The sequence below is a fragment of the Mesorhizobium sp. CO1-1-11 genome (genome assembly GCF_020164995.1).
Lineage (GTDB): Bacteria > Pseudomonadota > Alphaproteobacteria > Rhizobiales > Rhizobiaceae > Mesorhizobium > Mesorhizobium australicum.
This window is the reverse complement of record NZ_JAIUHE010000011.1, coordinates 1-229,071: the sequence shown is the minus strand read 5'-3', so window position 1 is coordinate 229,071 and position 229,071 is coordinate 1. Positions and strand designations below refer to the sequence as shown.

Sequence of the window (229,071 nt, the reverse complement as noted above, 5' to 3'; positions counted from 1 at the left end):
AGGGATCGGCGAGATGCGGCCGTGCCAGCGCCACCAGATCGGCGCGGCCGGCCATCAGGATCGAATTGACATGGTCCGGCTCGTAGATGTTGCCGACCGCCATCGTCGCCATGCCGACTTCGTTGCGGATGCGGTCGGAAAACGGCGTCTGGAACATGCGGCCATAGACCGGCTTTGCCAGCACCGAAGTTTGTCCTGCCGAGACGTCGCAAATGTCGACGCCGGCCTCATGCAACAGCCGCGCGATCTCGACCGCGTCGGCGGGTGTCACGCCTTCGATGCCGACCCAGTCATTGGCAGAAATACGCATCGAGATCGGCTTGTGCGCCGGCCAGGCGGCGCGCACCGCGTGGAAAACCTCGAGGGGATAGCGCATACGGTTTTCCAGCGAACCGCCATAGGCGTCCGTGCGGCGGTTGGTGACCGGCGTGATGAAGGACGACAGGAGATAGCCATGGGCGGCGTGGATCTCCAACATGTCGAAGCCGCAGCGATCGGCCATCTGCGCCGAAGCCACGAACTCGTCGCGCACTCTGTCCATGTCGGCGCGGTCCATCGCCTTCGGCACCTGATTCTGCGGCGACCACGCCACGGCGGATGCCGCCATGACTGGCCAGTTGCCTGATGCCAGCGGTACGTCTGTTCCTTCCCAGCCGAGCCGGGTCGAACCCTTGGCGCCGGAATGGCCGATCTGCGCGCAGATCTTCGCTTCGGTCTCGGTATGGACGAAGCCGACCAGCCGTTTCCAAGCCGCCTCATGTTCAGGCGCGTAGAAGCCCGGGCAGCCGGGCGTGATGCGCCCTTCCGGACTGACGCAAGTCATCTCGATATAGATGAGCCCGGCGCCGCCCTTGGCACGCTCGGCATAGTGGGTGAAATGCCAGTCCGTCGGGCACCCGTCGACAGCCTTGTACTGCGCCATCGGCGAGACAACGACGCGGTTTAGCAGCCGCATGTCGCGCAGCTTGAACGGCGCGAACATCGGCGCCCGGCGCAGCCTGTTGCCACCGGCACCCGCCTGGCGCTGGAACCATTCTTCGGCGCCGCCCAGCCATTCGGCATCGCGCAGCCGCAGATTCTCGTGGCTGATGCGTTGCGAGCGGGTCAAAAGCGAATAGTTGAACTGCACCGGATCGAGGCCGAGATAGCGCTCGACCTCCTCGAACCATTCCAGCGAATTGCGCGCCGCCGACTGCAGCTTCAGCACCTCGGTGCGGCGGGCGTCCTCATATTTACGGAAGGCGGCCTCGAGGTCCGGTTCGGTCTCGACATAATCGGCCAGCGCCACCGCGCTTTCCAGCGCCAGTTTGGTGCCGGAGCCGATCGAGAAATGCGCCGAGGCCGCCGCGTCGCCCATCAGCGCCAGATTCTTGTAGGACCAGCGCTCGCACAGCACGCGCGGGAAGTTGATCCAGGCCGAGCCACGGATGTGGTTGGCATTGGTCATCAGCGCGTGGCCGCCAAGATGCTTGGCAAAGATGCGCTCGCACACCGCGATGGACTCCTGCTGAGACATCGCGCCGAAGCCGAAGGCGGCCCAGGTCTGTTCGCTGCATTCGACGATGAAGGTCGCGGTCTCGCTGTCGAACTGGTAGGCGTGCGCCCACACCCAGCCATGCTCGGTCTTCTCGAAGATGAAGGTGAAGGCGTCGTCGAATTTCTGGTTGGTACCGAGCCAGACGAACTTGCATTTGCGTGTGTCGATGTCGGGCTTGAAGATATCGACGAACGTGTTGCGCGCCCTGGAATTCAGTCCGTCGGCGGCGACGACCAGGTCATGCGTCTCCATGTAGGGGCGGGGATCGGCGATGTCGGTTTCGAACATCAGCTTGACGCCGAGTTCGCGCGCGCGGCGCTGCAAGAGGACCAGCAGCCGCTTGCGGCCGATGCCGCAGAAGCCGTGGCCCGACGAGACCGTGCGCACGCCGTCATGGATGACGGCGATGTCGTCCCAATAGGCAAAATGCTTCTTGATCCAGACGGCGCTGACCGGATCATTCTCAGCAAGATTGTCGAGCGTCTCGGCCGACAGGACCACGCCCCAGCCGAACGTGTCGTCGGCGCGGTTGCGCTCGAAAACCGTCACGTCGTGCGCGGCGTCCCTCAGCTTCATCGAAATGGCAAAGTAGAGGCCGGCTGGTCCGCCGCCGAGAACCGCAACCTTCATTTGTGCGATCTCCTCTTCGCTTGCTATGCCTCAGTATCGCGCCGGAGGTAGGATATTTCAAGCTTAAAGTTTTATATCGAAATGATTATGCGAGCGTGGGTGGCGCGCTTGCCGGGACATCCTGCAAGCGCGCCGCGAGAGATTATTTCTCCGGATTCTTCGGGCTCCACAGCACGGTCTCGGCACCCTTCTCATAGGCCATGCCCGAGGGATAGCTGATCGCCTCCAGTTGCAATCCCCAGGGCGCCTGGAAATAGAGGATGGTCTGGCCGGCGGCGGGTCCTTCCTTGACCGGCAGCGGCCCCAATCTGGTCTTGACGCCGTTGGCGTCGAGATAGGCTTTCGCCGCCGCGACGTCGTCGACATAGAAGGCGATGTGAAAACCGCCAATGTCGCTGTTCTTCGGCGTCACGTCCTTCTGGTCGGGTGCTGTGTATTTGAACAGTTCGATGTTCGATCCCGTGCCGCAGCGGACCATGGTGATCTGCTCGATGACAGCCTTGGGATCGACGCCCAGCACATCCTGCATGAAGGTGCCCTTGTCGTCGGCGAACGGGCCGAACGACATCGCCTTCTTGCAGCCGACCACGTCGGTAAAGAAGTCGACCGCCTGCTTCATGTCGGGAACCGTGATGCCGGTGTGGTCGTGCCCGCGCATGCCGGGAATCGAGCTCGCTGCGGCCATGCCTGCGCTGCCGAGAATAGCGGCCGCGAGCGTTGCATTTCGGATTATCATCTTCATGTCAGTTTCTCCTCCATTGGCGGGGCTTTGTCATTAGCCAGCCGCACGTCCGAGCCCGCTTTCGGCGTGCGTATGCATTCATGTCTGAGCCTTGGCAGCGGAAGGAATGTCCAGCCAGCCCTCGTCGATTTCGGGCAGCGGGATCGCCGAAATCAGGTCGCGCGTGTAGCTCTGCCGCGGCATGTCGAACAGCGCGTCCGTGGCGCTCGCTTCCACGATGCTGCCTTCGCGCATGACGATCACCTGCCGGCACAGCCGCCGGATGACCGACAGATCGTGGCTGATGAAGGCGACCGTCAGGCCCATCTCCGCGGCAAGCTTCTCCAGCAGGGTCAGGATCTGCGCCTGCGTCGAGACGTCGAGGCCGGAGACGATCTCGTCGGCCAGCACGAATTTCGGCGACAGCGCCAGCGCGCGGGCAATGCCGACGCGCTGGCGTTGGCCGCCCGACAGTTCGTGCCGGTAACGGCTGGCAAAACTCTGCGGCAGGCCGACGCGCTGCAGTGCCTCGGCGACGCGGGATTTCAGATTGTCGCCAAGCCCGTTCTGCTTGAGCGGAGCGGCGATGATGCTGGCAATGGTACGGCGCGGGTTGAGCGACGACATCGGATCCTGGAAGATCATCTGCAGGTTGCGGCGCAACGGCCGCAACTCCGATTCCGGCAGATGGGTGATGTCACGACCTTCGAAACGGATCTCGCCGGCGCTCGGCTCCAGCAGCCGCACCAGCGCACGGCCAAGCGTCGACTTTCCCGAACCGGATTCGCCGACGATGCCCGTCACCGAGCCGCTGGGCAGGTCGAAATCCAGGCCTTTCAGAATCTCGGCCAGCGGTGCGCGGCCGATGAGCGGCTTGCGCGTCATGTCGGGCAAGGCGACCTTCAGCCCGCGCACGGAAAACAGCGGCTCAGCCATGCGGACGCCTCCAGGCCTGGTCGGCGGCAGCGATCTCTGCGGCGAGCCCGGCCAGTACCGCCTCGTCCACCGGCTTCAGCGAAGCATATGGATCGGTATAGCGCGGCGTCGCCGCCATCAGCGCTCGGGTGTACGGATGCCGAGGTGCCGCGAACAGCGCCGCGGTCTCTGCCTCTTCCACCACCTTGCCGGCATAGAGCACCGAGACTTTCTGGCTGATCTTGGCGACGACGCCGAGATCGTGGGTGACGAACAGGATCGCGGTGCCATGTTCGCGCTGCAACGCAGCGATGAGCCGCAGGATCTGCTTCTGCACGGTGACGTCGAGGGCCGTGGTCGGCTCGTCGGCGACGATCAGCCGTGGCTCGGCTGCGAAGGCGGCGGCAATCAGCACGCGCTGGCGCATGCCGCCGGACAATTCGTGCGGGTAGCTCTTCAGCACGCGGTCGGGGTCGCGGATCTGCACCTCATCAAGCAACTGCCGGATACGCCGATCGGCCTTGTCTCCGCTCCAGCCGAGAATGCGCACCAGACGGTCGGTCATCTGGGGGCCGATGCGGCGCGAGGGGTTGAGTGCGGTCAGCGGATCCTGCGGGATCAGCGCCGTGCGCGCGCCGATCAGCGTGCGCCGCGCTTTTGGCGGGAGTTTGCCGAGGTCTTCGCCCTCGAGTCTCATGTAGCCTTCGACGATGCGCACGCTCGACGGCAACACACCAAGCACCGCCTTGCCGATCATCGTCTTGCCGGCGCCGCTTTCGCCGACAAGCGCGCGCACTTCACCGGGTTGTACCGAGAGCGAAACAGAGCGCAGCACGCGCTGGCCGTTGGCCAGCACGGCGCTCAGATCGGTTATGTCGAGACAGGCGCTCATCGCAGCACCGGATCGAAACGCGTCTTCAGCGCTTCGCCGAACTGGCTGAAAGAGAGCACGGTGAGGATCAGCGTGATCAGCGGGAAGACCAGCACCCACCATGCCTGATGGATCGACAGCCGGCCCTCGGCGATGATGCCGCCCCAGGTCGGGTCGTCGGTCGAGATCGACAGGTTGACGAAGGACAGGATCGCCTCGACGATGACGGCGATGCCCATCTCCAGCGACAGCAGCGCCACGATCGACGGTACCACATTGGGCAGCACTTCGCGCAGCATGATGCCGAAGCGGCCATAGCCGGCGATACGGGCATTCTCGACATAGTCCATGCGTGACTGGCCCATCGCCTCGGCGCGAATGACCCGGCAAAAACGCGTCCAGTCGATGATGGCGATGGCGAGGATGACGGAGCTCAAGCCGGTGCCGAGCACGGCGACCAAGAGGATGGCGAACAGCACCGGCGGGAAGGCCATCCAGATGTCGACGATGCGCGAGATGATGCGGTCCGCCCAGCCGCCGAAATAGCCCGCGACCAGCCCTAATGTGGAGCCGACCACGCAGGCGGCGATGGCCGCCGCGAAAGCAACGATGAAGGCGATGCGGCCGCCGAAAATCAGCCGGGAGAGCAGGTCGCGGCCGAGACTGTCGGTGCCCAGCCAATAGCCGGGCTCGGCGCCATCGAGCCAGAAGGGCGGCAGACGCTCCAGCATCAAATCCTGCGCCAGCGGATCCTGCGGCGCCACCAGCGGCGCCAAGATCGCGGCCAGCAGCGCCAGCAGCAGCCAACCGCCGGCGAGCCACAGCCTCGGGCTCGATCCGTGCCTGATGATGCGTGCCTCATCCATGGCGCAGCCTCGGATTGAGCAGCGCGTACATCATGTCCACCGCGAGATTGATCAGCACGAACAGCAGCGCGAAGACCAGCACGATGCCCTGGATCAGCGGCAGGTCGCGGTTGATGACGGCGTCGATCGCCATGTTGCCGAGGCCCTCATAGGAGAACAGCCGCTCGACGATGACGGTGCCGCCGATGAGGAAGGTGAACTGCACGCCGATGAGCGTCAGCGTCGGCAGCGCGGCGTTCTTCAGCGCCTCGCGCAAGATGACCTGCGTTTCCGAAAACCCCTTGACCCGCGCCAGCACGACATAGTCGAGGTTGAGCACCTCCTTCAGCGACTGCTTCAGGAGCTGTGCGATGATGGCCGCGAGCGGCAGCGCCAGCGCCACGGCTGGCATCAGCATGTGCTTCAAGAGGTCCCAGGTGAGGTCGAAGCGCAGCCGAAGCAGGCTCTCGAAGAAGTAGAACTGGGTGACGAAGGGCAGGTCGAGCTGCGGCGACACGCGGCCGGAAATGTCGAAGATCGGCACCAGCACGCCGAACAACAGGATCAGCACCAGGCCCCAGAGAAAATCGGGGATGGAAAGCGCGGCACCGCTGGCGATGTCGATGCCGGCCTCGACCGCCGTGCCGCGCTCGCGCGCGCCCAGGATCGCCGTCGTGCCGCCGATCGCCACCGCCATGATGAGCGCGACAATGGCAAGCTCCAGCGTTGCCGGCAGCCGGTTGAAGACGAGGCCAAGCACGTCTTGCCGCAGCGAGATCGAGGTGCCGAAATCGCCTTTGACGACGCCGGACAGCCAGATGAAGAACTGCTGTACGATCGTCTTGTCGAGCCCATAGAGTGCACGCAGACGGGCGATGTCGTCATTGGTGGCGCCAGGCGGCAGCATCATGGCGATCGGATCGCCGGGCGCGACGCGGATGACCACGAATACGACGACGGCCACGCCGAACAGCGTGATCAGCATCGTCAGCAGACGGATCAGGAATCGTTGCAGGAGCATGTAAATCTTTGCAGGAGCCCGCAGGCTCATATGCCTGTAGAAATGCGCGCCGTCGCCATGGACGGCGCGCGGTAAGCCCAGGCTGATATCAGGCCGGGGTCATCAGGGCCGGCAGCAGCGCGCCGGAAATATGCTGCACCACCTTGACGCCCTTCGCATGCACGATCGGTTGCGCATACTGCATAAGCGGCAGCACGTAGGCCTGCTCGGCGATGTATTTATCGACCGCCTTCCACCCGGCGATGCGCTTGGTCTCGTCCTTCTCTCCCCACAGCGGGTTGATCATGTCGATCAGGTCCTGGCTGTCCCAGACCGAATGCGGGCTCGGCCCATACATGGCAAAGCCGGTCGACGTGGTCGGGTCGCCAATGGCGTTGCCCCAATTGTAGAAGGCCGCCGGCGCCAGCTTGTCGGCGGCGCGCAGCTCGTAGTGCTTGGCGATCTCGTAGACCTCGATCGTCGCCTCGATGCCGACCTTGCGCCACATGCCGACGATCGCCTGGATCATCTCATAGTCCTTGGGCTTGAAGCCCTTGGTCGTCTGGATGGTGAACTTGACCGGCTTTTCCGGCGAATAGCCTGAAGCAGCCAGCAGCTCCTTGGCCTTCTCCGGATTGTGCTCCACCTTGATCGAGGCATCGAAGGCCGTGTATTCCGGCGTTTCCAGCGTGGCGATCGGCTGGCCATAGCCGCGCAGCAGCCGCTTGACCAGAAGCTCCTTGTCGACCGCCATGACGGCTGCCTGGCGCACGTTCTTGTCCAGCATCGCTTCGATGTCGTTGAAGAAGATCATGCCGATATCGGAAACATTCTTGATCGACCCGGCAAGCCCGTCCTTGGCGATCAGCCGGTCGTACTCTTCATAGGGGATTTCGAGCGTCACCTGCGAGGAACCGGATTCGATCTCGGCCACGCGGCTCGCCGCGTCGGTGACGAATTTGATCGTCACGTTCTCGAATGCCGGCTTGCCGCCCCAGTATTTCGGATTCGCCTTGAGCCGCAGGAAGGCGTTGCGTTCGAACTTCTCGACCATGTAGGGGCCGGTTCCGATCGGAGCCTTCTCGAAACCTTCGGCACCGACCTTCTCGTAATAGGCCTTCGGCATGATGTAGCCGGTGAGGAACGACATCCATTTGAAATAGACCGGGTCGAACTGCACGACATCGCCCGTGATCTTGTTGCCGTCGATCTTGAAATTGTTGACGTTCTTCCACACGAACTGGATCGGGTTGCCGGTCTTTTCATCGCCCGCCCGCTGCAACGACCAGACCACGTCCTCGGGCGTGAACGGCGAGCCGTCATGCCAGGTTACACCCTCGCGCACCGTCATCATGATCTTGGTGCGGTCCTCGTTCCAGCCCCATTCGGTGAGCAGGCCCGGCGCGAAGGACAGGTCCGGCTTCTGCGGGATGAACTGGTCGAACACCGACTGGTAGAGGCCCTGGATGGTCGGGTTGACGGCCGACGGTCCGGTGGTCGGGTCCCAGGACGGCAGGTTGACATTATAGGCGATGGTCAACTCGCCGGCGGCGGCATTGGCCATCTTGGGCAGGCCGACAGCGGCCACGCCAAGTGCCGCGGCACTGTACCCCAGTAATTCGCGTCTGTTGATTGTCATGGTCGTTCCCCTTGTTGGTTTATTTGTCTTTTGCGCGGCTTCGTCCGGTCATTGGTTCGGGCTTCGTCGGCAGCAGCGCTTGCCTCTCGTCGCCTTCATGAAATCGTCTGGCCTACCTCCCGCCAAGCTGTTGCGCGAGCATGAAGCCCGAGGCGGCACCCGTGCCGGCACCGGGCCATGTCGCGGCGCCGGTGAGATGCAGATTGCTGATCGGCGTGTCCCAGCCGGCATAGCCGCGCGCCGGACGGAACAAGAAGTTCTGCGCCAGATGATGGCTGCCGCAGACCTGGTCGCCGCCGACGAGGTTCGGGTTCTCGCGCTCGAGGTCGATCGGCGAAAACACGGCGCGGCCGAGGATCTTCGCACGCAGCCTAGGTGCGTAGGTCTCGATGATGTCGAGCACGCGGTCGGCATAGGCCTCCTTGACCTGGTCCCAATGCGCTGGTGCGATCCTGGCCGAGGCGTCGCCCGCGATTTCGGCGGGCAGCATGCGCACCTGCACCCACAGAACATGTTTGCCTTCAGGTGCCCGGGAAGGATCGACCGCCGTCGGCTGGCCGACGACCAGCACCGGTTCGTCCGGCAACATGCCCGCCATCGCCTGCTGATAGGTGCGCGACATCTGCTCGAGCGATGGCGCCAGATGCACATAGGCGAACTGTCGAAGCTCTGCCCCGGCGCGCCAGTCCGGCAGGTCGTCCAGCGCCAGGTGGATCATCATCGTGCCCGGCGCATGGCGGAATTTTTGCATCGCCATGTCGAAGCCGGCGTCGCCCGAACCGACCGGCAGCAACTTGCCGGCCAGCGCCTTGGGCGTGACGCCGGCAATCACCGCCTTGGTGGCCGTATGCGTCTCGCCGGAAGCAAGCCGCACACCGGTCGCCTTGCCACCGGAGACGGTTATCTCGGCGACATCGGCGCCGGTGACGATCCTGCCGCCGGCCGATGTGACAATGCCGGCCAGCGCCCGGATGATCGTGTCGGCGCCACCCTTGCCCAGCACCATGCCAAAACTCTGGTTGGCCATCGATTCCAGATAGGGGAACACCGCGCCGCCGGCGATGTCGGGCGCGAAGTCGAGATGCATGCCCCAGGTGGCGAGCGTCGCCCTGATGTGTGGAGACTCGAAATTTTCCTCCAGCCAGGCACGCGGCGACGACAGCAACAGCCGGCCGGTGTCGAGCGCGCCGGAAACACCTTTTTTGCGCCACAGGTTCCAGGCGGTGCTTGCAAGCGCCCGGGCGCTCATCGGCGAGCCCAGCAGCTTGAACAAATGCTCGGCTTCGGCGGGGAAGCCAGCAACCAGCGCTCGCCACGTCGCGGCATCGGCGGCTGAGAAGGCCGCCATGCGGCTGGCGGTCTTTTCCAGGTCGTTGCTGACACCGAACCAGCGTCCATCCGGGAACGCGCTGGCGAAACAATCGGCGACCGGCGCGAATTCCAGCCCCTGCGCTTTCAATTCATTTGCATATTTCCGGTGGAAGGCGGAGCCGGCGAACAGGCTCAGATTCATCGCGCCGAAATCGTGGCGGAAGCCCGGAAGCGTGAATTCGCGGGTCTGGACGGCTCCACCGATTGTTGTATTGCGCTCGAAAACCCCGGTTTTCCAGCCCTTGAGCGCCAGATGCGCGGCGCATGCCAGAGTGTTGTGGCCCGCCCCGACAAAGATGGCGTCGAACTCGCTCACGCCCCGTTCCCATTTCCTTTATGCTTAAAGATAATTGCAGATGCATATGTTTTCGTCTAGTAGGATATTAAGGGCCGAGACGAGCCTTGATCATGTCAGACAAGAGGGAACAGAGACCATGGGTACCCAGAAACTCCTCGGCGAAGTTGCCGGCCAGCTTCTTTCCGGCGCCATTAAGGTGGTCGACCTGACGGCGCCGCTCGGGCCCGACACACCGCTGATCAAGCTGCCGCCGGAGCTTGCCGTCGACACGCCGAAGGTCGAGATCCACTCGATCTCCCGCTATGACAAGAACGGTCCATGGTGGGCGTGGAACTGGCTGAAGCTCGGCGAGCATTCCGGCACGCATTTCGACGCGCCGCAGCATTGGATCAGCGGCAAGGATTATCCGGACGGCGCCACCGATACCATTCCGGCGCAGAATTTCATCGGGCCGGTGAATGTCATCGACTGTTCGAAAGAGGCCGCCGCCGATCACGATTTCCTGCTCACCGTCGACCACATCAAGGCCTGGGAGGCCAAGCATGGAGCGATCAATGCCGGCGAGTGGGTGGTGATGCGCACCGACTGGTACAAGCGCAACGGCTCGGAAGCCGAGTTCCTCAACGCCAACGAGACCGGCCCGCATACGCCCGGCCCGACGGCGGAAGCAATCCAGTTCCTGATCAGCAAGGACATCAAGGGCTGGGGCTCGGAGACGATCGGCACCGATGCCGGCAAGGCCGGCGGCATGGAGCCGCCATTCCCGGCGCACACGCTGATGCACAAGGCTAACCGCTATGGCCTCGCCAGCCTCTGCAATCTCGACCAGCTGCCGCCGAAAGGCGCCATCCTGATCGCGGCGCCGCTCAAGATCGAGCACGGCACCGGCAGCCCGATCCGCGCGCTGGCGCTGGTGCCGGGGAAATAGAGCGAGGCGGTCTTCGGGAGAAGATCATGGCTGCAAACGGTACCGCGATGACGAAGTGGGCGCGGCGACCTCGTGAGGTTGCCGCTCTACGCCAAGGAACGCTACCGCGCGCAATTGAACATCATCCACCAAAGCGGGGGAGCACCCCTCGATGACCGCCCCCGATCACATCATCGTCGGCAGCGGCATCAACGCGCTGGTCTGCGCGGCGATGCTCGGCGGCAAGGGCGCCAAGGTGCTCGTTCTGGAGCGCAACGACCGTATCGGCGGTTGCATGCGCACCGAGGAGATCACCGCGCCGGGCTTCGTCCACGACGTGATGGCGACCACCTTCGTGCTGTTCATCATCTCGCCGGCCTTTGCAGCATTGGGCGGCGACCTCGCCCGGCACGGGCTGGAGTTCTGCCACACCGGCACGCCGACCGGCGTGCTCATGCCTGACGGCAGCCATGCCGTGCTCAGCACCGGCCGCGCCGCCAATGTCGCTGCGCTGAACGCGATCGCGGCCGGCGACGGTGACCGGCATGCGGAAGATGTCGGCGGCATCGAGCGCAATGCCGGCCTGCTGTTCGGTCTGCTCGGCGGCGCGCTTTGGTCGTACCCGACGGCGAAGCTGCTGGCCGGCGATACCTGGCGGCGTGGTCCGCGCGGCCTAGCCGCCTTTCTTGGCGAAGCGCTGGTGCCGGCGCGCGGCTGGCTGGAAAGCAGCTACCAGTCCGAAACCATTCGGGCGCTCTGGGCGCCCTGGGTGCTGCATGCCGGGCTTGGCCCGGAAGATGCGTTTTCCGGCCAGATCGCCAAGGTGATCGCCTTCGCGCTGGAGGCTGCCGGTGCGCCGATCGTCAAGGGCGGGGCGAAGAACCTGCTTGCCGCCTTCGAAGCGCTGATCAGGGAACGCGGCGGCGACATCCGCACCGGCGCCGACGTCGCTTCGGTCGTCCAGGCGGGTGGCCGCGCAGCCGGTGTGCGGCTGGCGTCGGGCGAAACGATCACAGCGAACAAGAGCGTCATCTGCTCGGTCACGCCGACGCAGCTTTACGGCCGTCTGCTCGGCAAGGACGCTTCGAAGGACGACGTCGAAGCGACGCGGAAATACCGCTATGGCAAGGGCAATTTTCAGATCCATTACGCGCTGACCAAGCCGCCGTCCTGGCGCGGCGAGGGCCTCGACAAGGTGGCGCTGCTGCATCTGACGCCCGGACTGGATGGCGTTTCGAAAGCCTGCAACGAGGCGGCGCGCGGCATGCTGCCGGAGGTGCCGACCATCTGCGTCGGCCAGCCGCACGCGCTCGACCCATCACGCTGTCCGGAAGGCCAGGCGATCCTGTGGCTGCAACTCCCCGAGGCGCCCCGTTACATCAAGGGCGACGCCGCCGGCAAGCTCGATGCGCCTGCCGACGGACTATGGACCGAGGCGCTGCGCGAGGCCTATGCCGATCGCGCTGAAGCGATACTCGCCGGCCATATCGACGGCTTCAAGGACAGCGTGATCGCGCGCCGCGCCTATTCGCCGGCCGATCTCGAAGCGATGAACATCAACCTGGTCGGCGGCGACCCTTACGGCGGCTCCTCTGTTGTCGACCAGTCGTTCCTGTGGCGGCCGTTCAAGACCAGCCGCAACCATCAGACCGGCGTCAAGGGCCTCTACCATATCGGCGCCTCGACCCATCCCGGTGCGGGCCTCGGCGGTGGCTCCGGCTTCCTGCTGGCAGGGAGGCTGTGATGGAACAGAAGGTCGTCGAAAAACGCCAGCGCATTTCCACCCTCGGCCAGATCGGCCTGCAGCAATTCGCGCCCTATCTGATGAACCGCATCATGGGCCGCTACAACGCCACCTTGCGCGACGATTTCCGCAAGCAGGGCCTGACCATTTCGCAGGTGCGCACGCTGGCGGTGCTGTCGGTCACCGATGGCGTCACCGTCAACGACCTCTCGGTCTATACGGTCATCGAGCAGTCTACCCTGAGCCGCACGCTCGACACGCTGGAGGGCCAGGGCTTCGTGCGGCGCGAGCAGGGCGTCACCGACAGCCGCATCCGCCACGTGTTCCTGACCGACGAGGGCCGCGCCGAGTTCACCCGCGCCTGGCCGGCCATGCATGACGCCTTCGAGGCGATGTTCGACGATATCGACGACGCCGAATATGCAGCACTCATCGCAACGCTTTTGAAGATGCTCAAAAACATTCGCAAGCACGACATCTAGATATAGGCGCCGCCAGCTGTCGGCGGCAACGGAAGGAGGCAGACATGGCCGAACGGTCTTTTGCCAAGGAAGTCGAAAAACTCAGGCTCGGCGCCGGCGAGGAATTCGCCGGCGAGGGCATCCTCGCCATCACCAAGGCGCTGCTGCAGTGCGGCGTCGGCTATGTCGGCGGCTATCAGGGCGCGCCGATCAGCCATCTGATGGACGTGCTGGCCGACGCGCAAGACATTCTGGGCGAACTCGGCGTGCATTTCGAGGCGAGCGCCTCGGAAGCCACCGCCACCGCCATGCTCGCCGCTTCGGTGCATTACCCGATCCGGGGCGCGGCGACGTTCAAGTCGACCGTCGGCACCAATGTGGCTTCAGACGCGCTGGCCAACCTCGCTTCCGGCGGCGTCACCGGCGGAGCGCTGATCATCGTCGGCGAGGATTATGGCGAGGGCTCCTCGATCATGCAGGAGCGCAGCCATGCCTTCGCCATGAAGAGCCAGGTCTGGCTGCTCGATCCCCGTCCCAACCTGCCGTCCATCGTCAAGGCGGTGGAGGATGGCTTCGAACTGTCGGAAATCTCCAACACGCCGGTCATGCTGCAGGTGCGGATCCGCTGCTGCCACGTGCATGGCCATTTCATCGCCAAGGACAACAAGCGTCCGCCGATGACGGTCGCCGATGCGCTCGAAGCACCGCGCCGCGACACCGGCCGTATCGTTCTGCCGCCCGCCTCCTTCCTGCACGAAAAGGAGAAAGTGCAAAAGCGCTGGCCGGCGGCGGTGGATTTCATCGCCAGGAACAAGATCAACGAGTTCTTCGGCTCGGACCATGGCTCCGTCGGCATCGTCATGCAGGGCGGCATGTACAATTCAGTCATCCGTGCGCTGCAGCGGCTCGGCCTTGCCGACACCTATGGCGAGACGGATGTGCCGCTCTATGTGCTCAACGCCGTCTATCCCTTGGTCGACGACGAATTCCTCGTCTTCTGCGAGGGCAAGCAGGCGGTGCTCGTCGTCGAGGAGGGCCAGCCCAACTACATCGAACAGGCCTTTGCCGCGATGCTGCACAAGGCCGGGCGCGGCACCAGGCTGGTCGGCAAGGAGCACCTGCCGATGGCTGGGGAATATACCGGCCAGATCATGCTCGACGGTATCGGCGCCTTCCTGCGCGCCGAGGCCCCGCATCTGCTGCCGGGCGAAGTGCGCGCACCCAACAAGGTCGGCGACGGCGTCGACACGGCGGACCTGATCAATGTCGTTCCAGGACGACCGCCCGGTTTCTGCATCGGCTGCCCGGAGCGGCCGATCTTCGCCGCGACCAAGCTGGTCGAGCAGGAGCTCGGCAAGCACCACATCGCTTCCGATATCGGCTGCCATCTGTTCTCGATCATGCCGCCCTTCGAACTCGGCGCCACCACCATGGGCTACGGGCTCGGACCAGCCTCGGCCTCGGCGTTCAACGCGCCCGATGCCAAGCGCCGCTCGATCTCCTTCGTCGGCGACGGCGGCTTCTGGCACAACGGCCTGACCTCATCGATAGGCAATGCGGTGTTCAACAAGAATGATGGCGTCATCGTCATCGTCGATAATTTTTACTCGGCCGCCACTGGCGGGCAGGACATCCTGTCGTCGCGCGCCGGCAACAAGACCAAGTCGACCAAGCATCCGATCACCGAGGCGGTGAAAGGCATGGGCGTAAAATGGCTGCGCCATGTCGACCGCACCTACGATGTCGGCAAGATGCAGGACACGCTGCGCGAGGCGCTGACGACTGACGAGAAGGGGCCAAAAGTCATCGTCGCTTCGTCGGAATGCATGCTCAATCGCCAGCGCCGCGAAAAGCCGCTGGTCGACAAGGCGATCAAAGGCGGCGAGCGTGTCGTCAAGCCGAAATTTGGCGTCGACGAGGACATCTGCACTGGCGATCATGCTTGCATGCGGCTCTCCGGCTGCCCATCGCTGTCGGTCAAGTCGCTCGACGATCCGCTGCGCGACGATCCGGTCGCATCGATCGACCAGAACTGTGTCGGCTGCGGCAATTGCGGCGAGGTCGCCGATGCGGCGGTGCTGTGCCCGTCCTTCTACCGTGCCGACGTCGTGCACAATCCAAGCCGCTGGGACCGTTTCCTGGAGGCGGCGCGCCGCGCGACGATCGGCTTCCTGCAGAGGCGGCGCGAAGGCCGGCGCCTGATATTCGCCGATGCTTGATCCCGTTCCTTCCTCGCGCCCCCGGTCCGGTGCTGCCGATGAGCCGGTGATCAAGCTCGCCGTTCTGGCCGTCGGCGGCCAGGGCGGCGGCGTGCTCGCCGACTGGATCACCGATGTCGCCGAGCGCAATGGCTTTGTCGCGCAATCGACCTCGGTCGCCGGCGTCGCGCAGCGCACCGGCGCCACCATCTACTATATCGAAATGGCCCGCGACACCGGCCGCCTGCCGGTCTTCGCGCTGTCGCCCTCGCAGGGCGATGTCGATATCCTGATCGCCGCCGAATTGATGGAAGCCGGCCGAGCCATCATCAGGGGCTTCGTCACCCCCAACCGCACGACGCTGATCGCTTCCTCGCACCGCATCGCCGCCGTGTCGGAAAAGATCGAACCGGGTGATGGCCGCGCTTCGTCGTCCAAAGTCCACGCCACGGCGGAGGCCGCGTCGAAGCGCTTCATCGCTTTCGACATGGAAAAGATCGCCGCCGACAACGGCTCGATGATCTCGGCCAGCCTGCTTGGCGCGCTGGCCGGCTCCGACGCGCTGCCGTTTACCCGTGAAAGCTACGAGCAGGCGATTGGCACCGGCGGCCGTGGCGTCAAGGCCAGCCTCGCCGCTTTCGCGGCCGCGTATGATCGTGCGCGCGGCACGGCGGCGCCGACGGCGAAACCGGCGATTGTCGGATCTGCCTTGGGTTCGGGACATGTGAGTGGCCCGCGAAACTTGTTGCAGGGATGGCAGGCGCTTGCCGCTCGCATCGACCTGCTGCCGGTTGCCGTGCGCGACATGGCGCTCAGGGGCCTGAGAAAGGTCGTCGACTACCAGGACATCGCCTATGGGCGCGAATATCTCGACCGGCTGGACAAGGCCGTCGCGATTGACAGCTTGGATCCAACCCATGCGCTGTCAATCGCGGCCGCCAAGCATCTGGCCAACGCCATGTGCTATGATGACATGATCCGCGTCGCCGATCTGAAGACGCGCTCGACCCGCGCCAGGCGGGTGCGCAAGGAGGTTGGCGTCAAGGATGGTTCGGTCCTGCAAGTGACCGAGTACTTCCATCCGCGCATCGAGGAGTTCTGCGGCTCGCTGCCGGCGAGGCTGGGCAGCTACATCGAGGACCGGCCGAAATTGGCAGCCTTCCTCGACCGCCGCATCAACCGGGGCCGCCGCATCCGCACCGACAGCTTTGCCGGCTTCGCCGCTTTGTGGTTCATCGGCGGCCTGCGCCGCTGGCGCCGCCGCCTGCTGCGCCACAAGGTCGAGACCGCGCATCTTGACCAATGGTACACGCTCGCGCTTGGCTACGTGCCGGCGGATTACGCGCTTGCCGTCGAAATCCTCAATTGCCGCCGGCTGATCAAGGGCTACAGCGACACGCATGTGCGCGCCCAGTCGAAATTCGACCGCGTGCTCTCGGCGCTTGATCTGCTCGAGGGCAGGGACGACGCCGCCGACTGGATCCGCCGCCTGCGCGAGGCGGCGCTGAAGGACGAGAAGGGCGACATGCTCGACGGCGCGCTGAAGACCGTGGCGACCTTGGGTCCGGCAACGGGCAACTGAGCCGGCACGTCCCGACAGACTTCACCGGGGCACCGGCCCCGTTGGTATGCTCGAAGTCTCGGAGGGTCACCCCGTGGCGCCCTCGGTCCTGCGAGGGCTGGTTTCGACATTCGGACCATCAACCGGTTTGGTGAACGCTGTTCATTTTTCCCCTTGAACGATGTTCAAGGCGTGATAGAGTGCGATTGTGAACGACGTTCATTTCGCAGCGGCCGAAAGCCGCGGATGGGCAAAAGCGCAGCAAGAAAGTTTAACCAGCTCAGGACTATCACTAAAACTGAACAGCGCCTGCAACCCGCAGGGCCTATCGGCACACTGTCGAAGGGTTCCGCCAGATGGAAATCGCCATGAACACGCATCTCATGCTTTCGCGGCGCTTCGCGCCACTTTTCTGGACGCAGTTCCTGTCCGCCTTCAACGACAATTTCCTCAAGAACACGCTGGTGTTCCTGATCCTCTTCACACTTGCCGCCGATCAGGCGGCCTCGCTGGTCACTTTGGCCGGCGCCGTGTTCATGGCTCCATTCCTGCTCCTGTCGGCGCTGGGCGGCGAGATCGCCGATCGCTTCGACAAGGCGCTCATCGCACGCCGGCTGAAATTTGCCGAGATCGGCGCCGCTGCCGTGGCGGTCGTCGGCATCGCGCTGTCCTCCATCCCCGTGCTGATGGCCGCGCTGTTGATGTTCGGCATCATCTCGGCGCTGTTCGGGCCGATCAAATACGGCATCCTGCCCGATCACCTCGAACGCAAGGAATTGCCGGGCGCCAACGCCTGGATCGAGTCGGCGACTTTCGCCGCCATCCTCGGCGGCACCATCGCCGGGGGCGTGGTCTCGGCCGATGGCATCGGCGTCTCGGTCTTCGGGCCGATCATGATGATCCTCGCCGTCGGCTGCTGGTTCGTCAGCTGCTACATCCCTTCAACCGGGTCCGCGGCGCCCGACCTCGTCATCGACAGGAATGTCTTTCGCTCGACCTGGCGCCAGGTCAGCGAATTGCGCACGGACTCACGGATCTGGCGCGCCGGCCTGATGACGTCCTGGTTCTGGCTGATCGGCGCCATTGTGCTTTCGATCCTGCCGACGCTGGTCAAGGATCAGCTCGGCGGTGGCGAGATCGCGGTCACCGCCTATCTCGCGGTGTTCGCTATCTCGATCGCCATTGGCTCGGCAATCGCCGCGTGGATGTCGCAGGGACGCATCGTGCTCTTGCCCGCACCGGTCGGCACGGCGCTGCTGGCGCTGTTCGGCCTCGAGCTCGCATGGACCATCTGGAGCATGCAGCCTTCGCCCAGATCCGAAACCCTTGGCCTCTTCTTCGCCGGGCCAAACACGATCCGTGTTGCGATCGACCTCGCCGGCATGGCCATTTCCAGCGCCTTCCTTGTAGTGCCGACCTTTGCCGCCGTGCAGGCCTGGTCGCCGGAGGCGCGCCGCGCCCGGGTCGTCGCCGCGGTCAGTATCGTCAACGCCGGCTTCATGACCGTCGGCGGCTTGCTCGTCGCCATCATCCAGGCAGCCGGCGTCTCGACGGGAGGCATCCTGTTCGGCCTCGCCCTGGCCAATGCCGTCGCCGCCTGGCTGATGCTGAAATACCTGCCGACCAATGCCTTCCGCGATTTTGTCTCCATTCTTTTCCGCGCCTTCCATCGGCTGGAAGTCGAAGGCCTGGACAATCTCAAGGCCGCGGGCCCGGCACCCATCCTAGCACTGAACCATGTCAGCTTCCTCGATGGACCGCTGGCTCTGACGCTGACCAATGAGGAGCCGGTCTTCGCCATCGACTACACCATTGCGCAGGCCTGGTGGATGAAGCCGTTTTTAAAGCTGACCCGCGCGCTGCCGCTCAATCCGTCCAAGCCGATGTCGACACGCACGCTGATCAAGATCGTGCAGAACGGCGACCCGCTGGTCATCTTCCCCGAGGGCCGCATCACCGTCACGGGCGGGCTGATGAAGGTCTATGACGGTGCCGCCATGGTGGCCGACAAGACCGGCTCGATGGTGGTGCCGATCCGCATCGAGGGGCTGGAGAAAAGCCCCTTCTCACGGCTGACGGCACAGCACGTGCGCCGCCGCCTGTTCCCGAAGGTCAAGGTGACCATACTGCCGCCGGTCAGGCTCAAGGTCGACGACGAGCTGAAGGGACGCAAGCGGCGCGCCGCCGCCGGCGCCGCGCTCTACCAGGTGATGTCCGACCTCGTCTTCCGCACCCAGCATATCGACAAGACCGTGCTCGAAAGGATCATCGAGACGGCGACCGAGCGCGGCATGAAGCAACTTGCCGTGCAGGATCCGGTCGCCGGTTCGCTGAGCTACGGCAAGCTGCTCACGGCTGTCGCCGTGCTCGGCGAGAAGTTTGAGACGCTCTATGCCGGACAGGACACGCTCGGCATCATGCTGCCCAACGCCAATGGCGCCTGTGCCGCGCTGCTCGGCGTCATATCCGCCGGCAAGGTCCCCGCGATGATCAACTTCACCGCCGGTGCCGCCAACATCCTGTCCGCTTGCAAGGCGGCGCAGGTAACCACCATTCTGACCTCGCGGGCCTTTGTCGAGCAGGCCAAGCTTGGCGCGATCGTCGAGGAGATCGGCCGCTCGATCAACATCGTCTGGCTCGATGATTTGCGCGCGACCATCGGCCTCAAGGACAAGCTGCTCGGCCTGCTGCGCAAGAGTACGCCCAGGGTTGCCCGCAAGGCCACCGACCCGGCCGTGATCCTGTTCACCTCGGGCTCCGAAGGGACGCCGAAGGGCGTCGTGCTCACCCACCGCAACATCCTGGCCAACGCCGCGCAAGCCGCCTCGCGCATCGATTTCCATTCGGGCGACAAGGTGTTCAACGTTCTGCCGATCTTCCATTCCTTCGGCCTGACGGCGGGCACGGTGTTGCCGCTGGTGTCCGGCGTCCCGGTCTATTTCTATCCGTCGCCGCTGCACTACCGCATCGTGCCGGAACTGGTCTATGCCTCGAACGCGACGATCATCTTCGGCACCGACACCTTCCTCAGCGGCTATGCGCGTACGGCGCATCCCTATGATTTCCGCTCGGTGCGCTATTGCTTTTCCGGTGCGGAGCCGGTCAAGGCCTCGACCCGCGAAACCTACATGGAGAAGTTCGGCCTGCGCATTCTCGAAGGTTACGGCGTTACCGAGACGGCGCCGGTGATCTCCATCAACACGCCGATGTACAACAAATCGGGCACGGTCGGAAAAATCATGCCCGGCATGGAATATCGTCTGGAACCGGTGATCGGCGTCGAGGGCGGTGGACGGCTGTTCGTGCGCGGCCCCAACGTCATGGCGGGCTATCTCAGGGCCGAAAAGCCGGGCGTGCTCGAACCGCTGCAAGATGGATGGCACGACACCGGCGACATCGTCAGCATCGACGATGCCGGTTTCGTCAGCATTCGCGGCCGCGCCAAGCGTTTCGCGAAGATCGGCGGCGAGATGATTTCGCTGGCTGCGGTGGAAGCGCTGGCGGGCGAGCTGTGGAAAGGTTCGCTCTCGGCGGTCGCGACCGTACCGGACCCGCGCAAGGGCGAAAAACTGGTGCTCGTCACCGAAGCCGAGAAAGCGACGCGCGCCGAGTTTCTGGCGTTTGCAAAGGCAAACGGCGCCATGGACCTGATGGTGCCGGCTGAAGTGCGTGTCGTGGCGCATGTGCCGGTGCTCGGCTCGGGCAAGATCGACTTCGTCGGCGTGACCAGGCTGGTACGCGGCGAAGCCTTGCAGGCAGCCAAGGTCGAGGCCGCCTGATCGCCGGCGACAGCGAGACGGCGCCGCGGGAGGCGGCCCGGCGCCGCCCCCCCGCGTCTCCTACCGCGGCGCCGCCAGACCTTCAGGCGATCAGGTTCATCATCGGCTTCACAGCACCTGAGTCCGGAAACACTTTCTCGCCGAGCACCGAGGCCGAAAGTCCGAACTGGTCGGCGAGCAGGCCTTTCAGCACCGCCCTGACGTCGCTGGTCGGCGCAAGGTCGCGCTGCTGGTAAAGTTGCGCGGGCTTCAGCCCCGGCCAGTCGGCGATGACGCGGCCGCCCTTGATGGCGCCGCCGGCGAGCAGCACCACGGTGCCGGTGCCGTGGTCGGTGCCGACCGTGCCGTTGATCCGCGCGGTGCGGCCGAATTCGGTGATGGCGACGATCGCCGTATCCTTCCAGCGCTCGCCGAGGCCTTTTTCGAATTCCTCGAAGGCGCCGTCGAGGCCGCCGAGCAGGCTGGCGAGACGGCCGGTCGCGCCGCCTTCGTTGACATGCGTGTCCCAGCCATCGAAGGCGAGTGCCGCGACACGCGGCCCGTCCTCGGCGGCGATCAGCCTGGCGGCACCTTGCGCGGCCTGCCGCATGCCGGCGGCGCTGTCGAGGCCTCCTTTCGGCTTCACCGTCTTGGCGCCCATCTGGTCGTCAAGCGCCATGCGATCGGCGTCGAGACCTTTTTGCAGCGCGACGGCCAGAACCGGATCGCGATGCTGGTAGAGGTCGAGAACGCGCGCCGCGAGGTCGCCGGCCGGTGCCGGCAGCGATTGCGGCGCCCAGCCGAGCACGGGAGCCGCGCCACGGATCACCAGCGGCGTCGACGGTCCGACGGCCAGGCCGCCGAGTGTCGCCACGCGGTCGCCCGCCGCCAGGTTCTCCAGCGCCCGATTGAGCCAGCCGGTGGCGACATGGCCGGGACCGGCAAAGCCGCTTTCCAGCACATCCTGGCCATCGAAATGCGAGCGCTCGCGATAGCCGGTCGCAGCGGCGTGCACGACAGCCGCCTGCTTGTTCTTGAACAGCCGCGCAAACACCGGCATCGCCGGATTGACCGCGAAGAAAGCATCGAGCGGCAGTGCCGCGTGCGGGCCGGTGAGCGACAGGGCGATGTCGCCATGCAGGCCGGCATAGTCGGGATCGCCGACCGGACCGACGGTCGACAGGCCGTCCAGCGCACCGCGCAGCACGATGACGATCAGGCGCGGGTCGCGGTTGTCGGCGACACGGGCGAAGCGCGGCAGATAGGCCCAGGCAAACAGCGCGCCGCCGGTCGTCAGCACGGCGCGGCGGGAAGGGTGAGGGGTTTCGTACAGCAGGCTCATGACTTCGTCTCCATGGGAGCTGTCGACGCCGGACCTATCGTTCGATCTATCGTCGCTGGAATTCGGGCGCCATCAGCAGCAGCGCCAGGCCTTGCTGCTTGGACTCCGCGCGGGCGACCGCCTGCCGTGTTTCGGGCGAGGCGGATGGACCGATGACCGCGTCGAGCATGCCGTTGGGGTTGCCGAAGTCCTTCACTTGCCAGGCGGCCTGCCATGCGATGTCGAGGCGGGTCTTTATGCCTTCCGCCGATGCCCAGCTGTCCGCCTGGTCGGGAAAGCCGTTCGGTCCCGGCGGCCCCCAGAGCGGCTCGCCCAGCGCGTTGAGCCAGTTGAGCGACTGGCCAGGGTCGTTCGTCGGGCCAGGACCGGCTGCCCGGCGGATGGCCGCGATATAGTCGAAGGGCGAGCGCATCTTGGCCAATGGCGTCGACCACGCTTCCGGCATGTCGACGAGCGCCGCCGCCAGTGCCCTGAGATTGCCGTCGCTCTTGGCGAACACCTTGGCGAGGCGGGCGACCGCCGCCGACGGCGGGTCGTCGGCTATGAAATGGCGGGCAAGTTGCGTGGCGATGTGTTGCGCGGTCGCCGGATGACGGGCGATGTCATTGAGCACGGCCTCGGCCTGGCCCATGCCGCCAGCCGGATAGGTCTTGCCGAGCAGCACCGCGTCACCCGGCTCATGCGCATTGGCGTTGAAAACGGAACTGCCGGGTTCGCCCAGCCGTCCTTCCCGTCCGGCCATCATCCAGCCGGTCAGGATGCGCGCGAAGCTGGTCACGTCGGCTTGGCTGTAGCCGCTGCCGACACCGAGCGTGTGCAGTTCCAGGATCTCGCGGGCAAGGTTCTCGTTGAGGCCGTGCTGGCGGTTCTTGCCGGCGCGGGAGTCCGGGCCGATCGACTGCTGGTTGTCGAGATAGAACAGCATCGCCGGATGCCGCTCGACCGCCATGAGCATGTCGGCGAAGCGCCCGAGCACGAAGGGCCGGATGGCCTCCCGTTCGAACGCCCCGGCGCTGGCGCGCACGATGTTGTCCTTGGCGACGGAGACGCAGAAATGGTTCGACCAGAAATAGACCAGGCGCTCGACGAAGCCGGCCTCTGCCTGCATTGCCTTGTCGAAGCGCGCCTGTGCCTCGGCCCGGAACAACATAACCTCGACAGGCGGCACAGCGGCGGGTTTGGCCGCGGCCGCGGCCGGGGCGACGGGCGGCGACATGACCGGTGCGGCGGGTGGAGGCATGACCGAAGCCGCGGCCGACGTGGCCGCTGGCGGCTGCTCCGTCGCCATCCGCTGCCGGTCCCGCTTGCGCTGGAGATTTGCCGCCATGCTGGCCTGGATGGCCGGCGTGCTCCCCTTGAGGTCGGCATAGGCGGGATCATCGAGCGATATCATGGCGACGTCGGGCCGCCGCAACTCCGCCTTGAGATAACCGCGAGGGTCGCCGGCCAGTCTTTCGCGATCACCCGGCCGGGCTCCAAGGCCGAAGCGATTGAAGACTATCAAGGCGGGATCTGGCAGGGCGGGATCTGGCGCCATGGGCACTTTGGTCACGACAGCCATGTCAACGCTCCATCGTTGGATCTCACGCGAGGCGCGCGACGCCCGATCGGCTGTTTCCCCAGCGCAAACCGGGGATAGGCGGCCGGGCAGGCGGATGCCGCCCGGCCCTCCCGCGCGCTTACCAGCGGTGCCAGCGGTGCCAGTGGCGGTGCGGATGCCAGCCGTAGTAGGCCGGGCCGTGCCAATAGCGGTAGCGCGGATACACCACGACACGGTTGGGAACGCAGCGCCCCCAGTGATTGGGATGCCATCCAGGCCCGCAACCCCAGGCCACGTGCTCGATCAGCGCCGGGGCGGCCGGCTGCGCCACCATCGGCATGGCGGCGGAGGTCGCGACGGTCGCGGCGGTTCCGGTGAAGGCGAGGACGGCTGCCGCCGCATACTGTGTCAGACGGTTCATGACGTTACTCCGAATATTCTCCGAGAATGAAAACCTGTGCGTACCGATTGGTCCGGCAGGCTGCCCTTCCTCTGGTTAAACGGCCTCGCGGTCGTTTTCCGTCGGCGGTCACGGCGATTTTTTCGGCTCTGCCGCCGGTGGCGGCCCGGCCCGCCTGGCCAGCCCGTCCGCGAGCACGGCGCGATCCCCGGCCGAACCCGCCGTCGCGAACTCGACGATGCGCTGCTCAAGCCGTGTGCGCACGGCGATATCGGCATTGCGCGCCCTTTCCAGCGCGGCCGACAGGGCCGTCGTGTCGAGGACGGGCTGGCGCAGCAGGTCGGCTGCCTCGCGCCTGGCCTGCTGGCCATCGAGGATGACCTGGCGGGATTCGCGCCGCACGTCGCGCAGCGCCTTTCGAAACAGCACGCGTTCCTGGTGGGGAAGCCGGCTCCCGGCGGCTTCCAGCGAATAACCCTGGCCGGGCTTGCCGCTTCTTATCCAGACGGCTCCGCCCGCAAGCGCGCCGGCCAGGAAGACATTCAGCGCCACGGATGCGATCACGAGGTTGCGGCGCGTGCTCATAGGTCCTCCTCGATCGTCTCGCCATCGGACCCGGCATCGCCGAACGCCGTCGCATTGGCATCGAGCACATAGCGGTCGGGCTGAAACTCTGGCGTGACGACGCTCACCAGGGCCAATCCGGCGATGGCGCCGGCCAGGCCGATGCCGGCGAGTCCAAGACCCAGCCACCAGGCCCGTCGGCGCCGGCGCTGGACGAGCAGCCGGTCGGCCATTCGCAGGATGCCGCCGTGCAGTGCCGCGCCAGGCGCCATGACGTCATAGCTGTCGAGCAAGGCGTCGAGTTTGCCTGCCTGCCCCAATATGACCGCGCCCATCTCGGTCCTTGCGAACGTCGCGCCGGTCGTGCGGTTGGCCTGCGGCCACCGCCGCAAGTCGCCGCCATAGGCCGCCGCCAGAGCCGCAAAGCGCTCGGCATCCATTGCCGGTTCGTTCCTGGACCCATCAGACATCGGTCTGTCCTTTGATCGCGGCTTTCTCATTCATCGACACTATCCTTGGCCAGGATCACCTGCAGCGCCCGCCGGCCGCGCGAAAGCAGGCTTTCCAGGGCATCGACGCTGATCTCCAGGATCGCGGCCGCCTCTATGTTGGACATCTCCTGATAGTAGACCAGGAGGATCGCCTCGCGCTGGCGCGGCGCGATTGCCTGCAAGGCCTGCTCGACCCGATGCGCCTCCTCGCCGGGATGGGCATCGGGAAGCGGGGCGGGATCGACAATGTCCGGCACCTGGTCGGTCACCTGTTCGCGGCGCCGGCGCAACCGGTCGTAACAAAGGTTGAGCGTCACCTGGTGGATCCAGCTGTCGAAGCGTGCATTGCCGCGCCGCCAGCCCGATGCGTGACGCCAGATGCGCATAAAGGTTTCCTGCGCGACATCCTCGGCCTCCGCCGCATCGCCGAGCATGCGCGCGGCCAGCGAAAGGATGCGCGGCAGCTTGCGCGCGACGAGCGTCCGCACCGCCGCGGGGTCGCCGGTGCCGACCCGGCGAACCAGCTCCTCGTCCGGGTCGGGGCTCATGGGTTGGCGCACACCCAATGTCCATCATGCGTCATAGCCTCTTGGTCATTGCTCCGGCTTGGGAGCGGATTTGTGGCCCGGCATCTCGTCGCCCGTCAGAATGCCGTCGCCATTCTTGTCCAGCCTGGCAAAGCGCTTGGCGAAGAACGCATCGAGCTCGGCCCGGTCGATGAAGCCGTCATGGTTGGAATCAATGCGCGCGAAGGATTTGGCGGGATCGCCCTTGACGTTGCGCTTGGCCTGAAAGGCCTCCCATTCCAGCAGGCTGATCTTGCCGTCGCCGTCCGTGTCGGCGGCCATGATCGCCTTCTCTCGCCGTTTCTGGAACTTGGCCGGCGTGATGTCGGACTTGGCGGCCGACGAAGTCGCGGCGGGCGGTGTGGCGGCCGGTGGCTGTGTCCCTGTCTGGGCCAGAGCCGCGGTGGTCAGCAGGCACAGGGCAGCGGCAAGGATCGAACGGCGTATCATGCTTCACGTCTCCGGTTGGCGCATTGCCATGGCCCGATGCCATGGTCACGCTTCAACCGTTAAACGTCGTGATCGCAGAAATCCGTCGGTCGCCATGCCTATCTCGCCGCTTGCCGGCGATGATGGACTTTGGCGGCCCAGGGTACGGCAGAACACCTCGTCCGGCGCATCTGAATTGCGCCGGGCCGGCCCGCCCGTTGGCGAAGGCGGGAATTACGTCGATTGGTCGGCGGCGATCAACTGATCCGATTTGAAGCCGGCATGCTGCGGGGTCCACACATCGCCGTCTTTGTTGAACCAGTGGCACAGATACATGCCGGAAGCGGCGCCGTCGCTGACCGTCATTTTCGGGCCTCCCGACCTCAGCTTGACGACGTCTCCGGTCTTGAAAGTGTTGGGCATTTGGACCTCCCATGCTGACACCCGACATTTCATACCAAAACGGGGGTCCCGACAATGGCATATGGGTCTTCTGGGCTACTGTCTTATGCGGCAACGCGGAGACATCGCTGACGCGCCATCGGGGCGAACCGGGCAACCCCCCAACAGGTCAGTCCACCTCGATCACACGCCTGGCCGGCTTCCCAGTCGGCTCCCGTCGGCGCGCAGGCGGGGCCTTGTCCGCCAATGCCTCCTGCTGCAGTCTCTGCTCCCTCAGGCGGGTTGTCTTGGCGTCCCTTGCGTGACGCTCGGCATCCAGCACCAGCCTCGCCTCGCGGTCCGCTCTTGCCAGCTTTTCCTTGTCGACACGCCTTGGCAATTCAAAACCTCCTGTCATGGAACTGTCGGCAGGAAATGTGCAACCCAAGTGTCTGTTCCAAAAAAATAGAAATGCGCGGTCCATCATTTGTTATTGAGATTTGAAAATCCCGAATTGCTCGCTTTCGCGAGTTTTCCAAGCCCGGAGCAAGTCGCGACTTGCCTCGCGGGTCTTCGGCCAGATCTGCACCGCTCCCGAGTTGTTGTCGATCGACGGGCAGGTCCTTGCATCCATGGCAAACGCAAACGGCCGGGGATTCGGGCCTCTTCCGCGCGTCCAGGCAGCTTCGACCATCGGTTTGAAAAACTGGTGCCGCTTAGGGGCATCGAATGTATACGGTAACTGTTTTAGATAACAACATAAATCTAATAACTATGCTGGGAATACCCCCAGAAATACCCCCAATCAATGCTGATGAATCCAAGGCCCAGTCTCGTGGAGGTAGGAATCCACATTGCAGGCGTTTCAACATACGCTGAGTCGCCGAGTTCAAGGTGGAGTTAGGGCATGGTGCAGTCTGGTCGGGTTGAACCTCATACAATCGACGACAAACTGAAAAAGGTAGAGATTTTCGACGGGCAGATTGATGCGGGCCAGTCGACGGAGGAAGCGTGTCGCGCGGCCGGCGCATCGTTATCATCCATCTACCGCTGGAAGCGCGACCCTGGCCTTTTTAGCCAATTGGCACCGGACTACGAGGGAGCGATGGTCAGGATTGACCAAGCGATTGCTATGTTATCGCGCGAGGAAACCGATCGCTCCGTCCGAAGGCAAGCAATCCTCGAAATTGCGATATGGCTGATGTGGCCTATGCAAGTGCTAGAGAGGCCCATGGCACTCATGGCCTTGAGCGCTGTGTACTTTAGACGGTCGCGACAGGCAGAAGCTCTAAATGATCTTGAAGGCGCGGATCTTGAGGAGCTATCGGGCATCATCGATCTCCGTCAATTCGAACGCATGTTTGAACCAGAAACAGGGTTCATCCCGCATTTTCGATGCTTCAACATTGACGGCAAGCCCTTCACCGCGAGATCCGTTGCAGGTAGCATTGCTTGGTATTTCCTATCTGCAGATGCGGACAAACTTGACACCCGACCCAGCATCCAGCGGGCCCATAAAGCCATAAATAACCATGGCTTTAAATACGATTGGGGGTTGTCCGACAAATCTTTTCGCTCGTTCTGGAAGTCGCACGCAGCGACTATGCCCATGCTTTATGTCGAGCAGTTCGACAGCAAAATCGAATGGGTTCTCGATCCAGAATCGGATTCGTTCGTCGATGACCTCCACGAAATTCTGGATTGCCCCGACCTGGTCCAGGATTTTCTAAGCAGGAGTAAATGGGCCACAAGACAGATCATGTCTAAAGTCGACAAACGGGCTTTGGCTGGCCTTAGGTTCCCGAAGTTTCCCGACGACCTTGACGAGACGCCGTGCGATCCGCCTCCCCTTACCAAGAAGGTCCTGGCCGCGCTGAGAGCATAGCGAGGGAACAAAATTGTCATGACGTTTGCGGGTATCCAGTTTGTTGATTGAAATTTCCTCTTAAAATCAGCTATTTAAAGAGTATCTTACGATCCTGAGTCTGGTAAGAACTTAGTCGTTTTCCGTTCGTATGGGTAGGTCGATAGGTTTCCTCTCGCTGCACAATTGTAGTGCAACGCCCCGAAAGAGGAGATCTCAAATGACGAATTTCGCTGTGGGCGATGGCCCGCCGAAGGCGAAACCTCTCGAAGCGCTTCTGCGTCTGAAGGCCGTTATCAGCCCTCACGGGCCTATTCCGGTCAGCAAGTCGACCTGGTGGGAGGGTGTTCGCTCGGGCCGCTTTCCCAAGCCGGTCAAACTTGGGCCTCGTACGACTGTCTGGCGTCAGTCGGACGTTCAGCTGTTAATCGATAACGCGCCTCCCTCTTGGGTTGATTCCAAGGGGACCATGTAATGATCAACAGAAGAACCGACGCTGTCCCTGTTCAGGTGATCGATTTTGTCGATGGCAAGGTGGAGGTGCGAGATCAAATCGAAAACGAATCCCCTTCGGTCTCCAAACTTGGGATAGCGCTTGGTGCAAATCTGGCCAATTTCGGCTCAGCCGAAATAGCATTGCCGCTTGGGGCCCAGGATTGCGTAGACGGCTTTCGCCAGGCGCGTCCCTCCACGGAGCTTCGCCGAGCACTGATGGAATGCCACCGGGAGACCACAACACAGCTTTTGGTGCGCGGTTGGAAGGAGAAAGTGTACTCGTTCGCATCGCCATACAAGCTCTACATCGAGATGCTGGTTGGTGGCGCAGCCGCTGTCGATCATGTGCTGAGCGAGGACTACTTTCGGCAGCACCGGAAGCGTACTCCCTCCCCCGAAAAGGTCGCGCTTATTGCGATGACGGTATTCGTGAAGCCTGAGAAGGAAGACCGGTCCGCATGCTCCGACTATGCGTGCGTACTCGAACACGCTCGCGATATGAATGTGTCGCCGGGCGACCTAGCCGAGTGGCTCTTGGCGACGACACTCAGCATCTGCAAACGCAAGATTCGTGCGAAGCGCAGAACCGAGCAAGTCGGCGTGACCGCGGGTCCGGAAATACTGCAGGCGCCGCCGGTCACGACTGACTCTCTGCCTGACACTTCCAACTTAGAGGTTACCAGCTGGCACACCGACAATGGCATGGAGCAGGTCGTAAAGTTCGAATGCCGCTTGGGTCGGGTCAACGTCAATGCTCTCGCGACCAGCGGTGCGCCACTTGTGGAGTTACTTCGCCGTCTGGTCGAGCAGCTTGAGAAAGCCGCTGTCACGGAAAAAGGACATGAAGAAAATGTTTAGCTTCACCGACGACTCCGCGAACTCGGTACGCTCGGACGTATCATTTCTGAAGGCCCGCAACGTGCAAAAGATCCTGTCGACTGAGGAGCTTTCCCGCCTGCACTCCAGCCGGCTGGCCAGGTTCTCCAATAACCAGATCGACGAGAACCGTTGGGGCCACCTCAAGCAATGTGATGGTTCGGGTTGCGTCAATATCACGTGCAGCGCCACTTGCACGTTTGGAGAGCGTCGTCAGATTAACCGCCTTGTACGACAGGCCGCGATCTTGATGCGTCGCGACGGCCGTCCGCAGCATTTCGTGACCATCGTCGCCCCCGACTACTTTCGGCCGGCCGGCCAGTTGGACACTTTCTCGGTCAACGGTCTTTTCCAGGGCATTCGCCGACGCCTTAGGGCTGCTCCGGCAAACTGGGCCGGCGCGCTGGCCGCAGGTGCTGTCGATATTTCCTATAACCGCGAAGCCGATGGCCGCGAATTTTGGACGCCGCATGTTCACCTGACGGTCGCTGTCGAGGCGGAAAGGGCTGAAGTTGACCGGGTCTTCAAGCCGCTTCGTGATCCCCCGCCTGAATACGTTGGAAGACTATTCAAACCCGTTGTCTCGAAGCCAGTCACAAACCTTCACAACGCGCTTGCGTATTCGATGAAGGCTGAGGTGACGGGACGTCGGTCAATCCTTGATGGACGCCAGAATGTCGACCGAACTGGATTTGCGATCAATGTCGCGGCGAAGTTGGAACACGACCTTTGGCTTCTCGGTATGAAGCCGCGTGATCGAACATTTCTCGCTGGCATGAAGGTGGGGAGAGGAGGGCTTGCGCTGATTAATCAGGCATGAATTTTGTCGTGTTCAAACACCAGATCTTGTCATGTTCACGTGCCAATTTGGTGTGTTCACGCTCCGGTTTGGTGTGTTCAAAGGCACGATTTTGCTGTGTTCATACCTAGGATTTGGTGTGTTCGCGCGCCGACAACGTGCCTTCCCAAGGACTATATATGAGGAGTTAATCACCACTAATGCAGTAACACTACCCCCCACCCCGCCAACTACCTCACCGCACACTTCAACGCTCCTAACCTACACCACAACCCGGGTAAGCACCCCATTTGATATGTTCACTGCATAGGCCACCTATCGAGCTATGATCACCATCAACTCCTGCCCTTGATAGGGTTCATGATCGATAAGCCCGCCCACATGTGACGGGCTCATCACACCAATAAACCTAACCTCAATACAGAGAGCACTGACCCACGCAGGAACGCATGTTCCCGGCCCGTAAAGGGCTGTGCCTATCGCTCACCCAACAAACACTGAAGGAGAAATTTTATGACCATCAAAACCACGAACACGGAACAGGTCAGCCGCAAATAAACTCCGTTCGACGCCGAGGGAACGGTTTCTACAGAGCCTGAACATTGCCCAACCGGGAATGAGGATTCCGGCGCGTAAAGGGTTTTGCCTTCGATCATCAACAACAATAGCGAGGAAAACATGACTGCCCCGACCAGCACTATTCGCCCGATCACCTACTCTTTCGAACTGCTCGACTGGATGTTGGAAAAGGCGATGCAGGCGGGACCTATGGTCCCTGTCGCAGCCACCATTATCGAATTGCTAAACGAAATGGTTACTGAAATTCACGCGTACGGCTTTCTACCTGCCCAAGCTGAACCGGGTGTCTACCTGGACGAAGTTCTCAACGTTTTGTCGCAACCCAGCAATGTTGGCAAAGCGAGTGAAAAGCTTATCGAGTTCGTTCATGACATCCTCATAGCCAGAACAATCCTGGACCAGGAGCAAGAGCTCTATCAGGTGATTGAGCAACTCGCGAAAGTCGCGCGCCTTGAGTCCGCTATTACCTTCAAGAACCTCGAAAACGGCATCAGGATAACGTCCTCCGACGCTTTTATCGCTGCCCACGGCGTACTGATCGACGTTACCGTCCTAAAGCAGCTTCGGGTGCGCAGCGCGCTGCGGCCATGGCACCCCCGCTACGGTTGGGAGGTGGTTGCGAAAGCTTCAATTCCCAAAAAGGCATCGAGCAAGAAGACTCGCCGCGGCGGGTCTCTACTAAAACCGTAGCCGATGACAGCGCGAAGGACACCTAGCTCCTACCGCTGATTAATCACGATGACCACGACGTCAGGCTGGAGACAGACTTTTCGGCGCGTAAAGGGCTGTGCAATCAACTTCCCGCTGCCGGATTAACGGAAGATGCTAGGCGAAATTATTACCTATTCAACCTCCAATCTTAAGGACACAGAAATGAGAAAGCATGTTTCGCCACCGCAAGGTAGTACTAACCACGGGCCGCTGGCCCGAAATCAAAACAGCCTAGATGCGCCATCAAACAAATACGGGATGCAGGGCGACTGATCGGGTGGCTTGCGGACGCGGCCAAAGCTCATGCGCCCATTCGCGACGTGCCCAAGGGTGCGATCAGGCTGTTTGACCCGGTCGTCGCAGAATTTGTTGAAGAAGGCTTCCTGGCTGAGCCATGGGATTGGGGAGAGTGGTTCAACAATGAGTTCTATTGCCTGTACGAACTCGAAACTCAAAAATGCTCCCCCATCGTCAGCTGGCTGGCGACCGATTGCTACGCGGAAATCATCAAGGGCTATGGACCGCTGAAAGCTGACTATTTTGTCGAGGCCCTCGCGAAGGCAGTGCTGCCGGTCGGTGCGCTCGAGATCACCCGTGAAGCACGCTCGACCAAAACTCGGAGCACGATCTCCTTCGAGGCTGAGTTCGGCCTCCGAGTTGCCGTCGACATCACTAATTAGATCCACCTTCCCCCTGCATAGCCCGCTCGCTGAACTTATGGAGGTGACATGGCTGGCTAAGATGACTGCCCAGTAGAGACATCTCGTCATCCTGGTATGTTGCTAACCGCGCGCTGGGTCGCCACGGACACAGGGTCAGCTGCCAGCAGAAGCTTCGACCAAGGCCCTACAGAAAACACCTCAATAGAGCCCGAACATTCCCAACCTGGAACAAAGATTCCGGGCCCGTAAAGGGTTTTGCCTGACGAACCGATAACCGACTTGGAGGAACCATCGTGTCCAAAACTAAAAAAGTCCGCAACATTACTGATCCTCACGAACTACTTGATTGGGTAGTAGACCAAGCTGTCATGGCCGGACAACAAATTACCATGACAGATCCATTCTTGGATAAGATCGATGAGTTCGTTGAACAGGTCCGATCCTATGGCTATCTGCCTGCGGCGGAATTTCCGCACGTTTACTTTTTCCTGTTCCTGAACCGCCTGTCTGATCCTGAGGAAACCCCGGCTAGGCCCAGGAAGGCCAACGCCGATCTCGTTGAGTTGGTCGCCTTCATCGTAGCAGACCTTACGGTATCAGAGCTCGACATTGAACTGTATTCAATGGTCAAGCGCTTCGCCAAACTAGCGGACTTCGATGAGCCGCTTTCGATTGCCGTCGGGAAACGGTCGGTCCGGATAACTTCCTCGGACGCCCTAACGCGCACTCATAGGGTGCGGATCGATGTCGAGGTCGCAAGGCGCTTACGGTACGATGCGAAGGCGTAGCGTCGCTGCCCCAGTCAGTCGCCCGAAAGTATCGCTGGCATGGCCCAAAATTGTCGGCTGGCAGGGGAGGCGTTAGTCGGTAACTAACTGGACATATTGACAAATCGATTGACAGAGGCATAAATTCCTATTATACTATGCGCTGTTCGGACGGTCGATTTTGGCCGCTGAAGGCCGAATTAGGTGGGGTTTGAGCACTTTTCGTTTTGGGGCCTTGAGGCCGGGTTTTGCGCCTGCGGCGTCGCGCCGACACCACCGATCACCGTCCGAAACTCGCACCAGGGCCCCAATCTCGGGGCCCTTTTCTTTTGGAGAACCAAATGACGAATCCAGCAGCCAATGGCGTGGCAACGCCATCCACTTTGCCAGTCCTGATAGTCTTAGGCCTCGATGACGGCGGCAAAGCCCATGCCTCGTGGTTCGGCGAGGCCGAAACCGACGTTGCCGAGAAGGCGGCTGGCATGATGGGCATGGCGGCGCTTCGGGCATCGACAGACGAGCTAAGAGATCTTGCGGGCAAGCTTCCACAGGGCCGTGTGTTCGCCTCCGGCAAGGCCTTCGTGCCGTTCGTGAAAGCGGCAACGTTCGACATGATCGCCGATCACTTGCCGAAGTCGTATGTGTGGCCAGTACGAGCCGCAAAGCCAGCGGTCGAGAAAACCAAGCCCGGCAAAAGGGCCTCAGCAGACGGCGCACCAGAGAGTGGCCCAAGGCGCCCCGACCCGCATCGGCCGACCGACTGGGATAAGATCGAAATCGGCAGCTTGGTGCTGGCGACCGAGGGCGCTTTTCAAGGCTGGTACGAAGCAACCGTCACGAAGATCAGTCCGGAAGGTTTGTTCACCCTTCGTTGGCGTGACTGGCTCGACGCGCCGGCCTTTACGCGCAAGCTGATCCACATTGCCTTGCTCCATCCCGATCATCGGGACTGATCGAGCAGTTCGGGCGGCATTGCTCAGCCTGCCGCCCACTCTCCCCAACACAAATCGTCCACAGGGTCGTGGATACGGCCAGGATGAAGGATTCGATTATGGCTTTGGACTGCACTTTCAGCGGAGCATGTGGGCTCGGTACTCGGCAGCAGCGCATCGCGAGCTTAAATGACAGCTTGCGCAGAACGGGACAAGGTGGGCGCGTCGTGTTGACGGTCGGCATCACCGGCCTTCAGGCAAACGTCCGTGGGGACATCATTTCGGCGGTCGCGAGCTTCGACCGATTCAATGGAGACAACGACCCGCACGGCGAGCACGATTGCGCTGTGATCGAAGTTGGCGGCAAGACCGTCATCTGGAAGGTCGACTACTACGACAAGTCGATGACGTACGGGTCGGATGACCCAGCCAACCCGGCGCTTACTACCCGCGTACTGACCATTATGCTCGGGGAGGAGTACTGATGCTCCGGCGCAACCTTACTCGCCGGGCTCTCCTGGGCGCACTCCCGGCCGTGCTGATTGCTCCATTGGCATCCCGTTGGTCAGGCAACCTGCCCGAAAGCGCTGGCGGCACGTTGGACGAAGATGTGTCGCCTGTGTTGATGAGAGCTATTTGCTCCCACTGCGTCGCATACGCGAAGTGCATGCGATTAGCCCGTGAACCTATTTCGGCGAGCCCTCAAGCAATCTGCGACGCCATACACGCGGAGCGAATGCTTTTGCTCGCCCTCATCTCTTTTCCCGCCCGTAACGCGGCCGAGCGCGATGACATGGCAACATACCTTTCAGCCTTTCTCAAGCCGGAATCTGAACCCGCGGAGCATCGATGCCAACAACTCAAACCATCGAGCGGTGTCACTGTGCTCGATCCCTCCGAGCCTTCCTGCCTGAACGAAGTGGTCCCGGCCGAGTTGACCCGGGCTCAGGCTCCTCGAACAGCGTGCCAACTGGGATCTCTAAAGCCTTTGCTACCAACTCGAGTGTGCTGACGGTGACATTTTCAGAGCCGCGCTCGATTCGACCGAGATATGCCCGGTCGATACCCGCCTCAAGCGCAAGCCTCTCCTGTGAGAGGCCGCGCGCTACTCGAAACTTTCGCAGATTCCATCCGATAGCGCTGCGGGCATTCATGCCCGCCATTGACAATGATTGCGGCTTGACAATCGACGGACTGTCAGTCCCTGATTTCATGCGGACTTCGTATCGTTGGGGGTAATAAATGAACGAATGGTACTACGAGCAAGACGGCACTCATGTTGGGCCGGTGAGCGAGGCCGACCTCAATGTGCTGCTTGCGAACAGGTTGATTGATGCGGGCACGAGAGTTTGGACGTCGAGCTTTGGCCAGCAGTGGAAGCATGCTCACGATACAGAGCTGCAGATGCCGCGGCTAACAACGCCGCCGCCGTTGCCGCCTCCCATCAACCCTATGGCGCAAGCTTCACCATCAGCCGGGCCTCCACCAGTCGCCACTGGTCAGGCGGTGCTTGCTCAACCTGGAGCAGTAACCGAAAAGTGGGCAATGTGGCTGGCCTTCGTTCCACTAATCTTGCTGGCCGTCGAGACCGCGTTTGTAGCCGCTGGCTTTGACCCTTATGGCCATAACGCCCAAGCCCGTGGAATTTCGATCTGGACTGGCATTGCTACGTTTTGGCTGGCATACAAGGATGCGAAAGCGATCAACAACGCAGGCCGCAATCCGCTACGCCGTTGGTTGCTAATCTTCATTGTGCTGACCCCGATAGGATATTTCATTCGCCGTCGGTACGTCGCCGCCGCTCCGCTGACGCCGTTATGGATTTGGCTGGTGGGTTTCGTCGTTTACGTGCTGGGCGCTGGAGCGCTCACCGCGCAATGAAGGCGAACCGATTACTCTTCGCCACTGGCGTCATATCGGCCGCGACCATGCTAATGCCGGGCCAAGCGCGGGCTGCCCTGGATGACAACCTCGACGCCGGGACCGTGGCTTTCGGCATCTTCCTGTTGGTGGTCGCAATCGTCTACGAGCTACCGGCGATCATCGCGTTCCTCAGAGGTCACCCAAACAGGTGGCTGATCCTAGTCCTGTGCACTGCATTGGGTGGCACCGGCATTGTCTGGCTGGGTTGCCTCATCTGGGCGTTTATGGCCATGCACATCAGCAAAGACCCCGGCGGGTCCAATGGCGGTGAGTCTGGACTCAACCTTCTCGCCAACGATGTTCAACGGGTTCGGATCGAGAACCCTTCAGGCATCCAACGATCAATCGTTCAGTCCGCGCACCTTGATACTGTCGACAGACTGGAGCGACTAAAAAAGCTGCTCGATGATGGCGTCATTGACGACGCCCAGTTTCGGCGCATGCGCGACCTGATCGCGGGGGGGCTGACGAACTAGGTTGTGGTGCACATTAAAGCACGTTAAGGTTGCAGGCGTTGAAACGCGAAAAATCACCCCAGCCTTGGTGCCTCAATAGGTGTTTTTCAGGCCATACAGGGGCCGCCAGCGCGCGAAATCGCCTGCGGGGCTGCTTGGTCGATCGAGCCGACGCAATGTTCGGGCCACCCCTCGCCATCGCCGATCAAAATCATCGAAATTGCAGCCTCAGGTAGGCCAGTTGATTTATTGGCTCTCGAGCCGATGGCTCACCGATGGAGTCCCGAAGAGTCCAACTTGTTAAGCCGAGGTGGATTGTCGAGCGCATATGCAGAGTCGAGCCGTGTCAAAGACCGCAGCATTAGCTAAGCTTCAGGGGCATCCAAGCTGCCTGTGGTCCACAACTGCCTGCTTTCTTCTGGGGTGAGTACGCCTTTTTTCTCAACAGCCTTTTGGATGGTCGCGAGCATTTGCTCCAAGCTAAGGGGCGACCGCGCAAGCTCCTCCCGAGAAAGTCCATTGATATGTGGGACACCAAAGTGGCTGGCGAGTTCGCTGATCTGGTGGTCATTTCTGCCAGCGCCGACATTGCTTAAGTGCAGAGCCGAGTCCTGCGACCCCTTCCACGGAAATTCCATCCATCGCCCCGGCGTTTTGACGTAAGTGCTCCCTACGCGACGCCCCATCCAGAACAGCCAGATATCGTCGCCTTGGGGACAGAGCTTCGTGAACATCTCCTCGTCCACTGCTTCTGGCGATAGCGATTTTGGCCCGTAGAGCACTCCCCCCACCCCGGTGGGGAAAAGCATTCCAGCCGTCTCTGCAACGTCATACGTCCACTTGTTGTAGGCTGCAATTTGCCCGTCGTCGTCGAAGGCCACTGCATGGCCTCGGTGGAACACTACAGATCTTTCGTCCGCGCGCTTGACGAGTTCCTCGAGCCACCTTGCGGAATAATAGACATCGTCATCTGCCGTGACGATGTAGGCCGTCGGGAAAGCGAGCAGGGCTGGAACGATCTTTTTGTAAGATCGGATGTCCCGGCAAAATCGAATTTCGAGCCCTTGAGATTTCAGGTACGTCACGGACGCGGGTAACTGGGCCGCATCCTCGGCAGTAACCCACAGAATGATGCGATCTGGTGCAACGGTTTGGGAGAGAAGACAGCGCAACGTCAAATGCAAAGTCGAAAAGCGCTTCGGGTACGACGTCAGGGAGACGATCAACTCCGCAGACAAACCGTGGGGCCGCCCTTTTCGCCTGAGCGGCCATCTTAGGGCGATCAAAGCTTTCGCGACTTCTGGCTTCAATGAACGGACCGCGTCGGCGCGATACTGTTCGAGCCGCCAGCCGAGCCCATTGCGGACCCAAGCAATCGCACGGCCCGGCGCACCGGTACCGGTCCCGAGGAACCATGGTGAGAGCCACGCAGACCGTCTCAACAGCAGGTATATAACGTAAGGGCCAGATACCGCCGCGAGCAAGATAACGGCCTCGTTGCCCACTCCCACCCTGCGAAGAGAGAATTGGAAGAACTGATGCAAGAACATGATGACCAACGACGCCTCTCCGAGCTTGGCCATAGGCACTGAGATTGGTGTTGTAGCTGCGGCTCTCCGCACCAACATGAGCACGGCAAGCGATAGGGCCAGCGCGATCAGGAGACCCAGGACAGGAGGGCCGAAGATCGAATACTTCATGTTGAACTGAATGTCGGCGCCATTGGCTGCTGCGGCGAGCGCGACAACGCCAACTGTTGCCACGAAAAGGGACACGGTGCGAGGTCGGAATTGATGCGTTCGAAGCAGATGACCAAACCAGTAGCAGCACAACGCTATGGGCACCGCCGCGACTGCCCAAGGTGAACGGTTCATCGGCCAGTGGATCTGAATTGCATAACCAAGCACGACGCAGACAACGATAAACCCGACCATCCGCAAAGTGCCTGGACCCTTTGCCCAAGTCGCAGCTTCATTGTAGATGATCTGGGTGAGAAACAAACAAGTCACGAACCAGAATACGCCGAAGTCCTGCCATAGGCGCATACCGCCCAGGATGTCGTTGACCACCATTTCTCGAAGTTCCCAAGGCGCGGGAGCGTCGTGCAGCAACATTCTACGAGCGATCACCGCAAGCGTCAAAAACGACAAAAACGCCACGTACGGGACGAGAAGGCTAGCGACTTTCTTCCAGAAGAGCTGACTGCGGTCTGCAGGCTTGTACACGTAGCCAGATATTACAAAGAACAGCGGCATATGAAAAAGCAATACCGCGTTCGCAAAAATGCCGTCCCACCGACTGCTGCCAGCCCCTGCAATGTGGGCGGACACGACAAGGAGTATGCCCACACCTTTCGCAGCATCGAGCCAAACCTCGCGATTGGTCATGTTGAGCTCCAGCCCTGCATATAAGCAATTCTAGATCAGACCCTTCGCATCCGCAACACGAAATTGTGCGTCGCACCATAGTCGAGAGCGGCCTCGAAAATATTTAAAAACTCGCCTTCATCGAGTCCTCGGTCACCGGCGCTGGTCGAAAAAAGGCTCCTGACGACGGCGACCGGCTTCATGAGATAAAATACGAGGCTACCGGACGGAGCCTTGAGCAAGCCGGGCGAGGCAAAGCCAACCCAGCGGCCTGCCGATGACCGGTACTGGCCGACCGGGCTTGGTTAGAAGGACAGGCGAGCGACAATCTTCGCTTGCCTGACTCCTGGTACGGTCGGCACCGCTGTTTCAGGAACCCGGAAGGTCCTCAGATTATGAGCTTTGGTAGTTGACCCCGGTATGGCAGCCTCTGCGGCGGCAACGTCCCTCGCGCTAACCTGAAGTGACTTACATGCCCCTTTCTCGTCCCAGAGATTCTTGGCAACGACACTTCCTACAGCCGTCGTTATCGCCCCGGGCGCGACATCATTGGGTGCCACCTGCCGGGTGCCTATCAAGGCCTTGATAGCCTCGCCAAGGATTGCCGCGGACTCGGCAAAGTCCACGCCCCGAACTTGATCGAACCGCTTCTCAGTGCTGCCGTCCACAATGCAGTGATGCGCGATGAAGACCCAGTCGTGAATCATGTAGGCTGGCGCATATCCCCAAGGCGAAAGTCCCTTGAACACCTGCGCGATCTTCGGGATCGAACCGCCGTCTGTGTACATGAGACCCGGCTGGATCGTTCCGCCGGGAGCGGCGGTATCCGCCCGATGAAAGACCAGAGGGGGGTCCGGCACAAACAGGAAATTGCCGTCACCGGAACTGTTGCCTTCACCGACCCACATCACGAACAAGCTCCCGGACAACTGGCCCGTCGCGAGCTTCCGATAGTCGACCGAAGTGCATCCAGCGATGAGAATGGCTATAGAAAAACCAATTGCGAATGCCCATCCCTTTGGTTCTTTCAACATCCGGAAATTCCCAGTTCGCGCGCGGCCGCACATCGCATGGCGATCCCATTGCCCTCCGCTGAGAAGATGCGAAACGTCTCGTCGTTGTTGCATGTGGCCGTGATCGACCCGTCGCCGAGGCGGCGCGCATCAACCACAAGGGGAGTGACGTCGGGCGAAAAGTTGTCTTGGATGATCTGCTGGGCGATTTCCGTAGGTTCGCCATCAGGCTCTCTACTAAATTGCGCCAAGGCCAGCGAGGGCAACACTACGCTCAGTCCCAAGGCGGCGGCATATGTCGTCATCTTGCGCGAATGTCTCAACATAGGCTTTCGCATGGGATGCCATCCTTGTCCCGGTCGAGCTTGCCGCCCCATGAACAGTTCTGCAGGTACCAGTTCGCTTCCTCACAAGAGCTTATTTGCGAACAGGTTCGCCGCGGCTCGCATGTATAGCCGCCGCCTTGCGCGACCAGCTTTCTGGTGACTAGGCCGAACGGTTGGTTCGTCGGCGCCGTCCCATCTGCATGCGACGCTCGCCAATCCCAAGGCGCTTGGAAGTTGCCGACCCACATCCCGATCTTTGCCGCTTCAGCGGCCGCCTGCTGCTGGGCGTACGCGCCGTGGCTGTAGCGCGGCCAATCCAGTGCTTGGCCGTGCTCGACCATCCAGGCGGCCACGCTGGCACCGTTGGCGCGCCGGCAGTCCCCAACGAAGCGGCTATAGCGATCCCAGCTGACGAACGTGCATTGCACCGGCCTCGAGGCCGCCAGGAATGCGTCCAGCGCGTCCGCCGAGCGGCGCCCGCAAGGGTATTCGAATCCCTTGGCGTCGTCGCAATATTGCCGGCTCTCGGGCGCGTCGATGCCGTTGAAGCGGATGCGCTGCCCGTGGATCTCGATCGTGTCGCCATCGATCACGGAGGCGACGCCCGCGATCGACGCCGGCTTCGGCCCCAAGTTCGACAGGTCAGATCCGGCAGGCCATCGGTGCGCTGCATGACGAACTGAGCGATAAACAACGCAGCCGCTGCGACCGTGCTCAAAACGAGCCGCTTCGGAACGCTGGCCAGTAAGAGTACGCGCCGCCGCTTGGCGCCGGTCCGCTGGCGCCACTGATCAGACCGATTGTCGTATCGAGACCTCTCCACTGTAAGTCAGCCCTCGCAGCCGATGCCATTATGGTTGCGATCAAGCCCGTTTGGATCGGATGGGCCAACGGCGACCGGGCCTTGCACGACAGGATTGTTCCCCTTGCCGCCCGCGCAGTCCAAATCGACCCGGCTGTTAGGATCTTGGCCCGAAGCAGCCGCAGGAGGTGGTACGCCTCGATAGCGTTGAATCACCCCGGCCGAGCGTTGCCCATCGCCCTCGATGTGGGTGTTCTGGCTGTTCGGATTGAACGGGTCCACGGTCTGCAGCAGCATGTTTGAACGATTGGCGTCACCAGCCGCTAGCGTCACAGTGTCGTAGTTGTTGAGATAGTCGGCGCCACAGCCGCTGACCGTGATGGCAATGCCGAGATACAGCGAAATTCTCTCTCGCATGGGCCCGCACCCCTTAGACCGGAGCCGGGTTGACGCCGGCTGCCCTCAGCTTCGCGGCAAGCGTTGCACGGGTGGCACAAGCGGCCTTCTCGCCTGCAATGCACTTGTTGTTCGCGTCCGACCAGTCCAGCAATGCCGTATTGATCCAGCTGCCAGGTGCGCGGGCTATCCCGTATGGTGTCGGTGGCGCGCCACTAGCCACGGCTGCGGCTGCTGCAACTCCCTGACCATGAGGCGCGCGCTTCCACCCATTGATGATCAGACAGTTCTTCATGAATTGATCTTCGGCGGCCAAGTTGCCGAGAGCGTTGCCAATTCCGGCACCCGCCACAAAGCCCGGCGATCCGATCGCAAATAGCCTTGATCGGCCGAACCCTTTTTAAGTTCGCATTGAGCATGGGCGACGTCGAAACTAGGCCCGTAGCCGATCTGCATATAGTCAGCTTGATTACCCGTCTGGCAGCCGCATAGCACTGCAATGGCACCAAGTGCCATTATTGGATTTATTTTCATCCCCTCGCCCTCCCAAGGCTAAGTGGCAGCATCTATCAAAGTTGATTCTCGTGCAAGCGGTGACAACTACTGTCGTTGAATTCAGGCAGAGTGGAGCTTTTAGCCTCTGCTTTAAGAAGCGCCCAGATATAGGGGTTATTCTCTGCGGGTGAGGGGCGGCCGGGCTGCCGGGGGTGTGCTTAGGTTTGGGGACCGGCAACCGGGCCATGCCGGTGATCCTCCCGGTAGAAAGGATAATGGCTTAATATTAGCATTGTCGCAAATACGTGCATATCCAGCCCGCTACAGCGTGGTCAATCGCGCTTCCCAAGCCGATTGCGAAGCCCAGGAGCAAGCTCGCTGCCATCTTCCGGGCAGCGAGCTGTAGCGGCTCCCCTGGCTGTTGTGAGGGGCGTTCAAGGTGCTGGCGATATCATCAAAGCGTATTTCATGCCGAGAATCTAGATCGAATCGGGCGAATGTGAATCCCCGGTTTGTTCAGGGCGGAACTGGAGCCGATGCCCCGTCATTTGAGGATGAAGTAGAGTGGAATCAGAATAGAAAACGCAGCGAGCGCTGTGAGAAATAAGTCTGTGATCATGCCGTCGCCGTGCGCGATGAACCCGACGCGTCGGTATCACGCAGCCCCGCCCCAATATTGCCCTAACTGACCATCGCGTAATCAAGACAGGAGTGCAAGCAAGCATTGTCTAATATCGGTCTACGTTGGGTCGATCCCCACAACCAATTTCGCCGCCACCCTTTCACCTGCGCTGGTTGATCCCAGCGCACTCCTGCACTTGCCCGCTGCCGAAAGGTGGCAGGCCTTTTTGTTGTGTGGTAAAGGGCCGCCTGAAGCGGGGCGGGCATGCGCATATTTATTTTCGCGGCAGTGATCTTGGTGTTTATGGCGGCCGGCTTTTGGCTCACGGCCGAGCTCGTCATTCAATCAGCTTGATGGCTACTCGGCGCGCTTTTTCAAGGGCTGCGGAACATGTGTCAGCGGCCAAGGTTCGGGAGCTGGCCGCACCACTCCCGGCGGCCTTCCCAAGTGGCTTGCCCGCTGGCTCCGGTCAGCGGGCTTTTTGCGTTTTGGGTCTCGCACCGGTGCCAAGACTACCGTATTGTGCTTGAGGGCATTCGAAATGGGGTTCTTTTAATGGGCTATCTCGTGTTGCTGCCACTCATGGCAATGGCCATTGCCATGAGCCAAGGCATTCCGCCTCATCACGCATTTCTTGTGGTTGCGGGGATGGTCGCGGCCGTCCTTGGCGCTGGAGCGTTGATATTTGGTTTCTTCTATTTGCTTGGCACATTCCACCATGCACCCCTTGCGTACGGACAGTAAACCGACCTTTTCGCCCTTCTGGCCAAGGGCAAACTTGGTCAGCCCGCGCTTTTCTGCCGAGGGGCGCGGGCTTCTAGGTTGGAGGCGCTTGTAGCTCAAACCGAGCGTGGCGACCGGCGATCCTCGGCATAGATCGAGCTTGCCAGCGCGTCTAAGCGCTTGAGGCCCTCACTCGGCTGATCTGAAACAACCATGTCCTGATCTCTTGCGGCTTTGACAAAGGCCGCGAACGCGATGGATTGCCGGCAAGTTCCTGCCTTGGCCTCATCCAGCAGACGCAGTGCCTGTCGATAGGAATGCAACTCCTTGTTCTTCCATTGCCCATTCATTGCCGCTCTGGCTTCGGCGACCGACGAGACGGCCGTTGTTTGGAAGTTCACAAATTTAATCTGTACAGGCAGGAAAGCAGTCAAGGTCAACCCCTCTTTGACGGTGATAAGGCCTTGCAAACTTTTCAGACTGACATTGGTTGCAGTCGCCGCCGGCCTTTTTGCATTGTTCGGCGCGGAACAATCGAGATTCACATTTGTTATCCAGCTATGGAAAAGGCCGAGTCTTGCGAACCGATACCGGATGGAATTCTGCTCGCCGCTGCAATATTGCAGGCGGCTCTCCAAAAGCGATCTACGCCGGCGACCCGCGCGGTCAATGACAAGCCTCGTCCACAGGTTGGACCTCAGTCGCCGCTGGACGAATGAGCGGAACCTAATATCCCTCAGCGGCTTATGCCCCCATGAGCACTCGCGGGATCAACTTCCTCGACAAGTGGCTGATCAGCAATGTGTCAGGTCTAGCCAGTTCGGACGTGATTTCAGTTGCCGAGGCTATTCAGAAGCTTTTCGCCGACGCGAAGGCGATCGGGATCAGTAGCACCGAAATCGAGGAAGAGACCGGCAGCGTCTATGAAACGGTGCTCGATGCCATCGTGCATCATGAAGCTGGTCTTCCAGAGTGACGCTCCAATGCTGGGTAGCGAGGCTGCGACGTGTTCGTCGTCTGCTGAACATAAAGGTCATTTCCGCCTAGGGAATTCGATCACCTTCGCCTCGGGCTTTGGCTCCAGCGGCTCGTGACCAGGGCGCTCGTGCCAGAACACCTGGTGGAAATCGCGCTGGTCAACCCGCTGACCGCATGCCGGGCAATTGTAGAAATGGTCTTGCTCGTCTGCGAGTTCGGCCCCGTGCACCTTGCCACGAATCGGCGGACCGAAGTCGGCGCTTTCGCTCCATGCCAGGAAATCCGGCCGTTGGTCAGGTCCAACCATGCTGTATCCATATACGGTGGACCTCTCCTCATCGACCACTCGGAACCAATGATCCTGCAAAATCCCTGGCGACACAGACTGACCGGCCAACGTCTCTGCTGCCCTCCTTGGATCGGTCTCCACAACGTCACCAGACACCACGACTAAGTCACCGTAGATCTCTTCCACCCGGTATTTCGTCATCGTCGCCTCGTTTTCCGGGTGGCAACGTGGCGCGTTTAGCTTTGTTGCATCGCGCCTGCAATCTGCGTTTGGGAACCATTTTAGCTAAAGCTTATTGAATGATAGGTTTCGTGAGTGAGTTGATGCGTCTGAAATTCATTAAGCCGATGGAGCCCGAACTGGTCGACACCCCGCCCCAAGGCGATGAGTGGATTCATGAGATAAAATTCGATGGGTACAGGACCCAGGTCATCAAGGATGACGACGGGATTCGGCTGATCACCAAGAATGGCTATGACTGGACCGGGCGCTACATCCAGCTTGCCGGCGAAGCAGCGGCGATCGAGGCGAAAGACTTCATCATCGACCGCGAGGCGATCACCATCAACGAAGCTGGCCTGTCTGACTTCCATGCACTGCAATCAGCCATCACGAGCCGCAAGCCATCTCGCGACCTCTATCTGGTGGCGTTCGACCTCCTAGACCTCAATGGCCATGACTTGCGCGAAATGCCGGTGGAAGACCGCCGCGAAATTCTCGAGGCATTGATCCCGACCGGCGGACGCATACAGTTCAGCGAAGCAATGCCCGGGACCGGCGATGCCGTTTATCACCTTGTCGATCAAGCCGGCCTGGAGGGGATGGTTTCAAAGCGCAAGGACAGCAAATATCGCAGCGGACCGACGATGAACTGGCGTAAGATCAAGTGCTATGCCGAAAAGGAAATGGACATCATTGGCGTTCAACGCGAGGCCGGGAAACCTGCGATGGTGCTGATGGCCGACAAAGGCCGTTATGCCGGCGGCGCCTTTGTCACGTTCAAGGCTCACAAGCGACAAGCGCTGTGGGATCGCGTGCAAGGCAAGGTCGGCGGACCTGTTCCGAAGGGTCTGAAGAGCGACAAGGCAGAATGGCTAAAGCCCGGTCTGGTCGGCCGCGTGCGGTTCCTGAAGGGCGAGGAGAAGCTACGTCACGCCAAGCTGCTCGATTTCCGGGATAGGCAATAGCCAACGCGTGCCTGCCGTCAGGAAGGCGGAGGCTGTCGGCGAGGGCGACGCGATCGAATAGCCGTCCCGACTAGGATGGCCAGCTTCGTCTCGGTGAGCTGTGGCTTGGCCCCCCGATGGGCTCGGGATGGTGGAGGCCCGCCTGCCACCTGTCAGCGCCCACGTAGCAGCCTTTTCTATGATACAGTTCCGACCAAGGCGGATCACATGGAGGACCATCCAGTGACTGAGCTCGCATCGGACGTTCGCACCCCGGCAGCCCAATATATCCGCATGTCCACAGAGCACCAACGCTATTCGCTGGACAATCAGTGTGCGGCCATAGCGGAGTATGCCGAGCGCCGTGGCTTTGCCGTGGTCAAGACTTATGCTGACCCCGGCAAGAGTGGGCTGAGTCTAAAAGGAAGAGATGGCCTGAAGCAACTGCTGACCGACGTTGTGTCCGGCCAGCCTAGCTACTCGGCCATATTGGTGCTGGATGTGAGCCGGTGGGGGAGATTCCAGGATACGGACCAAGCCGCCCACTATGAATTTATCTGCCGCGATGCTGGTGTCGACGTGCATTACTGCGGCGAGCCGTTCGAGAATGACGGCAGTATGGTCGCTAGCATAATGAAGAGCCTGAAGCGGGTAATGGCGGGCGAGTACAGCCGCGAACTCTCTGCCAAACTGTCCCGAGCACACCATCAGCAGGCTCGGCTTGGGTTCAAGCAGGGGGGGCCCGCGCCGTACGGGACTAGGCGCTTACTGGTCAGCGACGACGGAACGCCGCGATGCCTGCTCGAACCGGGCCAGCGGAAGGGATTGCATTCAGACCGGGTGATTTACGTCCATGGCCCTCAGGATGAGCTTAAGGTTGTTCGGCAGATTTTCCGGATGTTTCTGCAGAAGCGAAGCATTTCGCAGATTGTTGAGACGCTGAACCACGCCAATATTCCGTCCCCAAATGGCCCATGGGGCTGGGCTAGAGTTAAGGGCGTTCTTCGATGCGAGCTGATGATCGGGAACTACGTCTTCAATCGGACGAGCCGGAAGTTGAAAAAGCCACTCACCCACAACCCTCCGGAACTTTGGATACGCACCAAGGTGATGGAACCTATAGTGGCTCCAAGAACGTTTGCTCAAGCGCAGCGGGAGCTTCATTCGCAACGGATCTATCCCTTGCAGGAAGCGGACATGCTGAAGAAGCTGAAGCGGCTCTTCCGATCGAAAAAGAAGCTCTCACAAGATATTATCAACGAGTGCCCCTACACACCATCCTCGCATGCGTATTCCGCGCACTTCGGCAGCCTCCTGACCGCCTACAGGGCCGTTGGTTTTGAGTGTCCGCCAACTGGCCTACGGGGCAAATACTACTCTGATGATGAACTTCTAGATGGCGTCCGCCGACTGCATGCCGAATTTGGATTCGTCACGATGGCTTTGATCAACGCTGCTAGCGGCCTGCCGAAATACAAGGTTTTCACGAAGCGCTTCGGCTCGATTGTGAATGCCTACGGCCTAGCCGGGTTCCCCACGACGAAGAGCGAGAGGATCGCAGCGGCGCGGCAGCGAGCAAGCGCTAGACGTGAGAATAAGAAGGTTGCCGCAGTATCGGGAGAAGAAGCGCGGCACCCCTAAGAGTCTGCCGAAAGTTTCCATAAGACCGCTTGACGGGCAAGAAATTTGTTCCTTTTCTGTTCTCATGGCGCAAGATCCGATCGACACGCTGGGGAAGGCGACTCGGCACAATTACTTGTGAAGGTGGAATGCAGTTGCGGCAACGTCCGCTACTGCAGATCGGCCGATCTCATAATGGTCTATGGCGGCGGTGTTGATCCTTTGAGGCTGAAATTCGACTGCAACCGGTGCAAGCGCGGCACGAACTTGCTCGACCAGTGGATCCGGTCCAACGTTCCGACGACAGTCGGTGCGGACGTCATCTCAGTCGCCGAGCTGACACAAAAGCTTTTCGCCGATGCCAGAACGCTCGGCATCAGCAGCACTGAGATTGAGGAAGACACCGGCAGCGTCTATGAGACGGTCCTTGATGCGATCGTCCACCACAATGCCGGGTGGGCCGACTGATGGCCCGCTCACATCGGCAGGTCAGTTGGAATTCGGATTGGATCGGCGACATGAAGCCGACCGCTCGCGGTTCGCATCAGCAGCAGGCGACAGCCGCTTAGTGTCGGCTATCCCACCTTGGACGCATGTCAGCCCTTCGCTCACGGGCTGTCCCGGAAACAGTCTGAGGAACTCTGGACGTAAGCCGTCACCCCGTGTCGCCGCAATCTTATGGAACTCCCACAGTCCAAACATTGGCGAATTCTCCCTTAAAATCTGTGCGGGAGTCTGACGTCGGCGTTACTACCCGCCACCCGTTCCTTGCCTTGCTCATGTCATACAGGGGCCTTGAGTAACGTCGTCAGCGCTGTGACCACCTGAGCCATGAAAAAGGGTTTGTGGATCATGATGCTATTCGATACTCCCCCACGTGAAGCAGCGGGGTCGGCGGTGACGTAGACGACTGCAATCGTGGGATTTCCCAGCCGAGCGTATCGGGCAACTTCCCAGCCCCGCTGTTTTCCTGGCCCGAGATGAATATCGGTGACGAGAGCGCTGATTTGCGATGGTTGGCCGTCGAAAACCATCATTGCAATTTCGGCATTGCTGGCGAGGAACACTTCGAAGCCGGCTGAGGCGAGTGCGAATTCAAGGTCAAGCAATATGACCGGCTCGTCTTCGGCAACCAGGACTTTGCAGCCATGCATCGTGGACCGTCCGTTGAGCGTTGGCGCGCGAATCCTTTCCAACAATGAACGGACGGGTATGTTCCAGCCACGGATAGCAGAATCGCTAGGCGGTGTCTTTATTAGTCGGCAGCATCTTCGAAGTGATCGCGAAGGCGATGCAGCACCGCGATGGCAGCTTGGCCGATTGACGAAAAGGACTTGCCAACCGTGTCGGGACGAGGAATATAATCCTCTCTGTTGCGGCGACCCTTCAACGAAACGGAGATCGCCAATGGCCCGGTCCAAACCATCAAAACAGCTTTCGCAGGCTGAAATCGAGCGCTTTCTAGTGGCGGCGGAAGCGCTGCACAAAAGCATCGTGAAGCCGTTTATATCGCCACACTGCGAGCACTACCGTGCCACGCGGATCCTGCATGAGGCGCTGTTGAAGTCTGTGCGGGAAGTGACGGGGAAGGAAGTCGAGTTCATCCAGTGGAATACCACGGGGCCGGTGCGGCCTGCGCCTTCCTCAAGCAACTGATGTGGGCGGCCCAGTTGCCCGGGGTGCTTGGCTTGGGGCCGGCAACCTAGGAGATCACCCCTAAGCCGATGAAGCGCTAACGGGCTCGGCGCAGTCGGCGACATATCCTGTGATAGATTGGCGAGCTATGAAGGTCTCGGGCTGCGTGCGTGAACAGCAGGACGACAAACAGAACCACCACCGCGGATGCGAACCCGGTAACGAGAGCCATCCGCGCAAACGTTGCTGACGTCGGGATGTTCCTCACGAATCAGTAAGTCGTTGATCCGTGCAAAGGCGGCTAACCATCGGGGCCGGCTGCGAACGGCACATTTGCAGCCCGGTGGGCCTCCACCCACCGAAACTAGAGGCCCGCTGCCCGCTCACCAGTAGGCAGCGGGTTTTACTAGCCGCCACTGTCTCTCCCGCAGGCACCCGCTTTCAGCCTCACGCCAGCGCCGCCCTTGACCATCTCGCCGATGCCAAGGCGGTTGGCATCAAGCGGGCGAAATCGACGAGGAGGTTAACTAGCCTCTATCGCACCATCATCGACGCGATTGTGCACTTCGATCCCTTCCTGCCGGAGTGACTATGTCAGCTTGACTCGTTCACAATGCGTTCCCATTTTGGTCTTCCCTTAGGTAATTGCCGGCTCCAAAATGTGCGGACGCGTTTTCGTAAAGACCACAATCCCCGACATGGTTCGTCGGTTCGAATTCGCCCACCCTGGCGAGGTCGAACGGCTGGGCAACAGCTTCCCGCTGTGGAACGGTGCGCCAAGCCTGACCTATCCGATCATCATTCGTGAAGAGCTCTCGACCAGCATGGCCGGATTCGTCTCGGCGCGCTGGGGACTGGTCCCCGGTTGGGCTCGGGATGGTGGCGGGCGGCCGCCACCTGTCAACGCCCGCTGCGAGACCGTCGCCAGCAATGGCTTGTTCCGCAAGGCTTACAATGCGCGCCGCTGCCTGGTGCCGGTCGACGGCTATTTCGAATGGCAGAAGCTGGACGCGTCGGGGAAGAAAAAGCAGCCCTACGCCATCGCGATGAAGTCTGATGAGCCCTTCGCCATGGCGGGCATCTGGGAAGAGTATGCCGACAAGGTCACCGGCGAGCTGGTGCGGACCTTTGCCATCGCCACTTGCGAGCCGAACCATCTGATGGCGACGATCCACGACCGCATGCCGGTGATCCTGGCGCCGGCCGACTACATGCGCTGGCTTGGGCCGGAGCAAGACCCTCGCGACCTGATGAAGCCTTTTCCGTCCGATCTGATGAAGATGTGGCCGATCGACAGCAAGGTGGGTTCGCCGCGCAACAACACCCCCGATATCATCGACGAGATCGGTCGCGGGCCTACTGATCTGTTCGACGTATAGTTTCCGGGCTTTGTAGGCCGCTGCCACGACACATAGGGCCTCTGATCGTAGACCCTTTGCACCCGGCTCGGTGCACTCCGCGCGGGCAACAAGTGCCGTTTGAGCTCAGCCACTTTGCGCATTGAAAAACCTTGCCGGCGCCGAGACATTGCCGACACCCGAACTTCCTAAATCCTGCCAAGCACCACCTGCCCGCCTACCTGAGACGGCAAGAACGTCAGGGGCATAAATTAGTTTCACCGAAGCTAATCCACGTCCGAGATTTTGCCGTTCGTCAGGTGCGTCTCGATCTTGCTGAGCGCCTTCCGTATGACTTCGACCGCCTGTTGGTTGATGGCGAAATCGAAATTGCCTTCCGCCGTCTCGAAAATCAGGACGCCGATCTTCGTTTCGTCATCACCCAGCATGCCAATGCCAATTCCTGTGGGCATATACGGTGGTCTATCTACCATGGGTTTCCTCCTTCAGAGATAGCGTTCCCCATCATCCCGGTGCTCGAAGCAGAACCAATGCGGCTCTTGGCGATGCCGAGCAAAGCCGAACCCTTCGTGCTTCGCGCAACCTGTGCGCTCGCACATGTGCCCTAGCACTCTGGCGCGCTCGCGCGGCGCGGGCGCCACGCCGTCGGGAAGCCTGATTGGTTCGTCGCTCATCTGCGCAAAGATTCCATAAGGCCGCTTGACGGGCAAGGATTTTGTTCCTTTTCTGTTCTCATGGCGCACGATCCGATCGACACGCTGGGGAAGGCGACCCGGCACAATATGCTTGTGAAGGTGGAATGCAGTTGCGGCAACGTCCGCTACTGCAGATCGGCCGATCTCATGATGGTCTATGGCGGCGGCGCTGATCCGTTGAAGCTGAAATTCGACTGCAACCGGTGCAAGCCGCAAGTGAAGATCACGCTCCTAGAAGTCCATCCCGAGCACCTTCCCAAGAGGCTGATGATCCACAAGCCAATGAAGGTGGACGGCAAGATCACCTGGTACACCGAAAGGTTCAGGGGATGAGCGGCGCTTTCCCGGAACGTCGAAAGATGCCCGCTGGGTACCTCTGCAACCTACCTGGCGCGCTTAGGCAGTACCGATGGACAAGCCTTCACAACCCCTCGCGGCCCGCTAAGGTGGTTGCCTTAGACATGGTTGCCCCAGCGTAATTACACAGACGCCGCACAGCCCAGACTGTGGCGGCGCAATGCTTTCGGTTCGCCTGCCCTACAACACTACCTCTGGTCGTTGTACGGTTCCTTGGTTTGCCCTACCTGCCGCGCCAGCTCCGAGAAGGGCGGCACCCCGGTCTCGTCCTGCGAGAGATTGGCGAGCTGCAGCAGCCTCAACGGGAAGCAGATCGCATCCCTGTTGGCCGGCGACATGTCCTCGTAGACCCGCTCTTCGCCTGTAACTGAAGCTTCAGCCTTGCGCAACGCATCGTCGATGGCATCTATCGACAACACCCCATTGTGGACGAGCGCGTTGTTGACGGCCGCTACTGCCATCATCAGCCCCTCGAGTTGCAGGTTGGCGACGTTCATCAGTTGCTCCGTTTGGCTACGTCATTCAACTCGATGCATGCCAGGAGGTTCCTGCATGACTTAGGTCCGCTATAAGAGGTAGGCCCGGAGTTCGCGCACACCGCTTCAGGCGCCCCGGCAGAAGTGTCCGGAGCTGCCCCTTCACATAGCTCACCTGGGCGGGATCGCATCGACATCCCATGCCACTGCCGTGAAGAGGGTCTGCGCACATTCAACCCGCAGATCTTGGAAGGATGCGAGTGGCGGCTCTCCATCACGTCATGGCAGCGGCGCTGAAGCGAGCGCATGGACTCCGAGAGGGGAGTCGACACCAAGGCCGTCAAAAGAACCAGCCAGCCCGGCAAGCCCTCGCTACGCCTCTGACAAAATCCTATAGACCTGCATTCTGGAGCAGCCCAGTGCACCGGCGATCGCTGCCGGTCCGTTGCCTTCTTGTTTCAGCCGCAGAACAGTGTCGCGATCCAGTCGGCGTTTCCCTCCACGATAGACACCCGCTCGCTTGGCCTGCTCGATGCCATCACGCTGTCGCTCTTTAGTGAAGCGTCGTTCCATTTGCGCGACCATGCCAAGCACAGTCAGCACGACGTGCCCCATCTCGCCCCGGGTCGATACGTGTGGATCGAGCACAGTGACGAATGCGCCTTTCTGCTCGCATTCGTAAATCAGGTTGAGCACGTCGCGGGTATCGCGGCCGAGCCGGTCGAGGCGCGTCACAACCAGTTCGTCGCCCGGACGGAGGAAATCCAACACCGTTGCCAGCTCGGCTCGGCCGTCGCGGCTGCCGCCCGACACCTTCTCTGAGCGGATGACCTCACAGCCCTCGGCTTTCAGCTTCGCGAGTTGCGTTTCGAGATCTTGGTCAGCGGTGCTGACGCGAGCGTAACCGATGCGAGCCATAGCCTGTCACCTCAAGGTTTAGGCCTGACGCTACCCTGTCACAAATAGTCGCTGTCAACCCAGATGTTACGCCCGCACGCTGTGGGGGTGTTACGTCACGCGGGGGTATACCCTGATGGTGAGGCGAATGCCGCAATGCGCTCCGGGTACCCGGAGCAAGGTCACCCTGATGTTGGGAGACCTGGGGCTTTAGGGGCGCTCATATTCCACCGGCGCTGATTCTGCTGTATCGCGTTGGGGAAAATTCTTATCGGGCATTATGGTTGGGTGGCGCCATCGTGACTACCATTGCGCAGGCTTATCTCCATACGAACATTAGCGGAACGGATGCCGAGCTAGCCGAGTGGGGTCGTCGGGCGGAGGCGCTTGCATATGAAATCGCAAGTTCCGTGTTTCCGATGGAAGTCGAAGTCGAGATCGTGTTTCAGGTCGGCAGCCTCATATCAAGGGCGCTTGTCAAGAAGATCGGTGCCGGGCTTTTGGCGGCCTATGGGGGTATAGCGATTTACCCCGACTTCAAAAACGGCTTGCTCGAAGCCATTACTGATGCGCGGACATTCTCGGGTGCGTTCAACGAAAGATTTATGTCCGAAGCGAATATTAAATCGAAAGATATCGTAGCCCGCCAGCGCCGCATCGAAACTCCCGGCAGGATCAACCGGGCTCTCGACCGGCTGGAGAATCTTGAACAGAACACCGCAGCGAACCGCGGCTCGCGGTACCATCAGGAACTGCAAGACGCTGTAACTCAACTCCAATGGGGCCTGTCGGACTTAGAGTTTTCCGACCGCCAACAGGCTGTCCAGTTAATAGTAGAATATCATGAGCCCCGCCTTCCCGAACCGCTTCTGCCTGAGCTCATGCGGCCTGTGGTATGGAAGCGGGAGGACGAAGAGTTTGGGCTGGTGGAATCCCGGGCCCACCGTCCTAACGTCAAGTTCTTGGCCAAGCTACGGACTGACGAACCTCTGAGAAGCCAGCTTCTGTTGGAGGACAAGAAGACCAAACGGGACAAGCTCAAACATTAGCCGCGATGAGTGACTCGCCCACAATCACCTCGTTCGCGATTGTCAACGTGGTACTGTTCGGCTTCTCTCTCCTTTGGCTAATCAATTTCGTCGTCTGGAAGACCATCGGCAAGATGAAGAGGTGCCTACCACATTCCTTGATCTCATCTCGTTTGCCAACGCCAGCATCACCTTCGGGTCAGTGATTCTGGTAGGGTTAAACAACGGCGGGTTTCAAGAGCAGGCGGATCCTATCCGGATGGCGACGATGGGGTCGGAATCTGACTAGGGGAAGATTTGCGCGGCTACGCAGAACCAAAACGACAGCAAGCTACCTGGCCTCTATCAGAAGCATGCAGTCGGTTCACGGCCTCATAGAGCCGTGTGCGAATCCCAGCGCGTAGCTCGATTTTGATCATTGTTTTGATCATTGTGCTGAACATTGGGCTATACGTTGTCGCAGCGACTTCGCGGTCTAAGCTCCGGTTGGCACCTTATCGATTTCGTGCGTGTTCTGGCCCTTTCCAATGCTTCTAGCGGCAAGCCAATAAGCGAGACCGCCAGTATGAGGCATGGTCTCCATCAGATGTGACTTTTCATCAGCTAATTTCTCTAGTTTTTTCCGGAGGTTAGGGTCATCCAACGTGGCGTCTATTTGCCAAAACCGACGCAACTTTCCCCGCAACGCGCTGCACCGAACCCCTGCATTGTGAAACTCTCGGGCGGAGCGACCGGGATTCACAAACGTCGCCAGAGCACTCAGAACTGCGGATGCGATGGCAAAATACGCCAAGGTCTGCGGGTCACCTGTTTTCACCGCCTTAATTCCGGTGATGGCTGCTGTGAGGACGCTAGGTATACCAATCGCCCAGTGAAGCATTCTCCAATAGGTCGCTATCTGGAAGCATGCGGTCATCGACCAAAGGAGATCCTCCTCAAGGCGCCGTGCTTCGTTGATGAGTAGCTGCTTGCCCATCGGTCACCCGTATTTCGGAAAGTAGTCGTTGAAAATCAACCGCCAGTACTCGAAGGCAAGCGCCATATCCCCGCGGTCTTCAGCTTCACCGGCTTTCTCAGCTCGCGCGATCGCAGTGTCTATCCTCGACAAGGCTTCGATCTTCACAGTGTCACTGCATGGATAGACATAACCGGAAATTCCGATGGGGTCTTGCATCATGGCCAACCCCTTGGCCCTTAGGCGACGAAGCATTCTAAGGAAGTCAATTGAATAGACTATCGCTGGCTCCTCACTCGCGTATTCGCCAGTTCGCAACTCAAGATAAAAGGATCGAATGCCACCCGTTCGCATGAAGTTCCAGAGTTTCATGAAGCGAATGAGCGGTTTCAGTTTCTTGTCCAGCTTATCATTTATGCCGTCAACCCATTTACCATGCGCGTTGGGGCTGGTTTTCATCCAACCTCCTGCACGATTCGAGATCCCATAAACGTTCGACCCGCCCACGGTCTCGATGAAGTAGCCGAGTGTGATCTCGTGCCTCTCGCCGGCCTCCGTGCCAAAACCCACCACTACGGCAGGATTTCTTATGCTGACGTTCGTGTTGGGAAATCGCTGCGCCAAAGCGTATTTCACACTTTCCAAATCGGTTGTGGAATTCGAATGAAGAATGGCGGCCGGGAGAACTGCCATGTAGTCCACGTCGCTAATTCCTCGTATCGAAGTGCCGTGCCCAAATGAACCAGATCGGAAAAATCTCGTCATTCCGAAGTTGGCTTTCAGGCACGCCTCTATACTGGCGCGATGGGATGCTGCAGCTTGGCTTTCTGTCGCCGTAGGTACGAGCCAGGAATGGAGTTGATCGAACGCTGCTGACACTGTCGTCGGCATTGATTGTAAGTCCCCAAGCGATCGGCGTGTTTAGCACAGCGTGCTCGCAAACTGCGAAGGATCGGGGAGTCGCTTCACAGTTATCCTCAGTTAAGTTCTCTACTCAACGATTGTATTATATACCCACCATACTGAAAAGTTCGGTGCACGACGGAGGAGTTCAGACGTGGCCACACTGCCGAAGAAACCACCTACACAGAAGCTCGGTTTCGTAGTCGGCCCTATAGGTGGCAATGACAGTGACGACCGAATCCACCGTGAGCGGCCGGTCTGAGGCGCAAAGCGGCCATTGGGCAACGAGGTCGCTCATAGCCCCAATAGCTGATCGTCGATCCAACTCCCGTGTGCCCCGGCGAGAATCCACTTAGGAGACATCTTCTAGATCGTGCTGGCAGCGCTTCATTTTTTATCGAGGTCTCACGGCATCTCGCGTATCATCCATGCCATGGACATTGTCACACCCGCAGCGCGGTCAGCCATGATGGGCCGCATCAAAGGCAAGGACACGAAGCCCGAGATGGCCGTTCGCAAGCTTTCCCATGCGATGGGCTATCGCTTCCGCCTCCACCGCCGCGATCTGCCGGGAAAGCCCGACCTTGTCTTTCCGTCACGAAAAACAGTCGTTTTCGTCCACGGTTGCTTCTGGCATCGCCACGAAGGCTGCAAGTGCTGCTATAGCCCCAAGTCCAACATTGAATTCTGGCAGGGAAAGTTTAAGGGTAACGTCGTCCGGGACGAACGCGTGCGAAGGGAGCTTCAGGGCTTGGGGTGGAGGGTAGCAGTCGTTTGGGAATGCGAGGTTGATGATCTGCCTGGCTTGAAGTCAAAGCTCCAGGCATATTTGGAATCATGACCGCATCCGACCACCAGCAGATTCGCCGAAACAAGCTCGTTCGCCTGCAGACCGGCGCGAGCCCGCGCGCACTTGAAATCTGCTCGGGTTGCGGGGGGCTATCACTCGGACTGAAGACTGCTGGCTTCGAACTTTCCGCGCACATCGAACTCGATGCTGAAGCCGCGCGAAGCTATGCGCTTAATTTCGGCGGCGACCGCGAGCCTGATGACGCTTGGTCGAAGCCGCGCGATATGGAAGATGTAACGGCCGCGAAGCTGGTCAAGGATCTGGGGTTCGAAACATCAGCTTCAAAGTCCTTCGACGTTCTTGCCGCCGGCCTGCCGTGCCAAGCGTTCGCGCGAATTGGGCGCTCCAAGCTACGCTCGATTGCCGGCCACGAACACGCGTTTCAGAAAGACCCGCGCGCTTCGCTCTACCGTCGCTTCCTCAAATTCGTCGAAGACACGCAGCCGCTGATCATTCTCATCGAAAATGTGCCGGACATTCTGAATTTCGGTGGTCACAACGTGCCCGAGGAAATCTGCGAGACCCTCGAGTTGTCGGGATATCGCACCGGTTACACAATCCTCAATGCGGCGTACTACGGCGTACCCCAGGTCCGGGAGCGTCTCTTCATCGTCGCACTCGCCGATGTCCTCGGCAAAGCACCGAAATTTCCGGAACCGCTGCACTTCCTCGATCTGCCGCGCGGGTACGAAGGCTCTCGTCGTGTAGCCCTTAAACATGTTGACCCCGGAAGCCACCGCTTCCACGGAATCCATATCCCCTCGGCGGACCTAGCCGATGCCGTCGGCGCTAAAGCCGCGCTGGATGACCTGCCGAGGATCAAGGAACACGCCAGCAATCCTGCCGACATAAGACGCCGCAAGCTCTCGGAAGTTCTGCCCTATCGGGAGCTGGCTACCGGCCCGTCGGCGTATGCACTGAAAATGCGGAACTGGCCCGGCTTCGAAACCGCCGATGGCGCCAACGGCCACCTCATTCGCCTAACCCCGCGTGACTTCCCGATCTTCGCGGGCATGAAGCACGGTGCCGACTATCCGCAGGCACGCGCGCTTGCTGAACAGATGTTCCAGGACGCACTGATCGCCCAGGGGCTGACGCACATCAGCAAGGAGTCGAACGCCTACAGGGATCTGCGTGCGCAGGTGGTCCCGCCTTATGATCCGGAGAAGTTTCCGAACAAGTGGTGGAAGCTTGATCCGTCGAAGCCCTCTCGCACATTGACCGCGCACATGGGGAAGGATACCTACTCGCATATTCACTACGACAGCACGCAGAAGCGGACTGTCTCAGTGCGCGAAGCAGCACGGCTCCAGTCGTTTCCAGACGGTTTCGTCTTTGCCGGCGCGATGAATGCTGCCTTCCGTCAGATCGGCAATGCCGTCCCGCCGCTACTCGGCCTCGCAGTTGCCCGCGTCCTCAAAGAGCAGCTGACCAGTCGAACCGGCAAGAATAAAGAGGCTTCTGACCGGCAGGCGGCGTGACATGTCGCCTCAACGTATCATCGAGATTACCCCGGAAGCACCGGCCCTCATCACGTCGCTGAGAGGCCTGGGTTACTCGCCTGAAACGGCGCTCGCCGATCTGATCGACAACAGCATCACCGCGCAGGCTCGCTCCGTCGAGATTGACCTCCAATGGAATGACGGAACGCCAGTCGTCGCAATTCTCGACGACGGCAAAGGCATAGATGAAAAGCGCCTCGCCCAGGCACTGAAACTCGGCGGACAGGGACCCGACAGTCCCCGTGAGGCATCCGACCTCGGCCGGTTCGGCATGGGGCTCAAGACCGCCTCCCTCTCGCAGTGTCGTCGAATGACCGTCATCACCAAGGCCGACGCGACCCTTAGTGCCATCACACTTGATGTCGACACGATCACCACGCGTGGCTGGATCGCGATCGTACCCGATCCGCTTCCGACACGTCCGTTCGTGGCGGAACTCGCGCAGCGCCCGTCCGGCACCCTCATCGTCTGGGACCGGGTCGACGAACTGAGCGGTCTCGCGGGCCTCCAGAAAGAAGCTTTCTATCTGCGCATCGAAGAAATCCGCGCGCATCTCGGCATGGTGTTTCACCGCTTCATCAGCGGTGACGCGTCGCGCCTTTCAATCACGCTCAACGGACGCGCGATCAAGGCGTGGGACCCCTTCCAGACAACACACCCCTCAACGCAGGAGATGCCCTCCGAACGCATTCGTCACGCGGGGGCGTCGTTCACTGTCAAACCCTATGTGCTTCCGCACCGTGACCGTTTCGAAAACGATCGGGACTATGAACTCGCAGGCGGCCCTGGGGGCTGGGGCGCACGGCAGGGCTTTTACGTTTATCGCGGCAAGCGCCTGCTGGTCGCAGGCAGCTGGCTCGGCCTAGGCGGCGTTCGAACCTGGACGCGCGACGAAGCGAGCCGCCTCGCTCGCATCGAAGTCGACCTGCCCACCGGACTTGATCGCGACTGGCGAATTGATGTGCGCAAGTCCCAGGCGCGTCCGCCCGGCGCACTACATGCCCGTTTGACTGCCATCGCAGGACGCTCCCGCGAAGAAGCTCGAGAAGTGTTCGCTTTCCGCGGCCGGGGTCCCCACCATCACGGCGCGCGCCACGATGTACCCGCAGTCTGGCTGGCTGTGCCGAGCGCCAAAGGCATTCAGTACCGCATCAATCGGGATCATCCCGTTGTTGTCGCATGTCGTGCGGCCGTGACCGGCGGATTGCGCCCGCTTAACGCCGTACTGTCGATCATCGAGCGCAGCGTTCCCGTGGAACGCATCTGGCTCGACGTGTCGGAATCTGAAGGCGCCGAAGTCCCTACCCTTGACGCCGACGATATTGCACAGCTGACGGAACAACTCGTCGAACTCGGCAAGGCTCTGCCTGCCAGCATGACGACAGACCAGCGCATTGATGCACTTCTACTAAATCTTCCCGGAGACCTGACACAGCTGCGAACGGAACTAACAAGAAGACTGGGGGGTACGCATGGCTGATGCTGTCGAGGCTCTCGCTCTGAGAGCGCGGAAAATTCTGCAGATCCAAAAGGACCTTGGCGACGAGATCACGCGCGAAAGCATCGCGAAGATCATCCGCCTGGATGCGCCCATCTTCAGCCTGACCACGAAGCAGATCATCTCCCCCGAACAGCTTGAGGCGGCAACGCGCTTGCTCTGGACTATCTTTGTCACCGAACAAGGGCCAGCGCTCTCGCTGATCGACACATTACGACCGGCCGCCTGGTATGTCGGTGAGCGACGCCAGCCGGGAGATTTCATGCGGCGCTACCTCAACAAGCTTGAGGAAGACGGATGGCCAGAAGAATCCGTTCTGCAGCTCCAGGACAGCACTGCGAGAATCCTTGAAGTAATGGACGATCCCAAGCGGCCCGGCAGCTGGGACTGGCGCGGTCTTGTTGTGGGCGACGTGCAATCAGGAAAGACCGCCAGCTATGCCGGCGTCGTCAACCGCGCTGCAGACGCCGGCTACCGGATCATCATCGTCCTCGCCGGCATGCATAAAATTCTGCGCCTGCAGACGCAGAAGCGCTTCGACAACGACTTCCTGGGTTATGATACCAATCCGAAGACCCGACAGCCCAACCAGCCGATGCGCATCATCGGCGTCGGTAATTCAACGCGCAGCTGACAGTCGACAGCCTGACGATGGCTGACCCGAACGGAGACTTCAATCAACGCATCGCCGACCAGCTCAGCTTCTCTCCCGTCAACCAGCCTTGTGTGTTCGTCGTCAAGAAGAACGCGAAGGTGCTGGAAAACCTCAACGGCTGGATTTCGCGTCTGCCGGGGCCTGCGAAGGCCGCCCCAGTCCTCGTCATCGACGATGAATCCGACCAGGCGTCAGTCGATACGGGCGACCAGCCGCTCCTGGAAGACGGGACGTTCAGGGAAGAATACGAGCCCAAACGGGTCAACGGTGAAATCCGTCGTCTGCTGATGTCCTTCGAGCGCCGCGTCTACGTGGGTTACACGGCAACGCCGTTTGCAAACATCTTCATCCATGACGAACGATCGGCGAAGAATTTCGGCCCTGACCTCTTCCCCTCGACCTTCATCGTTTCGCTCACGCCGCCCGATGACTATTTCGGCCCAGCCGCGGTCTTCGGTACGAACGATGACGCGGACAACCCTGGCCTGCCTCTGGTCCGGCCGCTTGAGCAGACCGAAGAAAACTGGATACCGGAAAAGCACGACAAGACGCTCAAGCCCCTGTTCAACGGCCAGGATGTCATTCCGAGAAGCCTGGAACGGGCAATCGACGCCTTCCTACTCACCTGCGCGGCACGCGCCGCCAGAGGGCAGGAAACCGAACACAACTCGATGCTTGTGCATGTGTCGCGATACGTCGACGTTCATTCCGGGGTTCACCGACAGGTAGAAAAGTACCTGGTCGAAACGCGCGCCATGATTTCCAACGCCGACCGCGAAACACTCCAGCGCCTCAAGTCGGTGTGGGAACTCGACTACCTGCCGACGACTGAAAAAGTCAGAACAACGGTATATGGGCGTAATACATTGCCCGTGACCTGGAAACAGGTTCTGACCAAGCTTCCGGAAAGCTCAGACAAGATCCAGGTCATCACGGCCAATGGCAAGACGAAGGCCGACATTGACTACGACGCCTACAAGAAGACTGGTTACTCCGTCATCGCCGTGGGCGGTGACAAGCTTTCTCGGGGACTTACGCTCGAAGGGCTCTCAGTCAGCTATTTCCTGCGCATTTCGCGCCAGTATGACAGCCTTCTGCAGATGGGGCGCTGGTTCGGCTATCGCCGCGGGTTCGCCGATCTGTGCCGGCTCTTCACGACTTCAGACATGGAAGACTGGTTCCGGTACGTAGCGACCGCGCAGAAGGAACTGCGGGGCCAGTTCTATGAGATGTCCATCACGAACGCGACGCCGAAGCAGTTCGGCCTCAAGGTCGCGGTGCATGACATTCTCGAAGTCACCGCAAAGAACAAGCAGCGTCACGCCGAAATTCACCAGAGTAGCTACGCGGGTGAGGGCAAGGTCCAGACGGTCATGTTCCAGGACGCAACGACTATTGAGCGCAACGCCTCGGTGACCGATGACTTCCTCGTCGCACTCGGTGCCGGAACGGACAATCCACGCCGTCCGGGACCGGGTAACAAGAGGGCCTCGGGCACACTGTGGACGGGCATTTCGGGCCAGGACATTGCAGCCTACCTGAAAAACCTGACCTTCCCCCCGGAAAGCCAGCAGGTCGATGGCAAGAAGCTTGCGACCTACATCAGCGATCAGCTGGCGATGAACCCCCCCGAGCTTACAGACTGGACTGTCTACCTTGCCACTGGCGATGAAGAGCCCGTTGATCTCGGTGACCGCCGCATCAAGTGCATCCTGCGTTCACCCCGGGAATCCAGAAACGGCAAACCCATGCCGGGCGACCGTTTCATCATCGGCACCGCCCTCAGCCCGCTTGATCAGGCCATCGATCTTACCGATGAGGAATTCGATTCTGCGCTGACCATGACCAACAACGAACGGCTGACACGCACCAAGCTGCCGACGGATGTCCCCTCTGGTGAATTCATCCGCAAAGCCCGAGGCACGCGGCCGCAGAACGGCCTGCTGATCATCTATCCCATCGATCCCGTAAAGGCAGAGGTCGAGAAGACTGAACGCCCCGTAATCAGCGTCGTTGTCAGCTTCCCGGATAGTGATGCGGCCGACAAACGCGTGTATCTGATCAACAGCGTCCGTCAGCGCGAGGTGTCATGACCGGCTGGCTTGTCGCACTGAACAAAGCTTGGGATACGCTCGCAAAAAGCGCGCCAGTTTCGCGTCAGTATCGGTCCAAATTGATTTCGACTGAGGTTCCTCTTGATGTCCTGGCCGCAATGCGAGCCACCGACAATGCACCTTGCCTGATGTTGCAGACGGAACTGCGTCCGGATGCTCTCTTCGAACTCGGCGGCATGCGCCTCAGCCTCATGCCCGACACGACGGGTATATTCCTGGTGCTTTCGCTCGAAGACAGTTCCAGACGCGATCTCTTCGCAACGATCTGTGCCGACGTGGTCAGTGCTGCAGCACTGGCAAATCGTAATGATGCACTAGATCAGTTTCTCGCACGCCTGGACGCTTGGCGACAGTTCCTCCGCGATCGACGCGACGGTCTCTCAAGACCCGAAACCGTGGGCCTGATTGGAGAACTCATCATTCTGGACCAGATACTCACATCCCACGCTAACGGCCTCTCGACCTGGCAAGCACCCAATGACGGATTGCATGACTTCGTAGATGGAGGCCATGCTCTGGAAATTAAGACGGGGCTTGGACCTTCATCGACGATTACAATTTCCGCTCTGGACCAGCTTGATGCTTCCGGCCTCAGCCGCCTCGATCTCATGCATGTCAGGCTGATTGAGACACCGGAAGGAAAGCCCCTGCGGGATTTCATCTCTGATATCTCCACCCGTCTGCCGAATGATACAGGGCGCCGTGCCTTCGAGAATGCGCTTCTCAGTCGTGGCCTGATGCCCGATGACGATGTTGCGCGCGCCGTGCCCAGGGTTCAGCTCCGCGCCATCGAAAGTTACCAGGTCCAGGAGAACTTCCCGCGCCTGATCCGTGCAAATCTTCCCGTCGCCATTACCGACGCCACCTACTCGCTCGATGTGCGAGCCATCGCAGGCTTTGCCACCGATACGACCTTCGTCCTTGAAGCGTTCATTCAAGGAGACCCGTCATGACAGATGATGTAGTAGCGGCATTCTCACAAGAAATTGTCGCCGAGGTCGACGAAGGCCTCACGACCGACGCACCCTTCTCCCAGGAGGTGTTCACTCGTCTCGTCCTTGAACGACTAGAAGATGCCGGGCACCTTGAATCGACGTTTCCGCTCTACCAGGAAGGCCGCGTTAGAAACGCGCTCTATCGGATCGATGGCTACGCTTTTGACGAGGAGCGCTCGCGCCTTGACCTGTTCACGACCATCTACAGCGGCGAGCTTCCGGCGGCAAAGCTGCCAACTGCCGATGTGACAAAAGCCATCGAGCGCGCGCTTCGTTTCGTCAGTGCGTGCGTTAACGGCTTGGCAAAGGACCTGGAGCCGTCAAACACAGACGCAAGCGATCTGGCCCGCCTGATCGAAACGCAGGCCAAGGACCTGGCTGTCGTTCGCGTGGTTCTGCTTACCGATGGCATCGTCGGCAGTCTGGCCAGCTCAGCGCGGTGGCGGGATCGCGAAGTCCTGTTCGAGGCATATGACATCGTCAGGCTTCAGCGCGTCCTCGGTCAAGGCGAAACGCGGGCCGATATCGCGGTGGACCTTGTGGCACTTACCGGCGACGGCGTTTCCTGCCTCCATGTGCCCAGCCATGACGGCGGCTATGACGCGTACCTTGCAGTTCTACCCGGTGAGGCCCTTTCAAAAATCTATGAGCGCTACGGCGTTCGCCTGCTCGAACTCAACGTCCGGGCATTTCTCGGCCTTCAGGGCAGGAAGAGCGTCAACGCCGAGCTGCGCCGCACGATCGTCGAACAACCGTCCATGTTCCTCGCCTTCAATAACGGGATCGTGGCAACAGTCGATGATCTCGAACTCGCCGACAACGGCGCTGGCGGAACAGAAATCATATCCTTGAAAGGACTTCAGGTCGTGAATGGCGGCCAGACGACGGCCTCCCTTCACCGCGCGCGCCGCAAGGAAAGTGTCAGCCTCGACAACGTCTCGGTTCCCATCAAGATCATCAAGGTGGGCGGTGCCGACCTCGGCGAAATGGTCTCCTCCATTTCCCGGGCTGCCAACCGCCAGAACACCGTGCAACTCGCCGATTTCTCGGCAAACGATCCTTTCCACCAGAACATCGAGACGATCGCTAACAATACGTGGCTCGACGACGGCAAAGGCCGCTGGTTCTATGAGCGGGCTCGCGGCTCCTACATCGCAGCCGAGCAGAAGGCGGCGTATCGCAAGACGGAACAGCATGCATTCCGCACGCAGACGCCCAAGAACAGGCGTCTCAGCAAGCTGGACGTTGCCCGCTATCTCGCCGCCTGGGGTGGACTTCCATACCGGGTCTGCCTTGGCGGCCAGAAGAACTTCCAGCATTTCATGCAGCGACTCAAGGATGAGCCTCAGGGGGCCATCGGCGACGCATGGTTCAAAAAGCTGGTTGCACTGGCGGTTCTCTACCGCGCGACCGAGAAGAAGGTCCGAAGCATGAAGTTTCCGGCCTACGGAGCGCAGATCACAGCGTATGTCGTGGCCGGTCTCTCCCACAGAACTGGAGGCAGGATCGACTTCAACCGCCTCTGGTCTCGCCAAGCTATCAGCCCGGAGCTGGAACAGCTCATTGAAACCTGGGCCCCGCAGATGGATATAGCAATGCGCACGTCCGCCGGTCAGAAGAACCCCAGCGAGTGGTACAAGAAGGACGAATGCTGGCAGGAAATTCAGAAGCAGCTTCCGCCTATCAGCGACCCGCTTCCTCCAGAGCTATCCTATGTCTCGGCGAACGCCGAAGATGGTCCTATGGTCGCGCCGATGGGCACCACGCATTCCGTCGCGGACTACGACCGCATAGCTCTGTGCATGAAGCTCAACGGTGCTATCTGGCTCGATGTGGCGGAGAAAGGTCTGAAGGCCGGTGTGGTACACTACCGCGTGGCCGCGATCTGCCGAACACTCGCTAGCTATGCGGCTGGCGGCTGGGTGCAGAAGCCTTCACCGAAGCAGGCAAAGCCGGCACTTGAAGCTGCGTTAGCTGTCGACCGCGCGGGGATTGTCGCAAGCGGCCTTAACGAGCCGGCGGCTGAAGCCAGTTAGGCTTCTTTCGGAAATTCCTCTTCGAGCCATGTCTTGACGGCGGTCACACTGCCTCGGCCATTTCTTCGCAGCAGCTCAACAATGTCCTTGGCAGAGAGGATCAGGATCGGGTGCTGATCTTCCTTGATCTCCTTATACGCCAGGAGGTCAACGCATGACGTGGTGACCAGAACACCAAACTGCCGATGTCTGAGATGGGGATCAGCCGGGACATGTCCTTTACTCCGACAGCGGTCGGCGGCGAGTAGCACGTCGCCTCAAGGGCGAAGGGTTCCGCTCGGAGCGGTACCGACACGCAGCTGGCCTACAGCATCTCGACCTCCGTCACGCGATGGTCGCGTTACGTCTAGGCCCGCGATGTCTGGAATCACGAGCCGCGCAAGTGCAGCGGCACAATGCTCAAAGGCGTGGGGACGGCCCTTGAAATACTCGCGGACAAGGGGCGTCGACCACATGGGTTCCGCGCGGAAGCTTTTTACAACAACGCTGCGAGGGTTTGGCTGTTCAGGCAGGTTACGGCGTGAGCTTGCCTAGCAACACCAGGCTGAGCCTAACGGAAAACTCATGCATGCAGATCGGCTCTGTATGACCGCATTGAGGCCTCGTTCTTGGTGTTGGAACGTCTTGGAGGAGGCACATTTCAGGGGCCAAAGCGACAGGCAAAATTTCGGGTAGTGCCGATAGGTTGCGAGGGTGGGATCGGCCAGTACCCAACTGGCAGTCCACCACTGCTACCTCGTCGTCGCGGGAACTGTCACCTGTACATCAACCTTTTTAAGCTGAAGCCTGTCACGGCACTCGCCATGATCGCTCCGATTCGCTAGGTCTGACGTGATCGATTTCACGTGGCCTAGTCTAATCATCGAGTTCGCTGATGGTATCGATCTCGGGCGCGTAGGAGTGCCTGCATTACGTGCGCAATGTTCGGGGAGAATGTCACATGGAGTTCACGTCACACCTTATTGATACAAAGATCATGGGCGTGAATATCGGTGCTGAGTTGACCGTGGGGGAATACCTGCGCTTCGCACCGGGCATTCTCGACAAGAACGAGTATCAGCGTCGCCGAGTCAAGAGCTCGGGCAAAACCTATGACTTGCTCCGTAAAGATCTGATTCAGGGCTGCGTTATGCCTCCGATCATTCTAGCCGTTACCAATGCGTATGGCGGCGAGCTAGACGCATTAGTCCGTGGTGCGATAGCCGAAGGCCCGCGGTTCGACGCGTGGAATCAGATCGAGGATTTCATTCGAAGGGCAACCGCGGATGGCGAGCTTTTAATCCTGGACGGCCTTCAACGATCTCTCACGATAGAGGGAATTGGCTCAGGTCGGGACGTCGATCTTAACTCTGAAGAGAAGCTGGCCTTCTTCAATCACAAAATCCGAGTCGAGGTTTATGTTGGCCTATCAAAGACTGGCATCCTGTATCGTATGCTGACGTTGAACACAGGACAGACGCCGATGTCGTTCCGGCATCAGCTGGAAATCCTGTACTATGACTATGTTGACAACGACGACCTCCCAGAGGGTATTTCGATCTTGAAGGAGATTGACGAAAAAAGAGCACGTGGCGGCGGCCGTTACAAATATGCAGATGTGGTCGATATGTTCTACGCCTTCTCCACGGGTTCGCCCATGCCCTACGACAAGCAAGCACTCGTCGGTGAATTGCGAGAAATGAACTTTCTTGAAAGCTATACCTTCCGGCCTGAGGCCGACGACATGAAAACGTTGCTTGTCCTCTATCATGATTTTGTCGCCAGGATCATGGATCGCGCCGGCGATTGGAGCGCGACAATCGAGGAAGAGGGGGGCTTGCTTCGCCCCTTTGGTACTAATGTCCCTTCCATCTTTGCGCGACCACAGCCGATGGCTGGCTTTGGCGCAGAATGTAAACGCTTAGTTACGAATGGTATAGTCGACAATGTTGAGACCCTCAATGAGATTATAACCAAGCTCTTTTTCTCTGAAGATCCGTCTGTTGCTCTTGAGCAGTTGCTGCAAGTGCTTGATGAAATTGCCAAGAAAGCGAAACGAATCGGTGACGCGCAACGTCTATATTTTCAACTCGCGATTCGCGCGCTTTTGCTTCCCGAGAGCGAAAGCTATCTTGATCTGTCGAGATGCTGGCTAAGGGGGCAGGAAAATTATGAGATGATGTACGCCTGACATGGCTGCTGCCGACGACTTTTTTGACCTGTCCAAGGATGAGGTCGCCGAGCTCGCCATCGAGATCAGCGAGACCGACGTAGGCTGCCGTGTTGATTCCGGTGCCGGCCAATTGTTTGAGGTCGTGAATTGCACGGTACCCGACGAGCGCCGCGACCCGTTGCTTTATAGCTCTTTCGTTTGCCAGACAGCCCATGTCGGTGAACGCGAGACTCGTGTGTTGGTCGTTCCGATCACTGGCGCCACGCTAGGTTATGTCTTCCCAATCACCGCGTTTAGAGACAGCGAGAATTTCCAAGGGACATGGCCCCGCCGCTTTGCGGACGTTGGGTTTCGATACGCAACCACTTTTACCGCTCTTGCGAACTTCGGCGCTGCAGTTTCGATCGAATCTCTGCGCGATCACACGCTTTATCTCGACCAAGTTTTCGACGATAGGCTCTCCATAGCAGTGCTGGGAAACGAGGCGCGAGAGGGCCTTTTCGCCGACCCCGACACGTTAGAACTCATGCTGTTCAAACATGGGGTCGGCATAGTCAACTCTCGTCTAGAGATCTTGCAGACTCCGGTTCCGTCGCCTTGGAGCAACCGAATCAAGCTCACAAAGCCTGGGCCTCTCGTGGCGCGAGAGGCTGCGGTATTTCTCAGCTTACTGAAGAGCGCTGACCGAGACCGAGTAGGCGTTGGTGCATTTATGCATCTCTACCAAGCGCTCGAGTTTTGCATTGACCACATATTTGGCTGGGGCGTCGAAAGGATCGCGCGGCAGCGGCTCGACACATGGGAGATGAAGAACCAGCTTTCTCAGATCACGGGAGAGCCGTACCGACTTTCGCTTCTTGATGCCGAATACCTTCGGACGTTATCGAGCCGCGCCACCTTGAATGATCTGGCAGATGGCTGCCGTGATTTCTTGAGCAGGCTGAACGTCGAGTTTGATGGCAATACGCCCTGGCACAAACTGCTCTATAAGTGCCGCAACATCATCGTGCACAATCAGATCATGATGATGAAGGTGCCGAACGTACCACTCCAAACCGTAGTCAATACCCTTCGGACTGCCGCGATCGAAATTCTGTTCTGCTTCGACACGCTGCCCGCCGAAGAAGCCGCCTGACATTCGGAGTTACCGGCCCATTCGAAACAACATATGTGAAGGCTTAGTGCGGTTATCGGCTCGGGTCCTCCAAAATTGGGGGTTCAGTTACGACCGGCAAGAATGGGGCGGAGCAGGACCTAGATGCGCAGCCTGCAATGTCAGCTCTCAGGAAGCTGCGATGGCCGCCGCAATGACCGACATGCTGCGCATTTCGGTCCGGCAACGGAGCGTCGTGCAGGCCTGGGTCTGTCGATCTCCGCGACGCGCCTATTGCGTTATTTCAGGTGCCGAATGATCTTGGGTCCCGAGGGGCTGCCGGCACGAAATGGCGGGCGATTTTTTTGAGACTTTCAGCATGAGCGATCCTACTCGACCGAACTTCGTGACGAAGACCGACGTGGTTCCTGAGCTGTGGCAGTTCATCAATGGGCTTCGTCCAGACGATCTAGTTGCCGAACTGATTCAGAATGAGATTGACGCGGGTTCTACCCATACGATCATCAGCTTCGAGCCGGATCGCTTTACGTGCACCGGCAATGGTGCCCCCGTCGACGATGGCGGTTGGAAGCGGTTGAGTTTTCTTCGGGGTGCGGGCGATCTTGCCCCTCGGAAGGGAAGCATGATCGGCGTGAAGAATCACGGCCTGAAGGCCTGCTTCTCTATTGGGGACGACATTTTCATTCGATCAGCCGGGCGCTATGCCCAACAGACGCTCTACAAGTATGGCTACGACTCTGCGCCCGTGCCCGGCGCAAGCGAGGAACCTCTCGACGATCCGACTGCACCAACCGATCGCGGCACCATAATCGAGGTGAGATACCGCAAGCAGGCAATTAGGGTGTCGGCCGGCGAAGAAATCACGCTGAAGGAGTGCGATCCCGAAATTATTGGTTCGTTGTTCGGAGCTGCAGTCGTCGACATCCCGCCTCGCTTCATCGGTGTCCTGGCGCCTGGTGCGAACCAAAAGTACACGGTAGAGCTCCGTCACCACGAGAAGGGCTACGCAACGTTCAACTTCGAGAGCACCCGACCAACTAAGGCTGGCTCGCTAATTTCTTGCGTAAGGAAGTGTTCGGTCGAGGCGGAAACCGAAGCGCAGGTAGCTGCTCCGATATCCGAACGTGTTTTCACGACAACCGTCGCCCCGCCAGCTGCGAAGATCGACTTCCCTTCGTTCTATCAGGAGGAGCGTCGGGCTCGAATTGAGGTGTCCTGGCCCGAGAGCAAGACCGGAAGGCCGCTCCCAGAACACGGTCGGCTTAGGTATCCAATCGCGTATGCTGGGGAAGGTGAGTATGCCACCACCGGACTTGGGGTTCATTACTCAGCGCCTTTCAAGAGCGATACCGAACGACATGGACTAGCGGCCGGGTCTAGCGACTGGAACACTGCGCTTGTCAAAGCGTGCGACGAGCTCCTGGTCGATGCGGTCAAGCGCTTCCTGATCCCCAAGGTAGGCGGGAAGGCGTTGGACCTCTTAGTCGACGCCATCAGCCCTAATCTGGCAAGGACCACGCAACTGGTTGAAGCTTCAATCAAGCGATCGGCAATCCCGTTCGCCGACCGGCGGAAGAAGCGGAAGGGGGCAGGTGGTCCCAGCTACCGGTTCGTAGTCCCGCTCGCATCGGCCAACCTATCGGTCGTCGACTCGGACCTGGCGGCGGTGGCACCCACGGAATACGAGCACTTATCATCAAGCGTGCATCCCGAGATCGTTCGGCTAATCGCGAGCCGCGATCTCGATGGGTATGGAGACACACACGTCATATTCGATGAGACGGACGCGCTCCTCCGGCTGTCTCATGTAAACCAGAACCCACGGTTCCCTTGGGTGAGTGTTTCAGCTTGCCAGGAGTGTCTGCGGAGTCCGAAGGCAGTTCGACTGCACCTGGACGCAATCTGGAAGACGGTCGCGTACCGGCGTACTCAGACAAAATCGAAGGTGGATGCCCCCTTTCACGACAAGGTGATCCTTCCGAGCAATGAAAGGAAGACGTACTACACCGCGAACCTGCGGCTCGGTGCTCACCTGCCATCCGGACTACCGATTGACTTGTCGCCGCCGCTTGTTCATCCGGATATCGCGGACCATCCACTGCTTGGACAGCGGGGATGGGATCTCAAGACCTACACCATAGACGAGTTCCTCGATCGGTTCTTGAGTGCCGAGCGACCACCCGACGTCCGGTTGGAGATGTTCCGTTGGGTGGAGCGGAGCGGGAACGAGATACCGGTCCGTGCCTGGACCTCGATCCGAGAGCTTCCAATTTGGCCAGACCAGAGCAGCGGTGCCCCCGGTAGTCTGGATGAGCTTTGCAAACCGGCTTCAGCGATCGTGGAAGAGATCCTCGATCAGGCCATTCGGGTGCCGGCTCAACGCGTCTTGGCTTTGGTCGCGCCGTTGAAACGCCGTTCACTAGCACTACCGATCCGGACTGTCCCCACATCGGGCGAGATAACGAATTGGCTCAACGCCAGCATCGATGGACTTCCATTCGATCGCCCGCTTCTCGACAACGAGGTCGATCGACTCCGCCTATTCGAACGGAATGCGCAGACCTTGGCGCAGGATGCTCGTCTCTTCGCGACGCTAGAAGCCCTTGCGCCGCAGATACCCGCTATGAACCAAGCGGGCCGGCTTGGGTTGGCCTCGGACTTCGTTTCCGCAGGAGATTTTGGTGCCCTCAGTCTGCGGCCTGAGTTCCTGATCGACAGGATAGGCACAGACCTCGATCGGGTTGTTCCGCCGATGCCGGCCCCCACTTCGCAGATGGTTATAGAGTCGCTTCGAGAAGACCCGGAGAACCAGAAGGCTCTCATACCGCGTCTGCGATGCCTCGGGGAACTCAACCCAGACAGCAAGGCAGGCCTCGGCGTAGCTGACATCACTTGTATTCCAGCACATGGGCGTTTCCGAAGGCCAGACGCTCTTGCCTTCAAGAGCAACCGAGGCAACTTCTGGGGGAAATGGCGCGACGAGATTCCGGGCCTCGCTGACTCGGAACAGCGGCTATTTAAGAGAGCCGGTGTGATCGCAGCCGAGCCGAACGCCGCCAGTTCGCAGGCATTCTTCTCTTGGTTGGCAGAAGATGGCGCTCGGCTTGGGCAGCACCTTCAGCAGGTTGTCCGACAATTCGCTCACGACGGCGGTCCCAGCAGCTGGTGGGACGTGCAGGACCAGTTGCCCTGCCTCGCCGTCCAGATTGCGACTGGCTTCGCGCTAGTCTCGCACAAGGACGCAATGCGAAGTCCGCCTAGCTATTTCCTCAACGACTTTCCCGAGCTCGGAGAATCCATAGAGTCTGCCGGCTTTCCAGTCGGGCTTGTGGTGTCCCAGATAGAGGGCGTGAGATCTCCTATTTTCGAGATCGTCAGGAGCGCTGGTGGCCATTCGCTGAGAGCCAAGGCCGGTGCGCCGCGTCAGGTGCGTGGATCGGGGGCTTCGACCGTCCCGCCGTGGGCGATGCCGCTGCTCGGCGCATACCGAACCAGACGAGCCGAGGAAGATCTGCAGAAGGCACTAGTCCAGCTTGGCATTCCAACGGCCCTGGTTCGCTCTCGGTGGACCGCCAGTCTCGCCGCTATACAACGGGTCATAGGTGCCGACGAGGTGATCGCTACCTTCAAAATAGGCCGCCATGGATTTGATGCGAAGGTTCGCCATGCGTTTGACGAGTCCTCGGGGACTCTATGGCTGGCGCAACGTGCTAACCGGGAGATGGAAGATGCCTTCTTCGACGCTCTCGCGGAGCGAGTGTTTGTAGCGAATGCACCGGCCTACTGTGCCGCGGCCCTCGAGCGCGCCCTGCACCATCAAGTGCATGAGGTCCGGAAGCCCGTGCAGAGTGAAACTGCTCCTGAGGACGAGGAACCCTTTGATGACGATGAAGGCGATCTGGGCGAAACGCCTGTCGGCCATCATGATTGGAGACCAGATCCGTCGAAAAACATTCCGGCGCCCACCCCCATAAAGGATTTACCGAAGAAGAACGCTTCAACAAGGAACACGGGAAAGCGCAAGCATCAACGGGCAGCGGTTCCCAACGAGGCTGAGCACATTCATAATTTGAAAGAGAGGCAGTACGCTTGGCATTGCCAAGTCGCCCTGGCTGGCGACAAGCCATCGATCCTCGCGCCTAAACGCAGCTACGCTGAGTTCCAGGAGAACCGAAAAAGGCTCATTGATGCGCATCACCCTGACCTCGTTGAAGCGGGTGGCGCACGCCACGCTGGTAACGTCCTAATTCTGTCGCACCTGTCTCATCATCGCTACGGGCGACACATTTCGCGTCAGAGCATCACCGAAGCTTTGAGGGCAGGCGGCGTGCTCCGAAGCGTCCAGTACGGCAGCGGGAAGGAAAGGGTCGTGGTTGAGGGCGTCGTGATCACCCTCGACCTACCTGCGATTGGCGAAAGGGTGTCGTTGTTCTTCACGGACGAGCACCGTGAATATTGGTTGTCAAAAGCGGTACAGCAGCGGCAACCTCATCTCGGAGAATAGGCCCACAAACTGCGCCCACACCGTTGCAACGGATGGGAGCTTTCCGTATGGCCGGAACGAGGAGCAAAGCTGCCGCCCCGTTGAAACGAAATTTGGCAATTAGCGTCCACGGAAAGCCTATAACAGCCATCTCAATTCACAAAATTATGTGGGGTGAAAAGTGGGTTTATCTTTAATCATTTTAAAATTTGGAAGCATTCCAATAGCTTGATCAGGCAAATGGCGGAGAGAGCGGATTCGAACCGCTTCCTGGTCGGTTCGTTTCGGTGTGAATACCCATTTCGCACTTTTCGCCGTTTCCGAGGATCATCCAGTGCCGACGAAGGTTCGCGTTGAGACGCGAAGTACGTGTCCCGCACTTCAGGGTATACCCTCGCGTGGCGTAACCTGGCCGGGACCGCATGACGTAACATCGGGGTCCGCAACGCCAATTTGTGACACGGTAGCGTCAGGCCTAAACCTCGAAGTGACATTGGCTTCGTCGCCGTCGCGTTGGTTGAAAAGATGGTCGGCTGCCGCAATCGAGCGGCGGCCGGGGAGAGCTTAGCACGCAGCTCGTTCTCTACGTAGAGGCAGCGCCCCTGCGTGCACCAGATTAACCCAATGGCAGCTTTGCGCCTCATGTTGGTCGTAGCTTAAGACTTGCCTCTCCCTAGAAGCAGACATTTTGCGGTGAGGTTTAGATTTGGCTTGTGACCGCTCCAGCTCGGCAGTCAAAGATCGGCGTACATCCGCGCCGGCTTGATATATTATACATGCCCTCGGCGGGCCGATAAGATCGATGCCATGTGTCGTTCAGACTATAGCTTCCTTCGAACCAACGTAAATTCGTCGCGGTGTATGCGAACCTCCACTAGCAGGTCGACGGGACGGGGCCTTTGCAAATTTTCGAACGCGCTTAATACAGTTGCGGCTAGGGCGCTAACATCGATTTTGGGTCCTCAAAGCTTTACTTCCGCGATAATTTACTCGAAGACATGCTGGCAGACGGATAGTTCATCAATCTCCAGGCGTCGACCGCTGCTTCTGGGAAGCAACGCTTAAAGCACAATTTAACATTTAGCCAAAAGTTCTTCAGACAGAAACGAGCAAAACGCGAGTCTGGCACCTAGGCACGCAGTTGATATGGCGGCGGGATCTCCATCAATTTGCGTCAAAGCAGTCTTGAGCCCATGCCACAGATGACCGCCTTCGCCATGACGCAGGAAGCCGGGTGCCTGTCGCGAGCGGCTTGCCAGCTGTTTTTAAAGGGCTGAAGGATTGCGCTCGCGCCCAGACGACTACCTTCCAACACGTAGCTCCAACCAAGCAGCGTACCTTGATCAGCATCAATATTCAGGATGCCAATTGGTGGCGGAACAACTCCGAATTGCCCTAGGCTGCAAACTCATAAACAGACTACCGTTTTGTGATGTGTTCTGATTCAAGGCTTCTTTTGGAGGCTTGAATGAGTCGTTGCGAACTGAGCGATTTTGAATGGAGCGTGATCCAGCCAAACTTGCCTTCCAAGGTTCGCGGCGTGGCGCGTGTCGATGACCGTCGGGTTCTCAACGGCATCCTGTGGCGGTTCCGAACCGCCTCGCCCTTGGCCGATGTGCCGGAGCGCTACGGCCCCCTACACCACCTGCTACAACCGGTTTGTTCGATGGCGCAAAGCCGGGGGTCTGGGATCGGCTTTTGGCGGCGGTTTCCAAGGCTTTCGACGATGACATTGTTATGATCGACAGTTCCTGTGTTTGCGTTCACCAGCACGAGGCCACGGCAAAAAAGGGGGCTCCGACCATGGTTGCATGGGACGTTCCCGTGGCGGGCTCACCACGAAAATCCATGCGCTTGTCGATGCCGAAGGCAGGTCGATCGATCTCGTCCTGACGGCAGGACAGGCGCATGAGGGCAAGCCTGCCGCTGCCATGCTGGAAACGCTCAAGCCCAATGCGATCCTGCTTGCTGACCGTGCCTACCACAGCGACGCGATCCGAAACCTTGCAGCGCAAGGCGCTTGGGCCAATATCCCGCCCAAGAAGAACAGAACCGGCAGCTTCCCGTTCTGCACATGGGTCTACAGGCAGCGAAATCTGGTTGAGCGATACTTCAACAAGCTCAAGCAGTTCAGAGGCATAGCCACCCGATACGACCGAGACCGGCTCAACTTCCTCGCTGCAATCAAATTCGCATCAGTCCGTATCTGGTTGCGCCATTATGAGTCTGCGGCCTAGATCATCGGCGAGCGCGTGCCTGCGCCGGCGCTTGTCCCAATCCGACAGAACATTTTTTTCGAGGTTCAATCAGCTTGTGCTGAAATGGTTCCGTATTTCTCGGATTTCCCGTTTGCCAGCAGGTCAGATGTCTCTGCTAGTGCTGTTCTTGCAAAGTCCCAGTCGAAAAAATTCTCTTCGGGCTTCAATACTTCCAACGCCGACTTGAACGTCAAGGCCGCATCTTGAACTAGACTATGTTTATCTTCCCATAAGCCTAGATTGAATAGAACGACACCAATGTTGCACTGGGTCATAGCCCAATCGAAGGGTAACTGTTCACGTGTCCGCACTTCTAAGGCAGCACGAAAAGCTGCCAGCGCCTCCGCCATATGTGGCGCCCAGTCGTCCTCCCAGAGGCCTACGCTCGAGTGTGCTACGCCAAGATGATGTTTCGCGTCACCCCAACCCTGCGGATCCCGTTCGCGCGACCTTTCTTGCAACGCGGATTTGTACGAAGTGACCGCCTCTTCGAAATAGGCAATCTCATCCTCGCGCTCGCCGAGAAGTTGGAAGACCCGTCCAATGCTCTCTTGAATTTCCACCCAATCGGCTGGAACGTTCTGACGCGTCCACACAGTAGACGCGGCCCGGAATGCAACAACCGCTTCCTCTAGCCTGTCAGTGCCCGTTTCTCGTTTGCTGAGAGCATGGAGAGTGACGCCGAGGTTAAACTGCGCCTGGGCCCAATCCATCGGCACGACGTCTGGCGTCCAGACCTCTAGTGCAGCCCTATAGGCGGCTAACGCTCTCTCCAAAAATATTGGGTCGTCGTCTCGCCTGCCCAGTCTTGAAAGCGAGGCGCCCAAATTAAGCTGTGTATTACCCCAGCTAAGTGGCGCTTTCTCGCGAGGACGCGCCTCCAAGGCCGCCAAGCAAGCCGCAACCGCCTGTTCAAGTCGCTCAGTTCCCTTTTCACGATCACCAAGATTGGCAAACGCACTGGCTAGGTTTGACTGAACCATCGCCCAATCTAGCGGCGCCGACTCGCGAGTGAATACACCCAATGCCGAATTGTGCGCGAGGATCCCCTCCTCAATAAGCATGGTATCGTTGTTGATTTCACCCAGTCTCGCAAGCGATGCGCCCAAGTTGTTCTGTGTTGAAGCCCAATCAACAGGGACCAGATCTCGCCTCCGCTCCTCTAAGGCTGCCCTAAGAGCCGTGATGGATTCCCGCAGTAACCGAGACTGATCAGACTCCCGTCGAGCAAGCATAGCAAGCGCGTTGCCTAGGCTGTTTTGTATCGCGGCCCATTCAAGAGGCACTCGCTCCCGCGCACATTCATCTGCTGCAGCACGAAGGATAGCAATTGAGGCCAAGAGCGCTGGATACTCGCCCTTTTTGTTGCCACGGTCGGAATACTCCTGGCCTTTTTTGTGTAAGAACTCGCCCACCTCATCTTGTGTTATTCGACCTTCCTCGTGTGCAATTTGGCGAAGCTTCGCCACAACTGCGAGTGGTCTGACACCTAGCTCATCGAACCGTATGGCCTCCTCCAAAAGCCTTATGCGCCGCCTAGTGTGCGCCATTCTGCGCTCGTCTTCGACTAGTGCACCGCGCTCTAACTCTGCTATCAAAGCTGCCGATGCATCACCGCTGCCATCACGAAACAGACGCTCTGCTTCGCGCCGAGCAGCCTCGAAGGCTTCGTCCTCGTTCGTCCTACGGCCAAGTTCGGTCCTGGCTGTTTCAATCCAGTTTTCGAGCCAGCCGACGATGTCTTTTTGGGCGACGCTTTCGCCCCCAAGCCGAGCAACTATGTTCTGCACTGCGCGTTGGGAGATGCCTTCTTGGAGTGCTAAGGAGAATATCCCTCCCTGGTTGACTATCGCTAGAAGGCTGTCGAGCTTGACGCTGTCGAGCTGCTGTTGCGAACGAATAGTCTCGGTTTCAGTTCGGATAGCCTTTGCCTCGACGAATACGCGTTCGAGGCCAATCTCCACCACCTCAGTGCGCTGCCTAATACGTGCGAGCTGTTCGGCCGTCCAAATAGACCTGAAATTCTGGTTCTGCTTGAGTCTCGCTGCACCGTCACGAACGAAAAGATCGAACCAACCCTCGCCCTGTCGTCGAAAGACTGATTGGAAAAGCGAGGGTAGCTCGGTTTCCAAAGTTCCTGTCTCCAAAAGCAATTCCTGCAGCGCTAAGCTTTCAATCTCTATACGTGCTTGTCGGGCTGTCTCAGTTATATCCTCGGGGATTGCTTTGCCGCGCGCCGACAGAGCTGCGTCGAAAGCCCCAGGCAAATTGATGAATACGTCGCGCTCGAGTTCGCATGCGGCACCGCTACCGCGCCGTCCGACACGGCCAGCTTCACTAATGAATCTCTGAACCTCGCGCGAAAATCGGTCTGCGTTGGACCGTCTCTCGCGATCAGGATCATTGCGGCGAGCGTCATTGAAAAAATGGAGCACACTATTGAGTGCATCCAGATGGGATTGGCGAAGCGCTAGCAAAATATGATGATTTTCATCGACGCCTGAATTCTTCCGGAAGAAGGCTGAAATTAACCGATCCCCTTGGCTCTCAACTATTTTGTGAAGTACATTGCCACCTGCACCGGTCATCAAAGCTCCGGCGATCGCTGCAACAGTCAACGGTGCAGATGCACTCGCGGCAGCAAGGGCGGCTCCCGCAACGCCTAAGGTGACACAAGTGAGATAGTCTCTGAGCATGCTAAATTCCGAGCCGCATAATCTCCTTGACACAATGATCAAAACGGATGCTTTCGTCTACTAGCATCGGCGATGGCCGCCGCCGGGCAGGGTGGTTACGCCGGAGAGACTGCCAAGTCGATACTGCGACTTCCACCATCTTGAGGCCGTAGTGAGCGCCGCAACGGACTGATCAATCAACAATCGTGCTGTTGGGGTTGGCTCCTGGGCCGCACGAAACTATCAAATGGGGAGGAAAGTGGGGAAGGCTGCCGCCAGTCAGAGATCATGAATCGATTCAACATCTTGCTCAGAAAGGACTGGCGGAGACGGAGGGATTCGAACCCACGGTACGATTGGCTCCGGCCAACCGGCGTGTAGGCCAACGCCGGTGACGACCCAGGCCAAAAAGCGGATCGCAATCTTGTGCTACTTTTCTGTAACGCATGGTTTCTTTTAGAGATTTTGGTAGGCGATGCAAGGATTGAACCTGCCCCACCGATGTGAAGGGCGTGCTGTCTCGCGTAGATCATATATTTCGCATGCGCCCTTCAGTGTAAAGTCGATTATCACACTATCGGACATGCCCGGGGGGTTTTAACGTCAACTCATGGGCCAGCAGCGGAATGGCCGCATCTGAAATCATCATACTGTAAGCTGCCAGTCCGCTCTCGGCCCCATTCCAGTCGTTCCGACGAGACCTGCTAATCGAGAGAGAGGCAGGCGCTTACGTGATAAGTTCGAATTTCAAGACTTACGATTTGTCACGCATTCCGTCGATTTGATCGGCCCACCATTGCATCATCTGAACACGTTCTTCCCAATGGTCGCCTCGATGGTAAGCACGCCGCACAGAATCAGCATCTTTGTGCGCGAGCTGCCGTTCGATTGAATCGACCGACCACTTGCCGCTTTCATTTAACAACGTGCTGGCTGTGGCGCGGAATCCATGAGCGGTCGCCTCTGCCTTTGTGAATCCCATGCGCCGCAATGCTGCGTTGAGTGCGTTGTCGGACAACGGCTTTTTCCCAGATCTGGTGGAAGGGAATACCAAGTTTCCCCATCCTGTTATCGTCTGTAGGTCTTTTAGAAGGGCGATCGCTTGGGCCGGTAGCGGCACTCTATGCTCGCTGCGCATCTTCATTCGAGCGGCGGGTACTGTCCATAGCCCAACCGTCAAATCGAATTCCTTCCATTCCGCCTGCCTTATCTCACCTGGCCGAGGAAACAGTAGCGCGGACAATTCAAGAGCCATGCGAACTTCAGGCGTGCCTTCATAAGTGCGGATTGCCCTGAGAAGGCCCCCGAAGGCTTTAGCATCTAGAAATGCGGCATGGTGCTTCGTCTGCGGGCCAGCAATCGCTCCTTTCAGCGCTTGGGTGGGATCAGATACGCAAAGGGCCGACGCAATGCCGTAACGGAACACACTGCCGATAACGCCACGCATTCGCCGGGCAGTCTCCAGCCGACCGCGTTTCTCTACCTGTCGCAGAGCCACGAGTATTTCGGGCGCCGTGATCAGATTGATCGGGCGGGAGCCGAAGGTTGGACGAGCGAGATCGAGAACCCATTCTGTTTTTACGATCGTAGCTGTAGCCCGCCCTTTGCGTTTCTGTAGAGCAACATATTCGTCTGCGACCGCGTCAAACGTATTTGCGCGCGCCAAAGTCCCTGTAATTTTGTCGAGGCGCTTTTGGGCACTTGGATCGACGCCCACTCCCAGAAGACGTTTCGCATCATCCCTTCGCTTCCGTGCCTCAGCTAACCCCACATCTGGATAAGCGCCGAAGGCGAGCGTCTTTTCTTTGCTATCAAACCGGTACTTGAGACGCCAAAGCCGGGCCCCTTTTGACGTCACCAGAAGAAATAAGCCGCCGGCATCGGCAATTTTTCTATCCTTGTCGCCCGGCTTGAGTGCGCGAACGGCAGCGTCCGTAAGGGTCATTGGGGGTATCGCTTCGATTTGCTAAGCTCGATACCCCCAACGATACCCCCAATTTTGCTGAATGCAACTGGACATTGCTGGACTTCAGCGGCCAACGTGGCCAGCTAACTACCAGATTTCCTGCCATTGTTGGTCGAAGGTGGGCGTCGTTGGACGAGGTAATGGTGCCGCTTAGGTGACTCGAACACCTGACCCCATCATTACGAATGATGTGCTCTACCAACTGAGCTAAAGCGGCCCGGGAGGCCAAGGCCTCCAAGATGGGCAGGGTGATAGACTCAACCGGCCGCGAATTCAAGATGCGACTTGGCAAATCATGCAAGAGCCGCGCCCCGATCGAAACCGGCGTTCTGGCGTCCCTGCATGCCCGGAATCGCCGACATGTTCCGATTTTGTTTGCCGGAACATCGTGAAAATAGACTTTGGACGGTCTGTCGAGGCAGAATGCGGCTGCCCGCCCGTTGATTGATTGGTCGCCTGCGGCTAACCATCATGAAAGCTTGGGACAATTTGCAGAGGGATCTCGCTTGGACGCGATCGAAAAAGCGATCCGGAACGCCCTGGAAAAGGGCAATGCCGAGGACCGTGCGTTCCGCGAGAGGGTCTATCGTTCGGCCTTCGCCGCGCTCGACCGCGCGCTTCAGGCCAATCCCGGCGTGACCGTGGAAGTCGCCATCAAGCGCCGCAAGGCAATCCAGGCAAAAATCACCGAAATCGAATCCGAGTACCTGCCGGCGGTGCCCGGTGTTGCCCCGCAGATCGACGCGCCGGCGGTCGAGGCCGCGGCCGGCGCGGCGCCCGCGGTCGAGGCGGGCCCAAGGGCGTCATCGCCCGCTGTGACCGTCCACGGTCCCGGGCAGCCCGCTTCCGACGCACCGCGTTCGCGCGTGCTGCCGGTGGTTCCCGACATCATGCCGGATGCGACCCTGCCCGGTGCGCCAGCCATCGACATGTCGGTTCCAGCCTCTTCCGGTGCCGCCACGGAAGTCGCGCCCGATCGCGATGAGCGGCGCATTCGAGGCCGGCGGCTGCCGCTGACCGCCATTTTCTTCACGGTGACGCTGCTCGCGGCGATTGGCATCGGACTGTACTTTGCCATGCAAACCGGTGTGTTCAAGACCGCCGCGCAGCTCAATACCGCGCCGCCGGAAGCGCCGCCGACCGTCGAGGACGACGATTTCACCCCGGCCGATGGCGCCAACGCGCCGGCAAAGCCCGGTGCCGCGGACCTGTCGCGCGACTGGATCAATGTGTTTTCACCGTCCGACCCGACGCATGTCGCCGCTCCGTCCGACGCCAAGGCCGAGGTGATGAAGGACGACAGCGGGCCGTTCCTGCGCATCCAGTCCGGCGCCTCCGGCTCGGCGATCGCCTTCGATGTCGGACAGGGCGTGCTGGAAAAACTCGCCGGCAAGCACGCCGTGTTCGACATCATCGCCCGGGCCGAGGACGGCAAGGACACGCAGATATCCGTCGACTGCAATTTTGGCGAACTCGGCGATTGCGGCCGCAAGCGTTACGCGGTCGGCCAGCAGAAGAACGAATATCTGTTCGACGTGAAGTTTCCCGACAAGCATCCGGGCTCGGCCGGAACCATCGCCATCAATTCCGATTTCGACAAGCAGGGCAAGGCGGTCGACGTCTACGAGATCCGTGTCTCGGTCGAACCCTGAACTGAATTCGTTGCGACTGACACATTGACGGTCCCTAGCGGTCGAGCAGCGCCTGCAGGGTTTCTATGCGATCGGCCTCGTTGGCCGGCTTGTCCCAGCGCAATCGTGAAATCCTGGGGAAACGCATGGCCACACCCGATTTGTGCCGGGTCGAACGATTGAGTCCCTCGAAGGCGACTTCCAGCACCAGGCCATTGTCGCGGTCGGCGCGCACCGAGCGCACCGGTCCAAAACGCTCGACGGTGTTGTCACGGACATATTTGTCGATCTGCTTCAGCTCTTCATCGGTGAATCCGAAATAGGCCTTGCCGACCGGCACAAGTTCCTCCTCGCCCTCGGCTCCGGACCAGACGCCGAACGTGTAGTCGGAATAGAAGCTCGAGCGCTTGCCGTGGCCCCGCTGGGCATACATCAGCACCGCGTCCACGGTGTGCGGATCGCGCTTCCATTTGAACCATGGACCCTTCGGCCGGCCGGCGACATAGGGCGAATCCCAGCGCTTCAGCATCACGCCTTCGATGATCGGATGCGGCGGCGCGCGGCGCAGGTCCTCGAGCGACTGCCAATCCGTGAACGTGACGAAGGGGGAGAGATCGAAGCGGCTCGGGTCGAGCGTCCCGATGAAGGCTTCGAGCCGGCCGCGTCGCTCGCGGAAGGACAGTCCGCGCAGATCCTCCGTGCCGATCTGCAGCACGTCGTAACAGCGCATGAAGGCTGGATATTGCTGCTGCATCTTCGGCGTCACCATCTTGCGATTCAGCCGCTGCTGCAGGTCCGAGAAGGTTCCCGTCGCTTCTCGCGGATCGCCGACAAGCAATTCGCCATCGAGCGCAGCGGAAAAACGCATGGCGTCGGCGAGGTCTGGAAAGGCCCCTGAGACGTCGTCGCCGGTGCGCGAATAGAGCCGGCGGATGCCACCTTCGGCTACCGCCTGGACCCGGATCCCGTCCCATTTCCATTCCGCCGCGTAGTCGGCGGGATCGAGCTTTTCGAGGTCACCGTCACCGACCGGGTTCGACAGCATGACTGGGCGAAACAGCGCCAGCGCCGTGTTGCGCGGTTTTTCGGCCTTGCCTTCCAGCCAGGCGAAAAGCGCCGTGTAGGGCGGCGATAGCCCATGCCAGAGTTCCTCGATCTCGGCGACGTCGACCTTGCCGAAATCGGCCAGCGCCTGTTTGGCCAGCCGCGCCGAGACGCCGATACGCAGGCCGCCGGTGACCAGCTTGATGATGGCAAAGCGTGCCGAGATGCCGGCGCTGTCAAGCAGCCCCGTCAGCACCTTCGGTCCATCGGAGCGGCTTGCGGCCTGCAGCTTGGCCACCACCTCGCCAAGCGTCGGCTCGCGGTTGGCGATCCTGCCAGGCGTTTGCGGCCAGACCAGCGACACCGTCTCGGCGAGGTCGCCGACATAATCGTAGGAATAGCCGAACAGCACCGGGTCCATGCGTTCGGTGACCAGGGTGCGCAGCATGGCCGGCTTGACCGCGGCAATCTTGAGATCACCGGTGATGGCCGCCAGCGCTAGGCCGCGATCGGGATCCTCGACGCTGCGGAAATAGTCGATCAAAAGGGTCAGCTTGCCGTTGCGCGACGGCGTCAGCACCAGGCGGTCGAGAAGCTCGGCGAAGCGGTTCATGCCGTCAATCGCCCTCATCCTCATAGCCTACCAGATGCAGCGGGCGGGCGGCGATGCCTTCCAGTTCGCACCAGCGCACCAGGGCTTCCTCGCGGCCGTGCGTGACCCAGATTTCGGCGGCGCCGGTCTCCTTGATGGTGGCGGTGAGTTCGTCCCAGTCGGCATGATCCGAGATGATCAGCGGCAGTTCGACGCCGCCTTGCTTGGCGCGCTGGCGGATGCGCATCCAGCCCGACGCGAAGCACGAGATCGGATCGGGAAAGCGCCGCGCCCAGCGGTCGGCGAAGGCCGATGGCGGGCCGACCACGATGGCGCCGGCGAAATCTTGCTTGGCCCCGCTCTCCACCGTCGCCGGCTCGAGATCGCCGAGATCGATGCCCTGGCTCTGGTAATACGCGCTGAGCTTGGCCAGCGCGCCATGGATGTAGAGCGGCTTGTCGTAACCGGCGTCGCGCAACAGCCGCATCACGCGTTGCGCCTTGCCCAGCGCGTAAGCCCCGACCAGATGCGAGCGCTCCGGGAATTGCGCCGCCGATTTCAGCAGCCGGGCGATCTCTTCCGTGTCTGGCGGATGGCGAAAAACCGGCAGGCCGAAAGTCGCCTCGGTGATGAAGATGTCGCAGCGGATCGGCTCGAAGGGCGCGCAGGTCGCATCCTTCTGCCGCTTGTAGTCGCCGGAGGCGACGATGCGCCTGCCCTGGTGCTCGACCGATATCTGCGCCGAACCCAGCACATGGCCGGCCGGATGAAAGCGGACATCGACGCCGTTGAGGGCAATCGTCTCGCCGAGCCTGGCTGTCTGCGTCGTCCCCGCGAAATCCTCGCCGTAGCGAAGTCCCATGATGTCGAGCGTCTGCTGTGTCGCAAGCACCGAGCCGTGGCCGGAACGCGCATGGTCGGAATGGCCGTGCGTGATCAGCGCCCGGTTCACCGGCCGCACCGGATCGATGAAGAAATCGCCCGGCGGGCAGTAGAGGCCTTCGGGCCGGGGATGAAGCAGGTCGCTGGCGCGCATGATGCCAAGATAGGATATAATTCCGCTGCGGAAAGCCTGTTGCCCGAGACTGCTGACTCCCGGACAAAGCCTGTCCAATTCGGTTCAGCTTCGGCATCCCTTGCTCTACAGAGATGGGCGGCCGGCTCCCTGCAGGTGGAAACCATCATCATGAAACCGCTTCAGACCTCGTCGGGCGACCCGAACGCCGATCGCCGTGCGGACTATGCCGAAATGCTCGTTGCCTCCGGCGATCATGCCGCTGCCGCCGAGTTGCTGCTCGGCGGCCTGGAACTGGCGCCGCAATGGGCAATGGGCTGGTTTCGCCTGGGCGAGATGCAGGAGGCATCAGGCAGGCTCGACCTGGCGGCGCAGGCCTGGAGGACGGCGTTGAAATTGGATCCGGCCGATCGCCAGGGCGCGGCTCTCAAATTGCAGCTGATCGGCAAAGGTCCGGTCTTTATGGCGCCGCCCAGCGCCTTTGTCGAAACGCTGTTCGACCACTATGCAGAGACCTTCGAGGCGATGCTGGTCGGCAAACTCGACTACCGGCTGCCCGAGGTGCTCGACGCGGCCATCCGCAAGGCAAGGCCGGGCCGCTTCCGCCTGGCGCTCGACCTGGGTTGCGGCACTGGGCTGATGGGCGAGAAGCTGAGGCCGATCGTCGACCGGCTGGAGGGGTTCGACATCTCGGCAAGGATGCTGAAGAAGGCGCGGGCAAAAGGCATCTACGACGCGCTGACGAAAGCGGATTTGCAGGATTTTTCCTATTCAGGCGACAAGGCCGATCTAGTGACGTCAGCCGACGTGCTGATCTACATCGGCGGCCTCGAAGGTCTCGTGGGAACGGTCGCCGGCCTGCTCGCCGAGGGTGGCCTGTTTGTCTTTTCAGTCGAGAGCCTGGCGGAAGGCGGTGGCGAGTTCGCGCTGCAGCCCTCCCGGCGCTACGCCCATTCGGATGGCTATGTCGTACGGACCCTCGAGGCCAACTGCCTCTCGGTCCTCGCGCTGGAGCCGACAACCATCCGCTGGGATCGCCGCGAGCCTGTCAAAGGCCTGGCCGTCGTGGCATGGAAAGCCGGTCCCCTGTGAGGGCAACTCTTTGCGCTGCTGCGAAAAAGTCCGATTTGCGTGCGCGACTGATATTTGCGATCTGGTCGCATCAGGGCGGTATATCAGGAGGAGCACTTCGATGCGCTGGAACGTGATGATTTTGGCGTCTTGCCTCGTAACCACCGGCTGCGTGGGCAATTCAGCGTCCGAGCGGCAGGACGCCAACGTCGAGTCCTCGCTGCAATATGACAGCGTGCCATGCGATCAGTTGCTGACGCAGCGCAACGCATTGGCGCAGCAATATAATCTCCCCACGACCGCCAAGCCGGCCTTTTCCAATCCCGCCATGGGTTTTGGCCCGTTCACGCCCGACATGCGTTCCAAGGCTCAGCGCGACAGCGACAAGGCGTCAGGCGAAATCGATGCCATGAACCGGTCGATCGATCGCCGCGACTGCGGCAAACCGGACAAGCAGAAGAAGTTCGCGCTGCCTGGCTGATGCGTGTTGCCCAAATGAAGCTCTCGGACCTCGGCGACCGCATATGTATCCTGGGCCCGTCGAACAGCGGCAAGTCGACGCTTGCCGACGCGATCGCGCGCAAGCGTGGCCTTACACCCATTCATCTTGATCTGCTCTTTCACCTGCCTAACACAGATTGGGTGCAGCGTCCGAGGGACGAATTCATTGCCCTGCATGACGCCGCGATCGCCGGCGAACGGTGGGTGATGGACGGAAATTACTCGGTTTGCATGCCGCAACGCTTCCAGCGCGCGACCGGATTGATCCTGCTGGACATTTCCATCCCGGCAAGTCTGCTGCGCTATTTCAGACGTACCTTGTTCGAGAAGGAAAGACGCGGAGCCTTGGAGGGTGGGCGCGACAGCATCAAATGGGACATGATCCACCACATTGCCGTGACCACGCCGAAAAACCGCTCAAGATACCGGGTGACGTTCGAGCAGGTCAACCTGCCGAAGCTGCAACTGTCGTCCGCCAATGCGATCAAGAAATGTTTTCAGGACTGGGATTTGGCCAGGTGACGAGGACGTCTGGCTAGTATCCTGCTTTGCGGTCCACCAGATTGTCGAGCCTTTCGCCGCGTTCGAAAGCGTCCATCTGGCGCAGCATGAGAGGCGCCAGATGGGCTGGATCGGAAGTCGCCGCGGCATGCGGCGTCACGAACACCTTCGGGTGGTTCCACAACGGGCTGGTCTTCGGCAGTGGTTCCACCTCGAACACGTCGAGGCTCGCCTCCTTCAGCGTGCCGTCATCCAGCGCGCGCACGATGTCGGCGTCCTTCTGCAGGCGGCCGCGTCCGGCATTGATCAGCACCGAGCCGCCGAGGCCGTTGCGTTTCCTCAATTCCTTCAGCACGCCGTAGTTGATGATGCCTTGCGTGTCCGGCGTCAGCGGCAGAAGCACGACCAGAATGTCGGTGGCGTTGAGGAATGGGATCAGCCCGGCTTCGCCGCCATACGTCGCCACCCCTTCCATTGGCCGGTCCGTGCGCGACCAGCCATTGACCGCAAAGCCCAGCGACAGCAGCGCCGAGGCTGCCGCGCGGCCGAGACTGCCAAGTCCCATGATGCCGACGGAAATGTCACCGGCCGGCCTCTGCTGTGGCTCGTGCCAGATCTTCTTTGGTTGCTGCGACCGGTAGAGCAGGCCCTGGCGATGGTGATCGAGCACCCGCCAGACGACGTACTCGGTCATGTACTGGGTGAGGTTGTCGGCGACGACCTTGACGATCGGCACGTCGGGCAGGCCGGGATCGGCGAAGATATGGTCGACGCCGGCGCCGATCGAGAAGATGGCGCGCAGATTGGGCAGCGACGACATCAAATTGGGCTTCTGCTTCCACACCACCGCATAGGTGATCGAGGGATCCTTGGGGCCGTCCGGTTCCAGCACCACCTCGCGCTCGGCCGACAGCAGGTCGCGCCAGCGCTGCGGATGAAAGCCTGTGACGGCAAGCAGGATGCGGCCTTTTTCCATCGCGGTTCGTTCAGTCCTTCCTTGTGCGGATCACTCGCTGACCACGCCAGTCGGCGCCGTCTCGATCTTGAAGGCGGCCGAGATCAGCGCCCGAGTATAGTCGGTTTGCGGATTTCCAAAAATTTGTTCGGAAGGGCCGGCTTCGACGATCTGGCCATTGCGCATGACGATGACGTCATTGGCCAGCGCCCGGATGACCTTGAGGTCGTGGCTGATGAAAAGATAGGCGAGGTCGTGCTTGGCCTGCAAATTGCGCAGCAGATCGACGACCTGGGCCTGCACGCTCATGTCGAGCGCCGATGTCGGCTCGTCCAGCATGACGAAGCGCGGGTTGAGCACCATGGCGCGGGCGATGGCAACACGTTGGCGCTGGCCGCCGGAAAACTCGTGCGGATAGCGGTTGCGGGTTGCCGGATCGAGCCCGACCTCCTTCAGCACGGCGGCCACCTTGTCGTCGCGCTCGTCGGGCGACAGCTTCGGCTCGTGGATCTTCAGGCCTTCCTCGATGATCTCGGCGATCGACATGCGCGGGCTGAGCGAGCCGAACGGATCCTGGAAGACGATCTGCAATTCGCGCCTGAGCGGTCGCATGGCGTTGAAGGTGAGCTGGTTGATGTCGCGGCCGTTGAACTGGATCGTCCCGGTCGACGAGATCATGCGCGCCAGCGCCAGGCCGAGCGTCGTCTTGCCCGAACCGGATTCGCCGACCACGCCCAGCGTCTGGCCGGCGCGCACGGTGACGTCGATGCCGTCGACCGCCTTCACATGATCGATCGTGCGCCGGAAGAACCCCTGCTTGATCGGAAACCACACCTTGATGTCCTTGCCGGTCATGACAGGCTTGGCGTCGGCATTGGCGGCCGGCGGCTTGCCTTTCGGCTCGGCGGCCAGAAGATGGCGCGTATAGGGATGCTGAGGGTTGGCGAAGATGTCCTTGGTCGGTCCGGTCTCGACGATCTTGCCCTTAGTCATCACGCAGACCCGGTCGGCGATCTTGCGCACGATGCCGAGGTCATGGGTGATGAACAGCATCGACATGCCCTTGCGGCTTTTTAGGCCCGCGAGGAGTTCGAGGATCTGTGCCTGCACCGTGACGTCGAGCGCGGTCGTCGGCTCGTCCGCGATCAACAGTTCCGGCTCGTTGGCGAGCGCCATGGCGATCATGACGCGCTGGCGCTGGCCGCCGGACAGCTGATGCGGATAGGCGTCCAGCCGCTTCTGCGGATCGCGGATGCCGACCTCGTTGAGCAGGGCCAGCGTGCGCGCCTTGGCCGGGCGGTCGCCCATGCCTTGATGCAGCTTCAGGATTTCGACGATCTGGTGCTCGATCGTGTGCAACGGATTGAGCGAGGTCATCGGCTCCTGGAAGATCATGGTGACCTTGTTGCCGCGCACCTGGCGCAATTGCTTCTCGCTCATGGCGAGCAGGTCGGCACCCTGGAACAGGATCTTGCCTGAGGGGTGGCTGGCGCTGGGATAGGGCAGCAGCTTCAGCACCGACAGCGCCGAGACCGATTTGCCGGAGCCGGATTCGCCGACCAGCGCCACCGTCTCGCCCTTGGCGATGTCGAACGAGATGTGGTCGACGGCGACAGACTGGCCGCCACCCTGGCTGAAGGAGACGCTGAGGTCCTGCACGCTGAGCAAGGGAGCATCGCTCATTTGAACGTCTTGCGCGGATCGAAGGCGTCGCGCGTCGCCTCGCCGACAAATACCAGCAGCGACAGCATCAGCGAGATGACGACGAAGCCGGAAATGCCGAGCCAGGGCGCGTTGAGATTGCGCTGCGCCTGCTTGAGCAGTTCACCGAGCGAGGCGGAGCCGGGCGGCAGGCCGAAGCCGAGATAGTCTAGCGAGGTCAGCGTCGAGATCGAGCCGCTCAGCAAAAAGGGCAGGAAGGTCAATGTCGCCACCATGGCGTTGGGCAGCAGATGCCGGAACATGATGGTGCGGTTGGGCACGCCGAGCGCGCGCGCCGCGTTGACATATTCGAAGTTGCGGGCGCGCAGGAACTCCGCCCGCACCACCCCGACCAGCGCCACCCAGGAAAACAGCAGCATCAGGCCGAGCAGGATGAAGAAGCCCGGCGGCAGGATGGCGGCGACGATGAGCAGCAGATAAAGCACGGGAATGGCCGACCAGATCTCGATGAAGCGCTGGAACAGCAGATCCGTCCAGCCGCCGAAATAGCCCTGCAAGGCACCGGCGCCGACGCCGATCAGCGCCGAACCCGCGGTCAGGATCAGGCCGAACAGCACCGAAATGCGGAAGCCGTAAATGACGCGCGCCAGCACGTCACGCGCCTGGTCGTCGGTGCCGAACCAGTTCCAGTTGCCGACATTGCAGGCCGGGTCATCGGCTCCTCGTGGATATTGGTTGCAGCGCGTCTTGGCGTCATATTCCCATGATGGCTTGGCCGGTGCTGCTTCCGGAATGGCGTTGTTGACGGTCTGGTAGGAATAGCGGATCGGCGGCCAGATCATCCAGCCATGGGCGTTGATCTCGTCCTGGATAACCGGGTCGCGGTAATCGGTGACGGCATAGAAGCCGCCGAATTTTTCCTCGGGGTAAGCGACCATCACCGGGAAAAGGATCTCGCCCTTGTAGGAAGCGATGATCGGCTTGTCGTTGGCGATGAATTCGGCAAACAGCGACAGCACGAACAGGACGAGGAAAATCCACAGCGACCAGTAGCCGCGCCGGTTGGCTTTGAAATTCTGCAGGCGGCGCTTGTTGAGCGGCGACAGGAACGGCCGTGGGAGCCGCTCCGGCAAAACACCGGCGGTTACGCTTGCCTCCGACATCAGATGTCTCTCCGCTCGAAATCGATGCGCGGATCGACCCAGGTGTACATCAGGTCGGACAGGAGCCCGACGAACAGGCCAAGCAGCGAGAAGATATAAAGGTTGGCGAACACCACCGGATAGTCGCGCTCGACCACGGACCGGAAGCCGAGCAGGCCGAGCCCGTCGAGCGAAAAGATGTTCTCGATCAGCAGCGATCCCGTGAAGAAGGCCGAGATGAAGGCACCCGGGAAGCCGGCGATGACGATCAGCATGGCGTTGCGGAAAACGTGGCCATAAAGCACCTGCCGTTCCGACAGGCCCTTGGCGCGCGCCGTCACCACATACTGCTTGCGGATTTCCTCCAGGAAGGAGTTCTTGGTCAAAAGCGTGGTCGTTGCGAAGGCCGACAACACCAGCGCCGTCAGCGGCAGCGTCATGTGCCAGAAATAATCGACGATCTTGGCCGGCCACGACAATTGGTCCCAATTGTCCGAGACGATGCCGCGCAACGGGAACCAGTCCCAGAACGAGCCGCCGGCGAACAGCACCATCAAAAGGATGCCGAACAGGAAGCCTGGAATGGCATAGCCGACGATGACGACGCCACTGGTCCAGACGTCGAAGGGCGTGCCGTCCTTCACCGCCTTGCGAATGCCGAGCGGGATCGAGATCAGATAGGACAACAAGGTGATCCAGAGCCCGATCGAAATCGATACGGGCATCTTTTCCAGGATCAGGTCGAGCACCGAGATATCGCGGAAATAGCTGTTGCCGAAATCGAACCTGGCATAATTCCACAGCATCATGCCGAAGCGCTCGAGCGGCGGCTTGTCGAAACCGAACTGCTTCTCCAGCTTCTTGATGAATTCCGGATCGAGGCCCTGGGCGCCGCGATATTTCGAGCTGACATCGCCGGCGACGTCGAAATTGGAGCCGCCTGCATCGCCGCCGCCACCGCCGAGGCGGTCGCTGCCGCCCTGGTTGGTCAGCTTGGCGATGACCTGCTCGACCGGCCCGCCAGGCGCGAACTGGATGACGGCGAACGATATCGCCATGATGCCGAACAGGGTCGGGATCATCAAAAGGATGCGGCGCAGTATATAGGCGCCCATCAGGTGTCATCCTCCTTGAGGAGAGTCACCGCGCCTTGCGGCACCCGCAAGGCAATCGCTCCGGGCCAAATGTCGACGCGGGCGCCGCCCCTCATTGTCCTGCCGGACATTTCTCCCCGTATAGTGACGGGGAGAAAGGGGCTGGCCGCAGTCTCGGCGTTCTTAATGCGACTCTCGTAGTTGGCGAAACCGTTGGTGAGAGCGCCCCTCTCCCCGTCGCTATACGGGGAGAGGATGCCGGCAGGCAGGTGAGGGGCAGCGCCAACACCCCCAAGGAATTCAGCCTTTGCCAATTTTTGCCGCCTTGCCTTTATCGAACCACCACAGCGTCTCGACCGGAAAGCCGAAATCGGGCTTTTGTTCGAGAAAGCCGAACATGTCCCAATAGGCAACGCGATGATTCGCCAGGAACCAACTAGGAATCCAATCGCATCGCGCACGCAAGACCCGGTCGAGCGCCCGCATCGCCACGGTCAGGTTTTCACGGTCCTTTGCCGCGCCCACGGCATTGATCAGCGTGTCGACAGCGGGATCGGTGATACCCGGCAAGTTGCGGGAGCCGGAGACGCCGGCGGTGCTCGAATGGAAGAAGACTTCGAGATCATCCCGAGTCGGCGTCGCGCTGAATGAAAAGGCAGCAGACAAGAGGTCGAAGTCGAAATTCGCCTGCCTGGACTGGTATTGCGCCGAATCCACCAACCGTATCGTGGCGTCGATGCCGATCGCCTTCATGTTGGCGACCCAAGGCGAATAGACCTGGACGAAGGTGTCGTCATCGACCATGAACTCGGCTGAAAGCCGGCCCCCCTTGTCGTTAACGACAAAGTCGCCTGATCGCTTCCACCCAGCGGCGGACAGAAGCTTTGCCGCTTGGCCAAGCAGCTTGCGGTCGCGACCGGAGCCATCGGATGCGGGCTGGGTCACTGCCTCGCCGAAGACCTCTGCCGGCAACTGGCTTCGCAGCGGCTCCAGCAGAGCCAGTTCTTGCGGCGACGGTGTCCCTTCGGCGCGAAAGTCCGATTTCTCGAAGCAGGATTGCGAACGCTCGTACGAGCCGTAGAAGAAGTTGCGGCGCGTCCACTCGAAATCGAAACATAGCGCGAGCGCCCGCCTCACCCTAGGGTCGCGAAACTGCTCTCGCCGCTGATTGACCGCGGTGGCCTGCATCGAGGGTCGCTTTTCGGCCGGGAATTCATGCTTGGCCACTTTGCCCGCGGTCATTGCAGGGAAGTCATAGGCGGTGGCCCAAACGCGTGACACGAATTCCTCGCGATAAGTGATCTCACCTTTCTTGAAGGCTTCGAATCCGGCGTTGCGGTTCTGGTAGAACTCGATGCGGATACGATCGAAATTGTTCTGTCCGCGATTGAACGCGAGGTCACGACCCCAATAGTCCGCCACCCGATCGTACTCGATCCATGCGCCGGCCGAGAAACGCCCGACCTTGTAGGCGCCGGACCCGAGCGGCGGGTTCAATTGCGAGGAATCGAAGGGATTTGCCGTGTAGAAGGCCTTGGACAGGATCGGGAATTCCACCACGTTGAGCACGGTCCGGGCGGATTGCTTGCCGGAAAAAGTAAGCCGCAGTGTGCGGTCATCGACGGCAACGGCATCGATCATGTGCGTCAGCGACAGCGATAGGTCGGGATGGCCCTTCTCCTTGTAGAGCTTGAAGGTGAAGGCAGCATCCTGCGCCGTCAGCCGCGTGCCGTCATGGAAACGCGCCTCGGGTCGAAGCGAGAAGGTGAAGCCATTGCGGTCGTCGGAGAGCGTCACGCCATCCGCGATCTGGCCATATACCGCGTCGGGTTCATCGAGCGCCCGCACCATCAGCGCGTCGAAACACATCTCCATGCGAGGCGGCGCATCGCCCTTGTTGGCGAAGGAGTTCAGCGTGTTGAAAGTCTGCGTATCCTGGTTGTAACCCCAATTCGGCGGCGAGAAATTGAAGATGCCGCCCTTGGGCGCGTCGACTTTGACATAGTCGAAATGTGGGAAATCAGGCTTGTATTTGAGGTCGCCGAAGGCGGAAAGGCCGTGCAGCTTGGTGCCGGTCGCAACGTTTGCAAAGGCTTTGCCCGGCATCAGCGCTGCTGCAGCGGCAGCGCCACCCAAAGCCAGGAAATCGCGGCGGGGCAGGGCCGCCATCAATTGCCGCCCCATCAATTGCCGCCCTTGTATTTGGCCGCCAGCGTTTTTTCCTTGTCCGGGTCGATCCACCATGAATCGATGTCGGCGCCGACATAGGCAGGCTGTTTGTCGGGGAACTTGAACTTGTTCCAATAGGCCAGCCATACCGCTGAACGGTAATATTGCGGCACGACGTAGAAGTTCCACAGCAGGATGCGGTCGAGTGCGTGGGTGGCGGCGACGAGATCATCGCGATCGGTGGCGAAGATGATGCGATCGACAAGCGCGTCGACGACTGGATCCTTGATACCCATCAGGTTGCGCGAACCTGGCGCATCGGCGGCCTTGGAACTCCAGAAATCGCGCTGCTCGTTGCCGGGCGACTCCGACTGGCCGAACAGACCCGTCACGACATCGAAATCGAAATTGTTGACGCGGTTGATATACTGCGTCTGGTCGATGATACGCAGGGTAGCGTCGACGCCGATCTTGCGCAGGTTGGCGATGTAGGGGCTGGCGATCACCTGGTCTGTGTCGTTCCAGCCGAGGATCTCGAACTTGAACGGTGCGCCTGTCTTGGCGTTGAGCATCTTGCCGCCCTTGATGATCCATCCGGCCTTGGCGAAGAGATCGACGGCCTGCTTCAGATACTTTCGTTCCGCTTGCGGCGAGTCGTAGACGGGCAGCTTGAACTCCTGAGAGAAGAGTTCTGGCGGCAGCTTGTCGCGATACTTTTCCAGGATTTCCAGTTCCTTGCCCTGCGGCAATCCGCTGGACGCCAGTTCGGTACCTTGGAAATAGCTCGATGTGCGTGTGTTGAAGCCGAAGAACAAGGTGCGATTCATGCTCTCGAAATCGAAGGGTATGGTCAATGCCTCGCGAACCAGTCGGTCCTGGAACAGCGGCCGCCTCTGATTTAGCACAAAGCCCTGCATCGGCTGCGGCGACCGGGTCTGGAAGTCCTTCTTGATGACGTCGCCGGCCTGGATGGCCGGGAAATTATAGGCTGTAGCCCATTTGCGGGAGCTGTATTCGCGGTTGATGTCTTCCAGCCCGCCCTTGGTGAAGGCAAGCCAAGCGGCATTGTCGTCGAGGATGTAGGTGTATCGGCGCGTGTCGAAATTCTCGCGGCCGATCTTCACCGGCAGCTTGGCCGCCCAGTAGTCGGGCACGCGCTGCCAGACGATCTCCGAGCCCGGCTTGAAGCTGGCGATCTTGTAGGCAGCCGAACCGAGCGGAATTTCCAGCGTCGGCCTGGTGACGTCGCGCTTCTTCCCGTTGGCGTCCGTGCCTTCCCACCAATGCTTCGGCAGCACGGCGAGATCCCCAAGGATCTTCGGCAGTTCGCGGTTGCCCTTCTGGTTGAAATGGAACTCGACCTCGCGGTCGGAGATCGCCAGCGCATCGGTGACGTTCTCGAAATAACGGCTGTATTGGGGGCTGTTCGCCTTCAGCACCTGGAACGACCAGATCACGTCGTCGACGGTGATCGGCTGACCGTCATGCCATTTGGCGCGGGGGTCGAGCCGGTAAGTCGCCGAGGAATAGTCGGCCGGGTATTTGTAGGCGTCGGCGATCAGAGGATGGCTGACGCTGCCTTCATCGGTCGCCTGCTCCATCAGCGTGTCGTAGAGCAGGCCGCCGCCGAAGCCGACAAGACCCGCCGCCGACGATCCCTGGACGACATAGGGATTGAAGCTGTCGTAGGTGCCAAGCAGTACCGAATTGAGAGTGCCGCCCTTGGGGGCATTCGGATTGACGTAGTCGTAGTGCTGGAAATTGTCGCCATATTTGGAGTCGCCGATCAGCGATGAGGTGGTCCGCCACTCGTCAGCCCGGGTCGCCTGCAACCCCGCCGCCAGCAGGGCCACGACCAGCATCGACCTCAGAAGCGTTCGGCCAACCGTCATGCATTATCCTCTCGCTATGCGTGCCAGCTCATCCAGAAGGGCGATCCTAGATGATTTGACGCTCATGAAAACCGCCATGCGCGGCTTTGTCGCCGCATCAGGCATTTTCCCAACAAAAAGCCGGGCTGAACCCGGCTTTTTCAAGATCGTCGCGATAATAATCAGGTTATTTAGCGGGCGCCGGTGCAGCAGGAGCTGGTGCTGCCGGAGCGGCAGGTGCCGCAGGCTTGGCCGGTGCGGCGCCGTCAGCCGGCTTCGCCGGGGCGGCTCCATCGGCCGGCTTGGCGGGCGCGGAGGCGTCTGCGGCGGCGCCCGGTGCCGGCAGCGGCTTGGGATTGTCCGACAGCGTGCGCAAATAGGCGATAACGTTGGCACGGTCCTCGTCCTTGGGCAGGCCGGCAAAGCCCATGGCCGTTCCCTTCACGAATTTCTTTGGCGAGGTGATGAAGTGGTTGATGTTGTCATAGGTCCACTTCTCCGTGCCGCCCTTGGAGAATTCCTTCATGCCGGCCGAATAGGCGAAGCCTTCATGTTCGGCGACCGGGCGGTCGACGAGGTCCCACAGATCGGGGCCGACCTTGTTTGGGCCGCCCTTTTCGCCGGAATGGCAGGCCTGGCACTTCTTGAACACGGCGGCACCCGCCTCGACATTGGCGGTGGCCAGCAGATCGGCGATCGGCTTGGCCGCGGCGGCCGGCGTTGCAGGGCCGCCCTCTGCCGGCTCGGCGGCCTCGATGGCGAAGCCTGGTTTTTCCGGAGCGGGCGAGGCAAACAGCGCGTCAGACACCAGGCCGACGGAGAAAACGACGAAAACGGTTCCGAGCAATCCGGCGAGCAGCTTGTTGACTTCGTTGGAATCCATACGCCCCTTGCTCCCTTTTCCGGCGGACTGATCCGTCCACTCCGTCCGTCGGTATCGAGACCAGCCCTCCAGAGCCGGTCAAATCGGGCGGAAACTAGGTCTTTTGCTCGGGCGTTGCAACACCTATAAGGGCGCTTCCAGTGAGACCTTTTGCCACTTTTCCCCTCCTCTTTTCGAACGCCTTGCCAGACCGATGTCCACCTTGATCCTGATCCCGGCCCGCATGGCCTCGACACGCCTGCCGGGCAAGCCGCTGGCCGACATATCGGGCGCGCCGATGATCGTTCATGTGGCGCGCCGCGCGGCCGAGGCCGGGCTTGGCCGGGTGGTGGTGGCGACCGACACGCAAAGCGTGGCCGAAGCGGTGCGGGCGCATGGTTTCGAGGCCGTGATGACGCGCATGGATCATGAGTCGGGTTCGGATCGCATCCACGAGGCGTTGATCGCTCTTGATCCCTTGGGCAAGGTCGAAACGATCGTCAATGTGCAGGGCGACCTGCCGACCATCGATCCCGGCATCATCGCAGCCTCGCTCAAGCCGTTCGACGACCCTTCGGTGGATATCGCCACGCTCGGCGTCGAGATCGTCCGCGAGGGGGAAAAGACCAATCCTAACGTCGTCAAGATCGTCGGGTCGCCGCTCACCGGCACGCGGTTGCGGGCGCTTTACTTCACCCGCGCCACGGCACCCTGGGGCGAGGGGCCGCTCTATCACCATGTCGGCCTCTACGCCTATCGACGCGCGGCACTCGAGCGTTTCGTCGCGCTGAAGCCGTCGCCGCTTGAGCGCCGCGAGCGGCTGGAGCAGCTGCGGGCCCTGGAAGCCGGCATGCGCATCGACGCCGAGATCGTGCAGTCGCTGCCGCTTGGCGTCGACACCCCTGAAGACCTGGACCGTGCCAGGCAAATCCTTTCCAACTGAGATATCAGCATGCCTGAAAAGACCAATAGAATATCCTTCCAGGGCGAGCCCGGCGCCAATTCCGACACCGCCAGCCGCAACGTCTATCCCTCTATGGAGCCGTTGCCGTGCCCGACCTTCGAGGACGCGTTCAATGCCGTGGAGACCGGCAAGGCCGATCTTGCCATGATCCCGATCGAGAACACCATCGCCGGGCGCGTCGCCGACATCCACCACCTTCTGCCGGAATCGAAGCTGCACATCGTCGGCGAATATTTCCTGCCGATCCATTTCCAGCTGATGGTGCTGCCGGGCGTCAGGCGCGACGAGATCAAGACCGTGCACACCCACATCCACGCCCTCGGCCAATGCCGCAAATACATCCGCAAGAACGGGTGGAAGGGAGTGGTCGCCGGCGACACGGCGGGCGCCGCCAAGATGGTCTCCGAGGTCAAGGACCGCACCATGGCCGCGTTGTCGCCGGCGCTGGCAGCGACGCTCTACGGGCTCGACATCATCGAGGAGAATGTCGAGGACACCGACAGCAACGTCACCCGCTTCGTCGTCCTGACCAAAAGCAAGCAATGGGCCGAGCGCCCGTCACCCGACGTCAAGATGATGACGACCTTCATCTTTCGCGTCCGTAACGTGCCGGCCGCGCTCTACAAGGCCATGGGCGGCTTCGCCACCAACGGCATCAACATGACCAAGCTCGAAAGCTACCAGCTCGGTGCCTTCACGGCGACGCTGTTCTACGCCGACATCGAGGGCCACCCCGACGATCCGCTGGTCAAGCTGGCGCTCGACGAGCTGCGGTTCTTCTCGCGCGAAGTGCGGATCCTCGGCGTCTATCCAGCCAGCGAGTCACGCGAGCAGTGGAAGGTCGCGGATTGAGCTACCAGCCCAACGGCACGTAATCGATCTCCATGAAGGCCTCGACCTCCGGCACCCAGCGGTCGCGCACGAAGGCGACATGGTCGGGATGGTCGTTGTACCTGGTGTAGGCGGCCTGGTCGGCGAACTCCATCGAGAAGCCGAACTGATAGTCGTTCTTCGGGCTGACCTGCCGCAATTGCTCGAAATGCGTGACGCCCCGGATCGCCGACAGGATTTTCCTGGCGTCGACGAGGAACCGCTTTTCCTCCAGCGAATGCGGTGGGTGCTTCAGCGTGAAGACGACGGTGTGACGGATCATTTGTCTCTCCTGCAATGACTTCGATATTCGTTATTCGCTGTCGACCCAGGCGCGGATGAGGTGGTGCGCAATGGCGCCTTTCGGCGGCGTGACCAGATTGTCGGGATGCGTTCGGTCCAGCATCAGGCGCACCTCGTCGCGCAAAAACCAGCGGCAGTCCTCCAGTTCGTTGAGATCGGCCTGGATGTCCTCGTTGAGCGGCTCGCCGAAGCATCCGATCATCAGCGAATAGGGGAACGGCCAGGGCTGGCTGGCGTGGTAGACGACGCGGCCGAGCCGGATGCCCGCCTCTTCTAGCGTTTCGCGGCGCACCGCCGCCTCGATCGTCTCGCCCGGCTCGATGAAGCCGGCAAGCGCCGAATACATGCCCGGCGCGAAATGCCGGCCGCGCCCGAGCAGGCATTTCTCCCGCGTCGTCGTCAGCATGATCGCTACCGGGTCGGTGCGCGGAAAATGCTCGGTGCCACAATTGGGGCAATGCCGTTTGTAGCCGCCGGCCCGCATCTGCGATTGCGTGCCGCATTTGCTGCAGAAGCGGTGACTGGCGTGCCAGGCAAGCAGGGCGGCGCCCTGCGCCATCGCGCCGGCGGCCGCTTCGTCGATCAGCCCTTGCATATAGACCGAGCGGTAATCGATCGCCTTAATGGTTTCAGGCAGCTGTTCGGCATCGACGCCCGCCAGCACCGCCAGCACCGGCCCCTGTTCGGAAAAGCCGAGCAGCACGCCCTGGTCGACAGAAGGGCTGAAGGGCTCGCTTTCGGCGATGCCGAACCATGGGTCGAGGCGGCCGCCCTCGCCGGGCTTCAGCAGGAGCCTGCCGCCATTCATCAACAGCAGCCGCGTCGTCGGATCGGCCAGCGCCTTGTCGACCGAATCGTCGGCGCGGTTCTCGGATTGCCGGTCGATCGTGTTGCCGGCAAAGCCGACGAACTGGCTCGGCTCGCGCACGGGCGCGTCAAACAGGCGGAAGGTCATATGGACTCTGGTGTTTTGGGATGGACATGCTTGGGATGGACACGGCAAGGCTTATAGCGCTGCCCTTATCGTTTCGGCAAACCGGCGCAGATCGGAACGCTGATAGGGCTCGCGCAGGCCGTGCCCCCAGACTGGGCCGGGCCAGCCGGGATCGCCCTCGGACCGTGCGATGATGTGGACATGCAGTTGGCGCACGATGTTGCCGAGCGCACCGGTGTTGATCTTGGTGCAGCCGCTCACTTTCTTCAGCGCTTGCGCCACCATATTGGTCTCGAAGGTCAGCATCGCCTGGTCGAGCGGCGTCATGTCATGGATCTCCTCCGCGCCCGGCCGCTGCGGCACCAGGAGCAGCCATGGCCAACGGCGGTCGTTCATCACCCGCAATTCGCACAGCCCCAGCCACATCAATTGCTCGCTGTCAGCCTCCAGCCGGGCATCCAGCGTGAATCCGGCCTTCAGGCCCGGCAGCATCGGCGTTTCCCTTGCTTTTCTTGGTTTCCTCAAACCATGAACGCTAGAGCGGCTGCACCGGTGCTGCAAGCGAATCTGGTGGTTCGCGGTGCCGATTTGCCTGCGCACTTGCATTTCGTCGCGCAATTGCCGATATGGACAGCGGGAGGTTGGTGGTGGACGATCCACTCGCCAACCGGGTCAGGTCCGGAAGGAAGCAGCCCTAACGAGCCCGGAACGGGTCATTGTTCCAGCCTCCCACCTCATCGGCCCTCCTCGCGACATTGACGCATTGCAGCGCGGGCGAGACTATGCGCAGGAATCGGCGCCTGTGGGCGCGGCATTTTGGAGCTTAACGGGCGAATGAGCGAAGCCGGAAATTCGGGGGCCGATAGTCTGGCGACGGGCAAGGCCGCCGCCTACCGCGTGCTGGCGCGCAAATACCGTCCGTCGAATTTTTCCGAACTCGTCGGCCAGGAGCCGATGGTGCGCACCCTCACCAATGCCTTTGCCACCGGCCGCATTGCCCAGGCCTGGATGCTGACCGGCGTGCGCGGCGTCGGCAAGACCACCACCGCGCGCATTTTGGCGCGTGCCCTGAACTATAAAACCGCGACCACGGATCAGCCCTCGGTCGACCTCGCTGTGCTTGGCGAGCACTGCCAGGCGATCATGGAAGGCCGCCATGTCGACGTCATCGAGATGGACGCCGCCTCGCACACCGGCATCGACGATATCAGGGACATCATCGAGCGCGTGCGCTACGCGCCGGTCTCGGCCCGCTACAAGGTCTACATCATCGACGAAGTGCACATGCTGTCGACGCAGGCCTTCAATGGCCTGCTGAAGACGCTGGAAGAGCCGCCGCCGCACGTCAAGTTCATCTTCGCCACCACCGAAATCCGCAAGGTTCCGATCACCGTCCTGTCGCGCTGCCAGCGATTCGACCTGAGGCGCATCGACGCCGGCGCGCTCGTCTCGCATCTCTCCTCGATCGCCGGCAAGGAAGGCATTTCGGTCGACGACGACGCACTGGCGATGATCGCGCGCGCGGCGGAAGGTTCCGCCCGCGATTCGCTCTCCATTCTCGACCAGGCGATCGCCCATGGCGCCGGCTCGGTCAGCGCCGAGGCCGTGCGCGCCATGCTGGGTCTGGCCGACCGTGCCCGTATCGTCGATCTGTTCGAACATGTGATGAAGGGCGATGTGGCGGCAGCCCTTGGGGAGTTTCGCGCGCAATACGATACCGGCGCCGATCCGGCCGCCGTGCTCACCGATCTTGCCGAGTTCAACCATCTCGTCACCAGGCTGCGCTTCGTGCCGACCGCGATGGACGATGCCTCCCTGTCGCAGGACGAGCGTCAGCGCGGTGCCGATTTCGCCCGGGCGTTGTCGGTCAGGGTGCTGTCGCGGACCTGGCAGATGCTGCTCAAGGGTATTCCCGAGGTGCAGTCCTCCAACCGGCCGGTCAGTGCCGCCGAAATGGTGTTGATCCGGCTGGCGCATGCCGCCGACCTGCCGACATTGGACGAGGCGCTGAGATCGCTGGAGAGCGGCGCCTCGGCAACTGGCGCCGCGCCGCGCCCGAACGGCGCGCCGATGAGCCCCGGCCCCGTGAATCCCGGCAATGGCGCCAGCGCCGTGGCGCAGGCGCGCATGCCTGGCGGCTCGGGCGGCGCGCAGACCATGCGGCTGGTCGAGGCCACGCCTACTCCGACTGCCTTCGTCGCGCCTCCGCAACCGGCGCCGGAGGTGCAAACCGTACCGCTGAAATCGCTGGCCGACATCGTTGCCCTTGCCGACGCGAAACGCGACATCGCCTTCAAGGTGCTGATCAAGAGCTGCATTCGTCTCGTGCGCATCGAACCGGGCCGCATCGACGTAAGCCTGACCGACGATGCGCCCAAGATGCTGCTCAACGACCTGACGACCAAGCTGCGCGCCTGGACCGGCCGCCACTGGCTGGTGTCGCTGTCGAAGGAGGAGGGCGGCCAGACGCTGGCCGAGATGGAATCAACGAAGCGTGAAAACGCTTTCCTCGATGCCAGGAACGACCCGACCGTGGCCTCCATCCTGGCCCGCTTTCCCGGTGCCAAGATCATTGATGTGCGCATTCCCGACACGCCCGACGCCGACGCGAGCGAGGCCGAAATGCCGGTCGAGCCGCCGGCCGATGACGACGAACCCTGATATCCAGCACTAATCCGCAAAGGATCGGACCATGAAAGATCTTCTCGGCCTGATGGGCAAGGCGAAGGAAATGCAGGCCAAGTTCCAGGCCATGCAGGATGAGATTGCGACGGTCGAAGCCCTCGGCCAGGCCGGCGGCGGCCTGGTCAGCGTCACGCTGAGCGGAAAATTCGATATCAAGTCGCTGAAGATCGACCCGTCCTTGTTCAAGGAGGACGACGTCGAAATCCTCGAGGATTTGATTCTTGCCGCGCACAATGACGCCAAGGCCAAGGTCGAGCAGATCATGCAGGAAAAGACCAAGGCGCTGACCGCCGGCCTGCCCATTCCCCCGGGAATGAAACTGCCTTTCTGATGCATGTCGCCCAAAAGCATGCCCACGGGCTCGGCCCTGAGGTGCGCAGGCAACGATATGCATGAAAGCTGAGACCGGCGCCCATGATCGACGAGCCGTCCGAAAGACTGATCGAGCAGCGTATCCGCAACAGGATCTACGAGATTCTGGAAATCCTCGCCGATTGCGACGCCGGTGTCGATCTCGTCGGCATCAAGGGCTACTTCAACCTGTTCGAGGATTTCGTGCATCGGCCGTCGATCGAGGCCGGCACGTCGGCGCTTTCAAGGGACGAACGCGCGATCGTGCTGGAAATCGCCGAATTCCTGGAGGCGGCCTCCGAAACAAATCCTGATTTCACCAAGGCCGAGTTCATCGACAGCGACTGGCCGGGCAAGATCGCGCCGACGGCCAGGGAGGCGCGTGCGCTGTTTCTCAGGCGCGGCCTGTTTTCAGAGAAGATCGAAGAGATCGAGCCCGGCCGGCCGGCAGCAATCGCCGCCGGGCAATAGGCCGTTTTGGAACGCATGGCGCGGTCTTGCCGGGAAAAGCACTTGGCGTTTCCCCAAGGGAATTGCGGCAAAACGAAGAGAGAACGGTCACCACCCGTGTGAAACGATGGCTCGATCTATCTGGAAAGCCTCGATTTTGTGTCAATTCGGCAACAGTATGCCGTTAATAACGTTTTGGCCATCATTTTGCCCGAAAGTGTCTCATTCTTGCCGCAGCCTGGGGGCGGGCGTTGAAGTGAGAGGGTTACCTGTTGATCGCGATGCGATGGAAGACGCCGCTGTTGCTCGGCGTCATTACGTCTCCCCTTTTCTTGGCCGCTTGCAGCCAGACAACCTCGCACGGCATGTCCGTCGCCAGCCTGACCGACGCCATCACGCCGAGCTTTCTGAGTTCGCGCGCCTACAGTCACACGCCGAAGGACAGGGAATGCCTGGAACGGGCGATGTTCTTCGAATCCAACCGGTCGAGCCGCGACGGCATGATCGCGGTCGGCACGGTGGTGATGAACCGGCTGCGCTCGGGCAACCATGGCAACACCATCTGCCAAGTGGTCGGTGAGCCCGGGCAGTTCGCGCCGGGCGTCATGACCAGATCGATGAATTCGCGCGCAATGCCCGATGTCGAAGAGGCCGCCGACGCCGTGCTCAAGGGCGAGCGCAAGACCAAGCTCAAGAACACGATGTATTTCCACACCGCCGGCCTGCGCTTCCCCTACAAGAACATGCACTACACCATGGTAGCCGGCGGCAACGCCTTCTACGAGAAGCGCGGCCGCAACTGGCAGCCGCTGCCGGATGAGCCGATGATTGCCTCGGCCGAGCAGCCGGCGGCGTTGCCGGGGGTACCCGCGACACGGGTCGCATCCATCGAGACAGTGCGCCCGGCCAAGGCATCAGTTCGCAACGCTCCAGCCCAGCAAGTCTACATGACCGCCGCGGCGGAACCGGCGGCCAAGCCGGAGCCCGTCCGTACCGCCCCCGCGCAGAAGACCTATCTGACCGCGGCCGCGGCGCCGACGGCAAAATCCGCGCGGGTCTCGGCGAAGCCGGTGGAAGTTGCCATGCAGGAGCCGATGGAAGAGCCGGATGCCGCCCGTTTTGGCGGAACCCTGAACAGCGGAACCTCGAACAAACGGGTCATCTCCTCGATCCAGGACGCTCCACAGGAAGCCTCGATGGGATTCCAGTCGACGCCTGAAAACACCGATGCCATAGGCGCGATGATTGTCAGCCAGGGCCGCCCGCTCGAAACAAACTGATTCTCGCATGGCAGCATGGCGAACCGTGCGTCGACGGGGGATGTTTCAAAGCGCTCTGAAAAATCCTAGATGAGAGCGATGTCCAAGCGAATCGCCGGTCCCGAGATCGAACGCCTGATCCAGCTCCTGGCCAAGGTGCCGGGGCTTGGCCCCCGTTCGGCCAGGCGCGCCGCGCTGCACCTGATTAAGAAGAAGGAACAGCTGCTTTCGCCGCTGGCCGCCGCCATGGGCGAGGCCGCCGACAAGGTGCGCATCTGCTCGACCTGCGGCAATGTCGACACCTCGGACCCCTGCATGATCTGCACGGACCCACGCCGCGATGCCGCCACCCTGATCATCGTCGAGGACGTCTCTGATCTCTGGGCGCTGGAGCGGGCGGCGGCGATGAACGTGCGCTACCATGTGCTCGGCGGCACGCTGTCGCCGCTCGACGGCATCGGCCCGGACCAGCTCAACATCCGTTCGCTGATCGATCGCGTCGCCGGCGGCGAAATCAAGGAAATCATCCTCGCCGTCAACGCGACGGTCGAGGGCCAGACCACCGCGCACTACCTCACCGATCAGCTCTCCGGTTTCGAGGTGAAGATAACACGGCTGGCTCATGGCGTGCCGGTCGGTGGCGAACTCGACTATCTCGACGAGGGAACGCTTGCCGCGGCGCTGCGGTCCAGGACGGCGTTTTAACGTTATTGGTGGGGAAGGTGCATTCTATGGCCGTCATTCACCTGTCTGTGCCAGGCACCCCCCTCTGTCCTGCCGGACATCTCCCCCGCAAGGGGGGAGATTGGCAGCTTCGGCGTCGGCGAACTCCTTTCAACGTTGGTGATTGGCGAAAGCCGAGCCGACAGCCGATCTCCCCCCTTGCGGGGGAGATGTCCGGCAGGACAGAGGGGGGTGCGACGGAACGCGACTTTCGCAAATTCAGCCTTGCATTTTTTCTGGCTGCTCTAGTGGGAATGGTCCTCACCGTCCCCACCCACGCCGCCCCCATTGACGACCAGTTCCGCGCCTGGCTGCAAAACGACCTCTGGCCGGAAGCCAAAACCAAAGGCATTTCCAAAAACACCTTCGACGCCGCCTTCGACGGCGTGAAGCCCAATCTCAAGCTCCCCGACCTTGTCATGCCGGGCGAGAAGCCGAAGACGCCGCAGAAGCAGCATCAGGCCGAGTTCGGATCGCCCGGCGCCTATTTCGCCGAGAAGACGGTTCGTGCGGTGACATCGGGTGGACGCGCCCGCGAAGCCGCCAACGCCCGCACGCTTGCCTCGATCGAGAAGCGCTATGGCGTGCCGGGCGAAATCCTTCTGGCGATCTGGGGCCGCGAAACCGGCTTCGGCGCGGCGAAGATGCCCTACGACGCCTTCGAGGTGCTGGGCACCAAGGCGTTCATGTCGACGAAAAAGGATTTCTTCCGCACAGAACTGCTGGCGGCGCTGGAAATCGTCGAGCGTGGGCTGGCGCCGGTCGGCGCGATGAAATCGTCCTGGGCCGGCGCGCTCGGCCAGCCGCAATTCATGCCGACCTCGTTGCTCAAGCATGCCGTCGATTTCGACGGCGACGGCCGCGTCGACATCTGGAATTCGACGCCCGATGTGCTGGCCTCGATCGCCAATTATCTTGTCCACTACGGCTGGGTGAGGGGACGCAGCTGGGGTTTCGAGGTGATGGTGCCCCAGAGCGTCTCCTGTTCGCTGGAGGGCCCGGACCAAGGCAAAAAGATTGCACAATGGGCTGCCATGGGCGTCGAGCGCGTCGGCGGCAAGGCGTTCCCGGCAAGCGAGCTGAAGGCGGAAGGTTTCCTGCTGATGCCGGCCGGGCGCAGCGGTCCGGCCTTCATCGCGACCCCCAATTTCTACGTGCTGAAGGAATACAACACCAGCGACCTCTATGCGCTGTTCATCGGCCATGGCGCCGACCGCATCGCCCATGGCGATCAGAATTTTACCGGTGGCTGGGGTCCGGTCGGCGATCTCCACCGCTCCGATATCGCCGCCCTGCAGCGTGCCTTGGAAGCCAAGGGCTACGATGTCGGCAGCGCCGACGGCCTGCCTGGCTTCAAGACCCGCCGCTCGATCGGTAGATGGCAGGAAAAGAATGGCCAGGCCGCCACCTGTTTTCCCGATGCCGGCCTCGTCGCGGCGCTGAAATAGCTCCGAATTTAGCGGATTTTTTCTCGATCGGTGCCTCGATTGGCTGATGTATGCGTCGACACGCCCGCCCGCCATTCTGGTCCAATGAACCGTCGCATAAATGCTCGTTGCCCACCGCTGGGCCGCCGGATATGCTGTTGACCAACTGGACAAAAACCACGACGTTAGTGGGGCAGAGGCTCTCGTCGAGCCTTGAAAGAACACCGTAACCCTGAGCCGGGAACTCAGGTCAACCAACAACAAAACAGGGAACAATCATCATGATGATGGAAAAGCTTGCTCTACGATCCCGCATCCTGCTTGCGGGCGCCGCCATGTCGGCGCTGCTTCTGGCCGGAGCGCCGGCTGGCGCGGTCACCCCCGCCGATACGCTTGTCGAAGGTTTTGCCATCGACGACATCATCTCGATGGATCCGGGCGAGGCGTTCGAGCTGTCGACCGCGGAAGTCACCGGCAACACCTATGATCTTCTTGTCCGCCTCGACCTCAGCGACACTTCCAAGGTCAAGCCCGATCTCGCCGAAAGCTGGACCGTCTCCGACGATGGCCTGACCTATACGTTCAAGCTCAAGCCGGGCCTGAAATTTGCCTCCGGCAACCCGATCACCGCCGCCGATGTCGCCTGGTCGTTCGAGCGCGCCGTCAAGCTGGACAAGAGCCCGGCCTTCATCATCGATCAGTTCGGCATCAGCGGCGACAACGTCACCGAGAAGGCCAAGGCGGTCGACGACACAACCTTCCAGTTCACCGTCGACAAGGCCTATGCGCCAAGTTTCGTGCTGAACTGCCTGTCGGCCACCGTCGCTTCCATCGTCGACGCCAAGCTGGTCAAGGAACATGTCGCGGCGGTGACGCCGAGCGCCGACTACAAATGGGACAACGACTTCGGCAACGCCTGGCTGAAGACGGGCTACGCCGGCTCGGGCGTCTACAAGCTGCGTGAATGGCGTGCCAACGAGGCGGTCGTCATGGAGCGCAACGACAATTATTACGGCGAAAAGGCCAAGCTCGCCCGCGTCATCTACCGCAACATGAAGGAAAGCTCGGCGCAGCGCCTGGCGCTCGAAGCCGGCGACATCGACGTTGCCCGCAACCTCGAGCCGAACGACCTCGACGCCATCGCCAAGAATGCCGACCTCACCACCACCAGCGCGCCGAAAGGCACCGTCTACTACATCAGCCTCAACCAGAAGAACCCGAACCTCGCCAAGCCCGAGGTCCGCCAGGCCTTCAAATACCTGGTCGACTATGATGCCTTGAGCACGACCATCCTCAAGGGCATCGGCGAGATCCACCAGACCTTCCTGCCCAAGGGCGTTCTGGGCGAACTGGACGAGAACCCGTTCAAGCTCGATGTCGCCAAGGCCAAGGAACTGCTGGCCAAGGCCGGCCTGCCCGACGGCTTCAGCGTCACCATGGACGTGCGCACCGGCCAGCCGACCACCGGCATGGCGGAATCCATCCAGCAGACGCTCGGCCAGGCCGGCATCAAGCTGGAGATCATCCCCGGCGACGGCAAGCAGACGCTGACCAAATACCGTGCCCGCAACCACGACATCTATATCGGCCAGTGGGGCCAGGACTATTTCGATCCGAACTCCAATGCCCAGACCTTTGCCTCGAACCCGGACAATTCGGATGCTGGCAAGTCGAAGACGCTGGCATGGCGCAATGCCTGGGACATTCCGGACCTGACCAAGCAGACGGAAGCAGCCCTGCTCGAGAAGGATTCTGGCAAGCGCGCCGATATGTACAAGGATCTCGAAAAGAAGATCCTCGACACCAGTCCCTTCGTCGTCATCCACCAACAGTTGGAAGTCGCCGGTCTGCGCAAGAACCTCAAGGGCTTCGCGCTTGGTCCGAGCTTCGACACCAACTTCGTCGGGCCGGTCTCCAAGGAATAGCGTTCGCGGACACGCCCGCATGAGCGCGATTGAAAACGAGGGCGGGCGCGGCAGCGCCCGCGCCGTAGCCCTTGCATCTTCGCTTGGCCGATTCCTGGTCATTGCGGTGACGACCTATCTTGGTCTTCTCGCGGTCACCTTCTTCATTGGCCGTATCATCCCGATCGACCCGGTGCTGGCCGTTCTCGGCGACCGGGCACCCGCCAATGTCGTGGAGCGCACGCGCCGCGAGATGGGTCTCGACCTGCCGTTGATCGAGCAGTTCTACATCTATGTGAAACATGCGCTGAGCGGCGATTTCGGCACCTCGGTGCTGACCACCAACCCTGTCATGACCGATATCCGCCGCGCCCTTCCGGCAACCACGGAACTGGCGACATTCGGGACACTGATCGGCGCGCTGTTCGGTGTGCCGCTCGGGGTGCTGGCCGCGGTCAAACGCGGCAGCTTCGTCGACCAGGTCGTGCGCATCATCGGCCTGATCGGCTATTCCGTACCTATCTTCTGGCTGGGTCTGCTGGCCCTGGTGCTGTTCTACGCGAAGCTGCAATGGGTGGCCTTCCCTGCACGGCTCGACGTCGTCTACGAATACACGTTCACGCCGATCACCGGTTTCTACCTGCTCGACTCCGCGATGCAGGGACAGTGGGACGTCTTTTACGACGCCTTCCGTCACATCATCCTGCCGGCCTCGCTGCTCGGCTATTTCTCGCTGGCCTACATCAGTCGCATGACGCGCTCGTTCATGCTCAACGAACTCGCCCAGGAATATGTCGTCGCCGCGCGCGCCAAGGGCCTGTCGGAAACCCGCATCATCTGGGGCCACGCGCTGCGCAATGCCGCCGTGCCGATGGTGACCGTGATCGCGTTGTCCTATGCCGGGCTGCTCGAGGGCTCGGTGCTGACCGAGACCGTCTTCTCCTGGCCGGGCATCGGCCTCTACATCACCAACTCGCTGCAGAACGCCGACATGAACGCCGTTCTCGGCGGTACCATCGTCATCGGCTCGGTGTTCATCGCCATCAATCTTCTGTCCGACCTGCTCTACCGTGTGCTCGACCCGAGGACGAAGACAGGATGAGTAGAGGTATTGCACTTTCGGGCTTGGCTGCCGCTAATCACCCCCACTCCGGCCCTTCGGGCCACCTCTCCCCCTGCCCGGGGGAGAGGAAAACCCGGTCGCAGGCTTGGCGCCTTTCCTCTCCTCCGTCGAACGGGGGAGAGGTGGTCTGCGAAGCAGACCGGAGTGGGGGTCGACAGCTTAAAGAGGCATCGTCATGACCGCCTCCGACGCCCGCACCTTCTCCCGTCGCGAATGGTTGCTGTCGGAGCGGCCGGCATCGCGCTTGCAGGCAAGGCTCGGCCGCGCCTATGTGGCGTGGCGGCGCTTTTCCGCCAACCGGCTGGCCTTTGTCGGCCTGCTGATCATCATCGCGCTGCTGCTCGTCGCCGTCCTTGCCGGTATGCTGGCGCCGTATTCGCCGACGTTCGGTGACCTGAAGAACGCGCGGCTGCTGGCGCCGAGTGCGCAGCACTGGTTCGGCACCGACGACCTTGGCCGCGACATCTATTCGCGCATCCTCTACGGCTCCCGCTGGACGCTTTATGTCGTCGTCCTGGTCGCCATCATCGCCGCCCCCATCGGTCTCCTGGTCGGCACCGTCGCCGGCTATGCCGGCGGCTGGACCGATGCCATACTGATGCGCATCATCGACATCTTCCTTGCCTTCCCCAAGCTGGTGCTGGCGCTGGCCTTCGTCGCCGCCCTTGGCCCCGGCATCGAGAACGCCGTGCTGGCGATCGCCATCACCTCCTGGCCGCCCTATGCGCGCATCGCCCGCGCCGAGACGCTCACCGTGCGCAACTCGGACTACATCAAGGCCGTGCAATTGATGGGCGCCTCGCCTTTCCGTATCGTGCTGCGCCACATCATGCCGCTGTGCATCTCCTCGCTGATCGTCCGCGTGACGCTCGACATGGCGGGCATCATCCTGACGGCCGCGGGCCTCGGCTTCCTCGGCCTTGGCGCGCAGCCGCCGCTGCCGGAATGGGGCACCATGATCGCTTCGGGTCGCCGCTTCATCCTCGACCAATGGTGGGTGGCTGGTGCGCCGGGCTTCGCCATCCTCATCGTCAGCCTTGGCTTCAACCTGCTTGGCGACGGCCTGCGCGACGCACTCGATCCCCGCAGCGGTGACCAATGAGTGGCCCCCCTGATCAGCAGCCATCCAAGAGCACGCTTCTCGACGTCGAGGATCTGCGCGTCACCTTTCCGACCCGCACCGGCATGATCGAGGCGGTGCGCGGCGTTTCCTTTTCGCTTGGCCGCGAACGCCTCGGCATCGTCGGCGAGTCCGGTTCCGGCAAGTCGCAGACGGGCCGCGCCATCATGGGCCTGACACCGCCGCAGGCCCGGATATCGGCCAATAAATTGACTTTCGACGGCATCGACCTGCTCGGCATCTCGCCGCGTCAACGCCGGGCGCTGCGGGGCAACCGCATCGCCATGATCCTGCAGGACCCGAAATATTCGCTCGATCCGGTGATGAGCATCGGCCGCCAGATCGTCGAGACGCTGCGCACCCACGAAAAGGTCGGCAAGGCCGAGGCGCGCGAGCGCGCGCTGGCCATGCTCGAGGCGGTGCAGATCCGCGATCCCAAACGCGTCTTCGACCTGCATCCGCACGAAGTGTCGGGCGGCATGGGCCAGCGCGCCATGATCGCCATGATGCTGATCGCCGGACCGGAAATGATGATCGCCGACGAGCCGACCTCGGCGCTCGACGTCACGGTGCAACTCGACGTGCTCGGCATCCTCGACAGGCTGGTCGCGGAGCGCGGCATGGGCCTGATCTTCATCTCGCACGATCTGCGCTTGGTCTCGTCCTTCTGCGACCGCGTCATCGTCATGTATGCCGGCAAGGTCGTCGAGCAGCTCAAGGCGTCGGAATTGAGTCAGGCCCAGCATCCCTACACGCGGGGGCTGCTCAACTGCATGCCAAAAATCGGCGCCGACCGTCACCCACTGCCGGTGCTCGACCGCAAGCCGGAGTGGGCGGCATGACTTCTGCGATTGCCGTCGACAGGCTGGAGGTGATCTTCGACCGCTTCCGCGCGCTGAAGGGCGTCAGCCTCGACGTGCAGCAGGGCGAATCCTTCGGCCTGGTCGGCGAATCCGGCTCGGGCAAATCGACATTGCTGCGGGCCATAGCCGGCCTCGCGCCGGTCGCCTCGGGCAGCATCACAGTCAATGGCAAGACGCTCGGCGCGCGCCGCGACAAGGCCTTTTACCGCGAAGTGCAGATGGTCTTTCAGGATCCTTACGGCTCGCTGCACCCGCGCCAGACCGTCGACCGCCTGCTGCAGGAGCCGCTCGCCATCCATGGTTTTGCCGATGGCGAAAAGCGGATCGAACGCGCGCTCGACGAGGTCGGCCTCGGCAACGGCTTTCGTTTCCGTTACGCGCACCAGCTTTCCGGCGGTCAGCGCCAGCGCGTGGCGATCGCGCGCGCGCTTATCCTCGAGCCCTCGATCCTGCTGCTCGACGAGCCGACCTCGGCCCTCGACGCCTCGGTGCAGGCGGAAGTCCTCAACCTGCTGGAGGAAGTCCGCCGGCGGCGCAAGCTGACCTTCCTGATGGTCAGCCACGACCTCGCAATCATCACCCATATGTGCGAGCGGCTGATGGTGATGCAGGGCGGCGAGGCGGTGGAGAATCTGGTGGCCAACGATCTCGTCGAGCGCCGTGTGACGAAGGATTATACGCGCAACCTGTTGCGGGCCAGTGACGGGTTTGTGAGGACGGCTCCGAAGCAGATCTGACGATAGTTCTCCGCGTCACGCCAGGGAGCTCGACCTCGCCTTAAGTTTCCGCAACAGCGGCGAGGTCTACTTCGCCGCCCTGTTCCCGCTTCGGCTCCTTGATCCTGAACCACGTCACATAAAGCGCCGGCAGGAACAAGAGCGTGATCGCGGTACCCGCTATGATGCCGCCCATCATCGCATACGCCATCGGCCCCCAGAACACTTCGCGCGCGATCGGGATCAGCGCCAGGCTGGCCGCGGCCGCCGTCAGCGCGATCGGCCGCATGCGGTGCTCCGTTGCCTCGATGACCGCGGCCCAGCGATCCCTGCCCTCGGCGACAAGGTCCTCGATCTGCACGATCAGGATGACCGAGTTGCGGATCAGGATGCCGATCAGCGCCAAGACGCCGAGAATGGCGACGAAGCCGAGCGGCGCTCCGCTCGGCACCAGGGCCGCGACCACGCCGATCAGCCCGAGTGGCGCCACCGCCACCACCAGGAACAGGCGCTGGAAGCTCTGCAACTGCACCATCAGGATGGTCGCCATGACGAACAGCATCAGCGGCACCACGGCCGCGATCGGCCCCTGGCTCTTGGCGCTTTCCTCGACGGAGCCGGCGGTCTCGACCGAATAGCCGGCCGGCAGCTTGGCGATAAAGGCGTCGACCGACGGTTTCAACTCGTTGACGACGGTCGCCGGCAGCACGTCGCCGACCAAGCCGGCGCGCACGGTGATGGTCGGGATGCGGTCGCGTCGCCACACGGTGGGCTGCTCCAGATCGTAGCGAAAATTGGCCACTGCGGCGAGTGGGATCGCCTCGCCATTTCCGGTCGGTAATTGGATGTTTTGCAGCGTCTCGATCGAGCCGCGTTCGGCCTCGCGCGAGCGAGCCACGACGTTGATCAGGTACGTCGCGTCACGCACCTGCGTGATCGTCGCGCCGCCCACCGTGCTGTTCAGTGTGCTGGCGATGTCGGACGAGGTGATGCCGAGTTGGCGCGCCTTGTCCTGCAGCACGTCGACCCTCAGCACACGCTGCGGTTCGTTCCAGTCGAAAGTCGGCGCCGCGAGTTTCGGATTGACCGAGATCACGCCGGCGAATTGCTGCGCCAGTTCTCGCACCGTCTGGATGTCGGGGCCGCCGACGCGGTACTGCACAGGCCGCCCGACCGGCGGTCCGAGTTCAAGCGGCTTGACGAAAGCGTCGGTGCCGACAAACTCCGCGCGCAGCAGCTTCTCCAGCGCCGGCTTCACCCGGTTGCGCGCCTCGATGCTCTTGGTGACGATCACCGTCTGGCCGAAATAGGGATTGGCCGGCTGCACGTCATAGGCCAGCACGAAGCGCACGGCGCCCTGCCCGATATAGGACGAAAAATGATCGATGTCGGGATTGCCAACCAGCGCCCGCTGTTCGAAGCGCTCCATCTGGTCGCGCGTCTCGGTAATCGAGGAGTTCTGTGGCAGGTTCCAATCGACGATCAGCTCCGGCCGGTCGGAAGGTGGGAAGAACTGCTGCTGCACCAGGCCGAAGCCGGCGATCGAGGCGGCGAACAGAAGCACGGTCACGATGATCGTCAGCCAGTGATGGCGCACCGAGCCGACAAGGACGCGCCGGAACAGCGACGTGAAGCGTCCTGGCTGGTCATGATGCTTGGTCTTCATCGTCGCCGGCAGGATGGTCACGCCGAGCAGCGGCGCGAACAGCACCGCCACGATCCATGACACCAGCAGCGACACCGCGATGACGACGAATAAGGTGAAGGTGTATTCGCCGGCAGCACTCGAGTTGAGCCCGATCGGGATGAAGCCCGCGACCGTCACCAGCGTGCCGGTCAGCATCGGGAAGGCGGTCGAGGTGTAGACATAGGTCGCCGCCTTGCGCAGGCTGTCGCCGACCTCCAGCCGCGCCACCATCATTTCGACCGCGATCATCGCGTCGTCGACCAGCAGCCCGAGCGCGATGATCAGAGCGCCGAGCGAAATGCGCTGCAGCGATATCCCCAGATACTCCATGACCGTGAAGGTGATGGCCAGCACCAGCGGGATCGACAGCGCCACCACGAAGCCGGCGCGCATGCCAAGGCTGATGAACGAGACGGCAAGCACGATCGCCACCGCCTCGAACAGCGCACGCGTGAACCCTGAGACCGCCTCCTCGACGATGACGGGCTGGTCGGCTACCAGATGCACGCCGACGCCGACCGGCAGGTCGGCCAGCACCTTGTTCATCTCCTCATGCAGCGCCTCGCCGAATTTGAGCAGATTGGCGTTGGGCTTCATGCCGATGGCAAGCCCGATCGCGTTCTGGCCGTTGAAGCGGAACAAGGCCGTCGGCGGGTCGGCATAACCGCGCGTGATAGTCGCCACGTCGCTAAGCCGGAAGAACCGATCGTTGACGCGCAGGTTGATCGCGCGCAGGCTCTCCTCGGAGGTGAACTGGCCGCCGACGCGCACGCTGATGCGCTCCGGCCCGGACTGAATGACGCCGGACGGGGTGATCGCATTCTGGGCCTGCAGGCTGGCGACGATTTGCTGCTGGTTGAGGCCAAGCGCCGCTATCTGGCGCGTCGAGAATTCGAGATAGATGGCCTCGTCCTGCGCGCCGACCAGATCGAGCTTGCCGGCATTGGGCACGGTCAGGATCTTGGTCCTGACATCCTCCACATAGTCGCGCAACTGGCGTGGCGTCAGCCCGTCTGACGTGAAGGCATAGATGTTGCCGTAGACATCGCCGAAGCGGTCGTTGAAGAACGGTCCCTGCACGCCTTGCGGAAACTGCGCCTTGATGTCGTTGACCATGTTGCGCACCTGAAGCCAGTTCGGCACGACGTCGCGCGCCTTGGTGGTGTCCTTCAGGTTGACGAAGATGACGGTCTGGCCGGCGGTGGTGACGGATCTGGTGAAGTCGAGGCTGTCGAGCTCCTCGAGCTTTTTCTCAATGCGATCGGTCACCTGCTGCACCGTCTCCTTGACCGAGGCACCCGGCCAGTTGGCCTGGATAATCATGGTCTTGATGGTGAAGTTGGGGTCTTCCTCGCGGCCGAGATTGAGATAGGAAAATACGCCGGCCACCACGAAGACCAGCATGAAATACCAGACCAGCGAGCGGTGGTTGAGCGCCCAGTCGGAGAGGTTGAAGCCCTTCATGAGGCTCCTCCCTCGGGCACTTTGACCTTCTGGCCGTCGACGAGGCTGTGAACGCCGGCGGTGACGACGCGCATGCCGGCCTCGAGCCCGTCCGCCACGGTGAAGGTGCCTCCAGACTTCCACGCGACCTTGATATCGCGCGCGCTCACGCTCGATGTCTTTGGATCGACGATCCACACTTTTTCAGAACCGTTTTTTTCGAGCAGCGCCGAGATGGGCAGTTCGATCGTTGGTACGACCTTGGTCATCCGGGTCGCGGTTACCGTCGAACCGAGCCTGAAGGCTTGCGGCGGATTGTTGAGCGTCAGCTTGACGCGCCGGGTGCGGGTCGAGCCCTCGGACTGGGGCGCGATCTCGCGCAGCTTGGCCTCTGTCTGGATTGTCGGCAGCGACTGCAAGATGACCTGGAAGGGCGTGCCGGCCGAGAGATCGCCGGTCAACTGGTCGGGAATATCGACGACCGCTTCACGCGGGTCCGAGCGTGCCACGGTGACGACCGTCTGGCCCGGCGAGACGGTTTGGCCGACCTCCGCTCCGACGGCGGTGACGACGCCGTCAAAATCCGAGAACAGCCTGGCGTAGCCGAGCTGCTCCTGGGACTTGGCCAGCGAAGCCTTGGCCCGCTCGACGCTGGCTTCCGCGGCCTTGCGTGCCTGCTGCGCGGCATCGAAGACGGACTGCGACGTATTGGCCGAGGTGAGCAACTGGCGCTGGCGCTCCTCGCTGGCGGCGGCATTGGCGAACTGCGCCTGCGCATTGGAGAGTTCGGCCCTGGCCGCCTGGACGGCCAGCTCCAGCGCGGTCGGGTCGAGTGCCGCGATCGTCGTGCCCTTGCTGACGATGTCGCCGACCTTGACGTCGCGCGAGACGACGCGACCGAGCAGTCGGAAGGCAAGATCGGCACTGACCTGCGGTTCGACCGAGCCGGCGAAACCGAAGATCTGGGTGGTGCGCGGCTCGACCACGACCGACAGCACCGGCCGGACGATCTCCGGCGGTTTTTCCTCCGATTTCGAACAGGCTGCGAGCGTGCCAAGCGCGGCAAGGCCAAGCAGGAGCCGCTTCATTGCGCCGCTCCCGATATTTCGACTGTCTGGCCGGGGTTGAGCAATTGCCCGCCTGACGTAACGACGCTCTGGCCCTCGCTCAGTCCCTTGGCAATGACGACGGTACCCGAATCGAACGCCAGCACCTCGACCGGCGTCGTCGCGACTGCCTTGGTCGCGGGATCGACGATCCAGACCGCCAGCTTGCCGGCGCTGGATGTCAGGGCCTGCCAGGGCAACAGGATCGCCTTCGCCGGCTTGGCGCCGACCGAGCCGATGACGGCCGCCCCCAGCGGCATGCCGGCGGGGGTCTCGGGAATGGCTACCTTGACCCTTATCGAGCCCGAAGCCGGGTCGACCGCCGGTGAGATCTCGCGCACCTTGCCCGTTGCTCTGACCTGCGGATCGGCTAACAGCGTGATCGTCACCGCCGGCGAGGCCGGCGTCCTGGCGACCAGCGTCTCCTGCACGTTGAACACGGCGTCGCGGTCGCCGTCCTCGGCAACGGTGAAGACGGTCTGCGCCGCCTGCACCACCTGGCCGGCTTCGACCTGGCGGGCGGTGATCACGCCGGCGGCACCGGCCTTGAGTTCGGTGAAAGACAGGTTCTGCCGGGCGTTCGCGAGCGCGCTCTGCGCGGCATCGACGCTGCCTTGCGCCACCTTCAGTGCCTGGTCGGCCGCGTCATAATCGCGCCTGGTGGTGAAACCCTGGGCAAGCAGCGTCTTTTGCCGCTCGAAAGTGGCCGCGGCCTGGGTCAGTTGCGCCTGCGCGGCATCGAGATCGGCCTGCGCCGATCGCAGATCGGATTCCTGCTCCTGCGGATCGATGCGGGCAAGCACTGTCCCCTGATCAACATGCTGGCCGACATCGACAAGCCGCTCGGCGACGCGTCCGCCAACCCGGAACGAAAGATTGTTCAGCGTGCGCGCCGCGATCACCCCGGTCAGGGAGGTTCTCGGCGCATAGTCGGCCATCGCCACCGTTTCGGTGCGTACCATGACCGGCAGCTTCTTTTCCGCCGCCGCCTGCTTTTGGCAACCGGCGAGCAGCGCCAGGGCCGTGCAGGCGAGAATTGAAGCGGCTGGAAAAGACAAAAGGCTAGGAGTTTTGGCGGATGGCGGCGAGACGGACGATGTCACGTTCCTGCTCATGGCTCCCCTCGGCCGCGCGCCGGTCGCTGATCGCGGTCCCTCGCGGATAGTCAGGAGGATAGTCGATCCCGGAAAAAAGGAAACCGGTCTCGTAGACGTATCGCCGGACTGGTTAAGTCAGGCCCAATCGACCCTGCGATGGTGCCGGCTTGAGGAAAACCTGAAATAAGGCCAGAAGGGAACTCAACGGCATCAAACAGAACGGGCGCCGGCCCGGTGAGGGATATGATGAAGAACTCCGCCATTTCCGAACGCAAGAACCAGTCGATCTCGCGCGGCGTCGGCATGACCACGCAAATCTACGCCGACCGGGCCGAGAATTCGGAGATCTGGGATGTCGAGGGCCGCCGCTATATCGACTTCTCCTCGGGCATCGCCGTCGTCAACACCGGCCATCGCCATCCCAAGGTGATCGAGGCGGTCAAGGCGCAACTCGACCGCTTCACCCACACCTGCCACCAGGTCGTGCCTTACGAGAGCTATGTGCGGCTGGCCGAACGGCTGAACGCCATGCTGCCCGGCAAGTTCGAGAAGAAGACGATCTTCGTCACCACCGGCGCCGAGGCGGTGGAGAATGCCATCAAGATCGCTCGCAACGCCACCGGCCGCCAGGCCGTCATCGCCTTCGGCGGCGGCTTCCACGGCCGCACCTTCATGGGCATGGCGCTGACCGGCAAGGTCGTGCCCTACAAGGTTGGCTTCGGCGCCATGCCGGGCGACGTCTACCACGTGCCGTTCCCCGTGCAACTGCATGGCGTCTCGGTCGCCGATTCGCTGGCGGCACTTGACAAGCTGTTCAAGGCGGATGTCGATCCGGCCCGCGTCGCCGCGATCATCATCGAGCCGGTTCAGGGCGAGGGTGGCTTCTACGACGCGCCGCGTGAACTCCTGACGGCGCTGCGCAAGCTCTGCGATCAGCACGGCATGCTGCTCATCGCCGACGAAGTGCAGACCGGCTTTGCCCGCACCGGCAGGATGTTCGCCATGGACCATCACGAGGTGGCGGCCGACATCACCACCATGGCCAAGAGCCTGGCCGGCGGCTTCCCGCTGTCGGCGGTCACCGGCCGCGCCGAGATCATGGATGCACCCAACCCCGGCGGGCTCGGCGGCACCTATGGCGGCAGCCCGATCGGCGTCGCCGCGGCACACGCCGTCCTGGATGTCATCGAGGACGAAAAGCTCTGCGACCGCGCCAACACGCTGGGTGCGCGGCTGAAGCAGCGTCTGCAGTCGATCCGTGACGACGTGCCCGAGATCGTCGACATCAGGGGTCTGGGCTTCATGAACGCGGTTGAGTTCAACGACGTCAAGAAGGGCCTGCCGTCGGCCGAGATCGCCAACGCGATCCGCCTGAAGGCGCTCGACAAGGGTCTGATCCTGTTGACCTGCGGCGTCTATGGCAACGTCATCCGCTTCCTGGCGCCGATCACCATCCAGGACGAAGTCATGAACGAAGCGCTCGACATTCTGGAAAGCTCGATCCGCGAAGTCTGCGCAGCCTGATCGACAAGGACGAGCGTTCCGATTCACATGTCTTTGGGCATCTTTTCTTCCTCGAAGATGCCCTCAATATCGCGCGCGCCGTGCAAAATGCGCTCGACGCGCACGTCGTTGCCCTGGGCGGTGTAGAAAATTATACATTTTTGGAACGCGACGGACCGCAGACCAGGCCAAAGCTCGGAACGAGGTGCGCCTCCGCGTGGCGCATTCTCTATGCGGCCACATCGTCCGCGAAGCGCCGCTATAAAACGGTGAGCGGCGGGCGGATTTTCAGCATGGATGTAATCGCCGATCTCCTCGATGTCCTGCACCGCGGCAGGCGCAAAACTGAGGGCCATTACTTGTGGGTTCCACCGCTGTATTTTTTCTCCAGCCGGTCAAAAACGCTGTTGGCCTGAATGCCCGGTCCGCTTTCTACACCCTTGCGGATGTCCTCACGCAGTGCCGCAAGTTTCGTTTGCCGCTGCTCCTCGCGTTCCTCCAAGAGGCGCAGGCTATCACGCACAACTTCGCTGGCGCTGGCATAGCGGCCGCTTTCAACCAGTTCGCGCACGAACGTTTCGTAGCGAGGTCCGATGCTGTAGCTCGCAGGCATGGGGACGGCCTTCCATTTTATCCGCGATTATCAATTTATGATAAGCTCATTGATTTTTTTGGCAAGATCCCGGCCTGCTTTAGCCCGTAACCCGGGCAGGCTCGTCCTGGTGAAATTGTGCCAATGCCGCCTTCAGCCCTTCGGGACCCGTGGCCACCGTCTGCGGTGTCGGCGAGAAGCCGGCACCGAGCATCTTGCGGCCAAGCATGTGGTCGCCGGGGCGGTTGACGGATTCGATGCCGAGCAGCCGGTCTCCCGCGTAGTGGTAGATCGAGAACTTGTTGTCGGGCAGGTCACCGAGCACGACATGGCTGTCGCCGCCTGATGTCAGCCCGACCATCTGCAATTTCATGTCGCCAATGTCGGACCAGAACCATGGCACCGCCGAATAAGCGTCGGCGTGGCCTGATATGGTGCGCGCGGCGAGCCGCGCCTGGTCGGTGGCGTTTTGCACCGATTCCAGCCGCACGTCGCCGCCGGTGAACCAGTGCCGGTACGAGGCGGCGTCGCCGATGGCGAGGATGTTCGGTACCGAGCTGCGCATCTGGTGATCGACGCGGATGCCGTTGGCGATGGTGAGGCCGGCTTCCTGCGCCAGTTCGACATTCGGCACGGCACCGATGCCCACCACGACCATGCGCGCCGGCAGCCTTTCGCCTGAGGTGGTGATCGCTGCGGTGACATGGCCGTCTTCGCCTTCGAGCCTTGCAATCGAGGTGCCGGTCAGGATGCGCACGCCTGTCGATTCCAGCCTTTGCCGGACATGGCTAGCCACCACCGGCGCCACGGCGCGGCCAAGCAGCCGGTCGACCGCCTCGACAACGGTGACGGTGCGGCCCGCCGCCCGAAGCGTCGCGGCGATTTCCAGTCCGATGAAGCCGCCGCCGAGAATAACGACATCTTCGCTGTGCGCGCTCAAGTCCCGGATCAGCCGGGCATCGGCCAGCGAGCGCAGCGACACCACGCCGAACAGCTCCGCGCCGGGTAATGGCAAGGCACGCGGGCGCGATCCGGTCGCCAGGATCAGATGGTCGAAGACAAGTGCGCCACCGCCGGCGATGTCGAGACTGCCGCGGCCGACATCGATGCGCTCGATCCGGATGCCCGGCCGGTAGTCGATGGCGCTGCCGGTGTAGAAGGCTTCGCCGCGCAAGGGCTGCGGTTTGGCCGTGGCATCCTTGATAAAAGTCTTCGACAGCGGCGGCTTGTGATAGGGCAGTTCATTCTCGTCGCCCACCAGGATCACCGGCCCATCATAGCCATCCTCGCGCAGACTGGCGGCTGCCTGCACGCCCGCATGACCCGCACCGACAATGACCACGCCGTTCTTCATCGCATTCCGATCCCAATTCGATCCTAGGACGTCTCGCCAAGCGGCAATTGCCTGGCACCGCCGCAAGAGAATGTCTGCGGGTCGCACCCGGGATGGCGACTGTCAATCGTACAGTTCGGCCGCAAAGTCGGTGCAAGGGAACGCGTAAAGTTGACAGTTGTAGTTTAGAATAATTCTAAACTGTTGTTTCGATTAGGTTTTTCAGCAATTTCCGTTGACTCCATCGAACTCGAAGTTTTAAGGAAGCTTGCGCATTGGCGCATCCCTTTGATGTCTGGGCCTTGAACCCGTTCGATTGGAGGCATTTTGGTGTCTTTCTTCCCTGAGCCGCGCGGCAGCGCGGCATATCTTGCGGCCGGTGGCATGCACACGGCCTGGTGCCGGTTGCCGCGCGCGCCGTTTGCGGAATTCCCGAGAAACTGGAGAGCGATAATGACGGCACGATATGGCAGCAGGCTTGTGGCGATCGGCGCCACGGCGCTGCTGACGGCGGCGGTGTTCGTGCTGCCTGCAAAGGCGCAAACCGATGCGAAGGCGGTGATCAAGACCTATTCCGACATCGCGCTTGCCAAGTACGAGGATTCGCTAACCACGGCGCGGACGCTGGACAAGGCGGTCGACGCGCTGCTGGCCAACCCGTCGGCGGAGACGCTCAATGCCGCCCGCGACGCCTGGAAGGCGGCCCGCGTCCCCTACCAGCAGACCGAGGTCTATCGCTTCGGCAACAAGGTCGTCGACGACTGGGAGGGCGAGGTGAATTCCTGGCCGCTGGACGAAGGCCTGATCGACTATGTCGCCAAGAGCTACGGCACGGAATCGGACGCGAATTCGCTCTACACCGCCAATGTGATCGCCAACAAGGAGATCGAGATCAACGGCAAGAAGATCGACGCCGCGACGCTTTCGCCGGAATTCCTCTCCGGCACCTTGCAGCAAGCCGGCGGTATCGAGGCCAACGTCGCTACCGGCTATCACGCCATCGAGTTCCTGCTCTGGGGCCAGGATCTGCATGGCACCGGTCCAGGCGCCGGCGAGCGTCCCTATACGGATTACGACCTCAAGAACTGCACCGGCGGCAATTGCGACCGCCGCGCACAGTACCTGAAATCGGCAACTGACCTTCTGGTCTCCGACCTGCAGAAGATGGTCAATGACTGGAAGGAAGACGGCGCCGCGCGCAAGAACCTCGTCGATGGCGAGCCGAACACCGCGATCTCGATCATCTTCACCGGCATGGGCTCGCTCTCCTACGGCGAACTGGCCGGCGAGCGCATGAAGCTCGGCCTGCTGCTGCACGATCCCGAAGAGGAGCATGACTGCTTCTCCGACAACACCTACAATTCTCATCTCTATGATGCAGTCGGCATTCGCGCCGCCTATCACGCCAGCTACACACGGCTGGATGGTACCGTCGTTTCGGGTCCCTCGGTGCACGACATGGTCAAGGCAGCGGATCCGGCAATCGACAAGGAACTGTCCGACAAGCTCGATGTTTCGGTCGCCAAGATGGAAGCCATCAAGGCACGGGCATTGGCCGGCGAGGCCTACGACCAGCAGATCGCCGAGGGCAATACGGCGGGCAATGCCACCGTGCAGGCGGCAATCGACGCATTGATCGACCAGACCAAGTCGATCGAACGCGCCGTCGGCGCCTTGAAGCTGAACAACATCGCCTTCGAAGGCTCCGACAGTCTCGACGCGCCCGACAAGGTGTTCAAGTAAGCCCCCAGCCAAACGGCGCATCGGAGCGCCGTCAGCCAGAGCGACGAAATGCTGATCTGCCATTGCAACATCATCACCGAGAAGGAGATCGAGCAGACGATCATCGGCCTGCTGGATCAGGATCCCTGGCAGCTCATCGTGCCGGCAAAGGTCTATCACGCCATGCACAAACGGGGTCGCTGTTGCGGCTGCTTCCCAAATGTGGTCGAAACGATCATTCGGGTCACCGAGAACTACCACGCCCGCTCGCAGGCAAGCGGCGTGGACATCGTTTCACATCTGGATCGCGTCAGAGGCCTGCGCGTCCAATACGGGAGCAGGACCCATGAAAGGCGAACCACAGATCATCGAGCGGCTTAACGAGGCTCTCTTTCTGGAGCTCGGCGCCGTCAACCAGTATTGGGTGCATTTCCGCCTGCTCGAGGATTGGGGATACGCCAAGCTGGCCAAGAAGGAGCGGGCGGAATCGATCGAGGAGATGCACCACGCCGACAAGCTCGTCGCCCGCATCATCTTCCTTGAAGGCCATCCCAACCTGCAGTCCGTGGCGCCGCTGCGCATCGGCCAGAACGTCAAGGAAGTGCTCGAATCCGACCTGGCCGGTGAATATGACGCGCGCACTGCGTATAAGCGCTCGCGCGAAATCTGCGAGGAAGCGGGCGACTACGTGACGATGAAACTGTTCGAGGAACTGCTCGCCGACGAGGAAAGCCATATCGACTTCCTCGAGACGCAGCTCGACCTGCTGGCCTCGATCGGTGAGGAAAAGTACGGCCAGCTCAACGCCGCACCGGCGGACGAGGCGGACTAAGGATATGCGGGAATGCGGCGCCTCTTAGACGTCCTGCGCCGCTTGCGGCGGGCCAAGGGCCCGCCGCGCCTCCGGAAAATGCCAGCCATATCGGCTGGTCGGCACGGCATTATTCTGATGCTGGCGCTGACCACTTCTGCCATCGCCGGCGACCTTCTACCCGCCGGTCTCGCCACCACGCGCACCGACCTTAATGCCAAGGATCAGGTGCGCGTCACAGCCATTACCAGGCCGACCACGGATTTTTCCAAGCCCGAGCCTTTCGAACTGATGCAAGGTGGCGCCGGCACCTCGCGGAAAGACATCAGCCGTGATTCCTTCTCGCAATCTTCGGCCAACATCAGCTTCGAGGAAGAAGGCACCTTCAAGCTCGGCAATGCGCTTTTCCGCAAGAACTGGGTCTCGTCGCCGTCCTCGACGCAGGCATCGGATGGGCTCGGACCCTTGTTCAACGAACGCGCCTGCCAGAACTGCCATCTGAAGGATGGACGCGGACGGCCGCCGCAAGCCGATGTTGGCACCACCTCGATGTTCCTGCGGCTGGCGCGCGATGCCAGCAGCGCGGAAGAAAAGGCGGCGCTCGCCGACTATAGGCTGCTCAACCTTCCAGACCCGGTCTATGGCACGCAATTGCAGCAACTGGCCGTGCCTGGTCTCAGGGGTGAGGGCAGGATGCGTGTCGACTATCGGGAACGGAAGGTGGAACTGCCGGACGGCACCGCGGTTTTACTGCGCAAACCCGCCTATACGATCGATGATCTCGGCTACGGGCCGCTCGATCCGCGCACCACGCTGTCGCCGCGCCTGACGCCGCCGATGATCGGCCTCGGCCTCATCGAACAGATCGCGCCGGCCGACATTCTGGCCCGTGCCGACCCTGACGACAGGGATGGCGATGGTATTTCCGGCAAGCCCAACATCGTGCGTGATGGCCTGAGCGGCGAGCTGACGCTTGGCCGTTTCGGCTGGAAGGCGCAGACCGCGTCGATCCGCCAGCAGGCCGCCGATGCCTTTGCCGGCGATATCGGCATCTCGACGCCGGAGGCGCCGAAACACTGGGGCGATTGCACCGCCGCGCAGGAAAAGTGCCTCGCCATGCCCAACGGCGTGCAGGCGCGCCTCGGCCCGGTCGAGGCGCCGGCGCCGGTGATGGATCTCGTCACCTTCTATTCGCGCAACCTGGCGGTGCCGGCGCGACGCGACCTCGCCTCGCCTGAGGTGCTCGCCGGCAAGAAGGTCTTTTATGAAATCGGCTGCGTTGCCTGTCACACGCCGAAATTCGTTACCCGTCGCGATGCACCTGACAAGCCGCAGGCGTTCCAGTTGATCTGGCCTTATTCCGATTTCCTGCTGCACGACATGGGGCCGGATCTTGCCGACGGCCAGGCTGTGGGCGATGCGACTGGCAATGAGTGGCGCACGCCGCCGCTATGGGGCATCGGCCTCACTGAAATGGTCAACGGCAATTCCTTCTATCTGCACGATGGCCGTGCGCGCACTTTGGTCGAGGCCATCTTGTGGCATGGCGGCGAGGCGCAGAAGGCGCGCGACCGCTTTGCCGCCACCAGCGCCACCGAGCGCGATGCATTGGTCAAATTTCTGGAGTCACTCTGATGGCGAAGCGTTTCGCGCTGGTTCTCGTTCTTCCGCTGGTTCTGCTGGGCGCCTTGCCCGCATCGGCCGCGGTGAAAGCCTCTGATGTGATCCAGCGCGCGATCGACGGCTTTGTCCGCCCGGCATATGAGGACCTGCACCAGCATGCGAAAGCCCTCGCCAAAGCCATGCACAAGCTTTGCGAGGCACCCTCGCAAGCGGACCTTGAAGCGGCGCGAGCCGCGTTCTCGGCTACCGTCTACGCCTGGTCATCGGCCGAGATCATCGGTTTCGGGCCGATCAAGGAGAACAACAGGCTGGAGCGCATGCTGTTCTGGCCGGATCGCAAGAGCATCGGCCTGAAACAGGTGCAGGCGGCGTTGTCTGACAAGGATCCCGCCGCCACCGATCCTGTCCAGCTTGCGGGCAAGAGCGTTGCCATGCAGGGGCTCGGGGCGCTGGAATTCGTGCTTTACGGCGACGGCGCCGACGCCTTGGCGGGCAAGGCTGAACCCTATCGCTGCGCTTACGGGGCGGCTGTCGCCGGCAACATCGAAACCATCGCCGCGGACGTCAGCGCGGCCTGGGACAAACCAGACGGATTCGCGGCACTGTGGGCCAATCCGGGGCCGCAAAACCCGCTCTATCGCGATGGCAACGAGGCGGTCACCGAACTGGTCGGCGTCTTCATCAACGAACTGGAAATGGTCCGTGACGTGCGCCTGAAGGGTTTTCTGGGCGCCAAGCCCGAGGCCGACAAGCCAAAACAGGCGATCTACTGGCGTTCGCAAAACACCGCCAACGCGCTGGCCGGAAATCTGGCCGGCATCGATGCGCTGTTCCAGGTGTCGAAGCTCGGCAACGCGCTGCCGCCGGATGCGCGCTGGATGGCAGAGTCGATCCACATCCAGCTGCTCAACGGCGTTGCGACCGCCAAGGCCGTCCAGGGTCCGATCGACAAGGCGCTCGCCGATCCGGCGCTGCGCGAAAAACTCGAGCATCTCGCCCTGATCACCTCCAGCCTGTCGACCCTGATCGGCACCAGGCTGACCGCCGAATTCGGCCTGACCGCCGGCTTCTCGTCGCTGGATGGAGACTGAGCGTGACCTTGAGATTGGCCGAAACGCCCATAGCTTCGTCATCCTGGGGCGAAGCAAGGAGCGAAGCGACGCGGCGTAGATCCCAGGATCCATGCCGTGACCGCAAGGCCTTGCAACGGTTCAGAATTCTACTCTGCTGCATTCCTCGGCGAAAGTCACGGCATGGATCCTTGGGTCTCCGCGACGGAGCTACGCTCCTGCTCCGCCCAAGGATGACGAAGTTCCGGAGGCTTCGGCCAACTTCCAACGTCTGCGATGAGTCATTCGAAGAATCGGCAGGTGCCAAGCGTCAGCTCCGATCCCTAAAAATTACCATGTCTTGGAGCCGGCCAGTGCAGGGGAGGGCCATGTCTTGAAAACGCCTCTCATCGACCGCCGCGATTTCTTGAGGGCCGCCGGCATTGGCTTTGCCGCCGCCGTGACGCCCTCGGCCTGGGCAAATACGCTCGCGGCGGATGCCGTGTTCGCCACCGCCTTCGTCAAGCGCGACGGCAGTTTTGGTGCCGCCGTTCTGTCCGAGGCCGGCAAGGTGCTGCATGCGATCGACCTGCCCGATCGCGGTCATGACGTCACCTTCGATCCGATCTCGAAGCGTTCGGTGGTTTTCGCCCGCCAGCCCGGCACCTTCGCCGTGGTTTTCGATCACGCCGGGCGCGACGCCCCGCAGACCATCGCCAGCATCGCGGGCCGGCACTTCTTCGGTCATGGTGTCTTTTCGCCCGACGGCGCTCTGCTCTACGCCACCGAGAACGACTTCGACAACGCCGCTGGCGTGGTCGGCGTCTATGACGCGCGGGCGAAATTCAATCGCGTCGGCGAATTCCCGACCTACGGCATGGGCCCGCACGAACTTCTTCTGCTGGGCGACGGCAAGACGATCGCGGTCGCCAATGGCGGCATCGAGACCCATCCAGACTATGGACGCGCCGAGCTCAACATTGCCACCATGAAACCTTCCTATGTGCTGATCGACCGCGCCACCGGCGACCTGATCGAAAAGCATGAACTGCCGGCCGCTCTGCACCAATTGTCGATCCGTCACATGGATACCGACCAGACAGGCACCGTCTGGTTCGGCTGCCAATACAGGGGCTCCGGCACCGATCGTCCGCTTCTGGTCGGTCGCGCCGCGCGGGGCAAGGAATTGGCATTGCTCGACATGCCGTCGGATGTGCTGTCCGGTTTCCGCAACTACATCGGCTCTGTCGCCGCCAATCCTGGTGCCGGCACCGTCGCCGTCTCCTCGCCGGAAGGCAATTCGCTGGTCGTGATCGATGCGGGCAGCGGCCGGACAGTCTCCTCCAGCGCGCTGGTCGAGGTCTGCGGCGTGGCGCCCGACGGGGCAGGTTTCATGGCCACCACGGGCGCTGGCGAGATCATCGAGGGCGGTGGTGCCACGCGGACGGAGCTGGACTATGTCTGGGACAACCACATGCTGCGCATAGGGCCGGCAGCATAAGCTCTTCTGCCAGGCCAAACCGAAGCCGCTTAACAAATTATGCACTATACACTTGCGGTTGCGCGCTATGGCGGGCACAGGGAATTGTTTCTCGAACCGGTCGTTTCATGAAAGTTCTCGCCATCGACTGTGCCGCCAGCCTCTGCGCCGCCTGCGTCTACGACGCGGCGGCTGGGCTGGAACTTGGCCGCTCGGTGCTCGATCTGGGCAAGGGTCATGCCGAGCACCTGATGGCCGTCATCGCTGACGCGTTGAAGACCGGCGCGACCGACTACGCCGGGCTTGGCGGCATTGCCGTCTCTGTCGGTCCGGGTTCCTTCACCGGCCTGCGCGTCGGCGTGTCGACCGCGCGTGGCCTGGCGCTGGCGCTCAAGCTGCCGGCAATCGGGGTGACGACCCTTGAGGCACTGGCCGCCGAGGCGGCCGGTGCCTTTCCTGGCCGCGCCGTGCTGGTGGCGCTTGATGCCGGCCGCGAGGAAATCCATGCCGCACTGTACGATGAAATGTCAGTGTTGACTTACGGTCCGGCCGTGGCCACGCTTGCGAATGCGGTGACGATGGCGACGGAACGTTTCGCGGTGCTCGCCGGCACGGCAGCGACGCTGATCGCTGACGCGGCCGGCCGTACCTTCGACATCGGGCCTCGGGCGGCCACCGCCGACATTCTCACCTACGCCCGGCTGGCTGCCGCAAAGGGGCAGGGCGAACGGCCGAAGCCGCTTTATCTGCGCGGTGCCGATGCCAAGCCGCAGGCCGGGTTCATACTTTCGAGGCAAAGACCATGATCCCGAAAAGTGGAAGCCGGTTTTCGCGGACAAACGGTTCCGTTTGTCCAGAGCTCATGGTCAGACGAGAAAACGAGAATTGATGCGCATACCTTTTCTTCAGCCACGTCGCCGCGACTACGCGCTCGAGCCGCTCAGGATCACCGACAGCGCCGCGGTCTCGCTGCTGCACCGCGAGGATTTTGTCCGCCCCTGGACCGATGGCGAGTTCGCCGCCTTGCTCGAACAGGACACCGTGTTCGGCTATGCCGCGCGCGAAACCGGGCAGGGCGCCAAGCCGCCTGTCGGCTTCGTCCTCGCCCGGCTGGCCGCGGGCGAGGGTGAAATCCTGACCGTCGCGGTGGCACGGTCGCATCGCCGCCAGGGGCTGGGCTGGCAGCTGATGGACGCAGTGCTGCGCGAATTGCATTCGCAGCGCGCCGAAGCCTTGTTCCTCGAGGTCGATGAGACCAATGCCGCGGCGATCGCCCTCTATCGTCGGTTGGGTTTTCGGGAAGTCGGCAAGCGTCCGGATTACTACAAGTCGCCCGATCGCGGGCCGACTGGGGCGCTTGTCATGCGCCGCGATCTTCGCTAGCCAGGGGCCGCATGATCCCGAAAATCGAATCCGATTTCGGAGAGGATCATGCGCCAGAATTAAGGTGTTACAGCGTCCTTTGCGCGTCCAAGAGGACGCGCGGCGCTGTAATGGTAGGGCGATGATCAAGAAAATCAGGATTTTCCTGGCGCTGGGCCTCGTCGTCGCTGGGTCGCTGGTTTTCGTGCCGCTGCAGATCCTGTCGATGAAGACCGGTTGGTGGCCGGAAACCTTCATCCTCAAGATCTGGCACCGGCTGATCATCCGGGCGCTCGGCATGCGTATCCATGTCAGAGGGGCGCTGTCCGACAAACGCCCCTTGCTGGTTGCCTCGAACCACATCTCCTGGACCGACATCATGGTGCTGGGCTCCTTTGCCGATGTGAAATTCATCGCCCGAGCCGACATGGAAGGCTGGCCGCTGATCGGCATGCTGTCGAAACTGCAGCGCACTGTTTTCATCGAGCGCGAACGCAAGCGTTCGTCTGGCGACCAGGCCAGCGAGATCGCCAGACGCATGGCCAAGGGCGATGCCATGGTGCTGTTCGCCGAGGGTTCGACCGGTGACGGCAATGTCGTCCTGCCCTTCAAAAGCACCCTGTTTGGCGCCGCCTCGATGGCCATTTCCGAAGGCGCGGCCGAGCAGGTCTTCATCCAGCCCGTTGCGATCGCCTATACGCGCCTGCACGGCGTACCGCTCGGCCGCCGTCACCGCCCGATCGCAGCCTGGATCGGCGACGAGGACCTGATGCCGCATCTCAAGGTGCTGATGGCCGAGGGCGCGCTCGACGTCGAGGTGCATTTCGGCGAACCGATCGCCTTTGCCAAGGGTTCCAACCGCAAGGAAACGGCCAAGCTGATGGAAGGCCGGGTGCGCGAGATGATGCAGGCGGCCCTTACCGATCCGCTCCCGAGCCGCTGAACCCAGCGGCCCCAAGGCAGAATCGTCTGTTTTTTGTCACGGAAAGGCGTTAGAAGCCGCCGGATGGACTTGAACACGATTGAAAGCGACGACATCGGCACTGCGGCCGGACAGCCGGCGGCGAACGCCACGGCAGCCAAGAAGGTCTTCGTCAAGACCTATGGCTGCCAGATGAACGTCTATGATTCACAGCGCATGACCGATGCGCTGGTCGCTGACGGTTATACGGCGACCGATGCCATCGGGGAGGCCGATCTGGTGCTGCTCAACACCTGCCATATCAGGGAAAAAGCCGCCGAAAAGGTCTATTCCGAACTTGGCCGCATCCGCGACATGAAGGCGGAACGCGCAAGTGCCGGCCGCGAGATGCTGATCGGCGTCGCCGGCTGCGTGGCGCAGGCCGAGGGCGCCGAGATCATCCGGCGTTCGCCGGCCGTCGACCTGGTCATCGGTCCGCAGACCTATCACCGTCTCCCCGACGTGCTGGCACGGGTTCGCGGCGGCGAAAAGATCGTCGAAACCGAGTACGCCATCGAGGACAAGTTCGAGCATCTGCCGCAGCCCAAGCGTGCCGAGGTGATCAAGCGCGGCGTCACCGCCTTCCTCACCGTCCAGGAAGGCTGCGACAAGTTCTGCACCTTCTGCGTCGTGCCCTATACGAGAGGCTCGGAAGTGTCGCGGCCGGTGGCGCAGATCGTCGCCGAGGCCGAGCGCTTGGCCGAGGCCGGGGTGCGCGAGGTGACGCTGCTCGGCCAGAACGTCAACGCGTGGCATGGCCAGGGCGAGACCAAAGGGGGCAAGACCGCGGAATGGGGTCTTGGCCGGCTGCTGTTCCGGCTGGCCGAAATCCCCGGCCTGGCGCGGCTGCGCTACACCACCAGCCATCCGCGCGACATGGACGACGAATTGATCGCCGCGCACCGCGACTTGGCCGCACTGATGCCCTATCTGCACCTGCCGGTGCAATCCGGGTCGGATCGCATTTTGAAGGCGATGAACCGCAGGCATACGGCCAAGGACTATCTGGCGCTGCTCGACCGCATCCGCGCCGCCCGCCCCGATATCGCGCTGTCGGGCGATTTCATCGTTGGTTTCCCCGGCGAGACGGAGGCCGATTTCGAGGCGACCATGGATCTGGTGCGCCAGGTGAATTATGCCTCGGCCTTCTCGTTCAAATATTCGCCGCGTCCCGGTACGCCCGGCGCCGAGATGTCCGACCACTTGCCGGAAGCGGTCAAGGACGACCGCTTGCAGCGCCTGCAGGCACTGCTGTTGAAGCAACAGCAGGATTTCGGCTTGAGTTTGATCGGCAGCACCATAGATACGCTGATCGAGAAGCCCGGTCGTCAGGCTGGCCAGAAGGTCGGCCGCTCGCCTTGGCTGCAGCCAGTTATTGTTGATGAAAACGCCGGCGAAATCGGTGACATTATCAAGGTGCGAATCACGAAGACGGGCTACAACAGCCTGTTCGCCGAATTGGCCTGATGGTCTCGGCAGATGAGGAGAGACGGTTGAGCGCAGCGGAGCTGAAGAATCTGCCCCCGGTACCGGCATCCGGGGCTTCTGACATGGCGCACATCGTTTTGACTTTCGACAACAACAAGCTTGCCAGCGCCCTTTACGGCCAGTTCGACGAAAACCTGGCCCGGCTTGAGCAGAAGCTCGGCGTCGACATACGCTCGCGCGGCAACCAGCTGACCATCAAGGGATCCGCTTCGGCCGCCGAACAGGCGCGCCGCGCCTTGGACAATCTCTACGGCATCCTGCAGAAGGGCGTCGATATCAGCCAGTCCGATGTCGACGGGGCCGTGCGCATGGCTATCGCCGCCGACGACCAGCTCACGCTGCCGACATTGGAGCGCAAGGGCAAGGTCTCCGCCGCCCAGATCGCCACCCGCAAGAAGACCATCTATGCCCGCTCCCTGAACCAGGACGCCTATATGCGGGCGCTGGAGCGGTCGGAACTGGTGTTTGGCATCGGTCCGGCCGGCACCGGCAAGACCTATCTGGCGGTGGCGCATGCGGCGATGCTGCTGGAACGCGGCATGGTCGAGCGCATCATTTTATCGCGACCGGCTGTCGAGGCCGGCGAACGGCTGGGCTTCCTGCCGGGCGACATGAAGGAGAAGGTCGATCCGTATCTGCGACCGCTCTATGACGCGCTCTACGACATGATGCCGGCCGACAAGGTCGAGCGCGCCATTGCAGCCGAAGTAATCGAAATCGCGCCGCTCGCCTTCATGCGCGGCCGCACGCTGGCGCACGCCGCCGTCATTCTCGACGAGGCTCAGAACACCACGCCGATGCAGATGAAGATGTTTCTCACCCGTCTCGGCGAGAACTCGCGCATGATCGTCACTGGCGATCCGACACAGATCGACCTTCCTCCGAGCACCAAGTCGGGCCTGGTCGAAGCCTTGCGTGTCCTCGACGGTGTGGCAGGCGCGGTAACCGTACGCTTCAACGATGTCGACGTCGTTCGCCATCCGCTGGTGGCGGAAATCGTCAGGGCCTATGATCGGGACGCCAAGCTGGCTCGTGGCCTCGGTGCCGAGAATTGATCTTGACGATGCGGCCTCATGGCTGAGGACAACACATCCGGCGGCGGGAGCCTTCCGGTTCCCGTCGAGATCGATATATCGGTTGAAGCGGGCGACTGGCCCGATGAAGCAAGCCTGACGCGGCTGGTCGATCGCGCGGTTGACGCCGCCTTTGCCGAGACCGGTGCGGCGGGTCATTCCGAACTCAGCATTGTTTTTTCCGACGACGCCCATGTCCGTACGTTGAATGCCGGCTGGCGCGGCAAGGACAAGCCCACCAACGTCTTGTCTTTCCCGGCTTTTCCGCCGGCAAAAGGCGGCCCGCTGCCGCCGATGCTCGGCGACATCGTGCTTGCCGCCGAGACGGTGGCGCGCGAGGCGGCACTGGAAGACAAGCCGCTGGAGAACCATATCTGCCATCTCGTCATCCATGGCCTGCTGCATCTCATGGGCCATGATCACGAGACCGACGCGGAGGCCGAGGAGATGGAAGCCATCGAGCGCGCCGCGCTGGCAAGGCTTGCCATTCCCGATCCCTACGCGTAACTAAAAACGACCAATTGACCGGACGACGATGAACGACAAACCAGAGACTGCCGCCCGCCCCGATGTCGGCAGTGCGATCAAGGCTTCCGATACGTCGGAAGAGGGATCAGGTCCGAGTACCGTCACCCCTGGTGTTGCCAACACTGGCAGCGCGGCCATCGAGCCGTCGCCTGCCGGCCCCTCCCTGTTCAACCGCGTGCTGGGCCTGTTCCGGCAACGCAACGGCACCAGCCTGCGCGAAGAGATCGCCGGCGCGCTCGCCGAGACGACGAGCGATGTCGAATCCTTCTCGCCTGGCGAGCGCGCCATGCTCAACAACATCCTGCGCCTGCGCGAGGTGCGCGTCGAGGACGTTATGGTGCCGCGCGCCGATATCGAGGCGGTCGAGATCGCCACGTCGCTCGGTGACTTGCTTGGCATGTTCGAACAATCCGGCCATTCCCGCATGCCGGTCTATTCCGAGACGCTCGACGACCCGCGCGGCATGGTCCATATCCGCGACGTGCTGGCCCATATCACCAAGCTGGCGCGCGTCAGGAAGGGCCGGGCAACCCGCAAAACGCCTGTCGCCACGGTTCTCGATCTTGCCCAGGTCGACCTCGCGCGCACCATCGGAGAGCTCAACCTGATCCGGCAGGTCCTGTTCGTGCCGCCGTCGATGCTTGCGTCCGACCTGATGGGCCGCATGCAGACGACGCGCACGCAGATGGCCCTAGTCATCGATGAATATGGCGGCACGGACGGCCTCGTCTCGCTCGAGGACATCGTCGAGATGGTGGTTGGCGACATCGAGGACGAGCACGACGACGACGAGCCGATGATCACCCAGACCGGCGACGGCGTGTTTATCGTCGACGGCAAGGCCGAGATCGACGAGGTCGCCAAGATGATCGGCGAGGATTTCGCCGCCGGTGAACATGGCGAGTATGTCGACACCATTGGCGGCATGATCTTCAACACGCTCGGCCGCGTGCCGGCGCGCGGCGAGGTGGTGCAGGCCATTCCCGGCTTCGAATTCCATGTGCTGGACGCCGATCCGCGCCGCGTCAAGCGCGTTCGCATCGTGCAGAGCCAGAAGGGCGAACGCCGCCGGCGGGCCACGGCGCGCACCGAACAGGCCTGAAAGCCTGCTGTCGCATGACGATCGAGGATCCGTTCAAGCACTCGGTCCTCGGCTCCGGTGTGTTTTACAAAGATCCACGCTCTGCCCTGGATTGGCTTGAAGCAGCCTTTGGCTTCGAGCGCAGCATGGTGGTCAGCAATGCCGAGGGAAAGCTGGTCCACGCCGAAATGCGGTTCGGCGATTGCTACCTCATTGTCGATTCTGAATGGGCCGATCATGTCGCGAGCCCCGCGTCGGTCCAGGGCAAGAACACGCAATCGGTCTATGTCAGGTTGAAAGACGGCCTGGATCCGCATTGCGAGCAGGCCCGCGCGGCCGGTGCTGCAATAATCCAGGAGCCGGCGGACCAGTTCTACGGCGAACGCCAGTATCGGGCGCGCGATCCCGAGGGCCATGTCTGGACGTTCACACAACCGATGGGTTCTGTTTCTCGTGAAGAGGCCGAGCGGTTGGGGGGCCTGCGCATCGAAGGCTGGCACCGGTAGAGAGCGGCCGGGTAATCACGCCGGCGTTTGGAGCGCGCGGCGCGGCCTGATAAATCTTAGCTCCTGATTCGCGCGACGGAAATACGCATGGAGCGCCTTGCCGGCCGGATAATTCTACTTTGGGGTTGGCGGCGTTCGCTTGTGGCGTTTTTCGCTGGGGCGCTGACGGTTCTGGGCCAGGCGCCTTACGATTTCTTTGCCGCCTGTTTCATTTCGTTTCCGCTGCTGGTCTGGCTGCTCGATGGCGCGACCGGCGAAGCCTCGGGCAGCCTGTTGCGGCGCCTGCGGCCGGCTTTCGCCGTCGGCTGGTGGTTCGGCTTCGGTTATTTCCTCGCCGGCCTTTGGTGGATCGGCTCGGCGCTGCTGGTCGAGGCCGACGACTTTGCCTGGGCGCTGCCGTTCGCGGTGGTCGGCATTCCCTTCTCGCTCGCATTTTTCTATGGCTTCGCAACGGTGGTCGCGCGGCTCCTGTGGAGCAGCGATATCGGCCGTATCGCTGCCCTTGCCTTCGGTTTTGCGCTGGCGGAGTGGCTGCGCGGCTTCCTGTTCACCGGTTTCCCCTGGAACGCCATCGGCTACGCGGCGATGCCGGTGCCGCTTTTGATGCAGAGCGTCTCGGTGACCGGCATGATCGGCATGAACGCGCTCGCGGTTTTCCTTTTCGCGCTGCCGGCGCTGCTGGCGGCGCGTCGGCATCTTCGGCTGGGCGCCGCGCTGTTTGTCGTGCTCGCCGCCGCCCATGTCGGCTTTGGCTATGTCAGGCTCAACGCCCCCGAAAAGCCGGCGACGCGCAGTCTCGATGTCCGCATCGTCCAGCCGGCCGTGGATCTGTCGGAAAAATGGGATGCCTCGGTGCGCGACCGCATCTTCGCCACCTTGCTGGGCCTCTCCGCAAAGGCACCGGACCCAGGTCACGAAAAACCGCAATTGATTCTCTGGCCGGAAACCTCGGTACCGTTCCTTTTCACGGAGCGCCCTGACGCCTTGACGGCGCTGGGCGACATGCTGGGCGACGGCCAGATGCTGATCGCCGGCGTCGTGCGTGAGGAGGGCGGCTCGGCGGCCAGCGCCGACAGCCGCTACTACAACTCCGTGGTGGCGATCAACGACAAGGGCGAGATCGCCGACGCCGTGGACAAGGTTCATCTGGTGCCGTTCGGCGAGTACCTGCCTTTCGCCGACCTGCTCGCTCGTTTCGGCATCGAACAGCTCGTCGCCGGGCCGCTGACGTTCACGGCCGGCAACGAGCGTCATGCCATCACGCTGCCGGGCGGCATTCGTGCCCTGCCATTTATCTGTTATGAGGTGATCTTTCCCGATCTGGTGGCGGTTGACGCTACGTCATCGCAGCTTATTGTGAACGTTACCAACGATGCATGGTTCGGCGACACGCCGGGACCGTATCAGCATTTCAGGCAGGCCCAGATTCGCGCGGTGGAGAATGGATTGCCCTTGTTGCGTGCTGCCAACAACGGCATCTCGGCCGTGGTCGACGCCCGTGGCCGCGTCGTCGACGCCCTTGCGATCGACGCGCGCGGAGCCATCGATGTGAAGGTGCCTGTTTCCGCACAGACGGTCATTTCGTCCAGCCAGCGGCGCATTAACGGAATGCTGATCATGTTGCTGTTTGCGCTTGTAGGGGGGCTGTTGAACGTAAGGCAAAAGCTACGGGTGAATTGACAGCTGGCACATTAGAAACTCATACTGTACCGCCTGAAAATTTCTCGAAGCTGGTGGATCGTTCTGTTGGGGCAGTCGCCTCCGGCTTTCTTTGGGCAGGAAAAAATCACAAAGCCGAAAAAATTCGGCGAGGAAAAAATGACAGAAGAAAACAAGAAGAAACCCAATCCCATCGATATTCACGTGGGAAGCCGGGTCCGGCTTCGCCGCAATATGCTCGGAATGAGCCAAGAAAAGCTGGGCGAGAATCTCGGCATCACGTTCCAACAAATCCAGAAATATGAAAAGGGCACCAATCGCGTCGGTGCCAGCCGCCTGCAGGCGATTGCCTCCATACTCGGCGTGCCTGTCGCCTTCTTTTTCGAGGATGCGCCAGGCCAGGAATTGACCGCCAACCGCGGCTTTGCCGAGGATAGTTCGATGGCTTTCGCTGTCGAGTTCTGCGGCAGTCCCGAAGGACTTCAGCTCAACCGGGCCTTTGTCAAGATCGCCGACGTCAAGGTGCGCCGCAGGATCATTGACCTGGTGAAATCGCTCGCCGAGGACGATCCCGACTGATCCGCAATGCGCTTTGCACCGGCGGCATGCGCCGCCGGTGGCACAAGATATCGCCTCCGACATTCGGGCCAGAGCCGCGGCAGCGCTTGACGAGCAGCGCTTTGCCCCGCTAACACGTGGCGCGCCAAAATCGGCAGCCTGCCGATCGTTTTTCAAGAGGGGACACCCGTGACGCGGCAGAACTACTTCTTTACCTCGGAATCCGTGGCCGAGGGCCATCCCGACAAAGTCTGTGACCGCATCTCCGACGAAATCGTCGATCTGGTCTATCGTGAAGCCAAGAAGACCGGCATGGACCCATGGAAAGTCCGTGTCGCCTGCGAGACGCTCGCGACCACCAACCGAGTCGTCATCGCCGGTGAAGTGCGCGTTCCCGAGACGTTGTTGAAGAAGGACAAGGCCGGCAACATCCTCAAGGATGCCGCGGGCCACCCCGTCGTCAACCCGGCGAAGTTCAAATCCGTCGCCCGCAAGGCGATCCGTGAGATCGGCTACGAGCAGGCCGGCTTTCACTGGAAGACGGCCAAGATCGAGGTCCTGCTGCATGGCCAGTCGCCTGATATCGGCCAGGGCGTCGACAATGCCGCCGACCGTCAGGGCGAGGAAGGTGCCGGCGACCAGGGCATCATGTTCGGCTATGCCTGCCGCGAGACGCCGGACCTGATGCCGGCGCCGATCTATTACAGCCACAAGATTCTGGAACTGCTGGCAGCGGCCCGCCACGAAAACAACGGCGAGGCCGGCAAGCTCGGGCCGGACGCGAAAAGCCAGGTCACCGTCCGCTATGTCGACGGCAAGGCCGCCGAGGCGACGCAGATCGTCCTGTCGACCCAGCATCTGGATTCAAGCTGGGATTCCAAGAAGGTCCGCAAGGTGGTGGAACCTTATATCCGCGAGGCATTGGGCGACCTCAAGATCGCTGACGATTGCATGTGGTACATCAACCCGACCGGCAAGTTCGTCATCGGCGGTCCGGATGGTGATGCCGGCCTGACCGGCCGCAAGATCATCGTCGACACCTATGGTGGCGCAGCCCCCCATGGCGGCGGCGCCTTTTCCGGCAAGGATACCACCAAGGTCGACCGGTCGGCTGCCTATGCGGCGCGCTACCTGGCCAAGAATATCGTGGCGGCGAAGCTCGCCGATCGCTGCACCATCCAGCTTTCCTACGCCATCGGTGTCGCCCAGCCGCTATCGGTCTATGTCGACCTGCACGGCACCGGCAAGGTCGACGAGGCAAAGCTCGAGGACGCGCTGCGCAGCGTGATGGACCTGTCGCCGTCAGGCATCCGCCGTCATCTCGACCTCAACAAGCCGATCTACGCCAAGACGTCGTCTTACGGCCATTTCGGCCGCAAGGCTGGCCGTGACGGGTCTTTCTCCTGGGAAAGGACCGATCTGGCCAAGGCGCTCAAGGATGCTGTCGCGGCCTGAGGGCGGCGGCAGGACTGGCGCCAGTCGATGAGTGATGCGGACAGGCCAAGCCGCATGACCGAAGCCTTCTTCGGTCGCCGGCGCGGCAAGCCCGTGCGCCCGCAGCAGGCCGCGGCGCTGGAAAGCGGGCTTGGCAAATACCGGCTCGATCTGACGGCCGAGGCACCGCCAGACCTGCGCGTCCTGTTTGCAGCAGAGGTTTCGGCGGTTCGGCTCGAGATCGGCTTTGGCGGCGGTGAACATCTCCTGCATCGCGCCATCGAGGCGCCCGCGACAGGCTTCATAGGCGTCGAGCCCTTCGTCAACGGCATGGCCAAGATGATGATGGCGGTGCGGGCAGCGCCGCTGGCCAATCTCAGGGTCTACGACGACGACGCCACCCAGTTGCTTGACTGGTTGCCGCCGGCCTCGCTCGACGGCATCGATCTTCTCTATCCCGATCCCTGGCCAAAGAAAAAACACTGGAAGCGGCGTTTCGTCAGTCCGGTCAATCTCGATCGTTTCGCACGCGTCCTGAAACCCGGCTCGAAATTCCGCTTTGCGTCCGACATCGACACTTATGTGAACTGGACCTTGCTGCATTGCCGGGCGCATGGCGCTTTCGCATGGCAGGCTGCGGAAGCGGCGGACTGGCATCGCTCCTATGAGGGCTGGCCCGGCACGCGCTATGAGGCAAAGGCCATTCGCGAGGGGCGCCGGCCGGCCTATCTGACTTTCGTCAGGACCTAGGTCCGCCCAACCGGCAACCTGCCGGGAGGACGGGGTCGAATGCCTGTTGGAGTCAGAAACGACCGATCCTGTTGAATACGGCCGGATCCATGCCGAGATTGCGCAGGTCGTCGGCTCTGGGCTTGCGCCCGGCTTCCACGGCGCGAGACGCGGCAACGGCGCTGCCGAATGTGGTGAACAGATCGCCCAAGGCGGAGGATATCCTGCGGTTGCTCATGGTCTTGTCCTTTCGCGCGCCAGCGCGCCAATTCAATTCGTTTGATGGCTAATAAATAAGAGCGCGCCGCCGGCTCTCACAGGCGGATTGCCGCATGGCGGCCATGCGCCTGGAACAACCCTGAACCCACATGCTTTCGTCCGGCCGGGACTGCGGACTTGAAACACGAACCGTGTTCGTTTATATCAGCCTCAAATTCTTGGTCGGTATGACGAAGAGTGGGTCCACCCGGTCCCGCTCTTTTTTATTACCTGCCGATAGGTTCGAGACCAACGATAGGCAACGATGACTGGAACGGCAAACGAAGGTGACGATCGCATCATCCGCGAAAGCGGCATCGATGCGCGCATTGCGCTGATCGTCCAGCCGGTGCTGCGCGGCATCGGCTTTCGCCTCGTGCGCGTGCATCTGTCCGGCCAGAACGGGCTGACGCTGCAGATCATGGCCGAGCGTGAGGACGGCACCATGACCGTCGAGGATTGCGAAGAGGTCAGCCGCGCGGTGTCGCCGGCGCTCGACGTCGATGATCCGATCGAAAAGGCGTATCATCTCGAGGTTTCATCGCCCGGCATCGACCGGCCCTTGGTGCGCAAATCGGATTTCGTGACCTGGACCGGTCATTTGGTGAAGATGGAAACATCGGTGGTCGTCGCCGACCGCAAGCGCTTCAAGGGCAAGATCGCCGAGGCCGGTGAGAACGACGTGCTGATCGAGCGCGACAAGGCGGCCTATGGCGAGGAGCCGACGGTGCGCGTGCCTTACGATGCCATTGCCGATGTCAGGCTGATCCTGACCGACGACCTCATTCGCGAAGCGTTGTCCAAGGACAACAGGGAGCGCAAGGAAGCCAAGAGACGCCGCGGTGAACCGGACGACGATGTGTCCGAGGGTACGGAACCGGACGCCACGGAAGAACACGAACAGGAAATTTGATTGAGCTGCCGGGCGCAAAGGTCCGGCGAACAGGCTCGGGAGAAAGAACATGGTTGTAAGCGCCAACAGACTTGAACTGCTGCAGATTGCCGACGCGGTCGCGCGTGAGAAGTCGATCGACAAGTCGATCGTCATCGCCGCCATGGCCGATGCGATCCAGAAGGCGGCGCGTTCGCGTTATGGCCAGGAGACCAACATTCGCGCCGACATCAACCCGAACACCGGCGAGATGAAGCTGCAGCGGCTGATGGAAGTGGTCGAGAAGGTCGACGATTACGCCACCCAGATCGCCATTTCCTCGGCGCGTGAGCGCAATCCCGACGCCCAGCTTGGCGATTTCATCGCCGAACTGCTGCCGCCGATGGACTTCGGCCGCATCGCCGCCCAGTCTGCCAAGCAGGTCATCGTGCAGAAGGTGCGCGAGGCCGAGCGCGACCGTCAATACGACGAATACAAGGACCGTATCGGCGAGATCGTCAACGGCACCGTCAAGCGCGTCGAGTATGGCAACGTCATCGTCGATCTCGGCCGTGGCGAGGCGATCATCCGCCGCGACGAGCTGATCCCGCGCGAAAACTACAAATATGGCGATCGCGTGCGTGCCTATGTCTACGACGTGCGGCGCGAGCAGCGCGGCCCGCAGATATTCCTGTCGCGCACCCATCCGCAGTTCATGGCCAAACTCTTCACCATGGAAGTGCCGGAGATCTATGACGGCATCATCGAGATCAAGTCGGTCGCCCGCGACCCGGGCTCGCGCGCCAAGATCGCCGTCATTTCGCGTGACAGCTCGATCGATCCGGTCGGCGCCTGCGTCGGTATGCGCGGCAGCCGCGTCCAGGCCGTCGTCGGCGAATTGCAGGGCGAGAAGATCGACATAATTCCGTGGTCGCCTTCGGCGGCCTCCTTCATCGTCAATGCGCTGCAGCCGGCGGAAGTCGCCAAGGTCGTGCTCGACGAGGATGCGGAGCGTATCGAAGTGGTGGTTCCCGACGATCAGCTGTCGCTGGCCATCGGCCGCCGCGGCCAGAACGTGCGCCTTGCCTCGCAGCTCACCGGCTGGGACATCGACATCCTGACCGAGGCCGAGGAATCCGAGCGCCGCCAGAAGGAATTCGTCGAGCGCTCGGCGCTGTTCATGGAAGCCCTCGATGTCGACGAGATGGTCGGCCAGGTGCTGGCCTCGGAAGGCTTCACCAGCGTCGAGGAAGTCGCCTATGTCGATGCCGGCGAGATCGCCTCGATCGACGGCTTCGATGAGGATACAGCCTCGGAAATCCAGACCCGCGCCCGCGAATATCTAGAGAAGATCGAGGCCGAGCACGACGAGAAGCGCAAGGCGCTGGGCGTTTCGGATGATCTGCGCGAACTCCCCGGCGTCACCACCGCCATGATGGTGACGCTCGGCGAGGATGGCGTGAAGACGATCGAGGATTTCGCCGGCTATGCCGCCGACGACCTCACCGGCTGGAAGGAACGCAAGGACGGCGAGACCAAGGTCTATCCCGGCGTGCTGGCCAATCACGGCGTTTCGCGCGCCGATGCCGAGCAGATGGTTCTGGCCGCTCGCCTCAAGGCCGGCTGGATCACCGAAGACGAGCTTGCGGCCGAAGAAGAAACGGCCGACGAAGCCGTTGGTGCGTGAGGTGAAACCGCATCGCACACAACCCGCCCTTGGAAGAGATGAACGATCGCACCTGCATCGTCACCCGCAAACAGGCCGAACCGGATGAACTGATCCGGTTCGTCGTCGGCCCGGATTCGGCCGTCGTTCCCGATCTCAAGAGAAATCTGCCCGGCCGTGGTTGCTGGGTGAGTGCGGACCGCCTACATATCGAGAAGGCGGCGGCCAAGAACCTTTTTGCCCGCGCCTTCAAGGCACAGGTGGTCGTGCCGCCCGATCTCGGCGGCATGGTCGACGGGCTGCTTTCCAGATACGCTCTCGGTATGCTGGGTCTTGCCCGCAAGGCAGGCTCGATTTCGCTAGGCGCCACCAAGGTCGAGAGCGCGGTGCGCGGCGGACTGGCGCTTTTCGTGCTCCACGCGACCGAAGCGTCCGAGGATGGCGTGCGCAAGATCAGCCAGGCGCGGCGGGCGACCGTCCATATCGGCGGCCCCTCCATCCTTGCCTACAAACTTTTCTCCGAGGCCGAGTTGAGCTTGGCATTGGGGGGTACAAATGTGATACATGCTGCCGTCCTCGCGGGAGACGCGGGTAAGGCGGTCCAGAAGCGCATGGTTGCGCTCGACCGATATCGGGGCGGTACCCCGGACGATCTTGCAATGCTTGCGGCCGTTGCTGACGAAGATGATGCCGCAGAGGATATGGAATGAGCGATACGAAATCGGGCGACGACAAGACGTTGAGTGTTACACCGAAGAAGACCTTGACGCTGAAGCGCCCCGGCATGGAACAGGGCACCGTGCGCCAGAACTTCTCGCACGGCCGTACCAAGTCGGTCGTGGTCGAGACCAAGAAGCGCAAGTTCTCGCTGCCCGGCGACAAGCCGGAGCCGGCCGCGGCTCCGCCTGCGCCCGTCTTCACGCCGAAGCCGGCGGTCGTGGCGGCGCCTGTCGTCCAGGAAGCGCCCAAGGCGCCACCTCCGCCGCCGGCTCCGGTCGAGCGCAGCGGCATGGTGCTGAACGAATTGTCGCGCAGCGAGATGGAAGCGCGCCGCAGGGCGCTCGAGGGCTCGAAGGTCCGCGAGGTCGAAGACCGTCAGCGGGCCGCCGAGGACGCCAAGCGCCGCGCCGAGGACGAAGAGCGCCGCAAGCGCGAACGCGAGGACTCCGCGCGCCGCCAGGCCGAGGAAGAGGCACGGTTGCAGACCGAGGCCGAATCGCGCCGCCGCGCCGAGGAAGAGGCGCGCCGCCGCGCACCGCAAGCCGCCGAGTTGGCGACCGCCGACGAGGAGGAAGAGGTCAAGCCGAAGCGGGCGACCGCCGGCGCGCCGGTGCGCCGCCTGGTCACGCCCGAAGTGGCGCGCCCGGCAAAGCCCAACAAGAGCGAGGAAGACCGCCGCCGTGGCAAGCTGACACTGAACTCCGCGCTGTCCGACGAGGATGCCCGGGCTCGTTCGCTGTCGTCGATGCGTCGCCGCCAGGAAAAATTCAAGCGCGCGATGCACAACGAGCCGCGCGAGAAGGTCATGCGCGAAGTGATCCTGCCCGAGACCATCACCATCCAGGAACTGGCGCAGCGCATGTCGGAGCGTGCTGTCGACCTGGTCAAGTATTTCATGAAGCAGGGCCAGATCCTGAAGCCAGGCGACGTCATCGACGCCGACACGGCCGAACTGGTCGCCACCGAATTCGGTCATACGGTCCGCCGCGTCGCCGAGTCCGACATCGAGGAAGGCCTGTTCAACATCGCCGACAATGCCGAGGACCTGGTGTCGCGTCCGCCGGTCGTGACCATCATGGGCCACGTCGACCACGGCAAGACCTCGCTGCTCGATGCGATCCGCAACGCCAATGTCGTTTCCGGCGAGGCCGGCGGCATCACCCAGCATATCGGCGCCTATCAGGTCGAGAAGAACGGTCAGAAGATCACCTTCATCGACACGCCCGGCCACGCCGCCTTTACGGCGATGCGCGCCCGTGGCGCCCAGGCCACCGACATTGCCATCCTGGTGGTCGCGGCCGACGACAGTGTCATGCCGCAGACGATCGAATCGATCAGCCATGCCAAGGCGGCCGGCGTTCCGATCATCGTGGCGATCAACAAGATCGACAAGCATGACGCCGATCCGCAGAAGGTGCGTTCCGAACTGTTGCGCCATGAGGTCTTCGTCGAATCGATGGGCGGTGAAGTGCTGGACGTCGAAGTGTCGGCGACCAAGGGCACCAATCTCGACAAGTTGCTCGAGGCGATCCTGCTGCAGGCAGAAATCCTCGACCTCAAGGCCAATCCCGACCGTACCGCCGAGGGCGTCGTCATCGAGGCGCAGCTCGACAAGGGCCGTGGTCCCGTCGCCACCGTTCTGGTGCAGACCGGCACCCTGATGCCGGGCGACATCCTCGTCGCCGGCAATGAATGGGGCCGCGTGCGCGCTCTGGTCAACGATCGCGGCGAGCAGATCAAGGAAGCACCGCCGGCGATGCCGGTCGAGGTGCTCGGCCTTCAGGGAACGCCGCAGGCCGGCGACCGCTTCGCCGTGGTCAACAACGAGGCCCGTGCCCGCGAGATCACCGAATATCGCCAGCGTCTGGCGCGCGAGAAGGCGGTGGCCAGGCATGCCGGCCAGCGCGGCTCGCTCGAACAGATGATGTCGCAGTTGCAGACGAGCGGGCTGAAGGAATTCCCGCTGGTCATCAAGGGCGACGTGCAGGGTTCGATCGAGGCGATCAATGCCGCGCTCGACAAGCTTGGGACCGACGAGGTTCGTGCGCGCATCGTTCATTCCGGCGCCGGCGCCATCACCGAAAGCGACGTCTCGCTGGCGGAAACGTCTGGCGCGGCGATCATCGGCTTCAACGTTCGCGCCAATGTGCAGGCACGTGCCGCGGCCGCGGCCGCGGGCATCGAGATCCGCTATTATTCGATCATCTACAACCTCGTGGATGACGTGAAGGCGGCTCTGTCGGGCCTGCTCTCGCCGGAGCGTCGCGAGACCTTCATCGGCAATGCCGAGATCCTCGAGATCTTCGACATCACCAAGGTCGGCAAGATCGCCGGCTGCCGTGTCACCGAAGGCAAGGTCGAGCGTGGTGCGGGCGTACGCTTGATCCGCGACAACGTCGTCATCCACGAAGGCACGCTGAAGACCCTGAAGCGCTTCAAGGACGAAGTTTCGGAAGTCCCGGGCGGCCAGGAGTGCGGCATGGCCTTCCAGAACTACGAGGACATGCGCGTCGGCGACGTCATCGAGTGCTTCCGCGTCGAGATGGTGACCCGCACACTCTGAGGTCGAGTGACTTGTCGATATCGGGCGGTGGTCGAAAGACCGCCGCCCCAAGCCTGTTGACCACAAGCCTGTTGAGAATAATCATTTGAGACATGCGGCACGGTCCCATCCCGCGCCTCACGCTTCAGGATCGAGAAAAATGCCCCGTTCCACCACATCAAGCCCATCCCAGCGCATGTTGCGCGTCGGTGAACAGGTGCGCCATGCGCTCTCGGAAACCCTGCAGCGCGGGGACATCATCGACCCGTTGATTGAAAATACCGTCGTTTCGGTGTCGGAAGTGCGGATGTCGCCGGATCTCAAGATCGCCACAGCCTTCGTTTCTCCGCTCGGCGCAAAGGATACCGACGCCGTGATCGAAGCGCTGAACAAGCATGCCAAGTTCGTGCGCGGCCGCGTCTCCGGCGCGCTCCGGCAGATGAAGTACATGCCGGAGTTCCGTTTCCGGCTGGATACGTCCTTCGACAATTTCGCCAGGATCAACGACTTGCTGAAGTCGCCCGAAGTGGCACGCGACCTCGATAGCGACGACAACAAGGAAGAAGAATAATGGGGCGTCGCGGCAAGAAGAAGGGCCGGCCGGTCTCCGGCTGGGTGGTGCTGGACAAGCCGGTCGGTATGGGCTCGACCGAGGCCGTCTCCAAGATCAAATGGCTGTTCCAGGCCGAAAAGGCCGGCCATGCCGGCACGCTCGACCCTCTTGCCTCCGGCATGCTGCCGATCGCGCTCGGCGAGGCCACCAAGACCGTGCCCTACGTGCAGGACGGCGCCAAGATTTACCGTTTCACCGTTGCCTGGGGACAGGAGCGGTCGACCGATGACCTCGAAGGTCCGGTGACGAAAGAGGCCGATCAGCGTCCATCGGAAGCCGATGTCCGGGTGTTGCTGCCGAAATACACCGGCGTCATTATGCAGACGCCACCGCAATTTTCCGCGATCAAGATTGCGGGTGAACGCGCCTACGACCTCGCCCGCGAAGGCGAGACGGTCGACATACCGCCGCGCGAGATCGAGATCGGCCGGCTCGACATTGTCGAGCACAAGCCGGACCAGACGATTTTCGAGGTCGAATGCGGCAAGGGCACTTATGTGCGTTCGCTGGCCCGCGACATGGGCCGCGACCTCGGCTGCTTCGGCCATATCAGCGAACTGCGCCGGGTCGAGGTCGAGCCGTTTACGCCAGAGGACTTCGTCACCATCGCCGAACTCGAGGCCGCGCGCTTCGGCGCGCAAGGTGACGATAAACCGGATCCGGAGGCAGATGCCGCGGACGCAGTGGAGATGCCTATCGATTTCGGCGCCATCGACGGGCTTCTCGTCGACACCTCGGCGGCGCTCGACTGCCTGCCGCAGATCGCGATCAGCGACGATGCCGCGACCAAGATCCGCCTCGGCAATCCGGTCATCGTTCGTGGCCGTGACGCGCCGGTGGAGGCGGAAGAAGCCTGTGCGACGGCCCGCGGCAAGCTCGTCGCCATCGGCGCTATCGAGCAAGGCATGTTCAAGCCCAAGCGGGTCTTTGCCGGGTGATCGGTCTGATCGCCATGGCGGTATAGGACAAGCAGGTTCGACGGGTGGTGGCATGGCAAAGGCCGAGGTGGTGAAAAAACGGGCGCCGGTGAAGACGAGACGGCCTCCGGTTGGCGCCTCGCCCGGCACGCTGATCGCCGATCCGGCGGCGCGGCGCTCCGAACTGCGGCTGACCTTGATCTCGCCGCAGAAGTTCAAGACCGTCGAGAACGCCAGCATCGACGATGTCGAGGCCAGTTGCCGGAAATGGCCCGTCATCTGGCTCGACTGCACCGGCCTTGCCAACATCCAATTGATCGAGGAGATCGGCCGCATCTTCAGCCTGCATCCGCTGGCGCTGGAGGACGTCGTCAACACCGGCCAGCGGCCGAAAGTCGACTTCTTCGAGGATCACGCCTTCGTCGTCATGCGCATGATCGACGATGTCACGTCGCATCGCTACGAGCAGATCGCTCTCTTCCTCGGCGAGAACTTCGTCGTCACCTTCCAGGAGCGCGAAGGCGATCCGTTCGATCCGGTGCGCAAGCGCATCGAGAGTTCGGCCCCCAACCGGTTGCGCACGCGCGGCGCCGACTATCTCGCCTATGCGCTGATCGACGCCATCGTCGACAGCTATTTTCCGCCGATCGAGGCTGCCGGTGACCTGGTCGACAGCATTGAGGACCAGATGCTGCATTCGACGCACAAGCACCAGATGCGGCAGCTGCACGAATTGCGGCGCGATGCCAATGTCCTGAAAGGCGTGCTGTGGCCCATGCGCGATGCGCTGGCAACGCTGATCCGCAACGACGTGGCCTATGTCACAGCCGAGACCAAGGTCTTCCTCAACGACACGCTTGACCATTCGCTCAGGCTGATCGAGCTGGTCGAGACCCAGCGCGACATGCTGACCGGCCTGATCGAAATGCATCTGTCGCTGAGCCAGGCCCGCACCAACGACGTCATCTCCTATCTCACCATCGTTTCGGTCATCTTCATGCCGCTCACCTTCCTGGTCGGCATCTGGGGCATGAACTTCGACCCTGCCAGCTCGCCTTGGGATATGCCGGAGCTGAAGGCGTACTACGGCTATCCCCTGTCTCTGCTGTTCATGGCTGCCGTCGCTGTCGGGCTGATTGCATTCTTCAAATGGAAGAAATGGCTTTGATCGGGTTTAAATCTGTCATTTGAGCCTCAAAAGCCGGCTTGTGAATTGGGCTGGTGTTTTTCAGGGAATTGCACTATATGCGCCGCAGCATAGCGCCTTGACGCTTTGCATGCACGGCCCCTGCTGGACGACATCCCGGCTGTGGGCGACCCGTTTCCTCAAACAGATAAGGAAAAACACGATGTCGATTACTGCCGAGCGCAAACAGGAATTGATGGGTGAATTCGCAACCGCCAAGGGCGATACCGGGTCTCCGGAAGTCCAGGTGGCCATCCTTTCCGAGCGCATCAAGAACCTGACCGACCATTTCAAGGACCACAAGAAGGATAACCATTCCCGCCGTGGTCTGCTCGCTCTCGTGTCCCAGCGCCGCAGCCTGCTTGATTATCTCAAGCGCAAGGACGACTCGCGCTATCAGACACTGATCGAGAAGCTCGGTCTGCGCCGTTGACGAATTGACCGGCGGGCTTTCTTCGGAGAGCCCGCCGGTCGCGCATTCTGCCAGTCGCACAGGCTGGCCAGACCCGGTTTCGAGCGTGCAAAGGGCCGTTCGAAACCGCCCATGGACGGTCATGGGGCAGGATTGCAGGACGCTCGCGCGCGCTTGTCGCGCCTAAATCACCCGAGCTTCCCGTTGTCTTGCCCGTGGCTGCCCGAGAAAGGAAGCCAGGCAAAGGGCATCCGCGCACCGTGAAACGGCGCGGCCCTTTCCGCTTATTAAGGACAAGACATGTTCAATCACCACAAAGTGGAAATCGAATGGGGCGGTCGTCCGCTCATCCTGGAGACCGGCAAGATCGCGCGCCAGGCCGACGGCGCGGTGCTCGCCACCTACGGCGAGACCAAGGTTCTCGCCACCGTCGTTTCGATGAAGGAGCCCAAGCCCGGTCTCGACTTCTTTCCGCTGACCGTCAATTACCAGGAAAAGACGTATGCCGCCGGCAAGATCCCGGGCGGCTATTTCAAGCGCGAAGGCCGTCCGAGCGAGAAGGAAACGCTGGTTTCCCGCCTCATCGACCGCCCGATCCGCCCGCTCTTCGCCGCCGGCTACAAGAACGACACGCAGATCGTCGTCACCGTCGTCCAGCACGATCTCGAAAATGACCCGGACATCCTGTCGATCGTCGCCACCTCGGCGGCCCTGACCCTGTCGGGCGTTCCCTTCATGGGCCCGATCGGCGGCGCGCGCGTCGGCTACATCAATGGCGAATATGTGCTGAACCCGCATGTCGACGAGATGCAGGAATCCAAGCTCGACCTCATCGTTGCCGGCACCACTGATGCCGTGCTGATGGTCGAGTCGGAAGCCAAGGAACTCGGCGAAGAGCTGATGCTCGGCGCTGTCATGTTCGGCCACAAGGGCTTCCAGCCGGTCATCGACGCCATCATCAAGCTGGCGGAAGTTGCCGCCAAGGAGCCGCGCGACTTCACCGCGCCGGATTATTCCGCGCTTGAGGCCGAGATGCTGAAGATCGTCGGCGACGAGCTCAGCAATGCCTACAAGAACGTCGACAAGCAGAAGCGCTACGCCGCCGTCGACGCCGTCAAGGCGAAGGTCAAGGCCGCGTTTGCCCCGGCTGAAGGCGAGGACGCAAAGTACACCTCCGAACAGATCGGCTCGGTATTCAAGGAATTGCAGGCGAAGGTCGTTCGCTGGAACATCCTCGACACCGGGGCGCGCATCGACGGTCGCGATTTGAGCACGGTTCGCAAGATCGTCTCCGAAGTCGGCGTCCTGCCGCGCACCCATGGTTCGGCGCTGTTCACCCGCGGCGAGACCCAGGCGCTCGTGGTTGCCACGCTCGGCACCGGCGAGGATGAGCAGTACGTCGATTCCCTGACCGGCATGTACAAGGAGAAATTCCTCCTTCACTACAACTTCCCTCCCTACTCCGTCGGTGAGACCGGCCGCATGGGTTCGCCGGGCCGCCGCGAAATCGGCCATGGCAAGCTCGCCTGGCGCGCCATCCGTCCGATGCTGCCCTCCGCCGACCAGTTCCCCTACACGCTGCGCGTCGTCTCGGAGATCACCGAGTCCAACGGCTCGTCCTCGATGGCTACCGTCTGCGGCACCTCGCTGGCGCTGATGGATGCCGGCGTGCCGCTGGCCAAGCCGGTGGCCGGTATCGCCATGGGCCTGATCAAGGAAGGCGAGCGCTTCGCCGTGCTCTCCGACATCTTGGGCGACGAGGATCACCTCGGCGACATGGACTTCAAGGTTGCCGGCACCGAAGGCGGCATCACCTCGCTGCAGATGGACATCAAGATCGACGGCATCACCGAGGAGATCATGAAGATCGCCCTTGGCCAGGCCAAGGACGGTCGCCTGCATATCCTCGGCGAGATGTCCCATGCCCTGACCGGCGCCCGCCCTGAACTCGGCGAGTTCGCGCCGCGCATCGAGGTCATGCACATCCCGACCGACAAGATCCGCGACGTCATCGGTTCGGGCGGCAAGGTCATCCGCGAGATCGTCGAGAAGACCGGCGCCAAGATCAACATCGAGGACGACGGCACGGTCAAGATCGCTTCGTCGAACGCCAAGGAGATCGAGGCGGCGAAGAAGTGGATCCACACCATCGTCGCCGAGCCGGAGGTCGGCGAGATCTACGAAGGCACGGTCGTCAAGACCGCCGACTTCGGCGCCTTCGTCAACTTCTTCGGTCCGCGTGACGGCCTCGTCCACATCTCGCAGCTTGCCAACGACCGGGTCGCCAAGACCTCGGACGTCGTCAAGGAAGGCGACAAGGTCTGGGTCAAGCTGATGGGCTTCGACGAGCGCGGCAAGGTCCGCCTGTCGATGAAGGTCGTCGACCAGGCCACCGGCAAGGAAATCGCCCGCGACAAGAAGACCGAAGGCGAAGAAAACGCCGCCTGAGGCCTCTGACGGAAAAATCGAAGCGGGCGCGGCTTATGTCGCGCCCGCTTTTGTTTATGGAGCACGGCCATGTCCGCTGAAGCGTTGAAGACGCTTTTTCATCCATTTGAGGCCGAGGCTCTTTCCCCGCCGGGCAGGGACGAGCGCATTCTCTTCCTTGGCGCCGAACCCGGCCTGCGCTTGCCACAGGGTTTCGAGGCTACGCTGCATCTCGTACAGGGCTTTCGGCCGTATTTTCGCGCGTTGCAGGCAGCTGGCTTCACGGTCACGCCGCGATCGGCTGGTGAGGATTTCGATGCAGTGCTTGTGCTCGCCGGCCGCCATCGCGGCGAGAACGAATTGCGCATCGCCGAGGCTCTCGAGCGGGTGGCGGAGGGCGGATTGATCGTCATTGCAGGTGGCAAGGAGGATGGCATCGCAAGCCTGCGCAAGCGCGTCGGCGATCTTGTTCTGCTTGATAGCCACATGCCAAAATATCACGGTATTGCCTTCTGGCTGCGTCGTCCGGTTGATGTGCAAGCCGCCGCCGCGCTTCGCGCCGCCAATCCCGCCTTGCTTGTTGAGGACCGGTTCCGCACCGCACCCGGCATGTTCTCCTTCGACCGCGTCGATGCCGGTTCGAAACTGCTGGTCGACAATCTGCCCGGTGATTTGCGTGGCACCGCGGCCGATTTCTGCGCCGGCTGGGGCTATGTGGCGGCCGAGATGGCTGCCCGCTGTCCGGGCTTGTCGGCCCTCGATCTTTACGAAGCCGATTTCGATGCGCTGGAGGCCGCCAGGGGCAACCTTGCCAACACCGTGGCGCAGGGCTTCTTCTGGACGGATCTGCTGGCCGAGCCTGTCGAGCGCCGCTACGACGTCATCGCAATGAACCCACCCTTCCACCGCAGCCGTGCGGCCGAGCCCGAGATCGGCGTCGGCATGATCCGCGCCGCGGCCAAGGCCTTGAAGCCCGGTGGGCGCCTGTTCATGGTCGCCAACCGCCAGCTTCCCTACGAGCCGGTGCTGTCGGCCGCCTTTGCCAGCCACGCCGAGCTTGCCCGCGACGGCATGTTCAAGGTGTTTGTCGCACGGCGCTGATGCGATGCATTTGATGCGTGTCGCCCGGAAGTGTCATCGGTTCGGGGACATGCCATCCATAAATCGGAAGCTTACAGCAGGTCGGGCGAATCCTATTGCCGCGACATGTTGTAGGTCAGTGTAGATTGGCGACGCGCCGGACTTCGTCGGTGGCGTGCCTGTCACCAGCGCTGAATTTGAGCGGCGCCGGCCGGCCGAACAGATAGCCCTGCACCACTTCGCAACCAGCTGCCCGCAGCAGTGTCGCTTGGTTCTCGGTCTCGACGCCCTCGGCAATGATGCTGACGCCAAGCGCCCGTGAAAGCCCGACAATGGTCGATACGACCGCGCCGGAGCTCGCATCGGTATCGATGCGGCTGACGAAGGAGCGGTCGATCTTCAGCTTGCCGAATGAGAAGTCGATCAGATAGCTGAGGTTGGAATAGCCGGTGCCGAAATCATCGACAGCGACCGAGATCCCCATCTCGGCGAGTTCTTTCAGGATGGCGGCCGCGCGGTCGCGGTCCTGCATCATCGCCGTCTCGGTGACTTCCAGTTCCAGCCGTGACGGCTTGATGCCGGTGCTCCGCATCGTGTCGCGCACAAGGCCGACGAAATCCTTGGTCATGAACTGGACCGGCGAGATGTTGACGGCGACGAAACAGTCGTCCGGCAGATGGCGGGCATCGCTGCAGGCCTTGCGCAGCACCCATTCGCCGATCGGATTGATCATGCCGGTCTCCTCGGCGATCTGGATAAACTCCATCGGAGGGATCATGCCGCGTTCGGGATGCTGCCACCGGATCAACGCCTCGTAGCCGACGATGCGGCCTGTCGGAAGGTCGAGCTGCGGCTGATAATGCAGGTCGAAATCGCCGCGCTCGAACGCATTGTGCAGTTCGGACTCGACCCATTGGCGATGGTCGGCCACCCGCCCCATATCGCTGTTGAAGACCGACCAGTTGCCAACCCCGCTGGCGCGCGCATTCTGCAGCGCCAGGTTGGAACGGCGCAGGATGAGGACCGGATCGATCCCATCCTTGGGCATCGCCACGATGCCCACCGACAGGCTCACCGATTGCTGGTGGGTGCTGAGTTCATACGGCTCCATCATCTCGTCGATGAGCCTCTCGACCATGCTTTCCAGGGTCCCCTGGATCTGGTGATCGGGAAGCAGCACCGCGAACTCGCCGGCCCCGATCCGCCCGATCAGTGCGCGCTCCGGCACGCAGTCGTGCAGCCGCTTGGTGAAGGCGCGGATCAGTTCGTCACCGTGAGTGTAGCCGATTGCATCGTTGATCTGCTTGAACCGGTCGATGTCGATGTCGATCAGGAACATCGGTTCCCCGGTGCGGCTAGTCGCGCATGCCGCCTCGGCGATCTTGCCGACCATCGCCGGGCGGGCCAGCAGCCCGGTCAGCTTGTCGAAATGGGTTTCGTTGAAGACGAAATCCGCCGATTCATCGACACCAGCAAAGAAGGACATCGCCGCCACCGATGCGGCCAGCGCACAAAGCGCGGCCATGATCGACACCATCATATCAGCCGAAATGCCGGCAAATCCGTCGCCGAGACCGTGCTTCAGCCCCCAGATTCCGAGGACGAAACTGCCAATGCCCGAACTTGCTATCGTGAGCAGTCGGAACACGGGTGTTCGCTTCGGGTTGATGGCGGCAGGCATGAAAAGGTCCCCAGATGGGAAGCTTTATAGCGGAAACCTTCTTAAAATGAGTTTCCGCGAATGAATCCAATTTTACTGGAGAGGATTATTTTCTTTACTGGCAAAAGACCCGCGTGACCGGGGCCGCCGTCAGTCGCGGCCGCCATCCGTCTGCTTCAATTCGTCGAGGGTCGGCATCGACACGATATGGTAGCCGGAATCGACATAGTGGATTTCGCCTGTGACGCCGGAAGCAAGGTCGGACAGGAGATACAGCGCGGAGCCGCCGACCTCGTCGATCGTCACCGTCCGGCGCAGCGGCGAGTTCCGCTGCTGGTAGGAGAACATGTGGCGGGCGTCCGAAATGCCGGCGCCGGCCAGTGTACGCACCGGACCGGCCGAGATGCCGTTGACCCGGATGCCGCGCGGACCGTAGTCGTTGGCGAGGTAGCGCACGCTGGCCTCCAGGCCAGCCTTGGCGACGCCCATGACATTATAGTTCGGCATGACGCGGACCGAGCCGGCATAGGTCAGCGTGATCATCGAGCCGCCGGCGGTCATCAGGAGCGCGGCATTGCGCGCCACCTCGGTGAAGGAATAGCAGGAGATCACCATGGTGCGGACGAAATTGTCCCGGCTGGTATCGGCATAGAGGCCCTTCAACTCGTTCTTGTCGGAAAAGCCGATGGCATGGACGACGAAGTCCAGTCCGCCCCACGCCTTGCCAAGCGTCTCGAACGTGGCGGCGACCGAAGCGCTGTCCTCGACGTCGCAGGGAACGACCAGCGAAGCGCCGAGCTTGTCGGCGAGCGGCTTGACCCGGCGGCCAAAAGCCTCGCCCTGGTAGGTGAAGGCCAGTTCCGCCCCCTGTTCGGACAATTTCCTGGCAATGCCCCAGGCGATCGAATGATCGTTGGCAACACCCATGACAAGCCCGCGCTTGCCCTTCATCAATCCGTCCATGGCCGGCAATCCTTATATGAAAAACTTGGCCTTATGCGGAGTAGCGCTGGAAAACGAGCGTCGCGTTGGTGCCGCCGAAACCGAAGGAGTTCGACAGAACGGTGTCGATCCCTGCGTTGTCGATGCGCTTACGTACGATCGGCATGCCCTCGAATTCCGGATCGAGCGTCTCGATATGGGCGCTTTCGCCGATGAAGCCGCCTTGCATCATCAGGATCGAATAGATGGATTCCTGCACGCCCGCCGCGCCCAGAGAATGGCCGGTCAGCGACTTCGTCGACGTGATGAACGGCATCTTCTCGCCGAACACTTCACGGATCGCGCCCATTTCCTTGGAATCGCCGACCGGCGTCGAGGTGCCGTGCGTGTTGATGTAGTCGACCGGCGTGGAAACCGTCGCCAGCGCCTGGCGCATGCAGCGGACCGCGCCTTCGCCCGAGGGCGCAACCATGTCGAAACCGTCCGAAGTGGCGCCGTAGCCGACGATCTCCGCGTAGATCTTGGCGCCGCGCGCCTTGGCGTGCTCCAGCTCTTCCAGCACCAGTACGCCGGCGCCGCCGGCTATGACGAAGCCGTCGCGATTGGCGTCATAGGCGCGCGATGCGGTCGGGGCCCTGTTGTTGAACTTCGACGACATGGCGCCCATGGCGTCGAACAAGTCCGACATCGTCCAGTCAAGATCCTCGTGGCCGCCGGCAAAGACCATGTCCTGCTTGCCCCACTGGATCAGCTCGTAGCCATTGCCGATGCAATGCGCCGAGGTCGAGCAGGCCGAGGAGATCGAATAGTTGACGCCATGGATCTTGAACCATGTGGCCAAGGTTGCCGAGGCCGTCGACGACATCGCCTTCGGCACCGCGAAGGGACCGATGCGCTTGGGGCTGCCGTTCTTGAGCGTGGTTTCGGCCGCCTCGACGATGGTGCGCGTGGAGGGGCCGCCCGAACCCATGACGATGCCGGTGCGCTCGTTGGTGATGTCGCTCTCGTCGAGGCCGGCATCCGCGATCGCCTGGTCCATGGCGACGTGATTCCACGCCGCGCCCTGGCTCAGGAATCGCATCGCGCGGCGGTCGATCATCGCCGAAGGATCGAGCGTCGGCGCGCCCCAGACCTGGCACCGGAAGCCATGTTCGGCAAAGGAATCGGAAAAGCTGATGCCGGATCTGGCGTCATGCAGCGAGGTCTGCACCTCGTTGGCATTGTTGCCGATCGACGACACGATGCCGAGGCCTGTGACTACGACACGTCTCATTCGCAACTCCTTCCAGGGATGCTGGCCAATGCGCGGGCCAGGGCTGCGGTCAAGCGACCGCCGACTGCTTGGACAGACCGACCTTCAGGTCCGTCGCCGCATATATGGGCTCGCCATCCGCCTTCATCCAGCCATCGGCGATGCCGAGCACCAGCCGGCCGCGCATCACACGCTTGAAATCAACGCCGTACTCGACCTTCTTGACCGATGGCGTGACCATGCCCTTGAACTTGACCTCTCCGGTCGACAGCGCCATTCCCTTGCCGGGTTCGCCAAGCCAGCCGAGATAGAAGCCGGTCAATTGCCACAGGGCGTCAAGGCCCAGACAGCCCGGCATGATCGGATTGCCGATGAAATGGCAGGCAAAGAACCACAGGTCGGGATTGATATCGAATTCCGCGCGAATGAAACCCTTGTCGAAGGCGCCGCCGGTCTCGCTGACCTCGGTGATACGGTCGAACATCAGCATCGGCGGGTAGGGCAACTGGGCATTGCCCTCTCCGAACAGCTCGCCACGAGCGCAGGCCAGCAATTCTTCGTAGTCGTAGCTGGATTTCGAACCCGCCATCAATTTCGTCCCCATATCGTCCGGGCGGTAGCGCGCCCTTGTCGTTGGTGTCCTAACACAATCTGTTTCAGGCCGGAAACCGGCGTTTGCGCTTAACCCGCCAGTCTGCCCGGGTCAATGCGCGCTATTGATCGCATTCGGGCGACAGAATATATGTCAACAGGGGTCCGGTTCCGGCAGACATTCATTTTTTTGCCATTCTGGGCGTGTCTTGAAGCGGGACTGCGAGCTTGGAAGACCAGATGGACCGGGGCTGCCGGAAGGAAAATGTCGCTGTGGACAAGCGGGTACGTGAAGCCGGCCTGAGGCCGACCCGTCAGCGCATTGCGCTGGCCGACCTGCTTTTCGCCAAGGGCGACCGCCATTTGTCGGCTGAGGAACTGCATGAGGAGGCGCAGGCCGCCGGCGTGCCGGTATCGCTGGCCACCGTCTACAACGCGCTTCACCAGTTTACCCAGGCGGGGCTGCTGCGCATTCTCGCCGTCGAAGGTTCCAAGACCTACTTCGACACCAACACCTCCGACCACCACCATTTCTACATCGAAGGCGAAAACAGGATTTTCGACATCGCCAACGGCCCGGTAACCGTCACCAATCTGCCGGAGCCGCCCGAAGGCATGGAGATCGCCAATGTCGATATCGTGGTGAGGCTGCGTCCCAAGCGTCCGGAATGATCGGCAAGGCCGGAATAAGCGGTCTGGGATGAAATTCCTCGATTGGATAGTCCGGCTCGAATGGGCCGTCGCGGCGGCTGCCGCGATCGTCTTCTATGGCGCGACAGGCGTTTCCTGGTGGCTCTTCGCGTTGCTCATCCTGGCGCCGGACCTGTCGATGCTGGGTTATCTCGGCGGCCCACGCGTCGGCGCCATTGCCTACAACGCCTTGCACATTCTGATCGTACCGGTGCTTGTGTTGCTTGCCGGGCACCTCGCCGGCAGTGCGGTCGGCAACGCCGTCGCACTGATCTGGATCGCGCATATCGCGATCGACCGCGCGCTGGGCTACGGCTTGAAGCTGTCAACAGGATTTCAGGATACCCATCTCGGCCGTATCGGGCGCAAAAGCGAAACGTTCAGTCCTTGACCCGCTCGCCCGGATAAGCGCCCCAGACGACCGACTGGGCAAGCCAGCCGGTGTGGCCGTCGAACGTCATCTCGCACCACTGGCCGTCGCAGGCTTTGATCGTGCCCATGACGCCGGGTTCTACGATCGCCACCACTCTGGCATCCTTTTCGGGGCTCTTGAGCAGGTTGATCTGGCCGCCCTTGCCGCGCTGCCAGGGAGCGACGATTGCGGTACGTCGGCCCGAAAGCAGCGACTGGTTGATCCATCCTTCCGAGCCGTCGGCGTCGCGCACGCGCCGCCACGTATCGAATTCCTGGATGATTTCCATGGGCAGGCCAGCCTTCATGTACATCCAGTCGACCGAATAGTTGGCGCCGGGGCCGACACGCGAGTTGACGCGGCCGGATTTCAGGCTGACGAATCGCGGCAGCGGCAGGCCGCTCGGTCCGAGCGTGATGGCGCTCTGGGCGGGAGCGGCCGCGCTTTGCGCGCCGGCAAGCGGAGAATAGAGAAGAGCGCCGAGAAATGCTGCGCTGAGGGCCAGGCGAAGCGACGCGAAACCAGACACTTTCGTTCCTTTCGGCACCGGCCCGATGGCTGCGGCACCCCTTTTTCTTTGTCTTCGGCGGCACCGCTTGTTACATGGGTAAATCGGCTACCGCGACCGGCTTTCAGTTTCGCCTGTCTTGGTTAAAGAGGTCTCAACGAGGGAAACAATGGTAGGCAAAAAGAAGCCTCTCGTGGTCATCACGCGAAAGCTGCCCGACCCGGTCGAGACCCGCATGCGCGAGCTGTTCGACGCAAGGCTGAACGTCGAGGACAGGCCGATGACGCAGCCGGAACTGGTCGCTGCGGTCAAGGAAGCCGACGTGCTGGTGCCGACCGTGACCGACCAGATCGACGCCGCACTGATTGCCCAGGCCGGCGACAATCTCAAGCTGATCGCCAATTTCGGCAACGGCGTCGACAAGATCGACGTGGCGGCGGCGGCCAAGAGGGGCATCACCGTCACCAACACGCCCAACGTGCTCACCGAAGATACCGCCGATATGACCATGGCGTTGATGCTGGCGGTGCCGCGCCGGCTGGCGGAAGGCGCCAGTGTGCTCACGGGCGACAAGAAATGGGCCGGCTGGTCGCCGACCTGGATGCTTGGCCGGCGCATCTGGGGCAAGCGGCTCGGCATTGTCGGCATGGGCCGCATCGGCACCGCCGTTGCCAGGCGAGCCAAGGCTTTCGGCCTGTCCATCCACTATCACAACCGGCATCGTGTGCTGCCGGCGGTCGAGGATGGGCTGGAGGCGACCTATTGGGAAAGTCTCGACCAGATGCTGGCCCGCATGGACATCATCTCGGTGAATTGTCCCTCGACACCCGCTACCTTTCATCTTCTGTCGGCGCGGCGGCTCGCGTTGCTGCAGCCCACCGCCTATATCGTCAACACTGCCCGCGGCGACATCATCGACGAAGAAGCGCTGGTCAAGCTGATCCAGGACGGCAAGATCGCCGGCGCCGGCCTGGACGTTTACGAGCACGAACCGGCCCTGAACGGCAAGCTCTTGAAGCTGGCCGCCAGGAACAAGGTCGTGCTTCTGCCGCATATGGGCTCGGCCACGCTCGAGGGCCGCATCGACATGGGCGAGAAGGTCATCATCAATATCCGCGCCTTCGTCGATGGCCATCGCCCGCCGGACCGCGTGCTGCCGCTCAGGACCTGAAAACCTTCCAGGCGCCGGCTCTCATAAACCGAAGCTTACGAAATGGTCTTCCGCATGGTGATGGACGTCGGCCTGTCATAGCCCTCATGCGCCGTCCGTTCGGTTTCGCGAAAGCCGAGCCGGGCAAAGGCGGCATGATTTGCGGCCAGTTCGATCCTCGTCTCCAGTTCGATGTCGGCCTTGCCGCGGCTGCGGGCCAGATCTTCGGCCGCTTGCATCAGCCGCCGGCCAATGCCTTGCCCCTGCCGGTCCGGGGCGACGGCGAGCTTGCCGACATAAAGACCCTCGGCCTTTTCGAGAGCAAAAACGCAGCCCACGATCCTGTCGCCGTCGAGCGCCAGAAAGCCTGTCTCCCGCAAGGCTTTGGCGCGCAGTGCTTCGACTGTGAGCAGGTGAGCCGACGACGGCGGGTCGATGATGCCGTCCATGAAGGCGAAGGCATGCATGATCAGGGCAAGCACATCACCCCAGCGGCCGAAATCGGCGGGGATTTGCGTGATCGAAACAGGGGGTTCTTCCAAGATCAGCGTCTTTTGTAGCGGATGGTCTCGAAGCGGGCGGCGAGCGCATCGTAAAGCAGCAGCCGGCCGATCAGCGGCTCGCCTATGCCGGTGACCAGTTTGATCGCCTCCATTGCCTGCAGGGTGCCGACGACGCCGGTCAGCGCGCCGAGCACTCCGGCCTCCGCACAGGACGGCACCAGGCCCGGCGGCGGGGCTTCGGGAAACAGATCCCGATAGCTCGGGTTCGGCTTGCCGTCCCTGCCGTCCTCGAAAGGCTTCAACACGGTGACCGAGCCATCGAAACGTCCGACGGCCGCATGCACCAGCGGCTTCCCTTCGCTGGCGCAGGCATCGGCAACCACATAACGCGTCTCGAAATTGTCGGACCCGTCGACGACGATATCGTACTTGGCGACGAGGGCAGGGGCGTTTTCCGCGGTGAGCCGGAATGTGTGCGTTTCGACCGATATGTTGGGATTGATGCGGGCGATCGCAGCGCCGGCGCTCTGGGTTTTCAGCATGCCGACCGTATCGGTGCCGTGAATGACCTGCCGTTGTAGGTTGGAGAGCGAAACAGTGTCGTCGTCGACAATGCCGAGCGTGCCGACACCGGCCGCGGCGAGATATTCAAGCACCGGCGCCCCGAGCCCGCCAGCGCCGATCACCAGCACCCGCGCCTGCTTGAGCTTCTGCTGGCCAGCGCCGCCGACCTCGGGCAGCACGATGTGGCGGGCATAGCGTTCGATCTCGTCGGCGGTGAGGGCGGTAGTCATGTCAGGACCATATAGCGGCCGAAAAATCTTGTCAGGGGTCTTCGGTTGGCCCAACCGTGCCATGGTCGACCGTCAGGAACTGAGCGCGGCCATGCAGGCTGGAAAACAGCGCCGCATCGGTACCCGTCATGAAAGCCTGGCAGTTCAGGTCTTCCAGGATCGAGAACAGTGCCGCGCGCCGGCCGCCATCGAGGTGCGCCGCGATCTCGTCGAGCAGCAGGATCGGCGTCAGGCCGGACATTTCGCCGGTCAGCCGGGCATGCGACAGCACGATGCCGACCAGCAACGCCTTCTGTTCGCCGGTCGAGCAGAGTTCGGCCGGCATTGCCTTGGGCCGGTGCCGGACCATGAGGTCCGAGCGGTGCGGGCCCTCGAGGGTACGTCCGGCGGCGCGGTCGCGGTCGCGGCCATCGGCAAGCGCCCGTCGGAACCGCTCCTCGACATCGACCGCCGGCGCACCGGCAATCTCGGCCTCCAATTCACCCGAAAGGCCGATATCGGCCCGCGGAAACGGTCCGGTGTCGGGCAGCCTGTCGATCATGGCCACCAGCAGGCGCACCAACTCGGCGCGCGCGGCCGCTATCGCCACGCCGGTCTCGGCCATCTGCGTCTCTATCGCCTCGAACCAGCTGGCATCCCGCGAGCCTTCCGTCAGCAAGCGGTTACGGCCTCGCATCGCCTTCTCGTAATCGAGTGCGCGCTGGCCATGGCCGGGATCGATCGCTAGCACCAGCCGGTCGAGAAAGCGCCGGCGATCCGCGGCCGGCCCGGTGAACAGCGAATCCATCGCCGGCGTCAGCCACACGACCCGCAGCCATTCCAGCATGTCCTCGGCCCGCGCCGCGGCTCCATTTATACGCACCCGCCTGCCGCTCTCTGCGGTGTCGCCCCCGGAAATGCCTGTACCGATCTCGACCTCGCCTTCAGGTCCGTGGAGCCGTGCATGCAGGGCAAAACCGCCATCGCCACCCTCACGGGCCACATCCCCGTAGGCTGCGCGGCGCAAGCCGCGTCCCGGTGTCAAAAAGGAGATCGCTTCGAGGAGATTGGTCTTGCCGGCACCATTGTCGCCGGAAAAGACCACGGCGCCCGGCGCGACATCTATCGCAAGGGTCGCATAGTTGCGAAAATTGGTAAGCGTGAGCTTACTTATTTGGGTTTGTGCCGGCAACCGCTATCCGCCTGTAGAAGTCGCCGCAACCAAGGCCTAGTCGTATCGCCAGCGACGCCGCGCCGGCTATACCCGCATCGGCATCAGCACGTAAAGCGCGGTCTCATCGGCCATGTCGTGGATCAGCGTCGGCGAACCGGCATCGGCCAACATGAATTTGGCCTCCGTGCCGGTCAATTGCGCGGCGACATCGAGCAGGTATTTGGCGTTGAAGCCGATCTCGATCGGGTCGGCCGAATAGTCGGCCGCCAGTTCTTCCGTGGCGCTGCCTGAATCCGGATTGTTGACCGCAAGCGTCACCTGGCCTTCGCTGATCGAGAGCTTCACCGCGCGGCCGCGTTCGGAAGAGATGGTCGAGACCCGGTCGACCGCGGCGGCGAAGCTTTGGCGGTCGAGGATCAGCTTCTTGTCGTTGCCGGTCGGAATGACCCGCTGATAGTCCGGGAAGGTGCCGTCGATCAGCTTCGAGGTGAGGACGACGCTGCCGATGGTGAAGCGGATTTTGGTGTCGGACAGTTCGGTGGTCACGGCGACATCCGGATCGTCGACCAGTTTCTGCAACTCGCTCACTGTTTTGCGCGGAATGATGATGCCCGGCATGCCCTCGGAGCCGGCCGGCGCGTCAATCTCGGCGCGCGCCAGCCGATGGCCGTCGGTTGCCACCGAGCGCAGCTTCAGCTTGCCGCCGACTTCGTGCGTGTGCAGGTAGATGCCGTTGAGATAGTAGCGTGTCTCCTCGGTGGAGATGGCGAACTGCGTCTTCTCGATCAGGCCCTTCAGCGCCACCGCATCGAGGCGGAAGATGTGCGAGAAGGATCCGGCCGAAAGCTCGGGAAAATCGGATTGCGGCAGGCACTGCAGGCGGAAGCTCGAGCGGCCCGACGTCACCGTCATGGCGTTGCCGTCCTCATCCGTCTTCAGCATTACCTCGGCGCCGTCGGAGAGCTTGCGCACGATGTCATAGAGCAGGTGCGCGGGGACCGTCGTCGCGCCGCCGCGCTCGACCTTGGCGGGCGTCGCTTCCGTCACCTCCAGGTCGAGGTCGGTGGCCTTCATTTCGAGGCTGGCGCCGTCCGCGCTGAGAAGCACGTTCGACAGGATCGGTATGGTGTTGCGCCGTTCGACCACGCGGTGCACGTGGTTGAGCGACTTCAGGAGATTTGACCGTTCCAGGATAACACGCATGACGAAACAGGCTCGCTTGAATGAATGAACGGGTCTCCGGCTGCCGGCGGCCCGCGAAAGCTCTGAACAGGCTTCAGAATCTACGCAAACTGACAGGAAAAAACCAGTGAACGCAAGCCCGCGCCACCGGTTCGGGCCGGTTGCGCGGGCTTTCTGGGGATAAAGCTGGCCAACCCCGCAAGCGGGCGCTTTCCAGCCGGTCAGGCCTGGTCGTTGATCAGCCTTCTCAGCAATTCCAGTTCCTGCGCCAGCGTGTTGTCATTGCCGGAAAGGTCCTCGATCTTGCGCACGGCGTGCAGCACCGTCGTGTGATCGCGGCCACCGAAGCGCCGTCCGATTTCCGGCAGCGAGCGCGGCGTCATCACCTTCGACAGATACATGGCGACCTGTCGCGGCTTGACGATGGTGCGCGTGCGCCGATTGGACAGCAATTCCGTCTTCGAGACGTTGTAGTGACGCGCCACGATGCGCTGAATGTCCTCGATACGGACCCGCTTCGGCTCGCCCGTGCGATAGATGTGGCCGAGGATCTCGTCGATGCGGTCGATGGTGATCTGCGGCTCGAACGACTGGCGAAACAGGAGCTGGTTGAAGGCGCCCTCCAGTTCACGTCCGCTGCCGGTCACGGTGCGGGCAACGTGGTTGAGGATCTCTTCGGAAATGCCCAGCGATGCATCGTCGATCCTGGCCGTGGCCAGACGCAGTTTGAGCATGCCGAGCCGCATGGCGAAATCGGGCGCCGACATTTCGAGCGCGACGCCGCCATTGAGACGCGAACGGACCCGCGGTTCGAGCGATTCCAGCTCCGACGGTGGCCGGTCGGCGGCAACGACGACCTGCTTGGCGCTGTCGAGCAGCATGTTGATCAGATGACAGAATTCATGCTGGATCGATTTGCCCTGCAGGAATTGCATGTCATCGATGATCAAGAGATCGATGTCGCGCAACTGCTCCTTGAGCGTCAGTGCGTTGTTGTCGCGGATCGCCGTGGCGAAGCGCCACATGAAATACTCCGCGGTGAGGTAGACGACGCGTGACTTCGGGTTTTGCTTCAGCGATTCCGCCGCGATGGCCTGCAGCAGGTGCGTCTTGCCGAGCCCGACGGTGGCATGCAGGAAAAGCGGGTTGAAGCGTACCGCGCTCGACTGCGATTCCGCCACGGCCTTGGCGGCGGCGAAGGCAACGCGGTTCGACGGTCCCTCGATGAAGGAGCCGAACGTGTAACGCGGATCAAGCGGTGATCCCAGGACATTGTGGCGGAACTCGCTCTCGACCGGCACGCCCGGACGCGGCATCGGAGACCGCTCCACCCTACTTGGACTGACGGTGCCGGCGGCCAGCGCCGTCTGCGTCTGCCGCGTCATCTTGCGGGCCGGCGCCAATTCCGGTTCGGGCTGGCCGCGCCCCTGACGGGTTGCGGTGCGCACGACGATTTCGATCTTGAGAAGCTCGGGATCCTCGTGCTTCCACAGCTCTGAAATGAGATCATGATAGTGGCCGTTGATCCACGAGCGCAGGAATGCGGTGGGCACGGAGATGCGGACAATGCCCTTGGACGCTTCCGCGACCTTCATGCGCCCAAACCAGCTGGAATAGACTTCGGTTCCCAGGCGCGCCTTCAACTGGGCCTTGACCCGGTCGAACTTCTGTTCCGCGTCGCTGGAGACCGCCATCTCGTTTGCTCCGATCAAAGTTCCAGGAAATGGGAGGTCGCCCGTAAGCTCCCTTTCGATGCCGCTCTGCATGATCGAGTTCCTTGCCTTTCTGTACCTGTTTTTCGCTGGGGATGCGCCTCCTGCATCCTTTTCCGGCGACCGTGTCTTCGCTACGATGCCCATTGCCGCCGCCGGCAATGAACGTCGCCCACTATCCGACGGGAACCGGTGCCGGCCCATGGAAGCCAGTCCGCGTTGGGTATGTCAGGGCAATACAACGCCGTCCGGCGAAAGAGCGCCGGCGCGCCGTCCTACCTGCCATGTCTAGTTACGCCAGTCCCCTACCGTATCGAAAAAGAGCAAACCATACCCGTTCGCGGACTTGATCCACGTCGCAAATCCCGCCAATTTAAGCTGGCCGCGTAAGGCTGGGTTAGGGCCAGAGGCCCGTCCCGTTCGATAGATCGACATTACCGAAATCGCTGTGGATAGGGCAAGGCCACGTCTAACGGATTTTTAAGGAATCTGGTTACCTCGGGCAGGTTGGAGCGCCATGCCGCAGCGGCATATTTTGACAAAGCCATTGGGATTCAAACCCTTTTCCGACGAATATGAAAAAGCCGGGCCGGCGCGAAATTTTCTGAAATAATTCACTTGACAGCCAGTTGTCCTCCCGTCTCTTCGGCGCGTTGTGGACAAGCTGTGGATGACTGCCGCTAACTGATTGAAAAAAAATAGCTATTTGTGCGGAGCGTAGTTTTTTCAGTCGGCGCTTTTCAAGCGTGCCGGTCATCAGCGGGAATGTATGTGCCGGCAAATCATTTCGCACTCGGGAATCTGCACTTGGGGCTGTCTGCGGCTATTCTTTTTAAGTACTTGCCGGCAAACGAAAAAACCCGGCGCGATCGGCCGGGTTCGAAGAAGATCGTCCTGAAAAGGCGATGTCAGGCCGACAGCACCTTGAGGCGCTGGGCGAGGCGCGACACCTTGCGGGACGCTGTGTTCTTGTGCATCACGCCCTTGGTTGCGGCGCGCATCAATTCCGGCTCGGCTGCCTTGAAGGCGGCCTGTGCGGCGGCCTTGTCGCCGGAGGCGAGTGCCTCTTCGACCTGGCGCACGTAGGTGCGGACGCGCGAGCGGCGGTTCTTGTTGATCGCTGCGCGGCGGGCGATCTTGCGCGTTGCCTTTTTGGCCGAGGATGTGTTGGCCATGATGCCTCTCTTCTGATCTGGTCGGCGCACGCGGCGTGCCGCAGGGCGCAAAAAACAAACGGGCAGCCACGGGGCCGCCTCGGTTGGTGCGGCTTATAGTTCAGCTTTTCCGGCGCGTCAACGCCGACGGGCGTTCTTTTTGCCGATGCCACGGGTTTCGGACGCTGGCCCGCCACGCCCTACCGGTTGGTGAAATTCGGCTTCCGCTTTTCGGCGAACGCCGCCATCCCTTCCTTCTGGTCTTCGAGCGCGAAAAGCGAGTGGAACAGGCGGCGTTCGAAGCGCAATCCCTCGGCAAGCGTCGTCTCATAGGCCCGGTTCACCGCTTCCTTGGCCATCATCACCGATGGCAGCGAGAAATCCGCGATTTTGGCCGCCGCCTTGACGGCCTCTTCGACCAGCTCGGCGGCCGGAACGACCCGCGACACCAGGCCCGAACGTTCGGCCTCGGCGGCATCCATCATCCGTCCCGTCAGGCACATGTCCATTGCTTTCGATTTGCCGACGAACCGGGTCAGGCGTTGCGACCCGCCCATGCCGGGAATGACACCGAGCGTGATCTCGGGCTGGCCGAATTTGGCCGTATCGGCGGCAATAATGAAGTCGCACATCATGGCGAGTTCGCAGCCGCCTCCCAGGGCATAGCCGGCCACCGCCGCGACGATCGGCTTTCGTGCCCGCGTGAACTCTTCCCAGCCAACGAAGAAGTCCTGGATGTAGGCATCGGCGTAGGAGATCGCCTGCATTTCCTTGATGTCGGCACCGGCGGCGAAGGCCTTGTCGGAACCGGTAACAACCACGGCGCCGATGCCAGGATCGGCGCAGAAACCGTTCACGGCCGAGACGAGTTCAGCAAGGATCCGGGAATTCAAGGCATTGAGCGCCTTTGGCCGGTCCAGCGTGATCAGCCCGACCTTGCCACGCGTCTCGGTGATGATCGTCTCATAGTCCATGGGCTGCTTCTCCTTGCTCGACGGCGGTCTAGCTTACCTCTGACAGGTCCGGCAATAGAAGGTCGAGCGTCCGCTCTGCACGATACGTTGGACATGGCCGCGGCAGCCGGGCTTGGGGCAAGGCTCACCCTCGCGGTCGTACACGGCGAAGGAATGCTGGAAATAGCCCAGCGACCCATCGGTGCGCACATAGTCGCGCAGTGAAGACCCGCCGGCCGCGATGGCGTCCGCGACGACCGAACGGATTGCCTCGGCGAGGCCTTCGCTTTGTTCCCTGGCCTTCTTGCCTGGCTTGGCGATGGTGCCTGCCTCGCGCAGGGGTGACAGCCCTGCGCGCCAGAGCGCCTCCGAGACGTATATATTGCCCAAGCCGGCGATCAGCCTCTGGTCGAGAAGCGCTGCCTTGAGCGGCGCTCTGCGGCCTTTCAGCAGCGAGGCAAGGAGACCGCCGTCCAGCGCATTGCCGGTGGGCTCGACACCCAGCCCGCCCAGCATCGGATGCGTCTCCGGCGGCTCTTCCGCAAACAGCATGAAACCGAAGCGGCGCGGGTCGTTGAAGATCACCCGGGAGCGCGCGCCGGCCGCGGAAACGACATGGAACACGACATGATCGTGTGCCGCGCTCTTCGAACGCTCATGATGGAACACGCCCGGTGTCTCGTCGTCGTCGCCGGTCTCGATGCGAAAGGAGCCCGACATGCCGAGGTGGCAGATCAGAACCGGACCACCTTGCATATGCATGGTCAGATATTTGGCGCGCCGGCCAAGCGCCGTGACCGTCCTGCCTGTCAGCCGCTCCGAGAACCGTTCGGGAAAGGGGAAGCGCAGATCGGGTCGTCTCATCTCGACCTTGGCCAGATGGGCACCTTCCAGGACCGGCTGCAGGCCGCGCCGGACCGTTTCGACTTCGGGCAATTCAGGCATGACCGCCAATCGTGGCGTGGAAGGACGTGCCGTTACGGCCGCGCGCCAGCCGCAGATGTTCGGCAACCGTCTCGCCGATATCGGCGAATGTCGCCCTCAGCCCTATGTCGCCGCCTTTGAGGCCGGGTCCAGTGCCGATGACCGGAATGCGTTCGCGCGTATGATCGGTGCCGCGCCAGGTCGGATCGTTGCCGTGGTCGGCGGTCAGGATGAGAAGGTCGCCCTGCTTCAGCTTCGCAAACGCCTCCGGCAGACGCCGGTCGAAGGCCTCGAGTGCGGCGGCATAACCGGCGACGTCGCGGCGATGGCCGAATTCGGTGTCGAAATCGACGAAATTGGCGAACACGAGGTCACCGTCGCCCGCCTCGTCCATGGCGCCCAGCGCCTGGTCGAACATGGCCATGTTGCCCGCCGCCTTGCGCACCTGCGAAATCCCGCGATGGGCGAAGATGTCGCCGATCTTGCCAACGGCGATGACGCGGCTGCCGCGCGCCGTCAGCCGGTCGAGCAATGTCGCTTCGGGTGGCGGCACGGCGTAGTCGTGGCGGTTGTAGGTTCGTTCGAAGGTGGCTGACGTCTCGCCGACGAAGGGGCGCGCGATCACCCGTCCGATCCTCAGCGGGTCAACCAGCCGCCGCACCACCTGGCACAATTCATAGAGCCGCTCCAGGCCGAAATGGATCTCATGCGCGGCGATCTGCAGGACGGAATCGACCGACGTGTAGCAGATCGGCTTGCCCGTGCGGATGTGTTCCTCGCCGAACCGCTCGATGATCTCGGTGCCTGGCGCATGGCAATTGCCGAGGATGCCTGAAACCTTGCCCTCGCGGATGATCGCCTCGGTCAGGTCGGCCGGAAAGGCGGGAACCGTATCCGGGAAATAACCCCAGTCGAAGCGTACTGGCAGGCCTGCGATCTCCCAGTGGCCGGAAGGCGTGTCCTTGCCGCTCGAAATCTCCTGCGCCGCGCCATGGAAGGCATTGGCGAGCAGGTCCGTCCCGAAATGAGCAAAACCCAGTCCTGTCGCCGTCTCGGCCGCCTTGCCAAGTCCCAGCGATGCCATGTGGGGGACGAACAGTGGTCCCTGACGAAGCCCGTCGCGATCGGCGCGCCCTTCCGCGCAAGCTTCGGCGATGTGCGCCAGCGTGTTTGCACCGGAGTCGCCATAACGTTCTGCGTCGGCCGCGCCGCCGATGCCGAAGGAATCCAGGACAAAGAGGAATGCACGCGCCATCGGGTCATTTGTTGCCAGTGTGGACCTCAAGACATAGGGTTCCACGGCGGCCTTGGCAATTCGGAAACCAAACAGCAATACAGGCACAAAGATCAGGTGTCGCGACCAGTTGGGCGCCCATGGACGAAACAAGAGGCAAGGCGGTCCCGTCATGAAGGCTGCGCTCAAGACATGGACTGCCCTCATGGCTGTGAACGGTGCGTTCTGTTGTGGACCGGCGTGGGCAGACTGGCGCGACGATATCGGCACATTTCGCATCGGTATCCTCGCCGAACCCGGCGCCGGCAATACCGTTCCGGGGCTGGCCGTGCTGACGCAAGCTTTTACCGATGCGCTCGGCATGAAGGTGGAATTCGTCGTTGCCCGTGATTACGCGGCACTGATCGAGGCACAGGCCAATGCGCGGATCGAATACGCCATCTATTCGGCGACCGCCTACGCCACGGCGCTGCAACGCTGCGAATGCGTCGAGCCGCTCGTGGCTCCGGTCGATTCAGACGGTGCGGCCGGCATCCGCTCGGTACTGCTGACCAGGGACGGCAAATTGCCCGGCCTGGCTGACATGGAGACCCGCCGGATCGCCATGCCGCCGCCGGACAGCGTCGGCGGTTCGCTTTTGCCGCTGGCGGGCTTGGCCGCCGAACACGTCAGGATAGCCGAAGACGCACCGTTCCTTGTCCATGCCCCGTCGGCGTCGGCGGCCGAAACCATGCTCGTCGGCGGCGAGGCCGACGCCATGTTCGGCTGGGTGAAGGCAGCGGCCGACGGTCAGCCGCGACCGCCCGGGGGCACCCAGGCAAGGCTCGAGGCATCAGGCCTTTCGGCGTCGGCCCTTCAGGTCGTGTGGACGTCGGGTGTGCTGAGATACGGTCCCCATGCGGTGCGCGGCGACCTCGATCCGGAAGCCAAGCGTCGGCTGACCGTGTTCCTCACCAACCTCAAATCGACGACGCCGGATGTCTACGACCTTCTGGAGCCGAAGCATGCTGGCGGCTTCATGCCCGTGGCTCCCAAGGACTATGCGGCGGCGGAGGCCATCGTGCGGATGGTATCGGTCGATGGGCGGCAATAAGTCTTTCAGCAATCGCTGCAAGGGATCGTGACGCTTCTGCGGGGACGCAGATAATAGGTTTCGCCCATCGTCATGCCTTTGGCGAGCGTCTCGACAAACCCGAGCTTCTGTTGGCTGTCGGTCGTCCAGCTGATGATCGGCTTATAGGCCAGGGTGCTGTCGACGCGGACGAGGAAGGTTCCGGGGACCCTGAGGCTTGCCGGAACCGTGGTGGCGGTGCCGGCGGTGGCTCCGACGCCGTTCACACCGTTGACCACCTTGCGCGACCACACCACCAGGACCTGCGGCGTGGCATCGGTGGTGACCTGTATGGCCGTGATGGTGATGTCCGGCACGGAGCGGTTATAGGGTTGAAGGGTCAAGGTGCCGATCTTCATGATGGCATCGAGGTCCACTTTGGCGATGGTCGGCTGTTGTGTGACGAGATCGGCGACCATGCTGCCGACACGGCTGACCTTCTTGCTTGTCTCGATGGCCTGCGAAGCCTCCATGGTCATGAAATACATGACCAGCAGGATAGGCGCGATAAGCGCGAACTCGACCGCCGCGACGCCACGACGATTGGACCAGAACCGGATTGATTTGCCCCAGAGCATTGATTTGCCCCAGAGCCCAGCAATTCCCTGATGTGCCCCCGCACGCATCATATTCACTGCCTTTTTTCTTGTTGTTGCTTCGGTGATTGTCTCAATTGTCGAACGGCTCGTTCTGCCAGGTCACCGAAGCGAAATGCAGCGTTTTGTTGCCGCCCATCGACTGCGCCATCAGGTTGGTCATGATGGGCCATTTGTAGAAAACCCGCAGCATGTTCCTTGACTCCGCCGCACCCGCCGTGACGGTAAAGGGCACATCGGCGCCGCTATTCGTCAGCTGGATGTTACCGCCCTGAATCCTGAAGCCGGCCTGGGCCGCGTCGGCGAAAGCCGTGTACTGGCGAAGATCGACGCTCAACTGATTGGGGCAATCCTGCGAAACGATGATTTCCAGCTTGCCGCAGATCATGTTCTTCAAATTGTCTCCGGCGACGTCAGCGGCCCTCAACTGGCCGGTGCGCAGCCGGCGCGCGACATCGTCTGTAATGTTGGCCATCACCTCCTGGCTGGCAAACGAGATGCAGCTTTCGAGGATGGCGAAGACGAGAAGCGCGAACGGCATCGCAAGCAGCGCGAACTCCAGCGCCGTGGCGCCGCGCCGGTCGCGCACGAAGCGCTGGAAAGGCCTGGCGCGCTCGATCTTGCGTTGATCTGTCGAGCCGATTTCCTTGCTCATGCGATGTTCCTGCCATCCTGGACGGTGCTGACAGGTGTATTAGTGCAAACCAATTGAGGTCCGGTTTGAATGATCGTTAAACTCGGCGCAGGCGCTTTAACCAGGCAGTAACCTGGGCGCTGGCACGGCCCGCATGGCTTATTTGCTGACGCTCATCTCGGCTTCGGACGATTTCTCCGCGTCGCTCTTGTAGGAGCTTTCGCAATAGGGCGTGCACGACATGGTCTGGACCTCCGCGCGCCGGTAAATGCGAACCGACGAGGCCGCCTGGCGGACCACGGTAACCTGTGCGTCGACGATCGGGCTGCCCTCTGGGTCGAGAACGACGAGATTGGTGACACCGAAACCCTTGCCGGTGAGCACGATCGTCGAGGCATCCTGGACGGAGGCGTCGGCGATTGCCGGGTTGCCCACGACGATCGTATCGGCGGGGCGCGACAATTTCACGATCTTGGCCTGGTTCATGGTGACCTCGATCCCGGCGCCGGCCCTGGCGGGCGCGGTCAAGCTGGCGGCAAGAAGCACGGCAATCAGAATTGAGGATCTCGGCACGGCCATCACGGCGCTCCACGCAAGCGGACTGTTCAACGGAACATGAACGAGATTGGTGAACCAACGGTTAAGTTGACTTGTTGCGCCCGGATGTGGCGATCGGCATGGCCGAGCGCATCATCGGACTCGTGCAGGCGTCGCAAGCCTGCCCAAGCCCTTGCCGTTTGCGGCGTCGACCTGCAAAACAGAACATTAGCCAGCGCTTAGTGTGGAGTTAACCACGCAATATGTTCTAGCCGGGAAAGGAATCGGTAAGGCTGTTTATTAAGCCGATCGAAAGAGCTTCTCCCTAGATTTGCAGCATCCGATCAACCACCACAGAAGTTGACGGAAGTGCTGTAACACGTGGAGTAGGAGCTCTCGAATGTCTAATCTCATCGCACGTTTCGTGAAGGACGAATCCGGCGCGACCGCCATCGAATATGGTCTGATCGCCGCTCTCATCGCGCTCGCCATCATCACCGGCGCAGGCGCGCTCGGCAATGCCATCAACGCCAAGTTCACGACCATCGGTACAACGCTGAACAGCAGCGGCAGCTGATCTGCTTATTTGCTGATCACCTGGATTGCATTCTGGACAGGGGCCGCCACATTGCGGCCCCTGTTTCTCTGTGACCGGTCCAGAGTGCTGCTGACAACGACCGTCTTTTCATGCGGACCTCATCAATCGTTAATCGAACCGACCTAGATTGAGTATCCTGGAAATCCGCACAATAGGCATAAGCGCCGATGCTTGAAGCCCTGATCTTCGTCGTCTTCCCGTTCTGCATGCTGTTTGCCGCGATCTCCGACATGCTGTCGATGACGATCGCCAATCGCGTGCCGGTGCTGCTTGTCGTCGTCTTCGCGCTGGTGGCGCCGCTGACGGGCATGGACTGGGCAGCCTATGGCGGACATTTCGCCGCCGGCGCCATCGTCCTTGCCGTGACGTTCGGCCTGTTCGCCTTGGGTGGCATGGGCGGCGGCGACGCCAAACTGCTGGCCGCCACGGCCGTGTGGATGGGGCTCAACGTGCATCTCGTCGAATATCTGGTCGTCTCGACATTCATCGGCGGCCTTCTGACAATCGCGATCCTGCTTTACCGGAAATCGACGCTGGCGGTTTTCACCGGCCGCAATCCATTCCTGCGTCATTTCGCCGAAGAGTCGGCCGGTGTTCCCTACGGGATCGCGCTCGGCCTGGGCGGACTGCTGACCTTCCCCGATTCCCCCATGATGGTATGGGCGCTGGCAAGCCTGGCGAACTGAATTCATCAATTTTTCGTCGGCTGGCATGCCTTGCAAGCCGTCTTGCGGAGCGGCGGCCCAGCATTTCCACGCATCTCGGCGCGATCCATCCAATTTATGTAAACCTTAAATTAATCACGATCGTAAGCATTGCATTAACCTTGTTTTGACGATTGCCGCTGCAAAGTCCGGCTTGGCTAGGTGGTTTGCCAAGGGCGAGGGTTCGGACAGATGCCAGCATCCCGATTGATTATTCTGAGCGTGGCGGTGGCCGCGGCGGGCGGTGCTGGCTATGTCGCAAAAAACATGGTCGCTCCGCCGCCTCAGATCGTCGTCGATTCTGGCCCCCAGGCTCCGGCGGTATCCCTGCAGGATGTGCTCGTGCTTTCGGGTGATGTCGCGATGGGCAACGCGCTCCAGAACAGCATCGCCTGGCAATCCTGGCCCGCTGACGGCATCAACGCGAATTTCATCACCAAGGCCACCGCTCCCGATGCCCTGGAGAAGCTGAAAGGGTCGATTGCCCGTGTGCCGATGTATGCGGGCGAGCCCGTGCGGCGCTCCAAGCTGATCGGCGAGGGGCAAAGCTTCATGTCGTCCATCCTGCCTTCCGGCATGCGGGCCGTCGCCACGACCATATCGGCCGACACCTCGGCCGGCGGCTTCATTCTTCCAAACGATTTCGTCGACGTCATCATGACCCGCAGGGCCGATGCCAACACCGGGGCCGGCTTCAGCACCGAGACCATCCTGAAGAATATCCGCGTTCTGGCAATCGATCAGACCATCCAGGAAGACGAGGAAGGCAAGAAGACCAGGGTAGGCCAGACCGCCACGCTGGAGCTGACACCCAAACAGGCGGAGATCATCACCGTTGCCCAGCAGATGGCGGATCGCCTGACGCTGGCGCTGCGGGCGATCACGGACACCCAGGAAAAGAATGTGGACGAGGCCGACTATCTCGTTTCCGGCAATGGTCGCAGGGGAACGGTGAGGCTGATCAAGTCGGGCGAAGTCTCCGAGGTAGGGGCAAGGAAATGAGGCTAAGCGCTAAACTGCCGGCAATCGCAGCCATGGCATTCGGCCTGCTGCTGGTCGGAGCGAATGTGCAGGGCGTCGAGGCGAAGAGCACGCAGGTGTCGGCCACGACAGCCACCCAGCGCGTCAAGCTGGGCCTCAACAAGTCGGTGGTCATAGACCTGCCGAGCGATGCCTATGACATTCTTGTCGCCAATCCCTCTGTTGCCGACGCCGTGACCCGTACCGCAAGGCGTATCTATCTCTTTGGCAAGTCGGTCGGCGAAACCAACATCTTCGTCTTTGGACCGAACGGCGAACAGATCGCCAGCCTGGATCTTGCCATCGAACGCGACGTCGCCGGCCTGGAAGACTATATCAAGCGCTTCCTTCCGACATCGACCGTGAAGGTGGAACTGCTGAACGACAACGTCATCCTGACCGGCACCGTCGACACGCCGCTGGACGCCAAACGAGCGGTCGACTTGGCGACGATCTTCGTCTCGGGCGGTGAGGCGACGACGGGCCAGTATTCGCAGACCGCCGCCGGCGGCTCGGCCCAGAGCGGTGTCGACATCAACAACCCGGACCAGGAGCGCCGTGTCTCCAAGATCGTCAATCTCTTGCAGATCATCGGTGACGACCAGGTCACGCTGAAGGTGACCGTCGCCGAAGTCAGTCGCTCCGTGATGAAGCAACTCGGTGTCAACATGCTCAGCAGCGGTAGCTCGAACGGCATCAGCTACGGGGCCTTGAGTTCGCCCAATTACGGACTTGGCAAGCCACTTTCGCAGAATTCATACTTCAGGCTCGGCGACGGCCTCGGCAATGGAATTCAGGCCTACGTCAACGCGATGGAGCAAAGCGGCGTCATGAAGACGCTTGCCGAACCGACCCTCACGGCGGTTTCTGGCGAGAAGGCGACGTTCAAGGTCGGTGGGGAATTCAATCTCATCACCGGACGCACCAACAATGTTTCGAGCGACAACCAGACCGGCCAAGTTACGTACACCAATGACAAGCTCGAATATGGCATTGGGCTTGAGTTCCAGCCCGTAGTGCTGTCGGCCGGGCGCATCAGCCTGAAGGTCAGGACCTCCGTATCGGAGCCGACCGCGGAAGGTGCCACTACGCTCGAAGGGGCAGGCGCCTTGCCTGGAATGACCATACTGTCGATCCGCAAACGCCTGGCAGACACCACCGTTGAGCTACCCTCCGGCGGCTCCATGATGATCGCCGGCCTGGTGCGCGACGATGTCCGTCAGGCAGTCTCCGGTCTGCCAGGTCTCGCCAAGATTCCCGTGCTCGGCACACTCTTCCGCAGCAAGGACTTCGTCCGCAACGAAAGCGAGCTCGTCATCATCATCACGCCCTACCTGGCGCGGCCAGTGGCACGCAATGATCTCGCCAAGCCGGACGACAATTTCAACCCTCCGAGCGATGGCGCCGGGATGTTCCTTGGGCGTGTCAATCGCGTCTACGGCACCATGCAGACCGACAGGCCCAACGGTCGCTATCACGGCGTCGTCGGCTTTATCTACAAGTGAACGGGAAAGCGGACATGTCTCAGTCAGCATTGAAGGCAAGGATCTCTGCGATGCGCTCCGGCCGTTCTTGGATAAGCCTGCGGGTCCTTCCGATCCTCGCGGCAGCGTTGACGGCTCTCCTGGCCGGTTGCGCCCACCGCGACAGCGTTACCGTCGGCGCCATCCCCGACGACTATCGCACCAATCATCCGATCGTCATCGCGGAGAAGAACCAGAAGATCGATCTTCCCGTCGGCGCCGGCGACCGTGGTATGACCGGCTCGCAGCGCGACACGCTTCTAGGGTTCCTCGACGGCTACGACAAGTCTGCCGCTTCGACATTGACGATCCAGGTTCCAAGCGGATCGGCCAACGAAGTCGCCGCGACGGCGGCTGGCCGCGATTTCGCCCGGCTCGCGGTCGCCGCCGGTATCAAGCGCGACCGGATCGTCGTGGTCTCCTATCAGGCTGGATCGAGCGAGGCCTCAGCCCCGGTTCGCGTTTCCTACATCGCGGTGAGGGCACAGACCGACAAATGCGGGCGTTGGCCCGATGACCTGGTGGAAACGTCGGAAAACAAGCACTACGCCGATTTCGGCTGCTCCTATCAGAACAATCTTGCCGCTCAGATGGCCAATCCAAATGATCTTCTCGGGCCGCGCAAGCAGACCACCATCGATGCGGAACGGCGTGGTCAGGTCATAGATGACTATCGGAAAGTTCCGTTGGCAGTGCCTCCGGTCAGCCAAGAAGTCGATTACTGATGACTGCAAAGTCTAGGGGCAACCAACCATGAGCAGCCTTGCCTATGACGCCACCGTCGAGGGCGCCGATATCTCGCCGCAGGACGTCGCCGCGATGCAGGCGTTGCGGCCGGTTCCGCGCATTTCGATCCAGGCATTCTGCGAGACCGAGGGCGTTGCCAATCCGGTCCAGCGCGCCGGCGAGGACCGTCGCATGACCAAGGCGCATCTCAAGGTCCATATGGGCGGCGTCGCCACCGCAATCGAATTCTACCAGTCGGCGCCGACGCCCAACCTGATCCTGCTGGAATCGCGCAGCGAACCCAAGCAATTGCTGGAGCAGCTCGCCCAGCTTTCGGAATACTGCGATCCATCCTCGAAAGTGGTGGTGATCGGTCACTACAATGATGTCGGTCTTTATCGCGAACTCATCCGTTCCGGCATCTCCGAATATGTAATCGCGCCGGTGTCGATGGCCGACATCGTCAGCGTCGTGTCGTCGATCTTCGTCGATCCGGATGCCGAACCGCTCGGCCGCACGGTCGCCTTCGTCGGCGCCAAGGGCGGTGTCGGCTCTTCCACGATCGCGCACAACGTCGCCTGGGCAATGTCCTCGCTGTTCAAATCCGAGGTCGTTGTCGCCGACCTCGATCTCGCCTTCGGCACCGCCAACATCAATTTCGACCAGGATCCGGCCCAGGGCATTGCCGAGGCGGTGTTCTCGCCCGAGCGCATAGACGAAGTCTATCTCGACCGGCTGTTGACCCAATGCGCCGAGCACCTGTCGCTGCTTGCGGCGCCCTCGACGCTGGAACGCGTCTACGACTTCGATCCCGATGCCTTCGCGCAACTTGTCGATACCGCGCAGCGCAGCGTGCCGCTGCTTGTGCTCGATGTTCCTCATGTCTGGACGGGATGGGCCAAGAACACGCTGGTCAAGGCTGACGAGATCGTCATCACGGCGACTCCGGAACTGGCCAATCTGCGCAACACCAAGAACCTGGTCGATATGTTGAAGCGGCTTCGTCCAAACGACCCGCCGCCGAAATTGATCATCAACCAGGCCGGCGTGCCCAAGCGGCCCGAGATCTCGGCATCCGATTTCGCCGAACCGCTCGGCCTGACACCAATGTCGGTCATCGGCTTTGATCCCCTGCTGTTCGGCAATGCCGCAAACAACGGGCGCATGCTGGGCGAGATGGATGCCAAGAACCCGGTTGTGGCCACGATCAACGAGATTGCCCATGTGCTGACGGGCCGCAGCGAAATCCGGGCGAAGAAGAAAGCTGGCCTGGGCAGTCTGCTCGGCAAGCTCTCGCGCAACAAGAAGTGACGCAATGGGGTCGGTAGTCGGTCATGTTCGGTAAAAGAGGCAACGACGACGCCAACCGGTTCACGCCGGAATTCCGCCAGCCGGCATCGGCACCGGCTACGATTGCGCCGGCCGCCGCGGGTCCGGCCGACACCGCGGTGCTTGCCCGGCCCGCGGCCACGCCTCAGCCGAGCGCACCTGTCGCGCCGCCGGCCAGGCGCGCGGTCGAAGCGCCACCCATGGCGCCGGAACCGAGGAGGGGCCGCGAAAAGAGCGAAACCTACTATGACACCAAGAGCCAGGTGTTCTCGGCTCTCATCGATACGATCGACCTGTCGCAGCTCGCCAAGCTCGACCCCGAAAGCGCGCGCGAGGAAATCCGCGACATCGTCAACGACATCATCGCGATCAAGAACTTCGCGATGTCGATCGCCGAGCAGGAAGAACTGCTCGAGGACATCTGCAATGACGTGCTTGGCTATGGGCCGCTCGAGCCGTTGCTGGCGCGCGACGACATCGCCGACATCATGGTCAACGGGTCCAAGAACGTCTACATCGAAGTGAACGGTAAGGTCGAGCAGACCGGCATTCGGTTTCGCGATAACCAGCAGCTTCTCAACATCTGCCAGCGCATCGTCAGCCAGGTCGGCCGCCGCGTCGACGAATCCAGCCCGATCTGCGACGCTCGTCTTCCCGACGGGTCGCGCGTCAACGTCATTGCGCCGCCGCTGGCTATCGATGGCACCGCGCTCACCATCCGCAAATTCAAGAAGGACAAGCTGACGCTCGATCAGCTGGTCAAGTTCGGCGCCATCTCTCCGCAAGGGGCAGAAGTTCTCAAGATCATCGGCCGTGTCCGCTGCAACATCGTCATCTCGGGCGGCACCGGCTCCGGCAAGACGACATTGCTCAACTGCCTGACCAACTACATCGACCGCGACGAGCGCGTCATCACCTGTGAGGACTCGGCCGAACTGCAGCTGCAGCAGCCGCATGTCGTGCGCCTGGAAACGCGTCCACCCAATCTCGAGGGCGAGGGCGAGGTGACGATGCGCGACCTGGTCAAGAATTGCCTGCGCATGCGGCCTGAACGCATCATCGTCGGCGAAGTGCGCGGACCCGAGGTCTTCGACCTTCTTCAGGCGATGAACACGGGCCATGACGGCTCGATGGGCACGATCCACTCCAACAGCCCGCGCGAATGCCTGAACCGTATCGAATCCATGATCGCCATGGGCGGCTATTCGCTGCCGCAGAAAACCGTGCGCGAAATCGTCGTCGGCTCCATCGACGTCATCATCCAGGCGGCACGCCTGCGCGATGGATCGCGCCGCATCACCCATATCACCGAAGTGATCGGGATGGAGGGCGACGTCGTCATCACCCAGGATATCGTCCTCTACAACATCAAGGGCGAGGACGCCAACGGCAGGCTGCTGGGAGAACACGTCTCGACCGGCATCGGCCGCCCGCATTTCTGGGAACGCGCGCGTTACTACGGCGAAGAGCAGCGCCTCGCAATAGCGCTCGAGGCCATGGAGAAACGTGCTGACTGACGCACCCACAGGCGTGAAGGTTCTGGTCGATGTTTGGAATTGACGGCACCGTACTGGCGTTTGTCGTACTCGCCGGCTTCAGCGCCGGCGCGGTCGCCTATGCATTTCTGTTCAAGCAGATCAGCAATGAGAAACAGGCCGGCAAGCGGCTGGAAACGATCAAGGCGGCCGAGACGGACCGTTCCGTCGTCAAGGCCACCCGCGACCGGGCGGCGGACGCCGCCAAGCGCCGCAAATCGGTGCAGGATTCACTGAAGGACCTCGACGAAAAGCAGAAATCCAAGGACACCGCCGTCAAGAAGCCGCCGCTGAAAGCGCAGCTTCGCCAGGCTGGGATGAAGGTGCCGATCGAACGTTTCTATATCTATTCGGCCATCTGCGGCCTCGCGCTGACGGTGGTCGCGTTCGTGGCCGGTGCGCCGATGATTGTCTTGCCCGGTGTGCTGCTCGCCGGAGCGCTTGGCCTGCCGCGTTGGTTCGTTTCTTTTCGTCGTAGCCGCCGCGTCAAGTCATTCCTCAACGAATTTCCAAACGCGCTCGACGTCATCGTGCGGGCGGTCAAGTCCGGCCTGCCGCTGAACGATGCCATACGCCTCATCGCCAACGAATCCCCTGAACCGGTCAAGACCGAGTTTCGCCGCATCGTCGATTCGCAGCAGATGGGCCTGTCGATCCCCGACGCCACCTTGCGCATGCCCGAAACCATGCCATGCACCGAGGCGAGCTTCTTCGGCATCGTCATCCAGATCCAGTCGCAAGCCGGTGGCAATCTCTCCGAAGCGCTAGGCAATCTTTCGCGCGTCTTGCGCGACCGCAAGAAGATGAAGGCCAAGGTCGCGGCCCTGTCGATGGAGGCGAAAGCATCCGCCGCCATCATCGGCGCCTTGCCTTTCATCGTTGCCTTTCTCGTCTATCTCTCCAGTCCCAACTACCTGATGCCGCTGTTCACGACCAGCGTCGGCCATCTGATCCTCGGTGTTTCCGGCATCTGGATGTCGATCGGCATCTTCGTGATGCGCAAGATGATGAATTTTGAAGTCTAGGGCCGTGGCATGACCGAACAAGTCATCAAATCACTGACGGATCCCAGCCTCCTGATTGCGATGCTGGTCGCTGTCGCCGTGTTCGCAACCGTTTTTACGCTGCTGCCGGCGCTTGGCGGAAACCAGCTCAAGGCGCGCATGAAGTCGGTCGCGCTGGAGCGTGACGAGCTTCGCGCCAAGCAGCGCGCGCGGCTTGCGAACGAGGCCGATCGCCGCCGCAAGGGCCTGCGCGAGCAGCAGTCGGTCGGTATGCGCAACATTGTCGACCGGCTCGATCTGCGCCGTGCGTTGGCCGACGAGTCCACCTTGCAAAAGCTGAAGGTCGCCGGCTTTCGCGGGCAAAATCCGCTAACGCGATTTCTGTTCTTCCGTCTGGTGCTTCCTTTTGTCGGTTTCGCGCTGGGTCTGTTCTATATTTTCGTGCTGGGAGGGTTGCCCGACAAGCCATTGGTGATCCGGCTTTTCGTCTGCATCCTCGTTGCCTATGGCGGCTTCTATGCGCCGGTCCTCTACGTCAACAACCGCGCGACCAAGCGCAAGCAGTCGATCCAGCTGGCATGGCCGGATGCGCTCGACCTGATGCTGATCTGCGTGGAATCCGGCATGTCGGTGGAAGCCGGCCTGCGCAAGGTCGCCGACGAGATCGGCGCTCAATCGGTGGCCCTGGCGGAAGAATTCATCCTGACCAACGCCGAGCTCTCATACCTGCAGGAACGTAAGCAGGCTTACGAGAATCTTGCGAGCCGTACCGGCTTGGAATCGGTCAGGTCCGTGTCACAGGCGCTCGTCCAGGCCGAGCGCTACGGCACGCCAGTGGCGCTCGCACTGCGTGTGCTTGCCGCAGAAAGCCGCGACATGCGCATGAACGCAGCCGAGAAGAAGGCCGCCGCGCTGCCGCCCAAGCTCACCGTGCCGATGATCCTGTTCTTCCTGCCGGTGCTGTTCGCCATCATCCTGGGTCCTGCCGGCATCCAGGTCAGCCAGCGCGGCATCTTCGGCCAGTCGCAAAGCAACGGCACCCAGTAGGCGCATCCGCACAATCCAAGCGAAAGAGCCGCGCGGAAAATGCCACGCGGCTCTTTCGTTTGGCGCGATCGGGCGCCCCGCGCGACGATCAGTTGTTGGCGGTTTTCGCCGTTTTCGCCTTGTCCTGATCCTTGAGCTGGCTCCAGGCGTTCTGCTGGGCCAGCATCTGCCGGAGATAGGCGACGTTGGCCTGTGCCTGTTCGGGGGAAAGTTCTTGCGAGGCGATCTTCTCGGCTTCGTCGAAGCGACCTTGCAGCCCGACAACGAGCGCCAGGTTCTGACGCACCCGGCTGTCGGCATTCGGCTGCTGGGCGGCAGAGCGCATATAGGTCTCGGCGGTGCGCAGATCCCCTTCCAGCACATAGGACATGCCGAGATTGGAAAGGATCGATGGCTCGTTCGGCTTGAGTTCAAGCGCCTTGCGGTAGAGTTGGCGCGCTTCGTCCTTCTGGCCGACCTGATCGAGGATGGCCGCCTCCGCCGACACCAGCCTCCAGTCGGGGTATTCCGGCGTTTGTGCGCGGCGCACGGCGTCGAGCGCTGCCTCGAGCTGGCCATTGGCGGCCAATGCCTTGCCATAGGCGGCGAGAACTTCGCGGTCCTTGGGGTAGGCGATCGCCAGCTTGCGCATCACGGCAAGCGACTGGTCGGCATCGCCGTCCATCTGCAGCGCCGCCGCGAAGTTGGTCGCTATCCGCTTGTCGTTGGGGTTCCTCGCGTAGGATTGGCCAAGTGCGGCCGTGGCGTTGTGCAATTCTCCCGCCGACATCGTTTCCAGCGGCTTGCCGCTGGTGCGTCCGATCGAGCCTGTGGTGAGTTTGTCGGTCGCGCAACCGGCAACGCCCGCCGCGAGCGCTAGCATGAATGCCGTGGTAATGAGCCGTTTTCCCCGGATGTCTATCGTGCGGTTGGTCGGCATCGGCACCTGGGCCTCCATTCATGCGTGGCCATTGCGTGGCCATCTTCCCTCCAGCAGAAATATTCTGTTAACCCTAACGGAGGGTTAAGACGCGCCGACTCGCAAACTCGGCAGGAGAAACATCTGATGTCCGTTGAACTGGTCGAGAGCAAGCCGAAGAACCCGCTGCCAATCCATCTGGTCGCCAGGGACGGGCTGGAGGCAGCCGGTCTGTCGCCGTCTATTGTCGCATGGGCCAAGGCAAACGGCTTTTCCGGCGAGGCTGGCAGGACGCTGGTCCTGCCAGGCGAGAACGGAGCGCTTGGCGGCGCCATGTTCGGCCTCGGTGAGGGCGAGGGCGCGCTTGCCGTCGGTGCGCTGGCGAAAACCTTGCCGGAGGGCGATTGGCATTTTGCCTCCAGGCCTGCGGAGCCGGAACTGGCGGCTCTTGCAATCGTGCTCGGCGGTTATGTCTTTGCCCGCTACGGCAAGAAACCGGGCAAGGCGCTGCGCTTCGAGCTGCCGGCCGGCGTCGATGCGCAGCGCGTTCGCCGCGTCGTCGATGGTGTTTTCCTGACGCGCGACCTGGTCAACACACCGACCAACGATATGGGGCCGGACGATCTGGAGAAGGCGGTGCGGATCCTGGCTGGGGCTCACAAGGCCGAAGTCTCGGTCATCAAGGGCGACGACCTGCTCGCACAGAACTTCCCGATGATCCATGCCGTCGGCCGCGCTTCGTCCGATGCCCCGCGTCTGATCGACATGACCTGGGGGCGGCAGGGCGCGCCGAAGGTGACGCTGGTCGGCAAGGGCGTCTGCTTCGACACGGGCGGGCTCGACATCAAGCCGTCATCGGGCATGCTGTTGATGAAGAAGGACATGGGTGGCGCCGCCAATGTGCTGGGCCTGGCCTCGATGATCATGGCCGCCGGGCTCAATGTGCGGCTGCGCGTGCTGATCCCCGCGGTCGAGAATTCGATCGCCAGCAACGCTTTCCGCCCGGGCGACGTGCTGGCGAGCCGCAAGGGCATCACGGTCGAGATCGGCAACACGGACGCCGAAGGTAGGCTGGTGCTGGGGGACGCGCTGGCGCTGGCCGACGACGAGGAGCCGCAGCTTCTCATCGACATGGCGACGCTGACCGGCGCCGCCCGCGTCGCGCTTGGCCCCGACCTGCCGCCCTTCTACACCGATGACGAGGCGCTTGCCTCGGAGCTGGCGGCGGCGGCGCTGGCGGTCGAGGACCCGCTGTGGCGCATGCCGCTATGGCGGCCTTACGACGCGAAACTGTCGTCGAAGATAGCCGACATCAACAACGTCACATCAGATGGTTTCGCCGGTTCGATCACCGCGGCGCTGTTCCTCAGGCGCTTCGTCGAGAAGACGGCAAGCTGGGCGCATTTCGACATCTTCGCCTGGAACCCCGCCGATCGCCCCCACGGCCCCGCTGGTGGTGAAGCGCAAGGCATCCGGGCGCTGGAGCGGGTCATTTCGACACGCTTTGGCTGAAGGGACGGCCCGCAAGCAGAGCCGGCAAATTGCTGGAAACTGAAACGGAACCGAAACAATTTGCCGTCATGCTGGCGCGATGTCGATTGCGATGCGCCCGAGCCAGGCCCTGCGACTGTGGCAGCAAGTGATGCTGTCGCAGGTGCGCGAGGACGCGCCTGATCTCACCATGCGTCAGACGGCGATCCTGTTTACCATCTACCTCGATCCGCCGCCGCACACCGTGCGCGGGCTCGCCGCCCGCCTCAACGTCACCAAGCCGGTCATCACGCGCGCGCTCGACACGATGGGCGCGCTGAAACTGGTGTCGCGCCATCGCGACGAGCTCGACAAGCGCAACGTCCTGATCAAGCGCACCGTCGAAGGCGCGCTCTTTGTCGAGCGCTTCGGAGATGGTATCATCGCCAAGGCCCACGAACTGCCGATGTAACCGATTTCCATTTGACCGGATTTGACGATTTGACTGCCAGGGACGCCCGCCTCCACGCCTTCCGCTCCGATCTTGCCGATGCGCGGCTGAAGGGCGAGGTGACGGCCGACCGTTTCGTCGCCGGCCGGCCGGGGCGGATTGCCGCCTCGGTGGCCGATCTGCGCAAGGGGCCGCGGCCCGACGCCGGCATCAACACGCAGTTCCTCTTCGGCGACGATGTCCTCGTCTTCGAGCAAACCGAAGGCTGGGCCTGGGTCCAGGGCGAACGCGATGGTTATGTCGGCTATGTCGCCGCTGCCATGCTGGGCGGGCGCGACCATACGTCCACTCATATCGTTTCGGTGCCACGCACGTTTCTTTATCCCGGTCCGGACCTGCGCTTTCCGATTGCCGGGCAATTGTCCATGGGATCGACCGTAACGGTGACGGGCGCCGCCGAGACGCGCGGCACGCCCTATGCAGTGTTGTCTTCCGGCGAGGCGATCATCGCAGGCCATCTACGGCCAATCCGCGAAGCTGCTCCTGACTATGTTTCGGTGGCCGAGATGTTTCTCGGCACGCCCTATCTATGGGGCGGTGTTTCCGGCTTCGGCATCGATTGCTCCGGCCTGGTGCAACTGGCCATGCGCATGGCCGGCAAGGATGTGCTGCGCGATTCCGACATGCAGGCCGCCTCGATCGGCGAGCCGCTCGGGCCGGGCCCTGATTTTTCGGGGCTGCGACGTGGTGACCTGGTGTTCTGGAAAGGGCATGTCGCCATCATGACCGACGCCGAAACCATGATCCACGCCAACGGCCACACCATGCTTGTGTCGCGCGAAGGGCTGAAGGAAGCCATCGCCCGCATCGGCTATCTCTATGGCGGGCCTACAGGGTTCCGGCGCCCGTAAGGCTTTCTCGATCCCCTTTTGTTCCGAATCTGCTTGGCGATTGCCTGTCGCCGCGCTACCTCTGGCGCGTGACAGTTGAGCCCCGCCTCGCCGACCAGAATGCCGCAGTCGTCCTGCCCGAGCCATTCCTGAAATGGTTCGGCGAGAAAGGCTGGTCGCCACGCGCGCATCAGATAGAGCTCCTGGCGAAGGCCCAGGCCGGGCAATCGGTGCTGCTGATCGCGCCGACCGGCGCCGGCAAGACGCTGGCCGGCTTCCTGCCGTCGCTGACCGAACTGGCCGTCAGGCCAAGGCGAAAACCAGGCCAGGCGCGGCGCGGGATTCACACGCTGTACATCTCGCCGCTTAAGGCACTGGCCGTCGACATCGAGCGCAATCTCGCCAAGCCGGTCGAGGAGATCGGTCTGCCCGTCACCATCGAAACGCGCACCGGCGACACCCCCGCCCACAAGCGCCAGCGCCAGAAGCTTGCGCCGCCCGACATTCTGCTCACCACGCCGGAGCAACTGGCGCTGTTGATCGCGGCAGGCGACGCGAGACGCTTCTTCGAGGATCTGCGCTATGTCGTGCTCGACGAATTGCATTCGCTGGTGACGTCGAAACGCGGCCATCTTTTGGCGCTCGGCCTCGCGCGGTTGCGCAGCTTTGTCCCTGGCCTGCAGACGATCGGCCTGTCGGCGACGGTGGCCGAGCCGGACGAGTTGCGGCGCTGGCTTGTCAGCCAGAACCCACCGGGTGACATGGCGGAATTGATCACTGTGACGGGTGGTGCCAAGCCCGAAATCTCGATCCTCGATTCCGAGGAGCGCGTGCCGTGGGCAGGGCACTCGGCGCGCTACGCCACGCCGGAAATCTACCGCGAGATCAAGCGCCACAAGACGACCTTGCTGTTCGTCAACACACGCAGTCAGGCGGAGCTGCTGTTCCAGGAGTTGTGGCGCGTCAACGAGGACACGTTGCCGATCGCCCTGCATCATGGCTCGCTCGACGTCGCCCAGCGCCGGCGCGTCGAGAAGGCAATGGGCGAGAACGCGCTACGCGCCATCGTCGCCACATCGACGCTCGATCTCGGCATCGACTGGGGCGATGTCGATCTGGTCGTGCATGTCGGTGCTCCGAAGGGCGCCAGCCGGTTGGCACAGCGCATCGGCCGTGCCAACCACCGCATGGATGAGCCGTCCAAGGCGATTTTGATCCCCGCCAACCGTTTCGAGGTGCTGGAGTGCCGAGCCGCACTCGACGCCAATTATCTCGGCGCGCAGGATACGCCGCCACTGGTCAATGGCGGGCTCGACGTGCTGGCCCAGCATGTGCTCGGCTGCGCCTGCGGCGCACCGTTCCGCGCCGATGACCTGTACGAGGAGGTACGAACGGCGGCACCCTATGCCGGCCTCGATCGGCCGACCTTCGACCGTGTCATCGATTTCGTAGCCACCGGTGGCTATGCACTGAAGAACTATGAGCGCTATGCCCGCATCCGCCTTAACAAGGACGGGCTGTGGCGCGTCTCCAATCTGCGCGTCGCCCAGCAATACAGGCTCAATGTCGGCACCATCATCGAGGTGCCCGCCCTCAACGTGCGTTACGTCAAGGCCGGCAGCAAAGGGGCGGCGTCGCACGGTGGCCGCGTGCTCGGCAAGATCGAGGAGGCCTTCCTCGAAACGTTGACGCATGGCGATACTTTCATGTTCGCCGGCAAGGTGCTGCGTTTCGAGGGCATCCGCGAGAATGAGTGTTTCGTGTCGAACGCGCCCGGCAGCGACGCCAAGGTGCCATATTATGGCGGCGGCAAGTTCCCGCTCTCGACCTACCTCGCAGAGCAGGTCCGCATCATGCTGGACGATCCGCAGCGCTGGAAGAAGCTGCCGGAGCAGGTGGCCGACTGGCTGCGGTTCCAGTCGGACAAATCCATGCTGCCCAAGCGCGACGATCTGCTGATCGAGACCTTTCCGCGTGGCAATCGCCATTATCTGGTCGCCTATCCCTTTGAGGGCAGGCTGGCGCACCAGACGCTTGGCATGTTGCTCACCCGTCGCCTAGACAGGGCGGGCGTCAGGCCGCTCGGCTTTGTCGCCACTGATTATGCCTTGGCCATATGGTCGCTGGGCGACATGGGCGCGATGTTCAAAGCCAGGAAACCTTCACTGAGCGCGCTGTTCGACCAGGACATGCTGGGCGACGATCTCGAAGCCTGGCTGGCCGACAGCTGGCTTCTCAAGCGCACTTTCCGCAATTGCGCGCTGATCTCGGGCCTGATCGAAAAACGTCACCCCGGCCAGGAGAAGAGCGGCCGGCAGGTCACCGTGTCGACCGACCTGATCTACGATGTGCTGCGCAGCCATGAGCCGGACCACATCCTGCTTCAGGCGACGCGTGCCGATGCGGCGACCGGCCTGCTCGATGTCAGCAGACTTGCGGACATGCTCTCGCGCATCCAGGGTCGAATCATGCATAAGGCGCTCGAACAGATATCGCCGCTTGCCGTGCCGATCATGCTCGAGATCGGCAAGATGCCGGTGAACGGCGAGGCCGATGAAACTCTGCTTATGGATGCGGCGACACTGGTCGAAGAGGCGATGGGCCCCGGGATGGTCGATGAATGAATTTTCGCTGGCGCGCGCATCGCTGATCGCCGAGGCCGATCTCGTCGGCATCGCGGACGAGCGCGCGGTCTGCGATCCGCGCGGCGTGCTGTATTTCCCCGATCTCAAGCTGCTGACAGTTTCGGACCTGCATCTGGAGAAGGGGTCGTCCCTGGCACGGCGCGGCACGCTCATCCCGCCCTATGATACTGGCGCGACCCTGCTCAGGCTGCAGGCGGTCATATCGGATTACCAGCCGTCGGTCGTCATCAGCCTGGGGGACTCCTTCCACGATGGCGGCGGCGCCGCGCGCATGCATTCGAGCTTTCGCGAACGGCTGGAAGCGCAGATGGCAGGCCGTGACTGGTTCTGGGTCGCCGGCAATCACGACCCCGAAGCACCGGCGGATCTGCCTGGCGAGACCGTGCGGGAACTGGCCATAGGCTCGCTGCTGTTCCGGCATGAGCCATCGAAGGTGAGGATCGAGGGGGAAATATCGGGTCATCTGCACCCCTGCGCCCGCATCGTGCAACAAGGCCGCTCGGTGCGCAGGCGCTGCTTTGCCGGCGATGGCGGCCGCATGATCATGCCGGCTTTCGGCGCCTATACCGGTTCGCTCAACGTGCTCGACCGCGCCTATGCCGGGCTGTTTCGCCTGGAGTCGCTGATGGCCTACATGCTCGGCACCGAGCGCATCTTCGCCATCTCGCACTCGATGCTGCGGCCAGGCTGAGATCTATCGCCCATAATAGAGCATGACCGTGTGCTTCGCTTCGGCGAAGAACAGCCAGCGTTCGACCAGCATGCCGGCAAACTGGGCGATCGCGGCCAGCGCCGATAGCGCCGCCGCGAGCGGCCACGGCAAGGCGAAGGCGGCAAGCAGCAACAGGATCGGCAAACCGAAGGCCAGCGCCTGCGTGATCCGGCGCAGCTTGGCGCTGTGCTTGCGCGCGATGCGAAAGCCCATTTCCTTGAGCAGGTAGTTTTCTTCCGTATGCGGCCACTCCAGCGACTGCACCATGCCACCGGTCAGCCCCGTCGCGGTGTTGGCACTGGTCGGGATTTCAAGCCGGTCGTTGTGGCGCCAGGTCGCGAGCTTCCAGCCCCACCCAAGCAAGGTGAGCAGCACGGAAGCTGCAAGGAGAATAGTCGAGCCGAGCGCAAGACCTTGCAGCAGGGCATTCACAAGCACGCAGCCGCTCATCGCCGAGTAGATGAGATAGCCGGGCAAGGTATAGGGGCTGTGCCACTGGGCGATCGGTTTCAGCGAGGCATAGATCATGCCGGTCATGCAGACCGTGGCTATGGCGCCAACGGCGGCCAGGACGCCGGCGGCCGCCACCCAGCCATCGAGGCGGCTAAGGAAGACCCAGCCTACGCCGAACACGCCTGCGGGAATGAAGGTGGCGACCGAGGCAACGCCTTCGCGCGACAGCCATGAGCTGCGCCATTGCGAGAACGCCCGCCAGGCCCGTTCGGCCCTGCCGAGATGACCGGTCGATGACAACAGGCCGGCGGCGATCAGGCCGAGCGCCAGCCCCATGCCGACGAAGCCCGGCCAGAAATCGGGCGCGACGAAGCCGAGCGGGCCGAGCACGCCCAGCAGCGCGAGCAGCCCATAGCCGGCACCCGTGGCGGTGGTGAAGAAGACGACCGAAAAAGCTGGATTCATGGATGGTCAGCTCGAAAGCATGCGGTCGACCCAGCCAAGGAAACCGCCCTCGGCCCGTAGCGGCTCCAGCGCGGGAGCGATCACCGATGCGGCGCGTTGCGTGTGAGGGCGCGGGGGCAGGTATTTGTTGGTCGGGCGATAGCCGAGTTCGGGCATCAGGTCGACACCGCCGCGGTCCGCCACCAGTTGCGAAACGGGGGATTGGGGATCGCCGAGGTCGCCGAAATGCCGGGCGCTGGTGGGGCAGGCGGCGACGCAGGCCGGCACGCGGTCCCCCTCGGCCAGGTTGTCGTTATAGATGCGGTCGACGCAGAGCGTGCATTTCTTCATCACCCCGACATCGCCATCGAATTCGCGCGCGCCGTAAGGGCAGGCCCAGCTGCACAATTTGCAGCCGATGCACTTGTCCTCGTCGATCAGCACGATGCCGTCCGACGCGCGCTTGTAGGAGGCGCCGGTCGGGCAGACGGTGACGCAGGCCGGCGTCTCGCAATGCAGGCAGGAACGCGGGAAGTTGACCGTGCGCCCACCCATCTCGGTGATGTGCTCGTAACTGTGCACGCGGTTGAACCAGACCCCGTCGACATGGCCGCCATAGGGGTCGATGTCGGTCAGCGGCGCCATGTGGCCGCCGGTGTTCCATTCCTTGCAAGCGGTGACGCAGGCCTGGCAGCCGACACAGGTGTCGAGGTCGATGACGAGGCCAAGCTTCTTGCCGCCTGGACTTGGAAGACAGGTCATTCGGTTGCCTCTCTTGCCTGCCGAAACCCGGCGCCGAAAGTGAGCTTGTCGGGCGAGGGTTCGAAATGCGGCGGCTGTTGAAAACGCTCGAATTGCGGTTCGGTGAAGCCGGCCTCCTCCGCCGCGCATTTGACGATGCGCACGCGCAGATCGAACCACGCCGCCTGTCCCGTGACCGGATCGGAATTCGAATAATGCTTGCCCTGCGCGTCGGCCAAGGTCTGGTCTCCGATGATGTGGTTGAGCAGGAAGCCGCGATTGCTTTCGGCGGCATCGTCCTTCAGCCCCCAGCTGCCGCGTCGCTTGCCGATCGCGTTCCAGGTCCACACCGTGCTTTCGTTCACGCCGTCGACCAGCTTGATCTGCCCTTTCACCTTGCCGTTGATGCTTTCGATCCAGACCCAGTCGTCGTCGCCAAGGCCGAGCCCGGCGGCGGTTCGCTGATGCACAAACAGCCGGTTTTGGCTGGTGATCTGCCTGAGCCACGCGTTTTGCGAACCCCAGGAATGGTACATGTGCATCGGCCGCTGCGTCAGCGCGTGCAGCGGGTATTCTTCCTGGTCGACGGACGCTTCCTCGAACGGCATGTACCAGAACGGCAGCGGGTCCATGTAGGTCTCGACGCGCCTGCGTTCGCTTTCGGGCGGCACCACCCGGCCATGACCACGCGCGGCCAGCCGAAAACGCTGCATCGGTTCGGAATAGAGCTGGAAGACGATCGGCTCGGCCTTTGGGATGAAGCCCAGTTGCACCGCGAAGTCGAGATAGGAGCGGTTGGCCATCTTGTAGTAGCGCTGGTCCTCGGTGAAATCGTGGTGCCAGAACCCGCCATTGTCGATGTAGCGTTGCAACTGGTTGGGATTGACGTCGCCCTTGCCGATCGAGTTTTCGTCCTTGCCGCGCCAGCCTGCGAGCGGGCCGATGCCGGGCGTGCGTTCATGATTGACGATGTAGTCGGCATAGTCGCGGTACTTCGGCGAGCCTTCGTCATCGACGAAGCCGGGCAGGCCAAGCCGCGCGCCGAGGTCGATCAGCACCGACTGGAAGGGCCTGACGTCGCGGTCGGGCTCGACGACCGGATGGCGAATGGCGTCGCCCGGCCCGTCGGCATGGCTGATCGGCCGGTCGAGCAGGCTGATGCAGTCATGACGCTCGAGATAGGTGGTGTCGGGCAGGACCAGGTCCGCGAAAGGCACGGTCTCGGAATAGTAGGCATCGGAATAGATGATGAAGGGGATCTTGTAATTGCCCGCTTCATCATGGTCGGTGAGCATGGCCATGGTCTCGACGGTGTTCATCGAGGAATTCCAGGCCATGTTCGACATGTACATCATCAGCGTGTCGATCGGGTATGGATCACCGGCCCAGGCGTTGCGGATGACTGTGTGCATCAGCCCATGCGCCGCAAGCGGCGATTCCCAGGAATAGGCCTTGTCGATGCGCAGCGGCGTACCCGCTTCATCGACCAGCAGATCGTCGGGTCCACAGACGAAACCGAGCGGCATGCCGTCGAGCGGCGTCATCGGCCTGACATCCTTGCCGCAGGGCTTCGGGCCGGGCGGCGCCGACCTGGGATAGGGCGGCTTGAAGCGGAAGCCGCCCGGCACGTCCACCGTGCCCAGCAGAACCTGCAGCAGGTGGATGGCGCGACAGGTGTGAAAGCCGTTGGAATGGGCCGAGATGCCGCGCATGGCATGCATCGAAACCGGCCGTCCCTTTATCGTCTGATGCCGGCGCCCGGCCCAATCGGTCCATGCCACCGGCAGTTCGATCGCCTGCTCGAAGGCGACATGGGCCAGTTCGGCGGCGATCCGGCGGATCGTTCCGGCCGAGATGCCGCAACGCTCCGCGACCGCATCGGGCGAATAGCTGACGTCCATGTAGCGGTCTGCGATCAGCCGGAACACGGGAAGGCACCTGCGCCCGTCGACCGTGACGCTGCCGGTCAGTGCCGGTTTGGTGTCGGCATCGGTGGCGTTCACCGGGCGCTTCGCCACTCTGTCCCATGCCAGCGGATTGCCGTCGCTGTCGCGCATGAACAGCCCGTCATCGGCCGCGCCCGGCTCCTGGATAACCAGGACATGCGCGTTGGTGTAGCGGAGCAGATAATCGAGATCGACGCGGCCGGCTTTCAAGAGTTCGTGGATCAGCGCGAACACGAACAGGCCGTCGGTGCCGGGCCGGATGCCGATCCAGTCGTCGGCGATCGCATTGTAGCCGGTCCGGCACGGATTGATCGATACCACCTTGGCGCCGCGCGCCTTGAGCTTGCCCAGTCCGATCTTGATCGGATTGGAATCATGGTCCTCGGCAACGCCGAACAGCATGAAGTATTTCGTGTTGTCCCAATCGGGCTCGCCGAACTCCCAGAACGAGCCGCCGATCGTGTAGAGCCCGCCCGCCGCCATGTTCACCGAACAGAAGCCGCCATGAGCGGCGAAGTTCGGCGTGCCGAACTGGCTCGCCCACCAGCCCGTCAAGGACTGCGACTGGTCGCGCCCGGTAAAGAAGGCGAGTTTCTTAGGATCGGTCCGGCGGATATTCGAGAGCCGCTCGGTAGCGATCGAGAAGGCCTCCTCCCACTCGATCTCGCGGAACTCACCCGAGCCGCGCGGCCCGGTGCGCAGCAATGGCTTCTTCAGCCTGGCCGGGCTGTAGTGCTGCATGATGCCGGAGCTGCCCTTGCCGCAGATCACGCCGCGATTGACCGGATGATCCTTGTTGCCGTTGATGTAGCGGACCTTGCCGTCCTTGATGTGCACGTCGATGCCGCAGCGGCAGGCGCACATGTAGCAGGTCGTCTTGGCGATGCTGTCGGAAACATCAGGCGAGGTGTCGACACCGTCGCCTTCATCGGGCGCCCGCGTGTCGGCAAGCGGGCGTTGCGAGGGGGCTGAATTGGCGCCGCGCGGCGGTCCTTGCATCATGATCCCGTGGTGCTCGCGCGGCCAGCGGATTTGGCCCGCGTCTTCGGCCCGGGGCCGCGCATATAATGTTCTTCGGGATGGTGGCGATCACCGGCCAGCCGTCGCCTTATACCGCGGCTCCAATGCGCAAGCAGGGATCTGAACCGCCCAATCATTTTGCTCTTTGCGACCTGCAGGCTAATTTTTTCTAACTTCTGACGAAAAAGTAGAATAAAGCTATCGATCCGTCTAATCAGTTGTTCTTGTAAATTCGATCGATATTGGTTCTTAATACAGGCATGACACTGGATCAGTTGCGCATTTTCGTCGCCGTCGCAGAGCGCGGCCACATGACCAAGGCGGCGGAGCTCCTGGGCATTTCCCAGTCGGCCGCGTCGGCGGCCATTCGCGCTCTGGAAGAGCAGCATGGTGTCCATCTGTTCAACCGCGTCGGCCGCAACATCGAGCTGGCTCAGACCGGCCATCGGTTCCTGCCGGAGGCCAAGGCCGTGCTGGAGCGGGCCGCCGCCGCGCGCGATGTCCTGGAACATGTTTCGCATACGGTCGCCGGCAGCCTCTCCATCGCCGCCAGCCTGACCATCGCCAGCTACTGGCTGCCGCGCCGGCTGGCCACTTTCCACGAGGCCTACCCGGCGGTCAGGCTTAGCGTCACTATCGGCAACACAAGTCAGGTCGAGGCCAGCGTGCTGGATGGAACCGCCGATCTCGGCCTGGTCGAAGGGCGCACCGAGTCCGACTTATTGCGCCGCGTCAAGGTCGATACCGACCGGTTGATGCTGGTCGTTGCCAGCTCCCATCCAGAGATCGCCGAAACCGCGCCGGGCCGCCCCGACATCACCGGCCTGCGCTGGATAATCCGCGAGGGCGGCTCCGGCACGCGTGAGGTGCTGGAGGATCTGGCGCGCCGCGAGGGCATTTCGCTTGCCGACCTCAGGATATTCCTGGTGTTGCCCAGCAACGAGGCGGTTCGCCAAGCTGTCGAGGCGGGTGCCGGCGCGACCATCATTTCGGAGCTGGTCGTCGGGCGCGCGGTCGCCGAGGGGAGCCTGAGAGCCGTGCCGATCGAATTGCCGAAGCGCGACTTCGCCATGATTACCCATCGCGACCGTCAGGCAAGCCTGGCCCAGATGGCGCTGAAGGCGCATCTGGCCGCGGAGGCGAACGGGACTACGTAGGGGTAGGTTCAGCCGAACTTCCGCTGCGCATCGAGCGCCAGGCCGAGTCCGACCGATCCGAACATATCGCCTTCTATGACGGAAGCCCGCGGCACCAGCGACAGGATTTCCCGCCTTGCCAGCGGGATCGCCGTCGATCCGCCGGTCAGGAACACCGCGGTGATGTCGGAGGGCTTGACCCCGGCGTCGCGGATGGTCTGCGCCACCGTTTCGGTAACCCGCTCAATGTCCCGAGCGATCGTGGCCTCCAGCCCGTCGCGCGTGATCCCGGCGGCGAACGCCGCGCCCGGCAGCTTCACCGCCACGTCCGCCGATGACATGTCGGTCAGCTCTATCTTGGCTTTCTCGACCAGCGCCGCCAGCGCGTGCCCGTAGCGGTGCTCGACGACATGGATGAAGCGGTCGACCAGGTCGGCGCGCGCGGCCTCGTAGCGGATCTGGCGCAGATGCGTCATCGCCTTGGCGGTGTAGACCAGATTGATGCGCTGCCATGTGGCGAGATCGATGAAGTAGCTGGCCGGCAGATTGCGCTTGCCGTCCTTGGTCGCGGAGAGGTAGCCGAGCTGTGGCATGACATGGGCGATGCTCAGCAGCCGGTCGAAATCAGTGCCGCCGATATGGATGCCGCGGCTGGCCAGGATGTCGTCCTTGCGATCGGTCGATCGCGCGCGCTCCGGCGAGACCCGCACGATGGAGAAGTCGGACGTGCCGCCGCCCATGTCGATGATCAGCGCCAGTTCCTCGCGTGTCACCTTCTGCTCGTAATCGAGCGCCGCCGCGATCGGCTCGAACTGGAAAGCGATATGCTTGAAGCCTTGGGCACGGGCAGCCTTCTCGAGTTCGCCTTGCGCCTCCGCGTCGGCTTGCGCGTCGTCATCGACGAACTGCACCGGGCGGCCGAGCACCACGCTCTCCACCACGCCGCCGGCGTCCTCTTCCAGCCGCGTCCTCAGATGACCGATGAACAGGCCGATAATGTCGATGAAGCCGATCTGGCGTGCCTTGATCCGCGTCTTCTCGTGGGCGAGCGAACTGCCGAGCACGCTCTTCAACGAGCGCATCAGGCGGCCTTCGATGCTGTCGGTATAGTCCCCGATAGCGCGGCGGCCAAAATAGGTATGGCCATCCTCGAAATTGAAGAATACGGCACTTGGCAAAGTGGGCTGCCCGCCCTCCAGCGGGACCAGCCCCGCCTTGCCGTTCCGGATGACGCCTACCGTGGAATTGGACGTGCCGAAGTCGATGCCGCCGAATGCCTGATGCATCGCAGCCTCCTGTCATTGTTTCGTGGCGGCAAAACAGCGGCGACGCGTCGCGCTGTCATCGGGATGGCCGGACCGCTCCTGGCGAACGGTATGTGCTTGTTTGCCCCTGGGTTGGGAGGCGGCGGTTTATCGCATGGCGGCGAAAAGGGGAACCCCTCTTTTCCCGCGGCATCAATCCTTGCGGAACACCAGCCGGCCGAGCCAGCCAGTCACCATGGCCAACGATACGGCGAACACGCCGTAGAGGAACGAATAGTCGTGGGCGACGCGGAAGATCGATTGTTCGAAGCCCGATTTGCGGATTTCGAGCTGCGCCGAACTCTCCTTGACGAATAGGCCGCTCTTGAACAGGAATGCGCGCGCCTTGTGCGTGCCGACCGAGACATCAGGCGCCAGCCTGACGGTAGCGCGAAACAGGTTCTGCGACAGGAATTGCACGCCGCCGACATTCTCGCTGTAGAGGCCGGCGGCGGCCTTGCGTTCGCGCAGTGCGGCCGTGAATTCCTCGATCGTCGCCGGGCTGTCTCCGGCTTCGGCGGGCTGCATATAGAGGTTGGAGGCGCCGAGCGACAGCTGCTTGTAGCTGTTGGGTTCGGTGATGTCCTGCAGCGGCCGCGTCGTCGCGACCGAATAGGACACCGGCACGTTCTCGAAGGTCTCGGAATCCAAATTGACCCAGACGCCCAGCACCCGGTCCTTGCGGCGCACGACCACCGGTTTCGGCGGCCCTTCGAGCACGACGATGACGTCGTAACGGCCCTGGCGTGCGACCAGCGGGTCGGGATTTTCCAGCGAACCGAAGATGGTCAGGTCGGCGCCGGAAAAACCGGCGGTGATTGACACCGCGTCGGTGGAAAGGCCGATCTGGATGCCTTCCGTCAGCGGCGTCTGCGCCTTCGCCGGCGCGGCGGCGATCAGGGACAGGAGAGCGACGGCTGCGAGCGCTTTCAGGCCATTCATCAGTTGAGGCCCAGGCCGGACAGCGAATAAAGGTTGGGCGGCGTGACGAACAGATCGGTGGCAAGCCGGATCGCCACCGCCAGCACCAGCAGCGCCAGGAGCGCCCTCAATTGCTCGCCGCGCAGCCGCTGGCCGGCCTTGGCGCCATATTGCGCCCCAGCCACGCCGCCGGCCATTAACAGGAATGCCAGCATCACATCGACGGTCTGGTTTGTGGTGGCGTGAACCAGCGTCGTATAGGCGGAGGTGAAGATGATCTGGAACAGCGAGGTGCCGATGACGACATTGGTCGGCACTTTCAAGAGATAGATCAGCGCCGGCACCATGATGAAGCCGCCGCCGACACCCATGATCGACGACAGGAAGCCGATGCCGGCGCCAAGCCCGAGCACCGGAATGACGCTGACGAACAGTTTCGACGCGCGGAAGCGCATCTTCAGCGGCAGGCGGTGGATCCAGTTGTGCTGGCCGGATTTCTTCAGCACCGGTGCCGCGCCGCTGCGCGTGGCGCGCAGGGCGTTGATGCTCTCGACCAGCATCAGCCCGCCGACGGTGCCGAGCAGCACGACGTAGAGCAGCGAGATGAACAGGTCGAGCTGGCCGAGCCTGCGCAGGAAGCCGAACACATAGATGCCGCCGGTTGAGCCGACGACGCCGCCGGCCAGAAGCACGCTGCCGAGCTTGAAGTCGAGCGTCCCTCGCTTCATGTGCGACAACACGCCGGAGACGGAAGAAGCAATAACCTGGTTGGCGCCGGTGGCGACCGCGATCGCCGGCGGGATGTTGTAGAAGATCAAGAGCGGCGTGATCAGGAAGCCGCCGCCCACCCCGAACATGCCCGACAGGAAGCCCACCGCGGCGCCCATGGCCAGCAGCACGAAGACGTTGACGGAAATTTCCGCGATCGGGAGATAGATGCCCACCCGTCTGTCTCGATCAGTTTGCCTGTCGGCGAATAAAGCCGCTGCGGGCACTATCGCATCGAAAAGCCAATTTTCTCTTGCGCCGACGCGGCAGCGGGACCAAACCCCGTCACCGCGCCGAAACAAAAAACAACTCAATCAGTTAACAGGCAAATGTAAGGCAAGGGCGTCGTGGAAACGACGCTTCTGCCGTTATTTGCGCGCCAGCAATGCCTTGACCAGCTTCTCGTCGACCGCGCCCGTCGCTGGCAGCTTGTTGTCGGTCTGGAAAGCGATGATCGCGTTCTTGGTCTTCCCGCCCATCACGCCGTCGGCGCCCCCGGCGTCATAGCCGTTCTTGTTGAGGATGAGCTGGATGTTCTTGACCGCCTTCTTCATGTCGATGCCGGCCGTCGTCTGCGGCGTGCCTTCCTGCCAGGATTCGGGAATGTCCACCGAATTGGCCGCCGCGTTGAGCGGCTTGGCCTTCCACAATTCGGTCGCCGCGCGCGCGCGCTCGAGCTGCTCGGGCCGCAGCGCGTTGGCGATCTCGTCGCGCTTGGCCGCGGCATCCTTGTCGCCGGTCTTGGCGACGAGCGCGAACCATTTGTAGGATTCCTCCAGGTTCTGCTTCATGCCGACGCCCTTGGCGGCGAGGATGCCAAGATTGAACTGGCTGTCCTTGACGCCGAGGTCGGCGGCCGCCTGGAACCAATGCGCGGCCGATTCATTGTCGGTTGCGCCGTCGGCGGCCATGGCGAACAGCACCGCCAGATTGTGCATGGCGCTGGCGTTGCCCTGCGCGGCGGCGAGTTGGTACCAGGTCTTCGACTTCTTGATGTCGCGCGCGACGCCGATGCCCTTCTCGTAGAAATTGCCGATGCGGTATTCAGCCGGCGCGAAGCCGAGTTCCGCCGATTTCTCGTACCATTTGGCGGCAGCCGGCATGTCTTCCTTGACGCCGCGCGACTCGGCGTAGCGCGAGCCGACCTCGAACAGCGCCTTGGCGTCGCCACCGGCGGCGGCGTCACGCAAGGCGACCGGGCCGGCATCGGCCGGAATGTCGAACTTGATCGCGGCTGTCGCCGCCGGCTTGTCCATGGGCGCAACGGCGCCAGTCGTGTCGTTGGTCGTCGCCTCGGTCGCCACTGGCGCGGCAGGGGCCGCTTGGAGATCGGCATCCGTCGCCTGCGTAGCGCCGGCGGCTGGTGCCGGATCCGTCATGGCTGGGGCAGCGGTCATCGGAGCAACCGGCGCGGCCGAAGCCATCGCGTCGGGGGCGCTCGGGCCGGAAGCCATGGCCGACGTGACCGGCGAAGCGGGCTCGGCCGTGGGCGCTGTGTCCGGCATCGCGTCCGTATCAGACGGCATGGCCACGACGGTCCGCGCCGCCATATCGTCCTTGCGGGCGGGCGCGGATTGTTCGGCCTGCCTGGCCGGACGGGCCGGCGCGCTGTTCATCGTCGTCGGCTGAACTTCGGTCTTCGGCTGGCTGGCGGTATCGAGAGATGCCGTCTGAACCGGCTGCGGGGCGACGATCGGGGATGCGTCGTTGCTTGCCACCTGGGCGGGATCCGAAAGGAACGCCTTGCCGAGCTGCAGGCCGGCAAGCGCCAGCATGATCGCTGCCGCCGCCATCAGGATCGGCTTGCGCCGCGCCTTGAGCAGGTCGCCTATCCTGAGCGCCTTGACCGGGCCTTTCATCGTCGACTGGCGCTTCAGGGCGTCGGCCTCGGCCGCGGCCGCCTGCGCCGCGCGCCGGGCGGCGGCGATGAAATCCGATTTCGCCGCGTCGCTGTCGCCGAGCTTTGCCGGTTGTCCGCGCTCGTCGCGCACGCGCTTCATGATGGCATTGAGGTCAGGCGCGCCGGAGCCGGGCTCCAGCGGGCGGTTGGCCACTTTCGGGTCGAGCGGCTCGTCGAGATCGACACTCGGGATGTCGGCGCTCGGCGCCGAGCCGGCCAGCGGCGGAACATCCGCCGCCTTCTTGCCCTTGAAGGCCCGCGCCAGTCCGCCGAACATCGATTTGCGGCCTGCCGGCTGGTCCTTTCCGGCGGTGGTGTCGGAACCGAGTGCGGCCATCGCGGCGGCGGCGGCGGCTTCCGCCGGCGAGCGCGTGCCCGGCCGGGGGGACAAGCCCGTTCCAACGTGCAGTGCGGGCTCGGCGGGCTCGGTGCGCACTATGGCCGCGGCACGCGCGTCCAGATCGGCCATGTCGCCAGTCAGCGGCAGCTCGTCCATGGTCATGGATGGTGCGTTCACGGCCATCTTGGGCCGCTGCAAGCCACGCCAGCCACTGGGTTCGATCGAGGCCGCGTCCAGGAGCTCGCTTACCGCCTCGGACGGGTCGCTGGTTTCCAGCGAGCCCAGCCTGTCGACGATCTTGAGCAGTGTGTCGTGAATGGCCTCGAAGGTCCGCGAATTGCGCTCGTCGGAACGCCGCGTCAGCGTCTCCAGGGTCTTCAGATCCTGGGCGAGGCCGGATACCGCGGCCGTATTGGTGCTCGTTCCGGCCAGCGAGCGCACCGCGTTCTCGGCCGCCTCACGTGCCGCGCCGAGGATGGAATCGCGGGTCCCGGCCAGCGCTTTTTCGATTTCGTCGAGGCGTGGGCTGATGTCCTCGAAGTCCGGCAGCGGCGTGCTGGGCTTGGAAAGATGCGCCGACAGGCCGGCTACCTGCGCCTCCAGGCTGCGGATCAGCGCCGGATCGATGCCGGCCACCTGGGCCGCCGAAGCGTCCAGCCGGCTTGAAATATCTTCGAGCCGGCTTTCCAGGCCCCGGATCGCCGCCTCGCCGGCGGGATCGGGAGCGCGTGTCTCCATGCGCTTGGCCAGTGCGGTGAAGCGAGCGTCGATGGCGTCCATGATGCCGGCACTGTCGACCTGCGGCATGCTGCGCTGGTCCAGCCGGTCGGCAACCTCGTCCAGCCGGCGCTCGAGATCGCGAAACAGCATGTTGCCCTGCTCGATGGCGTCGCCCTGGCGCCGCTCCATCATGCCCGACAGCACGTCGAAGCGCTGCTCCAGCCCGTGGAAGATGTAGTCGGCGTCGGGCATGGCCGGCGCCTGATCGATCTTGTCCGCGATCAGCGCGATCTGCTTGGCGAGCCGTTCCATCGCCTGCTCGGGCAGGTTGGCGCGGCCGGCGAGGTCGTCGACCCGGCTCGACAGCGTGTTCAGCCGGTCGATCACGACATTTGCGGGACGGTCCTGCGCCACTTCCTCGATCTGCTGGGCGAGCGAGTCGATCCGCTTCTCGATGCGCTCGAAGGCTTCGTGGTCGACTGAATTCGCCTGTGCGGCGACTGTCGAGGCGACGATGGCGCGGGAAATCTCGTCCAGCCGCTCGTCGATCATGGCCAGCGTGCCGCCGCCGCGATTGTCCTGCTGGCTGGCGAAATGGTCGACCGCCCCGGCCAGCGTGCGGACCTTCTCCTCCAGCGAACGCAGGGACAGCGATTCCGGCAGGTTGTTGACGGCGTTGCTGATTTGCTCCAGCCGGTCGGTCAAGGCGGCAAGGGCGGGGTCGTCGGAGCGTTTGCGCTGGTCGGCGTCGACGCGGTCCTCGAAGGCCGTCCAGCGGCGATCGAACTCGTCCCAGCGACGGTCGACCTTCTGCACGCTCTCCTCGCGCGCCAGCGTGTCGAGCGCGGCCTTGACCTGTTCGAGTTCCAGTCGCAGCAGGTTGACGCTCCTGTCGTCGCTCTTCTCCGACAGCGATTTGATGGCGCCGGAGAGCCGCTCGAATTCCACGCCGAGTTCGGCGCTGCCCTTGCCCGATGTCCCGGACTTGGCGTTCGACTGGAAGGCGCGGTCGATGTCCTTGCGCAGCGCGTCGAATTCGCGCTGCAGCCCTGAAGTCACCTGGTGGCGCAGTTCCTCGCGCATGCCGCGCAGTTCGCTGGCGATCTTGCCGACCATGGCGACGCTGTCTTCCTGGCCGCGCACGCGGTCGATGTCACGCGCGATCGCCTGATAATTCTGGTCGAAGGGTGCAGGGGAGGGCGCCGGGTTGTGCGCACGCGGTGCCGGCTGCGGATCCTCGTACCAGCGCTGCTGGGCCGTCGGCTGCGCAGCGGGATAGCGCGGGTCGGAGGCGGGGTAACGCGGTTCGGCGCCATATTGGCGAGGAGCGGGTCGTGCCGTCGCGTCCTCGCGCGTCTGACCCAGGCGCTGTTCCAGCGTCTCCAGGGAGCGGTTCAGCTGCTCGAGCGTGGTCTGCGGCTTGCGCTGCCTGCCAGCATTGAGTGTATCGAGGTAGGACCGCTTGCTGTTCATCGGTGCGTCCGTCTTTCAGATTGGCCGGCTTGCGGCCAGCTCCCCAAGTCCCTGCCGGAACGAGGCGACCGCGCTTCGATGCCACGGTGGAAGACAAGCTTCCCGGGTTTCCCCGCGCTCCGAAAAACCGTGAAAATTCGATACAGGATAACCACGGGTAGCCGACACGCGCACATTTCGCCCAACGTGGTAAACAACGCGTTAACCAAGCTTAAGAAGTTGCAAGGAAGTTGGCTGACGTGACTTCCGGTGCGGCATAAAGCACCGTTCTCAGAACGCCCTTGCGTCATGAGACGGCTACCGGTATAGAATTGACGTAAACGTAAATGGCGTATCAACTGCGCTGTTTTCGATTTGTTTGTCGAAACCACGGCCGGAAGCACGCCCCCGCTTCCAGTCAGGCGACGCATGGTCCGGGACCGCGACGCCACCAGACGGGGAAGCCAGTGACCATGAAGCTTATCTCGGCCGGCGAGACCGCGGCCAACACCAATAATGCAACCGTTGAAGCCGGCGAGGATCTCTCCCGCATCGGCGAGATGGCCAAGAAGTACGGCGTGACGCTGCGCACGCTCCGTTTCTATGAAGACAAGGGCCTGCTCAACCCCCAGCGCGACGGTTCGACCCGTCTCTATACGCGCCGCGACAAGGCCAGGCTGAAGCTGATCCTGCTCGGCCGCAAGGTTGGGTTCTCGTTGCGCGACGTCAAGCAGATGATGGACCTCTACGATCCGACCGGTTCCAACACCAAGCAGTTGCGGCTGGCGCTGGACAAGTCGGAAAAGCAGCTCGCTCGCCTGCAGAAGCAGCGGGCGCTGATCGACGACGCCATCAATGAGCTCGGCGGCTCGATGTCGGCGGTGCGTCAGATGCTGGCCGAGCGTTCGGCGCCGCAAGCGAGCGTCGCGAGCTAAGCCGCCCTCCGATACTGTCGGACCCTTCGCCATAAAGCCGCGTGGCCATGCCGCGCGGCTTTTCGCTGTCTGGCCTGCCTGCTTCGCGCTGGCTTGCACATTGCCGTGACGTTTGGCCGATTGCGCCAGTGGTGGCGGAAATCTTGCCGCAATGGCAAATATTGACGTTTACGCAAACGTCAATATTTGCTATTGCGGCTTCGACATTGGCCCGCTTGCCGCGCACGGCTTGATTACGGGTCAATCCGCATGGTGGAGGAAAAGCATGCCGATCTACAGGGCCCCGGTCCAGGACACGCTGTTCGTGCTCAACGAGGTGCTTGGCTATCAGCGCTATTCGAACCTTCCCGGATTCGCCGACGCAACGCCTGACGTGCTGGAGGCAATTCTCGCCGAAGGGGCCAAGCTCGCCGAGAACGTCATGCATCCGCTCAACCGTGTCGGCGACATGGAGGGCTGCGTGCGCCATGACGACGGCTCGGTGACCACGCCCAGGGGCTTCAAGGAAGCCTTCGACCAGTATCGCGAAGGCGGCTGGATGGGCCTGGCGGCGCCCGTCGAGTTCGGCGGCCAGGGCCTGCCCTATGCCGTGCACACGGCGGTGGCTGAATACATGGTGTCGGCCAACATGTCGCTGATGATGTATCCGGGCCTGACCCAGGGCGCGATCGCCGCCATCATCACCCACGGCACCGACGAGCAGAAGGCGACCTGGCTGCCCAGGATGGTCGAGGGCAGCTGGACCGGCACCATGAACCTGACGGAGCCGCATTGCGGCACCGATCTTGGCCTGCTGCGCACCAAGGCGGTGCCGAACGGCGATGGCACCTACAAGATTTCAGGCCAGAAAATCTTCATCTCGGCCGGCGAGCACGACATGTCGGACAACATCGTCCATCTGGTGCTGGCCCGCATCGAAGGCGCGCCGGAGGGCGTCAAGGGCATTTCGCTGTTCATCGTGCCCAAGCTGAAGCTCGACGCCTCGGGCAATCCGGGGACGAGAAACACCGTCTCCTGCGGCTCGATCGAGGAGAAGATGGGCATCCACGGCAACTCGACCTGCGTCATGAATTATGACGAGGCCGAAGGCACGCTGCTGGGCGAGGCCAATGGCGGCCTCAAGGCGATGTTCACGATGATGAACGAGGCCCGCCTCGGCGTCGGCCTGCAGGGCCTGTCGCTGTCGGAGATCGCCTACCAGAATGCCGCCGCCTATGCCAAGGACCGGTTGCAGGGTCGCTCGCTGTCGGGCCCGAAGGCGCCGGACAAGAAGGCCGACCCGATCATCGTTCATCCCGACATCCGCCGCTCGCTGATGACCATGAAGGCGTTCAACGAGGCCGGCCGTGCACTGGCGCTGTGGACCGCGATCAAGTCCGATATCGCGCACCGCTCCGCCGACGACAAGGATCGCCAGGCGGCCGACGATTACACCGGCCTGATGACGCCGGTGGTCAAGGGCGTGCTGACCGACAAGGGTTTTGATCACGCCGTCATGGCGCAGCAGGTGTTCGGCGGCCACGGCTACATCGAAGAGCATGGCATGAGCCAGTTCGTGCGCGATGCCCGCATCGCCATGATCTATGAAGGCGCCAACGGCATTCAGGCGCTCGACCTCGTCGGCCGCAAGCTCGGCTTGAACGGCGGCCGAGCCATCCAGGCCTTCTTCAAGGAGGTCGGCGAGTTCTGCGAGGAAAACCGCGCGCACGAAAAGATGGCGCCCTTCACCAAGGGGTTGAAGAAAGGCCTCAACGATTTGCAGGCGGCGACCATGTGGCTGCTGCAGAATGGCATGGCCAAGCCCGATAATGCCGGTGCGGCCTCGACCGACTACATGCATCTCTTCGGCCTCGTCGCGCTGGGCTACATGTGGGCGCAGATGGCCAAGGCGGCACAGGGCAAGACTGATGCCAACGGCTCCCAGTCTTTCTACGAGAACAAGGTCGTGACCGCGCGCTTCTTCATGGAGCGGATCATGCCGGAGACCTCGGCGCACCTCGCCCGTATTTCGAGTGGTGCCGATACGCTGATGGCCCTGTCGGCGGAAGCGTTCTAAACTCCGTCTCGCTAGCCTTTCTGTCTGTCGATACGCGGAGGAAATCGTGGCGACAAATCCCGCCGAAGTGCTCTCTTTGCCGAAACCAGCCTGGGCGGCCGACGAGGTCGGCATGCTCTACGACATGGCTAGCCGCTTCATGTCGGAGGAGATCGCACCGCGCTACGACGAGTTCGAGAAGAACGAGATGGTCGACCGCGAAAGCTGGTTGAAGGCTGGTTCCGCCGGCCTGCTCTGCGCGTCCATGCCGGAGGAATATGGCGGCTCCGGCGGCACCTTCGCGCATGAGAGCGCCATCATCGAGGCGATCGGCCATGTCGGCGTCGACGGTTTCGGCATCGGCCTGCACAATTCGATCGTCGCCCCCTACATCCTCCATTACGGTTCGGAAGAGCAGAAGAAGAAATGGTTGCCCAGGCTCGCCACCGGCGAACTGATCGGCGCCATTGCCATGACCGAGCCCGGCGCCGGTTCCGACCTGCAGGGTGTCAAGACCCGTGCCGAGAAGGACGGCAACCAGTACAAGATCAACGGCTCCAAAACCTTCATCACCAACGGCCAGCTGGCGAACTTCATCATCGTCGTCACCAAGACCGATCCGGAGAAGGGCGCCAAGGGCACCTCGCTGATGGTCATCGAGACCGACGAGGTCGAGGGGTTCGAACGCGGCCGCAACCTCGACAAGATCGGGCTGAAGGCCAACGACACGTCGGAGCTGTTCTTCAACGACGTGCGTGTACCGACCTCCAATCTGCTCGGCCATGAAGAGGGACAGGGCTTCGTCCAGCTGATGCAGCAATTGCCTCAGGAGCGGCTGCAGATCGGCACCGGGGCGATCGCCATGATCGAACGGGCGCTGGCGCTGACCATCGACTACGTCAAGGGGCGCAAGGCCTTCGGCAAGGCGATCATCGATTTCCAGAACACACAATTCAAACTGGCGGAGCTGAAGACCGAGGCCACCATCGGCCGCGTCTTCTACAATGACTGCGTCACCCGCCACATCAATGGCGGCCTCGATCCGGTGACCGCTTCGATGGCCAAGTACTGGCTCTCCGACCTCCAGGGCAAAGTCGTCGACGAATGCCTTCAATTGCATGGCGGCTATGGCTACATGAATGAATATCCGATCGCCCGCATGTTCCGCGACGCTCGCGTCCAGCGCATCTATGGCGGCACCAACGAGATCATGAAATTGCTGATCGGACGCTCGCTCTGAGCAGCTTTTCAGCGAACCCCAGGGAGCATGAAAAATGACCGAAGCTTATGTCTATGACGCCGTGCGCACGCCGCGCGGCAAGGGCAAGAAGGACGGATCGCTGCACGAAGTGCCGGCGGTACGGCTCGCCGCCAGGACGCTCGAGGCCCTGCGCGATCGCAACGGGCTGGACACTGCAAACGTCGACGACATCATCTTCGGCTGCGTCGACCCGGTCGGCGAGGCGGGTTCCGTCATTCCACGCGCCGCCGCCTTCGAGGCCGGCTACGACACCAAGGCACCCGGCATGCAGATCTCGCGCTTCTGCGCCTCCGGCTTGGACGCCATCAATTTCGGCGCCGCCAAGATCGCGCAAGGCGCCGATGAAATCGTCATCGCCGGCGGCGTCGAATCCATGTCGCGCGTCGGCATGGGCATGTCCGGTGGCGCCTGGTTCATGGATCCTTCGGTCGGCCTGCCCGGCTGGTTCGTGCCGCAAGGCATTTCGGCCGACCTGATCGCCACCAAATACGGCTTCTCGCGCGACGACGTCGACGCTTACGCGGTCGAGAGCCAGAAGCGCGCCGCAAGATCCTGGGCTGATGGCCGCTTCAAGAACTCGGTCATCCCGATCAAGGACCAGAATGGTCTCACCATTCTCGATCATGACGAGCATATGCGGCCGTCGACCGACATGCAGTCGCTCGCCTCGCTCAACCCGTCCTTCGTCATGCCTGGCGAAATGGGCGGCTTCGACGCGGTGGCGGTGCAGAAGCATCCGGAGGTCGAGGAGGTCAACCACGTCCACCACGCCGGCAACTCGTCCGGCATCGTCGATGGCGCGGCCGCCGTGCTGCTCGGCTCGAAGAAGGCCGGCAAGGCGATGGGTCTCAAGCCGCGCGCGCGCATCCGCACCTTCGCCAACATCGGCTCCGAGCCGGTGTTGATGCTGACCGGCCCGGTCGACGTCACCGAGAAACTGTTGAAGCGCGCCAAGATGAAGCTGTCGGACATCGACCTGTTCGAGCTCAACGAGGCCTTCGCCTCGGTGGTGCTGCGCTACATGCAGGCTTTCGAAATTCCGCACGACAAGATCAACGTCAATGGCGGCGCCATCGCCATGGGTCACCCGCTCGGCGCCACCGGCGCGATGATCCTCGGCACCGTGTTGGACGAACTCGAGCGGCGCGACCTCAACACCGCGCTGGTGACGCTCTGTATCGGCGCCGGCATGGGCACTGCAACCATCATCGAACGCGTCTGACGGGGAGAGAACGATGAGCTACACCAATTTCACCCTCGACATCGACGCCGATGGCATCGCCTTGGTCACCTGGAACAGCCCGGACCGCTCGATGAACGTCTTCACCGAAGAGGTGATGCGCGAGCTGAACGATATCGTGGACAAGGTGGCCGGCGACGCCGCCATCAAGGGCGCGGTGATCACCTCCGGCAAGGACACCTTCTCCGGCGGTGCCGACATCACCCTGTTGCAGAGGATGCTGACCACCTTCGCCACCGACAAGGTCAAGGATGTCGAAAAGGCGACCAAGGCGCTGTTCGACAATGCCGGCATCATGACCGGCCTGTTCCGCAAGCTGGAAACTTGCGGCAAGCCATGGGTCTCGGCGATCAACGGCACCTGCATGGGCGGCGCCTTCGAAATGTCGCTCGCTTGCCATGGCCGCGTCGCGGCCGATTCCGACAAGGTCAGGATGGCACTCCCCGAGGTGAAGATCGGCATCTTCCCCGGTGCCGGCGGCACCCAGCGTGTGCCGCGGCTGACCGACCAGCAGCAGGCGCTGCAAATGCTGACCTCCGGCCAGACCCTGTCGCCGCAGAAGGCGAAGGCGATGGGCCTGATCCATGAGATCGCCGAACCGGCCAAGCTGGTCGAGATCGGCAAGGCGATGATCAGGAACGGCCTCAAGCCGGTGGCGCCGTGGGACGAGAAAGGTTTCAAGCTGCCCGGCGGCCCGGTCTATTCGGCGGCCGGTGCCAATCTGTGGCCGCCAGCCATCGCCATCCTGCGCCGCGAGACCCATGGCAATTATCCGGCCGCCGCGGCGATCCTGAAATGCGTCTATGAGGGCCTCCTGGTGCCCTTCGACACGGCGCTCAGGATCGAGCAGCGCTATTTCACCGAGATCATGCAGACCAAGGAAGCGGCGGCGATGATCCGCTCGCTGTTCGTGTCGCTGCAGGAATTGAACAAGGGCGCACGCCGCCCGGCCGGCGTGCCGGACACCAAGTTCAAGAAGATCGGCATCCTCGGCGCCGGTTTCATGGGCGCGGGCATCGCCTATGTCACGGCCAAGGCCGGCATTCCGGTGGTGCTGCTCGACCGGGACATGGAGGCGGCCGCAAAGGGCAAGGCGCATTCCGACGGCCTGATCTCGGATCAGGTCAAGAAGGGCCGTGTCAAGCCCGAGGATAAGGACAAGCTCTTGTCTCTGATCACGCCGACGGCAGACTATGCCGACCTCGCCGGCTGCGATCTCGTCGTTGAAGCCGTGTTCGAGGATTCCGCCGTCAAGAAGAACGCCACCGAACAGGCGGAAGCCGTGCTGAAATCGTCGGCGATCTTCGCCTCGAACACCTCGACCATTCCGATCACCGGCCTCGCCAGGAATTCGGCGCGGCCGAAGAATTTCATCGGCATCCACTTCTTCTCGCCGGTCGACAAGATGATGCTGGTCGAGATCATCCTTGGCAAGAAAACCGGCGACAAGGCCCTGGCCACCGCGATCGACTTCGTGCGGGCCATCAAGAAGACGCCGATCGTCGTCAACGACACGCGCGGCTTCTACGTCAATCGCTGCGTGCTGCGCTACATGTCGGAAGCCTACAAGATGCTGATCGAAGGCGTCCCCGCGCCGATGATCGAGAATGCGGCCAAGGCCGCCGGCATGCCGGTCGGTCCCCTGGCGCTGACCGATGAGACGGCCATCGACCTTGCCCAGAAGATCATGAAGCAGACCATCAGGGATCTCGGCGAAAAGGCCGTCGACCCCAGGCAGATGGCGCTGATCAACACCATGGTCGACGATCACGGCCGTTTCGGCCGCAAGAACGGCAAGGGCTTTTACGACTACCCGGCCAAGCCGGCCAAGAAGAAGCTGTGGCCCGGCCTCAAGGACCTTTATCCGCAGCTCGCGGCCGAGAAGGTCGACTATGAGGAGCTGCAGCAGCGCCTGCTGGTCACCATCGCGCTCGAAGCGGCGCGCGTGATGGAAGAGGGCATCGTCACCGATCCACGCGAGGCCGATGTCGGCTCGATCCTGGCCTTCGGCTTCGCGCCCTACACCGGTGGCGCGCTGTCCTATATCGATGGCATCGGCGCCAAACAATTCGTCAAGATCGCCAAGGCGCTGCAGAAGAAGTATGGCGCCGAGTTCAAGGCGCCCAAGCTGCTCCTCGACATGGCCGAGAAAGGTGAGACCTTCTACGAACGCTTCGACCCCTATGCCAAGGGCGATGTGAAGCAGGCAGCCTGACAGAGCGTCATGTTATGTCTGGGCGCGCATGCCGGCCACGGCGCGAAGCCGTGGCCCCTACATGATGGGCGGTGAAGGCCGGCTGGCCTTTCGCTGCCTGCCGACCGACTATGACCGCAAGGCGCGCCGCTTCCTCGACATTGACGCGGTTGTCGCCGCACTTGGCCGTGCGGTGAACCGCGGCCACCGACCGAGGCAGAACGCATTTTCATGACATCGCACCAGGGACTGCGCGGCCTGGCCAAATCGTCCGGCTGACCAACCCGTTGGCAAGCAGGATTCGATCGACTTTCCCAAACCAGGCGCGGATGATATATTAGGTATCGCTAACATGATGTTGGCGGAGGAGTAATCATCATGCGTATGATGCTGAGAGTTTCCATCCCGGCCGAGGAAGGCAATAAGGCGATCAAGGACGGCAGCATGGGCAAGATCATCGAGCAAACCCTGTCCGATCTCAAGCCGGAGGCTGCCTATTTTACCGCGGACGGTGGTTGGCGGACGGCCTACCTTTTCCTGGAGGTAAAGGACAGTTCGGACATGCCCTATGTCGCCGAGCGGTTCTTCTTCGCCTTCAATGCCACTGTCGAGCTCATCCCGGTGATGAACGTCGACGAGCTCCAGAAAGGCCTGCCGAGGGCGATGGCGGCATTGGCCGGATAGCGGCTTCGGCCATGACACTGTGCCGTCGTTGCGGCACACAGCTTTGTTCGTGATCCGCCGGCCCGCTGGTGGACAACGCAGCCGTTGCGCGTTAGACAGGAAGAGGCATTTTTTCCTGTTTCGAAGGAGAGCACGTCATGCTCTCGCACGACCGAGTCTGGGCTGCCATCGATGCTCTTGCCGAGCGCTATTCGCTTTCGGCTTCGGGTCTGGCAAGGCGCGCGGGACTTGATTCAACCGCCTTCAACAAATCCAAACGCTTGTCCTCGGACGGTCGGCCGCGCTGGCCCTCGACCGAATCGCTGGCCAAGATCATCGAGGCGACGGGCGCTTCGCTGGACGAATTCACCGGGCTGATCGAAGGCCGTGGCGCATCGCCCGCCAGCCGGCGCGCGGTGCCGTTGCTCGGCTTCGCCCAGGCCGGCGCCGGCGGCTTCTTCGACGATGCCGGCTTTCCGGCGGGGCAGGGCTGGGATCTCGTCGAATTGCCGGCGCAATCGACCGAAAGTTCCTATGCGCTGCAGGTGCAGGGCGATTCCATGCTGCCGCTCTACCGCAATGGCGACGTCCTCATCGTCGAGCCGGGTGCGGCCACCCGCAAGGGCGACCGCGTCGTCGTCAAGACCACTTCGGGCGAGGTGATGGCCAAGGTGCTCGAGCGCCAGACAGTCAAGTCGATCGCGCTGGTCTCGCTCAATCCGGAGCATCCGGACCGCGATATCCCCATGCTCGAGGTCGAGTGGGTGGCGCGGATCGTCTGGGCAAGCCAATAGGTGCAACGGGTGCGACTTCCTCATCTTGTCCTGGCGGTTCTGATGATCCCGGCGATGGCGGCGCTGGTCGTTGCCGGCGGACGCACGCTGAAAGGCAGCGAAAGCACTGTTGCGGTGGATCAGATCGATCCCGGCGCCGACACTACCGCTGAGGCAGATAGGGATGCGACGCCCGAGGAACCGTCCACCTCAGCGATTCGTGCACCGGCGCAGCCACCAAATCCGGCGGTGCATTCGCGGGCGATCGACCCGGACGTGGTCGCGCCGCCGGAACTGCCCACCGGCGAACTCGAGCGGGTCGAGCCGCGTGCGCCGTTGAGCAAGCTGGCGCTCGCCGTGCCGCCCAAGCCTAAAATGCCCGACGACTGGAACGGCACGAAGCTGTTCCAGCCGGTAGCTCCGGCCGCCGGCCTGATCGAGGCGAAGGGGTATTCGGTCGCGATTTCCGGCATCGATGTCGTCAGGCAGGACGAGACCTGCACCACCGACGGGAAATCCTGGCCGTGCGGCATCCGCGCGCGCACGGCATTCCGCGCCTTTCTGCGCGGCCGCGCCGTGGTTTGCACGGTGCCGCCGGAAGGCGGACGCGACCGGATCGCGGCGGAATGCCGGATCGGCAAGCAGGATGTCGGTCAATGGCTGGTCGAAAACGGCTGGGCGCGTGCCGCCAAGGGCGGACCCTATGTCGAGGCCGGTGACAAGGCACAAGGCGCGAAGAAAGGCATTTTCGGGTCGGCGCCGAACCTTGCCGGCATCTCGGCGATGCCGGCCGCACCCACCCCAGCGCCTCAGGCGCCGGGCTCGATCCTGGAGGAGGACGGCGGCGTCCTCAAGCCAGCTGACCAGCCAGCGCCTTCTGAATGAGCGAGCGGGTCTCGGCGACGCCGTAGAGGGCGGCGAATGATCCAAAGCGTGGACCACGCTCCTGGCCGATCAGCACCTGGTAGATCATCTGGAAGAAGGCGCCTGAGACACCCGGGCCACCTTCAGGACTTTGCTTGGAATGATCCTGATAGCGTTCGATCTTGCGCGCCACGTTGAGCGAAGCGTTCTGGATCGCTTCGCCGCTGGCGCCCGCCGGCAAGTCGCCAAGTGCCTTTTCGAGAGCCACCAGCGCTTCGCGCTCGACCTCGTCGGCCGGGCGAAAGGTTTTCGTCGGCTTCACGAAATCGTCGAAGTAGCGGATCGCGTAGCCCGTCAGCCGGTCCAGCTCGGGATGGGTCGCCGGAGTCACACCCGCGACGTGACGCGAGATGAAGCCCCACAGCACCTCCTTGTTCTGCGCATTGGAGGCGCTGACAAGGTTGAGCAGCAGCGAGAACGGCACCGGCATGTCGATGGCGGGCGGGTTGCCGTCATGCATATGCCAGACCGGGTTGCCCAGCCGCTCCTTCCACTCCTGGCGGGGATAGGCGGCGAGGAAGGTGTAGTATTCGTCCACGGCCCGCGGGATGACGTCGAAATAGAGTTTCTTGGCCTGCCGCGGCCGCTGGTACATGTAGAGCCCGAGGCTCTCGGTCGGTGCATAGGTCAGCCATTCGTCGATGGTCAGGCCGTTGCCTTTCGACTTCGAGATCTTCTGGCCATTCTCATCGAGGAACAGTTCGTAGACGAAATGCTCCGGCGCCCGCCCGCCCAGTATGTTGCAGATGCGGTCGTAAACCACTGCATTGGTCTGATGGTCCTTGCCGAACATCTCGAAATCGACGCCGAGTGCCGCCCAGCGCATGCCGAAATCCGGCTTCCACTGCAGCTTCACGCGGCCGCCGGTGACCGGCAGCGTGGTTTCGGTGCCATCATCGTTGAAGGTGATGGTGCCGGCCTTGGCGTCGACATGCTTCATGGGAACGTAAAGCACGCGCCCACTCTTTGGCGAGATCGGCAGGAAGGGGCTGTAGGTCGCCTGCCGCTCGGGTCCGAGCGTCGGCAGCATGACCGCCATGATCTGGTCGTAGCGTTCGGCGGCGCGCAACAGCATCGCGTCGAAACGGCCTGACTTGTAGTACTGCGTCGCGCTGGCGAATTCGTAATCGAAGCCGAACGTGTCGAGGAAGCGGCAGAGCATCGCATTATTATGGTCGGCGAAGCTCGCATAGTCGCCGCCGAAGGGGTTGGGCACCGATGACAGCGGCTTGTGCAGATATGGCTCGAGCGCAGCGCGGTCCGGCACGCTGTCGGGTATCTTGCGCATGCCGTCCATGTCGTCGGAAAAGCACAGCAGCTTGGTCGCGACCTTGTCCTGCGTCAGCACGCGGAACGCATGACGCACCATCGAGGTGCGCGCCACTTCGCCGAACGTGCCGATATGCGGCAGGCCCGACGGTCCATAGCCGGTCTCGAACAGGATCGTTTTGGGGAAATCGGCGCCCTTGTAGCGTTCGATAATCTTTTTGGCTTCCTCGAACGGCCATGCCTTGCTCTCGGCCGCGGCCGTCAGCAGTTCGGGATTGAGATCGATGATGTTTGATCCCGCCATGTCACAGTTTTCCAGATTGTATCCCGGCAATAGCCGCAAGTGCATTTTCAACCGGTCTCTAGGCGTGCGTGGCCGGAGCGTCAACGCGTCGGGCGCTTTTTCCTTGCGGCCTCAGGCTCCCCTTCCTACCTTCGGAGCCCGTTCAAGGAGCAAAGAATGCTGTCGCCCACCCCGCACGAAGCCCTGATCTATCTGATGGTCATCACTTCGGCCTCCGACCGGGACATGACCGATGTCGAACTGGCCAGGATCGGTGAGGTTGTTCGCTCGTGGCCGGTGTTCGAGGATTTCAAGCAGGACCGGTTGGTTGCCGTGGCCCAGGCCTGCCAGAAGATGCTGCATGAGAAGGGTGGGCTCGAAGGTGTCCTGACCCAGGTCTCGGAGGCGCTGCCGGAGCGGTTGCGCGACACCGCCTATGCCGCGGCCTTCGAAGTGGCCGCCGTCGATCTGGAGATGCGGCTGGAGGAAGTGCGGGTGCTGCAGTTGATCCGTCGCCAGCTCGATCTCGACACGCTGACCGTGGCGGCCATCGGCCGTGCGGCCAAGGCAAGGCTGCGAACTCTGACCTGACGAGGTTACGGCCGGATCAGAAAAGCTGACCGGACCGGATCAGAAGAAACTGACCGGGAAATAGCGCAGGTAGAATTCGGCAAAGGTGCCTTTCATCGAAATCTCTTGCAAAGCGTAGTCGAGGGCCGCGGCCAGCGCCGGATTGTCCGCTCGCGTGGCGATGGCCATTCCGGTGCCCAGATATTCGGGCGCCAGGTAGGGGCCGCCGGCAAAGCGACAGCAGCCGGCGGCATCGGAGCCGCCGAGCCAGAAGGCGAAGCGCATGCCATCGCCGAAAGCCGCGTCGATCTTGCCGGCCTTGAGGTCGCCATAGAGGGCTTCCGGCTTGTCGAAGGGGACGACCTGGATCGTGCCGAAATAATCGCGCAGCATGCGTTCATGGGCCGAGCCCGATATCACGCCGACTCGCTTGCCGTGCAATTTGTCGAAGAGCGGTTCCGCCAGCGCCTTGTTCTTCGCAGTAATGAAGCGCGCCGGGAACTGCAGGTAGGCGCGCGAGAAGGCGTATGTTTGGCGCGACTGTGACGTCGGGGCAATGCCGGCGATAACAGCTTCACCTTCGCCCCTCTCAAGCGCGCCTTGAAGCTCCGCCCAAGGCAAGGCCTGGATCTGGCATTTGTCGACGATGCCGAGTTCCGCGCAGATGGCGCGCGCCAGGTCGATGTGGAAACCGGACAGCTTCCCCGCGCCGTCGAGGAAATTGAAGGGCGGAAAATCCGTGGTCGTCAGGAACCGCAGCCGCGGCAGCGCCGCAAGGTCGGGCTTCGGAAGCCGCTCCTTGGCATCCCACAACACCGGCACCTGCGGCTCGGCCGCGCCCGCGCCGGAAACCCATGACAATGCGGCGATGAGCGCCGCTGCCAGGACATGGGACCTCCATTGGAACGCCACGATAAAACTCCCCCGCACCCGTGCTCGTGCCGGTTTTGGTACGAAAACGATACAGGCACAATGCTTTTTGATTTCAACGCTTCGATTTCAGGATATGGTTCGGTCGGTTTGCAAACAGCGGTGGCTGCCCTGGTGGGAATACCAGGGTCGAGAACCACAACCGGAAGCGGGCGCTTTGCAATCCGTGGTCGGTGGCGAAGTGCCGGGAAGGCGCGGACCATGGACTTAATGCATGAGGCAACATGGGGTTGATGTTGCGATGAGTCAGTTCGATCGAACGCTGGAATACATAGATCAACTGCAGCACGCCGCAACGGCGGCCGCGGTCTGCGAGAAACTGTTGGGCGTAACGTCGGAGTTCGGTCTGACCGCGCTGATGGCCGGAACCGTTCCGCAGCCGGGCACACCGACGGGCCAGCAGAAGCAGCATGTGCTGCTCTGCGACTGGCCGGTCGAATGGCTCGAGCGCTACGTGACGCGCAACTATGTCGATCACGATCCCGTCGTCAGTCACATGAAACAGCTGCAAGCGCCGTTCCAGTGGCGGGAAGCCGCCCAGGGCATCCGCATCGACAAGAGCAGCGGCGAAGTGATGGGCGACGCCGGCGCCTTCAAGTTGCGCGACGGGCTGGCCTTTCCGTTGATCACGCTCGACGGCGAAATCGTCATGGTGTCGCTGGGGGGCGAGGCCGTGGAACTGTCGGCGGCCGAGTTCGGCCTGGTCTCCCTGGTCTCGACCTATGCCGTCGGCCGCGCCATGCAACTCCACACCATGGCGACCACGACGATCGATCACATCGAGCTGACGCCGCGCGAACGCGAATGCCTGCAATGGGCTGCCGTCGGCAAGTCCGAATGGGAGATTTCCCAAATCCTCGGCATCTCCGAGCACACCTCGGAGAAACATCTTCTTAACGCCAAAAGCAAACTCGGTGCCGTCAACCGGGTCCAGGCAGTCGCCGAGGCGATAAGGCGCGGCTACATTAGCTAGGTCGGCCGTGCAGGCCTAGAACTTCTTGCCTACGTGATCACGCAATTTTCGCATCGAAGCACGGCCGTATCTTCCCCTGAACCACAGGAGACTACGGAATGCTTTTTTGTCTTACGACCAAGGAATTGATGGAACGTCCCGACCTTTGGGAGGCCGTCCATCGGCTGCGCTACCGGATATTCGTCGAGGAGATGGGATGGGAGGACCTTCGGCGCCCCGACGGATTTGAAGTCGACCAGTTCGATCATGACGAGGCGGTGCATCAGATCGTCATCAGGGGCAATGAAGTCGCGGGCTATCAGAGGATGTTGCCGACCACACGGCCGCATTTGTTGACCGAGGTGTTGACCGATCTCTCCGAAGGAACGCCGCCGGCGGGTCCCAACATCTGGGAGTTGACCCGCTATGCGGTGGCTCCGGGTTTTCGCGATGGGCGTCGCGGCGTCTCGACCGTCGGCACGGAATTGATAGCCGGTTTCGTCGAGTGGGGTCTGAAGCGCGGCGTCGACAAGGTGATCATCGAGTTCGAGCCGATGTGGGTGCTGCGCGCATTGCAACTGCACTTCCTGGCGACGCCGCTCGGTTATCAGCGCACCTATGGCAACCAGCAGGTCGTGGCGACGCTGCTCACCTTCAACGAGCACACGCTGGACGTGGTGCGTTCGCGCCGCAATCATCATGCACCCGTCCTGGCCAGGGGATATCCCGACATGTTCGGTCAAAGGAGGGCGTCATGAACGCGCACCCGCAACCCGAACTGCGCAACCACACACTGATCGTCACCGTGTCGTCGAACGACGGCCGGCCGGTGCTCGACCGGAGGGCCTATGAGAGCCTTGCCGGGACGTTCCATGAAGCCGCCGAGAATGACGAGGTGCGGGTTGTCGTGCTGCGCGGCCTGGCCGGCTGCTTCTGCCTTGGTGGTGACTTTTCCGAATTCCTGGATGCCGCCAAGCACCAGAAGCTGATCGCCGCCGTCACCGACATGTTCCGCATGCTGGCGACGTTTCCAAAGCCGATCCTGGCCTGTGTCGACGGCGATGCCGTCGGCGTCGGCTGCACCATCCTGTTCCATTGCGACATGGTGATCGCATCTGAAAAAAGCACCTTCCGGGTGCCGTTCGTCGATTTCGGCCTGGTGCCGGACGCGGCAACCAGCATCCTGGCGCCGCAGAAACTCGGCTATGCCGGTGCTTTCCGCTTCTTCTGTCTCGGCGACACGCTTGTTGCCGAAGACGCCAGAGCGCTCGGCCTCGTTGCCGAGATCGTCGCGGAAGGCAGCGTCGAGGAAGCGGCGCTTGGCCGAGCCAGGCAGCTCGCCAAAAAGCCGGTTGCCGCTTTGCTGCAGACACGCGGCCTGCTCAAGGGGAACACCGCCGCGCTTTGCGAGCGCATCGATGAGGAGATATCGCTGTTCCAGCAGGCGCTGCAGGACGACGCCACGTTGCGACGGTTGCAGCGGATCGCGCGTCTGGCGGCCTGAGTCGAAAAGGCCGAGAGAAAGGACCTGCATCAACCGCGCCGCGCTGCCTTTCTGGCCGCGCGGCGCCAAAAGTGTCAGTCCTGCTTGCCCAGGAATGACGGCCCTTCGCCGATGATCTTCTTATCTTCCTTGCCGATAGCGTCGAGATCGCGCCCCTCGTAGGGCAGCGACAGCAGGATGCGGCGCATCACCGCCAGCCGCGCGCGGCGCTTGTCGTTGGCCCGCACGATCATCCATGGCGCGAACTCCTTGTGGGTGCGCTCGAACATGGTGTCGCGTGCCTTGGTGTAATCGTCCCACTTGGTGATGCCGGCAATGTCGATCGGCGAGAATTTCCAGCTCTTCAGCGGACTGTAGCGGCGATCGTGAAAGCGCTCGAGCTGCGTCTCCCGGCCGATGTTCAGCCAGAATTTGAAGAAATAGATGCCGTCATTGACGATCATGCGCTCGAAATGAGGCGTCTCGTCGAGAAACTTCTCGTGCTGTTCGGGGGTGCAAAAACCCATCACCGGCTCGACGCCGGCACGATTGTACCAGGAGCGGTCGAAGGTGACGAATTCGCCCGCTGTCGGGAAATGGTCGGCGTAGCGCTGGTAGTACCATTGCCCCAGTTCCGTCGGGGTTGGCTTGGTCAGCGCGACGTTGCGCGCCGTGCGTGGGTTAAGATACTGGCGCAGCACGAATATCGTGCCGCCCTTGCCGGCCGCGTCACGACCCTCGAACAGCGCCATCATCCGCTTGCCGGTCGCCTGCAGCCATGCCTGCGCCTTGACGAGCTCTATCTGCAATTTCTCGAGCGTCTCGTCATACTCCTCGCTCTTCATCTTCTTGTCGTAAGGATATCCGCCCGCGGTCAGCTTGTTCTCCTCGACCCAGTCCGGAAGCTCGGGATTCTCGATATCGAACTCCCGTTCCTTGCCGCCGATCCTGATTTTCAGCGGGCCCGAGGTTGGAGTGACCGAATTGTCGTTGGCTTTTTTCATGCAGACGAACCCTTTTAAGTGTCTGGACTCATGCTATTGGGAGCCACTACAGCACCGCGCCTCCGTTTGGACGCGCAAAGGAGGCTGTAGCACTTTTGATTTGCGGTCCAGCGGAAGTTTTCGCCGCCGTCTGACCGGTGGAGGCTGGGCGCGCGAATGACCGAGCTGGGCGCAGAGCAGAAGAGCACGGGGCAAGCTGTGGCCGCTCGGCTGTGGCACAGCCGCTGGCTGCTTGCGGCCGGTGTCGTGGCGGTTCTGATCGCCTTTGGCTTCGCGGGCTTTTCCGCCTACGTGCTGGTGCCGGCGCTGCTCCTGCTGCCGGCCGCGGCAATATTGCCGGTCACCGGCGCCCGCCATTCCGCGGGGAACGCCGCGGCGATCGAGGCGATTGGCTTGCAGCGCCTGTCCGGTGAATATCTGGCGGCCGCCGTGGCCGACCCGCTCATCATCTTCGACCACGCCGCCACCATCGTCCACGCCAACGCCGCCGCCTTTGCCGCCTTTGGCGGCATCGCGCCCGGCATATCGCTGCCGCTGAAATTCCGGGCGCCGGAAATGCAGGCGCTGCTGGACAGTGTGCTGTCGGGCACTGTCGCCTCGGATGTCGTCGACTACACGGAGAAGCTGCCTGTCGAACGGGCCTACCGGGTCAGCGCATCCTCGGTCGGGCATGGCACCGATCTTTATGTGCTGGTTTTCAAGGACCAGAGCGAGGCGCGGCGTATCGACCGCATGCGCGCCGACTTCATCGCCAATGCCAGTCACGAATTGCGCACCCCGCTGGCTTCGATCGCGGGCTTCATCGAAACGCTGCGCGGACCGGCCCGCAACGATCCGGCGGCGCGCGAGCAGTTCCTCCAGATCATGCAGAACCAGACCGGCCGCATGGCCCGCCTGATCGACGACCTCCTGTCTCTGTCGCGATTGGAGATGAAGCCCTATCTCAAGCCGGGAACCGAAGTCGATCTGCGCCAGACCGTCGACAGCGTCATCGATTCGCTCGGCCCGCTCGCCCGCGAAAACAATGTCGCCATCGAGCGCGATTTCGCCAAGGGGCCGCTCGATGTGCCGGGCGATCGCGACGAGCTGTTCCAGGTGTTCGAGAACCTTTTGGAAAATGCCTGCAAATACGGCCAGTCGGGCGGTCGTGTCGTGGTGTCGATCGCGCGCGGCGATGATGGTTCCGAACCCGGCATCGACGTCACCATCAGGGATTTTGGTCCCGGCATCCCCGAGGAGCACATACCGCGCATCACCGAGCGCTTCTATCGTATCGATGTCGAGACCAGCCGGACCCAGAAGGGCACGGGGCTTGGCCTGTCGATCGTCAAGCACATCCTGACACGTCACAACGCCAGGCTGACGATCAGGTCCGAGGTCGGCAAGGGCGCCGCCTTCTCGGTCCATTTGCCGGCGCACTGATACTGCCCTAGTTTTCCACGGGGCCGTTTCTTTTTTCTGTCATCCCGTTAGCGTATCAGCGGGGATTCGAGGAAACGACTCAAAGACAAGATCCCGTGGGAAGGCATTTCATCCATGCAGTCCGTTCACATTGTCAGCGCCTATGACGAGGAACTGAAATATCTTTCGAAGCGCATCGCCGCGATGGGTGGGCACGCCGAGCGCATGGTCGAGCAGGCGGTCGCCGCCCTGGTCAATGCCGATCCGGGGCTGGCCCAGAAGGTCATTCGCGACGACGCCGTCCTGGACGAGGGACAGCGTGAGATCGACGACAAGGCGATCATCATCATCGCCAGGCGTCAGCCGATGGCGACTGACCTGCGCGAGATCGTCGGCGCCATCCGCATTTCGGCCGACCTCGAGCGCGTCGGCGACCTCGGCAAGAACGTCGCCAAGCGGGTGGTTGCCGTTACCGACGGCCGGCAGCCGACCAGCCTGTTTCGCGGCCTGGAGGCTCTGGCCAATTTGGCGCTGACCCAGCTGAAGGAAGTCCTCGACGTCTATGCGTCGCGCTCGGTCGACAAGATCGGCTTCGTGCGCGACCGTGACGACCAGATCGATGCCATGTACACGTCGCTGTTTCGCGAATTGCTGACCTACATGATGGAAGATCCGCGCAACATCACGCCCTGTACGCATCTGCTGTTCTGCGCCAAGAATATCGAGCGGATCGGCGATCACGCCACCAACATCGCCGAGACCATCTATTACATCGTCACCGGCGACCAGATGCCCGCCGACCGGCCGAAAGGCGACAAGACCGACAAGATCGGCCTCCCCGAGGCGCTGCCGGTGAAGTGAACGCACATCCTCTCGAACGCTTGATCATATTGCGGTAGACTATCCCGAGATAAGCTTGCTGGTTCCCCAGGGAAGGCAACGCTTTCGGGAGGCTGCGATGGAATATGTCCGGGAGTTCAAGGCCTCGCCGCCGACATCGGGCATCATCGCCTGCGGCGTCTATACCGCCGGGCGCCGTATCGCCGATATTCCGATCGAGGAAGCCGGCGAATGGGCCAAGAAATCGGGACATGTCGTCTGGATCGGGCTGCTTGAGCCTGACCGCGACCTCCTGCTGCGCGTCAAGGCGCAGTTTCATCTGCATGAACTGGCGATCGAGGATGCCGAGCATCCGCACCAGCGGCCAAAGATCGAGCAATATGGCGATGCGCTGTTCATCGTCGCCCGCACGGCGCAGCTGATCGACGGGCGCGTCACCTTCGGCGAGACACATCTGTTTGTCGGCTCAGGCTATATCGTCAGCGTCAGGCACGGTCCTTCGACATCCTATGCCGCCGTGCGGCAGCACTGGGAAAGCTGCCCGCACTCGCTGGCCAAGGGGGAGGACTTCGTCCTCTATGCCATTCTCGACTTCATCGTCGACAATTACATGCCCGTGCTCGAGCAGATCGAGGACGAGGTCGAGGCGATCGAGGACAAGGTCCTGTTGAAGCCGATGACCGGACCCGATATCGAACGCCTCTACATGCTGCGCCGCGACCTCCTGCGCCTGCGCAACGCGGCATTGCCCTTGGTGGAAGTCTGTCGCCGGCTGACCAGCGCCGACCTGCCGCAGATCCATTCGGCCATGCACCCGCTGTTCCGCGACGTGACGGACCACATCCGTACTGTCCAGGAGAAGATCGACAGTCTGCGCGAGGTGCTGGCCTTTGCCTTCGAAGCCAGTCTTCTGGTCGGTCAAAGCCAGGAAACGGCGATCTCCAAGAAACTCGCCTCATGGGCGGCCATCCTGGCCGTGCCAACCGCATTCGCCGGCATCTACGGCATGAACTTTACCGACATGCCGGAGCTGAAGATGGCATATGGCTATCCGATGGTGCTGGCCACCATCGCGCTTATCTGCTGCTTCCTTTATTGGCGCTTCAGGAAGAACGGCTGGCTGTGAGGAAGTCGGTAGTCAGTAGTCAGTAGTGGTTGGTGGGAGCGCTTGTTTCCTCACTACTCAGTACTCACCGCTTATCTATTCCGCCGCCGCTCCGCCGCCGGCTGGAACGCCACGCGGGCATGGTATTTACAGTAGGGACCAGTTTCAGCGGCTTCGTTGCCGCAGAAATTGAAGTCCTCCGAAAGTGGATCGCCGTTCGGCCATTTGCAGGTGCGCTCGGTCAGTTCGACGAGCTGCAGATGCCGTGAGATCGGCACCACGACGTTCTCGACCGGACGGATGTAGTGCCGCGCCACCGGTTCGGCGTCGAATTGCGTCTGAAGGGCCGTCGCGCCGATCGAAGTCGTGACGTGGCGTGCCGTGCTTGCGGCGCGCGCCACCGATTTCTGGACGGTCGATCCCTGCGTCGCCTTCTTCTGGCGTGCCGGCGTCGCCGTTGCGCGACCGCGACCCGACAGCTTCAGCCGGTGCACCTTGCCGATGACGGCATTGCGGCTGACCCCTCCAAGCTGCGCAGCAATCTGGCTTGCGCTCAGACCCTCCGACCACAGTTTTCTCAAGAGTTCTACCCGCTCGTCAGTCCAGTTCATGACCGCGCTCCTCATAAGCGTGCGGCAATCAGAATCCATTCCCGACCCAGCACCACTGCTAGGGCAGACACCACATATATCTGGTGATTAGGTCCGCCGCACGAAATCTAGTTATTTCTTGACTACAACTACTCTATGCGCTGACTCGGTGACAAGAGTCCCAAGTGCAACACGAATCGGTTTTTTCGGTTTTCCCCAACTTGCCCGGTCGCTCATGAGCCGGCGTTGCGTCGGGGGGCTTGCCGCGCGCCACTACGCGACGTTTTCGTTGACTTCATGGCCGAAAAACACGATAAGCCGCAGAAGGCCGCCGCTTTGGCGGCTTTTTTGATTTTCCGGTACCGGAGACGCATATAATGAGCGGTTCGGCGCTTTACGAGACCTTTGCTCGCGCACCCCTGGCCTTCGACCATGGGGAAGGCACTTGGCTGGTCACCGACAAGGGCGAGCGATATCTCGATTTCGCCGGCGGCATCGCGGTCAATTCGCTTGGCCATGGCCATCCGCACCTGGTCGCGGCCCTCACCGAGCAGGCGGCGAAACTCTGGCACGTCTCCAATCTCTATGAAATCCCGGGGCAGAGCAGGCTTGGCGAGCGGCTGGTCGATGCCACCTTCGCCGACAAGGTGTTCTTCACCAATTCCGGCGCCGAGGCGCTGGAATGCGCGATCAAGACGGCGCGGCGCTACCATTTCGTCAAGGGCAATCCCGAGCGCTTCCGCATCATCACCTTCGAGGGCGCCTTCCATGGCCGCACGCTGGCGACCATCGCGGCAGGCGGCCAGTACAAATATCTCGAAGGCTTCGGACCCAAGGTCGAAGGCTTCGACCAGGTTGGCTTCGACGACATCGATGCCGCCGAGAAGGCGATCACGCCCGAGACCGCCGCGATCCTGATCGAGCCGGTGCAAGGCGAGGGCGGTATCCGCCCGGTACCGACACAGTCGCTCAAGCGGCTGCGGCAGCTCTGCGAACAGCACGGCCTGTTGTTGATATACGACGAGGTCCAATGCGGCATTGGCCGTACCGGCAAGCTGTTCGCGCATGAGTGGTCCGCGGTGACGCCCGACATCATGGCAATCGCCAAGGGCATTGGCGGCGGCTTCCCGATGGGCGCCTGCCTTGCCACCGACGAGGCGGCCGTCGGCATGACCGCTGGCGTGCACGGCACCACATTCGGCGGCAATCCGCTGGCAATGGCGGTCGGCAACGCCGTGCTCGACGTCGTGCTGGAAGACGGCTTCCTGGAGGATGTCCAGCGCAAGGCGCTGCTGATGAAGCAGGGGCTAGCCTCGATAGCCGACGAATTCCCCGAAATTGTCGAGGATATCAGGGGCACCGGGCTGATGCTCGGCCTCAAATGCGCGATGCCCAACGGCAAGGTGAACATGGCGCTGCGCGACCAGCATTTGCTGGCCGTTCCGGCCGGCGACAACGTCATTCGCCTGCTGCCACCGCTCACCGTCACCGACGCCGAGATTCACGAAGCGCTCAACCGCATCCGCGCCGGCGCCAAGGGCCTGTCGGAGGCGATCGCCTCCGCCGCCGCGAAGTAATCCGGAACCATTCCTGATGTCAGTTCGCCATTTCACCGATCTTTCCACCGTTTCCGAAGGCGATCTGCGCTTCATGCTGGATGATGCGGTGACGCGAAAGGCGCGTCTCAAGGCCGGCGAGCGGAGCAAGCCGCTCGAAGGCAAGGTGCTGGCCATGATCTTCGACAAGCCGTCGACGCGCACGCGCGTTTCTTTCGACGTCGGCATGCGCCAGCTCGGCGGCGAGACCATCATGCTGACCGGCACCGAGATGCAGCTCGGCCGCTCCGAGACGATCGCCGACACCGCCAAGGTGCTGTCGCGCTATGTCGATGCGATCATGATCCGCACCACCTCTCATGAGCGGCTGCTGGAGCTGACCGAGAATGCTACCGTTCCGGTGATCAACGGCCTGACCGACGACACCCACCCTTGCCAGCTGATGGCCGACATCATGACTTTCGAGGAGCACCGCGGTCCGGTGGCCGGCAAGACGATTGCCTGGACCGGCGACGGCAACAATGTGCTGCACTCGCTGCTCGAGGCCTCGGCACGGTTCCGATTCAATCTCAACGTCGCCGTGCCCGAAGGCAGCGAACCGGCGCAGAAGCATGTCGACTGGTCCAAGGCGCATGGCGGCAAGCTGCATTTCACCCGCTCGCCCGAGGAAGCCGTCGACCAGGCCGACTGCATCGTCACCGATTGCTGGGTGTCGATGGGACAGGAACACCGTGCTCGCGGGCACAATGTCTTCTCGCCCTATCAGGTCAACGCGGCGCTGATGGCCAAGGCCAAGCCGGATGCATTGTTCATGCACTGCCTGCCGGCCCATCGCGGCGAGGAAGTGACCGACGAGGTCATCGACGGGCCGCATTCGGTGGTCTTCGACGAGGCCGAGAACCGGCTCCATGCCCAGAAGGCAGTGCTTGCCTGGTGCCTCGGTGCTTAGAGTGTCTTGGTGCTTGAAGTGTCTTGGGCGCCCGAAATGCCCAGGCGCCTGAAATGCCCAGGCGCTTGATCTGCGGCGGCGCGATGCCTATCTGCGCCGCATCACGCAAATCAAGCGCGTTTGGACGCATGTGCCCACCAGGGCCGCATGGCCGCGCCCTGGAGCTTTGTCATGTTGGAAAGCCATCAAGTGACTGAACATCACCCCAAACTCGGCGAGTTCGGCTACGCCGGCGACGATCACGTCGTTCCCTTCGAGGTCGGTCCGCTCGACGTGCGCGGCCGCACGGTCCAGCTTGGGCCGATGCTCGACGCCATCCTTGGCCGCCACGATTATCCCGAGCCGGTCGCCCGCCTGCTGGCGGAAGCCTGTGTGCTGACCGTTCTGCTCGGCACCTCGCTCAAATTCGAAGGCAAGTTCATCCTGCAGACCCGCACCGACGGGCCTGTCGACATGCTGGTCGCGGACTTCTCCACGCCCTCGGCACTGCGTGCCTATGCACGCTTCGATGCGGATCGGCTCGAAGCACTGGTCGCGGCAGGCGAGACGTCCCAGCAGACGCTGCTTGGCAGCGGCGTGCTGGCGCTGACCATCGACCAGGGCGCCCATACTCAGCGCTACCAAGGCATCGTCCAACTCGACGGCGAAACGCTGGAAGACGCGGCGCGCACCTATTTCCGTCAGTCGGAACAGATCCCGACCGATATCAGGCTCTCGGTCGCCAAGCTGCTGACGCCCGGGATCGGCGGCGCGCGCGAGCAATGGCGCGCCGGCGGCATCCTGGCGCAGTTCCTGCCGCAATCGCCCGAGCGCATGCGCATTCCGGACCTGCCGGGTGGGGACGGCGATCCGCGCGAGGGAGTCCACGATCCGGCCGATAATTCCTGGCAGGAACTCCTGGCCTTGCTCGGCACCATCGAGCCGACCGAATTGATCGACCCGACCATCGGCGCCGAGCGGCTGCTCTATCGTCTGTTCCATGAGCATGGCGTGCGCGTCTTCGGCGGCGTTCCCGTGGCCGACCAGTGCTCATGCTCCCGCGACAAGATCCGTGGCATCCTCGAAGGCTTCTCAGCGCAGGAGATCAAGGACAGCACCGAGGATGGCGGCATCCATGTCGCCTGCGAATTCTGCTCGACGCAGTACGACTTCGATCCAGCCGAGTTTGCGGCTCAGTAAAGCCTTTCCTTCTCTCCGTTCCGCGGGGAGAAGGTGCCCGAAGGGCGGATGAGGGGCGACGCGACCGTCGGCCCTCAGTTCACCGTGCGCCTTGTCCCCGGCAGATCGAGCGAGAAGGCCGGGATGGCGATGTCGAACGTCTCGCCGCGCTTGTTGCGCATCGTGTAGCGTCCGACCATGATCCCGGAGGGTGTCGAGAGCGGGCAGCCGGACGTGTACTGATAGCTGTCGCCGGGATTGAGTTCCGGCTGGTCGCCGACAACGCCCGGCCCGCGGACCTCCTCGACCCGGCCGGCACCATCGGTGATGTGCCAATAGCGCGACAGAAGCTGCACGAACTCGTCAGACTGGTTGTCGATCGTTATCTGATAGCCCCAGACGTAGCGGTTCTCCTGGGGATCTGAACGATCCTCCAGATAGAACGGCCTGACCTGCACTTCGATGTTGCGCGTCACGGCGCGGTACATGAGCGGCTCCAAAACAATCCGACGACTTTCGACGCTCGCGGTGAGCAGGTCAACGTGCGCGTCTTGTCGCGCCTGGGATTGAAACGCAGGTGCCGGCAAAGAATGTCATTTAAGTGACACACGACAATGGTGGTGTGCGCGAACCGGGCGACTCGGCCCTCTGTCGAACTGTTGAAAACGGCCGCGACGCGGGCCGACTTCCGGAGTGACCAGATCTCGATGGAACTCACTCTCATATCCGCCTCGCTTTCGACCGCACTCATCCTCTCAAACGCTGCCAGCATCCTGCTTGCCGCTTCACAGCTGAAACGGCGCACCACGATTGCCCCGCCGGCGGGCAGATCGCCGGCGGTGTCGATTGTCGTCCCGTCGCGCGGCGTCGAGCCATTCACACATGAGACGCTGGAACGCGCCTTCGCGCTCGACTGGCCACGCTACGAACTGATCTTCTGCGTCGCCCATGCCGACGACCCGGTGGTCAAACTGATAAACAGGGCGATTGCCCGGTTTCCGCAGGTGCCGGCCCGGCTGTTGATCGGCGACGACCGTGTCAGTGCCAATCCAAAGCTCAACAACTGCGTCAAAGGCTGGGAAGCGGCGCGCCACGACTGGGTCATTCTTGCCGATTCCAACGTTCTGATGCCGAGGGACTATGTCGAGCACATGATGGCGGCGTGGCAGCACGGTACCGGCCTTGTCTGCTCGACGCCGATCGGCTCCAGGCCAGATGGTTTCTGGGCCGACGTCGAATGCGCCTTCCTCAACACATTGCAGGCCCGCTGGCAGTATGCCGGCGCGGCGCTCGGCCTCGGCTTCGCGCAGGGCAAGAGCATGCTGTGGAACAAGCCGATGCTGGACGCCAATGGCGGCATACGCGCGCTGGCCGCCGAGATCGCCGAGGACGCCGCCGCGACCAAGCTGGTGAACGGCCTCGGCCTGCGTGTCAACCTCGTTGCCGCCCCCTTCGAGCAGCCGCTCGGCCAGCGCACGTTTGGCGAGATCTGGTCGCGCCAGGCCCGCTGGGCGCGCCTGCGCCGCGTCACTTTCCCGCTGTTCTTCGCGCCCGAGATCCTGACTGGTGCGGCGGTCCCGCTGGTTCTTGCGCTGATTGCCGCGGCGAGCGCCGGCATTAGTCTCTGGGCGACCGCGATTGCCGTGCTGGCGGCGTTCTATCTTCCGGAATGCGCTCTGGCCCTGGCCAAGGGTTGGCACGTCTCGACGCGCATGATCGCGGCGACGGTCGCGCGGGACGTCATGCTCCCGGCCATCTGGGCGCGCGGCTGGCTCGGCGGCGCCGTCGACTGGCGCGGCAACGCCATGACCATCCGCACCAAGACGGCGGAACTGGAGGAGACGCCATCGAGCGCTTGATCGCTGCTGACGACGCTGCCTGGACGAAACCTATTTGGCGGCCTTCAAGGCTTGCGCGATATCTTCCAGCAGATCGTCCGTATCCTCCAGGCCGACCGACAGCCTGAGCGTACCGGGCCCGATGCCGAGTTCGGCGCGGGCCTCATCGCTGAGGTTCTTGTGGGTGGTCGTCGCCGGATGGGTGATCAGGCTCTTGGCATCGCCCAGATTGTTCGAGATCAGCACGATGTCGAGGGCGTTCTGCAGGGCGAAGGCCGCCGGCTTGCCGCCCTTGACGTCGAGGCAGATCAGCGTCGAGCCACCCGACATCTGCTTCTTGACGATATCGGCCTGCGGGTGGTCGGCGCGGCCGGGATAGATGACGCGGGCGATCTGCGGCTGCCCGGCCAGGAAGTCGGCGATCCTGCCGGCGCTCTCGGTCTGCTGGCGCACGCGCAGCGGCAAGGTTTCCAGGCCCTTCAGCAGCGTCCAGGCGTTGAACGGCGACAGGCTGGGACCGGTGTGGCGGAAATAGTCGTGCAGGTTCTCGTCAATCCACTTCTTGTCCGACAGGATGACGCCGCCCAGGCAGCGGCCCTGGCCGTCAATGTGCTTCGTGGCCGAGTAGACGACGATGTGCGCACCAAGCTGCAACGGCTTCTGTTGCAGCGGCGTGGCAAAGACATTGTCGACGACCAGCCGCGCGCCGATCGAATTGGCAAGCGAGGCGACGGCGGCGATGTCGACGACCTCGAGCGTCGGGTTGGTCGGGCTTTCCAGGAAGAACAGCTTGGTGTTCGGCCTGACCGCCTTTTCCCAATTGGCGATCTCGGTGCCGTCGACCAAGGTCGCCTCGATGCCATAGCGCGGCGCCAGCGTCTCGACCACCCAGCGGCAGGAGCCGAACAGCGCGCGCGCGGCCACGATGTGGTCGCCGGCCTTGACGCTGCACAGAAGGGCAGCCGTCACCGCCGCCATGCCCGACGCCGTGGCGCGCGCGTCTTCGGCGCCTTCAAGCGCGCACATGCGCTTTTCGAACATGTCGACGGTCGGGTTGGCGTAGCGCGAATAGATGAAACCAGGCTCTTCGCCCTTGAAGCGGGCCTCGGCGGCCTGCGCCGTCTGATAGACATAGCCCTGGGTCAGGTACATCGCCTCGGAGGTTTCGCCGAAGCCGGAACGCAGGGTTCCGCCATGCACGAGTGCCGTCTGAGGTTTCCAGTTGCGCTTCTTGGTGCTCATCGCTTTGTTCCAGACACAAAAAAACCGGCCGCGAAAGTCGCAACCGGTCCATACGGCCTTGCGGCCCGACGGTCCTTTAGCGACTTGTTTAACGTGGCTGCAAGCCGACCGGCCAAATCACCACGGGATAACGACCCTTTAGACCCGCGCCACGCTTGCGTCAATTGCCGGCTTCATTAAGACGTTTGTACCAAGGCAGGTTCCGCAGAAGTGCCCCGCGGTTTTGCGGCAAGAACCTGCAACAAACAAGAACCTGCAAACGAAAGAGACCAGTCTTGGGGCGGAGCCAGACTTTGCGGCAGACAGGCATTCTTCCCGATCAGGACATATCGGCGCTGTTCCGGTCCGGCGCGCTGAAGTCGCCGCGCGCGCTTGATGCCGACCAGATCCAGCCGGCGAGCCTTGATCTCAGATTGGGCGAAAAGGCCTGGCGGGTTCGCGCCTCGTTCCTGCCCGGTCCCAACCACAAGGTGTCGGAAAAGCTCGATCGGCTGCAACTGCACGAGATCAGTCTGACCGAAGGCGCGGTCCTCGAAACCGGCTGCGTCTATATTGTGCCGCTGCTCGAAAGTCTGGCCCTGCCGGCTGACATTTCGGCCTCGGCCAATCCGAAGAGCTCGACCGGGCGGCTCGACATCTTCACCCGCGTCATGACCGATCGGGGCCATGAGTTCGATAAGATCGCCGCCGGCTACAACGGTCCGCTCTATCTCGAGGTCAGCCCGCGCACCTTTCCGATCATCGCGCGCACGGGTTCGCGCCTGTCTCAAATCCGCTTTCGCACCGGCAACGCGCTGCTCTCGGAAGCCGAGTTGCATGAACTGCATCGTGCCGAGATGCTGGTCGCCACGGAGCCACCGAACATTTCCGGCGGCGGCATCGCGCTGTCGATCGACCTCAATGGCGACAAGGATGGGCTGGTCGGCTATCGCGGCAAGCACCACACCGGCCTCGTCGATGTCGACAAGCGCGCCGCGCAGGATGTCCTCGACTTCTGGGAGCCGATCCACAAGAGCCGCGCCGGCGAACTGGTGCTCGATCCCGACGAGTTCTACATCCTCGTCAGCCAGGAGGCGGTGCATGTGCCGCCGCTCTACGCCGCCGAGATGACGCCGTTCGATCCGCTGGTCGGCGAGTTTCGCGTCCACTATGCCGGCTTTTTCGATCCGGGTTTCGGCCATTCGGCGGCCGGCGGCACCGGCAGCCGGGCGGTGCTCGAAGTGCGCAGCCACGAAGTGCCGTTCATCCTCGACCACGGCCAGATCGTCGGCCGGCTGGTCTACGAGCATATGCTGAAGCGACCGCAGGCGCTCTACGGCACCGATCTCGGCTCGAACTACCAGGCGCAGGGCCTGAAGCTGTCGAAGCATTTCCGCGCCGTGCGCTAAAGTCGAAGCTGCCGACCTCGCTCTTGTGGGAGAGATGCCCGGCAGGGACGAAGGCGTGACTGAAACCTATTGCTAGAGCGGTTCATCGCTTGATAGAATCGGAAGGGATTCCCGCTCGGTTGGATTTGTGATTCAAGATGCTGGCTGGAT

208 protein-coding genes, 1 tRNA gene, 1 other RNA gene, 1 pseudogene and 1 riboswitch (1 of these 212 only partly in view) are annotated in these 229,071 nt (G+C 62.1%); of the genes and pseudogenes, 125 read left to right on the top strand and 86 right to left on the bottom strand.

Features of this window, described 5'->3' with window-relative positions:
* From LB554_RS15385 to LB554_RS15350, 8 genes are all read right to left on the bottom strand, one after another.
* Positions 1 to 2,167, bottom strand: the 5' portion of a protein-coding gene (locus LB554_RS15385) for a bifunctional salicylyl-CoA 5-hydroxylase/oxidoreductase (protein ID WP_140714135.1). It extends 128 nt beyond the left edge of the window; the window shows 2,167 of its 2,295 coding nt (coding positions 1-2,167); its start codon is at positions 2,165 to 2,167; its stop codon lies beyond the left edge, outside the window.
* Between the two features lie 142 nt (positions 2,168 to 2,309).
* A complete protein-coding gene (locus tag LB554_RS15380; RefSeq protein WP_140714133.1) occupies positions 2,310 to 2,909 on the bottom strand; it encodes a VOC family protein in 600 nt (199 codons plus the stop codon).
* Positions 2,910 to 2,987: 78 nt separating this feature from the next.
* Entirely contained in the window at positions 2,988 to 3,824 is an 837-nt protein-coding gene (locus tag LB554_RS15375) for an ATP-binding cassette domain-containing protein (protein WP_140714131.1), read from the bottom strand.
* Positions 3,817 to 4,695 carry an ABC transporter ATP-binding protein gene (locus LB554_RS15370; RefSeq protein ID WP_224585359.1) on the bottom strand — a complete coding sequence of 293 codons (879 nt, stop codon included), beginning with the start codon at positions 4,693 to 4,695 and terminating at the stop codon, positions 3,817 to 3,819. Before LB554_RS15370 ends, LB554_RS15375 begins: the two co-directional genes overlap by 8 nt.
* Positions 4,692 to 5,540: an ABC transporter permease gene (locus tag LB554_RS15365; RefSeq protein WP_140614831.1), complete on the bottom strand. Its 849-nt coding sequence runs from the start codon at positions 5,538 to 5,540 to the stop codon at positions 4,692 to 4,694. Before LB554_RS15365 ends, LB554_RS15370 begins: the two co-directional genes overlap by 4 nt.
* On the bottom strand, positions 5,533 to 6,540 hold the full coding sequence (locus LB554_RS15360; RefSeq protein WP_140714127.1) for an ABC transporter permease: 1,008 nt from the start codon (positions 6,538 to 6,540) through the stop codon (positions 5,533 to 5,535). Before LB554_RS15360 ends, LB554_RS15365 begins: the two co-directional genes overlap by 8 nt.
* 88 nt (positions 6,541 to 6,628) lie before the next feature.
* Positions 6,629 to 8,158: an ABC transporter substrate-binding protein gene (locus LB554_RS15355; RefSeq protein WP_140714125.1), complete on the bottom strand. Its 1,530-nt coding sequence runs from the start codon at positions 8,156 to 8,158 to the stop codon at positions 6,629 to 6,631.
* Between the two features lie 112 nt (positions 8,159 to 8,270).
* Positions 8,271 to 9,845, bottom strand: a complete 1,575-nt coding sequence (locus tag LB554_RS15350; protein ID WP_224585357.1) for a phytoene desaturase family protein — start codon at positions 9,843 to 9,845, stop codon at positions 8,271 to 8,273.
* A 118-nt stretch (positions 9,846 to 9,963) separates the two neighbouring features.
* Between LB554_RS15350 and LB554_RS15345 the strand changes: the two genes are divergently transcribed.
* The 6 genes from LB554_RS15345 (at position 9,964) to LB554_RS15320 (ending at position 20,477) form a co-directional block, all read left to right on the top strand.
* Positions 9,964 to 10,755: a cyclase family protein gene (locus tag LB554_RS15345; RefSeq protein WP_224585355.1), complete on the top strand. Its 792-nt coding sequence runs from the start codon at positions 9,964 to 9,966 to the stop codon at positions 10,753 to 10,755.
* A gap of 151 nt (positions 10,756 to 10,906) precedes the next feature.
* Positions 10,907 to 12,478: a phytoene desaturase family protein gene (locus tag LB554_RS15340; RefSeq protein WP_224585353.1), complete on the top strand. Its 1,572-nt coding sequence runs from the start codon at positions 10,907 to 10,909 to the stop codon at positions 12,476 to 12,478.
* A complete protein-coding gene (locus LB554_RS15335; protein WP_140714119.1) occupies positions 12,478 to 12,960 on the top strand; it encodes a MarR family winged helix-turn-helix transcriptional regulator in 483 nt (160 codons plus the stop codon). Before LB554_RS15340 ends, LB554_RS15335 begins: the two co-directional genes overlap by 1 nt.
* A 44-nt stretch (positions 12,961 to 13,004) precedes the next feature.
* Positions 13,005 to 15,158: an indolepyruvate ferredoxin oxidoreductase subunit alpha gene (locus LB554_RS15330; RefSeq protein ID WP_224585351.1), complete on the top strand. Its 2,154-nt coding sequence runs from the start codon at positions 13,005 to 13,007 to the stop codon at positions 15,156 to 15,158.
* Positions 15,151 to 16,719 (top strand): indolepyruvate oxidoreductase subunit beta family protein, encoded by a 1,569-nt coding sequence (locus tag LB554_RS15325; protein ID WP_224585349.1) that lies wholly within the window; start codon positions 15,151 to 15,153, stop codon positions 16,717 to 16,719. Before LB554_RS15330 ends, LB554_RS15325 begins: the two co-directional genes overlap by 8 nt.
* 347 nt (positions 16,720 to 17,066) lie before the next feature.
* Positions 17,067 to 20,477, top strand: coding sequence for an acyl-[ACP]--phospholipid O-acyltransferase (locus LB554_RS15320; protein ID WP_224585348.1), 3,411 nt, complete (start codon positions 17,067 to 17,069; stop codon positions 20,475 to 20,477).
* Positions 20,478 to 20,559: 82 nt separating this feature from the next.
* Here the strand turns inward: LB554_RS15320 and LB554_RS15315 are convergent, their stop codons facing one another.
* The 9 genes from LB554_RS15315 to LB554_RS15275 all read right to left on the bottom strand — a co-directional run bounded on the left by LB554_RS15315 (position 20,560) and on the right by LB554_RS15275 (position 26,569).
* Positions 20,560 to 21,798, bottom strand: a complete 1,239-nt coding sequence (locus LB554_RS15315; protein ID WP_224585347.1) for a DUF1501 domain-containing protein — start codon at positions 21,796 to 21,798, stop codon at positions 20,560 to 20,562.
* Between the two features lie 46 nt (positions 21,799 to 21,844).
* The gene (locus tag LB554_RS15310; RefSeq protein WP_224585346.1) at positions 21,845 to 23,359 is read right to left on the bottom strand and encodes a DUF1800 family protein; all 1,515 of its coding nucleotides are present in this window, start codon (positions 23,357 to 23,359) and stop codon (positions 21,845 to 21,847) included.
* 118 nt (positions 23,360 to 23,477) lie between these two features.
* The gene (locus LB554_RS15305; protein ID WP_224585345.1) at positions 23,478 to 23,759 is read right to left on the bottom strand and encodes a GCG_CRPN prefix-to-repeats domain-containing protein; all 282 of its coding nucleotides are present in this window, start codon (positions 23,757 to 23,759) and stop codon (positions 23,478 to 23,480) included.
* Positions 23,760 to 23,867: 108 nt separating this feature from the next.
* The gene (locus LB554_RS15300; protein WP_224585344.1) at positions 23,868 to 24,323 is read right to left on the bottom strand and encodes a periplasmic heavy metal sensor; all 456 of its coding nucleotides are present in this window, start codon (positions 24,321 to 24,323) and stop codon (positions 23,868 to 23,870) included.
* Positions 24,320 to 24,772, bottom strand: coding sequence for a hypothetical protein (locus tag LB554_RS15295; protein WP_224585343.1), 453 nt, complete (start codon positions 24,770 to 24,772; stop codon positions 24,320 to 24,322). Before LB554_RS15295 ends, LB554_RS15300 begins: the two co-directional genes overlap by 4 nt.
* Before the next feature lie 26 nt (positions 24,773 to 24,798).
* Positions 24,799 to 25,341, bottom strand: coding sequence for an RNA polymerase sigma factor (locus LB554_RS15290; protein ID WP_224585342.1), 543 nt, complete (start codon positions 25,339 to 25,341; stop codon positions 24,799 to 24,801).
* 45 nt (positions 25,342 to 25,386) lie between these two features.
* Positions 25,387 to 25,809 (bottom strand): EF-hand domain-containing protein, encoded by a 423-nt coding sequence (locus tag LB554_RS15285; protein ID WP_224585341.1) that lies wholly within the window; start codon positions 25,807 to 25,809, stop codon positions 25,387 to 25,389.
* 213 nt (positions 25,810 to 26,022) lie between these two features.
* Positions 26,023 to 26,211: a YodC family protein gene (locus tag LB554_RS15280; RefSeq protein ID WP_015314066.1), complete on the bottom strand. Its 189-nt coding sequence runs from the start codon at positions 26,209 to 26,211 to the stop codon at positions 26,023 to 26,025.
* 148 nt (positions 26,212 to 26,359) lie between these two features.
* Positions 26,360 to 26,569, bottom strand: coding sequence for a hypothetical protein (locus LB554_RS15275; RefSeq protein WP_015314065.1), 210 nt, complete (start codon positions 26,567 to 26,569; stop codon positions 26,360 to 26,362).
* Between the two features lie 507 nt (positions 26,570 to 27,076).
* On the opposite strand from LB554_RS15275, the gene LB554_RS15270 reads away from it, so the two are divergent.
* The 9 genes from LB554_RS15270 (at position 27,077) to LB554_RS15230 (ending at position 34,339) form a co-directional block, all read left to right on the top strand.
* Positions 27,077 to 28,054 (top strand): hypothetical protein, encoded by a 978-nt coding sequence (locus tag LB554_RS15270; RefSeq protein ID WP_224585340.1) that lies wholly within the window; start codon positions 27,077 to 27,079, stop codon positions 28,052 to 28,054.
* Between the two features lie 130 nt (positions 28,055 to 28,184).
* Entirely contained in the window at positions 28,185 to 28,508 is a 324-nt protein-coding gene (locus tag LB554_RS15265) for a helix-turn-helix transcriptional regulator (RefSeq protein WP_318013207.1), read from the top strand.
* Positions 28,508 to 29,386, top strand: a complete 879-nt coding sequence (locus tag LB554_RS15260) for a hypothetical protein (protein WP_224585337.1) — start codon at positions 28,508 to 28,510, stop codon at positions 29,384 to 29,386. The genes LB554_RS15265 and LB554_RS15260 overlap by 1 nt, the downstream gene beginning before the upstream one ends.
* Positions 29,370 to 30,224 (top strand): hypothetical protein, encoded by an 855-nt coding sequence (locus LB554_RS15255; protein WP_224585335.1) that lies wholly within the window; start codon positions 29,370 to 29,372, stop codon positions 30,222 to 30,224. Before LB554_RS15260 ends, LB554_RS15255 begins: the two co-directional genes overlap by 17 nt.
* 657 nt (positions 30,225 to 30,881) lie before the next feature.
* Entirely contained in the window at positions 30,882 to 31,472 is a 591-nt protein-coding gene (locus LB554_RS15250; protein WP_224585333.1) for a hypothetical protein, read from the top strand.
* 341 nt (positions 31,473 to 31,813) lie between these two features.
* Positions 31,814 to 32,173, top strand: a complete 360-nt coding sequence (locus LB554_RS15245) for a hypothetical protein (RefSeq protein ID WP_224585331.1) — start codon at positions 31,814 to 31,816, stop codon at positions 32,171 to 32,173.
* A 275-nt stretch (positions 32,174 to 32,448) separates the two neighbouring features.
* Positions 32,449 to 32,943 (top strand): hypothetical protein, encoded by a 495-nt coding sequence (locus tag LB554_RS15240; protein ID WP_224585329.1) that lies wholly within the window; start codon positions 32,449 to 32,451, stop codon positions 32,941 to 32,943.
* A gap of 320 nt (positions 32,944 to 33,263) precedes the next feature.
* A complete protein-coding gene (locus tag LB554_RS15235; RefSeq protein WP_224585328.1) occupies positions 33,264 to 33,875 on the top strand; it encodes a tudor domain-containing protein in 612 nt (203 codons plus the stop codon).
* 83 nt (positions 33,876 to 33,958) lie between these two features.
* Positions 33,959 to 34,339, top strand: coding sequence for a DUF3768 domain-containing protein (locus LB554_RS15230; protein WP_224585326.1), 381 nt, complete (start codon positions 33,959 to 33,961; stop codon positions 34,337 to 34,339).
* Positions 34,340 to 34,732: 393 nt separating this feature from the next.
* Here LB554_RS15230 and LB554_RS15225 read toward each other — a convergent pair whose 3' ends face one another.
* Complete coding sequence (locus tag LB554_RS15225; protein WP_224585381.1) at positions 34,733 to 35,008, bottom strand: helix-turn-helix domain-containing protein; 276 nt, start codon at positions 35,006 to 35,008, stop codon at positions 34,733 to 34,735.
* An 88-nt stretch (positions 35,009 to 35,096) separates the two neighbouring features.
* On the opposite strand from LB554_RS15225, the gene LB554_RS15220 reads away from it, so the two are divergent.
* Both LB554_RS15220 and LB554_RS15215 read left to right on the top strand, forming a co-directional pair.
* A complete protein-coding gene (locus tag LB554_RS15220) occupies positions 35,097 to 35,735 on the top strand; it encodes a DUF4339 domain-containing protein (protein WP_224585324.1) in 639 nt (212 codons plus the stop codon).
* Positions 35,732 to 36,253 (top strand): superinfection immunity protein, encoded by a 522-nt coding sequence (locus tag LB554_RS15215; protein WP_224585322.1) that lies wholly within the window; start codon positions 35,732 to 35,734, stop codon positions 36,251 to 36,253. The genes LB554_RS15220 and LB554_RS15215 overlap by 4 nt, the downstream gene beginning before the upstream one ends.
* A 344-nt stretch (positions 36,254 to 36,597) precedes the next feature.
* Here LB554_RS15215 and LB554_RS15210 read toward each other — a convergent pair whose 3' ends face one another.
* From LB554_RS15210 to LB554_RS15185, 6 genes are all read right to left on the bottom strand, one after another.
* Complete coding sequence (locus tag LB554_RS15210; protein WP_224585320.1) at positions 36,598 to 38,619, bottom strand: acyltransferase family protein; 2,022 nt, start codon at positions 38,617 to 38,619, stop codon at positions 36,598 to 36,600.
* A gap of 284 nt (positions 38,620 to 38,903) precedes the next feature.
* Entirely contained in the window at positions 38,904 to 39,632 is a 729-nt protein-coding gene (locus LB554_RS15205; RefSeq protein WP_224585318.1) for a DUF1353 domain-containing protein, read from the bottom strand.
* The gene (locus LB554_RS15200) at positions 39,626 to 39,916 is read right to left on the bottom strand and encodes a hypothetical protein (protein WP_224585317.1); all 291 of its coding nucleotides are present in this window, start codon (positions 39,914 to 39,916) and stop codon (positions 39,626 to 39,628) included. Before LB554_RS15200 ends, LB554_RS15205 begins: the two co-directional genes overlap by 7 nt.
* 14 nt (positions 39,917 to 39,930) lie before the next feature.
* Positions 39,931 to 40,530: an excalibur calcium-binding domain-containing protein gene (locus tag LB554_RS15195; RefSeq protein ID WP_224585315.1), complete on the bottom strand. Its 600-nt coding sequence runs from the start codon at positions 40,528 to 40,530 to the stop codon at positions 39,931 to 39,933.
* A 236-nt stretch (positions 40,531 to 40,766) separates the two neighbouring features.
* Entirely contained in the window at positions 40,767 to 41,156 is a 390-nt protein-coding gene (locus tag LB554_RS15190) for a calcium-binding protein (protein WP_224585313.1), read from the bottom strand.
* Between the two features lie 270 nt (positions 41,157 to 41,426).
* Positions 41,427 to 41,669 (bottom strand): hypothetical protein, encoded by a 243-nt coding sequence (locus tag LB554_RS15185; RefSeq protein ID WP_224585311.1) that lies wholly within the window; start codon positions 41,667 to 41,669, stop codon positions 41,427 to 41,429.
* A 1,138-nt stretch (positions 41,670 to 42,807) separates the two neighbouring features.
* Between LB554_RS15185 and LB554_RS15180 the strand changes: the two genes are divergently transcribed.
* Complete coding sequence (locus LB554_RS15180; protein WP_224585309.1) at positions 42,808 to 42,996, top strand: hypothetical protein; 189 nt, start codon at positions 42,808 to 42,810, stop codon at positions 42,994 to 42,996.
* 95 nt (positions 42,997 to 43,091) lie between these two features.
* Here the strand turns inward: LB554_RS15180 and LB554_RS15175 are convergent, their stop codons facing one another.
* Positions 43,092 to 43,613, bottom strand: a complete 522-nt coding sequence (locus tag LB554_RS15175; protein ID WP_224585306.1) for a DUF982 domain-containing protein — start codon at positions 43,611 to 43,613, stop codon at positions 43,092 to 43,094.
* A gap of 116 nt (positions 43,614 to 43,729) precedes the next feature.
* Between LB554_RS15175 and LB554_RS15170 the strand changes: the two genes are divergently transcribed.
* A complete protein-coding gene (locus LB554_RS15170; RefSeq protein ID WP_224585305.1) occupies positions 43,730 to 43,951 on the top strand; it encodes a hypothetical protein in 222 nt (73 codons plus the stop codon).
* A 57-nt stretch (positions 43,952 to 44,008) separates the two neighbouring features.
* On the opposite strand, the gene LB554_RS15165 is transcribed toward LB554_RS15170, so the two are convergent.
* Positions 44,009 to 44,443, bottom strand: a complete 435-nt coding sequence (locus LB554_RS15165) for a hypothetical protein (protein ID WP_224585303.1) — start codon at positions 44,441 to 44,443, stop codon at positions 44,009 to 44,011.
* Positions 44,444 to 44,565: 122 nt separating this feature from the next.
* Between LB554_RS15165 and LB554_RS15160 the strand changes: the two genes are divergently transcribed.
* From LB554_RS15160 to LB554_RS15150, 3 genes are all read left to right on the top strand, one after another.
* Positions 44,566 to 45,429: an ATP-dependent DNA ligase gene (locus LB554_RS15160; RefSeq protein ID WP_224585301.1), complete on the top strand. Its 864-nt coding sequence runs from the start codon at positions 44,566 to 44,568 to the stop codon at positions 45,427 to 45,429.
* Positions 45,430 to 45,651: 222 nt separating this feature from the next.
* Positions 45,652 to 47,049 (top strand): recombinase family protein, encoded by a 1,398-nt coding sequence (locus LB554_RS15155; RefSeq protein WP_224585300.1) that lies wholly within the window; start codon positions 45,652 to 45,654, stop codon positions 47,047 to 47,049.
* A gap of 174 nt (positions 47,050 to 47,223) precedes the next feature.
* Positions 47,224 to 47,496: a hypothetical protein gene (locus tag LB554_RS15150; RefSeq protein ID WP_224585299.1), complete on the top strand. Its 273-nt coding sequence runs from the start codon at positions 47,224 to 47,226 to the stop codon at positions 47,494 to 47,496.
* A 314-nt stretch (positions 47,497 to 47,810) separates the two neighbouring features.
* On the opposite strand, the gene LB554_RS15145 is transcribed toward LB554_RS15150, so the two are convergent.
* Entirely contained in the window at positions 47,811 to 48,182 is a 372-nt protein-coding gene (locus LB554_RS15145) for a response regulator (RefSeq protein WP_224585298.1), read from the bottom strand.
* Positions 48,183 to 48,435: 253 nt separating this feature from the next.
* On the opposite strand from LB554_RS15145, the gene LB554_RS15140 reads away from it, so the two are divergent.
* Both LB554_RS15140 and LB554_RS15135 read left to right on the top strand, forming a co-directional pair.
* Entirely contained in the window at positions 48,436 to 48,684 is a 249-nt protein-coding gene (locus LB554_RS15140; RefSeq protein WP_224530394.1) for a hypothetical protein, read from the top strand.
* A 638-nt stretch (positions 48,685 to 49,322) separates the two neighbouring features.
* A complete protein-coding gene (locus tag LB554_RS15135) occupies positions 49,323 to 50,042 on the top strand; it encodes an SOS response-associated peptidase (RefSeq protein ID WP_224585297.1) in 720 nt (239 codons plus the stop codon).
* Between the two features lie 245 nt (positions 50,043 to 50,287).
* Here LB554_RS15135 and LB554_RS15130 read toward each other — a convergent pair whose 3' ends face one another.
* Entirely contained in the window at positions 50,288 to 50,449 is a 162-nt protein-coding gene (locus LB554_RS15130) for a hypothetical protein (RefSeq protein ID WP_224585296.1), read from the bottom strand.
* 354 nt (positions 50,450 to 50,803) lie between these two features.
* Between LB554_RS15130 and LB554_RS15125 the strand changes: the two genes are divergently transcribed.
* On the top strand, positions 50,804 to 51,049 hold the full coding sequence (locus tag LB554_RS15125) for a hypothetical protein (protein WP_224585295.1): 246 nt from the start codon (positions 50,804 to 50,806) through the stop codon (positions 51,047 to 51,049).
* A gap of 212 nt (positions 51,050 to 51,261) precedes the next feature.
* Here LB554_RS15125 and LB554_RS15120 read toward each other — a convergent pair whose 3' ends face one another.
* Both LB554_RS15120 and LB554_RS15115 read right to left on the bottom strand, forming a co-directional pair.
* Positions 51,262 to 51,570 (bottom strand): hypothetical protein, encoded by a 309-nt coding sequence (locus tag LB554_RS15120; RefSeq protein WP_224530388.1) that lies wholly within the window; start codon positions 51,568 to 51,570, stop codon positions 51,262 to 51,264.
* A 351-nt stretch (positions 51,571 to 51,921) separates the two neighbouring features.
* Positions 51,922 to 52,467 carry a recombinase family protein gene (locus LB554_RS15115; RefSeq protein ID WP_224585294.1) on the bottom strand — a complete coding sequence of 182 codons (546 nt, stop codon included), beginning with the start codon at positions 52,465 to 52,467 and terminating at the stop codon, positions 51,922 to 51,924.
* A gap of 263 nt (positions 52,468 to 52,730) precedes the next feature.
* Here LB554_RS15115 and LB554_RS15110 point away from each other — a divergent pair, with 263 nt between their 5' ends.
* Positions 52,731 to 53,495: a hypothetical protein gene (locus LB554_RS15110; protein ID WP_224585293.1), complete on the top strand. Its 765-nt coding sequence runs from the start codon at positions 52,731 to 52,733 to the stop codon at positions 53,493 to 53,495.
* Positions 53,496 to 53,949: 454 nt separating this feature from the next.
* Here the strand turns inward: LB554_RS15110 and LB554_RS15105 are convergent, their stop codons facing one another.
* The gene (locus LB554_RS15105; RefSeq protein WP_224585292.1) at positions 53,950 to 54,450 is read right to left on the bottom strand and encodes an SLATT domain-containing protein; all 501 of its coding nucleotides are present in this window, start codon (positions 54,448 to 54,450) and stop codon (positions 53,950 to 53,952) included.
* A 3-nt stretch (positions 54,451 to 54,453) separates the two neighbouring features.
* Positions 54,454 to 55,320: an SMODS domain-containing nucleotidyltransferase gene (locus LB554_RS15100; protein WP_224585290.1), complete on the bottom strand. Its 867-nt coding sequence runs from the start codon at positions 55,318 to 55,320 to the stop codon at positions 54,454 to 54,456.
* A 385-nt stretch (positions 55,321 to 55,705) separates the two neighbouring features.
* On the opposite strand from LB554_RS15100, the gene LB554_RS15095 reads away from it, so the two are divergent.
* From LB554_RS15095 to LB554_RS15065, 7 genes are read left to right on the top strand one after another with little or no spacing between them, the layout of a single operon-like run.
* Positions 55,706 to 56,173 carry a very short patch repair endonuclease gene (locus LB554_RS15095; RefSeq protein ID WP_318013206.1) on the top strand — a complete coding sequence of 156 codons (468 nt, stop codon included), beginning with the start codon at positions 55,706 to 55,708 and terminating at the stop codon, positions 56,171 to 56,173.
* On the top strand, positions 56,170 to 57,663 hold the full coding sequence (locus LB554_RS15090) for a DNA cytosine methyltransferase (protein WP_224585289.1): 1,494 nt from the start codon (positions 56,170 to 56,172) through the stop codon (positions 57,661 to 57,663). The genes LB554_RS15095 and LB554_RS15090 overlap by 4 nt, the downstream gene beginning before the upstream one ends.
* Before the next feature lies 1 nt (position 57,664).
* A complete protein-coding gene (locus tag LB554_RS15085) occupies positions 57,665 to 59,164 on the top strand; it encodes an ATP-binding protein (RefSeq protein WP_224585288.1) in 1,500 nt (499 codons plus the stop codon).
* Positions 59,157 to 59,816: a hypothetical protein gene (locus LB554_RS15080; RefSeq protein ID WP_224585287.1), complete on the top strand. Its 660-nt coding sequence runs from the start codon at positions 59,157 to 59,159 to the stop codon at positions 59,814 to 59,816. Before LB554_RS15085 ends, LB554_RS15080 begins: the two co-directional genes overlap by 8 nt.
* A 17-nt stretch (positions 59,817 to 59,833) precedes the next feature.
* A complete protein-coding gene (locus tag LB554_RS15075; protein ID WP_224585286.1) occupies positions 59,834 to 61,930 on the top strand; it encodes a Z1 domain-containing protein in 2,097 nt (698 codons plus the stop codon).
* The gene (locus LB554_RS15070; protein ID WP_224585285.1) at positions 61,927 to 62,904 is read left to right on the top strand and encodes a PD-(D/E)XK motif protein; all 978 of its coding nucleotides are present in this window, start codon (positions 61,927 to 61,929) and stop codon (positions 62,902 to 62,904) included. Before LB554_RS15075 ends, LB554_RS15070 begins: the two co-directional genes overlap by 4 nt.
* Complete coding sequence (locus LB554_RS15065; protein WP_224585284.1) at positions 62,901 to 64,982, top strand: AIPR family protein; 2,082 nt, start codon at positions 62,901 to 62,903, stop codon at positions 64,980 to 64,982. The genes LB554_RS15070 and LB554_RS15065 overlap by 4 nt, the downstream gene beginning before the upstream one ends.
* Here LB554_RS15065 and LB554_RS15060 read toward each other — a convergent pair.
* Positions 64,979 to 65,233 (bottom strand): hypothetical protein, encoded by a 255-nt coding sequence (locus LB554_RS15060; protein ID WP_224585283.1) that lies wholly within the window; start codon positions 65,231 to 65,233, stop codon positions 64,979 to 64,981. The genes LB554_RS15065 and LB554_RS15060 overlap by 4 nt on opposite strands.
* Positions 65,234 to 65,922: 689 nt before the next feature.
* On the opposite strand from LB554_RS15060, the gene LB554_RS15055 reads away from it, so the two are divergent.
* The 4 genes and pseudogenes from LB554_RS15055 (at position 65,923) to LB554_RS15040 (ending at position 74,968) form a co-directional block, all read left to right on the top strand.
* A complete protein-coding gene (locus LB554_RS15055; protein ID WP_224585280.1) occupies positions 65,923 to 67,152 on the top strand; it encodes a hypothetical protein in 1,230 nt (409 codons plus the stop codon).
* Position 67,153: 1 nt separating this feature from the next.
* On the top strand, positions 67,154 to 68,269 hold the full coding sequence (locus tag LB554_RS15050) for a hypothetical protein (protein ID WP_224585278.1): 1,116 nt from the start codon (positions 67,154 to 67,156) through the stop codon (positions 68,267 to 68,269).
* 307 nt (positions 68,270 to 68,576) lie between these two features.
* Positions 68,577 to 72,752, top strand: a complete 4,176-nt coding sequence (locus tag LB554_RS15045; protein WP_224585276.1) for a hypothetical protein — start codon at positions 68,577 to 68,579, stop codon at positions 72,750 to 72,752.
* A gap of 1,447 nt (positions 72,753 to 74,199) precedes the next feature.
* Positions 74,200 to 74,968 (top strand): annotated as a pseudogene (locus tag LB554_RS15040) (IS5 family transposase).
* A 65-nt stretch (positions 74,969 to 75,033) separates the two neighbouring features.
* On the opposite strand, the gene LB554_RS15035 reads toward LB554_RS15040, so the two are convergent.
* The 3 genes from LB554_RS15035 to LB554_RS15025 all read right to left on the bottom strand — a co-directional run bounded on the left by LB554_RS15035 (position 75,034) and on the right by LB554_RS15025 (position 79,847).
* Complete coding sequence (locus LB554_RS15035) at positions 75,034 to 77,685, bottom strand: tetratricopeptide repeat protein (protein WP_224585274.1); 2,652 nt, start codon at positions 77,683 to 77,685, stop codon at positions 75,034 to 75,036.
* Positions 77,686 to 78,418: 733 nt separating this feature from the next.
* On the bottom strand, positions 78,419 to 79,609 hold the full coding sequence (locus LB554_RS15030) for a tyrosine-type recombinase/integrase (RefSeq protein ID WP_224585272.1): 1,191 nt from the start codon (positions 79,607 to 79,609) through the stop codon (positions 78,419 to 78,421).
* 162 nt (positions 79,610 to 79,771) lie between these two features.
* Positions 79,772 to 79,847, bottom strand: a tRNA-Thr gene (locus LB554_RS15025).
* 289 nt (positions 79,848 to 80,136) lie between these two features.
* On the opposite strand from LB554_RS15025, the gene LB554_RS15020 reads away from it, so the two are divergent.
* Positions 80,137 to 81,282, top strand: a complete 1,146-nt coding sequence (locus LB554_RS15020; protein WP_224585270.1) for a hypothetical protein — start codon at positions 80,137 to 80,139, stop codon at positions 81,280 to 81,282.
* Between the two features lie 34 nt (positions 81,283 to 81,316).
* Here the strand turns inward: LB554_RS15020 and LB554_RS15015 are convergent, their stop codons facing one another.
* Positions 81,317 to 82,918: a cisplatin damage response ATP-dependent DNA ligase gene (locus tag LB554_RS15015; RefSeq protein ID WP_224585377.1), complete on the bottom strand. Its 1,602-nt coding sequence runs from the start codon at positions 82,916 to 82,918 to the stop codon at positions 81,317 to 81,319.
* 4 nt (positions 82,919 to 82,922) lie between these two features.
* Positions 82,923 to 83,933, bottom strand: coding sequence for a ligase-associated DNA damage response exonuclease (locus tag LB554_RS15010; protein ID WP_140614814.1), 1,011 nt, complete (start codon positions 83,931 to 83,933; stop codon positions 82,923 to 82,925).
* A 150-nt stretch (positions 83,934 to 84,083) separates the two neighbouring features.
* Here LB554_RS15010 and LB554_RS15005 point away from each other — a divergent pair, with 150 nt between their 5' ends.
* The 3 genes from LB554_RS15005 to LB554_RS14995 all read left to right on the top strand — a co-directional run bounded on the left by LB554_RS15005 (position 84,084) and on the right by LB554_RS14995 (position 86,006).
* Complete coding sequence (locus LB554_RS15005; protein WP_224585268.1) at positions 84,084 to 85,004, top strand: methyltransferase domain-containing protein; 921 nt, start codon at positions 84,084 to 84,086, stop codon at positions 85,002 to 85,004.
* 100 nt (positions 85,005 to 85,104) lie between these two features.
* On the top strand, positions 85,105 to 85,464 hold the full coding sequence (locus LB554_RS15000; protein ID WP_224585266.1) for a hypothetical protein: 360 nt from the start codon (positions 85,105 to 85,107) through the stop codon (positions 85,462 to 85,464).
* Between the two features lie 14 nt (positions 85,465 to 85,478).
* Positions 85,479 to 86,006 carry an AAA family ATPase gene (locus LB554_RS14995; protein ID WP_224585265.1) on the top strand — a complete coding sequence of 176 codons (528 nt, stop codon included), beginning with the start codon at positions 85,479 to 85,481 and terminating at the stop codon, positions 86,004 to 86,006.
* A gap of 13 nt (positions 86,007 to 86,019) precedes the next feature.
* Here LB554_RS14995 and LB554_RS14990 read toward each other — a convergent pair whose 3' ends face one another.
* The 7 genes from LB554_RS14990 to LB554_RS14960 form a co-directional block, all read right to left on the bottom strand.
* Positions 86,020 to 86,961, bottom strand: coding sequence for a 2-hydroxyacid dehydrogenase (locus tag LB554_RS14990; RefSeq protein ID WP_140787079.1), 942 nt, complete (start codon positions 86,959 to 86,961; stop codon positions 86,020 to 86,022).
* Positions 86,962 to 86,991: 30 nt separating this feature from the next.
* Positions 86,992 to 88,623, bottom strand: a complete 1,632-nt coding sequence (locus tag LB554_RS14985; protein WP_140614809.1) for an ABC transporter ATP-binding protein — start codon at positions 88,621 to 88,623, stop codon at positions 86,992 to 86,994.
* On the bottom strand, positions 88,620 to 89,765 hold the full coding sequence (locus LB554_RS14980) for an ABC transporter permease (RefSeq protein ID WP_015314056.1): 1,146 nt from the start codon (positions 89,763 to 89,765) through the stop codon (positions 88,620 to 88,622). Before LB554_RS14980 ends, LB554_RS14985 begins: the two co-directional genes overlap by 4 nt.
* The gene (locus LB554_RS14975) at positions 89,765 to 90,859 is read right to left on the bottom strand and encodes a microcin C ABC transporter permease YejB (protein WP_015314055.1); all 1,095 of its coding nucleotides are present in this window, start codon (positions 90,857 to 90,859) and stop codon (positions 89,765 to 89,767) included. Before LB554_RS14975 ends, LB554_RS14980 begins: the two co-directional genes overlap by 1 nt.
* Before the next feature lie 279 nt (positions 90,860 to 91,138).
* On the bottom strand, positions 91,139 to 93,007 hold the full coding sequence (locus tag LB554_RS14970) for an extracellular solute-binding protein (protein WP_224585263.1): 1,869 nt from the start codon (positions 93,005 to 93,007) through the stop codon (positions 91,139 to 91,141).
* A 14-nt stretch (positions 93,008 to 93,021) separates the two neighbouring features.
* Entirely contained in the window at positions 93,022 to 94,899 is a 1,878-nt protein-coding gene (locus LB554_RS14965) for an extracellular solute-binding protein (protein WP_224585261.1), read from the bottom strand.
* A 166-nt stretch (positions 94,900 to 95,065) separates the two neighbouring features.
* Entirely contained in the window at positions 95,066 to 95,761 is a 696-nt protein-coding gene (locus tag LB554_RS14960; RefSeq protein ID WP_015314052.1) for a c-type cytochrome, read from the bottom strand.
* A gap of 193 nt (positions 95,762 to 95,954) precedes the next feature.
* Between LB554_RS14960 and LB554_RS14955 the strand changes: the two genes are divergently transcribed.
* Both LB554_RS14955 and LB554_RS14950 read left to right on the top strand, forming a co-directional pair.
* A complete protein-coding gene (locus tag LB554_RS14955; RefSeq protein WP_015314051.1) occupies positions 95,955 to 96,683 on the top strand; it encodes a 3-deoxy-manno-octulosonate cytidylyltransferase in 729 nt (242 codons plus the stop codon).
* 9 nt (positions 96,684 to 96,692) lie between these two features.
* A complete protein-coding gene (locus tag LB554_RS14950) occupies positions 96,693 to 97,556 on the top strand; it encodes a prephenate dehydratase (protein WP_015314050.1) in 864 nt (287 codons plus the stop codon).
* Position 97,557: 1 nt separating this feature from the next.
* Here the strand turns inward: LB554_RS14950 and LB554_RS14945 are convergent, their stop codons facing one another.
* From LB554_RS14945 to LB554_RS14935, 3 genes are read right to left on the bottom strand one after another with little or no spacing between them, the layout of a single operon-like run.
* Entirely contained in the window at positions 97,558 to 97,857 is a 300-nt protein-coding gene (locus LB554_RS14945; RefSeq protein WP_140723014.1) for a Dabb family protein, read from the bottom strand.
* Positions 97,858 to 97,887: 30 nt separating this feature from the next.
* Positions 97,888 to 98,832, bottom strand: a complete 945-nt coding sequence (nudC, locus tag LB554_RS14940) for an NAD(+) diphosphatase (RefSeq protein WP_140714078.1) — start codon at positions 98,830 to 98,832, stop codon at positions 97,888 to 97,890.
* A 51-nt stretch (positions 98,833 to 98,883) separates the two neighbouring features.
* Positions 98,884 to 99,303, bottom strand: a complete 420-nt coding sequence (locus tag LB554_RS14935) for an HIT domain-containing protein (RefSeq protein ID WP_015314047.1) — start codon at positions 99,301 to 99,303, stop codon at positions 98,884 to 98,886.
* Between the two features lie 144 nt (positions 99,304 to 99,447).
* On the opposite strand from LB554_RS14935, the gene ffs reads away from it, so the two are divergent.
* The 12 genes from ffs to LB554_RS14875 all read left to right on the top strand — a co-directional run bounded on the left by ffs (position 99,448) and on the right by LB554_RS14875 (position 111,453).
* Positions 99,448 to 99,544: signal recognition particle sRNA small type (ffs, locus tag LB554_RS14930), an RNA gene on the top strand.
* Between the two features lie 101 nt (positions 99,545 to 99,645).
* Positions 99,646 to 101,472, top strand: a complete 1,827-nt coding sequence (locus LB554_RS14925; protein WP_224585259.1) for a DNA polymerase III subunit gamma/tau — start codon at positions 99,646 to 99,648, stop codon at positions 101,470 to 101,472.
* A gap of 31 nt (positions 101,473 to 101,503) precedes the next feature.
* Complete coding sequence (locus LB554_RS14920; RefSeq protein ID WP_015314045.1) at positions 101,504 to 101,827, top strand: YbaB/EbfC family nucleoid-associated protein; 324 nt, start codon at positions 101,504 to 101,506, stop codon at positions 101,825 to 101,827.
* Positions 101,828 to 101,910: 83 nt separating this feature from the next.
* Positions 101,911 to 102,318: a hypothetical protein gene (locus tag LB554_RS14915; protein WP_140614800.1), complete on the top strand. Its 408-nt coding sequence runs from the start codon at positions 101,911 to 101,913 to the stop codon at positions 102,316 to 102,318.
* Positions 102,319 to 102,569: 251 nt separating this feature from the next.
* A complete protein-coding gene (locus tag LB554_RS14910) occupies positions 102,570 to 103,577 on the top strand; it encodes a cell wall hydrolase (RefSeq protein WP_224585257.1) in 1,008 nt (335 codons plus the stop codon).
* A 78-nt stretch (positions 103,578 to 103,655) separates the two neighbouring features.
* Entirely contained in the window at positions 103,656 to 104,261 is a 606-nt protein-coding gene (gene recR, locus LB554_RS14905) for a recombination mediator RecR (protein ID WP_015314042.1), read from the top strand.
* A gap of 188 nt (positions 104,262 to 104,449) precedes the next feature.
* A complete protein-coding gene (locus tag LB554_RS14900) occupies positions 104,450 to 105,727 on the top strand; it encodes a lytic murein transglycosylase (RefSeq protein ID WP_224585256.1) in 1,278 nt (425 codons plus the stop codon).
* A gap of 260 nt (positions 105,728 to 105,987) precedes the next feature.
* Positions 105,988 to 107,631, top strand: a complete 1,644-nt coding sequence (locus LB554_RS14895) for an ABC transporter substrate-binding protein (protein ID WP_140614797.1) — start codon at positions 105,988 to 105,990, stop codon at positions 107,629 to 107,631.
* Between the two features lie 19 nt (positions 107,632 to 107,650).
* Positions 107,651 to 108,712, top strand: a complete 1,062-nt coding sequence (locus tag LB554_RS14890) for an ABC transporter permease (protein ID WP_224585255.1) — start codon at positions 107,651 to 107,653, stop codon at positions 108,710 to 108,712.
* A gap of 196 nt (positions 108,713 to 108,908) precedes the next feature.
* Complete coding sequence (gene nikC, locus LB554_RS14885) at positions 108,909 to 109,835, top strand: nickel transporter permease (RefSeq protein WP_224585254.1); 927 nt, start codon at positions 108,909 to 108,911, stop codon at positions 109,833 to 109,835.
* On the top strand, positions 109,832 to 110,695 hold the full coding sequence (locus tag LB554_RS14880; RefSeq protein WP_224585252.1) for an ABC transporter ATP-binding protein: 864 nt from the start codon (positions 109,832 to 109,834) through the stop codon (positions 110,693 to 110,695). The genes nikC and LB554_RS14880 overlap by 4 nt, the downstream gene beginning before the upstream one ends.
* Positions 110,692 to 111,453, top strand: coding sequence for an ABC transporter ATP-binding protein (locus tag LB554_RS14875; RefSeq protein ID WP_140787105.1), 762 nt, complete (start codon positions 110,692 to 110,694; stop codon positions 111,451 to 111,453). Before LB554_RS14880 ends, LB554_RS14875 begins: the two co-directional genes overlap by 4 nt.
* 40 nt (positions 111,454 to 111,493) lie before the next feature.
* Here the strand turns inward: LB554_RS14875 and LB554_RS14870 are convergent, their stop codons facing one another.
* The 3 genes from LB554_RS14870 to LB554_RS14860 are packed head-to-tail and all read right to left on the bottom strand — an operon-like array spanning position 111,494 to position 116,726.
* Entirely contained in the window at positions 111,494 to 114,583 is a 3,090-nt protein-coding gene (locus LB554_RS14870) for an efflux RND transporter permease subunit (RefSeq protein WP_224585250.1), read from the bottom strand.
* Complete coding sequence (locus LB554_RS14865; protein ID WP_015314034.1) at positions 114,580 to 115,650, bottom strand: efflux RND transporter periplasmic adaptor subunit; 1,071 nt, start codon at positions 115,648 to 115,650, stop codon at positions 114,580 to 114,582. Before LB554_RS14865 ends, LB554_RS14870 begins: the two co-directional genes overlap by 4 nt.
* Positions 115,647 to 116,726: an efflux RND transporter periplasmic adaptor subunit gene (locus LB554_RS14860; RefSeq protein ID WP_411962628.1), complete on the bottom strand. Its 1,080-nt coding sequence runs from the start codon at positions 116,724 to 116,726 to the stop codon at positions 115,647 to 115,649. The genes LB554_RS14865 and LB554_RS14860 overlap by 4 nt, the downstream gene beginning before the upstream one ends.
* Here LB554_RS14860 and LB554_RS14855 point away from each other — a divergent pair.
* Both LB554_RS14855 and LB554_RS14850 read left to right on the top strand, forming a co-directional pair.
* Entirely contained in the window at positions 116,629 to 116,952 is a 324-nt protein-coding gene (locus tag LB554_RS14855) for a hypothetical protein (RefSeq protein WP_224585246.1), read from the top strand. The genes LB554_RS14860 and LB554_RS14855 overlap by 98 nt on opposite strands.
* Before the next feature lie 59 nt (positions 116,953 to 117,011).
* Positions 117,012 to 118,289 carry a 4-aminobutyrate--2-oxoglutarate transaminase gene (locus LB554_RS14850; protein WP_224585375.1) on the top strand — a complete coding sequence of 426 codons (1,278 nt, stop codon included), beginning with the start codon at positions 117,012 to 117,014 and terminating at the stop codon, positions 118,287 to 118,289.
* 23 nt (positions 118,290 to 118,312) lie between these two features.
* On the opposite strand, the gene LB554_RS14845 is transcribed toward LB554_RS14850, so the two are convergent.
* The 3 genes from LB554_RS14845 to LB554_RS14835 form a co-directional block, all read right to left on the bottom strand.
* On the bottom strand, positions 118,313 to 118,624 hold the full coding sequence (locus LB554_RS14845; RefSeq protein WP_140722985.1) for a type II toxin-antitoxin system RelE/ParE family toxin: 312 nt from the start codon (positions 118,622 to 118,624) through the stop codon (positions 118,313 to 118,315).
* The gene (locus tag LB554_RS14840; RefSeq protein WP_140787113.1) at positions 118,624 to 118,881 is read right to left on the bottom strand and encodes a type II toxin-antitoxin system ParD family antitoxin; all 258 of its coding nucleotides are present in this window, start codon (positions 118,879 to 118,881) and stop codon (positions 118,624 to 118,626) included. The genes LB554_RS14845 and LB554_RS14840 overlap by 1 nt, the downstream gene beginning before the upstream one ends.
* A gap of 79 nt (positions 118,882 to 118,960) precedes the next feature.
* A complete protein-coding gene (locus tag LB554_RS14835; protein ID WP_140722979.1) occupies positions 118,961 to 120,214 on the bottom strand; it encodes an NAD(P)/FAD-dependent oxidoreductase in 1,254 nt (417 codons plus the stop codon).
* Between the two features lie 432 nt (positions 120,215 to 120,646).
* On the opposite strand from LB554_RS14835, the gene LB554_RS14830 reads away from it, so the two are divergent.
* From LB554_RS14830 to trmB, 18 genes are all read left to right on the top strand, one after another.
* Positions 120,647 to 121,936 carry an imelysin family protein gene (locus LB554_RS14830; protein WP_015314028.1) on the top strand — a complete coding sequence of 430 codons (1,290 nt, stop codon included), beginning with the start codon at positions 120,647 to 120,649 and terminating at the stop codon, positions 121,934 to 121,936.
* Between the two features lie 48 nt (positions 121,937 to 121,984).
* Positions 121,985 to 122,296, top strand: coding sequence for a (2Fe-2S)-binding protein (locus tag LB554_RS14825; protein WP_140614790.1), 312 nt, complete (start codon positions 121,985 to 121,987; stop codon positions 122,294 to 122,296).
* Positions 122,262 to 122,747 (top strand): bacterioferritin, encoded by a 486-nt coding sequence (bfr, locus tag LB554_RS14820; RefSeq protein WP_015314026.1) that lies wholly within the window; start codon positions 122,262 to 122,264, stop codon positions 122,745 to 122,747. The genes LB554_RS14825 and bfr overlap by 35 nt, the downstream gene beginning before the upstream one ends.
* A 12-nt stretch (positions 122,748 to 122,759) precedes the next feature.
* Positions 122,760 to 124,361 (top strand): di-heme oxidoredictase family protein, encoded by a 1,602-nt coding sequence (locus LB554_RS14815; RefSeq protein ID WP_224585244.1) that lies wholly within the window; start codon positions 122,760 to 122,762, stop codon positions 124,359 to 124,361.
* Entirely contained in the window at positions 124,361 to 125,440 is a 1,080-nt protein-coding gene (locus LB554_RS14810) for an imelysin family protein (RefSeq protein ID WP_224585241.1), read from the top strand. The genes LB554_RS14815 and LB554_RS14810 overlap by 1 nt, the downstream gene beginning before the upstream one ends.
* A gap of 352 nt (positions 125,441 to 125,792) precedes the next feature.
* Positions 125,793 to 126,899, top strand: coding sequence for a DUF1513 domain-containing protein (locus LB554_RS14805; protein WP_224585240.1), 1,107 nt, complete (start codon positions 125,793 to 125,795; stop codon positions 126,897 to 126,899).
* Positions 126,900 to 127,006: 107 nt separating this feature from the next.
* Positions 127,007 to 127,684, top strand: coding sequence for a tRNA (adenosine(37)-N6)-threonylcarbamoyltransferase complex dimerization subunit type 1 TsaB (gene tsaB / locus LB554_RS14800; protein ID WP_224585238.1), 678 nt, complete (start codon positions 127,007 to 127,009; stop codon positions 127,682 to 127,684).
* Positions 127,685 to 127,766: 82 nt separating this feature from the next.
* Positions 127,767 to 128,261: a ribosomal protein S18-alanine N-acetyltransferase gene (gene rimI, locus LB554_RS14795; RefSeq protein WP_015314021.1), complete on the top strand. Its 495-nt coding sequence runs from the start codon at positions 127,767 to 127,769 to the stop codon at positions 128,259 to 128,261.
* A gap of 121 nt (positions 128,262 to 128,382) precedes the next feature.
* Entirely contained in the window at positions 128,383 to 129,183 is an 801-nt protein-coding gene (locus LB554_RS14790) for a lysophospholipid acyltransferase family protein (protein ID WP_015314020.1), read from the top strand.
* Between the two features lie 63 nt (positions 129,184 to 129,246).
* A complete protein-coding gene (gene miaB, locus LB554_RS14785; protein ID WP_140660642.1) occupies positions 129,247 to 130,668 on the top strand; it encodes a tRNA (N6-isopentenyl adenosine(37)-C2)-methylthiotransferase MiaB in 1,422 nt (473 codons plus the stop codon).
* Between the two features lie 83 nt (positions 130,669 to 130,751).
* Positions 130,752 to 131,744 (top strand): PhoH family protein, encoded by a 993-nt coding sequence (locus LB554_RS14780; RefSeq protein WP_031241013.1) that lies wholly within the window; start codon positions 130,752 to 130,754, stop codon positions 131,742 to 131,744.
* An 18-nt stretch (positions 131,745 to 131,762) separates the two neighbouring features.
* Positions 131,763 to 132,269, top strand: a complete 507-nt coding sequence (ybeY, locus tag LB554_RS14775) for an rRNA maturation RNase YbeY (protein ID WP_224585236.1) — start codon at positions 131,763 to 131,765, stop codon at positions 132,267 to 132,269.
* A 28-nt stretch (positions 132,270 to 132,297) separates the two neighbouring features.
* Positions 132,298 to 133,392 carry a hemolysin family protein gene (locus LB554_RS14770; protein WP_140722958.1) on the top strand — a complete coding sequence of 365 codons (1,095 nt, stop codon included), beginning with the start codon at positions 132,298 to 132,300 and terminating at the stop codon, positions 133,390 to 133,392.
* A 14-nt stretch (positions 133,393 to 133,406) separates the two neighbouring features.
* Positions 133,407 to 133,877 (top strand): VOC family protein, encoded by a 471-nt coding sequence (locus LB554_RS14765; RefSeq protein ID WP_140614781.1) that lies wholly within the window; start codon positions 133,407 to 133,409, stop codon positions 133,875 to 133,877.
* A gap of 87 nt (positions 133,878 to 133,964) precedes the next feature.
* The gene (lnt, locus tag LB554_RS14760; RefSeq protein ID WP_224585234.1) at positions 133,965 to 135,557 is read left to right on the top strand and encodes an apolipoprotein N-acyltransferase; all 1,593 of its coding nucleotides are present in this window, start codon (positions 133,965 to 133,967) and stop codon (positions 135,555 to 135,557) included.
* 138 nt (positions 135,558 to 135,695) lie between these two features.
* Positions 135,696 to 136,115: a helix-turn-helix domain-containing protein gene (locus LB554_RS14755; protein ID WP_015314013.1), complete on the top strand. Its 420-nt coding sequence runs from the start codon at positions 135,696 to 135,698 to the stop codon at positions 136,113 to 136,115.
* 168 nt (positions 136,116 to 136,283) lie between these two features.
* Positions 136,284 to 137,549: a methionine adenosyltransferase gene (metK, locus tag LB554_RS14750; protein WP_224585232.1), complete on the top strand. Its 1,266-nt coding sequence runs from the start codon at positions 136,284 to 136,286 to the stop codon at positions 137,547 to 137,549.
* 27 nt (positions 137,550 to 137,576) lie between these two features.
* Complete coding sequence (gene trmB / locus LB554_RS14745) at positions 137,577 to 138,278, top strand: tRNA (guanine(46)-N(7))-methyltransferase TrmB (protein WP_041163235.1); 702 nt, start codon at positions 137,577 to 137,579, stop codon at positions 138,276 to 138,278.
* Positions 138,279 to 138,330: 52 nt separating this feature from the next.
* Here the strand turns inward: trmB and LB554_RS14740 are convergent, their stop codons facing one another.
* Complete coding sequence (locus LB554_RS14740) at positions 138,331 to 138,495, bottom strand: hypothetical protein (protein ID WP_140614779.1); 165 nt, start codon at positions 138,493 to 138,495, stop codon at positions 138,331 to 138,333.
* Positions 138,496 to 138,780: 285 nt separating this feature from the next.
* On the opposite strand from LB554_RS14740, the gene rimP reads away from it, so the two are divergent.
* From rimP to LB554_RS14690, 10 genes are all read left to right on the top strand, one after another.
* Positions 138,781 to 139,428: a ribosome maturation factor RimP gene (gene rimP, locus LB554_RS14735; RefSeq protein ID WP_140614778.1), complete on the top strand. Its 648-nt coding sequence runs from the start codon at positions 138,781 to 138,783 to the stop codon at positions 139,426 to 139,428.
* 49 nt (positions 139,429 to 139,477) lie between these two features.
* Positions 139,478 to 141,073: a transcription termination factor NusA gene (gene nusA, locus LB554_RS14730; RefSeq protein WP_015314008.1), complete on the top strand. Its 1,596-nt coding sequence runs from the start codon at positions 139,478 to 139,480 to the stop codon at positions 141,071 to 141,073.
* A gap of 38 nt (positions 141,074 to 141,111) precedes the next feature.
* On the top strand, positions 141,112 to 141,762 hold the full coding sequence (locus LB554_RS14725; RefSeq protein ID WP_140614777.1) for an RNA-binding protein: 651 nt from the start codon (positions 141,112 to 141,114) through the stop codon (positions 141,760 to 141,762).
* Entirely contained in the window at positions 141,759 to 144,335 is a 2,577-nt protein-coding gene (gene infB / locus LB554_RS14720; protein WP_224585229.1) for a translation initiation factor IF-2, read from the top strand. Before LB554_RS14725 ends, infB begins: the two co-directional genes overlap by 4 nt.
* Before the next feature lie 139 nt (positions 144,336 to 144,474).
* Positions 144,475 to 144,885 carry a 30S ribosome-binding factor RbfA gene (gene rbfA / locus LB554_RS14715; RefSeq protein WP_015314005.1) on the top strand — a complete coding sequence of 137 codons (411 nt, stop codon included), beginning with the start codon at positions 144,475 to 144,477 and terminating at the stop codon, positions 144,883 to 144,885.
* Complete coding sequence (gene truB, locus LB554_RS14710; RefSeq protein WP_140614776.1) at positions 144,885 to 145,865, top strand: tRNA pseudouridine(55) synthase TruB; 981 nt, start codon at positions 144,885 to 144,887, stop codon at positions 145,863 to 145,865. The genes rbfA and truB overlap by 1 nt, the downstream gene beginning before the upstream one ends.
* Positions 145,866 to 145,917: 52 nt before the next feature.
* Positions 145,918 to 147,012: a magnesium/cobalt transporter CorA gene (gene corA / locus LB554_RS14705; protein ID WP_224585227.1), complete on the top strand. Its 1,095-nt coding sequence runs from the start codon at positions 145,918 to 145,920 to the stop codon at positions 147,010 to 147,012.
* 181 nt (positions 147,013 to 147,193) lie between these two features.
* A complete protein-coding gene (gene rpsO, locus LB554_RS14700; RefSeq protein ID WP_015314002.1) occupies positions 147,194 to 147,463 on the top strand; it encodes a 30S ribosomal protein S15 in 270 nt (89 codons plus the stop codon).
* A 279-nt stretch (positions 147,464 to 147,742) separates the two neighbouring features.
* A complete protein-coding gene (gene pnp / locus LB554_RS14695) occupies positions 147,743 to 149,890 on the top strand; it encodes a polyribonucleotide nucleotidyltransferase (RefSeq protein WP_015314001.1) in 2,148 nt (715 codons plus the stop codon).
* Positions 149,891 to 149,959: 69 nt separating this feature from the next.
* Positions 149,960 to 150,970 carry a class I SAM-dependent methyltransferase gene (locus tag LB554_RS14690; RefSeq protein ID WP_140722943.1) on the top strand — a complete coding sequence of 337 codons (1,011 nt, stop codon included), beginning with the start codon at positions 149,960 to 149,962 and terminating at the stop codon, positions 150,968 to 150,970.
* 115 nt (positions 150,971 to 151,085) lie between these two features.
* Here LB554_RS14690 and LB554_RS14685 read toward each other — a convergent pair whose 3' ends face one another.
* The 4 genes from LB554_RS14685 to fabA all read right to left on the bottom strand — a co-directional run bounded on the left by LB554_RS14685 (position 151,086) and on the right by fabA (position 155,392).
* Positions 151,086 to 152,630: a putative bifunctional diguanylate cyclase/phosphodiesterase gene (locus LB554_RS14685; protein WP_224585225.1), complete on the bottom strand. Its 1,545-nt coding sequence runs from the start codon at positions 152,628 to 152,630 to the stop codon at positions 151,086 to 151,088.
* A gap of 129 nt (positions 152,631 to 152,759) precedes the next feature.
* The gene (fabI, locus tag LB554_RS14680) at positions 152,760 to 153,572 is read right to left on the bottom strand and encodes an enoyl-ACP reductase FabI (protein ID WP_224585223.1); all 813 of its coding nucleotides are present in this window, start codon (positions 153,570 to 153,572) and stop codon (positions 152,760 to 152,762) included.
* Between the two features lie 31 nt (positions 153,573 to 153,603).
* Complete coding sequence (gene fabB / locus LB554_RS14675) at positions 153,604 to 154,824, bottom strand: beta-ketoacyl-ACP synthase I (protein ID WP_224585221.1); 1,221 nt, start codon at positions 154,822 to 154,824, stop codon at positions 153,604 to 153,606.
* Between the two features lie 49 nt (positions 154,825 to 154,873).
* On the bottom strand, positions 154,874 to 155,392 hold the full coding sequence (gene fabA / locus LB554_RS14670) for a 3-hydroxyacyl-[acyl-carrier-protein] dehydratase FabA (RefSeq protein WP_015313996.1): 519 nt from the start codon (positions 155,390 to 155,392) through the stop codon (positions 154,874 to 154,876).
* 242 nt (positions 155,393 to 155,634) lie between these two features.
* Between fabA and irrA the strand changes: the two genes are divergently transcribed.
* Positions 155,635 to 156,066, top strand: a complete 432-nt coding sequence (gene irrA / locus LB554_RS14665; protein WP_015313995.1) for an iron response transcriptional regulator IrrA — start codon at positions 155,635 to 155,637, stop codon at positions 156,064 to 156,066.
* 28 nt (positions 156,067 to 156,094) lie between these two features.
* A complete protein-coding gene (locus LB554_RS14660; RefSeq protein ID WP_140660651.1) occupies positions 156,095 to 156,475 on the top strand; it encodes a DUF4260 domain-containing protein in 381 nt (126 codons plus the stop codon).
* Here the strand turns inward: LB554_RS14660 and LB554_RS14655 are convergent.
* Positions 156,465 to 157,025 (bottom strand): SH3 domain-containing protein, encoded by a 561-nt coding sequence (locus LB554_RS14655; RefSeq protein ID WP_015313993.1) that lies wholly within the window; start codon positions 157,023 to 157,025, stop codon positions 156,465 to 156,467. The two genes, LB554_RS14660 and LB554_RS14655, sit on opposite strands and share 11 nt — an antisense overlap.
* A gap of 148 nt (positions 157,026 to 157,173) precedes the next feature.
* Between LB554_RS14655 and LB554_RS14650 the strand changes: the two genes are divergently transcribed.
* Positions 157,174 to 158,175 carry a 2-hydroxyacid dehydrogenase gene (locus LB554_RS14650; RefSeq protein ID WP_140660652.1) on the top strand — a complete coding sequence of 334 codons (1,002 nt, stop codon included), beginning with the start codon at positions 157,174 to 157,176 and terminating at the stop codon, positions 158,173 to 158,175.
* A 35-nt stretch (positions 158,176 to 158,210) separates the two neighbouring features.
* On the opposite strand, the gene LB554_RS14645 is transcribed toward LB554_RS14650, so the two are convergent.
* The 9 genes from LB554_RS14645 to LB554_RS14605 all read right to left on the bottom strand — a co-directional run bounded on the left by LB554_RS14645 (position 158,211) and on the right by LB554_RS14605 (position 167,784).
* A complete protein-coding gene (locus LB554_RS14645) occupies positions 158,211 to 158,696 on the bottom strand; it encodes a GNAT family N-acetyltransferase (RefSeq protein ID WP_224585219.1) in 486 nt (161 codons plus the stop codon).
* A 2-nt stretch (positions 158,697 to 158,698) separates the two neighbouring features.
* Complete coding sequence (locus LB554_RS14640; RefSeq protein ID WP_015313990.1) at positions 158,699 to 159,451, bottom strand: molybdopterin-synthase adenylyltransferase MoeB; 753 nt, start codon at positions 159,449 to 159,451, stop codon at positions 158,699 to 158,701.
* A gap of 31 nt (positions 159,452 to 159,482) precedes the next feature.
* Positions 159,483 to 160,622: a DNA replication/repair protein RecF gene (gene recF / locus LB554_RS14635; RefSeq protein ID WP_224585218.1), complete on the bottom strand. Its 1,140-nt coding sequence runs from the start codon at positions 160,620 to 160,622 to the stop codon at positions 159,483 to 159,485.
* 66 nt (positions 160,623 to 160,688) lie between these two features.
* Entirely contained in the window at positions 160,689 to 161,807 is a 1,119-nt protein-coding gene (gene dnaN / locus LB554_RS14630) for a DNA polymerase III subunit beta (RefSeq protein ID WP_015313988.1), read from the bottom strand.
* A 200-nt stretch (positions 161,808 to 162,007) separates the two neighbouring features.
* The gene (gene dnaA / locus LB554_RS14625) at positions 162,008 to 163,552 is read right to left on the bottom strand and encodes a chromosomal replication initiator protein DnaA (RefSeq protein WP_015313987.1); all 1,545 of its coding nucleotides are present in this window, start codon (positions 163,550 to 163,552) and stop codon (positions 162,008 to 162,010) included.
* A gap of 854 nt (positions 163,553 to 164,406) precedes the next feature.
* Complete coding sequence (gene rpsT, locus LB554_RS14620) at positions 164,407 to 164,673, bottom strand: 30S ribosomal protein S20 (protein WP_015319343.1); 267 nt, start codon at positions 164,671 to 164,673, stop codon at positions 164,407 to 164,409.
* 179 nt (positions 164,674 to 164,852) lie between these two features.
* A complete protein-coding gene (locus tag LB554_RS14615; protein WP_224585215.1) occupies positions 164,853 to 165,626 on the bottom strand; it encodes an enoyl-CoA hydratase in 774 nt (257 codons plus the stop codon).
* 33 nt (positions 165,627 to 165,659) lie between these two features.
* Positions 165,660 to 166,550 (bottom strand): bifunctional DNA-formamidopyrimidine glycosylase/DNA-(apurinic or apyrimidinic site) lyase, encoded by an 891-nt coding sequence (mutM, locus tag LB554_RS14610; protein ID WP_224585214.1) that lies wholly within the window; start codon positions 166,548 to 166,550, stop codon positions 165,660 to 165,662.
* Complete coding sequence (locus tag LB554_RS14605; protein ID WP_224585212.1) at positions 166,543 to 167,784, bottom strand: phosphopentomutase; 1,242 nt, start codon at positions 167,782 to 167,784, stop codon at positions 166,543 to 166,545. Before LB554_RS14605 ends, mutM begins: the two co-directional genes overlap by 8 nt.
* A 151-nt stretch (positions 167,785 to 167,935) precedes the next feature.
* Here LB554_RS14605 and LB554_RS14600 point away from each other — a divergent pair, with 151 nt between their 5' ends.
* Positions 167,936 to 168,856: a phosphate/phosphite/phosphonate ABC transporter substrate-binding protein gene (locus tag LB554_RS14600; RefSeq protein ID WP_224585209.1), complete on the top strand. Its 921-nt coding sequence runs from the start codon at positions 167,936 to 167,938 to the stop codon at positions 168,854 to 168,856.
* A gap of 5 nt (positions 168,857 to 168,861) precedes the next feature.
* Here the strand turns inward: LB554_RS14600 and LB554_RS14595 are convergent, their stop codons facing one another.
* The 3 genes from LB554_RS14595 to LB554_RS14585 all read right to left on the bottom strand — a co-directional run bounded on the left by LB554_RS14595 (position 168,862) and on the right by LB554_RS14585 (position 170,683).
* The gene (locus tag LB554_RS14595; protein WP_140660893.1) at positions 168,862 to 169,503 is read right to left on the bottom strand and encodes a TadE/TadG family type IV pilus assembly protein; all 642 of its coding nucleotides are present in this window, start codon (positions 169,501 to 169,503) and stop codon (positions 168,862 to 168,864) included.
* A gap of 40 nt (positions 169,504 to 169,543) precedes the next feature.
* On the bottom strand, positions 169,544 to 170,125 hold the full coding sequence (locus tag LB554_RS14590; protein ID WP_015319337.1) for a TadE/TadG family type IV pilus assembly protein: 582 nt from the start codon (positions 170,123 to 170,125) through the stop codon (positions 169,544 to 169,546).
* A gap of 138 nt (positions 170,126 to 170,263) precedes the next feature.
* Entirely contained in the window at positions 170,264 to 170,683 is a 420-nt protein-coding gene (locus LB554_RS14585; RefSeq protein WP_140660658.1) for a pilus assembly protein N-terminal domain-containing protein, read from the bottom strand.
* Positions 170,684 to 171,041: 358 nt separating this feature from the next.
* Here LB554_RS14585 and LB554_RS14580 point away from each other — a divergent pair, with 358 nt between their 5' ends.
* From LB554_RS14580 to LB554_RS14540, 9 genes are all read left to right on the top strand, one after another.
* Positions 171,042 to 171,218 carry a Flp family type IVb pilin gene (locus LB554_RS14580; protein WP_140614764.1) on the top strand — a complete coding sequence of 59 codons (177 nt, stop codon included), beginning with the start codon at positions 171,042 to 171,044 and terminating at the stop codon, positions 171,216 to 171,218.
* A 188-nt stretch (positions 171,219 to 171,406) separates the two neighbouring features.
* Complete coding sequence (locus LB554_RS14575) at positions 171,407 to 171,925, top strand: prepilin peptidase (RefSeq protein ID WP_224585208.1); 519 nt, start codon at positions 171,407 to 171,409, stop codon at positions 171,923 to 171,925.
* A 210-nt stretch (positions 171,926 to 172,135) separates the two neighbouring features.
* Positions 172,136 to 172,945: a Flp pilus assembly protein CpaB gene (gene cpaB, locus LB554_RS14570; RefSeq protein ID WP_140614762.1), complete on the top strand. Its 810-nt coding sequence runs from the start codon at positions 172,136 to 172,138 to the stop codon at positions 172,943 to 172,945.
* Positions 172,942 to 174,468: a type II and III secretion system protein family protein gene (locus LB554_RS14565; protein WP_140660659.1), complete on the top strand. Its 1,527-nt coding sequence runs from the start codon at positions 172,942 to 172,944 to the stop codon at positions 174,466 to 174,468. The genes cpaB and LB554_RS14565 overlap by 4 nt, the downstream gene beginning before the upstream one ends.
* A 14-nt stretch (positions 174,469 to 174,482) precedes the next feature.
* Positions 174,483 to 175,211, top strand: a complete 729-nt coding sequence (locus LB554_RS14560; RefSeq protein WP_224585205.1) for a CpaD family pilus assembly protein — start codon at positions 174,483 to 174,485, stop codon at positions 175,209 to 175,211.
* Between the two features lie 28 nt (positions 175,212 to 175,239).
* Complete coding sequence (locus LB554_RS14555) at positions 175,240 to 176,523, top strand: CpaE family protein (protein ID WP_015319330.1); 1,284 nt, start codon at positions 175,240 to 175,242, stop codon at positions 176,521 to 176,523.
* A 23-nt stretch (positions 176,524 to 176,546) separates the two neighbouring features.
* Entirely contained in the window at positions 176,547 to 178,058 is a 1,512-nt protein-coding gene (locus tag LB554_RS14550) for a CpaF family protein (RefSeq protein WP_224585204.1), read from the top strand.
* Positions 178,059 to 178,087: 29 nt separating this feature from the next.
* The gene (locus LB554_RS14545; protein WP_224585203.1) at positions 178,088 to 179,101 is read left to right on the top strand and encodes a type II secretion system F family protein; all 1,014 of its coding nucleotides are present in this window, start codon (positions 178,088 to 178,090) and stop codon (positions 179,099 to 179,101) included.
* Between the two features lie 9 nt (positions 179,102 to 179,110).
* The gene (locus LB554_RS14540) at positions 179,111 to 180,127 is read left to right on the top strand and encodes a type II secretion system F family protein (RefSeq protein ID WP_015319327.1); all 1,017 of its coding nucleotides are present in this window, start codon (positions 179,111 to 179,113) and stop codon (positions 180,125 to 180,127) included.
* A gap of 88 nt (positions 180,128 to 180,215) precedes the next feature.
* Here the strand turns inward: LB554_RS14540 and LB554_RS14535 are convergent, their stop codons facing one another.
* Positions 180,216 to 181,046: a tetratricopeptide repeat protein gene (locus tag LB554_RS14535; RefSeq protein WP_015319326.1), complete on the bottom strand. Its 831-nt coding sequence runs from the start codon at positions 181,044 to 181,046 to the stop codon at positions 180,216 to 180,218.
* A 126-nt stretch (positions 181,047 to 181,172) separates the two neighbouring features.
* Between LB554_RS14535 and LB554_RS14530 the strand changes: the two genes are divergently transcribed.
* The 5 genes from LB554_RS14530 to pdeM all read left to right on the top strand — a co-directional run bounded on the left by LB554_RS14530 (position 181,173) and on the right by pdeM (position 187,172).
* A complete protein-coding gene (locus LB554_RS14530) occupies positions 181,173 to 182,537 on the top strand; it encodes a leucyl aminopeptidase family protein (RefSeq protein WP_224585202.1) in 1,365 nt (454 codons plus the stop codon).
* Positions 182,538 to 182,616: 79 nt separating this feature from the next.
* On the top strand, positions 182,617 to 182,967 hold the full coding sequence (locus LB554_RS14525; protein WP_023773016.1) for a MarR family winged helix-turn-helix transcriptional regulator: 351 nt from the start codon (positions 182,617 to 182,619) through the stop codon (positions 182,965 to 182,967).
* A gap of 29 nt (positions 182,968 to 182,996) precedes the next feature.
* A complete protein-coding gene (locus tag LB554_RS14520) occupies positions 182,997 to 183,857 on the top strand; it encodes an NlpC/P60 family protein (protein ID WP_224585201.1) in 861 nt (286 codons plus the stop codon).
* A gap of 68 nt (positions 183,858 to 183,925) precedes the next feature.
* Complete coding sequence (locus LB554_RS14515) at positions 183,926 to 186,460, top strand: ligase-associated DNA damage response DEXH box helicase (RefSeq protein ID WP_224585200.1); 2,535 nt, start codon at positions 183,926 to 183,928, stop codon at positions 186,458 to 186,460.
* The gene (pdeM, locus tag LB554_RS14510) at positions 186,453 to 187,172 is read left to right on the top strand and encodes a ligase-associated DNA damage response endonuclease PdeM (protein WP_224585199.1); all 720 of its coding nucleotides are present in this window, start codon (positions 186,453 to 186,455) and stop codon (positions 187,170 to 187,172) included. The genes LB554_RS14515 and pdeM overlap by 8 nt, the downstream gene beginning before the upstream one ends.
* 3 nt (positions 187,173 to 187,175) lie before the next feature.
* Here the strand turns inward: pdeM and LB554_RS14505 are convergent, their stop codons facing one another.
* Genes LB554_RS14505 through LB554_RS14495 form a run of 3 tightly spaced genes read right to left on the bottom strand, consistent with a single transcriptional unit; the run spans position 187,176 to position 191,779 of the window.
* On the bottom strand, positions 187,176 to 188,111 hold the full coding sequence (locus tag LB554_RS14505; protein ID WP_224585198.1) for a dimethyl sulfoxide reductase anchor subunit family protein: 936 nt from the start codon (positions 188,109 to 188,111) through the stop codon (positions 187,176 to 187,178).
* Between the two features lie 6 nt (positions 188,112 to 188,117).
* Positions 188,118 to 188,852 carry a 4Fe-4S dicluster domain-containing protein gene (locus tag LB554_RS14500; RefSeq protein ID WP_224585197.1) on the bottom strand — a complete coding sequence of 245 codons (735 nt, stop codon included), beginning with the start codon at positions 188,850 to 188,852 and terminating at the stop codon, positions 188,118 to 188,120.
* A complete protein-coding gene (locus LB554_RS14495) occupies positions 188,849 to 191,779 on the bottom strand; it encodes a molybdopterin oxidoreductase family protein (RefSeq protein ID WP_224585196.1) in 2,931 nt (976 codons plus the stop codon). The genes LB554_RS14500 and LB554_RS14495 overlap by 4 nt, the downstream gene beginning before the upstream one ends.
* 278 nt (positions 191,780 to 192,057) lie before the next feature.
* On the opposite strand from LB554_RS14495, the gene LB554_RS14490 reads away from it, so the two are divergent.
* Positions 192,058 to 192,954 carry a LysR family transcriptional regulator gene (locus LB554_RS14490; protein ID WP_224585194.1) on the top strand — a complete coding sequence of 299 codons (897 nt, stop codon included), beginning with the start codon at positions 192,058 to 192,060 and terminating at the stop codon, positions 192,952 to 192,954.
* A gap of 8 nt (positions 192,955 to 192,962) precedes the next feature.
* Here the strand turns inward: LB554_RS14490 and LB554_RS14485 are convergent, their stop codons facing one another.
* From LB554_RS14485 to LB554_RS14470, 4 genes are all read right to left on the bottom strand, one after another.
* Entirely contained in the window at positions 192,963 to 194,219 is a 1,257-nt protein-coding gene (locus LB554_RS14485) for an Hsp70 family protein (protein WP_224585193.1), read from the bottom strand.
* Between the two features lie 171 nt (positions 194,220 to 194,390).
* Positions 194,391 to 195,179, bottom strand: coding sequence for a TIGR02186 family protein (locus LB554_RS14480; protein WP_140614750.1), 789 nt, complete (start codon positions 195,177 to 195,179; stop codon positions 194,391 to 194,393).
* Positions 195,179 to 196,102 (bottom strand): sulfite exporter TauE/SafE family protein, encoded by a 924-nt coding sequence (locus LB554_RS14475; protein ID WP_015319313.1) that lies wholly within the window; start codon positions 196,100 to 196,102, stop codon positions 195,179 to 195,181. The genes LB554_RS14480 and LB554_RS14475 overlap by 1 nt, the downstream gene beginning before the upstream one ends.
* A gap of 192 nt (positions 196,103 to 196,294) precedes the next feature.
* Positions 196,295 to 200,359, bottom strand: coding sequence for a peptidoglycan-binding protein (locus LB554_RS14470; protein WP_224585191.1), 4,065 nt, complete (start codon positions 200,357 to 200,359; stop codon positions 196,295 to 196,297).
* A 452-nt stretch (positions 200,360 to 200,811) separates the two neighbouring features.
* Here LB554_RS14470 and LB554_RS14465 point away from each other — a divergent pair, with 452 nt between their 5' ends.
* From LB554_RS14465 to LB554_RS14425, 9 genes are all read left to right on the top strand, one after another.
* The gene (locus tag LB554_RS14465) at positions 200,812 to 201,273 is read left to right on the top strand and encodes a MerR family transcriptional regulator (RefSeq protein ID WP_015319311.1); all 462 of its coding nucleotides are present in this window, start codon (positions 200,812 to 200,814) and stop codon (positions 201,271 to 201,273) included.
* 265 nt (positions 201,274 to 201,538) lie between these two features.
* Positions 201,539 to 203,329 carry an acyl-CoA dehydrogenase gene (locus LB554_RS14460; protein WP_224585190.1) on the top strand — a complete coding sequence of 597 codons (1,791 nt, stop codon included), beginning with the start codon at positions 201,539 to 201,541 and terminating at the stop codon, positions 203,327 to 203,329.
* Between the two features lie 46 nt (positions 203,330 to 203,375).
* Positions 203,376 to 204,548, top strand: a complete 1,173-nt coding sequence (locus LB554_RS14455) for an acyl-CoA dehydrogenase family protein (RefSeq protein ID WP_224585188.1) — start codon at positions 203,376 to 203,378, stop codon at positions 204,546 to 204,548.
* 34 nt (positions 204,549 to 204,582) lie between these two features.
* The gene (locus LB554_RS14450) at positions 204,583 to 205,791 is read left to right on the top strand and encodes an acetyl-CoA C-acetyltransferase (protein ID WP_015319308.1); all 1,209 of its coding nucleotides are present in this window, start codon (positions 204,583 to 204,585) and stop codon (positions 205,789 to 205,791) included.
* 13 nt (positions 205,792 to 205,804) lie between these two features.
* The gene (locus LB554_RS14445; RefSeq protein ID WP_224585186.1) at positions 205,805 to 208,024 is read left to right on the top strand and encodes a 3-hydroxyacyl-CoA dehydrogenase NAD-binding domain-containing protein; all 2,220 of its coding nucleotides are present in this window, start codon (positions 205,805 to 205,807) and stop codon (positions 208,022 to 208,024) included.
* Between the two features lie 28 nt (positions 208,025 to 208,052).
* A complete protein-coding gene (locus LB554_RS14440) occupies positions 208,053 to 208,238 on the top strand; it encodes a hypothetical protein (protein ID WP_318011802.1) in 186 nt (61 codons plus the stop codon).
* 143 nt (positions 208,239 to 208,381) lie between these two features.
* Positions 208,382 to 208,687, top strand: coding sequence for a hypothetical protein (locus tag LB554_RS14435; protein ID WP_015319306.1), 306 nt, complete (start codon positions 208,382 to 208,384; stop codon positions 208,685 to 208,687).
* Between the two features lie 137 nt (positions 208,688 to 208,824).
* Positions 208,825 to 209,460, top strand: a complete 636-nt coding sequence (locus tag LB554_RS14430; protein ID WP_015319305.1) for a helix-turn-helix transcriptional regulator — start codon at positions 208,825 to 208,827, stop codon at positions 209,458 to 209,460.
* Between the two features lie 9 nt (positions 209,461 to 209,469).
* Entirely contained in the window at positions 209,470 to 210,324 is an 855-nt protein-coding gene (locus LB554_RS14425) for a thermonuclease family protein (protein ID WP_348642090.1), read from the top strand.
* Here LB554_RS14425 and LB554_RS14420 read toward each other — a convergent pair.
* Entirely contained in the window at positions 210,290 to 211,936 is a 1,647-nt protein-coding gene (locus tag LB554_RS14420) for a lysine--tRNA ligase (protein WP_224585183.1), read from the bottom strand. The genes LB554_RS14425 and LB554_RS14420 overlap by 35 nt on opposite strands.
* Before the next feature lie 156 nt (positions 211,937 to 212,092).
* Between LB554_RS14420 and LB554_RS14415 the strand changes: the two genes are divergently transcribed.
* Positions 212,093 to 212,506: a tellurite resistance TerB family protein gene (locus tag LB554_RS14415; RefSeq protein WP_015319302.1), complete on the top strand. Its 414-nt coding sequence runs from the start codon at positions 212,093 to 212,095 to the stop codon at positions 212,504 to 212,506.
* A gap of 39 nt (positions 212,507 to 212,545) precedes the next feature.
* Here the strand turns inward: LB554_RS14415 and LB554_RS14410 are convergent, their stop codons facing one another.
* Positions 212,546 to 213,397 carry a transporter substrate-binding domain-containing protein gene (locus tag LB554_RS14410; protein ID WP_140787174.1) on the bottom strand — a complete coding sequence of 284 codons (852 nt, stop codon included), beginning with the start codon at positions 213,395 to 213,397 and terminating at the stop codon, positions 212,546 to 212,548.
* A gap of 259 nt (positions 213,398 to 213,656) precedes the next feature.
* On the opposite strand from LB554_RS14410, the gene LB554_RS14405 reads away from it, so the two are divergent.
* From LB554_RS14405 to LB554_RS14395, 3 genes are all read left to right on the top strand, one after another.
* Entirely contained in the window at positions 213,657 to 214,388 is a 732-nt protein-coding gene (locus LB554_RS14405) for a helix-turn-helix transcriptional regulator (RefSeq protein ID WP_041163567.1), read from the top strand.
* Positions 214,389 to 214,486: 98 nt separating this feature from the next.
* Positions 214,487 to 215,125: an acyl-homoserine-lactone synthase gene (locus tag LB554_RS14400; RefSeq protein WP_015319299.1), complete on the top strand. Its 639-nt coding sequence runs from the start codon at positions 214,487 to 214,489 to the stop codon at positions 215,123 to 215,125.
* Entirely contained in the window at positions 215,122 to 215,871 is a 750-nt protein-coding gene (locus tag LB554_RS14395) for an enoyl-CoA hydratase-related protein (RefSeq protein WP_224585182.1), read from the top strand. The genes LB554_RS14400 and LB554_RS14395 overlap by 4 nt, the downstream gene beginning before the upstream one ends.
* Before the next feature lie 74 nt (positions 215,872 to 215,945).
* Here the strand turns inward: LB554_RS14395 and ppk2 are convergent, their stop codons facing one another.
* A complete protein-coding gene (gene ppk2, locus LB554_RS14390) occupies positions 215,946 to 216,854 on the bottom strand; it encodes a polyphosphate kinase 2 (RefSeq protein ID WP_140878245.1) in 909 nt (302 codons plus the stop codon).
* A 156-nt stretch (positions 216,855 to 217,010) separates the two neighbouring features.
* Here ppk2 and LB554_RS14385 point away from each other — a divergent pair, with 156 nt between their 5' ends.
* The 3 genes from LB554_RS14385 to LB554_RS14375 all read left to right on the top strand — a co-directional run bounded on the left by LB554_RS14385 (position 217,011) and on the right by LB554_RS14375 (position 220,221).
* Entirely contained in the window at positions 217,011 to 218,276 is a 1,266-nt protein-coding gene (locus tag LB554_RS14385) for an ATP-binding protein (protein ID WP_015319296.1), read from the top strand.
* Positions 218,277 to 218,390: 114 nt separating this feature from the next.
* Entirely contained in the window at positions 218,391 to 219,116 is a 726-nt protein-coding gene (gene phoU, locus LB554_RS14380) for a phosphate signaling complex protein PhoU (RefSeq protein WP_015319295.1), read from the top strand.
* Between the two features lie 97 nt (positions 219,117 to 219,213).
* Positions 219,214 to 220,221 (top strand): magnesium and cobalt transport protein CorA, encoded by a 1,008-nt coding sequence (locus LB554_RS14375; protein ID WP_224524548.1) that lies wholly within the window; start codon positions 219,214 to 219,216, stop codon positions 220,219 to 220,221.
* Positions 220,222 to 220,292: 71 nt separating this feature from the next.
* On the opposite strand, the gene LB554_RS14370 is transcribed toward LB554_RS14375, so the two are convergent.
* Positions 220,293 to 220,811, bottom strand: coding sequence for a GcrA family cell cycle regulator (locus tag LB554_RS14370; protein ID WP_140614743.1), 519 nt, complete (start codon positions 220,809 to 220,811; stop codon positions 220,293 to 220,295).
* A 356-nt stretch (positions 220,812 to 221,167) separates the two neighbouring features.
* Between LB554_RS14370 and LB554_RS14365 the strand changes: the two genes are divergently transcribed.
* The 3 genes from LB554_RS14365 to LB554_RS14355 all read left to right on the top strand — a co-directional run bounded on the left by LB554_RS14365 (position 221,168) and on the right by LB554_RS14355 (position 224,474).
* Complete coding sequence (locus LB554_RS14365; protein WP_224585180.1) at positions 221,168 to 222,367, top strand: aspartate aminotransferase family protein; 1,200 nt, start codon at positions 221,168 to 221,170, stop codon at positions 222,365 to 222,367.
* 16 nt (positions 222,368 to 222,383) lie between these two features.
* Positions 222,384 to 223,295 carry an ornithine carbamoyltransferase gene (gene argF / locus LB554_RS14360; protein WP_140660683.1) on the top strand — a complete coding sequence of 304 codons (912 nt, stop codon included), beginning with the start codon at positions 222,384 to 222,386 and terminating at the stop codon, positions 223,293 to 223,295.
* A gap of 147 nt (positions 223,296 to 223,442) precedes the next feature.
* Positions 223,443 to 224,474 carry an Hsp33 family molecular chaperone gene (locus tag LB554_RS14355; RefSeq protein ID WP_140614741.1) on the top strand — a complete coding sequence of 344 codons (1,032 nt, stop codon included), beginning with the start codon at positions 223,443 to 223,445 and terminating at the stop codon, positions 224,472 to 224,474.
* A 74-nt stretch (positions 224,475 to 224,548) separates the two neighbouring features.
* Here the strand turns inward: LB554_RS14355 and apaG are convergent, their stop codons facing one another.
* Complete coding sequence (gene apaG / locus LB554_RS14350) at positions 224,549 to 224,941, bottom strand: Co2+/Mg2+ efflux protein ApaG (protein ID WP_023772981.1); 393 nt, start codon at positions 224,939 to 224,941, stop codon at positions 224,549 to 224,551.
* Positions 224,942 to 225,160: 219 nt separating this feature from the next.
* Here apaG and LB554_RS14345 point away from each other — a divergent pair, with 219 nt between their 5' ends.
* The gene (locus LB554_RS14345) at positions 225,161 to 226,312 is read left to right on the top strand and encodes a ceramide glucosyltransferase (RefSeq protein ID WP_140660685.1); all 1,152 of its coding nucleotides are present in this window, start codon (positions 225,161 to 225,163) and stop codon (positions 226,310 to 226,312) included.
* Between the two features lie 30 nt (positions 226,313 to 226,342).
* Here LB554_RS14345 and LB554_RS14340 read toward each other — a convergent pair whose 3' ends face one another.
* The gene (locus LB554_RS14340; RefSeq protein WP_015319287.1) at positions 226,343 to 227,533 is read right to left on the bottom strand and encodes an O-succinylhomoserine sulfhydrylase; all 1,191 of its coding nucleotides are present in this window, start codon (positions 227,531 to 227,533) and stop codon (positions 226,343 to 226,345) included.
* Positions 227,534 to 227,589: 56 nt separating this feature from the next.
* A riboswitch (SAM riboswitch) is annotated at positions 227,590 to 227,667 on the bottom strand.
* A gap of 159 nt (positions 227,668 to 227,826) precedes the next feature.
* On the opposite strand from LB554_RS14340, the gene LB554_RS14335 reads away from it, so the two are divergent.
* Positions 227,827 to 228,921: a 2'-deoxycytidine 5'-triphosphate deaminase gene (locus tag LB554_RS14335; protein ID WP_140713983.1), complete on the top strand. Its 1,095-nt coding sequence runs from the start codon at positions 227,827 to 227,829 to the stop codon at positions 228,919 to 228,921.
* The last annotated feature ends 150 nt before the right edge of the window (positions 228,922 to 229,071 follow it).

Excerpts from the sequence above, each read along its gene's own strand:
- LB554_RS15380 (WP_140714133.1), bottom strand. The coding sequence starts at position 2,909 with ATGAAGATGATAATCCGAAATGCAACGCTCGCGGCCGCTATTCTCGGC.
- LB554_RS15375 (WP_140714131.1), bottom strand. The coding sequence starts at position 3,824 with ATGGCTGAGCCGCTGTTTTCCGTGCGCGGGCTGAAGGTCGCCTTGCCC.
- LB554_RS15370 (WP_224585359.1), bottom strand. The coding sequence starts at position 4,695 with ATGAGCGCCTGTCTCGACATAACCGATCTGAGCGCCGTGCTGGCCAAC.
- LB554_RS15365 (WP_140614831.1), bottom strand. The coding sequence starts at position 5,540 with ATGGATGAGGCACGCATCATCAGGCACGGATCGAGCCCGAGGCTGTGG.
- LB554_RS15360 (WP_140714127.1), bottom strand. The coding sequence starts at position 6,540 with ATGCTCCTGCAACGATTCCTGATCCGTCTGCTGACGATGCTGATCACG.
- LB554_RS15355 (WP_140714125.1), bottom strand. The coding sequence starts at position 8,158 with ATGACAATCAACAGACGCGAATTACTGGGGTACAGTGCCGCGGCACTT.
- LB554_RS15345 (WP_224585355.1), top strand. The coding sequence starts at position 9,964 with ATGGGTACCCAGAAACTCCTCGGCGAAGTTGCCGGCCAGCTTCTTTCC.
- LB554_RS15340 (WP_224585353.1), top strand. The coding sequence starts at position 10,907 with ATGACCGCCCCCGATCACATCATCGTCGGCAGCGGCATCAACGCGCTG.
- LB554_RS15335 (WP_140714119.1), top strand. The coding sequence starts at position 12,478 with ATGGAACAGAAGGTCGTCGAAAAACGCCAGCGCATTTCCACCCTCGGC.
- LB554_RS15330 (WP_224585351.1), top strand. The coding sequence starts at position 13,005 with ATGGCCGAACGGTCTTTTGCCAAGGAAGTCGAAAAACTCAGGCTCGGC.
- LB554_RS15325 (WP_224585349.1), top strand. The coding sequence starts at position 15,151 with ATGCTTGATCCCGTTCCTTCCTCGCGCCCCCGGTCCGGTGCTGCCGAT.
- LB554_RS15320 (WP_224585348.1), top strand. The coding sequence starts at position 17,067 with ATGAACACGCATCTCATGCTTTCGCGGCGCTTCGCGCCACTTTTCTGG.
- LB554_RS15315 (WP_224585347.1), bottom strand. The coding sequence starts at position 21,798 with ATGAGCCTGCTGTACGAAACCCCTCACCCTTCCCGCCGCGCCGTGCTG.
- LB554_RS15310 (WP_224585346.1), bottom strand. The coding sequence starts at position 23,359 with ATGGCTGTCGTGACCAAAGTGCCCATGGCGCCAGATCCCGCCCTGCCA.
- LB554_RS15305 (WP_224585345.1), bottom strand. The coding sequence starts at position 23,759 with ATGAACCGTCTGACACAGTATGCGGCGGCAGCCGTCCTCGCCTTCACC.
- LB554_RS15300 (WP_224585344.1), bottom strand. The coding sequence starts at position 24,323 with ATGAGCACGCGCCGCAACCTCGTGATCGCATCCGTGGCGCTGAATGTC.
- LB554_RS15295 (WP_224585343.1), bottom strand. The coding sequence starts at position 24,772 with ATGTCTGATGGGTCCAGGAACGAACCGGCAATGGATGCCGAGCGCTTT.
- LB554_RS15290 (WP_224585342.1), bottom strand. The coding sequence starts at position 25,341 with ATGAGCCCCGACCCGGACGAGGAGCTGGTTCGCCGGGTCGGCACCGGC.
- LB554_RS15285 (WP_224585341.1), bottom strand. The coding sequence starts at position 25,809 with ATGATACGCCGTTCGATCCTTGCCGCTGCCCTGTGCCTGCTGACCACC.
- LB554_RS15280 (WP_015314066.1), bottom strand. The coding sequence starts at position 26,211 with ATGCCCAACACTTTCAAGACCGGAGACGTCGTCAAGCTGAGGTCGGGA.
- LB554_RS15270 (WP_224585340.1), top strand. The coding sequence starts at position 27,077 with ATGGTGCAGTCTGGTCGGGTTGAACCTCATACAATCGACGACAAACTG.
- LB554_RS15265 (WP_318013207.1), top strand. The coding sequence starts at position 28,185 with ATGGGTAGGTCGATAGGTTTCCTCTCGCTGCACAATTGTAGTGCAACG.
- LB554_RS15260 (WP_224585337.1), top strand. The coding sequence starts at position 28,508 with ATGATCAACAGAAGAACCGACGCTGTCCCTGTTCAGGTGATCGATTTT.
- LB554_RS15255 (WP_224585335.1), top strand. The coding sequence starts at position 29,370 with ATGAAGAAAATGTTTAGCTTCACCGACGACTCCGCGAACTCGGTACGC.
- LB554_RS15250 (WP_224585333.1), top strand. The coding sequence starts at position 30,882 with ATGACTGCCCCGACCAGCACTATTCGCCCGATCACCTACTCTTTCGAA.
- LB554_RS15235 (WP_224585328.1), top strand. The coding sequence starts at position 33,264 with ATGACGAATCCAGCAGCCAATGGCGTGGCAACGCCATCCACTTTGCCA.
- LB554_RS15230 (WP_224585326.1), top strand. The coding sequence starts at position 33,959 with ATGAAGGATTCGATTATGGCTTTGGACTGCACTTTCAGCGGAGCATGT.
- LB554_RS15225 (WP_224585381.1), bottom strand. The coding sequence starts at position 35,008 with ATGAATGCCCGCAGCGCTATCGGATGGAATCTGCGAAAGTTTCGAGTA.
- LB554_RS15220 (WP_224585324.1), top strand. The coding sequence starts at position 35,097 with ATGAACGAATGGTACTACGAGCAAGACGGCACTCATGTTGGGCCGGTG.
- LB554_RS15215 (WP_224585322.1), top strand. The coding sequence starts at position 35,732 with ATGAAGGCGAACCGATTACTCTTCGCCACTGGCGTCATATCGGCCGCG.
- LB554_RS15210 (WP_224585320.1), bottom strand. The coding sequence starts at position 38,619 with ATGACCAATCGCGAGGTTTGGCTCGATGCTGCGAAAGGTGTGGGCATA.
- LB554_RS15205 (WP_224585318.1), bottom strand. The coding sequence starts at position 39,632 with ATGTTGAAAGAACCAAAGGGATGGGCATTCGCAATTGGTTTTTCTATA.
- LB554_RS15200 (WP_224585317.1), bottom strand. The coding sequence starts at position 39,916 with ATGACGACATATGCCGCCGCCTTGGGACTGAGCGTAGTGTTGCCCTCG.
- LB554_RS15190 (WP_224585313.1), bottom strand. The coding sequence starts at position 41,156 with ATGCGAGAGAGAATTTCGCTGTATCTCGGCATTGCCATCACGGTCAGC.
- LB554_RS15185 (WP_224585311.1), bottom strand. The coding sequence starts at position 41,669 with ATGAAAATAAATCCAATAATGGCACTTGGTGCCATTGCAGTGCTATGC.
- LB554_RS15180 (WP_224585309.1), top strand. The coding sequence starts at position 42,808 with ATGGGCTATCTCGTGTTGCTGCCACTCATGGCAATGGCCATTGCCATG.
- LB554_RS15170 (WP_224585305.1), top strand. The coding sequence starts at position 43,730 with ATGAGCACTCGCGGGATCAACTTCCTCGACAAGTGGCTGATCAGCAAT.
- LB554_RS15165 (WP_224585303.1), bottom strand. The coding sequence starts at position 44,443 with ATGACGAAATACCGGGTGGAAGAGATCTACGGTGACTTAGTCGTGGTG.
- LB554_RS15160 (WP_224585301.1), top strand. The coding sequence starts at position 44,566 with ATGCGTCTGAAATTCATTAAGCCGATGGAGCCCGAACTGGTCGACACC.
- LB554_RS15150 (WP_224585299.1), top strand. The coding sequence starts at position 47,224 with ATGGTCTATGGCGGCGGTGTTGATCCTTTGAGGCTGAAATTCGACTGC.
- LB554_RS15145 (WP_224585298.1), bottom strand. The coding sequence starts at position 48,182 with ATGCATGGCTGCAAAGTCCTGGTTGCCGAAGACGAGCCGGTCATATTG.
- LB554_RS15140 (WP_224530394.1), top strand. The coding sequence starts at position 48,436 with ATGGCCCGGTCCAAACCATCAAAACAGCTTTCGCAGGCTGAAATCGAG.
- LB554_RS15135 (WP_224585297.1), top strand. The coding sequence starts at position 49,323 with ATGTGCGGACGCGTTTTCGTAAAGACCACAATCCCCGACATGGTTCGT.
- LB554_RS15130 (WP_224585296.1), bottom strand. The coding sequence starts at position 50,449 with ATGCTGGGTGATGACGAAACGAAGATCGGCGTCCTGATTTTCGAGACG.
- LB554_RS15125 (WP_224585295.1), top strand. The coding sequence starts at position 50,804 with ATGCTTGTGAAGGTGGAATGCAGTTGCGGCAACGTCCGCTACTGCAGA.
- LB554_RS15120 (WP_224530388.1), bottom strand. The coding sequence starts at position 51,570 with ATGAACGTCGCCAACCTGCAACTCGAGGGGCTGATGATGGCAGTAGCG.
- LB554_RS15115 (WP_224585294.1), bottom strand. The coding sequence starts at position 52,467 with ATGGCTCGCATCGGTTACGCTCGCGTCAGCACCGCTGACCAAGATCTC.
- LB554_RS15105 (WP_224585292.1), bottom strand. The coding sequence starts at position 54,450 with ATGGGCAAGCAGCTACTCATCAACGAAGCACGGCGCCTTGAGGAGGAT.
- LB554_RS15100 (WP_224585290.1), bottom strand. The coding sequence starts at position 55,320 with ATGCCGACGACAGTGTCAGCAGCGTTCGATCAACTCCATTCCTGGCTC.
- LB554_RS15090 (WP_224585289.1), top strand. The coding sequence starts at position 56,170 with ATGACCGCATCCGACCACCAGCAGATTCGCCGAAACAAGCTCGTTCGC.
- LB554_RS15085 (WP_224585288.1), top strand. The coding sequence starts at position 57,665 with ATGTCGCCTCAACGTATCATCGAGATTACCCCGGAAGCACCGGCCCTC.
- LB554_RS15080 (WP_224585287.1), top strand. The coding sequence starts at position 59,157 with ATGGCTGATGCTGTCGAGGCTCTCGCTCTGAGAGCGCGGAAAATTCTG.
- LB554_RS15075 (WP_224585286.1), top strand. The coding sequence starts at position 59,834 with ATGGCTGACCCGAACGGAGACTTCAATCAACGCATCGCCGACCAGCTC.
- LB554_RS15070 (WP_224585285.1), top strand. The coding sequence starts at position 61,927 with ATGACCGGCTGGCTTGTCGCACTGAACAAAGCTTGGGATACGCTCGCA.
- LB554_RS15065 (WP_224585284.1), top strand. The coding sequence starts at position 62,901 with ATGACAGATGATGTAGTAGCGGCATTCTCACAAGAAATTGTCGCCGAG.
- LB554_RS15055 (WP_224585280.1), top strand. The coding sequence starts at position 65,923 with ATGGAGTTCACGTCACACCTTATTGATACAAAGATCATGGGCGTGAAT.
- LB554_RS15050 (WP_224585278.1), top strand. The coding sequence starts at position 67,154 with ATGGCTGCTGCCGACGACTTTTTTGACCTGTCCAAGGATGAGGTCGCC.
- LB554_RS15045 (WP_224585276.1), top strand. The coding sequence starts at position 68,577 with ATGGCGGGCGATTTTTTTGAGACTTTCAGCATGAGCGATCCTACTCGA.
- LB554_RS15035 (WP_224585274.1), bottom strand. The coding sequence starts at position 77,685 with ATGCTCAGAGACTATCTCACTTGTGTCACCTTAGGCGTTGCGGGAGCC.
- LB554_RS15030 (WP_224585272.1), bottom strand. The coding sequence starts at position 79,609 with ATGACCCTTACGGACGCTGCCGTTCGCGCACTCAAGCCGGGCGACAAG.
- LB554_RS15015 (WP_224585377.1), bottom strand. The coding sequence starts at position 82,918 with ATGAACCGCTTCGCCGAGCTTCTCGACCGCCTGGTGCTGACGCCGTCG.
- LB554_RS15010 (WP_140614814.1), bottom strand. The coding sequence starts at position 83,933 with ATGCGCGCCAGCGACCTGCTTCATCCCCGGCCCGAAGGCCTCTACTGC.
- LB554_RS15005 (WP_224585268.1), top strand. The coding sequence starts at position 84,084 with ATGAAACCGCTTCAGACCTCGTCGGGCGACCCGAACGCCGATCGCCGT.
- LB554_RS15000 (WP_224585266.1), top strand. The coding sequence starts at position 85,105 with ATGCGCTGGAACGTGATGATTTTGGCGTCTTGCCTCGTAACCACCGGC.
- LB554_RS14995 (WP_224585265.1), top strand. The coding sequence starts at position 85,479 with ATGAAGCTCTCGGACCTCGGCGACCGCATATGTATCCTGGGCCCGTCG.
- LB554_RS14990 (WP_140787079.1), bottom strand. The coding sequence starts at position 86,961 with ATGGAAAAAGGCCGCATCCTGCTTGCCGTCACAGGCTTTCATCCGCAG.
- LB554_RS14985 (WP_140614809.1), bottom strand. The coding sequence starts at position 88,623 with ATGAGCGATGCTCCCTTGCTCAGCGTGCAGGACCTCAGCGTCTCCTTC.
- LB554_RS14980 (WP_015314056.1), bottom strand. The coding sequence starts at position 89,765 with ATGTCGGAGGCAAGCGTAACCGCCGGTGTTTTGCCGGAGCGGCTCCCA.
- LB554_RS14975 (WP_015314055.1), bottom strand. The coding sequence starts at position 90,859 with ATGGGCGCCTATATACTGCGCCGCATCCTTTTGATGATCCCGACCCTG.
- LB554_RS14970 (WP_224585263.1), bottom strand. The coding sequence starts at position 93,007 with ATGGCGGCCCTGCCCCGCCGCGATTTCCTGGCTTTGGGTGGCGCTGCC.
- LB554_RS14965 (WP_224585261.1), bottom strand. The coding sequence starts at position 94,899 with ATGACGGTTGGCCGAACGCTTCTGAGGTCGATGCTGGTCGTGGCCCTG.
- LB554_RS14960 (WP_015314052.1), bottom strand. The coding sequence starts at position 95,761 with ATGGATTCCAACGAAGTCAACAAGCTGCTCGCCGGATTGCTCGGAACC.
- LB554_RS14955 (WP_015314051.1), top strand. The coding sequence starts at position 95,955 with ATGTCCACCTTGATCCTGATCCCGGCCCGCATGGCCTCGACACGCCTG.
- LB554_RS14950 (WP_015314050.1), top strand. The coding sequence starts at position 96,693 with ATGCCTGAAAAGACCAATAGAATATCCTTCCAGGGCGAGCCCGGCGCC.
- LB554_RS14945 (WP_140723014.1), bottom strand. The coding sequence starts at position 97,857 with ATGATCCGTCACACCGTCGTCTTCACGCTGAAGCACCCACCGCATTCG.
- nudC (WP_140714078.1), bottom strand. The coding sequence starts at position 98,832 with ATGACCTTCCGCCTGTTTGACGCGCCCGTGCGCGAGCCGAGCCAGTTC.
- LB554_RS14935 (WP_015314047.1), bottom strand. The coding sequence starts at position 99,303 with ATGCTGCCGGGCCTGAAGGCCGGATTCACGCTGGATGCCCGGCTGGAG.
- LB554_RS14925 (WP_224585259.1), top strand. The coding sequence starts at position 99,646 with ATGAGCGAAGCCGGAAATTCGGGGGCCGATAGTCTGGCGACGGGCAAG.
- LB554_RS14920 (WP_015314045.1), top strand. The coding sequence starts at position 101,504 with ATGAAAGATCTTCTCGGCCTGATGGGCAAGGCGAAGGAAATGCAGGCC.
- LB554_RS14915 (WP_140614800.1), top strand. The coding sequence starts at position 101,911 with ATGATCGACGAGCCGTCCGAAAGACTGATCGAGCAGCGTATCCGCAAC.
- recR (WP_015314042.1), top strand. The coding sequence starts at position 103,656 with ATGTCCAAGCGAATCGCCGGTCCCGAGATCGAACGCCTGATCCAGCTC.
- LB554_RS14900 (WP_224585256.1), top strand. The coding sequence starts at position 104,450 with ATGTCCGGCAGGACAGAGGGGGGTGCGACGGAACGCGACTTTCGCAAA.
- LB554_RS14895 (WP_140614797.1), top strand. The coding sequence starts at position 105,988 with ATGATGATGGAAAAGCTTGCTCTACGATCCCGCATCCTGCTTGCGGGC.
- LB554_RS14890 (WP_224585255.1), top strand. The coding sequence starts at position 107,651 with ATGAGCGCGATTGAAAACGAGGGCGGGCGCGGCAGCGCCCGCGCCGTA.
- nikC (WP_224585254.1), top strand. The coding sequence starts at position 108,909 with ATGACCGCCTCCGACGCCCGCACCTTCTCCCGTCGCGAATGGTTGCTG.
- LB554_RS14880 (WP_224585252.1), top strand. The coding sequence starts at position 109,832 with ATGAGTGGCCCCCCTGATCAGCAGCCATCCAAGAGCACGCTTCTCGAC.
- LB554_RS14875 (WP_140787105.1), top strand. The coding sequence starts at position 110,692 with ATGACTTCTGCGATTGCCGTCGACAGGCTGGAGGTGATCTTCGACCGC.
- LB554_RS14870 (WP_224585250.1), bottom strand. The coding sequence starts at position 114,583 with ATGAAGGGCTTCAACCTCTCCGACTGGGCGCTCAACCACCGCTCGCTG.
- LB554_RS14865 (WP_015314034.1), bottom strand. The coding sequence starts at position 115,650 with ATGAAGCGGCTCCTGCTTGGCCTTGCCGCGCTTGGCACGCTCGCAGCC.
- LB554_RS14855 (WP_224585246.1), top strand. The coding sequence starts at position 116,629 with ATGACCGGCAGCTTCTTTTCCGCCGCCGCCTGCTTTTGGCAACCGGCG.
- LB554_RS14850 (WP_224585375.1), top strand. The coding sequence starts at position 117,012 with ATGAAGAACTCCGCCATTTCCGAACGCAAGAACCAGTCGATCTCGCGC.
- LB554_RS14845 (WP_140722985.1), bottom strand. The coding sequence starts at position 118,624 with ATGGCCCTCAGTTTTGCGCCTGCCGCGGTGCAGGACATCGAGGAGATC.
- LB554_RS14840 (WP_140787113.1), bottom strand. The coding sequence starts at position 118,881 with ATGCCTGCGAGCTACAGCATCGGACCTCGCTACGAAACGTTCGTGCGC.
- LB554_RS14835 (WP_140722979.1), bottom strand. The coding sequence starts at position 120,214 with ATGAAGAACGGCGTGGTCATTGTCGGTGCGGGTCATGCGGGCGTGCAG.
- LB554_RS14830 (WP_015314028.1), top strand. The coding sequence starts at position 120,647 with ATGACGGCACGATATGGCAGCAGGCTTGTGGCGATCGGCGCCACGGCG.
- LB554_RS14825 (WP_140614790.1), top strand. The coding sequence starts at position 121,985 with ATGCTGATCTGCCATTGCAACATCATCACCGAGAAGGAGATCGAGCAG.
- bfr (WP_015314026.1), top strand. The coding sequence starts at position 122,262 with ATGAAAGGCGAACCACAGATCATCGAGCGGCTTAACGAGGCTCTCTTT.
- LB554_RS14815 (WP_224585244.1), top strand. The coding sequence starts at position 122,760 with ATGCGGCGCCTCTTAGACGTCCTGCGCCGCTTGCGGCGGGCCAAGGGC.
- LB554_RS14810 (WP_224585241.1), top strand. The coding sequence starts at position 124,361 with ATGGCGAAGCGTTTCGCGCTGGTTCTCGTTCTTCCGCTGGTTCTGCTG.
- tsaB (WP_224585238.1), top strand. The coding sequence starts at position 127,007 with ATGAAAGTTCTCGCCATCGACTGTGCCGCCAGCCTCTGCGCCGCCTGC.
- rimI (WP_015314021.1), top strand. The coding sequence starts at position 127,767 with ATGCGCATACCTTTTCTTCAGCCACGTCGCCGCGACTACGCGCTCGAG.
- LB554_RS14790 (WP_015314020.1), top strand. The coding sequence starts at position 128,383 with ATGATCAAGAAAATCAGGATTTTCCTGGCGCTGGGCCTCGTCGTCGCT.
- miaB (WP_140660642.1), top strand. The coding sequence starts at position 129,247 with ATGGACTTGAACACGATTGAAAGCGACGACATCGGCACTGCGGCCGGA.
- LB554_RS14780 (WP_031241013.1), top strand. The coding sequence starts at position 130,752 with ATGGCGCACATCGTTTTGACTTTCGACAACAACAAGCTTGCCAGCGCC.
- ybeY (WP_224585236.1), top strand. The coding sequence starts at position 131,763 with ATGGCTGAGGACAACACATCCGGCGGCGGGAGCCTTCCGGTTCCCGTC.
- LB554_RS14770 (WP_140722958.1), top strand. The coding sequence starts at position 132,298 with ATGAACGACAAACCAGAGACTGCCGCCCGCCCCGATGTCGGCAGTGCG.
- LB554_RS14765 (WP_140614781.1), top strand. The coding sequence starts at position 133,407 with ATGACGATCGAGGATCCGTTCAAGCACTCGGTCCTCGGCTCCGGTGTG.
- lnt (WP_224585234.1), top strand. The coding sequence starts at position 133,965 with ATGGAGCGCCTTGCCGGCCGGATAATTCTACTTTGGGGTTGGCGGCGT.
- LB554_RS14755 (WP_015314013.1), top strand. The coding sequence starts at position 135,696 with ATGACAGAAGAAAACAAGAAGAAACCCAATCCCATCGATATTCACGTG.
- trmB (WP_041163235.1), top strand. The coding sequence starts at position 137,577 with ATGAGTGATGCGGACAGGCCAAGCCGCATGACCGAAGCCTTCTTCGGT.
- LB554_RS14740 (WP_140614779.1), bottom strand. The coding sequence starts at position 138,495 with ATGAGCAACCGCAGGATATCCTCCGCCTTGGGCGATCTGTTCACCACA.
- rimP (WP_140614778.1), top strand. The coding sequence starts at position 138,781 with ATGACTGGAACGGCAAACGAAGGTGACGATCGCATCATCCGCGAAAGC.
- nusA (WP_015314008.1), top strand. The coding sequence starts at position 139,478 with ATGGTTGTAAGCGCCAACAGACTTGAACTGCTGCAGATTGCCGACGCG.
- LB554_RS14725 (WP_140614777.1), top strand. The coding sequence starts at position 141,112 with ATGAACGATCGCACCTGCATCGTCACCCGCAAACAGGCCGAACCGGAT.
- infB (WP_224585229.1), top strand. The coding sequence starts at position 141,759 with ATGAGCGATACGAAATCGGGCGACGACAAGACGTTGAGTGTTACACCG.
- rbfA (WP_015314005.1), top strand. The coding sequence starts at position 144,475 with ATGCCCCGTTCCACCACATCAAGCCCATCCCAGCGCATGTTGCGCGTC.
- truB (WP_140614776.1), top strand. The coding sequence starts at position 144,885 with ATGGGGCGTCGCGGCAAGAAGAAGGGCCGGCCGGTCTCCGGCTGGGTG.
- corA (WP_224585227.1), top strand. The coding sequence starts at position 145,918 with ATGGCAAAGGCCGAGGTGGTGAAAAAACGGGCGCCGGTGAAGACGAGA.
- rpsO (WP_015314002.1), top strand. The coding sequence starts at position 147,194 with ATGTCGATTACTGCCGAGCGCAAACAGGAATTGATGGGTGAATTCGCA.
- pnp (WP_015314001.1), top strand. The coding sequence starts at position 147,743 with ATGTTCAATCACCACAAAGTGGAAATCGAATGGGGCGGTCGTCCGCTC.
- LB554_RS14690 (WP_140722943.1), top strand. The coding sequence starts at position 149,960 with ATGTCCGCTGAAGCGTTGAAGACGCTTTTTCATCCATTTGAGGCCGAG.
- LB554_RS14685 (WP_224585225.1), bottom strand. The coding sequence starts at position 152,630 with ATGCCTGCCGCCATCAACCCGAAGCGAACACCCGTGTTCCGACTGCTC.
- fabI (WP_224585223.1), bottom strand. The coding sequence starts at position 153,572 with ATGGACGGATTGATGAAGGGCAAGCGCGGGCTTGTCATGGGTGTTGCC.
- fabB (WP_224585221.1), bottom strand. The coding sequence starts at position 154,824 with ATGAGACGTGTCGTAGTCACAGGCCTCGGCATCGTGTCGTCGATCGGC.
- fabA (WP_015313996.1), bottom strand. The coding sequence starts at position 155,392 with ATGGCGGGTTCGAAATCCAGCTACGACTACGAAGAATTGCTGGCCTGC.
- irrA (WP_015313995.1), top strand. The coding sequence starts at position 155,635 with ATGGACCGGGGCTGCCGGAAGGAAAATGTCGCTGTGGACAAGCGGGTA.
- LB554_RS14660 (WP_140660651.1), top strand. The coding sequence starts at position 156,095 with ATGAAATTCCTCGATTGGATAGTCCGGCTCGAATGGGCCGTCGCGGCG.
- LB554_RS14650 (WP_140660652.1), top strand. The coding sequence starts at position 157,174 with ATGGTAGGCAAAAAGAAGCCTCTCGTGGTCATCACGCGAAAGCTGCCC.
- LB554_RS14640 (WP_015313990.1), bottom strand. The coding sequence starts at position 159,451 with ATGACTACCGCCCTCACCGCCGACGAGATCGAACGCTATGCCCGCCAC.
- dnaN (WP_015313988.1), bottom strand. The coding sequence starts at position 161,807 with ATGCGTGTTATCCTGGAACGGTCAAATCTCCTGAAGTCGCTCAACCAC.
- dnaA (WP_015313987.1), bottom strand. The coding sequence starts at position 163,552 with ATGCAGAGCGGCATCGAAAGGGAGCTTACGGGCGACCTCCCATTTCCT.
- rpsT (WP_015319343.1), bottom strand. The coding sequence starts at position 164,673 with ATGGCCAACACATCCTCGGCCAAAAAGGCAACGCGCAAGATCGCCCGC.
- LB554_RS14615 (WP_224585215.1), bottom strand. The coding sequence starts at position 165,626 with ATGGACTATGAGACGATCATCACCGAGACGCGTGGCAAGGTCGGGCTG.
- mutM (WP_224585214.1), bottom strand. The coding sequence starts at position 166,550 with ATGCCTGAATTGCCCGAAGTCGAAACGGTCCGGCGCGGCCTGCAGCCG.
- LB554_RS14605 (WP_224585212.1), bottom strand. The coding sequence starts at position 167,784 with ATGGCGCGTGCATTCCTCTTTGTCCTGGATTCCTTCGGCATCGGCGGC.
- LB554_RS14600 (WP_224585209.1), top strand. The coding sequence starts at position 167,936 with ATGAAGGCTGCGCTCAAGACATGGACTGCCCTCATGGCTGTGAACGGT.
- LB554_RS14595 (WP_140660893.1), bottom strand. The coding sequence starts at position 169,503 with ATGATGCGTGCGGGGGCACATCAGGGAATTGCTGGGCTCTGGGGCAAA.
- LB554_RS14590 (WP_015319337.1), bottom strand. The coding sequence starts at position 170,125 with ATGAGCAAGGAAATCGGCTCGACAGATCAACGCAAGATCGAGCGCGCC.
- LB554_RS14585 (WP_140660658.1), bottom strand. The coding sequence starts at position 170,683 with ATGGCCGTGCCGAGATCCTCAATTCTGATTGCCGTGCTTCTTGCCGCC.
- LB554_RS14580 (WP_140614764.1), top strand. The coding sequence starts at position 171,042 with ATGTCTAATCTCATCGCACGTTTCGTGAAGGACGAATCCGGCGCGACC.
- LB554_RS14575 (WP_224585208.1), top strand. The coding sequence starts at position 171,407 with ATGCTTGAAGCCCTGATCTTCGTCGTCTTCCCGTTCTGCATGCTGTTT.
- cpaB (WP_140614762.1), top strand. The coding sequence starts at position 172,136 with ATGCCAGCATCCCGATTGATTATTCTGAGCGTGGCGGTGGCCGCGGCG.
- LB554_RS14565 (WP_140660659.1), top strand. The coding sequence starts at position 172,942 with ATGAGGCTAAGCGCTAAACTGCCGGCAATCGCAGCCATGGCATTCGGC.
- LB554_RS14560 (WP_224585205.1), top strand. The coding sequence starts at position 174,483 with ATGTCTCAGTCAGCATTGAAGGCAAGGATCTCTGCGATGCGCTCCGGC.
- LB554_RS14555 (WP_015319330.1), top strand. The coding sequence starts at position 175,240 with ATGAGCAGCCTTGCCTATGACGCCACCGTCGAGGGCGCCGATATCTCG.
- LB554_RS14550 (WP_224585204.1), top strand. The coding sequence starts at position 176,547 with ATGTTCGGTAAAAGAGGCAACGACGACGCCAACCGGTTCACGCCGGAA.
- LB554_RS14545 (WP_224585203.1), top strand. The coding sequence starts at position 178,088 with ATGTTTGGAATTGACGGCACCGTACTGGCGTTTGTCGTACTCGCCGGC.
- LB554_RS14540 (WP_015319327.1), top strand. The coding sequence starts at position 179,111 with ATGACCGAACAAGTCATCAAATCACTGACGGATCCCAGCCTCCTGATT.
- LB554_RS14535 (WP_015319326.1), bottom strand. The coding sequence starts at position 181,046 with ATGCCGACCAACCGCACGATAGACATCCGGGGAAAACGGCTCATTACC.
- LB554_RS14530 (WP_224585202.1), top strand. The coding sequence starts at position 181,173 with ATGTCCGTTGAACTGGTCGAGAGCAAGCCGAAGAACCCGCTGCCAATC.
- LB554_RS14525 (WP_023773016.1), top strand. The coding sequence starts at position 182,617 with ATGTCGATTGCGATGCGCCCGAGCCAGGCCCTGCGACTGTGGCAGCAA.
- pdeM (WP_224585199.1), top strand. The coding sequence starts at position 186,453 with ATGAATGAATTTTCGCTGGCGCGCGCATCGCTGATCGCCGAGGCCGAT.
- LB554_RS14505 (WP_224585198.1), bottom strand. The coding sequence starts at position 188,111 with ATGAATCCAGCTTTTTCGGTCGTCTTCTTCACCACCGCCACGGGTGCC.
- LB554_RS14500 (WP_224585197.1), bottom strand. The coding sequence starts at position 188,852 with ATGACCTGTCTTCCAAGTCCAGGCGGCAAGAAGCTTGGCCTCGTCATC.
- LB554_RS14495 (WP_224585196.1), bottom strand. The coding sequence starts at position 191,779 with ATGATGCAAGGACCGCCGCGCGGCGCCAATTCAGCCCCCTCGCAACGC.
- LB554_RS14490 (WP_224585194.1), top strand. The coding sequence starts at position 192,058 with ATGACACTGGATCAGTTGCGCATTTTCGTCGCCGTCGCAGAGCGCGGC.
- LB554_RS14485 (WP_224585193.1), bottom strand. The coding sequence starts at position 194,219 with ATGCATCAGGCATTCGGCGGCATCGACTTCGGCACGTCCAATTCCACG.
- LB554_RS14480 (WP_140614750.1), bottom strand. The coding sequence starts at position 195,179 with ATGAATGGCCTGAAAGCGCTCGCAGCCGTCGCTCTCCTGTCCCTGATC.
- LB554_RS14470 (WP_224585191.1), bottom strand. The coding sequence starts at position 200,359 with ATGAACAGCAAGCGGTCCTACCTCGATACACTCAATGCTGGCAGGCAG.
- LB554_RS14465 (WP_015319311.1), top strand. The coding sequence starts at position 200,812 with ATGAAGCTTATCTCGGCCGGCGAGACCGCGGCCAACACCAATAATGCA.
- LB554_RS14460 (WP_224585190.1), top strand. The coding sequence starts at position 201,539 with ATGCCGATCTACAGGGCCCCGGTCCAGGACACGCTGTTCGTGCTCAAC.
- LB554_RS14450 (WP_015319308.1), top strand. The coding sequence starts at position 204,583 with ATGACCGAAGCTTATGTCTATGACGCCGTGCGCACGCCGCGCGGCAAG.
- LB554_RS14445 (WP_224585186.1), top strand. The coding sequence starts at position 205,805 with ATGAGCTACACCAATTTCACCCTCGACATCGACGCCGATGGCATCGCC.
- LB554_RS14440 (WP_318011802.1), top strand. The coding sequence starts at position 208,053 with ATGCCGGCCACGGCGCGAAGCCGTGGCCCCTACATGATGGGCGGTGAA.
- LB554_RS14435 (WP_015319306.1), top strand. The coding sequence starts at position 208,382 with ATGCGTATGATGCTGAGAGTTTCCATCCCGGCCGAGGAAGGCAATAAG.
- LB554_RS14430 (WP_015319305.1), top strand. The coding sequence starts at position 208,825 with ATGCTCTCGCACGACCGAGTCTGGGCTGCCATCGATGCTCTTGCCGAG.
- LB554_RS14420 (WP_224585183.1), bottom strand. The coding sequence starts at position 211,936 with ATGGCGGGATCAAACATCATCGATCTCAATCCCGAACTGCTGACGGCC.
- LB554_RS14415 (WP_015319302.1), top strand. The coding sequence starts at position 212,093 with ATGCTGTCGCCCACCCCGCACGAAGCCCTGATCTATCTGATGGTCATC.
- LB554_RS14405 (WP_041163567.1), top strand. The coding sequence starts at position 213,657 with ATGAGTCAGTTCGATCGAACGCTGGAATACATAGATCAACTGCAGCAC.
- LB554_RS14400 (WP_015319299.1), top strand. The coding sequence starts at position 214,487 with ATGCTTTTTTGTCTTACGACCAAGGAATTGATGGAACGTCCCGACCTT.
- LB554_RS14395 (WP_224585182.1), top strand. The coding sequence starts at position 215,122 with ATGAACGCGCACCCGCAACCCGAACTGCGCAACCACACACTGATCGTC.
- ppk2 (WP_140878245.1), bottom strand. The coding sequence starts at position 216,854 with ATGAAAAAAGCCAACGACAATTCGGTCACTCCAACCTCGGGCCCGCTG.
- LB554_RS14385 (WP_015319296.1), top strand. The coding sequence starts at position 217,011 with ATGACCGAGCTGGGCGCAGAGCAGAAGAGCACGGGGCAAGCTGTGGCC.
- phoU (WP_015319295.1), top strand. The coding sequence starts at position 218,391 with ATGCAGTCCGTTCACATTGTCAGCGCCTATGACGAGGAACTGAAATAT.
- LB554_RS14375 (WP_224524548.1), top strand. The coding sequence starts at position 219,214 with ATGGAATATGTCCGGGAGTTCAAGGCCTCGCCGCCGACATCGGGCATC.
- LB554_RS14370 (WP_140614743.1), bottom strand. The coding sequence starts at position 220,811 with ATGAACTGGACTGACGAGCGGGTAGAACTCTTGAGAAAACTGTGGTCG.
- LB554_RS14365 (WP_224585180.1), top strand. The coding sequence starts at position 221,168 with ATGAGCGGTTCGGCGCTTTACGAGACCTTTGCTCGCGCACCCCTGGCC.
- argF (WP_140660683.1), top strand. The coding sequence starts at position 222,384 with ATGTCAGTTCGCCATTTCACCGATCTTTCCACCGTTTCCGAAGGCGAT.
- LB554_RS14355 (WP_140614741.1), top strand. The coding sequence starts at position 223,443 with ATGGCCGCGCCCTGGAGCTTTGTCATGTTGGAAAGCCATCAAGTGACT.
- apaG (WP_023772981.1), bottom strand. The coding sequence starts at position 224,941 with ATGTACCGCGCCGTGACGCGCAACATCGAAGTGCAGGTCAGGCCGTTC.
- LB554_RS14345 (WP_140660685.1), top strand. The coding sequence starts at position 225,161 with ATGGAACTCACTCTCATATCCGCCTCGCTTTCGACCGCACTCATCCTC.
- LB554_RS14340 (WP_015319287.1), bottom strand. The coding sequence starts at position 227,533 with ATGAGCACCAAGAAGCGCAACTGGAAACCTCAGACGGCACTCGTGCAT.